Annotated in this window: 204 protein-coding genes and 13 pseudogenes (1 of these 217 only partly in view); 86 read left to right on the top strand and 131 right to left on the bottom strand. The window is 64.1% G+C overall.

The window, feature by feature from the left end:
• Positions 1-462: the 3' portion of a 2-oxoacid:acceptor oxidoreductase subunit alpha gene (locus tag J4G43_RS41410; RefSeq protein ID WP_071910167.1), read on the top strand. Its footprint begins 1386 nt before the window's first position; the window shows 462 of its 1848 coding nt (coding positions 1387-1848); its start codon lies off the left edge, out of view; it ends in the stop codon at positions 460-462.
• Positions 459-1514 carry a 2-oxoacid:ferredoxin oxidoreductase subunit beta gene (locus J4G43_RS41415; protein WP_208088404.1) on the top strand — a complete coding sequence of 352 codons (1056 nt, stop codon included), beginning with the start codon at positions 459-461 and terminating at the stop codon, positions 1512-1514. Before J4G43_RS41410 ends, J4G43_RS41415 begins: the two co-directional genes overlap by 4 nt.
• Here J4G43_RS41415 and J4G43_RS41420 read toward each other — a convergent pair whose 3' ends face one another.
• Together J4G43_RS41420 and J4G43_RS41425 are read right to left on the bottom strand one after the other, a co-directional pair.
• Entirely contained in the window at positions 1515-1961 is a 447-nt protein-coding gene (locus J4G43_RS41420) for a DUF4399 domain-containing protein (RefSeq protein ID WP_208088405.1), read from the bottom strand.
• A gap of 17 nt (positions 1962-1978) precedes the next feature.
• Positions 1979-3595, bottom strand: a complete 1617-nt coding sequence (locus tag J4G43_RS41425) for an SUMF1/EgtB/PvdO family nonheme iron enzyme (protein WP_208088406.1) — start codon at positions 3593-3595, stop codon at positions 1979-1981.
• 69 nt (positions 3596-3664) lie between these two features.
• Here J4G43_RS41425 and J4G43_RS41430 point away from each other — a divergent pair, with 69 nt between their 5' ends.
• Positions 3665-3865 carry a hypothetical protein gene (locus tag J4G43_RS41430; protein WP_208088407.1) on the top strand — a complete coding sequence of 67 codons (201 nt, stop codon included), beginning with the start codon at positions 3665-3667 and terminating at the stop codon, positions 3863-3865.
• On the opposite strand, the gene J4G43_RS41435 is transcribed toward J4G43_RS41430, so the two are convergent.
• The gene (locus tag J4G43_RS41435) at positions 3858-4442 is read right to left on the bottom strand and encodes an STM3941 family protein (protein WP_208088408.1); all 585 of its coding nucleotides are present in this window, start codon (positions 4440-4442) and stop codon (positions 3858-3860) included. The two genes, J4G43_RS41430 and J4G43_RS41435, sit on opposite strands and share 8 nt — an antisense overlap.
• 226 nt (positions 4443-4668) lie before the next feature.
• Here J4G43_RS41435 and J4G43_RS41440 point away from each other — a divergent pair, with 226 nt between their 5' ends.
• The 5 genes from J4G43_RS41440 to J4G43_RS41460 all read left to right on the top strand — a co-directional run bounded on the left by J4G43_RS41440 (position 4669) and on the right by J4G43_RS41460 (position 6648).
• The gene (locus J4G43_RS41440; protein WP_208089551.1) at positions 4669-5103 is read left to right on the top strand and encodes a DsrE family protein; all 435 of its coding nucleotides are present in this window, start codon (positions 4669-4671) and stop codon (positions 5101-5103) included.
• Positions 5104-5190: 87 nt separating this feature from the next.
• Entirely contained in the window at positions 5191-5514 is a 324-nt protein-coding gene (locus J4G43_RS41445) for an ArsR/SmtB family transcription factor (protein WP_028147048.1), read from the top strand.
• The gene (locus J4G43_RS41450; protein WP_166343984.1) at positions 5511-5942 is read left to right on the top strand and encodes an SRPBCC family protein; all 432 of its coding nucleotides are present in this window, start codon (positions 5511-5513) and stop codon (positions 5940-5942) included. Before J4G43_RS41445 ends, J4G43_RS41450 begins: the two co-directional genes overlap by 4 nt.
• 44 nt (positions 5943-5986) lie before the next feature.
• A complete protein-coding gene (locus J4G43_RS41455) occupies positions 5987-6205 on the top strand; it encodes a hypothetical protein (RefSeq protein WP_085405218.1) in 219 nt (72 codons plus the stop codon).
• Positions 6206-6207: 2 nt separating this feature from the next.
• Positions 6208-6648, top strand: coding sequence for a DUF1801 domain-containing protein (locus J4G43_RS41460; protein ID WP_208088409.1), 441 nt, complete (start codon positions 6208-6210; stop codon positions 6646-6648).
• 230 nt (positions 6649-6878) lie between these two features.
• Here J4G43_RS41460 and J4G43_RS41465 read toward each other — a convergent pair whose 3' ends face one another.
• The 4 genes from J4G43_RS41465 to J4G43_RS41480 all read right to left on the bottom strand — a co-directional run bounded on the left by J4G43_RS41465 (position 6879) and on the right by J4G43_RS41480 (position 12601).
• Complete coding sequence (locus J4G43_RS41465) at positions 6879-8414, bottom strand: SpoVR family protein (RefSeq protein ID WP_028147051.1); 1536 nt, start codon at positions 8412-8414, stop codon at positions 6879-6881.
• The gene (locus J4G43_RS41470; protein WP_408581390.1) at positions 8411-9694 is read right to left on the bottom strand and encodes a YeaH/YhbH family protein; all 1284 of its coding nucleotides are present in this window, start codon (positions 9692-9694) and stop codon (positions 8411-8413) included. Before J4G43_RS41470 ends, J4G43_RS41465 begins: the two co-directional genes overlap by 4 nt.
• A 22-nt stretch (positions 9695-9716) precedes the next feature.
• Positions 9717-11660 (bottom strand): PrkA family serine protein kinase, encoded by a 1944-nt coding sequence (locus J4G43_RS41475; protein WP_063981411.1) that lies wholly within the window; start codon positions 11658-11660, stop codon positions 9717-9719.
• Between the two features lie 299 nt (positions 11661-11959).
• Positions 11960-12601: an STM3941 family protein gene (locus J4G43_RS41480; RefSeq protein WP_208088410.1), complete on the bottom strand. Its 642-nt coding sequence runs from the start codon at positions 12599-12601 to the stop codon at positions 11960-11962.
• Positions 12602-12925: 324 nt separating this feature from the next.
• On the opposite strand from J4G43_RS41480, the gene J4G43_RS41485 reads away from it, so the two are divergent.
• The 6 genes from J4G43_RS41485 to J4G43_RS41510 are packed head-to-tail and all read left to right on the top strand — an operon-like array spanning position 12926 to position 20442.
• On the top strand, positions 12926-15775 hold the full coding sequence (locus J4G43_RS41485) for a bifunctional transaldolase/phosoglucose isomerase (RefSeq protein WP_208088411.1): 2850 nt from the start codon (positions 12926-12928) through the stop codon (positions 15773-15775).
• Positions 15776-15787: 12 nt separating this feature from the next.
• Positions 15788-16786, top strand: a complete 999-nt coding sequence (gene gnd, locus J4G43_RS41490) for a phosphogluconate dehydrogenase (NAD(+)-dependent, decarboxylating) (RefSeq protein ID WP_208088412.1) — start codon at positions 15788-15790, stop codon at positions 16784-16786.
• A 40-nt stretch (positions 16787-16826) separates the two neighbouring features.
• Entirely contained in the window at positions 16827-18338 is a 1512-nt protein-coding gene (gene zwf, locus J4G43_RS41495; RefSeq protein WP_208088413.1) for a glucose-6-phosphate dehydrogenase, read from the top strand.
• A complete protein-coding gene (gene pgl, locus J4G43_RS41500; RefSeq protein ID WP_208088414.1) occupies positions 18338-19087 on the top strand; it encodes a 6-phosphogluconolactonase in 750 nt (249 codons plus the stop codon). The genes zwf and pgl overlap by 1 nt, the downstream gene beginning before the upstream one ends.
• A complete protein-coding gene (locus tag J4G43_RS41505) occupies positions 19074-19604 on the top strand; it encodes a gluconokinase (protein WP_208088415.1) in 531 nt (176 codons plus the stop codon). Before pgl ends, J4G43_RS41505 begins: the two co-directional genes overlap by 14 nt.
• A 25-nt stretch (positions 19605-19629) precedes the next feature.
• Positions 19630-20442 carry an HAD family hydrolase gene (locus J4G43_RS41510; protein WP_208088416.1) on the top strand — a complete coding sequence of 271 codons (813 nt, stop codon included), beginning with the start codon at positions 19630-19632 and terminating at the stop codon, positions 20440-20442.
• Positions 20443-20498: 56 nt separating this feature from the next.
• Here the strand turns inward: J4G43_RS41510 and J4G43_RS41515 are convergent, their stop codons facing one another.
• Positions 20499-22313 (bottom strand): glycoside hydrolase family 15 protein, encoded by a 1815-nt coding sequence (locus tag J4G43_RS41515; RefSeq protein ID WP_208088417.1) that lies wholly within the window; start codon positions 22311-22313, stop codon positions 20499-20501.
• Between the two features lie 30 nt (positions 22314-22343).
• Positions 22344-24305 carry a 4-alpha-glucanotransferase gene (malQ, locus tag J4G43_RS41520; RefSeq protein WP_208088418.1) on the bottom strand — a complete coding sequence of 654 codons (1962 nt, stop codon included), beginning with the start codon at positions 24303-24305 and terminating at the stop codon, positions 22344-22346.
• Between the two features lie 204 nt (positions 24306-24509).
• Between malQ and J4G43_RS41525 the strand changes: the two genes are divergently transcribed.
• From J4G43_RS41525 to treY, 6 genes are read left to right on the top strand one after another with little or no spacing between them, the layout of a single operon-like run.
• Positions 24510-26456 (top strand): maltotransferase domain-containing protein, encoded by a 1947-nt coding sequence (locus J4G43_RS41525; protein WP_208088419.1) that lies wholly within the window; start codon positions 24510-24512, stop codon positions 26454-26456.
• Positions 26457-26466: 10 nt separating this feature from the next.
• Positions 26467-29757 (top strand): maltose alpha-D-glucosyltransferase, encoded by a 3291-nt coding sequence (gene treS, locus J4G43_RS41530; RefSeq protein ID WP_208088420.1) that lies wholly within the window; start codon positions 26467-26469, stop codon positions 29755-29757.
• Positions 29750-31897: a 1,4-alpha-glucan branching protein GlgB gene (gene glgB, locus J4G43_RS41535; RefSeq protein WP_208088421.1), complete on the top strand. Its 2148-nt coding sequence runs from the start codon at positions 29750-29752 to the stop codon at positions 31895-31897. The genes treS and glgB overlap by 8 nt, the downstream gene beginning before the upstream one ends.
• A 3-nt stretch (positions 31898-31900) precedes the next feature.
• Positions 31901-33979: a glycogen debranching protein GlgX gene (gene glgX / locus J4G43_RS41540; protein ID WP_208088422.1), complete on the top strand. Its 2079-nt coding sequence runs from the start codon at positions 31901-31903 to the stop codon at positions 33977-33979.
• Positions 33976-35730, top strand: coding sequence for a malto-oligosyltrehalose trehalohydrolase (gene treZ / locus J4G43_RS41545; protein ID WP_208088423.1), 1755 nt, complete (start codon positions 33976-33978; stop codon positions 35728-35730). The genes glgX and treZ overlap by 4 nt, the downstream gene beginning before the upstream one ends.
• Position 35731: 1 nt before the next feature.
• Positions 35732-38518, top strand: coding sequence for a malto-oligosyltrehalose synthase (gene treY, locus J4G43_RS41550; RefSeq protein WP_208088424.1), 2787 nt, complete (start codon positions 35732-35734; stop codon positions 38516-38518).
• 3 nt (positions 38519-38521) lie between these two features.
• Here treY and J4G43_RS41555 read toward each other — a convergent pair whose 3' ends face one another.
• Complete coding sequence (locus J4G43_RS41555) at positions 38522-38839, bottom strand: polyhydroxyalkanoic acid system family protein (RefSeq protein ID WP_085405235.1); 318 nt, start codon at positions 38837-38839, stop codon at positions 38522-38524.
• A gap of 182 nt (positions 38840-39021) precedes the next feature.
• Between J4G43_RS41555 and J4G43_RS41560 the strand changes: the two genes are divergently transcribed.
• Positions 39022-39186, top strand: a complete 165-nt coding sequence (locus J4G43_RS41560) for a DUF3309 family protein (RefSeq protein WP_007595743.1) — start codon at positions 39022-39024, stop codon at positions 39184-39186.
• A 106-nt stretch (positions 39187-39292) separates the two neighbouring features.
• Here J4G43_RS41560 and ligD read toward each other — a convergent pair whose 3' ends face one another.
• The gene (gene ligD, locus J4G43_RS41565) at positions 39293-41959 is read right to left on the bottom strand and encodes a DNA ligase D (RefSeq protein WP_208088425.1); all 2667 of its coding nucleotides are present in this window, start codon (positions 41957-41959) and stop codon (positions 39293-39295) included.
• Between the two features lie 117 nt (positions 41960-42076).
• Here ligD and ku point away from each other — a divergent pair, with 117 nt between their 5' ends.
• On the top strand, positions 42077-42961 hold the full coding sequence (gene ku, locus J4G43_RS41570) for a non-homologous end joining protein Ku (RefSeq protein ID WP_208088426.1): 885 nt from the start codon (positions 42077-42079) through the stop codon (positions 42959-42961).
• 140 nt (positions 42962-43101) lie between these two features.
• Here ku and J4G43_RS41575 read toward each other — a convergent pair whose 3' ends face one another.
• From J4G43_RS41575 to J4G43_RS41605, 7 genes are all read right to left on the bottom strand, one after another.
• On the bottom strand, positions 43102-43791 hold the full coding sequence (locus tag J4G43_RS41575) for a response regulator (protein ID WP_028147071.1): 690 nt from the start codon (positions 43789-43791) through the stop codon (positions 43102-43104).
• Positions 43788-46511: a sensor histidine kinase gene (locus tag J4G43_RS41580; RefSeq protein ID WP_208088427.1), complete on the bottom strand. Its 2724-nt coding sequence runs from the start codon at positions 46509-46511 to the stop codon at positions 43788-43790. Before J4G43_RS41580 ends, J4G43_RS41575 begins: the two co-directional genes overlap by 4 nt.
• A gap of 40 nt (positions 46512-46551) precedes the next feature.
• On the bottom strand, positions 46552-47157 hold the full coding sequence (locus J4G43_RS41585; protein ID WP_208088428.1) for a K(+)-transporting ATPase subunit C: 606 nt from the start codon (positions 47155-47157) through the stop codon (positions 46552-46554).
• A 57-nt stretch (positions 47158-47214) separates the two neighbouring features.
• On the bottom strand, positions 47215-49329 hold the full coding sequence (gene kdpB, locus J4G43_RS41590; protein WP_208088429.1) for a potassium-transporting ATPase subunit KdpB: 2115 nt from the start codon (positions 49327-49329) through the stop codon (positions 47215-47217).
• 18 nt (positions 49330-49347) lie between these two features.
• Positions 49348-51051 (bottom strand): potassium-transporting ATPase subunit KdpA, encoded by a 1704-nt coding sequence (gene kdpA, locus J4G43_RS41595; RefSeq protein WP_208088430.1) that lies wholly within the window; start codon positions 51049-51051, stop codon positions 49348-49350.
• Between the two features lie 112 nt (positions 51052-51163).
• Complete coding sequence (locus J4G43_RS41600; protein ID WP_041953522.1) at positions 51164-51253, bottom strand: K(+)-transporting ATPase subunit F; 90 nt, start codon at positions 51251-51253, stop codon at positions 51164-51166.
• A gap of 11 nt (positions 51254-51264) precedes the next feature.
• Complete coding sequence (locus J4G43_RS41605; RefSeq protein WP_208088431.1) at positions 51265-51489, bottom strand: hypothetical protein; 225 nt, start codon at positions 51487-51489, stop codon at positions 51265-51267.
• A gap of 380 nt (positions 51490-51869) precedes the next feature.
• On the opposite strand from J4G43_RS41605, the gene J4G43_RS41610 reads away from it, so the two are divergent.
• The 10 genes from J4G43_RS41610 to J4G43_RS41650 all read left to right on the top strand — a co-directional run bounded on the left by J4G43_RS41610 (position 51870) and on the right by J4G43_RS41650 (position 57716).
• Positions 51870-52337 (top strand): hypothetical protein, encoded by a 468-nt coding sequence (locus J4G43_RS41610; protein ID WP_208088432.1) that lies wholly within the window; start codon positions 51870-51872, stop codon positions 52335-52337.
• A 20-nt stretch (positions 52338-52357) separates the two neighbouring features.
• Positions 52358-52636: a hypothetical protein gene (locus tag J4G43_RS41615; RefSeq protein WP_081369150.1), complete on the top strand. Its 279-nt coding sequence runs from the start codon at positions 52358-52360 to the stop codon at positions 52634-52636.
• 133 nt (positions 52637-52769) lie between these two features.
• Positions 52770-53024, top strand: coding sequence for a hypothetical protein (locus tag J4G43_RS41620; protein ID WP_063981387.1), 255 nt, complete (start codon positions 52770-52772; stop codon positions 53022-53024).
• A gap of 17 nt (positions 53025-53041) precedes the next feature.
• Positions 53042-53959, top strand: coding sequence for a 4-hydroxy-tetrahydrodipicolinate synthase (gene dapA, locus J4G43_RS41625; RefSeq protein WP_208088433.1), 918 nt, complete (start codon positions 53042-53044; stop codon positions 53957-53959).
• Between the two features lie 27 nt (positions 53960-53986).
• The gene (locus J4G43_RS41630) at positions 53987-54376 is read left to right on the top strand and encodes a hypothetical protein (protein WP_208088434.1); all 390 of its coding nucleotides are present in this window, start codon (positions 53987-53989) and stop codon (positions 54374-54376) included.
• A gap of 114 nt (positions 54377-54490) precedes the next feature.
• Entirely contained in the window at positions 54491-54682 is a 192-nt protein-coding gene (locus tag J4G43_RS41635; RefSeq protein WP_208088435.1) for a hypothetical protein, read from the top strand.
• Between the two features lie 17 nt (positions 54683-54699).
• The gene (locus J4G43_RS41640) at positions 54700-55098 is read left to right on the top strand and encodes a hypothetical protein (RefSeq protein ID WP_208088436.1); all 399 of its coding nucleotides are present in this window, start codon (positions 54700-54702) and stop codon (positions 55096-55098) included.
• Positions 55099-55188: 90 nt separating this feature from the next.
• The gene (locus tag J4G43_RS55435; RefSeq protein WP_256376468.1) at positions 55189-55317 is read left to right on the top strand and encodes a hypothetical protein; all 129 of its coding nucleotides are present in this window, start codon (positions 55189-55191) and stop codon (positions 55315-55317) included.
• 158 nt (positions 55318-55475) lie between these two features.
• Positions 55476-56111: a uracil phosphoribosyltransferase gene (gene upp, locus J4G43_RS41645; protein WP_014492764.1), complete on the top strand. Its 636-nt coding sequence runs from the start codon at positions 55476-55478 to the stop codon at positions 56109-56111.
• A gap of 33 nt (positions 56112-56144) precedes the next feature.
• Positions 56145-57716 carry an AMP-binding protein gene (locus tag J4G43_RS41650; protein WP_208088437.1) on the top strand — a complete coding sequence of 524 codons (1572 nt, stop codon included), beginning with the start codon at positions 56145-56147 and terminating at the stop codon, positions 57714-57716.
• A gap of 23 nt (positions 57717-57739) precedes the next feature.
• On the opposite strand, the pseudogene J4G43_RS41655 reads toward J4G43_RS41650, so the two are convergent.
• From J4G43_RS41655 to J4G43_RS41675, 5 genes and pseudogenes are all read right to left on the bottom strand, one after another.
• Positions 57740-58971 (bottom strand): annotated as a pseudogene (locus J4G43_RS41655) (acetyl-CoA hydrolase/transferase family protein).
• Between the two features lie 31 nt (positions 58972-59002).
• On the bottom strand, positions 59003-60169 hold the full coding sequence (locus tag J4G43_RS41660) for an acyl-CoA dehydrogenase family protein (RefSeq protein ID WP_071910096.1): 1167 nt from the start codon (positions 60167-60169) through the stop codon (positions 59003-59005).
• Positions 60170-60205: 36 nt separating this feature from the next.
• On the bottom strand, positions 60206-61495 hold the full coding sequence (locus tag J4G43_RS41665; RefSeq protein ID WP_208088438.1) for a TRAP transporter large permease: 1290 nt from the start codon (positions 61493-61495) through the stop codon (positions 60206-60208).
• A 12-nt stretch (positions 61496-61507) separates the two neighbouring features.
• Entirely contained in the window at positions 61508-62062 is a 555-nt protein-coding gene (locus J4G43_RS41670) for a TRAP transporter small permease (protein WP_208088439.1), read from the bottom strand.
• Positions 62063-62102: 40 nt separating this feature from the next.
• A complete protein-coding gene (locus J4G43_RS41675) occupies positions 62103-63131 on the bottom strand; it encodes a TRAP transporter substrate-binding protein (protein WP_166344043.1) in 1029 nt (342 codons plus the stop codon).
• Positions 63132-63354: 223 nt separating this feature from the next.
• On the opposite strand from J4G43_RS41675, the gene J4G43_RS41680 reads away from it, so the two are divergent.
• The 4 genes from J4G43_RS41680 to J4G43_RS41695 are packed head-to-tail and all read left to right on the top strand — an operon-like array spanning position 63355 to position 66667.
• Complete coding sequence (locus J4G43_RS41680) at positions 63355-64557, top strand: CaiB/BaiF CoA transferase family protein (protein ID WP_208088440.1); 1203 nt, start codon at positions 63355-63357, stop codon at positions 64555-64557.
• A 45-nt stretch (positions 64558-64602) separates the two neighbouring features.
• The gene (locus J4G43_RS41685) at positions 64603-65055 is read left to right on the top strand and encodes a MaoC family dehydratase (RefSeq protein WP_028160689.1); all 453 of its coding nucleotides are present in this window, start codon (positions 64603-64605) and stop codon (positions 65053-65055) included.
• Positions 65055-65927, top strand: coding sequence for an HpcH/HpaI aldolase/citrate lyase family protein (locus J4G43_RS41690; RefSeq protein WP_208088441.1), 873 nt, complete (start codon positions 65055-65057; stop codon positions 65925-65927). Before J4G43_RS41685 ends, J4G43_RS41690 begins: the two co-directional genes overlap by 1 nt.
• Positions 65924-66667 (top strand): IclR family transcriptional regulator, encoded by a 744-nt coding sequence (locus J4G43_RS41695; protein ID WP_208088442.1) that lies wholly within the window; start codon positions 65924-65926, stop codon positions 66665-66667. The genes J4G43_RS41690 and J4G43_RS41695 overlap by 4 nt, the downstream gene beginning before the upstream one ends.
• A 10-nt stretch (positions 66668-66677) precedes the next feature.
• Here the strand turns inward: J4G43_RS41695 and J4G43_RS41700 are convergent, their stop codons facing one another.
• The 10 genes and pseudogenes from J4G43_RS41700 to J4G43_RS41745 all read right to left on the bottom strand — a co-directional run bounded on the left by J4G43_RS41700 (position 66678) and on the right by J4G43_RS41745 (position 76848).
• Positions 66678-67094, bottom strand: coding sequence for a hypothetical protein (locus tag J4G43_RS41700; protein WP_084794986.1), 417 nt, complete (start codon positions 67092-67094; stop codon positions 66678-66680).
• Positions 67095-67246: 152 nt separating this feature from the next.
• Positions 67247-68038 carry a transporter substrate-binding domain-containing protein gene (locus J4G43_RS41705; RefSeq protein WP_208088443.1) on the bottom strand — a complete coding sequence of 264 codons (792 nt, stop codon included), beginning with the start codon at positions 68036-68038 and terminating at the stop codon, positions 67247-67249.
• A gap of 82 nt (positions 68039-68120) precedes the next feature.
• A complete protein-coding gene (locus J4G43_RS41710) occupies positions 68121-68912 on the bottom strand; it encodes a fumarylacetoacetate hydrolase family protein (RefSeq protein ID WP_208088444.1) in 792 nt (263 codons plus the stop codon).
• 88 nt (positions 68913-69000) lie between these two features.
• Complete coding sequence (locus tag J4G43_RS41715; RefSeq protein ID WP_208088445.1) at positions 69001-69819, bottom strand: alpha/beta fold hydrolase; 819 nt, start codon at positions 69817-69819, stop codon at positions 69001-69003.
• Entirely contained in the window at positions 69819-70607 is a 789-nt protein-coding gene (locus J4G43_RS41720) for an SDR family oxidoreductase (RefSeq protein WP_208088446.1), read from the bottom strand. The genes J4G43_RS41715 and J4G43_RS41720 overlap by 1 nt, the downstream gene beginning before the upstream one ends.
• Before the next feature lie 17 nt (positions 70608-70624).
• Positions 70625-71596, bottom strand: a complete 972-nt coding sequence (locus tag J4G43_RS41725) for a Bug family tripartite tricarboxylate transporter substrate binding protein (RefSeq protein ID WP_208088447.1) — start codon at positions 71594-71596, stop codon at positions 70625-70627.
• 40 nt (positions 71597-71636) lie between these two features.
• Positions 71637-73053: pseudogene (locus J4G43_RS41730) on the bottom strand (MmgE/PrpD family protein).
• Between the two features lie 17 nt (positions 73054-73070).
• Positions 73071-74525, bottom strand: coding sequence for an MmgE/PrpD family protein (locus tag J4G43_RS41735; protein WP_208088448.1), 1455 nt, complete (start codon positions 74523-74525; stop codon positions 73071-73073).
• Entirely contained in the window at positions 74515-75549 is a 1035-nt protein-coding gene (locus tag J4G43_RS41740; RefSeq protein WP_208088449.1) for a PdxA family dehydrogenase, read from the bottom strand. The genes J4G43_RS41735 and J4G43_RS41740 overlap by 11 nt, the downstream gene beginning before the upstream one ends.
• An 18-nt stretch (positions 75550-75567) precedes the next feature.
• A complete protein-coding gene (locus J4G43_RS41745; RefSeq protein WP_225005416.1) occupies positions 75568-76848 on the bottom strand; it encodes a cation:dicarboxylate symporter family transporter in 1281 nt (426 codons plus the stop codon).
• Positions 76849-77032: 184 nt separating this feature from the next.
• Between J4G43_RS41745 and J4G43_RS41750 the strand changes: the two genes are divergently transcribed.
• Both J4G43_RS41750 and J4G43_RS41755 read left to right on the top strand, forming a co-directional pair.
• Entirely contained in the window at positions 77033-78001 is a 969-nt protein-coding gene (locus tag J4G43_RS41750) for a LysR family transcriptional regulator (protein WP_166102573.1), read from the top strand.
• Positions 77998-79536: a glycosyl hydrolase family 79 N-terminal domain-containing protein gene (locus tag J4G43_RS41755; protein WP_208088451.1), complete on the top strand. Its 1539-nt coding sequence runs from the start codon at positions 77998-78000 to the stop codon at positions 79534-79536. Before J4G43_RS41750 ends, J4G43_RS41755 begins: the two co-directional genes overlap by 4 nt.
• Before the next feature lie 6 nt (positions 79537-79542).
• Here the strand turns inward: J4G43_RS41755 and J4G43_RS41760 are convergent, their stop codons facing one another.
• A complete protein-coding gene (locus J4G43_RS41760; protein WP_208088452.1) occupies positions 79543-80844 on the bottom strand; it encodes an MFS transporter in 1302 nt (433 codons plus the stop codon).
• Between the two features lie 372 nt (positions 80845-81216).
• Here J4G43_RS41760 and J4G43_RS41765 point away from each other — a divergent pair, with 372 nt between their 5' ends.
• The 3 genes from J4G43_RS41765 to J4G43_RS41775 are packed head-to-tail and all read left to right on the top strand — an operon-like array spanning position 81217 to position 84986.
• On the top strand, positions 81217-82431 hold the full coding sequence (locus J4G43_RS41765) for an ABC transporter substrate-binding protein (RefSeq protein WP_208088453.1): 1215 nt from the start codon (positions 81217-81219) through the stop codon (positions 82429-82431).
• A 7-nt stretch (positions 82432-82438) separates the two neighbouring features.
• On the top strand, positions 82439-84172 hold the full coding sequence (locus J4G43_RS41770; RefSeq protein WP_208088454.1) for an FAD-dependent oxidoreductase: 1734 nt from the start codon (positions 82439-82441) through the stop codon (positions 84170-84172).
• Positions 84173-84191: 19 nt separating this feature from the next.
• A complete protein-coding gene (locus tag J4G43_RS41775) occupies positions 84192-84986 on the top strand; it encodes an IclR family transcriptional regulator (RefSeq protein WP_208088455.1) in 795 nt (264 codons plus the stop codon).
• Positions 84987-84992: 6 nt separating this feature from the next.
• Here the strand turns inward: J4G43_RS41775 and J4G43_RS41780 are convergent, their stop codons facing one another.
• Together J4G43_RS41780 and J4G43_RS41785 are read right to left on the bottom strand one after the other, a co-directional pair.
• A complete protein-coding gene (locus tag J4G43_RS41780) occupies positions 84993-87143 on the bottom strand; it encodes an ADP-ribosylglycohydrolase family protein (protein ID WP_208088456.1) in 2151 nt (716 codons plus the stop codon).
• A gap of 36 nt (positions 87144-87179) precedes the next feature.
• Positions 87180-88235 (bottom strand): LacI family DNA-binding transcriptional regulator, encoded by a 1056-nt coding sequence (locus J4G43_RS41785; RefSeq protein WP_166344085.1) that lies wholly within the window; start codon positions 88233-88235, stop codon positions 87180-87182.
• A 77-nt stretch (positions 88236-88312) separates the two neighbouring features.
• Between J4G43_RS41785 and J4G43_RS41790 the strand changes: the two genes are divergently transcribed.
• From J4G43_RS41790 to J4G43_RS41800, 3 genes are read left to right on the top strand one after another with little or no spacing between them, the layout of a single operon-like run.
• On the top strand, positions 88313-89653 hold the full coding sequence (locus tag J4G43_RS41790; RefSeq protein WP_208088457.1) for an ABC transporter substrate-binding protein: 1341 nt from the start codon (positions 88313-88315) through the stop codon (positions 89651-89653).
• A 6-nt stretch (positions 89654-89659) separates the two neighbouring features.
• Positions 89660-90508 (top strand): carbohydrate ABC transporter permease, encoded by an 849-nt coding sequence (locus tag J4G43_RS41795; protein WP_208088458.1) that lies wholly within the window; start codon positions 89660-89662, stop codon positions 90506-90508.
• A complete protein-coding gene (locus J4G43_RS41800; protein WP_081369148.1) occupies positions 90505-91332 on the top strand; it encodes a carbohydrate ABC transporter permease in 828 nt (275 codons plus the stop codon). Before J4G43_RS41795 ends, J4G43_RS41800 begins: the two co-directional genes overlap by 4 nt.
• A 4-nt stretch (positions 91333-91336) precedes the next feature.
• On the opposite strand, the gene J4G43_RS41805 is transcribed toward J4G43_RS41800, so the two are convergent.
• From J4G43_RS41805 to J4G43_RS41850, 10 genes are all read right to left on the bottom strand, one after another.
• On the bottom strand, positions 91337-92116 hold the full coding sequence (locus tag J4G43_RS41805; RefSeq protein WP_208088459.1) for an SDR family NAD(P)-dependent oxidoreductase: 780 nt from the start codon (positions 92114-92116) through the stop codon (positions 91337-91339).
• Between the two features lie 57 nt (positions 92117-92173).
• On the bottom strand, positions 92174-92764 hold the full coding sequence (locus J4G43_RS41810) for a thiamine pyrophosphate-dependent enzyme (protein ID WP_208088460.1): 591 nt from the start codon (positions 92762-92764) through the stop codon (positions 92174-92176).
• Complete coding sequence (locus J4G43_RS41815; protein ID WP_208088461.1) at positions 92764-93306, bottom strand: thiamine pyrophosphate-binding protein; 543 nt, start codon at positions 93304-93306, stop codon at positions 92764-92766. Before J4G43_RS41815 ends, J4G43_RS41810 begins: the two co-directional genes overlap by 1 nt.
• Before the next feature lie 327 nt (positions 93307-93633).
• Positions 93634-94326 carry a GntR family transcriptional regulator gene (locus tag J4G43_RS41820; protein WP_225005418.1) on the bottom strand — a complete coding sequence of 231 codons (693 nt, stop codon included), beginning with the start codon at positions 94324-94326 and terminating at the stop codon, positions 93634-93636.
• Between the two features lie 120 nt (positions 94327-94446).
• On the bottom strand, positions 94447-95190 hold the full coding sequence (locus J4G43_RS41825; protein ID WP_014492734.1) for an aspartate/glutamate racemase family protein: 744 nt from the start codon (positions 95188-95190) through the stop codon (positions 94447-94449).
• Positions 95191-95199: 9 nt separating this feature from the next.
• Complete coding sequence (locus tag J4G43_RS41830) at positions 95200-96465, bottom strand: NAD(P)/FAD-dependent oxidoreductase (protein ID WP_208088462.1); 1266 nt, start codon at positions 96463-96465, stop codon at positions 95200-95202.
• A 3-nt stretch (positions 96466-96468) separates the two neighbouring features.
• Positions 96469-98130 carry a thiamine pyrophosphate-binding protein gene (locus tag J4G43_RS41835; RefSeq protein ID WP_208088463.1) on the bottom strand — a complete coding sequence of 554 codons (1662 nt, stop codon included), beginning with the start codon at positions 98128-98130 and terminating at the stop codon, positions 96469-96471.
• On the bottom strand, positions 98127-99353 hold the full coding sequence (locus J4G43_RS41840) for a pyridoxal phosphate-dependent aminotransferase (RefSeq protein ID WP_208088464.1): 1227 nt from the start codon (positions 99351-99353) through the stop codon (positions 98127-98129). The genes J4G43_RS41835 and J4G43_RS41840 overlap by 4 nt, the downstream gene beginning before the upstream one ends.
• Before the next feature lie 9 nt (positions 99354-99362).
• Entirely contained in the window at positions 99363-99716 is a 354-nt protein-coding gene (locus J4G43_RS41845) for a RidA family protein (RefSeq protein ID WP_028160714.1), read from the bottom strand.
• Positions 99717-99731: 15 nt separating this feature from the next.
• Positions 99732-100649: an NAD(P)-dependent oxidoreductase gene (locus J4G43_RS41850; RefSeq protein ID WP_208088465.1), complete on the bottom strand. Its 918-nt coding sequence runs from the start codon at positions 100647-100649 to the stop codon at positions 99732-99734.
• A gap of 237 nt (positions 100650-100886) precedes the next feature.
• Between J4G43_RS41850 and J4G43_RS41855 the strand changes: the two genes are divergently transcribed.
• Genes J4G43_RS41855 through J4G43_RS41875 form a run of 5 tightly spaced genes read left to right on the top strand, consistent with a single transcriptional unit; the run spans position 100887 to position 103916 of the window.
• Positions 100887-101723 carry a transporter substrate-binding domain-containing protein gene (locus tag J4G43_RS41855; RefSeq protein WP_208088466.1) on the top strand — a complete coding sequence of 279 codons (837 nt, stop codon included), beginning with the start codon at positions 100887-100889 and terminating at the stop codon, positions 101721-101723.
• Between the two features lie 10 nt (positions 101724-101733).
• Positions 101734-102396: an amino acid ABC transporter permease gene (locus J4G43_RS41860; RefSeq protein WP_208088467.1), complete on the top strand. Its 663-nt coding sequence runs from the start codon at positions 101734-101736 to the stop codon at positions 102394-102396.
• On the top strand, positions 102393-103151 hold the full coding sequence (locus J4G43_RS41865) for an amino acid ABC transporter ATP-binding protein (RefSeq protein WP_071910031.1): 759 nt from the start codon (positions 102393-102395) through the stop codon (positions 103149-103151). The genes J4G43_RS41860 and J4G43_RS41865 overlap by 4 nt, the downstream gene beginning before the upstream one ends.
• A 37-nt stretch (positions 103152-103188) precedes the next feature.
• The gene (locus tag J4G43_RS41870; protein ID WP_225005420.1) at positions 103189-103734 is read left to right on the top strand and encodes an aspartate/glutamate racemase family protein; all 546 of its coding nucleotides are present in this window, start codon (positions 103189-103191) and stop codon (positions 103732-103734) included.
• Positions 103719-103916: an aspartate/glutamate racemase family protein gene (locus J4G43_RS41875; RefSeq protein ID WP_225005422.1), complete on the top strand. Its 198-nt coding sequence runs from the start codon at positions 103719-103721 to the stop codon at positions 103914-103916. The genes J4G43_RS41870 and J4G43_RS41875 overlap by 16 nt, the downstream gene beginning before the upstream one ends.
• 42 nt (positions 103917-103958) lie before the next feature.
• Here J4G43_RS41875 and J4G43_RS41880 read toward each other — a convergent pair whose 3' ends face one another.
• Entirely contained in the window at positions 103959-104729 is a 771-nt protein-coding gene (locus J4G43_RS41880; protein WP_208088468.1) for a metallophosphoesterase family protein, read from the bottom strand.
• Positions 104730-104991: 262 nt separating this feature from the next.
• On the opposite strand from J4G43_RS41880, the gene J4G43_RS41885 reads away from it, so the two are divergent.
• Both J4G43_RS41885 and J4G43_RS41890 read left to right on the top strand, forming a co-directional pair.
• The gene (locus J4G43_RS41885; protein ID WP_208088469.1) at positions 104992-106689 is read left to right on the top strand and encodes a GMC family oxidoreductase; all 1698 of its coding nucleotides are present in this window, start codon (positions 104992-104994) and stop codon (positions 106687-106689) included.
• 21 nt (positions 106690-106710) lie between these two features.
• On the top strand, positions 106711-107184 hold the full coding sequence (locus J4G43_RS41890) for a GNAT family N-acetyltransferase (protein ID WP_321576295.1): 474 nt from the start codon (positions 106711-106713) through the stop codon (positions 107182-107184).
• Here J4G43_RS41890 and J4G43_RS41895 read toward each other — a convergent pair.
• Positions 107177-107785: a TetR/AcrR family transcriptional regulator gene (locus tag J4G43_RS41895; protein ID WP_208089553.1), complete on the bottom strand. Its 609-nt coding sequence runs from the start codon at positions 107783-107785 to the stop codon at positions 107177-107179. The genes J4G43_RS41890 and J4G43_RS41895 overlap by 8 nt on opposite strands.
• A 79-nt stretch (positions 107786-107864) precedes the next feature.
• On the opposite strand from J4G43_RS41895, the gene J4G43_RS41900 reads away from it, so the two are divergent.
• Positions 107865-108770, top strand: a complete 906-nt coding sequence (locus J4G43_RS41900) for an NmrA family NAD(P)-binding protein (protein ID WP_208088470.1) — start codon at positions 107865-107867, stop codon at positions 108768-108770.
• Positions 108771-108788: 18 nt separating this feature from the next.
• Here J4G43_RS41900 and J4G43_RS41905 read toward each other — a convergent pair whose 3' ends face one another.
• A complete protein-coding gene (locus J4G43_RS41905; protein ID WP_208088471.1) occupies positions 108789-110282 on the bottom strand; it encodes a carboxylesterase family protein in 1494 nt (497 codons plus the stop codon).
• Complete coding sequence (locus J4G43_RS41910; protein ID WP_208088472.1) at positions 110276-111640, bottom strand: MFS transporter; 1365 nt, start codon at positions 111638-111640, stop codon at positions 110276-110278. The genes J4G43_RS41905 and J4G43_RS41910 overlap by 7 nt, the downstream gene beginning before the upstream one ends.
• A gap of 208 nt (positions 111641-111848) precedes the next feature.
• Here J4G43_RS41910 and J4G43_RS41915 point away from each other — a divergent pair, with 208 nt between their 5' ends.
• Positions 111849-112499 carry a TetR/AcrR family transcriptional regulator gene (locus J4G43_RS41915; RefSeq protein WP_208088473.1) on the top strand — a complete coding sequence of 217 codons (651 nt, stop codon included), beginning with the start codon at positions 111849-111851 and terminating at the stop codon, positions 112497-112499.
• Between the two features lie 199 nt (positions 112500-112698).
• On the opposite strand, the gene J4G43_RS41920 is transcribed toward J4G43_RS41915, so the two are convergent.
• From J4G43_RS41920 to J4G43_RS41945, 6 genes and pseudogenes are all read right to left on the bottom strand, one after another.
• A complete protein-coding gene (locus J4G43_RS41920; protein WP_208088474.1) occupies positions 112699-113484 on the bottom strand; it encodes an ABC transporter permease in 786 nt (261 codons plus the stop codon).
• Positions 113481-114293, bottom strand: a complete 813-nt coding sequence (locus tag J4G43_RS41925; protein ID WP_049807861.1) for an ABC transporter permease — start codon at positions 114291-114293, stop codon at positions 113481-113483. Before J4G43_RS41925 ends, J4G43_RS41920 begins: the two co-directional genes overlap by 4 nt.
• A 68-nt stretch (positions 114294-114361) precedes the next feature.
• Positions 114362-115410: pseudogene (locus J4G43_RS41930) on the bottom strand (ABC transporter substrate-binding protein).
• A gap of 27 nt (positions 115411-115437) precedes the next feature.
• On the bottom strand, positions 115438-116745 hold the full coding sequence (locus J4G43_RS41935) for an NAD(P)/FAD-dependent oxidoreductase (protein WP_456298922.1): 1308 nt from the start codon (positions 116743-116745) through the stop codon (positions 115438-115440).
• 15 nt (positions 116746-116760) lie between these two features.
• Complete coding sequence (locus J4G43_RS41940) at positions 116761-117477, bottom strand: HAD family hydrolase (RefSeq protein WP_208088476.1); 717 nt, start codon at positions 117475-117477, stop codon at positions 116761-116763.
• 36 nt (positions 117478-117513) lie between these two features.
• Positions 117514-118592: pseudogene (locus J4G43_RS41945) on the bottom strand (ABC transporter ATP-binding protein).
• Positions 118593-118804: 212 nt separating this feature from the next.
• Here J4G43_RS41945 and J4G43_RS41950 point away from each other — a divergent pair.
• A complete protein-coding gene (locus tag J4G43_RS41950) occupies positions 118805-119743 on the top strand; it encodes a LysR family transcriptional regulator (RefSeq protein WP_028147133.1) in 939 nt (312 codons plus the stop codon).
• A gap of 20 nt (positions 119744-119763) precedes the next feature.
• Here J4G43_RS41950 and J4G43_RS41955 read toward each other — a convergent pair whose 3' ends face one another.
• The 7 genes from J4G43_RS41955 to J4G43_RS41985 all read right to left on the bottom strand — a co-directional run bounded on the left by J4G43_RS41955 (position 119764) and on the right by J4G43_RS41985 (position 127420).
• Positions 119764-120915: an alpha-hydroxy acid oxidase gene (locus tag J4G43_RS41955; protein WP_208088477.1), complete on the bottom strand. Its 1152-nt coding sequence runs from the start codon at positions 120913-120915 to the stop codon at positions 119764-119766.
• A 113-nt stretch (positions 120916-121028) separates the two neighbouring features.
• On the bottom strand, positions 121029-122219 hold the full coding sequence (gene uxuA / locus J4G43_RS41960) for a mannonate dehydratase (protein ID WP_208088478.1): 1191 nt from the start codon (positions 122217-122219) through the stop codon (positions 121029-121031).
• A gap of 73 nt (positions 122220-122292) precedes the next feature.
• Positions 122293-123342, bottom strand: a complete 1050-nt coding sequence (locus J4G43_RS41965) for an L-idonate 5-dehydrogenase (protein WP_208088479.1) — start codon at positions 123340-123342, stop codon at positions 122293-122295.
• Positions 123339-124745: a TRAP transporter large permease gene (locus tag J4G43_RS41970; RefSeq protein WP_208088480.1), complete on the bottom strand. Its 1407-nt coding sequence runs from the start codon at positions 124743-124745 to the stop codon at positions 123339-123341. The genes J4G43_RS41965 and J4G43_RS41970 overlap by 4 nt, the downstream gene beginning before the upstream one ends.
• A 4-nt stretch (positions 124746-124749) precedes the next feature.
• Positions 124750-125328 (bottom strand): TRAP transporter small permease, encoded by a 579-nt coding sequence (locus J4G43_RS41975; protein WP_208088481.1) that lies wholly within the window; start codon positions 125326-125328, stop codon positions 124750-124752.
• 233 nt (positions 125329-125561) lie between these two features.
• On the bottom strand, positions 125562-126521 hold the full coding sequence (locus J4G43_RS41980) for a sialic acid TRAP transporter substrate-binding protein SiaP (protein WP_071917185.1): 960 nt from the start codon (positions 126519-126521) through the stop codon (positions 125562-125564).
• Positions 126522-126610: 89 nt separating this feature from the next.
• The gene (locus tag J4G43_RS41985) at positions 126611-127420 is read right to left on the bottom strand and encodes a FadR/GntR family transcriptional regulator (protein ID WP_208088482.1); all 810 of its coding nucleotides are present in this window, start codon (positions 127418-127420) and stop codon (positions 126611-126613) included.
• 147 nt (positions 127421-127567) lie between these two features.
• Between J4G43_RS41985 and J4G43_RS41990 the strand changes: the two genes are divergently transcribed.
• Together J4G43_RS41990 and J4G43_RS41995 are read left to right on the top strand one after the other, a co-directional pair.
• Positions 127568-129052, top strand: a complete 1485-nt coding sequence (locus tag J4G43_RS41990) for a mannitol dehydrogenase family protein (protein ID WP_208088483.1) — start codon at positions 127568-127570, stop codon at positions 129050-129052.
• A 98-nt stretch (positions 129053-129150) separates the two neighbouring features.
• Entirely contained in the window at positions 129151-129558 is a 408-nt protein-coding gene (locus tag J4G43_RS41995) for a nuclear transport factor 2 family protein (RefSeq protein ID WP_208089555.1), read from the top strand.
• 24 nt (positions 129559-129582) lie between these two features.
• Here J4G43_RS41995 and J4G43_RS42000 read toward each other — a convergent pair whose 3' ends face one another.
• Positions 129583-130338 (bottom strand): HAD family hydrolase, encoded by a 756-nt coding sequence (locus J4G43_RS42000; RefSeq protein ID WP_208089554.1) that lies wholly within the window; start codon positions 130336-130338, stop codon positions 129583-129585.
• 142 nt (positions 130339-130480) lie between these two features.
• Here J4G43_RS42000 and J4G43_RS42005 point away from each other — a divergent pair, with 142 nt between their 5' ends.
• Positions 130481-131329, top strand: a complete 849-nt coding sequence (locus J4G43_RS42005) for an NAD-dependent epimerase/dehydratase family protein (protein ID WP_208088484.1) — start codon at positions 130481-130483, stop codon at positions 131327-131329.
• A gap of 241 nt (positions 131330-131570) precedes the next feature.
• Here J4G43_RS42005 and J4G43_RS42010 read toward each other — a convergent pair.
• Together J4G43_RS42010 and J4G43_RS42015 are read right to left on the bottom strand one after the other, a co-directional pair.
• A pseudogene (locus J4G43_RS42010) lies at positions 131571-132457 on the bottom strand (dienelactone hydrolase family protein).
• A gap of 101 nt (positions 132458-132558) precedes the next feature.
• The gene (locus J4G43_RS42015; protein ID WP_249814885.1) at positions 132559-133785 is read right to left on the bottom strand and encodes an MFS transporter; all 1227 of its coding nucleotides are present in this window, start codon (positions 133783-133785) and stop codon (positions 132559-132561) included.
• A 546-nt stretch (positions 133786-134331) separates the two neighbouring features.
• Between J4G43_RS42015 and J4G43_RS42020 the strand changes: the two genes are divergently transcribed.
• Entirely contained in the window at positions 134332-134913 is a 582-nt protein-coding gene (locus J4G43_RS42020; protein WP_208088486.1) for a MarR family winged helix-turn-helix transcriptional regulator, read from the top strand.
• Positions 134914-134927: 14 nt separating this feature from the next.
• Here the strand turns inward: J4G43_RS42020 and J4G43_RS42025 are convergent, their stop codons facing one another.
• Positions 134928-135860: a hypothetical protein gene (locus tag J4G43_RS42025; protein ID WP_208088487.1), complete on the bottom strand. Its 933-nt coding sequence runs from the start codon at positions 135858-135860 to the stop codon at positions 134928-134930.
• 817 nt (positions 135861-136677) lie between these two features.
• Here J4G43_RS42025 and J4G43_RS42030 point away from each other — a divergent pair.
• Entirely contained in the window at positions 136678-137448 is a 771-nt protein-coding gene (locus J4G43_RS42030) for a response regulator transcription factor (RefSeq protein WP_208089557.1), read from the top strand.
• 122 nt (positions 137449-137570) lie between these two features.
• Here J4G43_RS42030 and J4G43_RS42035 read toward each other — a convergent pair whose 3' ends face one another.
• The 38 genes and pseudogenes from J4G43_RS42035 to motA all read right to left on the bottom strand — a co-directional run bounded on the left by J4G43_RS42035 (position 137571) and on the right by motA (position 169467).
• Entirely contained in the window at positions 137571-138029 is a 459-nt protein-coding gene (locus tag J4G43_RS42035; RefSeq protein WP_014492689.1) for a hypothetical protein, read from the bottom strand.
• The gene (locus J4G43_RS42040) at positions 138026-138538 is read right to left on the bottom strand and encodes a hypothetical protein (protein ID WP_063981320.1); all 513 of its coding nucleotides are present in this window, start codon (positions 138536-138538) and stop codon (positions 138026-138028) included. Before J4G43_RS42040 ends, J4G43_RS42035 begins: the two co-directional genes overlap by 4 nt.
• Positions 138539-138577: 39 nt before the next feature.
• Positions 138578-139063: a rod-binding protein gene (locus tag J4G43_RS42045; protein ID WP_063981319.1), complete on the bottom strand. Its 486-nt coding sequence runs from the start codon at positions 139061-139063 to the stop codon at positions 138578-138580.
• Positions 139060-139479, bottom strand: coding sequence for a hypothetical protein (locus J4G43_RS42050; RefSeq protein WP_208088488.1), 420 nt, complete (start codon positions 139477-139479; stop codon positions 139060-139062). The genes J4G43_RS42045 and J4G43_RS42050 overlap by 4 nt, the downstream gene beginning before the upstream one ends.
• A gap of 5 nt (positions 139480-139484) precedes the next feature.
• A complete protein-coding gene (gene fliR, locus J4G43_RS42055) occupies positions 139485-140237 on the bottom strand; it encodes a flagellar biosynthesis protein FliR (protein ID WP_063981318.1) in 753 nt (250 codons plus the stop codon).
• A complete protein-coding gene (flhA, locus tag J4G43_RS42060; RefSeq protein ID WP_208088489.1) occupies positions 140234-142315 on the bottom strand; it encodes a flagellar biosynthesis protein FlhA in 2082 nt (693 codons plus the stop codon). The genes fliR and flhA overlap by 4 nt, the downstream gene beginning before the upstream one ends.
• Positions 142316-142391: 76 nt before the next feature.
• Positions 142392-142658, bottom strand: coding sequence for a flagellar biosynthesis protein FliQ (gene fliQ / locus J4G43_RS42065; RefSeq protein ID WP_014492683.1), 267 nt, complete (start codon positions 142656-142658; stop codon positions 142392-142394).
• Positions 142655-143074 (bottom strand): flagellar hook assembly protein FlgD, encoded by a 420-nt coding sequence (gene flgD / locus J4G43_RS42070; RefSeq protein WP_071909979.1) that lies wholly within the window; start codon positions 143072-143074, stop codon positions 142655-142657. The genes fliQ and flgD overlap by 4 nt, the downstream gene beginning before the upstream one ends.
• A gap of 15 nt (positions 143075-143089) precedes the next feature.
• Positions 143090-143509 (bottom strand): flagellar biosynthesis repressor FlbT, encoded by a 420-nt coding sequence (gene flbT / locus J4G43_RS42075; RefSeq protein WP_063981315.1) that lies wholly within the window; start codon positions 143507-143509, stop codon positions 143090-143092.
• A complete protein-coding gene (flaF, locus tag J4G43_RS42080) occupies positions 143509-143853 on the bottom strand; it encodes a flagellar biosynthesis regulator FlaF (protein WP_208069782.1) in 345 nt (114 codons plus the stop codon). The genes flbT and flaF overlap by 1 nt, the downstream gene beginning before the upstream one ends.
• A 54-nt stretch (positions 143854-143907) precedes the next feature.
• Positions 143908-144953: pseudogene (locus J4G43_RS55755) on the bottom strand (flagellar hook-associated family protein).
• 3 nt (positions 144954-144956) lie between these two features.
• A complete protein-coding gene (gene flgK / locus J4G43_RS42095; protein WP_071909975.1) occupies positions 144957-146432 on the bottom strand; it encodes a flagellar hook-associated protein FlgK in 1476 nt (491 codons plus the stop codon).
• Between the two features lie 34 nt (positions 146433-146466).
• A pseudogene (locus J4G43_RS42100) lies at positions 146467-147697 on the bottom strand (flagellar hook protein FlgE).
• Between the two features lie 97 nt (positions 147698-147794).
• Positions 147795-148376: a transglycosylase SLT domain-containing protein gene (locus J4G43_RS42105; RefSeq protein ID WP_208088490.1), complete on the bottom strand. Its 582-nt coding sequence runs from the start codon at positions 148374-148376 to the stop codon at positions 147795-147797.
• The gene (gene fliK, locus J4G43_RS42110; RefSeq protein WP_208088491.1) at positions 148327-149652 is read right to left on the bottom strand and encodes a flagellar hook-length control protein FliK; all 1326 of its coding nucleotides are present in this window, start codon (positions 149650-149652) and stop codon (positions 148327-148329) included. The genes J4G43_RS42105 and fliK overlap by 50 nt, the downstream gene beginning before the upstream one ends.
• Positions 149649-150833, bottom strand: a complete 1185-nt coding sequence (locus J4G43_RS42115; RefSeq protein ID WP_208088492.1) for a chemotaxis protein — start codon at positions 150831-150833, stop codon at positions 149649-149651. The genes fliK and J4G43_RS42115 overlap by 4 nt, the downstream gene beginning before the upstream one ends.
• Complete coding sequence (locus tag J4G43_RS42120) at positions 150830-152170, bottom strand: MotB family protein (protein ID WP_208088493.1); 1341 nt, start codon at positions 152168-152170, stop codon at positions 150830-150832. The genes J4G43_RS42115 and J4G43_RS42120 overlap by 4 nt, the downstream gene beginning before the upstream one ends.
• A gap of 6 nt (positions 152171-152176) precedes the next feature.
• A complete protein-coding gene (locus J4G43_RS42125; RefSeq protein WP_208088494.1) occupies positions 152177-152872 on the bottom strand; it encodes a hypothetical protein in 696 nt (231 codons plus the stop codon).
• The gene (gene fliF / locus J4G43_RS42130) at positions 152869-154497 is read right to left on the bottom strand and encodes a flagellar basal-body MS-ring/collar protein FliF (protein ID WP_166344159.1); all 1629 of its coding nucleotides are present in this window, start codon (positions 154495-154497) and stop codon (positions 152869-152871) included. The genes J4G43_RS42125 and fliF overlap by 4 nt, the downstream gene beginning before the upstream one ends.
• Before the next feature lie 308 nt (positions 154498-154805).
• Complete coding sequence (locus J4G43_RS42135) at positions 154806-155714, bottom strand: flagellin N-terminal helical domain-containing protein (protein WP_063981304.1); 909 nt, start codon at positions 155712-155714, stop codon at positions 154806-154808.
• A gap of 273 nt (positions 155715-155987) precedes the next feature.
• Positions 155988-156899: a flagellin N-terminal helical domain-containing protein gene (locus tag J4G43_RS42140; protein ID WP_208088495.1), complete on the bottom strand. Its 912-nt coding sequence runs from the start codon at positions 156897-156899 to the stop codon at positions 155988-155990.
• 268 nt (positions 156900-157167) lie between these two features.
• On the bottom strand, positions 157168-158073 hold the full coding sequence (locus J4G43_RS42145) for a flagellin N-terminal helical domain-containing protein (protein ID WP_135216098.1): 906 nt from the start codon (positions 158071-158073) through the stop codon (positions 157168-157170).
• Positions 158074-158334: 261 nt separating this feature from the next.
• On the bottom strand, positions 158335-159075 hold the full coding sequence (gene fliP / locus J4G43_RS42150) for a flagellar type III secretion system pore protein FliP (protein WP_071909955.1): 741 nt from the start codon (positions 159073-159075) through the stop codon (positions 158335-158337).
• Positions 159072-159515 carry a flagellar basal body-associated FliL family protein gene (locus tag J4G43_RS42155; protein ID WP_014492666.1) on the bottom strand — a complete coding sequence of 148 codons (444 nt, stop codon included), beginning with the start codon at positions 159513-159515 and terminating at the stop codon, positions 159072-159074. The genes fliP and J4G43_RS42155 overlap by 4 nt, the downstream gene beginning before the upstream one ends.
• A 42-nt stretch (positions 159516-159557) precedes the next feature.
• Positions 159558-160253, bottom strand: a complete 696-nt coding sequence (gene flgH / locus J4G43_RS42160; RefSeq protein WP_028153467.1) for a flagellar basal body L-ring protein FlgH — start codon at positions 160251-160253, stop codon at positions 159558-159560.
• Complete coding sequence (locus J4G43_RS42165; protein WP_071909953.1) at positions 160254-161024, bottom strand: MotE family protein; 771 nt, start codon at positions 161022-161024, stop codon at positions 160254-160256. It lies immediately after the preceding gene.
• Between the two features lie 67 nt (positions 161025-161091).
• Positions 161092-162222, bottom strand: coding sequence for a flagellar basal body P-ring protein FlgI (gene flgI / locus J4G43_RS42170; RefSeq protein ID WP_135216095.1), 1131 nt, complete (start codon positions 162220-162222; stop codon positions 161092-161094).
• Positions 162219-162674 (bottom strand): flagellar basal body P-ring formation chaperone FlgA, encoded by a 456-nt coding sequence (flgA, locus tag J4G43_RS42175; RefSeq protein ID WP_249814886.1) that lies wholly within the window; start codon positions 162672-162674, stop codon positions 162219-162221. Before flgA ends, flgI begins: the two co-directional genes overlap by 4 nt.
• 35 nt (positions 162675-162709) lie before the next feature.
• Positions 162710-163498, bottom strand: coding sequence for a flagellar basal-body rod protein FlgG (gene flgG, locus J4G43_RS42180; RefSeq protein ID WP_063981298.1), 789 nt, complete (start codon positions 163496-163498; stop codon positions 162710-162712).
• 17 nt (positions 163499-163515) lie between these two features.
• Positions 163516-163845, bottom strand: coding sequence for a flagellar hook-basal body complex protein FliE (locus J4G43_RS42185; RefSeq protein WP_014492660.1), 330 nt, complete (start codon positions 163843-163845; stop codon positions 163516-163518).
• A 2-nt stretch (positions 163846-163847) separates the two neighbouring features.
• The gene (gene flgC / locus J4G43_RS42190) at positions 163848-164264 is read right to left on the bottom strand and encodes a flagellar basal body rod protein FlgC (protein WP_014492659.1); all 417 of its coding nucleotides are present in this window, start codon (positions 164262-164264) and stop codon (positions 163848-163850) included.
• An 11-nt stretch (positions 164265-164275) separates the two neighbouring features.
• Positions 164276-164656, bottom strand: a complete 381-nt coding sequence (gene flgB, locus J4G43_RS42195) for a flagellar basal body rod protein FlgB (RefSeq protein WP_014492658.1) — start codon at positions 164654-164656, stop codon at positions 164276-164278.
• 85 nt (positions 164657-164741) lie between these two features.
• Positions 164742-165827: a flagellar biosynthesis protein FlhB gene (gene flhB, locus J4G43_RS42200; protein ID WP_039153365.1), complete on the bottom strand. Its 1086-nt coding sequence runs from the start codon at positions 165825-165827 to the stop codon at positions 164742-164744.
• 13 nt (positions 165828-165840) lie between these two features.
• A pseudogene (locus tag J4G43_RS42205) lies at positions 165841-166884 on the bottom strand (flagellar motor switch protein FliG).
• 2 nt (positions 166885-166886) lie between these two features.
• Entirely contained in the window at positions 166887-167261 is a 375-nt protein-coding gene (gene fliN, locus J4G43_RS42210; protein WP_208088497.1) for a flagellar motor switch protein FliN, read from the bottom strand.
• A 76-nt stretch (positions 167262-167337) separates the two neighbouring features.
• Positions 167338-167652, bottom strand: coding sequence for a hypothetical protein (locus tag J4G43_RS42215; RefSeq protein WP_063981296.1), 315 nt, complete (start codon positions 167650-167652; stop codon positions 167338-167340).
• Entirely contained in the window at positions 167633-168574 is a 942-nt protein-coding gene (locus tag J4G43_RS42220) for a flagellar motor switch protein FliM (protein ID WP_028153460.1), read from the bottom strand. Before J4G43_RS42220 ends, J4G43_RS42215 begins: the two co-directional genes overlap by 20 nt.
• Positions 168571-169467: a flagellar motor stator protein MotA gene (gene motA, locus J4G43_RS42225; protein ID WP_063981295.1), complete on the bottom strand. Its 897-nt coding sequence runs from the start codon at positions 169465-169467 to the stop codon at positions 168571-168573. The genes J4G43_RS42220 and motA overlap by 4 nt, the downstream gene beginning before the upstream one ends.
• Before the next feature lie 142 nt (positions 169468-169609).
• On the opposite strand from motA, the gene J4G43_RS42230 reads away from it, so the two are divergent.
• The 7 genes from J4G43_RS42230 (at position 169610) to J4G43_RS42260 (ending at position 179104) form a co-directional block, all read left to right on the top strand.
• On the top strand, positions 169610-170410 hold the full coding sequence (locus J4G43_RS42230) for a DUF1217 domain-containing protein (RefSeq protein ID WP_071909951.1): 801 nt from the start codon (positions 169610-169612) through the stop codon (positions 170408-170410).
• A 3-nt stretch (positions 170411-170413) separates the two neighbouring features.
• A complete protein-coding gene (gene flgF / locus J4G43_RS42235) occupies positions 170414-171142 on the top strand; it encodes a flagellar basal-body rod protein FlgF (protein WP_208088498.1) in 729 nt (242 codons plus the stop codon).
• A gap of 36 nt (positions 171143-171178) precedes the next feature.
• Positions 171179-172504: a flagellar protein export ATPase FliI gene (gene fliI, locus J4G43_RS42240; RefSeq protein ID WP_063981292.1), complete on the top strand. Its 1326-nt coding sequence runs from the start codon at positions 171179-171181 to the stop codon at positions 172502-172504.
• A gap of 851 nt (positions 172505-173355) precedes the next feature.
• Positions 173356-174009 (top strand): MarR family winged helix-turn-helix transcriptional regulator, encoded by a 654-nt coding sequence (locus J4G43_RS42245; RefSeq protein ID WP_208088499.1) that lies wholly within the window; start codon positions 173356-173358, stop codon positions 174007-174009.
• Between the two features lie 1355 nt (positions 174010-175364).
• Positions 175365-176429: a ketopantoate reductase family protein gene (locus J4G43_RS42250; protein ID WP_208088500.1), complete on the top strand. Its 1065-nt coding sequence runs from the start codon at positions 175365-175367 to the stop codon at positions 176427-176429.
• A 242-nt stretch (positions 176430-176671) separates the two neighbouring features.
• Positions 176672-177490, top strand: coding sequence for a YkgJ family cysteine cluster protein (locus J4G43_RS42255; RefSeq protein ID WP_208088501.1), 819 nt, complete (start codon positions 176672-176674; stop codon positions 177488-177490).
• A 102-nt stretch (positions 177491-177592) separates the two neighbouring features.
• Complete coding sequence (locus J4G43_RS42260) at positions 177593-179104, top strand: helicase HerA domain-containing protein (protein ID WP_208088502.1); 1512 nt, start codon at positions 177593-177595, stop codon at positions 179102-179104.
• A 6-nt stretch (positions 179105-179110) separates the two neighbouring features.
• On the opposite strand, the pseudogene J4G43_RS42265 reads toward J4G43_RS42260, so the two are convergent.
• Positions 179111-180700: pseudogene (locus J4G43_RS42265) on the bottom strand (TonB-dependent receptor); the annotation flags it as partial.
• 90 nt (positions 180701-180790) lie between these two features.
• Here J4G43_RS42265 and J4G43_RS42270 point away from each other — a divergent pair.
• Positions 180791-181920, top strand: a protein-coding gene (locus tag J4G43_RS42270; protein WP_129557670.1) for an IS3-like element ISRj2 family transposase whose coding sequence is annotated in 2 segments (ribosomal slippage) — positions 180791-181043 and positions 181043-181920 — 1131 coding nt in all. Because the reading frame shifts where the segments join, the coding sequence is not laid out codon by codon here.
• 35 nt (positions 181921-181955) lie between these two features.
• Here J4G43_RS42270 and J4G43_RS42275 read toward each other — a convergent pair.
• From J4G43_RS42275 to J4G43_RS42320, 10 genes and pseudogenes are all read right to left on the bottom strand, one after another.
• Positions 181956-182618: a TonB-dependent receptor plug domain-containing protein gene (locus tag J4G43_RS42275; RefSeq protein ID WP_408581392.1), complete on the bottom strand. Its 663-nt coding sequence runs from the start codon at positions 182616-182618 to the stop codon at positions 181956-181958.
• 43 nt (positions 182619-182661) lie between these two features.
• Positions 182662-183735 (bottom strand): HoxN/HupN/NixA family nickel/cobalt transporter, encoded by a 1074-nt coding sequence (locus J4G43_RS42280; protein WP_208088503.1) that lies wholly within the window; start codon positions 183733-183735, stop codon positions 182662-182664.
• 253 nt (positions 183736-183988) lie between these two features.
• Complete coding sequence (locus J4G43_RS42285) at positions 183989-184729, bottom strand: ABC transporter ATP-binding protein (protein WP_208088504.1); 741 nt, start codon at positions 184727-184729, stop codon at positions 183989-183991.
• A complete protein-coding gene (locus tag J4G43_RS42290) occupies positions 184726-185553 on the bottom strand; it encodes an ABC transporter ATP-binding protein (RefSeq protein WP_208088505.1) in 828 nt (275 codons plus the stop codon). Before J4G43_RS42290 ends, J4G43_RS42285 begins: the two co-directional genes overlap by 4 nt.
• Before the next feature lie 18 nt (positions 185554-185571).
• Positions 185572-187395 (bottom strand): ABC transporter permease, encoded by a 1824-nt coding sequence (locus J4G43_RS42295; protein WP_208088506.1) that lies wholly within the window; start codon positions 187393-187395, stop codon positions 185572-185574.
• Between the two features lie 56 nt (positions 187396-187451).
• On the bottom strand, positions 187452-188609 hold the full coding sequence (locus tag J4G43_RS42300) for an ABC transporter substrate-binding protein (protein WP_208088507.1): 1158 nt from the start codon (positions 188607-188609) through the stop codon (positions 187452-187454).
• A gap of 59 nt (positions 188610-188668) precedes the next feature.
• Positions 188669-189253, bottom strand: coding sequence for an alkylhydroperoxidase domain protein (locus J4G43_RS42305; RefSeq protein WP_014492615.1), 585 nt, complete (start codon positions 189251-189253; stop codon positions 188669-188671).
• Between the two features lie 12 nt (positions 189254-189265).
• Positions 189266-189889 (bottom strand): CMD domain protein, encoded by a 624-nt coding sequence (locus J4G43_RS42310; protein WP_208088508.1) that lies wholly within the window; start codon positions 189887-189889, stop codon positions 189266-189268.
• A gap of 37 nt (positions 189890-189926) precedes the next feature.
• Positions 189927-190960 (bottom strand): annotated as a pseudogene (locus J4G43_RS42315) (putative FMN-dependent luciferase-like monooxygenase).
• Positions 190961-191083: 123 nt separating this feature from the next.
• Complete coding sequence (locus J4G43_RS42320; RefSeq protein ID WP_038944047.1) at positions 191084-191866, bottom strand: MetQ/NlpA family ABC transporter substrate-binding protein; 783 nt, start codon at positions 191864-191866, stop codon at positions 191084-191086.
• Between the two features lie 237 nt (positions 191867-192103).
• Here J4G43_RS42320 and J4G43_RS42325 point away from each other — a divergent pair, with 237 nt between their 5' ends.
• Complete coding sequence (locus J4G43_RS42325) at positions 192104-192250, top strand: hypothetical protein (RefSeq protein WP_208088509.1); 147 nt, start codon at positions 192104-192106, stop codon at positions 192248-192250.
• Between the two features lie 7 nt (positions 192251-192257).
• Here J4G43_RS42325 and J4G43_RS42330 read toward each other — a convergent pair whose 3' ends face one another.
• A complete protein-coding gene (locus J4G43_RS42330; RefSeq protein WP_208088510.1) occupies positions 192258-193703 on the bottom strand; it encodes an MATE family efflux transporter in 1446 nt (481 codons plus the stop codon).
• A gap of 142 nt (positions 193704-193845) precedes the next feature.
• Here J4G43_RS42330 and J4G43_RS42335 point away from each other — a divergent pair, with 142 nt between their 5' ends.
• Entirely contained in the window at positions 193846-194424 is a 579-nt protein-coding gene (locus J4G43_RS42335; RefSeq protein ID WP_208088511.1) for a TetR family transcriptional regulator, read from the top strand.
• A 21-nt stretch (positions 194425-194445) separates the two neighbouring features.
• On the opposite strand, the gene J4G43_RS42340 is transcribed toward J4G43_RS42335, so the two are convergent.
• Complete coding sequence (locus tag J4G43_RS42340; protein WP_208088512.1) at positions 194446-195003, bottom strand: hypothetical protein; 558 nt, start codon at positions 195001-195003, stop codon at positions 194446-194448.
• Positions 195004-195265: 262 nt separating this feature from the next.
• On the opposite strand from J4G43_RS42340, the gene J4G43_RS42345 reads away from it, so the two are divergent.
• Positions 195266-197053: a peptide ABC transporter substrate-binding protein gene (locus tag J4G43_RS42345; protein WP_208088513.1), complete on the top strand. Its 1788-nt coding sequence runs from the start codon at positions 195266-195268 to the stop codon at positions 197051-197053.
• On the opposite strand, the gene J4G43_RS42350 is transcribed toward J4G43_RS42345, so the two are convergent.
• Positions 197016-197993 (bottom strand): AraC family transcriptional regulator, encoded by a 978-nt coding sequence (locus tag J4G43_RS42350; RefSeq protein WP_208088514.1) that lies wholly within the window; start codon positions 197991-197993, stop codon positions 197016-197018. The genes J4G43_RS42345 and J4G43_RS42350 overlap by 38 nt on opposite strands.
• 219 nt (positions 197994-198212) lie before the next feature.
• On the opposite strand from J4G43_RS42350, the gene soxC reads away from it, so the two are divergent.
• From soxC to J4G43_RS56195, 5 genes are all read left to right on the top strand, one after another.
• The gene (gene soxC, locus J4G43_RS42355; RefSeq protein WP_208088515.1) at positions 198213-199484 is read left to right on the top strand and encodes a sulfite dehydrogenase; all 1272 of its coding nucleotides are present in this window, start codon (positions 198213-198215) and stop codon (positions 199482-199484) included.
• Entirely contained in the window at positions 199471-200019 is a 549-nt protein-coding gene (locus J4G43_RS42360) for a c-type cytochrome (RefSeq protein ID WP_208088516.1), read from the top strand. The genes soxC and J4G43_RS42360 overlap by 14 nt, the downstream gene beginning before the upstream one ends.
• A 10-nt stretch (positions 200020-200029) precedes the next feature.
• Positions 200030-200497, top strand: a complete 468-nt coding sequence (locus J4G43_RS42365) for a DUF302 domain-containing protein (RefSeq protein ID WP_208088517.1) — start codon at positions 200030-200032, stop codon at positions 200495-200497.
• A gap of 32 nt (positions 200498-200529) precedes the next feature.
• Entirely contained in the window at positions 200530-200847 is a 318-nt protein-coding gene (locus tag J4G43_RS42370) for a hypothetical protein (RefSeq protein ID WP_208088518.1), read from the top strand.
• 2129 nt (positions 200848-202976) lie between these two features.
• Positions 202977-204902 (top strand): sigma-54-dependent Fis family transcriptional regulator, encoded by a 1926-nt coding sequence (locus tag J4G43_RS56195; protein ID WP_208088519.1) that lies wholly within the window; start codon positions 202977-202979, stop codon positions 204900-204902.
• A 94-nt stretch (positions 204903-204996) separates the two neighbouring features.
• Here J4G43_RS56195 and groEL read toward each other — a convergent pair whose 3' ends face one another.
• From groEL to J4G43_RS42430, 10 genes and pseudogenes are all read right to left on the bottom strand, one after another.
• Positions 204997-206625, bottom strand: a complete 1629-nt coding sequence (gene groEL / locus J4G43_RS42385; protein ID WP_166344202.1) for a molecular chaperone GroEL — start codon at positions 206623-206625, stop codon at positions 204997-204999.
• Between the two features lie 78 nt (positions 206626-206703).
• Positions 206704-207498 (bottom strand): metal-sulfur cluster assembly factor, encoded by a 795-nt coding sequence (locus J4G43_RS42390; protein ID WP_208089558.1) that lies wholly within the window; start codon positions 207496-207498, stop codon positions 206704-206706.
• Positions 207498-208531: pseudogene (locus J4G43_RS42395) on the bottom strand (amidohydrolase family protein). The gene J4G43_RS42390 and the pseudogene J4G43_RS42395 overlap by 1 nt, the downstream one beginning before the upstream one ends.
• 109 nt (positions 208532-208640) lie before the next feature.
• Positions 208641-208997 (bottom strand): MmoB/DmpM family protein, encoded by a 357-nt coding sequence (locus J4G43_RS42400; RefSeq protein WP_208088520.1) that lies wholly within the window; start codon positions 208995-208997, stop codon positions 208641-208643.
• 46 nt (positions 208998-209043) lie between these two features.
• On the bottom strand, positions 209044-210147 hold the full coding sequence (locus J4G43_RS42405) for an aromatic/alkene monooxygenase hydroxylase subunit beta (protein WP_208088521.1): 1104 nt from the start codon (positions 210145-210147) through the stop codon (positions 209044-209046).
• 49 nt (positions 210148-210196) lie between these two features.
• Positions 210197-211237 (bottom strand): 2Fe-2S iron-sulfur cluster-binding protein, encoded by a 1041-nt coding sequence (locus J4G43_RS42410; RefSeq protein WP_225005427.1) that lies wholly within the window; start codon positions 211235-211237, stop codon positions 210197-210199.
• A 105-nt stretch (positions 211238-211342) separates the two neighbouring features.
• A complete protein-coding gene (locus J4G43_RS42415; protein WP_028156528.1) occupies positions 211343-213013 on the bottom strand; it encodes an aromatic/alkene/methane monooxygenase hydroxylase/oxygenase subunit alpha in 1671 nt (556 codons plus the stop codon).
• 150 nt (positions 213014-213163) lie between these two features.
• Positions 213164-213409, bottom strand: a complete 246-nt coding sequence (locus tag J4G43_RS42420) for a hypothetical protein (RefSeq protein ID WP_063629851.1) — start codon at positions 213407-213409, stop codon at positions 213164-213166.
• A 20-nt stretch (positions 213410-213429) separates the two neighbouring features.
• On the bottom strand, positions 213430-213801 hold the full coding sequence (locus J4G43_RS42425) for a hypothetical protein (RefSeq protein ID WP_225005428.1): 372 nt from the start codon (positions 213799-213801) through the stop codon (positions 213430-213432).
• 57 nt (positions 213802-213858) lie between these two features.
• On the bottom strand, positions 213859-214902 hold the full coding sequence (locus J4G43_RS42430) for an NAD(P)-dependent alcohol dehydrogenase (RefSeq protein WP_208088523.1): 1044 nt from the start codon (positions 214900-214902) through the stop codon (positions 213859-213861).
• A gap of 336 nt (positions 214903-215238) precedes the next feature.
• Between J4G43_RS42430 and J4G43_RS42435 the strand changes: the two genes are divergently transcribed.
• The 9 genes and pseudogenes from J4G43_RS42435 to J4G43_RS42475 all read left to right on the top strand — a co-directional run bounded on the left by J4G43_RS42435 (position 215239) and on the right by J4G43_RS42475 (position 225389).
• The gene (locus J4G43_RS42435) at positions 215239-217116 is read left to right on the top strand and encodes a sigma-54-dependent Fis family transcriptional regulator (protein ID WP_208089560.1); all 1878 of its coding nucleotides are present in this window, start codon (positions 215239-215241) and stop codon (positions 217114-217116) included.
• 98 nt (positions 217117-217214) lie between these two features.
• Positions 217215-217637 carry an SseB family protein gene (locus J4G43_RS42440; protein WP_208088524.1) on the top strand — a complete coding sequence of 141 codons (423 nt, stop codon included), beginning with the start codon at positions 217215-217217 and terminating at the stop codon, positions 217635-217637.
• A 137-nt stretch (positions 217638-217774) separates the two neighbouring features.
• A pseudogene (locus tag J4G43_RS42445) lies at positions 217775-218375 on the top strand (transposase); the annotation flags it as partial.
• A gap of 286 nt (positions 218376-218661) precedes the next feature.
• Complete coding sequence (locus J4G43_RS42450) at positions 218662-219663, top strand: autoinducer 2 ABC transporter substrate-binding protein (protein ID WP_028150067.1); 1002 nt, start codon at positions 218662-218664, stop codon at positions 219661-219663.
• A 108-nt stretch (positions 219664-219771) separates the two neighbouring features.
• Complete coding sequence (locus tag J4G43_RS42455; protein ID WP_208088525.1) at positions 219772-221256, top strand: sugar ABC transporter ATP-binding protein; 1485 nt, start codon at positions 219772-219774, stop codon at positions 221254-221256.
• Positions 221249-222253: an ABC transporter permease gene (locus J4G43_RS42460; RefSeq protein WP_208088526.1), complete on the top strand. Its 1005-nt coding sequence runs from the start codon at positions 221249-221251 to the stop codon at positions 222251-222253. The genes J4G43_RS42455 and J4G43_RS42460 overlap by 8 nt, the downstream gene beginning before the upstream one ends.
• On the top strand, positions 222250-223257 hold the full coding sequence (locus tag J4G43_RS42465; protein ID WP_208088527.1) for an ABC transporter permease: 1008 nt from the start codon (positions 222250-222252) through the stop codon (positions 223255-223257). Before J4G43_RS42460 ends, J4G43_RS42465 begins: the two co-directional genes overlap by 4 nt.
• Positions 223258-223263: 6 nt before the next feature.
• Entirely contained in the window at positions 223264-224679 is a 1416-nt protein-coding gene (locus tag J4G43_RS42470; RefSeq protein ID WP_208088528.1) for an acetate and sugar kinases/Hsc70/actin family protein, read from the top strand.
• Positions 224676-225389, top strand: coding sequence for a class II aldolase/adducin family protein (locus J4G43_RS42475; RefSeq protein ID WP_208088529.1), 714 nt, complete (start codon positions 224676-224678; stop codon positions 225387-225389). Before J4G43_RS42470 ends, J4G43_RS42475 begins: the two co-directional genes overlap by 4 nt.
• A 90-nt stretch (positions 225390-225479) precedes the next feature.
• On the opposite strand, the gene J4G43_RS42480 is transcribed toward J4G43_RS42475, so the two are convergent.
• Both J4G43_RS42480 and J4G43_RS42485 read right to left on the bottom strand, forming a co-directional pair.
• The gene (locus tag J4G43_RS42480; RefSeq protein ID WP_208088530.1) at positions 225480-225656 is read right to left on the bottom strand and encodes a hypothetical protein; all 177 of its coding nucleotides are present in this window, start codon (positions 225654-225656) and stop codon (positions 225480-225482) included.
• Positions 225657-226084: 428 nt separating this feature from the next.
• Positions 226085-226923, bottom strand: a pseudogene (locus tag J4G43_RS42485) (DUF1194 domain-containing protein).
• A 113-nt stretch (positions 226924-227036) separates the two neighbouring features.
• Here J4G43_RS42485 and J4G43_RS55760 point away from each other — a divergent pair.
• Together J4G43_RS55760 and J4G43_RS42495 are read left to right on the top strand one after the other, a co-directional pair.
• Positions 227037-227783: a hypothetical protein gene (locus J4G43_RS55760; protein WP_208088531.1), complete on the top strand. Its 747-nt coding sequence runs from the start codon at positions 227037-227039 to the stop codon at positions 227781-227783.
• 193 nt (positions 227784-227976) lie between these two features.
• A complete protein-coding gene (locus tag J4G43_RS42495) occupies positions 227977-229608 on the top strand; it encodes a winged helix-turn-helix domain-containing tetratricopeptide repeat protein (RefSeq protein WP_208088532.1) in 1632 nt (543 codons plus the stop codon).
• Positions 229609-230686: the final 1078 nt, after the last annotated feature.

Below are 230686 nucleotides of genomic sequence, written 5' to 3' on the forward strand. Positions count from 1 at the left end.
TACTCCGAGGAAGGCTCGGTCTATGCCGACAACATGCAGCGCCTGGTGCGCAAGTTCGAGACCGCGCAGGACCTGGTCCCGCGCCCGCTCCAGGCCAACGCGGAACGGCCGACCAAATATGGCGTGATCTATTTCGGCTCGACCTCGCCCGCGATGGACGAGGCGATCGGCCTGCTGGAGGCACGCGGACATCAGCTCGACCGCCTGCGCATCCGCGCCTTCCCGTTCCACTCGAGCGTGGCGAGCTTCCTCGCCGAGCACGACTTCGTCTACGTGGTCGAACAGAACCGCGACGCCCAGCTCCGCCAGCTCATCGTCAACGAGAACGGCATCGACCCGGTGCGCCTGGTGCCGATCGTCCATTATGACGGCACTCCGATCACCGCCCGCTACATCGCAAAAGCCATTGGCGACCACCAGGATCACCTCAAGGTGACCCCGCTCCGCAAGGCCGTGTCATGACCTATATTGCCAAGCCGAAGTTCCATCATCCGGGCCTCAAGAAGAACGAGCTCGGCTACACGCACCGCGACTACGAGGGCAAGATCTCGACCCTGTGCGCCGGCTGCGGCCACGACTCGATCACGGCCTCGATCATCGAAGCCTGCTACGAGCTCTCGATCGAACCGCATCGGGTCGCGAAGATTTCGGGCATCGGGTGCTCGTCGAAGACGCCGGACTATTTCCTCGGCAACTCGCACGGCTTCAACTCCGTGCACGGCCGCATGCCGTCGGTCTTGACCGGCGCCAACCTCGCCAACCGCGATTTGATCTATCTCGGCGTCTCCGGCGACGGCGATTCCGCCTCGATCGGCTTCGGCCAGTTCGCGCATTCGATCCGGCGCGGCGTCAACATGACCTATATCGTCGAGAACAACGGCGTCTACGGCCTGACCAAGGGCCAGTTCTCGGCGACCGCCGACCGCGGCTCGAAGTCCAAGAAAGGCGTGACCAACACCGACAACGCGATCGACCTCGTCGCGATCGCGCTGCAGCTAGGGGCCACCTTCGTCGCCCGCTCGTTCTCCGGCGACAAGAGCCAGCTGGTGCCGCTGATCGCCGCCGCGATCGGCCACAAGGGCGCATCCTTCATCGACGTCATCAGCCCCTGTATCGCCTTCAACAATCACGCCGGCTCGACCAAAAGCTTCGACTATGTGCGCGAGCACAATGACGCCGTGAACCGGCTCGACGTGCTGGTCGGCCGCGATCCCATCGCCGTCGATTACGCGCCGGGAACGGTGCAGGTGGTCGAGCAGCACGACGGCAGCAAGATCGCGCTGCGCAAGATCGACGCGGATTACGACCCGCACGACCGCCTCGGCGCCCAGACATTCCTCCAGAAGCACGCCGCCAAGGGCCAGATCGTCACCGGTCTGCTCTACGTCGATCCCGATGCGGAAGACCTGCACACGCATCTCAACACGGTCGAGACGCCGCTCAATACGATGGAGGCGGACACGCTGTGCCCGGGCTCGGCGGCGCTGGACAAGTTCAACGCCAGCCTGCGGTGATCATCTCCCCCGCTCGACCGGCTGCCTGACACGTATGGTGATCTTCTCCGATACGACAGGCGGCTCGAACGGATAGTGCTTCGCGTCGCCCAGCACCAATTGCAGCGTGTGCGTCCCGGGGGGAAGTTCGAGCATGGTTTCGGTCTGCCCCGCCCCAAAGTGCAGATGCGACTTGTCCTGCGGGATTGGCTCCTTGGGATCGATGGGATCCTTGACGTCGACCAGCAAATGATGATGGCCGGCGTTCTGGTACTCGTCGCCGGCGTGCGTCACGCCCATGTTGCGCAAGCCGAACCGGACCCAGAACCCGCCGCGAACCTTCTGCCCGTCACGCGGGGTGATGAAATAAAGCTTGGCATCCTTGGGAGCGGTCTTGCCCTGCGGATAGGCGACGCCTGGGAGCAATGCGAGCGCCGCCGCCAGGGCAGCGCAACGAATGATCTGCATCGAAATGACTCCACCACTTAAGGACTTAGAGCAACGCGGAATCCATGCGTCGGATAACGAACATTGGTATCGTAGCCATCGCGGTTGGACGGCCTCACATATCTCGAATCGTTCTTCCATGAACCCGAGCGCAGGACATGCGACGAGCAGTCCCCGCCGGTCCATGCCGAGCCGTCACCGGGTGCGCCCTGATAGGTCCTGCGCCAGCAGTCCTCGACCCACTGATCGACACCGCCACCCATGTCGTGGACGCCGAACGGATTCGGCTTGAAGCTGCCGACCTTCGCCGGCTGCTCGGCCGCGAGGTCACCGCAATCCTTGCATCCCGCCATGCCCGGCTGGAGCTTGTCGCCCCACCAATATTTCGTCTGCGTCCCGCCGCGCGCGGCGTATTCCCATTCGGCCTCGCTCGGAAGCCGATACGACTTCTTCGTGGTCCGCGCGAGCCAGGCCGCATATTGCTGCGCGTCGGTCCAGCTCACATTGGTGATCGGCGCATCGTCCTTGCCGATGGCGGTGAAGCCGCACGCCTTTGCAGCCGCGCATTCGTTCCATTCCTGCACGGTCACCGGATATTTGCCGATTGAGAACGGCTTGACCGTGACCTGGTGGACGGGACGTTCGGTCGGGTCGTCATTGCTTCCCATCGCGAAGCTGCCGCCGCGAATGGCGATCATCTCGGGTTCGCGGAGCGGCGTGGCCGATGGGCTTGGTGCTGGACTTGACGTCGAAGCACTTGACGTCGAAGCACTTGGCGCGGAAGCACTTGGCGCCGGAGCACTTGACGCTGAAGCACTTGGCGCCGGAGCGGGTGATGGAGATGATGCCGCCAATGAAGGAGACGGCTGCGGCGTTTGTGTCGCTGCTTCTCGCGGTGGAGGTTGCGGGCTCGGTGATGCGACCGGAGCAACAGTCGGCGCGGCGGCCTGCTCCTTCACCCTGCCTGACGGCTGGGCCAGCAGATACCACAGCACGCCGGAAGCGATCACGAGGAGCGTGACGCCGAGAAGGAAGATCAGGGTATTCTCGCGCCGACCTCGGGTCCTCCCGACCGCATCTGCGTCCGGCAGCACGCGATAGACACGCACCGGATCGGTGATGTTCTTGACCTTGCGGTCGCCGAGCGACTCATAGCCGCATACCACCTTGTGCTTGATCTGTTCGTAGATCGCGCCCGAGATATAGACCTGACCGGGCTCGGCGATACCCTCGATGCGCGTGGCGATGTTGACGCCGTCGCCGTAGACGTCGTCCGGCTCCACGATGACGTCACCGAGATTGACGCCGATCCGATATTCGATCCGGGAGTCCTTCGGAAGCGAAGCGTTGCGCCCGACGAGATTCTGCTGAATGACGATGCTGCAGCGAACGGCCTCGACCGGACTGTCGAAGATCGCGATGAAGCCGTCTCCCGTCGTCTTCACCAACGTTCCATGGTGTTCGACGATGCTGGGCTCGATGAGATCCCGCTCGATCCGCTTGACGCGAACATGCGTGCCTTCCTCGTCGGCCTGCATCAAGCGGCTGTAGGAAGCGATGTCACCGACGATGATTGCGGCGAGACGACGCGGCATCGAGCCGTGTGGAGGCGGCTCGTCATGATTTCCGGATCTGAAGTTACGAATCTCGCCCATTGCGGGGAACTCCACAAACGCGGGTGAGCTTACGACATCGAATTTCAGCTGTCTGTGAAGACTATCACATTGATGATCCGCGACAATCTCGCAGAAATCAGCGGCGCCGAGTTCCCGGGCGGAATCGCGGCAAGGATTGAACCTTCGCGGACCGACGGCGGACTAAGGCTCGCGCGACCACACGGCAACGCAGCCTATGCCTGCTTCGACCGCCGCTGCGATGCGCGGCATCTTACCCAATGCCGGCGATTCCTCGCCCGCTTCAGCTGACAGCCTCGGGCTCCGGTTCAGGCTCCGGCACGGAGTGGTCCGAAGGGGCCGGTCGTCCGGCACCCCAATATTGCTTGCAGGTCTCGAGCAATGTCTTGACGTCCATGGTCAGGCCGCCCGCATTGACGATCACGCTGTCAGCGCCAAGCGTCTTGTTCATCAGCGACAAGGCACGCCTCAGGAAGCCCCCGGAGAATCGCCCGGCGACAAGAGGATCGAGCTTGAGCACCACGAACTTCTGCAGGCGCTGCTCCCAGATCTGTATCTTCCGCACGGAGCTCCAGGCGATGGTCTCGTCGGCGAGCCTGAGGTCGCGAATGCCGACACGGCTGATGAAGACGACCGGCGACCTGGCGGAGATCAACCTCCAGAGCATCCTGAAGGTGGCAAGGCCGAAAAACACCGCGCCGACGTAGCAGGCGGCGACCTCGAACGTGGTGATGTTCTTGCCTTGCTGCCACATGAATGCGAGCGCAGCGCAGAGCAGCGTCAGCAGCAGACCGGCGCCGAAAAACACCAGCAGCCGTCCCCGGGAATAGCCGATCGTAATGTTGGGCAAGTTCTGACCTACGGACATGTTCGACCGCCACCAGCCTTTTGCAGCAACCCTGGGTTTACGAACGCCCCTTCTCCCGAGTTATTAGGACTGGAACCTTGCGCGAGGCTGCCCACGGGAATGCAAGGCATCGGCACTTGAACGCGCGGCGTTCGGCTTGCGACTAACCGCCAGTCGGCTCTCACCCCCCTCCGATGCGGCCGTCAATGGTTCACGCGCCCGGTGCGATCATGAAAACCGCCGGAGCATCTTGTGGAGCGCCGTCTCGGCCCTAGGCGCGGCGCTTGGCGGCTCCAGCGCGAAGGCCGCGACGGAAGCCGGCGCGGGCAACAAGCTCAAGGTCGTCTATCACCTCAGCGACGCCGAGAAGGTCAATTTCGTGCTCGGCAACATCCAGAACCACATTGACGGCGTCGGCGGCCCCCAACACGTCACAATCGCATTGGTGATTCACGGGCCGGCGCTGAAGGCGTTTCACCGGGCGCAGACCAATCCCGACGTCGGCAAACGCGTCGGCGACTTCTCCAGGGACGGTGTCGAACTTGCGGCGTGCGCCAACACGATGAAGGCGCAGAACGTCACCCTGACGGGTTTGCTGCCGGGCTTCGTCAGCGCGGAGAAAGGCGGCGTGGTCCGCTTGGCCGAGCTCCAGTCGCAGGGTTATCTCTACCTGCGGCCTTAGGCGTCGAAGTCTTCCATTCTCGGGCTTGACTTATCCATAACTCTACGGTTATGAGTTAATCCATAACTTATGGGTTATGGATTTCACATGTCCGCCGCGCACGATCTTCTGTTCAGGACGCTCGCCGATCCGACTCGGAGGGCGATCTTCGAGCGGCTGTGCCGCGAGGGCGAGCAGACGGTCGGGGCACTGACTGCGACATCAGGCGTTTCCCAGCCAGCGGTCTCAAAACATCTCGGCGCGCTGAAGCAGGCCGGGCTGGTGCGCGACCGCCATGCAGGACGCCAGACCCATTACAGCGCGCAGCCCGGCGCGCTCAATCCGCTGATCGACTGGACCGGCCAGATGGCCGGCTTCTGGCAGAACCGGCTCGATGCTCTCGACGATCTCCTGAAGAGGATGGACCAATGACCGAAGCTGCCGCCGAGATGCGCTCCGTGGTGATCGAGCGCGAATTTGCCTTTCCGGCCGAGCGGATCTGGCGCGCGCTGACGCAGCCGCATCTGATCGAGGAATGGCTGATGAAGAACGACTTCAAGCCGGTCGTCGGTCATCGCTTCAATCTTCGCGGCGAATGGGGCGGCGTGCTGGACTGCGAGGTCCTCACCATCGAGCCGCAGCGGGCGCTCGCCTATACCTGGAATTTCTCGCATGAGGACGCGGCGTTCGATCTGAAAAGTGTGGTGACCTTCACGCTGACACCGACGAACGCGGGCACGCATCTGCGCGTCGAGCAGGCGGGCTTCAGCCCGACGCAGAAGCAGGCCTATGGCGGCGCTCATGCCGGCTGGAAGCAGTTTTTCGCCAGGCTGGACGAGGTGCTGGCGCGAGCTGACTAGGTCCGTCGCCGGTCTTCATTCGATCATCTCAAGAGGAGGTTTCATTGACCGGGAATATGTGGGTTCGGCAGATCCATCGCTGGCTGTCGCTTGCTTTCACGCTCGCCGTCATCGCGAACATCGTTGCCCTGACGCTGCAAATCCAGGCCACGTGGATCGGGCTGCTGGCATTCGTCCCGCTGATTCCGTTGCTCGCGACCGGGCTCTACATGTTCGCGCTGCCCTATGTCAGCCGCCGCAGCGGCGCGCGGCAAGAGGCGTGATCATGAAGAAGGCTGTAACCGCGAAGACAAGCAGCGCGACCAAGACGGACGGCGCTTCGCCCTCCAGGATGATCGACGGCAGAATCGAGGAGCTCGGCGACTGGCGCGGCGAGATGCTGGGGCGCATCCGCGGCCTGATCAAGCAGGCCGATCCTGACGTCGTCGAGGAATGGAAATGGCGCGGCGTTCCCGTGTGGGAGCACGACGGCATCATCTGCACCGGCGAGACCTACAAGGCCGTCGTGAAGCTGACTTTCGCCAAGGGCGCGGCGCTGGACGACCCGGCCGGCCTGTTCAATTCCAGCCTCGAGGGAAACGTGCGCCGCGCGATCGACATTCGCGAAGGCGAAAAGATCAACGAGAAGGCGTTGAAGGCGCTCATTCGCGCAGCCGTGGAGCTGAATGCGTCCAAGAAGAAGCCGGCGAAGAAGCGATCGACTTAGACTACGTCAAGTCGATGCAAATTCTTGGTGACGGCCAGAGCAAGCGCCTCGTCCTTCGAGACGACCGCTCCGCGGTCTCCTCAGGATGAGGCTAAGCAGAAGCGCTGTCTGTCGACATAGCTCCCGCACACTCCGTCCTCATCCTGAGGGCCCGCCAGAGGCGGGCGTCTCGAAGGATTGGCCGCGGGCGAGCTACCGCCACGTCGATGTTCTAGCAGCTACCAGCCGTCTCAGGCCGCCGCCGGGATCGGACGCGGGCTTACGACATATTCGCGCAGGACCTTGTCGTTGGCGTCGACCTCGATCAGTGAGACGTCGTAAGTCCAGAGATCGGCGAGGTGCTGGAGCACGCGCTTGGCGTCGGTCTCGTTGAGCTGCGAGCCCTTGATGACGTGGTGATGCAGGATCAGCCGGCGGTCGCCGGAGAGATCGACGTCGACCACTTCGATATTGGCGTCGATGAAGCCGACATCATGCTGCCGCGCCAGCTCACGCCGCACCCGGCGGAAGCCGCGATCGTCGTGGATGGCATCGACCCGGATGCCGGCGCGCTCCTCGGGATCGTCGTGCAGGTGGAACATGCGGAAGTGCCGCATCAGCTTCGGGCTCAGGAACTGCGCGATGAAGCTTTCATCGCGGTAGTTGGCCCAGACGTCGCGCAGCACACCCATCACGTCGTTCTTGCCGGCAATGTCGGGGAACCACTCGCGGTCCTCGTCTTCCGGCCGGGTGACGATGCGCTCGATGTCCTGCATCACGGCAAAGCCGAGCGCATAGGGATTGAAGCCGGAGAAGCGCGGATCGTCGAATTCGGGCTGGAACACCACGTTGGTGTGCGACTGCAGGAATTCGAGGAAGTTGCCGTCGGAGATGCGGCCTTGCTGATGCAGCTTGGTCATGATGCGATAGTGGACGTAGGTCGCCGTCCCCTCGTTCATCACCTTGGTCTGGCTCTGCGGATAGAAATATTGCGCGATGTGTCGGACGATGCGCAAAAGCTCGCGCTGCCAGGGCGCCAGCCGCGGCGCGCTCTTCTCCAGGAAGTAGAGCAGGTTTTCCTGCGGCAGGCCGAGCAGCTTGCGGCGGCGTTCGATGCTGAGCGCGGAGCGGGTCTTCGAGGCCCCCTTCGGCACGGTGCGCCAGAGGTCGTTGAAGACTTCCTCCTCGTGCTGACGGCGGCGCCCTGCCCGCTTCTCCTCGGCACGCAGATCCAGCTTCTTCTTGCCGGGATAGCGGTCGATGCCGTGCGACATCAGCGCATGCGCGGCATCCAGGGTGCGCTCGACCTCGACGCGGCCGTAGCGCTCCTCGCAGGTCATGACGTAGTTCTTGGCAAAGTCGAGATAGTCCAGAATGCCGTCGGCGTCGGTCCACTGCTTGAACAGATAGTTGTTCTTGAAGAAGTGGTTATGGCCGAAGGCGGCGTGGGCGATCACCAGCGTCTGCATCGTCGCCGTGTTCTCCTCCATCAGATAGGAGATGCAGGGCGAGGAGTTGATCACGATCTCATAGGCAAGCCCCATCAGGCCCTTGCGGTACGAGGCCTCGTGGAACGCGAAGTGCTTGCCGAACGACCAGTGCTTGTAGAACAGCGGCATGCCGACGGACGAGTAGGCATCCAGCATCTGCTCGGCGGTGATGACCTCAATCTGGTTCGGATAGACGTCGAGCCCGAGATCCTTCGTCGCCACCTCCTCACAGGCATCGGTGATGCGCTGCAAGGTGTGGAAATCCCAATCGGCGCCTTCGAACAAGCGTTCCGTCATGGAGCGGCTTTCTCCTGGGAAGTTTCCCGGCGCTGGAACAGATCGTGGAACACCGGGAAGATCTCGCTGCGCTCGCTGACCTTGCGCATTGAGAGCGGTGCGCCGCTGTTGCGCAGGCGGTCGTAGAGGGTCCAGAGCGAGGAGTCGGAGAGATCGAAGGCGCTGCCGCCGGACTCCCCGACCTCGAGATAGGCAAAGAACTGGCAGACCGGCAGGATCTTGTCGGTCAGCAGCATGCCCGTGAGCTCGCCGTCGGAATAGGAATTGTCGCCGTCGGAGGCCTGCGCGGCGTAGATGTTCCAGTCCGCCGGATTGAAACGCTCGCGCACGATCTCGTGCATGGCGTGGAGCGCGCTGGAGACCAGCGTGCCGCCCGAGGCCGGACCGTAGAAGAAGGTCTGCTCGTCCACCTCCTCGGCGCGGTCGGTGTGGCGGATGAAGACGATCTCGACATGCTTGTAGCGTCGCTTCAGGAACACGTAGAGCAGCATGTAGAAGCGCTTGGCGAGATCCTTCATGTGCTCGGACATCGAGCCGGAGACGTCCATCAGGCAGAACATCACCGCCTGCGCCACCGGCCGCGGCACCTTCTCGTAGCGGCGGTAGCGGATATCGAGCGGATCGACGAAGGGAATGCGCTTAGTCCTCGCCTTCAGCCTTTCGAGCTCGGCGAGCAGCACCACACGCTCGTCCTCGTCGGTGCATGCCGCGATCGCGGCTTCCAGCTCCTCGATCTCCTCCTTGCGGGGACGCTTGAGCGCGATGCGGCGCGCCAGCGCGAGCTTCACCGTCCGGCTGACCGAGATGTTGGCGGGCGAGCCGGACGTGGTGTAGCCGGCGCGCTGGATGCCCTCGCTCTCGGTCTGCGCGATCTTGCGCTTGGCAAGATCCGGCAGCTCGAGGTCGTCGAGGAACAGATCCACGAACTCGTCGCGGGAGAGGACGAAGCGGAACGCGTCCTCGCTGTCGCCTTCGCCGGGACCGGAATCCTTGGCGCTGCCCTGGCCGGATCGCTGGAGGTAATCGCCCTCGATGAACTTCTTGTTCCCGGGCAACACCATGTCGCGCGTTCCGCCTTCACGGCGGAAACGCGGCTCGTGCATGCCGTCGAGCGGTATCGTGACCTCACCACCCTCCAGGACGTCCTTGATGTCGCGTTCCTGCGAGGTCTTCTTGACGGCGCCCTGCACCAGGGATTTGGCCCGACGCAAGAACCGCTGCCGGTTCTCAAGACTCTTGCCGCCTGGATTCAGGCGCCTGTCAATAATGTGAATGGGCACTTTTCCATCCGCTCCATCCGCCTCAACCGGCCTGTTTCACACGCATGTACCATTCGACGAGCCGGCGAACCTGACGCTCGGTGTAGCCGCGCTCCACCATGCGTGCGACGAACTCGCCGTGCTTCTTCTCCGTCTCGCCGTCCTTCTTCGACCCGAAGGAGATGACCGGAAGCAGGTCCTCGACCTGCGAGAATATCCGCTTTTCGATCACGTCGCGAATCTTCTCGTAGGAAATCCAGGTCGGATTCTTGCCTCCGTTCTGGGCCCGCGACCGTAACGAGAATTTGACCACCTCGTTGCGGAAGTCCTTCGGGTTGGCGATGCCCGCCGGCTTCTCGATTTTGGTCAGTTCCTGGTTCAAAAGCTCGCGATCGAGCAGCTGGCCGGTGTCGGCATCCTTGAAGTCCTGATCCTCGATCCAGGCATCGGCGTAGTCGACGTAGCGGTCGAACAGATTCTGGCCGTAATCCGAGTAGGATTCGAGATAGGCCTTCTGGATCTCGTTGCCGATGAACTCGGCGTAGCGCGGCGCCAGGTCCGCCTTGATGAATTCGAGATAGCGCTTCTCGACTTCCTCCGGGAGCTGCTCGCGGCGGATCGACTGCTCCAGCGCGTACATCAGATGCACGGCGTCGGCAGCGACTTCCTGCGGATCGTGGTTGAAGGTCGCAGCCAGGATCTTGAAGGCGAAGCGGGTGGAGACGCCGTCCATGCCCTCGTCGACGCCGGCGGCATCACGATATTCCTGGACGCTCCGTGCCTTCGGATCGGATTCCTTCAGGCTCTCGCCGTCATAGACCCGCATCTTGCCGAACAGCGTGGAGTTCTCGTGCTTGCGCAGGCGCGACATCACCGAGAACCGCGCCAGCGTCTCCAGGGTCGAGGGTGCGCACGGCGCGGCCGCCAGCTCCGAGCCCTGGATCAGCTTTTCGTAGATCTTCTGCTCTTCGGTGGCCCGGAGGCAGTACGGCACCTTGATCACGCAGATGCGGTCGATGAAGGCCTCGTTGTTCTTGTTGGCCTTGAAGCTCGACCACTCGGCTTCGTTCGAGTGCGCGAGGATCACGCCGGTGAACGGGATCGCGCCGATATTCTCGGTGCCGATGTAGTTGCCCTCCTGCGTTGCGGTGAGCAGCGGGTGCAGCATCTTGATCGGCGCCTTGAACATCTCGACGAATTCAAGGATGCCCTGGTTGGCGCGGTTGAGGCCGCCCGAATAGCTGTAGGCGTCGGGATCGTTCTGCGCGTAGGTCTCGAGCTTGCGGATATCGACCTTGCCGACCAGCGAGGAGATGTCCTGGTTGTTCTCGTCACCAGGCTCGGTCTTGGAGACCGCGATCTGGCGCAGCCGCGACGGCTGGATTTTTGCGACTCTGAACTGAGAAATGTCACCGCCGAAGGCTTCCAGCCGCTTGTAGCACCACGGGCTCATCAGGCCGGTGAGGCGACGGCGCGGAATGCCGTACTTCTCTTCCAGCATCGGTCCGAGATGATCGGGATCGAACAGGCTGAGCGGGCTTTCAAACACCGGGCTCAATTCATCGCCGGCTTTGAGCACGTAGATCGGCTGCACTTCCATCAGCGACTTGAGCCGCTCGGCGAGCGAGGATTTGCCGCCGCCGACCGGGCCGAGCAGATAGAGGATCTGCTTGCGCTCTTCGAGCCCCTGCGCCGCGTGACGGAAGAAACCGACGATGCGCTCGATGGTTTCTTCCATGCCGTAGAAGCCGGCGAAGGCCGGATAGGTCCGGATGGTGCGGTTCAAAAAAATACGGCCAAGGCGTGGGTCCTTGGCCGTGTCAATCGTCTGAGGCTCACCGATCGCTGCTAGCAGTCGTTCGGCCGCGTTCGCGTATTTCATGGGATCGCTTCGACACGATTCCAGATATTCCGCCATCGACATGTCGTGTTGGCTTCTCGCCTCGAACGACTTAGCGAAAGCGTTGAATAGAGAATCGTTATACATGATCCCTCTCCGCGTGAGTTCCGCCACAAGCTGAAACGAAAGCAGTTACCGGACCGTTCCTCAGGCCATTTCGAATCAGCGTGAGCACATGACGATCATTGGACACCCTGGTGCCAACACGACGCAACGCACAACGTAGGCACTCGTTGAGTTACGAACAGGCACATGCCTGTAATTTGTGCGAATCTGTATCTATCTTCGCTCATTTCCAGAAAATGTCACTTGGTCGCAACATCCGGGCATTACCGGGGATGAGCCCATCCGGCACTGCAACATGGAGCGATCTGCGAGCGGCAATCTTATGACGCTTGTACGGCGAAGCCTTGCGTGCCGCGTTCATCTTCCTGCTGCAATGCGGTGCGCGCAGCGCTCGCAGCATGACAATCGCGGCAAGCGCGCAGCAGTGTATCAAAATCGGTCGCCAAACCCTCGGAGCGGATGACAATCCGTTCATTCTGCCGTTCGTTCTCCGCACGGTGCGCCAAGGTGCTCATGGTGCAGAGCTGCCGCTGCAAGGCCGGCGTCAGCGTCAGCACGATCGCCTTGTGGCCGCGGCCTTCCTCAGTCGAAACCTCCGCAATCGAGTCCCACAGCAGAAATTCGTTGCCGATGCGGAGGTCGCGGATGCCATAGGGGGTGACGATCACCACCGGTCCCCGCTCGGCGGGCAGCAGCCAGATCAGCCGGCCGGTCACCAGGCCGAATAGCACGACGCCGGCATAGCCGACCGTCGTATCGTAGTCGCCCAGACCGTCCCACCAGTCGAAGGCAAGGGTCGCACTGAACAGGGTCATCGCGAAGCCCGCCGCGACCAGCAGCCGCAGCTGGGTCGTACACGGGCTGATTTCGAGATCGTGGGTCGCATCGATGCATGCGGCCGGCGCGACCGATTGCGGGCTGTCGGCAACAGCGAGCGTCAGGCGGTCATGATGTGCGTGCATGCTCTTTTCCCCAGCATGGCCATTCGCGGCCGAGCGACGATCTATCAGGCGGACCGTAATCCGCTGATGACACTCCACGCAGACTGGGCTGACGAGACGAAGCGGCTACGTTGGTAACGAGCCCTTGGCCACTGCTCCGGCCGACGACTTTTTACGCAACACGGCTACGTCCGCCTGGATCGCCATGATCGCGACGGAGTTACACTGGAGGGTAGACGCCTATCCCCTTGATTGGTTCCCTCCCGGGAGCATGTAGGTTAGAGGATAGCGCGTCAGGACCGGTGCGGAAACCCCTCGCCGCAGGCTTGGAGATAAATAAACATCATGAATCCCGTCAAAGAACTGGAAAAGCACGGACAAGCCGTCTGGCTGGACTTCCTGGCCCGTGGCTTCATCGCCAAGGGCGACCTGAAGCGGCTGATCGACACCGACGGCGTCAAGGGCGTCACCTCCAACCCGTCGATCTTCGAGAAGGCGATCGGCAGTTCGGACGAGTATGACGCCCCGATCGGCAAGGCGCTGAAGCGCGGCGACCGGACCGTGGCCGACCTGTTCGAGGCCGTCGCGATCGAGGACATCCAGAACGCCGCGGACGTGCTCCGCCCGGTCTATGACCGCCTGAGGGCCGGCGACGGCTATGTCAGCCTGGAAGTCTCGCCCTATCTGGCGATGGACACCGCCGGCACGGTCGCCGAGGCGCGGCGGCTCTGGAAGGATGTCGACCGCAAGAACCTGATGGTCAAGGTGCCGGCGACGCCGGAGGGCCTGCCGGCGATCGAGACGCTGATCGGCGACGGCATCAGCATCAACATCACGCTGTTGTTCGCCAGGGACGTCTACCTCCAGGTCGCCGAGGCCTATCTCGCCGGTCTGGAAAAATACGTCGCCGGCGGCGGCGACCCGTCGCACGTGGCGAGCGTCGCGAGCTTCTTCGTCAGCCGCATCGACTCGGTCGTCGACAAGCAGCTCGACGAGAAGATCGCCCGCGCCAACGATCCATCCGAGAAGGAGCGGCTCGCCGCGCTGAAGGGCAAGGTCGCGATCGCCAACGCCAAGGTCGCCTACCAGGATTACAAGCGCCTGTTTTCCGGCGCGCGCTGGGACAAGCTGGCTGCCAAGGGCGCCAAGCCGCAGCGGATGCTGTGGGCCTCCACCGGCACCAAGAACAAGGACTACAGCGACGTCCTCTATGTCGAGGAGCTGATCGGTCCCGACACCATCAATACCGTGCCGCCGGCGACGCTCGATGCGTTCCGCGACCACGGCAAGCCGCGCGACAGCCTTGAAGAGAACGTCGACGACGCCCGCCGCGTGCTGGAAGAACTGGAGCGCTCCGGCGTCTCGCTCGAGGCGATCACCGAGGAGCTCGTCAAGGACGGCGTCAAGCAGTTCGCCGATGCCGCCGACAAGCTCTATGGCGCCGTCGCCCACAAGCGGGCGACCGTGCTCGGGCCCGCGATCGACCACCAGCTTCTCTCGCTCGGCGACGGCCTCGGCAAGGCGGTGGCCAAGAGCACCGAGGAATGGCGCGCGTCGGCAAAGATCCGCAGGTTGTGGCAGCGCGACAAATCGGTCTGGACCGGCACCGATGAGGACAAATGGCTCGGCTGGCTCGACAGCGCGGCGAAGGCCGACGTCGCCGACTACGAGGACTATGCGAGCCGCGTGAAGGGCCAAAAGTTCTCCGATGCCGTCGTGCTCGGCATGGGTGGATCGAGCCTTGGCCCCGAGGTGCTGGCCGAGACTTTTGCGCGGAAGTCCGGCTTCCCGAAATTGCACGTGCTGGATTCCACCGACCCGGCACAGGTCCGGGCAATGGAGGCCAGGATCGACATCGCCAACACCGTGTTCATCGTGTCCAGCAAATCCGGCGGGACCACCGAGCCGAACGCGATGAAGGATTATTTCCACGAACGCGTCGCACAGGCGGTCGGGCCGAAAGTGAAGACCGGCCACCGCTTCATCGCGGTGACCGATCCCGGCTCGTCGCTGGAGAAGGCAGCGAAGAGCCTCGACTACGCCCGCATCTTCCATGGCGAACCCTCGATCGGCGGCCGCTATTCGGTGCTCTCGCCGTTCGGCCTGGTGCCGGCGGCAACCGCGGGCATCGACGTCAAGACGCTGATCAAACACGCGCTCTCCATGGCCCGCTCCTGCGGACCCGACGTGCCGCCAGGTGAGAACCCGGGCGTCCAGCTCGGCCTTGCCATGGGCCTCGCCGGCCTCGAAGGGCGCGACAAGGTGACGATCCTGTCGTCGAAGAAGATCGCCGATTTCGGCGCCTGGGCCGAACAGCTGATCGCGGAATCGACCGGCAAGGAAGGCAAGGGCCTGATCCCGATCGCCGGCGAACCACTCGGCGAGCCCGCGCTCTACGGCAACGACCGCTTCTTCATCGACATTCGCACCGAAGGCGAAGCGGACCCAGCGCATGACTCCAAGCTCGCCGCGGTCGAAGCCGCCGGCCATCCCGTCGTGCGCATCGTGATGAAATCGATCGACCATCTCGGTCAGGAGTTCTTCCGCTTCGAGATGGCGACGGCGGTCGCTGGCAGCATCCTCGGCATCAACCCGTTCGACCAGCCGGACGTGGAAGCGGCCAAGATCAAGACCCGCGAGCTCACCGCGTCGTTCGAGAAGACCGGTGCATTGCCGGCCGAACAGCCGGTGGTCAGCACGGATGAGGCCGATCTCTACACCGACGAGGCCAACGCCACGGCGCTGCGCGCCGCCGGCGCCAACGGCGACCTCACCTCGTGGCTGAAAGCGCATCTCTCCCGCTCGGGCCATGGCGACTATGTCGCCCTGCTCGGCTACATCGCGCGCGACAAGGCGACGATCGACGCACTCCAGGCGATGCGTCTCGAAGTGCGCGAGAAGCGTCACGTCGCGACCTGCGCCGAGTTCGGACCGCGCTTCCTGCATTCGACCGGGCAGGCCTACAAGGGCGGGCCCGACAGCGGCGTGTTTCTCCAGATCACGGCCGACGATGCCAAGGACTTGTCGGTGCCGGGCCAGAAGGCGAGCTTCGGCGTGATCAAGGCCGCGCAGGCGCGCGGCGACTTCGACGTGCTTACCGAGCGCGGCCGGCGTGCGCTCCGGGTCCACCTCAAGGGCGGGCTCAAGAAAGGTCTCGCGGCGCTCAACGCGGCGCTTAACGATGCGCTGAACTAAGGGAATCTCTCGATGCAACTCGGCATGATCGGCCTCGGCCGGATGGGCGGCAACATCGTTCGCCGCCTGATGCGCCACGGTCATACGACCGTGGTCTACGACAAGGACGCCAAGGCCGTCGCGGGTCTCGCCGCAGACGGCGCACAGGGCTCGGCGACGCTGGAAGAGTTCGTCGCCAAACTGGAGCGGCCGCGCACAGCCTGGGTGATGCTGCCGGCCGGCCACATCACCGAGACGACGATCAACACCATCGCGGCAGTGATGCAGGCCGGCGACGTCATCATCGACGGCGGCAACACGTTCTGGCAGGACGACGTCCGCCGCGGCAAGGCGCTGAAGGAGCGCGGCATCCATTATGTCGATGTCGGCACTTCAGGCGGTGTCTGGGGTCTCGACCGCGGCTATTGCATGATGATCGGCGGCGAGAAGCAGGTGGTCGACCGGCTCGATCCGATCTTCGCCGCGCTCGCGCCCGGCGCCGGCGACATTCCGCGCACGGAGGGACGTGAGGGGCGCGATCCCCGCATCGAGCAGGGCTACATCCATGCAGGTCCCGTGGGCGCCGGCCATTTCGTCAAGATGATCCACAACGGCATCGAATACGGCCTGATGCAGGCCTATGCCGAAGGTTTCGACATCCTCAGGAATGCCAACATCGAGGCCTTGCCGGCGGATCATCGCTACGATTTCGACCTTGCCGACATCGCCGAGGTGTGGCGGCGCGGCAGCGTGATTCCGTCCTGGCTGCTCGACCTCACCTCGACGGCGCTCGCCGACAGCCCTGCGCTTGCGGAATATTCCGGCTTCGTCGAGGATTCCGGCGAAGGCCGCTGGACCGTGAATGCGGCGATCGACGAGGCGGTGCCGGCCGAAGTTTTGACCGCGGCCCTCTACACACGTTTCCGTTCCCGCAAGGAACACACCTTCGCCGAAAAAATTCTCTCCGCAATGCGCGCGGGTTTCGGCGGCCACAAGGAGCCGAAGCAGCCGGGCGCTTCGAAACCCAAATAAGAGCCGAAGTAACAAGTAACAGAGCGAAGGCCGATCATTCGTGACAAAAGACCCGCAGGCCAAGCGCAAGCCCGAAAATTGCGCCTTCGTCATCTTTGGCGCGACCGGTGACCTCACCCATCGGCTGGTGATGCCGTCGCTCTACAATCTGGCCGCCGAGCACCTGTTGCCGGAGAAGTTCTGCGTCGTCGGCGTGGCCCGCAACCGCCAGTCGGATGACGAGTTGCGCGACAGCCTGTTGAAGGGCCTGCGCCAGTTCGCGACCCGTCCCGTGGACGACGACATCGCCCGGAAGCTGCTGGAATGCGTGACCTTCGTCGAGGCCGATCCGAAGGATCCCCCCTCCTTCGACCGCTTGCGCGCGCATCTGGATTCGCTGGAATGCGCGCAGGACACCGGCGGCAACCGACTGTTCTATCTCGCGACCCCGCCCGCCGCCTTCGCACCGACCGCGCGGGAGCTCGGCCGCACCGGCATGATGAAGGAGAACGGCGCCTGGCGTCGGCTCGTAATCGAAAAGCCGTTCGGCACCGATCTCGCGTCAGCCAAGGCGCTGAATGCCGAGCTCCTGAAGATCATGGACGAGCACCAGATCTACCGGATCGATCACTATCTCGGCAAGGAGACGGTGCAGAACATCCTGGTGCTGCGCTTTGCCAACGGCATGTTCGAGCCGATCTGGAATCGCAACCATATCGATCACATCCAGATCACCGTGGAGGAGAAGCTCGGCGTCGGCCATCGCGGCGGCTTCTACGATGCCACCGGCGCACTGCGCGACATGGTGCCGAACCATCTGTTCCAGCTGATGTCGCTGGTCGCGATGGAGCCGCCGGCGCGGTTCGATGCGCATTCCGTGCGCTCCGAAAAGGCCGACGTGCTGACGTCGATCCAGGAGCCGACCCGGGAAGAGGCGCTGAAGAATTCGGTGCGCGCGCAATATCTCGCCGGCCGCATCGGCGACGACGAGATCACGGACTATCGCAAGACCGAGGACGTCAAGCCCGACAGCACCACCGAGACCTTCGTCGCGCTGAAGCTGATGATCGACAATTGGCGCTGGGCCGGCGTGCCGTTCTATCTGCGCACCGGCAAGGCGCTCGGCCACAAGCGCACGGAAGTGGCGATCAAGTTCAAGCAGGCGCCGCTGTCGATGTTCTCAGGCACGGATGTCGACCGCCTGTCGCAGAACTTCCTCACCATCGGCATCGCGCCGACCGAAACCATCGAGCTGCAGTTCAACGCCAAGATCCCGGGGCCGAGCATCACCATCGACGGCGTCGAGATGAAGTTCAAGTACGGCGACTATTTCCGCGCCGATCCCTCGACCGGCTACGAGACTCTGATCTACGACTGCATGATCGGCGACAACATCCTGTTCCAGCGCGCCGACGGCATCGAGGCCGGATGGCAGGCGGTGCAGCCGTTCCTGGACGCCTGGAAAAGTGAAGGCACCAACGGCATCGAGACCTACTCCGCCGGCAGCGACGGCCCCGCCTGCGCCGATGAGCTGCTCCGGCGCGACGGGCGAAGCTGGCGGAAGTTTACGTGATGGCAGCGGCCGACCAGCCGAAGCTGATCGTCGCGGCCGACGCCGAGGCGCTGGCGCAGGCCGCAGCCGAACGGGTGATGGCGCGGATATCAGCCAATCCCGGGCGGATCGCGATCTGCCTCACCGGCGGCTCCAGCCCGAAGAAGCTCTATCAATTGCTCGGCAGCGAGGCGTATCGCGGCGAGATCCCGTGGGACCGCGTGCACTGGTTCATCGGTGACGAGCGTTTCGTGCCTTCGAGCGATCCCCTCAACAACATGGCAGTCGCGCGCGCGACCTTTCTCGACCGCAATGCGCCGTCCGGGCATATTCACCCGATCCCGACCACGGCTGAGAGCCCCGAAGCGGGTGCCGAGGCCTATGCGCGCGAGCTTCAGTCCTTCTACAGCGCCAAAAGCCTCGATCCTGCACGGCCGCTGTTCGACATGGTCCTGATGGGCGCGGGCCCGGACGGCCACACCGCCTCGCTCTTCCCCGGCTACCCCGCGATCGAGGAGACCGCACGCTGGGTGGTCGGCGTCCCCAAGGCCAATGTCGCGCCGTTCGTGCCGCGGGTCTCGCTGACCCTGCCCGCCTTGGCCTCCTGCCGCGAAATGCTGTTCGAGATTGCCGGGCACGACAAGCAGCCGATCTTGACGCGCCTGCTCAATGGCGAGACTCTGCCGGCTGTACGCGCGCGCTCGAATGGTGAGACCGTCTGGCTGGTCGACCAGGCCGCGCTTCCGGAGGGAATTCGTGGCGGGCGTTGAAGCACCTTGTGCGTTGATCGTGATGGGCGTGTCGGGTTCAGGCAAGAGTACGGTTGCGGAGGCGCTCGGGCAGCGGCTCGGCTGGCGTTTCGAGGACGGCGACAGCTTTCACCCCGCCAGCAATGTCGAGAAGATGCGGGCGGGCCATCCCCTCACCGACGAGGACCGCTGGCCCTGGCTCAACGCCATTGCCGACGAGATCGCCCGGGTTTGCGACAAGGGCGAGCACGTGATCATCGCCTGCTCGGCGCTGAAGCACACCTATCGCGACGTGCTGCTGCGCGGACGCGACGACGTCCGCTTCGTCTTCCTGAGGGGCACCAGGGAGCTGATCGCCGCCCGCCTCGCGCAACGCAAGGGCCATTTCATGCCGCCCGGACTGCTGACGAGCCAATTCACGACGCTGGAGCCGCCCGAGGCTGGCGAGCACGTTGTCACCGTCTCGATCGACGAATCCGTCGAGGCGATCGTGGACGGCGTGGTCCGGCAATTGAAGCTGAGCGGGGCGAAACGCTGAGGCCGACAAACCCTGAGGTCCTGCCATGACGAAAATCTCACTGGTCGTCTCCGACGTCGACGGCACGCTGCTGACCAAGGACAAGACGCTGACGGAGCGCGCGCGGTCCGCGGTCCAGCGGCTGCACAAGGCCGGCATCGGCTTCACCATCACCTCCAGCCGCCCCGCGATCGGCATGCGGTTCCTGGTCGAGCCGCTGGCGCTCTGGCTGCCGATCGGCCCGTTCAACGGCTCCTCGATCGTCGATCCCGAGATGCATGCGGTCGAGCAGCACCTGATCCCGGCGAGCGCCGCCGAACGGTCCTTGCAGATCCTCCGGGAGTTCGGCGCCGACATCTGGCTCTTCACCACCGACAAATGGCTGATCGACCAACCGAGCGGCAAATACGTCGCGCACGAGCAGCACACGATCCGCTCCGACCCCACCATCGTGACGGATTTCTCGCCGTACCTTGCGAGCGCCTGCAAGATCGTCGGCGCCAGCGCCGATGCGGCCGGCCTCGAGCGCTGCGAGAAGGCGATGCAGGAGGCGCTGGGCAGCGCGGCCACCGCGGTGCGCTCGCAGACCTATTATCTCGACATCACGCCGCCCGGCTTCGACAAGGGCACCTTCGTGCAAGCCATGGCCAAGCGCCTTGGTATTTCCACCGACGCGGTCGCCACCATCGGCGACATGCAGAACGACCTCGCGATGTTCCGCGTCAGCGGCACCTCGATCGCCATGGGCAATGCCACCGACAGCGTCAAGGACCAGGCCACCCACGTCACCGCGACCAACGAACAGGACGGTTTTGCGGAGGCGATGGAGGTGATCTTGAAGCGGAACGGGGTGGGCTGATATCTGATGAGATGAGACTCGACTGGCGCCGCGACGGAGGTACGTTCCCTCCCCCCTTACTTCGACCGCTGCACCGCCGGCTTCTCGCTCTCCTGCCTCGCGGCCGAGAGATTGTGCGCGGTGTTGATCAGCGCGATGTGGGTCAAGGCCTGCGGGAAATTGCCGGTCTGGCGCCGGGCGCCTGAATCATATTCTTCAGCCAGGAGGCCGACATCGTTCGCGATGCCGACCACGCGGTCGAGCAAGGCTTGCGCCTTGTCGAGATCGCCCGCCAGCACATGCGCGTCGGCCAGCCACAGGCTGCACGCCAGGAACGCGCCCTCGATCGGCTGCGTCTCCTCGGACACTTCGCGCGGATCGTGGCGCAGCACAAAACCGTCGCGCATCATGTGTTTCTCGACGGCGGCGATGGTGCCCCGAATGCGCGGGTCCGATGGCGGCAGGAAGCCGACGGCCGGCAGCAGCAGCACGCTGGCATCGAGCAGCTTTGAACCATAGAAGTCGACGAAGGCATTCTCCTCTGCGTCAAATCCCTTGTTGCAGACATCGCGATGAATGGCTTCGCGCAGGGCACGCCAATGCAGGAGCGGCGCCTTGAAGCCAAAGGTCTCGGCGCTCTTGATGCCGCGGTCGAAGGCGACCCAGGTCATGACCTTGGAGAACACGTAGTGCTTCGGCTGTCCACGCAGCTCCCAGATGCCGTTGTCGGGATGGTCCCAGACCTCGGCGAGATGGTTGAGCACGGCGCATTCCAGCGCCCAGGTCGTCTCGTCGTCGAGCTTGAGCTTGAGCTTGAGCTTGGCCATGCGCGACTGATGGAAGGCGTCGATCAGTTCGCCGTAGACGTCGAGCTGGAGCTGCGCATGCGCGGCGTTGCCGATGCGCACCGGCTGGGCGCCCTCATAACCGTCGAGCCAGCCCGCTTCCCATTCCAGCAGACGCCGCTGGCCCCAGATGCCGTACATGATCTGCATGTTCGCCGGCGAGCCTGCCGCCGCGCGCAGCAGCCAATTGTGCCAGGCCAATGCTTCCTCGGTGTAACCCGAGTTCATCAGCGCCAGCAGCGTGAAGGTCGCATCGCGCAGCCAGCAGAAGCGGTAATCCCAATTCCTCGCGCCGCCGAGCTTTTCCGGCAACGAGGTGGTGGGCGCCGCAACGATGCCGCCGGTGGGGGCGAAGGTCAGCGCCTTCAGCGTGATCAGCGAGCGTACGATCAGATCGTGATATTCGCCGTCGCGGGTGCAGCGGCTGCACCATTCGTCCCAGAATTTCGCGGTCTCCTGGAAGGCGATCTCCGGATCGATCGGCACGGGCGGATCGAGATGCGAGGGGCCGTAGGTCAGCACGAACGGCACGGTCTCACCCGCCTTCACGTCGAAGTCGGAGACCGTGGTGAGATCCTCGCCGCGGGTCTCCACCGGGGTGCGCAGCACCGTCATGTCCTGGCCGGCGATCGCCAGCAGCGAATGGTCGATGCGTCGCACCCAGGGAATGTCGACGCCGAAGCCGAAGCGGATGACAAGCTCCATCCGCATCTTCACCGTGCCGCTGAGGCCGCGGACCAGCCGCACGATGTCGGAGGCCTTGCCGCGCGGCGGCATGAAGTCGATCAGCGCAACGGTGCCGCTCCTGGTCTCGAAGCGCGTTTCGAGGATGAGGGTGTTGCCGAGATAGCGGCGCGAGATGGAGGTGATGTCCTCGCCCGGCGCGATCAGCCACCGGCCGTTCTTGTGCGTGCCGAGGATCGCGGCAAAGCAGGCATCGGAATCGAAGGCCGGCCAGCACAGCCAGTCGATCGAGCCGTCGCGCCCGACCAGCGCTGCGGTCTCGCAATCGCCGATCAGCGCATAGTCCTCGATCCTCTGAGCCAATGTGTCACGAGCCCCGGAAAATCCGCCGTTTCAACTCCCGCCGGTCAACGAGCGTTCCCGCGTCGCCGCCTTCAAGGCCGTAACATCGACCTTGGCGGCGATCTTGTCGAGCGCCACCGGCAGGCGCTGGCGCCAGTTCGGATGCTCATCGATCGTACCGGGAATGTTGGGCTGGTCAATCACGCCGAGCAGATCCTCCAGCGACACCGCCAGCAGACGCGACGGCGTCCGCGACAGGAAGGCAAGCACCGAATAGAGATCGTTGGCGTTGATGCCGTTCTGGCGCAGGATCTCGTCGAGCCTGCCGAGCGCATCCCAGCGCGCCTGGTCGTTCTCGCCGGGGTCGAGCCCGAGCGAGCGCTTCATCTTGAGATCGCTGAAGGAGCGCCAGCCGGCGTAGGTGCACAGATCATGCGTGTTCAGCGTGACCAGCGCGTTGGGCCGGTAATGGTCGGCATTGCGGAAGCGGCCGGCATCGTCGCGCTCGAACATCATGACGAGGTAGGACCAGATGCCGAAATCCTGCATGGTCTCGCGGAAACCTTCCGGCACGGTGCCGAGGTCCTCGCCGATCACGATGCATTTGTGCGCCGCGCTCTCGCGCACCACGGCGCCGAGCAACGCCTCGAACGGCATCTGCACATAGGCGCCGTTGTCCGGCTTGAAGCCGCGCGGCACCAGATACAGCCGCTTCAAGCCCAGCACGTGATCGAGCCGGATCGCGCCGGCATGGCGCATCGAGGCGGCCAACATGTCGGCGAATGGCACGAAGGATTGCGCCTCCAGACCACCGGCATTGAAGCCGGCAAGGCCCCAATCCTGTCCGACGGTGTTGAGCACGTCGGGCGGCGCGCCGACGGCGAGATGGCGCGAAATCGCCATCTGCTCGTTCCAGGCGTCGAAGCCGTTGGACTGCACGCCGACGGCGACGTCGAGATAGAGCCCGACGCGCATGCCCAGCAGGCCGGCCAATTCCTTGGCGGCATGCAATTGGCTATCGGCCGTCCATTGCACGAATTCGACGAACTCGACCTCGCGCTTGTCGGGACCGTTGCGGAGCTCGGCGCATTTGGCTTCATCCGGCTGCTGCCACTCTTGCGGCCACTCCCACCAAGGCCCGGAGAAGCGATGCCGCAGCACCTCGAAGCAGGCAAAGCGGGACAACAGCGGCGCGCGGTCCGCGCGGAAGGCGTCGAATTCCTTGCGGCGCGCCTCGCTCGCGCTTGTCACGAAACTGTTGTAGGCGGCGCGCAGGCCGAGCCATTTCAGCGCCGCCATGTCCGCATAGGGCACGCGATCGCCTTCGCGCAGCCGCGCGGCGGTCGCAGCCGCGTCGGGGACGAGGTCGGCGGAAAATTCCGGGATCGCCTCGACGTCGATATAGAGCGGGTTGAGAAACAGCCGGCTGTTCGGCGAATAGGGGCTGCAATCGGCGGGGTGGTTGTCGAACAGGACATGCAGCGGATTGAGCCCGACGCCATCGGCGCCGAGCTGCCTGGCGAGCCGAACGAGATCGGCGAGGTCGGTGAAATCGCCAATGCCCCAATTGCGGTCCGAGCGGACGCTGTAGAGCTGCACGGCAAGCAGCCAGCCACGGGCGAAATCGCCGCCGAAGGCGCGTTCGGGCGCCACGATCATCGGCACCTCTTCCGCAACACCCTTGGCATCGGTCAGCGTCAACCGGTGATAACCGAGCGGCAGGCCGGCGGGCCAGGCGATCACGGGCTCGTGGGTCTCGCCTTGCGCGATCACATTGCCGTTTGCGCGCAATGTCCATTGCAGCGGCGGCGCGCCGATTGTCCTCAATTCGGTGCGCGGATGTCCCAGGGCGCGCACCACCACGGGCCCGCCGACGAAGCGGTAAACCCGCTTCTCCGGCAGGGCCTCGAGGATGGATTTGAGGGCCACGGGATCGGTGACCCGCAGCTTTCCGAGGGCATCGACGAATTCGGACTGAACGCCCTTGATCCGGGCTTGAGCTAAAAGATCCATTCGGCACGCAGCTTGCAGGCCGTCATCCGGCCGGGGGCAGGGAATTTAACGAGGTCGTGGAAGAGGTTAGTCAGGGCTAACTCGCAGACCGTGCCAGCCGTTCCCAAGGGAACCAATGACACACAAGCGGCTTTCTATATTGGTATCAAGCGTAGGTTCCCGACAAGGGAAACGGGCTCCTGCTTTCTTGTCAATGGCATCACCGTGAACAAGACAATTCAAACTGTCGAGAGTGCCGCAGCCGGCGGCGCTTTCCTCATCGAAGATATCTATCCCTCGATCGACGGCGGCCGTTTCGCCGTGAAGCGTATTGCGGGCGAACGGGTCGACGTCTGGGCGGACATCTATCGCGACGGCGACGCGGTGATCGGTGCCGCACTGATCTGGCGAGGAGAGCAGGACCGGGAATGGCGGAGCGAGCCGATGATCCATCACGGCAATGACCGCTGGTCCGGCGCGTTCACCCCCGTCGAGCCCGGCCAATATGTCTATGCGATCGAAGCGTGGACCGACGAGTTCGCCACCTGGTCGCACGGGGTTGAGCGCAAGCGGCGCGCCGGTGCGGACGTCAGCCTCGACGCGATCGAGGGCGCCGGCCTCCTGACCAAGGCACATGGCGCCCGGCAGGACGCCGCGGCGGTCATCGTGAAGCAATGCGAGGACTATCTTCAGACCGGCGATGTCGGCTCGCTGCTTGCAGCCGATCTCGGCGCGGCCATGGCCGAGAGCCAGTCACGGCCCGACCTGACCCGCTCGCAGAACTTCCCGCTGATCGTCGACCGCGACAAAGCGCGCTTCGGCGCCTGGTATCAGATGATGCCGCGCAGCCAGAGCCAGAGTCCCGGCCGGCATGGCACGCTGCGTGACTGCATCGCGCGCGTGCCCGACATCGCCGCGATGGGCTTTGACGTGCTCTACTTCACGCCCATCCACCCCATTGGCCGCACCCGCCGCAAGGGCCGCAACAATGCGCCGGTGGCGACCGAAGGCGATCCCGGCTCGCCCTATGCGATCGGCACGGCCGAGGGCGGGCACGATGCACTGCATCCCGAGCTCGGCACGATCGAGGATTTCCGCGCGCTGGTCGCGACCTGTCTCGAATACGGCCTCGAGCTCGCGCTCGACTTCGCCGTGCAATGCTCGCCGGACCATCCCTGGCTGACGCAGCATCCGGAATGGTTCAAATGGCGGCCGGACCGCTCGGTGCGGACGGCGGATGATCCCTATTCGGACATCGTCATCCCCGATTTCGCCTCCGTCGACCGGGCCGGGCTGTGGAACGCGTTTCGCGATGCCATGCTGTTCTGGATCGACCACGGCGTCACCATCTTCGCCATCGACAATCACGACACCGCGCCGCTTCCGTTCTGGGAGTGGCTGATCAGCGACATCCGCCGCCGCCATCCCGAGGTGATCCTGTTCTCCAAGACCTTTGCGCGGCCGAAGCTGATGAAGGGCCTCGCCAAGCTTGGCTTTGCACAGTCCTTCAGCTATTTCCCCTGGCGCACGGCGAAGTGGGAGCTGGAGCAATATCTGGGCGAGCTGACCCGCTATCCCGAGCGCGATTTCTACCGGGCGAACCTGTTCGTGAGCACGCCCGACCTGCTGCCCTATCATCTCCAGGGCGGTGAGCCCTGGGCGTTCAAGTCGCGGGTCGCGCTGGCCGCGACGCTGTCCGGCAGTTACGGCATCTACAGCGGGTTCGAGCTGCTGGAGCATGACGCGATTCCCGGCCGCGAAGAATATCTTGATTCCGAGAAATACCAGATCAAGCCGCGCGACTGGGACCGGCCCGGCAACATCAAGACCTACATCGCCGCGCTCAATCGCATCCGCAACGATAACGCCGCGCTTCAGCAAACGGAGAATCTGCGCTTCCTCGGCGTCGAGGACGGCGAGACGATCGCCTTTGCCAAGGAGGCGGCCGATCCAGCCAACACCGTCGTCGCGGTCATCGCCCTCTCGGGCCATGTCCGCGAAGTCTGGTTGCCGCTGGGCGACCTCACCATCGACGCCGGCGACGCACGCCGCCACGTCACCGCACTCGAAAATCTCATCACAGGCGAACTGTCCCGCATCGAATGGGGCGGGATCAGATTATATATCGATCCCGACCGCGACCCGGCGCCGCTGTTCCGCTGCCTGGCGTAAGGATCACGCCATGAATGTTTTGTCTTCCGTCGACACCCAAAAAGCCGAGGTAGCCGAGATCGTGGATGAACTCTGGTACAAGGACGCCATCATCTACCAGCTCCACGTCAAGGCGTTTGCCGACAGTAACCATGACGGCATCGGCGATTTCGCCGGACTGACCGAGAAGCTGCCCTATCTCCAAGAGCTCGGCGTCACCGCGCTATGGCTATTGCCGTTCTATCCATCGCCCGGGCGCGACGACGGCTACGACATCGCCGACTACGGCTCGGTCAATCCCGATTTCGGGACGATGAAGGACTTCAAGCGCTTCATCCAGGAAGCGCAGAAGCGCGGCCTGCGCGTCATCACCGAGCTCGTCGTCAATCACACCTCCGACCAGCACAAATGGTTCAAGCGCGCGCGCCGCAGCCATCCGGGCTCGAGCGCCCGCAACTGGTATGTCTGGAGCGACACCGACCAGAAATACCAGGGCACGCGGATCATCTTCACCGACACCGAGAAGTCGAACTGGACCTGGGACCACGAGGCCGGGGCGTTCTACTGGCACCGCTTCTTCTCGCACCAGCCGGACCTCAATTTCGACAATCCGCGCGTGGTCAGCGCGCTCATCCAGGTGATGAAACGCTGGCTGGATGCCGGCGTCGACGGATTCCGCCTCGACGCCATTCCCTATCTCTGCGAACGCGACGGCACCAACAACGAGAACCTTCCGGAGACGCATGCGATCATCAAGCGCCTGCGCCAGGAACTGGACTCCTACTCCAAGGGCAAGCTGCTACTGGCCGAGGCCAATCAATGGCCGGAGGACGTGCAGGAATATTTCGGCCGCGGCGACGAGTGCCACATGGCCTACCACTTCCCGCTGATGCCGCGCATCTACATGGCGATCGCGCAGGAAGACCGCTTTCCGATCACCGACATCTTGCGCCAGACGCCGGACATTCCCGCAAGCTGCCAATGGGCGCTGTTCCTGCGCAACCATGACGAGCTGACGCTGGAGATGGTCACCGACGTCGAGCGCGACTATCTCTGGACCACCTACGCCAACGATCCCCGCGCCCGCATCAATGTCGGCATCCGCCGGCGCCTCGCGCCGCTGATGGACAATGACCGCCGCAAGATCGAGCTGATGAACTCGCTGCTGCTGTCATTCCCGGGCACGCCGATCATCTATTACGGCGACGAGATCGGCATGGGCGACAACATCTATCTCGGCGACCGCAACGGTGTGCGCACGCCGATGCAGTGGAGCCCGGACCGCAATGGCGGCTTTTCCCGCTGCGATCCCGCCCGTCTCTACGCGCCGCTGATCATGGACCCCGTCTACGGCTACGAGTCGGTGAACGTGGAGGCGCAGTCGCGCAGCCTGTCCTCGCTGCTCAGCGCCACCAAGCGCCTGATCTCGGTGCGCAAATCGACCCTCGCCTTCGGCCGCGGCACCATGACCTTCATTCGCCCGGCCAACCGCGCCGTGCTGGCCTATGTCCGGCAGTACAACGACGAGGTGATCCTGTGCGTCGCCAACCTCTCGCGCGCAGCCCAGGCGACCGAGCTCGATCTGTCGCCGTGGAAGGACCGCATTCCGCAGGAGATGCTCGGACGCACGCGTTTTCCGCCAATCGGCGAGGTGCCCTACATGATCACGCTGGGGCCCTACGGCTTCTACTGGTTCCAGCTCACCGAGCGCAACAAGTCCGAGCCGGTGACGCCGCGCGCGGTGCCTGAGTTCGAGACGCTGGTGGTGCCGGTCAATTCGACCTGGGTGTCGCTGGCGCGCGAGCGCGGCGTGTTCGAGCATGAGGTGCTGCCAGGCTTCCTGTCGCGCACGCGCTGGTATCCCGAGCAAGATCCCAAGCAGATCAAGCCGACGCTGACCTCGGCGGTGCCGTTCTGCGACATCGGCGACAACAGGCCCTGGATCGCGGTCTTCGAAACCCCGCAACAGGATGCCACGGCGCGCTACGTGCTGCCGATGCAGATCGAATGGGTGCGCTTCGACCGCGAACGCTTCAACCCGAAGGCGCTCGCCGCCGTGCGTCAGGGCGCGCGCGAAGGTACCTTGCTCGACGTTGCGACCGAGCAGATCTTCATCGGCCTGTTCCTGCGCAATCTGTCGCAGAATCTGGTGGTGGAAGAGAACAATCTGCGCCTGGAGTTCAAGGCGACCAGCCGGTTCGCCGATTACATCATCAAGGAGCCCGAGCGCATCCGCGCCATCGAGCAGTCGAACAGCACGGCGCTGGTCGACAACCAGTACGTCGCCAAGATCTATCGCCAGCTCGAAGGCGGCATCAATCCCGAGATCGAGATCGGCTCCTACCTCACCGACGTCGCGCACTTTGCCAATACGCCGGCGCTGCTCGGCAGCGTCGAGCTGGTCGAAGGTAACAGAAGCAGTGCGGTCGGCGTGCTGCACGCCTATGTCGAAAACCAGGGCGACGGCTGGGCCGTCACCACGGGTTATCTCGACCGCTATATCGACGAGCAGCGGTTGGCGCCGATGAGCGAAGCGCCCCGAGAGACCCAGGAGCAGGCGCCTTACCTGCACTTCATGGCGCAGATCGGCCGGCGGCTCGCCGAGCTGCATGTGGCTCTCGCCGCCGCAAGGCCCGATGATCTCGCGCCGGAGCCGATCGGCCCCGCACAGGTCGAGCGCTGGGCATCCGGGCTCACGGCACGGGCCGAGCGGATCTTCGAACGGCTGGCCGACAGCCGCGACGGCCTGCGCGAAGCCGACCGGCCTCTGATCGACCAGCTCGTCGCGGTGCGCGCGACCCTGCCCGACCACCTCAATGCGCTCTTGCCATCCGACATCGGCGGGTTGAACATCCGTCATCATGGCGACTTCCGCCTCGGGCAAATTCTGATCGTGAAGGACGATATCTTCATCATCGACTTCGACGGCGATCCGCGTCTGCCGCTGGCCGACAAGCGGCGCAAGGCACCGGCCGCACGCGACGTCGCCGGCCTGATCCGCTCGATTGAGTTTTCGGTTAACACAGCGCTTAGCCGCGCGCTGACGGGCGCATCCGACGAGCAGGACCGGCTCGCGGCCGCACTCGGCGAATGGCGCGAACGCTCCGCCGCGACATTCCTTAACGCTTACCGCGAAGCCATGACCGATCGTCGGCTGTGGCCGGAAGATCGGCAATCCGCGGACGGCCTGTTAAGGTTTTTCCTGCTTGATCAAGCCTTCGACGAAGTAGAGTACGAGCTGTCCCACCGGCCTGAGGAGCTCCGTGCGCCGCTGACCGGACTGCTTCGCATTCTGTCCAATGAGAGCGAAGCCCATGCCTAAACTGCCAGCCGAGGCCTACGCGATCATCGAGGGCCGCCACCCCGACCCTTTCCATTATCTCGGGTTGCATCCCGAGGGTGGCAAGAGCGTGGTGCGCGCGTTCCTCCCCGAGGCCACCAATGTCGAGGCGGTGGGCGAACATGGCGAGGTGGCGAAGCTCGATCGCGTCCACGCTTCCGGCCTGTTCATCGGCGCCTTGCCGAACGGCTCGAAGCGCTATCAGCTCCGCGCCAGGTTCGGCGACAACATCGTCGAGTTCGAGGACGCTTATCGCTTCCCGCCGATCCTGACCGATTTCGATCTCTATCTGCTCGGCGAAGGCACCCATCAGCGCCTCTACGACAAGCTCGGCGCGCATCCGATGCGGCTCGAAGGCATCGACGGCATCGGCTTCGTCGTGCTGGCGCCGAATGCGCGGCGCGTGTCCGTGGTCGGCGATTTCAATTTCTGGGACGCGCGGCGCCATCCGATGCGGGTCCGCGGTGCAGGTTATTGGGAATTGTTCATCCCGCACGCCAAGGGCGGCGACCACTACAAGTTCGATATCATCGGGCCGCACGGCCACCAGTTGCCGCTGAAGTCCGATCCCATGGCCTTTGCGAGCGAGGTGCGGCCGAAGACGGCTTCCATCGTGTTCGACGAGGCACATCTCGCGCGCCCGCGCCCGGCGCCGGATGGCATCAACGCGCTCTCGGCGCCGATGTCGATCTACGAGGTCCATCTCGGCTCCTGGCGGCGCAAGAACGGCGGCGAATGGCTCACCTATCGCGAACTGGCCGAGCAGCTGCCGGCCTATGCTCGCGATATGGGCTTTACCCATCTCGAATTCCTGCCCGTCAGCGAGCATCCGTTCGACGGCTCCTGGGGCTATCAGCCGACCGGCCTCTATGCGCCGACCAGCCGCTTTGGCGGGCCTGAGGATTTTGCCGCGCTGGTCGATGCCTGCCATCGCGAGGGCGTCGGCGTGCTGCTCGACTGGGTGCCCGGCCATTTCCCCGACGATCCGCACGGCCTCGGCAGCTTTGACGGCACCTCGCTCTACGAGCATGCCAATCCGCTCCAGGGCCGCCACCTCGACTGGGGCACGCTGATCTACAATTACGGCCGCACCGAAGTGACGAACTTCCTGGTGTCGAACGCGCTGTTCTGGCTCGAGCGTTACGCGATCGACGGCCTGCGCGTCGATGCGGTCGCCTCCATGCTCTATCTCGACTACAGCCGCCCGCCGGGCGCCTGGATTCCGAACCAGTATGGCGGCCGCGAGAACATCGAGGCGATCGCGTTCCTGCGCCGCTTCAACACCGAATTGTTCGCGCGCTTCCCGCAGGCGACCACGGCGGCCGAGGAATCCACCGCGTGGCCGCAGGTCTCGCGCCCGGTCGAATTCGGCGGGCTCGGCTTCGGCTACAAGTGGAACATGGGCTGGATGCACGACACGCTGAACTACATCAGCAAGGATCCGATCCACCGCAAGCATCATCACGGCGATATCCTGTTCGGCCTGCACTACGCTTTCTCGGAGAACTTCATCCTGCCGCTGTCGCATGACGAGGTCGTGCACGGCAAACGCTCGATCCTCGGCCGCATGCCCGGCGACGAATGGCAGCGCTTTGCGAATTTGCGCGCCTATTACAGCTTCATGTTCGGCCATCCCGGCAAGAAGCTGCTGTTCATGGGCGCGGAGATCGCGCAAAGCCGCGAATGGAATCACGACCAGTCGCTCGACTGGCACCTCCTCGAATACAAGTACCATTCCGGCATCCAGGCGCTGATCCGCGACCTCAACCGGCTCTATCGCGCGGTGCCGGCGCTGCACCAGATGGATTGCGATCAGGCCGGCTTCGAATGGCTGATCACGGATGACGCCAACCGCAACGTGTTCGCCTGGCTGCGCAAGGGATTCGACGAGCACGCACGGTGTCTCGTGATCATCAACTTCTCACCCAACGTCTATCGCAACTATCGCGTCCCCGTGCCCTTTGCCGGCAAGTGGAAAGAAGTGTTCAATTCGGACTCCGCCCATTACGGCGGCACCAATGTCGGGAACATCGGCGAGGTTCATGCCGCTGGCGGCAAGGCGCCCGAGCTTCGCCTTACCGTTCCGCCGCTCGCTGCGATCTTCCTCGTTCCGGAAAGCTGACCGATGCGCCTGACTGCTGGATCGCCCGCACGCCTCGGCGCAAGCTGGGACGGACGCGGCACCAATTTCGCGCTGTTCTCCGCCAATGCGCAGAAGGTCGAGCTGTGCCTGTTCGACACGCAAGGAAGGCGCGAGCTCGAGCGTGTCGAGCTGCCCGAGCGGACCGAGGACGTCTGGCACGGCTATCTCAACGACATCTCGCCGGGCCAGCTCTACGGCTATCGCGTGCACGGCCCCTACGAGCCCGAGCACGGCCACCGCTTCAACGCCAACAAGCTGCTGCTCGACCCCTACGCCAAACGGCTCGCCGGACGGCTGGTCTGGAGCGATGCCCATTTCGCCTATCGCACCGGTTCGCCGCGCGAGGACCTCTCCTTCGACCGGCGCGACAACGCGCGCGGCATGCCCAAGGCGGTCGTCGTCGACGAGACCTTCAACTGGGGCCGTCGCGAGATCCGGCCCAACATCCCTTGGGAAGACACCATCATCTACGAGGCCCACGTCAAGGGTCTGACGCAGAAGCGCGACGACGTGCCGCCGAATTTGCGCGGCACCTATGGCGGCCTGTCGTCGCCGGCGATGATCGAGCATTTGAAAACGCTCGGCGTCACCACCGTCGAGCTGCTTCCGATCCACAGCTTCATCGACGACCGCATTCTGGTCGAGAAGAAGCTCGTCAACTACTGGGGCTACAACACGCTGTCCTTCTTCGCGCCCGAACCGCGCTACGCCCAGGACAATGCGCTCGATTCCTTCCGCACCACGGTCGCGCGCCTGCACGATGCCGGCATCGAGGTGATGCTCGACGTCGTCTACAACCACACGGCCGAAGGCAATCACCTCGGTCCGACCCTGTGCTACCGCGGCATCGACAATGCCTCCTATTACTGGCTGAACCGCGAGAACCCGCGCTATTACGACGACTTCACCGGCTGCGGCTCGTCGGTGAACCTCACCCATCCGCGCGTGCTCCAGATGGTGATGGATTCGCTGCGCTACTGGGTCGAGGTCTGCCATGTCGACGGCTTCCGCTTCGACCTCGCGACCACGCTCGCGCGCGGACCGAACGGCTATGATCGCGGCAGTTCGTTCCTGACGGCGATCCGGCAGGACCCGGTGCTGGCGGCGGTGAAGCTCGTCGCCGAACCCTGGGATCTCGGGCTCGGCGGCTACCAGGTCGGCGCATTCCCTTCCCAATGGTCGGAGTGGAACGATCGGTATCGCAGCGCCATGCGCCGCTACTGGAGCGGCGAAGGCAGCCTGATCGGCGACATATCGAGCCGCATGACGGCCTCATCCGACCTGTTCAACCATGACGGACGGCGGCCGCGCGCCGGCATCAACCACATCACGGTGCATGACGGCTTCACGCTCGCCGACCTCTTCAGCTACAACGAGAAGCACAACGAGGCCAATGGCGAGGACAATCGCGACGGCTCCAGCGACAACCACAGCAACAATTGCGGTGTCGAGGGTCCGACCGACGATCCCGAGATTCTCGGGCTGCGGCGGCAGCTTCGCAAGAACGTGCTGGCCTGCCTGATGCTGGCGCAGGGCGTTCCGCTGATCCTGGCCGGCGACGAGGTCGGCAATTCGCAGTCCGGCAACAACAACGCCTATTGCCAGGACAACGAGGTCGGCTGGGTCGGCTGGGACAATCTCGGCAAGGATGGCGACGACATGGTCGATTTCGTCGCCGGGCTCGCGGAGATCCGCCGCGGGTTCTCGCAGCTTCGCAGCCATCGCTGGCTCGACGGCCGGCCCAAGGACGGCGTCTCCTACGGCGCGCTGTGGCTGACGCCCGCCGGCGACGAGATGACGGAGAACGACTGGAAATTCCCGGAAGGGCGGTTCCTCTCCTATGTGATGGGGCCGATGGAACCGGGGAGTGCCGCGATCTTTATCGTACTGAACGCCGCCCCCGAAGAGATCGCATTCAAATTGCCCAAAATGGCCGAGTACAAAAGCTGGCAGCAGATCCTGAACACCACTGATGCCAGGCCGAACAGTGTTGATCTGCAGCCCGGAAGCGACAGCAAGGCGCCGCCGCGCTCCGTGCTCGCCTTCGCGGGGGCGCTATGAGACCATCCTTCGGGGCGAGGCCGACCAAGGACGGCGTGTCGTTCCGGCTGTGGGCACCCGGTGCTCGCCGAGTCGATCTCCTGCTCGACAGAAGGCACGCGATGCAGCGCCGGCAGGATGGCTGGTATGTCGCCGAGATTGCCGGCCTGCCCGTCGGCAGTCCCTACCAGTTCAGGATCGACGACGAGATCGACGTACCCGATCCCGCATCCGCGTTCCAGCCGGACGACGTTTTTGGGCCGAGCGAAGTCGTCGATCATGATGCCTTTGCGTGGCGCGCGCGCGATTGGCGCGGACGTCCCTGGGAAGAGACGGTGCTGATCGAGGCCCATGTCGGCACCTTCACGGCTGAGGGCACCTACCGCGCCATGATCGACAAGCTCGATCATCTCGTTGCGACCGGAATCACCGCGCTGGAATTGATGCCGCTGGCCGATTTCGCCGGCCGCCGCGGCTGGGGCTATGACGGCGTGCTCTGGTACGCGCCCGACAGCGCCTATGGCCGGCCCGAGGACCTGAAGACACTGATCGACGAGGCGCATCTGCGCGGGCTGATGGTGTTTCTCGACGTCGTCTACAATCATTTCGGCCCCGAGGGGAATTATCTCGGCCGCTATGCGCCGGCCTTCTTCACCGATGCGCATACGCCATGGGGCAGCGCGATCGATTATCGCGTGCCACAGGTCCGGGCCTTCGCGGTCGAGAACGCGCTGTCCTGGCTCACCGACTACCGCTTCGACGGCCTGAGACTGGATGCCGCCAACCACATCATGGCGATCCCGGGCGAGCAGTCGATGTTGCAGGATCTCAGCGTCGCCGCCGGCGAGCTTGCCAAGGCCACGGGGCGGCACATCCATCTCGTGCTGGAGAACGGCGACAACCGCGCCAGCCTGCTCGATGCTGGGCAGGATCCGCCCAGCGGCAAATATCGCGGACAGTGGAACGACGATTATCACCACGTCTGGCACGTGATGCTGACCGGCGAGCTCGCGGGCTATTACGCCGACTACCAGACGCCGCGCATGGATATTGCGCGCGCGCTCGCCTCAGGCTTCGTCTACCAGGGCGAGATCTCGGAGTTCTGGGGCAAGAAGCCGCGCGGCGAGGCGAGCGGCGAGCTGCCGCCGGCGACCTTCGTCAACTTCCTGCAAAACCACGACCAGATCGGCAATCGCCCATTGGGTGACCGGCTCGAGAGCCTGGCATCGCCACGGCAGATCGAAGCCGCACTCGCGGTGACCCTGCTCGCACCGATGGTGCCGATGCTGTTTCAGGGCGAGGAATGGGGCTCCACTGTGCCCTTCCCGTTCTTCTGCGATTTCCGGGGTGGCCTTGCCGATGCCGTGCGCAAGGGTCGCAAGCAGGAATATGCCTGGGCCTACGAGAAATACGGCGACGAGGTCCCCGATCCACTCGATCCCAAGACGCTGCAATCGGCCGTGCTGGATTGGACCGGCCACACGCCGGAGCAGGATGCGCGGCTCGCGCTGGTGCAGGAGCTGCTCGCGCTGCGTCACAAGGAGATCGCACCGCGGCTGAAGGGTGCGAGGTTCGGCGATGCCGAGACGGCCGATAGCGGCCTGCTCACCGCGCATTGGCGCATGGGCGACGGCGCGAGGTTGCGCCTGACCGCCAATCTCTCGGACAAGGACATCGCACGTCCCAGCGACGCGACGGACACGCCGATCTGGGGCTCCGTCAGCGGCGATCGGCTCCCACCCTGGTCGGTGATCTGGCATCTCGGAGGTTAGCATGCCTCCTGCCATTCCCCTTGCGACCTATCGGCTTCAGCTCACCGCGGATTTCGACTTCGACAAGGCCGCCGCGGTCGTGCCTTACCTCAAGGCACTCGGGATCACGCATCTCTACGCCTCGCCGGTGATGAAGGCGCGCAAGGGCTCGACCCACGGCTACGACACCGTCGACCACAGCCAGTTCAATCCCGAGCTCGGCGGCGAGGCCGCCTTTACCCGGCTAAGTGACGCCCTCACGCAGCACGACCTCGGCCTCATCATCGACTTCGTGCCGAACCATGTCGGCGTGCACTTTGCCGACAATCCCTGGTGGCTCGACGTGCTGGAATGGGGCCAGGCCTCGCCGCATGCGGTTTCCTTCGACATCGACTGGGATCAACTGGCCTATCGTGCCCGCGGCGGCGTGCTGCTGCCGATCCTCGGCTCGCCCTATGGCGAGGCGCTGGAGCGCGGCGACATCGAGCTGCGCTACGATCCCGATGAAGGCAGTTTTTCCGCCTGGTATTTCGAGCATCGCCTGCCGATCGCGCCGGAACGCTATGGCGAAATGCTGCGCGTGATCGTGAAGGAAGCCGACGCCGCCGAGACCGAGGCCGGCAAGCGCCTGCTCGCGCTCGCGGCCCGCTACACGGGGCTGCGTCGCCCCAACCGCAGGGAAGCGCCCGGCTTCAAGGCGGAGCTTAAGGAGATCGCAGGCAGCGTCGACATCATCGAACGCGGTCTCGCCACCTATCGTTCCGCCAAGGATCGTCCGGCGCAGACGCTAGCGCTGCATCATCTGCTGGAGCGCCAACACTACAAGCTCGGCCACTGGCGGCTCGCCTCCAGCGACATCAACTATCGCCGCTTCTTCGACGTCAACGGGCTCGCGGGGCTGCGCGTCGAGGACGCGAGCACGTTCGCCGCCACGCACCGGCTGGTGAAGCAGCTCATTGCCGACGGCAAGCTGCAAGGCATCCGCCTCGATCACATCGACGGCCTGCGCGATCCCGCACAATATTGCCAGCGGCTGCGCCGGCTCGTGCGCGACGCGCAAGGCAACACCAAACCGTTCTATACCGTGATCGAAAAGATCCTGTGCGAGCACGAGCGCCTGCCGCGTTTTGCCGGCGTTCAGGGCACCACGGGCTATGAGTGGATGAATGTCATCACTCAGGTTCTGGTCGACGCGAAAGGGCTGGAGGCGCTGAACGAGACCTGGCGGCAGATCAGCAACCGCCCGCCGCGGCTGGCTCCTTACGTCAAGGATGCCAAGCGGCGCGTGCTGGAGACGCTGCTGACCAGCGAATTCACCGTGCTGACCCGCCTGCTCGCGCGGATCGCCAACGGGCATTACTCGACCCGCGACTTCTCCGCCGACAGCCTGCGACAGGCACTCGAATTGTACGTGCTGCACTTCCCGGTCTATCGCACCTATTTGACGCATAGCGGCCCGACGGCGCTCGACCGCAAGCTGATCGACGACACCATCGAGCGGGCCCGCGCGGAATGGTTCGCCGCGGACGAAGGCATTTTCGATTTCCTGCGCGATGCGCTGACCATGGACCTGCTCAAGCCCGGCCGTCCTCCGCACAGCGCCCCGCGGGTGCGCCGCTTCGCGCTGAAGGTGCAGCAGTTCACGGGACCGATGATGGCGAAGTCGCTGGAGGACACCGCGTTCTATCAATTCCACCGGCTGCTCGCCCTGAACGAGGTCGGTGGCGATCCCGCGAGCAACGGCCTCACGGTGCCCGCCTTCCACGAGGCCATGCGCGCGCGTGCCAACGAATGGCCGCAAGGGATGACGGCGACCGCGACCCACGACACCAAGCGCGGCGAGGACGCGCGCGCGCGGATCGCGGCGCTCAGCGAGATTCCCGGCGAATGGACCAGCGCGGTGGCACGCTGGAAGGTGCTGAACGCGCCGCACCTCGCGCTCGACGGCAATCTGCGCGCGCCGTCGGCGACGTTCGAATACATGCTCTACCAGACCCTGCTCGGCGCCTGGTCGCTTGGGGAGACAGCCGATGCCGGCTTCGTCGAGCGCATCCAGGCCTATGCGCTCAAGGCCGCGCGCGAGGGCAAGGAGGAGACCAGCTGGCTCAACCCGCACGAGGCCTATGAGAACGGCGTCGCGAGCTTCATCGCGAAGATCCTCGATCCAGCGCAATCCAGCGAGTTCCTGGAGGCGCTGCAAACCCTGGCACGCCGCGTCGCGCTGCTCGGCTCCTTGAACTCGCTGAGCCAGCTCACACTCAAGGCGACTCTGCCCGGCGTGCCCGACTTCTACCAAGGCACCGAATACTGGGACCTGTCGCTGGTCGATCCCGACAACCGCCGCCCGGTGGACTTTGCCTCGCGGCAGACGGCGCTGATGTCACTGGAAGCGCCGGACTGGCGCGGGCTGTTCAAGACCTGGCCGAACGGCCAGCTCAAGCTAGCCTGGACGCGGCACCTGCTCAAACTGCGCAACGAAGTCGCCGATGTGTTCGCGCAGGGCGAGTATCAGCCGCTGCAGGTCCACGGCGCGCACGCAGACCACGTCATTGCCTTTGTCCGTCGACACGGCCGCACGGCTGCGATCGTCGTGGTCGGGCGCCAGTTTGCGCCGTTCACGCAAGAGGGCCGGCAATGGCCCGCGTTCGAGGGTGTTGACGCGACGATCGACATCACCGGCTACACCGGGCCGGGCTTTTCCGGCAATCAATTGCCGCTGGCGCAAGCCTTCCGGGATTTTCCTGCTGCGGTCATCGAAGCACGAGCCGCCAGCACGGCGAGACCCAGGCAACAGCGCGCTCGTAGCTGACGGCTACTTGCCCCCGTCCTTGGTCAGCAGCAGCTGCCCGCGCTTGCGGATGGTCGCCTGCGCCATCTCGGCGAAGCGCTGCAACAGCCACGGCAACACAACCTCCACCTTGACGTGGTCGTCGGCGACATCGACCTGACCGCTCGCGATTTGCCCGAGCGCGCGGATGCGAAAATTCATGCTGTCGCCGTTCCAGCGCTCCTCCTCGACCTGCATCACGGGAATGCTGGCGGCGGCGCGGCCGAGCCCGGTCTTGAGCCGGCGCACGGCTTCCTCGCGGCCGAGACGATGCGGAATGGAGACGACAAGCGGTGCTGACATGGCCCTGCCCTGTGGTGACTGATCCTCACATAGTCATGCCGCCTGGATTGGCAAAGGTTCCATGCAAGTTGGCCCCGTTCGCCGTGTTTCATCGTGGGAACTATAGAACCTGCGGCAAGTTGCCCTCGCACCACGGGACAGGTGCAAACGACCCTTTCAACAAAGGGCTGGAGGAGACTAGCATGTCTATCGGTACGATCATTCTGATCATTTTGGTCATCGCGCTGCTCGGCGGCTTCAGCGGCATCGGCGGCGGCCCGTTCTACGGCACCGGCTATTATGGCGGCGGCGGCCTCGGGCTCGTCATCGTCATCCTGCTGATTCTGCTGTTGCTCGGACGGATCTAGCGCAAGGAGCTGTAGCGGCCTCGTAGGGTGGGCAAAGGCGCAACGCGCCGTGCCCACCTCTTCGCCGCAATAAGAAAGATGGTGGGCACGCTTCGCTTTGCCCACCCTACTTCTTCTTCTCCGCGAGCTTCTTCATCGCGGTCTTTATTGACGAAGCCGCCTCGTCATAGCCATCCCAGGCTTTCGAGCGCGCCAGCAGACCCGGCACCGTCCGCACCGTGTATCGCTTCGGATCGAGATCACCCTTCACCTGCGCCCATGTCACGGGCATCGACACGGTCGCGCCATCGCGCGCACGGGGTGACAGCGGAGCTACCGCCGTCGACAGGCGGTCATTGCGCAAATAATCCAGGAAGATCTTTCCGTTGCGCAGCTTCTTCGACATGTTGAGCAGATAGCGCTCGGGATCATCGTCGGCCATCCACTGGCAAACGCCTTGCGCGAACGCCTTGGCCTCCTTCCAGCTCACCTTGTCGCGCGCGCCGTGGAGCAGCGGCACCACCACGTGCAGGCCCTTGCCGCCGGTGGTCTTGCAAAAGCTCTCCATGCCGACGTCGGTGAGGCGCCGCCGCATCTCCTTGGCGGCGTCCACGACATCGGCAAATTCGACGTCCGGCGCGGGATCGAGATCGAACACCAGCCGGCCCGGCATATCGTAGGCGTCCGGCGCGCAATTCCAGGGATGCAGCTCGACGCCGCCGATTTGCGCGACCGCGGCGAGCCCCTCGACGCGATCGATCTGCAGGTACGGCTTGCGATCGCCCGAGACTTTCGCGAGCTCCAGCAGGTTCGAGGTGCCCTGCATGGCATGGCGCTGGAAGAACTTTTCGCCGCCGATACCGTCAGGCGCGCGCAGGATCGAACAGGGCCGGCCCTTGATGTGCTCGATCATCCAGGCGCCGACGGCCTCGAAATAGAGCGCGAGATCGAGCTTCGTCACGCCCGCGCCGTCGCCGCCATCCGGCCACAGCTCCTTGTCCGGCTTTGAGATGACGACACCCATCACCTCGGCCGTGCCGGCATCCTTGCGCTTGCCTGCCTTCGGCACGGCACGCTTCCTGGCCGAGGGCTTTGCGAGTTCGGTATCAGCGGGTGTTTCCGCCTCGACCTCCTCGGCCGGCTTGTCCTGCCGCAGACCCTTGAAGGCGGCCTGCCGGATATTGCCGTCGGCGGTGAAGCCGGCGAACTCGATCTCGGCGACGAGCTCCGGCTTCAGCCAGTGCACGTCGCGCGTCTTTTTCGGCGCGTTCTTGCCGCCGAAGGGGCTTTGCCTGGCCTCCATGGCCTTCAAGGACGGCATGATGCGCTTGACCGTGTCCGCGCCGAAGCCGGTGCCAACCATGCCGACGAAGGCAAGATGATCGCCGCGGTGCACGCCGGCCATCAGCGAGCGGAATTTGCCGTTGGTGGTCTTCCAGCCGCCGATCACGACCTCATGGCCGGCGCGGCATTTGGCCTTGGTCCAGCTTTCCGTTCGCCCCGACCGGTAAGGCGCATCGAGCTTCTTCGACACCACGCCTTCGAGCTCGAGCTTGCAGGCCGATTGCAGCACGGCATCGCCGCTGCTCTCGAAATGCTCGACATAGCGGATTTGGCTCGATTTCCTCTTGCCTGTGTCCAGGACTTGCCTGAGGCGGTCCTTGCGCTCGCCGAGTGGCAGGCGCCGGCAATCGAGCCCTTCGGCGAACAGGAGGTCGAAGGCGAAGAAGACCAGGTCCTCGGTCTTGCCGTCCGATAGCGCGGGCTGGAGCGAGGAGAAATTCGGCGCGCCGTTGTGATCCAGCGCGACGATCTCGCCGTCAATCATGGCGTCGGGAAGCTCGCCCGCCTCCTTCGCGATGGCTGCGAACTTGTCGGTCCAGTCGAGGCCCTTGCGCGTCTTCAGCGTCGCCTCGCCGTCCTCGACGCGGAGCTGGACGCGATAGCCGTCGAACTTGATCTCGTGGCACCAGCCATCGGCCGCCGGCGGCCGCTCGACCGGGGTGCAGAGCTGGGGCGCGACGAAGTCCGGCATCTCCGAGACTCTTTTCGCGCTTGTCGCGGTCGTCGCTTTCTTCTTTGCGCCCGTCCCGCGCTTCAACGCCGCGCCGGGCGCCGGCCTGACGGTGCGCCCTTTCGGCTCCTCGGCACGATTGGACTGCCAGACCGCATCGGCCTTGGCCTTGGCACCCTTCGCCAGCATGAACGGTTTTGGCGCGCGACCCTTGCCATCGGCGATCTCTGCCATCGCGCGGCCGGAGGCCACCGACTTGTCCTCGCCGAGAATGTCGTCGCTCTCGCTGGCATATTCGTCGCGATGCTTGATCAGGAGCCAGTTGGTGCGCTTGCCGCCGGTGCGGTCATGCCTCATCCGCACCAGCACCCAGCTTCCATGCAGCTTGTCGCCGTGGAGCGTGAACTTGAGATCACCCTTCTGGAAGCCGCGCTCGGGATCCTCGGACTCCCAGGTGCCGCGGTCCCAGAGCATGACCGTGCCGCCGCCATACTGCCCGTCCGGAATCGTGCCTTCGAAATCGCCATAGTCGAGCGGATGGTCCTCGACCTCGACCGCCAGCCGCTTGTCATGCGGATCGAGCGAGGGTCCCTTGGTGACCGCCCACGACTTGAACACGCCGTCGAACTCGAGCCGCAGATCATAGTGCAGTCGCGTCGCATCGTGCTTCTGCATCACGAAGCGCCGCTGCGTCGAGGGCGCCACCGCGGTCTTGCCCGACGGCTCCGGTGTCTTCTCGAAATCGCGTTTCTGTCGGTAGGTGGAGAGTTTTCGCAGCACGACCGGTCCCGCATTCTCTTTCGGCGTTGAAGCCTATCACGGCGGAAGTCTCCCCCGGAACCAAAACCCGATGGGGCTGTTGGGGTTCCAAAATGCCTTGAAACGCTGGAGAACGGAATGGCCCCGCGCGCCTATTGGAAGGGAACGTTAAAGCTCTCGCTGGTCAGTTGCCCGGTCGCGCTTTATCCGGCGACCACCGCGGCCGAGAAGACGCGGTTTCACATGATCAACCGCGAGACCGGAAACCGGCTCAAGCAGCAGATGGTGGACTCCGAGACCGGTGACGTGGTCGAGAGCGGCCAGAAGGGACGCGGCTACGAGCTGCGCAAGGGCAAATATGTCGAGATCGAGCCGGAGGAGCTCGAGGCGGTCCAGATCGAAAGCAACCACACCATCGACATCGAGAGTTTCGTGCCGAGCGACGAGATCGACCAGCGCTATCTCAATCATCCCTATTATATCGCGCCCGACGGCAAGGCTGCGGTCGATGCCTTCGCCGTGATCCGCGACGCCATGAAGGACCAGGACCGCGTGGCGCTCGCCAAGATCGTGCTCACCAACCGCGAGCACATCATCGCGATCGAACCGCTCGGCAAGGGCCTGCTCGGCACCACGTTGCGATTCCCCTATGAGCTGCGCGACGAGGACCAGTTCTTCGACGGCATCAAGAGCCCCAAGATCACCAAGGACATGGTCGAGCTCGCCGGCCACATCCTGCGTACCAAGGCCGCACATTTCGACCCGAGCAAGTTCAAGGATGAGTACGAGACCGCGCTGAAGGCACTGGTGAAGCGCAAGGCCAGCGGCAAGACAATCGAGCTGCCGGAGCGCGAGGAGCGGCCGAGCAACGTCGTCAGCCTGATGGACGCGCTGAAGCAGAGCCTGAAGGGACGCGGCGGGAAGAAGACGGCGGCGAAGTCCCATGCGCGTCGTGCCGCCGGGCGCCCGCGAGCCGCGAAGAAGACGCAGCGCTCGACGGCGCGGCAGAGGAAGGCGGGGTGATTTCGCCGCGCGACCCACTCTCTGCCCTCATGGTGAGGAGGCGCGAAGCGCCGTCTCGAACCATGCAGGCCTCGCTGCTGCAGCCGGGCCTTCATCCTTCGAGACGCGCGTTCCGCGCTCCTCAGGATGAGGATCGAAAGCTAATCCCCCGCCTTCAGCCGGTACCCGATCCCCGTCTCCGTCAGCACATATTGCGGGCGTTCGGGGTCGGCTTCGATCTTCTGGCGGAGCTGGCGGACATAGACGCGCAGATATTGCGCGTCGGTGAGCTCGTCCCAGAGCTCCTTGAGCAGGAACCGATGGGTCAGCACCTTACCGGCGTGCTGCACCAGCACGCGCAGAAGATCGTACTCCTTCGGTGACAGCTTTATCTCGCGCTCGCCGACCTTGACGATGCGACGCACGAGATCGACGGAGAGATCGCCGGTGCGGAACACCGGACGCTCGCCCTTGACCTGGAGCTGGTGCCGCAGCGCCGCACGCAGGCGCGCCAACAGCTCGTCCATGCCGAACGGCTTTGTCAGGTAATCGTCGGCGCCGAGATCGAGCGCCTGCACCTTGCCGGCCTCGTCGCCGCGGCTCGACAGCACCACGATCGGCACGCCCTCGTTGCGGCCGCGGATGGTGCGCAGCAATTCGTGGCCCTGGATGTCGGGCAGGCCGAGATCGAGAATGATCAGCGCGGGTTCTTCCGCGAGCTTCTCGAGCGCGGTCTTTCCGTTCGACGCTTCCAGGATCTCGTAGCCTTGCGTCGAGAGCCCCATCCGCAGCAATTTTCGGATTGGCGGCTCGTCGTCGATAACCAGAACCTTGATCGGGGCGGCACTCATGCGGCTGTATCCAATGCGTGGGTCCGTGCTGGAACGGGCAGCCGGATGGTGAGGATCGCACCGCTGCGGTCGCCGCGGTTGGCGGCCGAGATCGTGCCCTGCATCGCCTCGACGAAGCCGCGGGAGATGGCGAGCCCCAGCCCGGTGCCGGGACGGACATGGTCGCCCTTCTGCACCCGATAGAATTTGTCGAACACGCTCTCGAGCTCGTCAGGCGGAATGCCGCCGCCCTGGTCGGCGATCTCTAGCACAACATGATTCCCCTCGCGCCGGCTGCGGATCGAAATCGTTGTCTCGGGCAACGAATATTTCGCGGCATTGTCGAGCAGATTGAACAGCACTTGCTCGAACAGCACGGCATCCAGCTGAAGCATCGGCAGATCGGCGGCCAGCACCAGTTCCACCTTGTGCGCCGTCAATATCTTGCTCGCACGCCGCAGCGCGCTGCCGACGATCTCGCCGAGATCGTGCAGTGCCGCGTTGGGCACGATGGCGCCGGATTCGAGCTTTGTCATGTCGAGCAGATTGGCGATGAAGCGGTTGAGGCGCTCGGACTCGTCGATCACGGTGGCGAGCAGATCGCGCTTCTCGGTGTCGGAGAGTGCACCGGCAAGATCGCGCATGGTCGAGGCCGCACCGAGCACGGAGGCCAGCGGCGTCTTGAGATCGTGCGAGATCGAGGTCAGCAGCGCAGAGCGCAACCGCTCGGATTCGACGGTGCGCTTGACGCGATCCACGTCCTCGACCAGCAGCACGCGCTCGATTGCCAGTGCGCCCTGGTCGACGAGTGCATCGAGCAGCCGGCGCTGGTCCGGGGTCAGCAGCGGACCGGTGCGATCATTGTCGATACCGATGACGCCGATCGGACCACGCCCGGTGCGCATCGGCAGGAACAGGCGCTTGGCGCCGGGCAGCGTGTCCGAGCCGCGGCCGGCGGGACGATCATTGCTCCAGGCCCAATTGGCGGCGGCGAGATCGGCCTGGTCGATCTGGTCCTCGGGCGGATAGCCGGACTTCACCGTGAGCAGCCCTTCCTCCGGCAGCAGCAGGACCACGCGAACCTTCAGCATCAGCGCAGTTTGATAGGCAGTTGCCCAGAGCACATCGTCGAGCGTACCTGTCCCCGTGAGCTTGCGGCTGAACGCATAGAGCTGCTCGGTCGTGCGGATGCGGCCGAGCGCGGTGTCCGCCTGCGTGCGCACCCGCCCGGCGACGTTCGACACCACGAACGCGATCAACATGAAAAAGAAGAATGCCGCGACATTGGTCGGATCGGTAATCGTGAAGGTGTAGACCGGCGGCAGGAAGAAGAAGTTGTACGCCAGCGACGCCGCGACACTCGCAAGGAGCGACGGCCACAACCCGTAGCGAACAGCCACGGCGACAACCGCGGTCAGGAACATCAGGTCGACGTTTTCGATGCCGAAATACGGCTTGATGGCCACCGCTGCGGCAAGGCCGAGCGCGGTGATCCCGAGCGCCTTCAAATAGGGACGTGCATCAAACGCCTCTGCCCGTGCCGCCGTCTGGACCGCCGTCTTCGGCGCCGGCTCGGCCGCGAGCTCATCGCCGGGAATGACGTGAACGCTGATATTGCCGGAACTGCGCACGAGATCATGCACGACGGAGCCGCGCGTCAGTTCGAACCACCGCGAGCGCGTCGATTTCCCGATCACGATCTGGGTGACGTTGTTGCCTTGCGCGAAGTTGATGACGTCGTCGGCGATGCGGCGGCCGACAGCGGGAATGGTCAGCGCTTCACCGCCGAGCGATTCGGCAAGCCGCAGCGTATCGGCGAGACGGTCGCGCTCCTCGTCCGAAAGCTGGAGCGACCGCCGGGTCTCGATCGAGATCGCGGTGAATTGCGCATGCAGCCGGTCGGCCAGCCGCTTGGTGTAGCGGACGAGTCCGGCCGCACGCGGATCCTCGCTGATGCAGACGAGAATGCGCTCGCCCGCGGCCCATGGGCCGGCGATGGCATTCGCCTGCATGTGATTGAGAAGCTGCTCGTCGACCCGCTCGGCCGTACGCCGCAGCGCCAGCTCGCGCAGCGCGGTCAGATTGCCCGGCGAGAAATAGTGCTCCAGCGCCCGCTCGGCCTGCTTGGGCACATAGACCTTGCCCTCCCGCAGCCGCTGGATCAAATCGTCGGGCGTGAGGTCGATCAGCTCGATCGCATCGGCGCGGTCGAAGACCGAGTCCGGCACGGTCTCGCGCACCCGCACATGGGTGATCTGGGCGACGACGTCGTTCAGGCTCTCGACATGCTGGATGTTGACGGCGGTGTAGACGTCGATGCCGTGGGACAGCAGCTCCTCGACGTCGAGATAGCGCTTGGGATGGCGGCTGCCGGCGGCATTGGTATGAGCGAGCTCGTCAACCAGCGCGATCCGAGGGCGGCGCTCGATCACGGCATCGAGGTCCATCTCCTCGACGCTCTGGCCGCGGTAATCGAACCTCTTGCGCGGCACCACCTCGAGCCCGCGCACCAGCGCCTCGGTCTCGGCGCGGCCATGGGTCTCGACAAAGCCGACCACCACGTCGATGCCTGCCTTGCGCCTGGCATGGGCGCTTTGCAGCATCTCGTAGGTCTTGCCGACGCCGGGGGCGGCGCCGACGAAGATCTTCAGCTTGCCGCTCGCGCTCTCCTCCCGGCGCGCGGCTTCAAGCAGCGCCTCAGGGGACGGACGTTGTTCGGGATCGCGGCGCTCTCGGACCATCAGGCCAATATAATCATCCGCCCGCCCCCAGCCTAGACCGCTACTTCGCGGTGGCGCGATCGAGCGCGAGGTTCAGTGCCAGAACGTTAACCCGCGGTTCGCCAATCAGGCCGAGCAAACGGCCCTGGGTGTTGGAGGCCACGAGCTGCTTGACCTGAGCGTCCGGCAGATTCCGCGCCTTCGCCACCCGCGGCACCTGAAATTCAGCCGCTTCCGGCGAGATGTCCGGGTCGAGGCCGCTGGCCGAGGTGGTGACCAGGTCGGCCGGCACGGCGGCGTTCGGATTTTCAGCCTTCAACTTATCCACATCCTCCTTGAGCCGGTCGGCCAGCGCCTTGCTGGTCGGGCCAAGGTTGGAGCCGCCCGAGTTGGCCGCGTTGTAGGGCGCCGACACCGTCTTGGTCGAATCATTCGGGTCCGGCGCCAAAGTCGCCGAGAGGCGGCCGTGGAAATATTTGTCCTCCTTGAACTCCTGCCCGATCAGGGCGGAGCCGATCACCTTGCCGTCCCGCTCGATCAGGCTGCCCTGCGCCTGTGAGGGGAAGATCGCACCGGCAATAGCGGTCATTGCGAGCGGATAGGCCAGGCCGGTGATGGCGGTGAGCACCAGCAGCAGGACGATGGCGGGGCGAATTTCTCTGAGCATGTTAGGTCTCCAAATCTTTCGTCATTGCGCGGGGCGCGGTGCGCCCCGCGACGACGATCAAGCCAGATGCAAGGCGGTGACGACGAGGTCGATCGCCTTGATGCCGATGAAGGGAATCACGATGCCGCCGAGGCCGTAGATCAGGAGGTTGCGCCTCAGCAATGCGCCGGCACCAACCGCGCGATAGGCCACGCCCTTCAGCGCCAGCGGGATCAGCGCGATGATGACCAGCGCGTTGAAGATGATCGCCGACAGGATGGCGCTCTGCGGGCTCGACAGGTTCATGACGTTGAGCACGTTGAGCTGCGGGTAGAACGCCAGGAACATCGCCGGGATGATCGCAAAATACTTTGCGACGTCGTTGGCGATCGAGAACGTCGTCAGCGCACCGCGCGTCATCAGCAGCTGCTTGCCGATCTCGACCACCTCGATCAGCTTGGTCGGGTTGGAATCGAGGTCGACCATGTTGCCGGCCTCGCGGGCGGCCTGGGTGCCGGTGTTCATGGCGACGCCGACGTCGGCTTGGGCAAGCGCCGGCGCGTCGTTGGTGCCGTCGCCGCACATGGCGACCAGCTTGCCCTTGGCCTGCTCGTCGCGGATCAGCTTCAGCTTGTCCTCGGGCGTTGCCTGCGCGAGGAAGTCATCGACGCCGGCTTCGGCGGCAATCGCAGCAGCCGTCATCGGGTTGTCGCCGGTGATCATGATGGTGCGGATGCCCATGCGGCGCAGTTGTGCGAAGCGCTCGCGGATGCCGCCCTTGACGATGTCCTTGAGCTGGATGACGCCGAGCAGCTTGCCGTCCTTGGCGACCGCAAGCGGCGTTCCGCCCGCTTTCGAGATCTCGTCGGCAATGGTCTGGACTTCACGGCCGACGTCGGAAAGGACCGCAGGCTGGATGGCGCGCGCGGTGTTGCCCGAGGCAACGGCCAGCGGCGCACCGCCGCCGACATAGTTGAGCATGGCATCGACCGCGCCCTTGCGCACCGACGAGCCGCCGGCATCGACACCGCTCATGCGGGTTTGTGCCGTGAACGGAATGAAGGTGGCGCCAAGCTCGGCCATGTCCCGGCTGCGAATGGAATACTTCTCCTTCGCCAGCACGACGATGGAGCGGCCTTCCGGGGTCTCGTCAGCGAGCGAAGCGAGCTGCGCCGCATCGGCGAGTTCCTGCTCGGTGACGCCGCGCACCGGACGGAACGCGGTCGCCTGGCGGTTGCCGAGCGTGATCGTACCGGTCTTGTCGAGCAGCAGCGTGTCGACGTCACCGGCAGCCTCGACCGCGCGGCCGGACATCGCCAGCACGTTGAAGCGGACCAGGCGGTCCATGCCAGCGATACCGATCGCCGACAGTAGCGCGCCGATCGTGGTCGGGATCAGCGTCACGAACAGTGCGACCAGCACGACCACCGAGATCGAGCCGCCGGCATAAGCCGCATAGCTCGGAATGGTGACGGTGGCGAACACGAAGATGATGGTGAGGCCGGCGAGCAGGATGTTGAGCGCGATCTCGTTCGGCGTCTTCTGCCGCTCGGCGCCCTCGACCAGCTTGATCATGCGGTCGATGAAGGTCGAGCCTTGCGCGGCCGTGATGCGGACGCGGATCCAGTCGGACTGCACCTGCGTGCCGCCGGTCACCGCCGACCGGTCGCCGCCGGATTCGCGGATCACGGGCGCGGATTCGCCGGTGATGGCGGCTTCGTTGACGGAGGCCACGCCCTCGATCACCTCGCCGTCGGAGGGGATGACGTCACCGGCCTCGACCAGCACGATATCGCCGACCTTCAGGCTGGTGCCCGGCACCAGCGTGAAGGCCTGGCCGGCGCCGCTCAGGAGCTTGGCCTGGCTCTCGGTGCGGGTCTTGCGCAACGATTCGGCCTGTGCCTTGCCGCGGCCTTCGGCCACCGCTTCGGCGAAATTGGCGAACAGCACCGTGAACCAGAGCCAGAGGATGATCTGGAAGGTGAAGCCGAGATTCTCGCCGCCGGTGACGAGGTCGCGCAGAAAGATCACCGTGGTGAGCGCGGCCACGATCTCGACCACGAACATCACGGGGTTCTTGATCATCAGCCGCGGGTCGAGCTTGGTGAAGGACGCGCTGATCGCGGGCAGAACGATCTTGGGATCGAGCATTGCCGACATCGGGGCACGTTTTTGCAGTTTCATCGTATCCATGGAGGTCACTCCAAACAATCAGAAGACGTTGCCGGCGTTCATCGCGAGTTGCTCGACGATCGGGCCGAGCGCGAGTGCCGGGAAGAAGGTCAGGCCGCCGATGATCAGGATCACGCCCACGACGAGGCCGACAAACAGCCCGCCCGTGGTCGGGAACGTGCCCGCCGACGGCGGGATCGACTTCTTGGCGGCCAGCGAGCCCGCAATCGCCATCGCCGGAACGATCATGAAGAACCGGCCGACGAACATCGCGGATGCGAGGGTGAGGTTGTAGAACAGCGTGTTGCCGGTGAGGCCCGCGAAGGCCGAGCCGTTGTTGCCGGTCGCCGAGGTGAAGGCGTAGAGCACCTCGGTGAAGCCATGCGGGCCGGCATTCGCCATGGAGGCGACCGCCGCCGGATAGACCACGCCGACCGCGGTCCAGCCGAGATACATCAGCGGCAGCACCAGGATCGCGAGCATCGCCATCTTGACTTCGCGCGCCTCGATCTTCTTGCCGACATATTCCGGTGTGCGGCCGACCATCAGGCCGGCGACGAAGATCGCGAGCACGACGAACAGCAGCATGCCATAGAGGCCGGCGCCGACGCCGCCGATGATGACTTCGCCGAGCTGCATGTTGATCAGCGGGATCATGCCGCCGAGCGCGGTGAAGCTGTCATGCATGGCGTTGACCGCGCCGCAGGAGGCAGCCGTGGTCACCACGGCGAACAGCGAGGATGCGACGATGCCGAAGCGGACTTCCTTGCCCTCCATGTTGCCGCCGGTGAGGCCGAGCGCATGCATCATCGAGGTGCCGTTGGCTTCCGCCCAGTAGGTGATGGAGACACCGGCGATGAACAGCACGCCCATCACCGCGAAGATCGCCCAGCCCTGGCGCTGGTTGCCGACCATGCGGCCGAACACATTGGTCATGGCCGCGCCGATCAGGAAGATCGAGAGCATCTGCACAAGATTCGACAGCGCGGTCGGGTTCTCGAAGGGATGGGCGGCGTTGGCGTTGAAGAAGCCGCCGCCATTGGTGCCGAGCATCTTGATCGCGACCTGCGAGGCGACCGGGCCGACCGCGATGGTCTGCTTGGCGCCTTCGAGCGTCGTGGCCTCGACGTAATCGCCGAGCGTCTGCGGGATGCCCTGCCAGACCAGGAACAGCGTGTAGACGACGCAGATCGGCAGCAGTACGTAAAGTGTCGTGCGGGTGACGTCGACCCAGAAATTGCCGACCGTGCGCATCGAGGCGCGCGAGAATCCGCGGATCATGGCCACCGCAAGCGCGATGCCGGTCGCCGCCGACAGGAAATTCTGGTGCGTCAGGCCGAGCATCTGCACGAGATAGGATACCGTGCTCTCGCCGCCGTAATTCTGCCAGTTGGTATTGGTGATGAAGGAAATCGCGGTGTTGAAGGAGAGATCCTGGGCGACCGCGCCCTGCCCGGCCGGGTTGAAGGGCAGCACCGCCTGAAGCCGCATCACGCCGTAGATGATGAGGAAGCCGCCGACATGAAACAGCAGCATCGAGACCGTGTAGGTCAGCCAATGCTGCTCGCGCCTCTCTTCGACGCCGGAAAACCAGTAGATGCCGGCCTCGATCGGCCGCAGCACCGGCGACAGGAACGTCCGCTCGCCGTTGAACACAGCCGTCATGTACCCGCCGAGCGGTTTTGTCAGCGCGACGATAATCGCGCAAAAGAGAATGATCTGGAGCCAACCGATCATAGTCATGGCATCAACCCTTTAGGACGTTTGTCCTGCGCAGGAGCGGCAGGATCAGGGCAAGCAGGCACGCGACGAGCGCGGCGTCCGCGAGCAGCAATTCGAGAAGCAGCAGCACGGGTCAGAACCGCTCGGGCCGCAGCAGCGCGTAAGTGAGGTAGAACAGGAGGCCGAGCGAGACGACGGCGGCGAGCGAATAATCGAAGGTCATGGTCCGCTCCCTCACAGCCGTTCGCAGGCGTAGGTGTAGCCGATCGCGAGCGCGAAGAAGCCAAAGCCCAGCGCCAGCATCAGAATGTCCATCATGGAAATGCTCCTCGTTGCGGCTTTATGTCGGACGCAACCGTTTCTCAGGCGTCCGGCGAGCGCGTGGAACGAAGGAAATGCAAAGCATTTCCACGGCACCAGCCGGGACTTTTGACCGTGTTGAAGTGCCACCACCGGCATAGGTTTTCGAGATGAGGCCTATGGCGAAGTTATATGAATTCCATAAATGCCGGCGCGTGGTGGCTGTCCGCCATGTGGCACCGACACTGTATTCCGGGCGGTCGTTCCGAGCAGGCAGCGCAGCGACACAAGCCACCGTTGCTTTCACTACCGTTGTTAAGGCAGGCCATAGCCAGGGTCTTTTCAAAAAGCCCTGCTTCTATAAGCCTCGACCTTCGGCGGCGACGGCGGCCGGGGATCTGTCGCTCTTATCCGGAAGATTCCGTGCACTTATGAAATCCTTATATCTCCCGTCCCGTCCCCATCTCGTTTTCAAATGCGCTTCCAGCCATCTTGGAGAGGCCGGCCGACTGACCGACGCCAATTCCAGGAGGCCTGACATGACCGCCGTTCTCCGACGCCTTGCCCCACCTTCCCTCAACCAGCAGCTTCGCGCGGCACCGGTAATGACGCGTCCGCTGATGCTCGACATCATCGATCAGGCCTGCCGGCGCTTCCCGTCGCGAGGGCGGAGCGAGCGCAGTGCGCGTATCATGCGCCTGGTCGATGCCGAGGCCTGGACCGACGCCGCGCTGGCGCTGATCGAGTTCGAGCTGCCGCTGTGGCAGGTCCGCCGCGTCGCCTATGACGAGGGCGAGTGGCATTGCGCGCTGTCGCGCGAGCGCGAATTGCCGGACTGGCTCGACGCCGCTGTCGAAGCCCGGCATGCCGATCTCGCACTGGCATTGCTGTCGGCCTTCATCGAGGTACAGGCATTGGCCGTGGAGGCATCGCGGCCGAGCGTTCCCACCGTGCGCCCCGCCCCGGACCCGCTCTATCAGCCGGTCGCTTGCGAGAATTTCAGCTAGGCCAAGCGGAGGTTCGCGCCTTGCCGCAATCTTCAGACATGTCGCGGGGCCTCAGCCCGACGCGGTTGATCGCGCGCTTTGCCGTCCGCATCGCACTGCTCGTCGCCTTTGCAGCCTTCGGCAGCGTCGGCTTTGCACGCAGCCTCTCCGCCCTGCTCTGGATGTCGATCATCCTGTGCGCCCTCGCCGGCCTCGTCAGGCGCGAGCCGCTGTTCGGTGCCGTCCTCAATCATTGGGACGAGGGCGTTGCCTTCGGCGCCCTGTTCGCGCTGGTTCAGGTCGTCAACGAGCTGGCCTGAACATCGGGCTTTATGACCTTCCTATGAGATCGTCGCGCAGCCTCACTCGAAATCATATTCGCTTGAAAAGATATTGATCTGGTGGTCGCGGGACACGCACCCGCCGCCCGCGTCAATCGGAAGGAATACGAAAGTGAAACTCGTCGAACCTCCCTCGTGCAGCTCTCCCTCGACCATCGTCTTCATCGGCCGCAACCACAGGGGACAGTGGGTCGCCCAGCAGCAGAACGGCCTCTACGGTGGCCTGTTCGTCAACCGCGCCCAGGCCATCAAATATGCGCTGTTCGAAAACGGACAGCATCCCGAGACCATCATCGAGCTGCCACGCGAGATCGAGCTCGACATGGGCAGCAGGCCCGATGCCGCCGCTCCCAAGCGCGCCGCCTGAGTTCCTCGGCAAAAACCATGTTCATCCCACCCTCCGCCTGGTTCACCGGGTTCATACCGGACCTGCCGACGCCGTTCGATTCGGCCGACGCGATCGACCTGAAGGCGTTCGCCGCGCTCTGCGAGCGTCAGATCGCAGCCGGCGTACCCGCGCTGGTGGTGTGTGAGACCGCCGGCGAGGCACCGACGCTCTCGCCGGCCGAGCAGGCGCTGATCATTCGCACCGCGGTCGATGTCGCGCGTGGCCGCGTGCGGATCATTGCCGGCGCCGTGTCGAATTCAACGAGCCACGCCATCGAACTCGCGCGGCGCGCGGAGGCTGGCGGCGCCGATGCCGTGATGTCGGTCGTGCCCGCCTACAACAAGCCGATGCAGGAAGGAATGCTCGCGCACTTCCGCGCCATTGCCGGCGCGATCGGCCTGCCCGTGATCCTGCACGACGCCCCCTCCCGCACGCTGCGCCCGCTCGCCGACGAGACGCTTCTGCGTCTCGTCGAATCGCGCCAGTTCGTCGGCCTGCGCGATGCGAGCGGCGACATCACCCGCCCGATGCGCCTGTCCCGCCACCTGCCTGCCGGCTTCCGCTGTCTATCCGGCGACGACAGCACCGCCTTCGGCTTCATCGCGGACGGCGGCGATGGCGCGATCTCGGAGGTTGCCAACGTCGCGCCGGATCTCTGCCGCACGATTTTTTCACATGTCAGGCAGGGCCGGCTGCAATCCGCCCGCTACCTGCACAGGCGCCTGATCCCCTTGATCGCCTGCCTCGGGAAGGAGAGCCCGGCCGCACTTAAAGGTGCACTCGGCGTGCTTGGCCTGATGTCGCCCGCCACAAGGCTTCCGATCGTTCCGCTGGACGCAGCCGCGCAGAGGGAAGTGGTACGCGCATTCGCCGCGATCGCCGACGAGGAGCTGATCGACCGCGTCGGCGCCTGAGGCGTCGCACGGCATCCGGGTATCCCCATGCGGCAATCAATCGAAAGGCCTCACAGGCTGCTCCGCGCCTGGCAGCTCGCGCTGCTGCGATTTGCCGTGACGCTCGATGAGTCCGACAGGCTTAATGTCGCCGCGCTCGCGGCGGAGCTCGATCATCTGGGCGGCGGCGCCAGGGACTCCCTCCACTTCTTTCGGCGGACCAGCTCGCAACTCTGTGCGGCCATCAGCGGGCAGCGGCAGAGTGTGGAAGCGACGCTGGAATGCTTCTGCAAGCAGATCGAGGACCCGCGGCTGCGGAACGCCTTTGCCGCAGCGATCGGGATGACGCATTCGGATCCTGCGCCGTCTCAGGCGCGGCCGAAGCGGAACCCCGGTCTCTTCAGAGGGCTGCCGGCGCGACGGTCGGCATCCGTATAGCATTCCTATACTGGTGCCTCGGCGCTCATCTCGCAATCCTACGCAACGATGGACATCATAGGAGGCAGATCGCGGCGGCTTCGGCCACCGCCATGCTGACGAAGGAATGCAGACATGTCGATGCTGACACATGGCGTTGAGCGCTCCCTTGGCTGGGCCGAACGCCCCGCACGGATCTCGCCGGAGCGCAAGGCGCAGCTCAAGCGCCTCGCGCTCAGCGCGCTGACCCTGCTCTCGATGGGCAGCGTGCTCGCAGCGCTGATCGCGCTGAAGACCGCGATCTATGTCTGGCACCTCCACGCCTGACGGCATGGGAGACCATCATGACCTTGCAGATGTGTGAGGAAGCCGCGATGACCGCGATCGCCCTTCAAGCCGCGCGTCGCCAGCCCGAGCGACCGACAATGGCCGCGTCCGCGGCGTGCCTTGGACCGATCGACCCGGATGTCATAAGCACCGCCATCCCCGCCTTCTTCATCGGGCGCAACCGCGCCGGCCTCTGGGTCGCGCGCGAGGCGCATGGACGCATCGGCGGTCTCTTCCTGTTCAAGAGCTCCGCGGTCGACTTCGCCAACCGGCAGAGTGGATCCGCAAGATGCGCGCTGGTGTTTCCCGCCGAGACCTTCGAGCTCGATATCGAGAACCGCGGCAATCCGCTGATTGCGCTCGCGGAGGGCGCGAGGCGGCTCCTGGCCCGCGCGGCGACAAGGCTGCGGACATGATCGAGCTCAAGATCGCCATCCTGGTCGCGGTGATGGGGGCATTGCTGCTCGGCATGCGCATCGGCGTCGCGCCTGCCACGGACAAGTAGCATGCAGCTCCTCAAGGGAAATCTGGAGCAGGCGGTCACGACGACGATCCTGACCATGACGCTGAGCCTGATCTGGGGCGCGATCCTGACAATCGTGATCACGCTCGTGGCACGCGGGCTGGGAGTTTAGAACCCGGCACATCGATGGACCGTGAATTGACCATGGCTGCCTACGAGGCCAGCAGCCGGGTGCGCGGCGCCGTCGCGATACCCGCCTGAGGCCGCGTATCCCCGCGAAAAGATCTGGCTGATCTGGCGCAATTTCACGGAACCGTGTAGATCGGTTTCATGAGCACAAGCAGCGTCAATGTCGTCGCCCACCCCCTGGTCCAGCACAAGCTCTCCCTCATGCGGGAGAAGGACCGCTCGACCAAGAGTTTTCGCGAGATCCTGAACGAGATCGGGATGCTGCTCGGCTACGAGGTGACGCGCGATCTGCCTTTGGAGCTGGTGGAGATCGAGACGCCGATCTCGCCGATGCGGGCACCGAAGATCGCCGGCAAGAAGCTCACGCTGGCGCCGATCCTGCGCGCCGGCGTCGGCTTCCTCGACGGCATGCTGGCGCTGATGCCGTCGGCGCGCATCGCCCATATCGGGCTCTACCGCGATCCCGAGACATTGCAGGCCGTGGAATATTACTTCAAGGCGCCGCAGGACCTGTCCGACCGCACCGTGATCCTGATGGACCCGATGCTGGCGACCGGCAACTCGGCCTGCGCCGGTGCCTCCCTGCTCAAGGCGCGCGGCGCCCGCGACATCCGCTTCGTCTGCCTTCTGGCCGCGCCCGAAGGCATCGCGCAGTTCCAGAGCGAGCATCCCGACGTGCCGGTCTGGACCGCCGCGATCGACGAGCGGCTCAACGACCACGGCTACATCGTGCCGGGCCTGGGCGATGCCGGCGACCGGATGTTCGGCACCAAGTAGACAGGTCTGCGCGATCGGGTTAGTCCGGTTGCCATGAGCGTCAGCCAATTCTCGCTTCAATCGCTGATCGGCACCGAAGGCGCCGAGCCCGCCTTCGTGTTTGACGGCAGGCCGGTCTCGCGCGCGGAATTCTCCGGGAAGGTCGAGCAGACCGCCGCATGGCTTGCCGCGCAAGGCATCGGCCGGGGCGACGTGGTCGCGGTCTGGCTGGTCAACCGGGTCGAATGGATCGCACTGCTGTTCGCCGCCGCCCGCTGCGGTGCGATCGTCGCCGCGGTCAATACCCGCTACCGCAGCGCGGAAGTCGGCCATCTGCTCAAGGTATCCGGCGCCAGGCTGATGGTGGTCGAGGCCGCGTTCCGCTCGATCGATTTTGCCGCCATCCTCGCCGAGGTCAGCAGGGACGAAGTGCCTGCGCTGCAAAGGCTCGCGGTGGTCGGCGGGGATGCGATCCCCGCTCACTGGCCCTGTGCGCACTTCGATGCGTTCGAGACGTCCTACCCGCCAGCGCCGCCGGCGCAGGACGAGGTCGATCTGCCGGTGCTGCTCTACACGACATCGGGCACGACCAAGGGACCGAAGCTCGTCGCGCATTCGCAGCGGACGCTCGCCACGCACGCCGCTTCCGTCGCCAAGGCGCTGAAACTCTCGCCACAGCGCCATTCGCTGCTGGCCATGCTGCCGTTCTGCGGCACCTTCGGCATGACCAGCCTGCTCGGCTTCATCGCAGCCGGCGCGACCATCCATGTGCTCGATGCTTTCGAGGCGGCATCAGCGTCGAAGGTCCTTGGCGAACACAAGATCACGCACGCCTTCGGCTCCGACGAGATGTTCCGCCGCATCCTCGCGCTCGCCGACACACCTCGGCCATTCCCGCATCTCGAAGTCTGCGGCTTCGCCGCGTTCCAGCCCGGCTGGCGCGAGCTCGCGGCGGAGACCGAGGCGCGCGGCATGCCGCTGTTCGGCCTCTACGGCTCGAGCGAGGTGCAGGCGCTGTTCTCGATCGCCCGCCCCGGTGATGCCTTCGCCAATCGAATCGAAGGCGGCGGCTGGCCGATGTCTCCCGACGCGAAGGTGCGCGTGCGCGACACCGAGACCGGGGAGCTGGCGGCGCAAGGCGTCTCCGGCGAGATCGAGATCAGCGCGCCCTCGTGCTTCCTCGGCTATTTCAACAACCCGGATGCGACGCGCGATGCGATCACCGCGGATGGCTTCTTCCGCACCGGCGACATCGGTCGGATGCGCGGCGACGGCGCCTTCGTCTACGAGACCCGCGCGGGCGATGCGATGCGGCTCGGCGGCTTCCTGGTTGCGCCGGGCGAGATCGAGGACGAGCTCAAAGCCTGCACGGGGGTTGCCGACGCCCAGGCTGTCGCGATCGATCTTAGGGGTCAGGCGCGCTGCGTCGCCTTTGTGATCCCGGCCAAGGAGCCGCCGCAGCAGGAGATGCTGGTGGCGCGCCTGCGCGAGCGGCTCGCCGGCTACAAGGTGCCGGCCCGAATCTATATCGTCGACGCTTTCCCCGTCACCGACAGCGCCAACGGTGTGAAAATCCAGCGCGCCCGGCTTCGCGCCATGGCAATGGAACGGATCGCCGCCGAATAGGCCGGCCTGTTTCAGATAGCTCGCTAGTGCGCGGCGCGAAGTTGTGCCGACAGCGCATCGCGGTGCCCGGGCGCCGCGATCGCGATCATGCGGCGCGCGCGCTCGGCAAGTCCGCAACCGCGCAGCTCCGCAACGCCCCATTCGGTCACGATGGCATCGACGTCGGCGCGCGGCGTCGTCACGGTCTCCACATTGACGACAATGCGGCTGGTCCCGTCGGACGCCGTCGCCGGCAGCGCGATGATCGCCCTGCCCCCGGGCGATGCATTGGCACCGCGCACGAAATCGAGCTGCCCGCCGATGGCGCCGATCGCGACGCCGTTCAGCGTCTCGGAATTGACGCTGCCGTCGAGCCCGACCTGGAGCGCCGAGTTGATCGCGACCAGCTGGCTGATCCGCGCCAGCACGTTCTGGCCGTGCGTGTACAACGTCGGTCGCACCGAAACAGCCTTGTTGTCGTGCACGAAGCGATAGAGCCGCTTCGTGCCGATCACCTGGTTCGTCACCGTGATCCCGGCATCGATTCCCTTCTCCGCATTCGTCACCGCGCCGCGCTCGATCAGGTCGACGACGGCGTCATTGATCAGGCCGGAATGGATGCCGAGATTGCGCGCATGCGACAGCGAAGACAGGATCGCATCCGGAATCCGGCCGACGCCGAACTGAAGCGTGCTGCCGTCGGCGATCAGGCTCGCCGCATGTGACGCGATTTTCCGTGAGACGTCATCAAGTGGCGCCGGCGGCAGTTCGACGGGCGGACGGCGAGCGGCGACCCGCAGATGGATCGGCGCGTCCGCAGGCCATTCCGCGCCAAACGTCCAAGGCGCATCCGGATTGATCTCGGCGACGACGATGCGCGCGCCCCGTCGGCATCGATGACATAATCGTTGGAGAGGCTTGCGCTCAATCGACCATCGCCGGACTCGGCGAGTTGCACCAGCACCACATCCGCACGGTGGCGCCGTGAGGCGAAATCGGCGCAGAAGGCGCTGTAGTTGCTCGGGATCACGTCGAGCCGTCCCGCTTTCGCGAGCCGCCGCGCATTGCCGATCACACCATAGCTCTGGAACGAGATGTTGGGCGCGCACGCCGCGGAAAAGGTGTCGGAGAATATTGGACCGACCATCATGCGGAACGCCGGCAGATGCCCGGCTTGCGCGACCAGCGCTTCGGTCAGGGTGACCGGCTCAGCCGTTGCCTGCCCGCACACGACACGGTCGCTCTCCCGGATCAGGCCGGAGAAGTCGAGGTCCATTGGCCTCCCCGCTAAGCGATCCGCGCGAAGACTAGTAGGACTTCGCCAGTCCGAGCACCTTCTCCGCAATGAAGCTGAGCGCGAGCTGCGGGCTGACCGGCGCGATGCGCGGGATCAGGACCTCGCGCAGATAACGCTCGACGTGGAATTCCTTGGCATAGCCGAAGCCGCCATGGGTCATCACTGCCTGCTCGCAGGCATGGTAGCCGGCTTCGCCTGCGAAATATTTCGCGGCGTTCGCGCCAGCGCCGCAAGGCAAGCCCTTGTCGTATTGCCAGGCTGCCTGCATCACCATCAGCCAGGCCGCCTCGAGCTCGACCCAGTTCACCGCGAGCGGATGCTGGATGCCCTGGTTCTTGCCGATCGGACGGTTGAACACCACGCGCGTCTTGGCGTATTCGGTCGCGCGCGACAGCGCGAGCTTGCCGAGGCCGACCGCTTCCGCCGCGATCAGGATACGCTCGGGGTTCATGCCTTCGAGGATGTACTGAAAACCCTTGCCCTCTTCGCCGATGCGGTCCTCCATCGGGATCTCGAAATCCTCGAAGAACAGCTCGTTGGAATCGACGATCTTGCGGCCCATCTTCTCGATTTCGTGGACCTTGATCTTCTTGCGGTCGAAGTCCGTGTAGAACAGGCTGAGGCCGTGGGTCGGCGAGCGCACGTCCTCCAGCGGCGTGGTGCGCGCCAGCAGCAGGATCTTGTGCGCGACCTGCGCGGTGGAGATCCACACCTTCTGGCCGTTGACGATGTAGCGGTCGTTCTTGGCGACGGCACGCGTCTTGAGCTGGGTGGTGTTGAGGCCGGTGTTGGGCTCGGTGACGGCGAAGCACGCCTTCTCGCGGCCCTCGACCATCGGCGGCAGCATGCGCTTGCGCTGCTCTTCGGTGCCGAACACCACGACGGGGTTGAGCCCGAAGACGTTGATGTGCACCGCGGAGGCGCCGGACATGCCGGCGCCGGATTCCGCGATGGCGCGCATCATGATCGCGGCTTCGGTGATGCCGAGCCCGGAGCCGCCATATTCCTCCGGCACGCAGATGCCGAGCCAACCGGCATCGGCCATCGCCTTGTGGAAGTCATGGGGAAAGCCGCCGTCGTGGTCCTTCTTCAGCCAATAAGCGTCGGGAAAGTCCTCGCAAACTTTTGCGACGGCGGCGCGAATGGCTTCCTGCTGATCGGTGAGCGCGAAATCCATGTTCTTGATCTCCTTATTGGGAGCCGAGCTCCAATCCTAGCGCCCCATCTGCGAGGGCAGCCAGAGAATGATCGAGGGAAACGCCACCAGGATCGCGATTGCGATCAGGTGCGCGATGAAGTGCGGGAAGGTGCCGTGGAACACTTCCGCCACCGGCCGCTTGGCATAGCGAGCAACGATGAAGCAGTTGAGCCCGACCGGCGGCGTGATCATGCCGACTTCTGCGGTGACGATCTTGATGACGCCGAACCAGATCGGATCAAAGCCCAGCGTCTTGATCAGCGGCAGCACGATCAGCACGGTCAGCACCAGGATCGCGATCTGGTCCATGAACGAGCCGAGCACGATGTAGCCGCACAGGATCAGCGTGATGATCACCCAGCGCGAGGCCGGCAAGGACCCGATCCAGGCGACGAGGTCCTGCGTCACATGGGTGAGCGTGAAGAAATAGCCGAAGATCGAGGCACCGACCAGGATCATGATGATCATGCAGGTGCCGTGGCAGGCGCGCAGCAGCGTCGCATAGAGCGATGACGGCGTGATCTTGCCCTTGACGATCGCGAGCAGGAAGGCGCCGAACGCGCCGAAGGCGGAGGCCTCCGTCGGCGTCGCGACGCCGAGATAGATCGTGCCTGTCACGATCGAGAACAGCACCACCATCGGCGAGACCTGCCACAGCAGCGAGAATTTCTCCCGCCATGGCACTGATTTCGCGGCCGGCGCGCGCGAAGGGTCCTGCCAGACCAGGAAATAGATCGTGGCCATGATGGTGAACGTCACCAGGATCGCCGGGATGATGCCGCTGATCAGCAGCTTGCCGATGTTCACTTCGGCCAGCAGGCCGAAGATAACGAGCGCAACGCTGGTCGGCAGCAGCATCGACAGCGTGCCTGAGATCGCAACGACGCCGGCCGCCATCTTCGGCTCGTAGCCCTGGCGGATCATCGCCGGCAGGCTGGTCGAGGACAGCGTCGCGGCGGAAGCCGTCGAGGTGCCGCAGATCGCGCCAAAACCGGCGCCGGCGAGCGCGGTGGCCATGCCGAGGCCGCCGGGGATGCGGCCGACCCAGGCCGAGGCGGTCTTGAACAGATCGTCTGCGACACCCGACAGCAGCACGAGATCCGCCATCAGCAGGAACATCGGAATGGTGATCAGCTCGTAGGCCGAGACGGTCGAGAGCGGCGCTGTCTGCAGGATGCCGAGCAGCGTGCCCCATCCGCCGACCATGATGAGGCCGACCGATCCGGAGAAAGCCATGGCAAAACCGACGGGCGTGCCGAGGGCAAGCAGGCCGAACAGCAGGGCGAGAACGATGAAAGGTGTCATGGATATCGCCCGTTACTCGAAGCCGCGTGCTTCGCCGACACCGGTCACCGGCGGCAGCGGATAGAGGTCGCGGCCGCTGACGAGGCTCAGCACATTGCCGACCAGCTGCAGCGCCAGCCGCAGCACCAGCACGCCGCAGCCGAACGGCACCAGCGCCGCCGAAATCCAGGTCGGCCAGGGGATCGCGCCGGAGAGCACGTCGTGCTGCTCGTAATTCTCCAGCGCGCGCTCGAACCCGACCTTGCAGATCAGGACGAACACGAACAGGCCGGCGAGCGCCGTGACGATCTCGGACAACCGTCGCCCGGTCAGCGAGAAGCGCGACAAGAGGATGTCGACGCCGACATGGACATGCTCGCGCAACGCATCCGACAGCGTGAAGAAGAACACGCCGGCGAGGAGATAGAGCCCGATCAGATCATAGGTGAAGGAGAAAGGGCTGTTCAGCGCGTAACGCATGAACACGTCGGCCACCACCAGCAGCATGATCACGAACATGAACACCACCGCGATCACCGTCAGCGCGCGCTCCAGCGCGCCGAGCACATCTCCTGCCCGTTTGATCACCTCTAGCGTCTCCCTGTTGGATATCGGACTACCTGGCGCTTTACTTGGCGCCGCCGGCGGCGAGCAGATCGTCGAACTCCTTCAGCGCGGCAGACGCCTGCTTGCCGCGGCTGTCGAGCCCGCTCGCCCACTCCTTGCCGACGCCCTTGAGCTTGTCCTTGATCTCGGTGCGCGTCGCCTCCGGCAGCGGATCGAAGCTGATGCCTTCGTCCTGCATTTGCTTCTTGGTAACTTCGCCTTCTTTTTCGACGCCGGCGCAGGCTTGCGGCGTAATCGCCTCCGAAGCCTCGTTCATCGCCTTCTTCACGTCGTCGGGCAGCTTGTCCCAGACCGACTGGTTGATGGAATAGGCGACGATGAAGCTGCCGAAGCTGACGCCTTCGGTGGCGTGCTTGACCAGCTTGTCGAGGCCGTAGGAGACGACGCTGTCCAGCGGGAACAGCAGCCCGTCCATCGTGCCGCGCGACAGCGACTCATAGGCATCGGGCGCAGCCATGCGCACCGGCACGGCGCTGAGCGCACGCAGCGTGAGGTCCTGCGCGCCGCCCGTGGTGCGCAGCTTCAGGCCCTGCATGTCCTTGGTGGTTTCCACCTTCGACTTGACGGTCCACACCTGGTAGGGCGGCAGCACGACGGCGAGCAGCAGCTTGATCTTGTTCGGCGCGTATTCCTGCTTGGCGAGAATGCCTTCACGGGCGATCTTCCAATAGGCGAGCGTGCCTTGGCAGCTGGTTGCGAACGCACCCGGCAATTGCGCGACTTCCGAGAGCGGCATCTTGTCGGAGACATAGGACGGTCCGATGTAGCCGATGTCGACCACGCCGGACTGCGTCAGCCGCAGCATGTCGGCGGCCTTGCCGATCTGCTGGTTCGGATAATAGGTGAAGGTCACCGCGCCATTGGTGCGCCTGGTGACGTCGTCCATCCAGGGCTTGAGCATCAGGCGGACGAGATAGTGACCGGCGGGGAAGCTATCGGCGACCTTCAGCTCCAGGGCCTGCGCCTGCAGCGTCGAGACCGGCAGCGAGAGAGCGAGCACTGCTGCGGCCCTGACCAGATTCTTCTTCATGTCGTTCTCCTTGACGCGTCCCCACGCCGAACGCGGCAGCGAATTGCTGCGGCGCCGTCCGGCCCTCGCCCTATTTCTTGCTTGAAAATGTACATATAGGTGAATTTATCTGTCAAGTATATGAACTATGCATGGAGCTATGCGCCAAAGACCGGAGCCGTCGAATTGTCGGCCGTTTTATGAACTCTAACTCCACGTATATGAATTTACCCAACGAGGTGTCATGGGACCGCTCGCCGGCTTCACCATTCTCGACCTGACCTCGGTGCTGATGGGCCCCTACGGCACCCAGGTGCTGGCGGACATGGGCGCCGAAATCATCAAGGTCGAAAGCCCCGAGGGCGACATCGTTCGCCAGATCGGTCCCGGCCGCACGCCCGGCATGGGCGGGATGTTCCTCAATGCCAATCGCGGCAAGCGCAGCATCGTGCTCGACCTGAAGAAGACGGAAGGCCGCGACACCTTGCTGCGGCTGGCGAAGCACGCCAACGCGCTCGTCTACAACGTGCGCCCACAGGCAATGGCGCGGCTCGGCCTCGACTACGAGACACTTCGCGAGATCAACCCCGCGCTCGTCTATGTCGGCGCGTTCGGCTACGGCCAGTCCGGGCCCTATGCCGCAAAGCCCGCCTACGACGATCTGATCCAATGCGCCGCCACGATTCCGACGCTGCTTGCGGCGGCCGGCGACGGCACGCCGCGCTACGTCCCCGTCACCATCGCCGACCGCATCGTCGGCCTGATGCTGGTCAATGCGACCATGGGCGGGCTGATGCACCAGAGCCGCACCGGCGTCGGCCAACGCATCGACGTTCCGATGTTCGAATCGATGACGGAGTTCGTGCTGGTCGATCATCTGGGCGGGCTCACCTACGATCCGCCGCTCGACCATGGCGGCTACGCCCGCCTGCTGTCGCGCTATCGCCGCCCCTACAAGACCAGCGACGGCTATCTCTGCGTCCTCATCTACAACGACAAGCACTGGCGCAGCTTTTTTGAGGCGATCGGACAGCCGCATTTCCTAGATCGGCCGCGCTTCGCCAACCATGCGTCGCGGACGAAGCACATCGACGAGATCTACGAGGAGATCGGTCACATCTTCCTCACGCGCACCACCGCAGAATGGCGCGATCTGCTCGAGCGCGCCGACATTCCGGTGATGCCGATGCATACGCTGGAGACGATCCTCGACGATCCGCATCTCAATGCGATCGACTTCTTCAGGACGGTGGATCATCCCGTCGAAGGCCGCATCCGCCAGATGCGCGTGCCCTCCACCTGGAGCGTGACCCAGCCGGAAGCCGCCGGCCCCGCACCGACCCTCGGCCAGCACGGCCGCGACATTTTGCGCGAGGCTGGATTCTCGACCGAAGAGATCGAAGCGCTCGCAGAGCAAGAAGCAGTTCACCTGGCCGCGCCGCCCTAAGGGCAGCGCTGGCCAGAATCGCAGCGATACAGGGAGGAAACCGCGATGGCCGGACTTTATTTCGAGGACTTTTCCGTCGGCCAGGAGTTCAGGCATCCGCTGACCCGGACCGTCACGGAGATGGACAACACCATGTTCAGCCTGCTGACGCTCAACCCGCAGCCGCTGCATATCGACGCGCATTTCGCTGAAAAGACCGAGTTCGGCCAGCGCATTTTCAACAGCCTTTACACCCTCGGCATCATGATCGGCATGACGGTCTATGATACGACCATGGGGACCACTGTTGCCAATCTCGGCATGACCGACGTCACGTTCCCAAAACCGGTCTTCCATGGCGACACCTTGCGGGCGACGACGAAGGTGCTTTCGTTGAGGGAATCCAAATCGCGCCCGAGAGCGGGTATCGTCGAGTTCGAGCACCACGCCTTGAACCAGAACGACGAGATCGTCGGCAAATGCCGCCGCATGGCGATGATGCACAAGAGGCCGGTCTGATGCGTTCGATGCTGTTCGTGCCGGGGGATTCCCCGCGCAAATTCGAGAAGGCGAGCGAAGGCAAGGCCGACGCGCTGATCATCGATCTCGAAGATTCCGTCGTCACGGAGAAGAAGCCGGAAGCGCGCGGGCTGACGCTTGCGATGCTGAAGGGCCGCCCCGGCCCGCATCAGCTCTATGTCCGCGTCAACGCGCTCGACACCGGCCTGACGCTCACCGATCTCGCCGCGGTGATGCCCGGCAAGCCCGACGGCATCGTGCTGCCGAAATCGCAAGGCGGCGATGACGTGCGCCAGGTTGCAACCTGGCTCGAAGCCTTGGAAGCCGCGGCCGGCATCACGGTCGGCGCGACGCGCATCGTCTGCGTCGCGACCGAAACCGCCAGCTCGATCTTCGGCCTCGGCAGCTACAAGGGCTGCTCCCCTCGCCTCGCAGGCCTGATGTGGGGCGCGGAAGATCTCTCGGCCTCGCTCGGCGCCACCGAGAAGGCTGCGGGCGGCGTGTTCCACAGCCCCTATCGCCTCGCGCGCGATCTCTGCCTGATGGCGGCGGCCGCGGCCGAGGTCGCGCCGATCGACACCGTCTATACCGACATCGACAACCTCGCCGGCCTCGAGCAGGAAACGCGGGCGGCGCGGCGCGACGGCTTTTCGGCGAAGGCGCTGATCCATCCGAAACATGTCGACGTCGTCAACGCGGCATTCGAGCCGACCGAGGCTGAGCGCACCTGGGCGGAAAAAGTGATCGCGGCATTCGCGAGCAATCCGAACTCCGGCACGCTGCGGCTCGACGGCCAGATGATCGACAAGCCGCACCTTCGCGCCGCGAAGAAGATCATCGGCCAGACCCAGATTGGAACGCCGCCACCATGATCGTTCGCCAAGCCGCCAACGTCCTGGAGATCATGGAATTCTTCGCGCAAACGAGGAAGCCGGCGACGCTTGCCGAGATCGCCGATCATTTCGGCTGGCCGCGCTCGTCGACCTTCAACCTGCTCGCGACGCTGTCCGAGAAGGGCTACCTCTATGAGCCGCGGCCGCGCGCCGGATTCTATCCGACGCCGCGCTGGCTGGCGATGGCACGGATGATCTCCGAGGTCGAGCCGCTGCCGCCGTGGACGCATCAGCTGATCACCGATCTCTCCGCCGAGACGGGTGAGACCGCATCGATCGTGGCGCCGGCCGGCGTGATGGCGGTGTTCATCGACGTCGTCGAATCCCAGGCCGCGATCCGCTATTTCGCGACCATCGGCCACCGCGTGCCGATCCACGCCACCGCCAGCGGCCGCGCGCTGCTGCTGCAATATTCGCAGGAAGAGCGCGACTCCGTCTATCGCAAGATCGAATTCAAGCAATACGGGCCCTCGACGCCGATCAGCATCGAGGCGGTCGAGATCGAGCTGCGCAATTCGATCGCGCGCGGCTACTGCCAGAGCTTCGCCGATTACAGCCGCGACCTCGCGGGCGCCGCGATCCCCCTGCCAATCGGCGACCGCCGCCTCTCGGTCGTCGTCGCAGGGCCGGAATTTCGCATTGGTCCGAAGGTGCCGGAGGTGGCCGCGCTGATCGCAAGGACGGTCGACCGGCTGCGGCCGAAGACGACCGCCGCCTGAAGCCGGAGCCTCATTCGAGTCCCTGAACGGGCGGGGTCGAAGTCTCCGCCGGCGGAGCCGGGGCAGCTTGAACTGGCTGCACCGGGGGCGTGGCTTGAGCCGGCGGATTGCTGGCAGCTCTGATCTGGCCGTTAGCATTCATCGCCTCACGCGCGCGCGGCGGAGCGCCGGTCGCGGCTGCGCGGTACGCCTCGCGGCGTGGCGGCTGCTGGTGTCTTGCCGACCGCGAACCTCTCACGCCCCATGACCTCGCGATTGAAGGACCGGCGGTATACCCAATCACTGCACCCGCGACCGCACCGACCGGACCTAGCACGACGGCCCCGGACACGGCGCCTATCGCCGCAGCACCAGCGCGCTCCTGCGCAACGGCGCTCGCAGGCACGCCAGCCAGCAGCACGACCGCAGTGATCAAAACTTTCTTCATCGGAGCGCCTCCCTCTCGGGAGATCACTCTTACTCAAATATGGCCGCACGAGGTTTGTTCGTTGCCCAACACGGGGCAATCGCCGATGGAACTCCGGCAATTCAAAGACCCCCGCCGCCAGTCGCGGTTCCAGCGGACGCAGTTCGGCGCAACTACGGCGCGATCTTGTCGCTGGTAAATCCATTACCATCGAGCGCACGACGCACGGTCCCGTCTACCTTGGCTTCATCCAGGAAGCGCGCCGCCCAGGCCTTCGCCACGGCCTTGCCCTTGGGAACGACCACGACCACGCCGGTCGATTGAATAACTTCGTCCAGCACCTTGGTTCCGGGCAGCTTTCGCGAAAGGTCTTCCAGAGCTCCCATGCCCATCGCCAGAGCATCGAGCTGCCCCTTGCCGATCAATTCGGCCGCCTCTTCCGGCTTCACGAACTTTGTCAGCTTCGCCTGCATCAGCGATTTCTCGACCGTACGTGACGTCGATGTCCCTTCGATGCAGCCGACCCGCATGCCGGCGCGATCGACATCCGCAACGATCCGGATGTCCGAACCGGCCCGCACGAGATAGCCGCTCATATAGGCGACGTAAGCAGGCCCCTGGTCCACGAACGCCTCGCGCTTGACGTCCGCCGGCATGAAGGAGAGATCCCAGACGTCCTTGCTGCCGGCCGCGGCGATCTCGTCGGAGCTCTGATATTCGACGAGCTGGAGCGGAACGTGCAGCTTGTCGGCGGCGACCTTGGCGAGCTCGACGGTGACGCCGCGCGGCCTTCCGGTGGAAGGATCGCGCGTGGTCCAGAAGGCCGACGCGGCCGGGCCGACGGCCACCGCCACGCGGAGCGCTCCCGTCGGCGCGATGTCGACGGGGCCTTCGGCTTTCGAGCTGGGAATGGAGGTCATGATGAAGACCAAGCCCAACGCAGCAATCAGACCACGCCGCAACATTTTGCGCCTCCAAGATTGGACAATCCGTCGACAAGCTGACGGTGCGCTCCCTCGCCCCGTTCTTATGGGGAGAGGCAAAGAACTACACAATCTTGATCGACATATCAGGCAGGCCCTCGAGCTTGCACAAGAGCACGTCGCCCTTCACCACCGGGCCGACATTCTCCGGCGTGCCGGAATAGATGATGTCGCCGGCCTTCAGCTCGAACGCTTCGGAGAGCTTTGCTATCTGCTCGGCGACGCTCCAGATCATCTTGCTGAGATCCGAGTTCTGTTTCACCGTGCCGTTGATCGCGAGCGAAATGGCGCCCTTCTCGAAATGGCCGGTCTTGCTGGCCGGATGGATCGGCCCGATCACCGCGGCGTGGTCAAAGCTCTTGCCGATCTCCCAGGGCTTCTTCTCCGCGGCCATGCCGTTCTGGAGATCACGCCGGGTCATGTCGAGGCCGAGCGCGTAGCCATAGACGTGATCGAGCGCCTTGTCGGCCGGGATGTTGATGCCTCCCGATTTCAGCGCGGCGACCAGCTCGACCTCGTGATGATAGTTCTTGGTCAGCGACGGATAGGGGTGGTCGGCAACCTCGCCGATCGCGACGTTCTGGATCGCGTCCGTCGGCTTCTGGAAGAAGAAGGGTGGCTCGCGGTTCGGATCCGACCCGCGCTCGATCGCGTGCGCGGCATAGTTGCGGCCGATGCAGTAGATGCGGCGGACCTGGAACACCTGGGTCTCGCCGACGATCGGAATCGTGACCATCGGCACCGGGAAGATCGGCTTCGGTCCGGCCTGCGCGGCGGCCGGCGCCGCCTCAGTAAGGCCTGCCGCTGTCATCGCGGCCGCGGCAGTGAGCACGCTTCGTCGCGTGGTTTTTGTCATGGCTTCACTCCCTGATATTTTCCGTTTCTTGTCGAACGGTAGTCTTAGAGCCAAATGCAGGGCGGGCCAATGGCCCGCCCTGTACGTCTTAAGTCGCGACGCGATCGAAGAACGCGCGAACTTTTTGCGCGCAGACGTCCGGGTCAGTCGCGGCGACGTGATAGGAATCGCCCGGCAGCACTTCCAGCTTCGAGCCCGGAATCGTCTCCTGCCATGCCTTCACGGAGGCGACGTCGCCAAGACCGGAGCCGGTCGTGGTGATCACCAGCGTCGGACGCTTGATGGACGGAAGCTCGCCGGTGACGTCGACGGTCGGCACCATCTGAAGGAACGCTTCCAACGTCGAGGCCTTGGTCTTCGTCATCAGCTTGATCCACCAGTCCAGCGCCGCCGGCGGCAGCGACGAGCCGAGCCGGCCGGCCGTGGTCTCGCGCACCCAGGGCTCGACGCCCTGCTCGCGGATCTGCTTGCGCCAGGTCGGCGCCCGCTCGTTGAACGAGGTCAGCGAAGCCGGCGCGCCGACCGCGGCGACCGCGATCACCCGATCCGGGTGTTTTGCGGTCAGGTGCATCGCCAGGGTGCCGCCGATTTTGCCGCCAACCAGGAAAACGCGATCGAGCTTCAGCGCGTCCAGCATCCGGATGATGTCGTCGCCGAGGCCGGCGAAGCGATAGACATAATCGCCCTGCATCGGCGTCGAATCGCCATAGCCGCGCAGGTCAGGGCGCACCACGAGGTGATGCGTGGCGAAATAGGGCACCCAGCGCCGAAACGCCTCGCCGCTTTCGGCGAGCCCGTGCAGCATCACGACCGGCGGCTTGGTGTCCCACGGCAGCAGATAATCGTCGATGCGAACCGCAAGCTCGCAATCCTCGCTGACACCGATCTTCCGCAGTTCGCTACCCATCAGATACACCTCGTTCCGCCGCCATCGACATTGATGCAGGTACCAGTAATGAAGGATGCGCGGTCTGAACAGAGGAACGCGACGAGGCCGGACACTTCATGCGGCTGCCCGACGCGGCCGAGCGGAACCGACGCGATCGCGGCGGCATTGGTCGCGCTTTGATTCTGACCCGAGATCGCTGCGCCTTGCGAGATGAGGCTATCCCAGCGGTCGGTCTGCACTGGGCCGGGATTGACGCCGGTGACCAGCACATTGTCCGGCGCGCATTCCTCGGCGAGCGCCAGCGTGAAGTTGAGCAGCGCCGCGTTGACCGCGCCGCCCGCCATATAGGCCGCGCGCGGCTGATGGCCGCTGCGGCCGATGATGTTGATGACGCGGCCCCAGCGGCGGTCGCGCATTTCCGGCAGGACGTTGCGCGCGCAGCGCATGTAGCCCAGCAGCTTCAGCTCGATCGACTTCGCCCAGGTCGCATCCGGTGTCTCCGCGATCCGGCCCATCGGCGAGGCGCCGGCATTGTTGACGAGGATGTCGATCCGGCCAAAAGCCTCGCGCGCGGTGGCCATCGCGCGGGCGATGTCGTCGGGCTTGGTCATGTCGCCGGCACAGGCGATCACGCGCCGGCCCGTATCCCGCGACATTTCCTGTGCCGACGCCGAAAGCCGCTCGGCATCGCGGGCGACGATGACGACATGCGCCTGCTCGCGCGCGAGTTCGGCGGCAATGGCACGGCCGATGCCGATACTGCCGCCGGTCACGACGGCAACCTTGCCGCCCAGGTTCAGATCCATGACGCTACCCCAACTCGCTAATCGACCGTGACGCCTGAGGCCTTGACCAGCTTGCCCCATTTTGCGGTTTCGTCCGTCATGAATTGACCGAATGCGTCGCCGAAAACGGCGCCGGGCTCGGCCCCGAGTACAGCGAGCCGCTTCTTGACATCCGGCATCTTCAGAATGGTCTCGAGCTCGCCGCTCAGCTTGGCGAGCGCGGGCGCAGGCGTCTTGGCCGGCGCCACCAGTCCGAACCAGGACGAAGCCTCGAAGCCGGGAATGGTGTCAGCCACCGTCGGCACGTCGGGCAGTGCTTCCGCGCGCTTGGTGCCGGCTACCGCGATCGCATTGATGGCCTTGCCTTGCACCTGCGGCAACACTGCCGGCATGTTGTCGAACATGAAGGGGATCTGGCCGGCAAGCAGATCGTTCATTGCCGGCGCCGCGCCGCGATAGGGCACGTGGACGATGTCCACGCCGGCCATGCTCTTGAGCAGCTCGCCGGCGAGATGATTCGTCGAGCCGATGCCGGACGAGCCGAAATTGAGCGAGCCGGGCTTCGCCTTGGCCAGCGCGATCAGCTCGCCCACGTTCTTCGCCTGCACCGACGGATTGACCACCAGCACGATCGGGACCGAGGCGATCAGCGCGATCGGAGCAAACGCCTTGGCCGGATCGAACGGCAGCTTCTTGTAGAGCGAACCGTTGATCGTCAGCGGAGGCGGCGCGGTCAGCAGCAGGGTGTAGCCATCGGGCTCAGCGCTCGCGACCGTCTCAGCCCCGATATTGCCGCCGGCGCCGCCGCGGTTCTCAACGAGGAAGGTCTGGCCGTTCCGCTCAGTCAGCTTCTGCGCGACGATGCGGGCGATGATGTCGTTGGACCCGCCGGCCGGGAACGGCACGATGATCTTGACGGGTCGGGAGGGATAATCCTGCGCTACCGCGAAGCCGGAGAACAGAACGGCCGCACAGGCGGCCAGAAAGGTGCGTCGCATAACCCCGCGCATGGGCACTTCCTTGATGTTTGTCTTGTTGTTGATTGATTCATCACGCCGTCAGCAATGGCCTCAACTTGCCGACGTCGTCAAGCCGTTCGAGATTGCCGATCTGGTAGATCAGCTTCTCGGCCCTGTCGCTGCCCAATACGGGTGCAATCAGATCCCGTGTCTTGGCCGCCACTGTCTCCGTACTCAGCGGATTCTCCTTGGTGCCCGGCGGATATTTCGTGAAGTGCTCGACCTTCTTGCCATCGGTCAATGTCACCTCGACGACAGCACCACGCGGCGCTGCCGGGTCCATCAGTGCCTTGTCGCCGGCCAGCGTCACCTTGGCGCGTTGCTCCAGGATTTGTGGATCATGCATCAACGCGACGTCGTGACTGTCGTTGAACGACACGGCGCCCTTGACCAGCGCGACAGCCACGAGATGCTGGCAGTTGACGTCTGGCACCCATCGCATCGGTCGGCAGCTTGACCAGGATGCTACGCACGTTATCTGGCGCGAGGCTGTGCCGCTTGCGCAACGTCAGCATCGCATCCAGCGGCGACTGGATGGGATAGCCGACCGAGAAGGTCTTGATTGCCGTCTCCGTGACATAGAAGCGCTTGCCGAGATCCTTCACCATCTCCTCCGGCTTCGGATCGGTCGACAGCGCGATGAAGAGATTGTGGGTGCCATCGAGCACGTCGTCGACGCCGGTGAGGCCTGCTTTCACCATGTCGACCGCCATGACGCCGTTGCGGGCCCCCATGCCGGCGAAGTCGAACGCCTTCTCGATGTGATCGTGATCCTTCACCCAGCTCCACAGGCCGGACACCTGCTGCGACGAGTAGGAGATCGCGTAGCGCATTCCCTTTTCATCGAGCCGCGCCAGCGATGCGGCGGCCCCGAGCGCGCCAAACGTCGAGGACGTCCCTTCGGCACTTCGATGCGAACCGCGGACGAGGTCGGGACCCAGAGCGAACAGCAGCCGGCAGGTCAGGTCGTAGCCGAGCGCGACGGCGCGAATGACGTCCTGTCCACTGCGATGCTCGCGCTCACCAATAGCGAGGGCGGCGGGCACAACCGAGCATCCCGGATGCGCCTTGGTGACGGGCTCGAAATCGTCGGTCTCGTCGGCATGTCCACACATGGCGTTGGCCAACGCCGCGTTGACCGCCGTGGTGCGGAAATCGGAACCGATCACGGATGCCTGCTCATCACCGCCGAGCGTGCGAACATATTTCAATGCCATCTCGCCCGGCCGCATGCGCGAGCCCGACACCATCGCACCGAGCGTGTCGAGAATGCGATGCTTGCATTCGAGCATGACTTGTGCGGGCAGTTCCTGATCGCGCGCGACGACCATGTAGTGGGCAAGGCGCTCCGTCACGCCTGGACCTTCGGCGAGAGCCGCACGGCCGCCGGTGGCGACCAAGGCGGCAACCGAACCGGCGGACTGCAGGAAACGGCGGCGTGACGGCATGCTGTTCTCCTCCGCGGTCAGGTTGCGACCGACATCCTTGCGATCTCCGCCGCGTTCGGCAGGTTCTCGACATTCCAGCAGGCGTCCATCACGCGCCGGATCGTCGCAGCAGGGATGATACCCTCTGCAAGGTCCGAGAATTTGGTTTCGAGCTGCTTGTCCGTCATCGGCACCTCGACGCTGCCGATCGCATGCTCGATGTAGCGGTTGAGCTTGCGGCCGTCCTTGAGCACGATGGTGAGATCGACCTGCTCCGGCTTGATGCCTGATGTTATGACCGGGTTCACCTTGCCGCGCAGCGCGACGACCGTCGGATCGGTCACGGCCCGGTCACTGAACTGCTTCTCGCCGCCAGCGCCCTCGACGATCGCCACCGCGACCGCGTGATAGATGCTGAACTTGCCTTCGAGGCCCGCCTTCGGCGTCTTCTTGCCGGTGAGTTCCAGCACCAGCGGATGGACCTTGAGGTCGACGCGCTCGATCTGGTCCGCAGTCACCTTGCTCCCGTTGCGGAGCTGGATCGCGGCGTCGATCGCCGGGTGCATGACGATGCCGCAGGCGAATGGCTTGTAGGTATTGAGCGCGGCCTCATAGCGTTTGCCGAGGTCGCCCAGGATCTCGTTGTAGTCCTGCTTGGTGCTGATGGTGTTGGCCCAGCCGCGCTTGGCCTCGATCATGGCGTCGGACGAGGTGAAATTCTTCGAGGCCAGGATCGCCGCGAAAATGCCGCTTGATGCGGCACGGCCTGGATTGAAGCTCTTGTTCATCGAGCCGAAGGATTCGCGCAGGCCCACCGGCTGCGAGGCGGCAAGGCCGAGCGCCCATGTCATCTGCTGCTCGTTCAGCTTCAACAGCTTGCCGACGGCCGCAGCCGAGCCGAACACACCGGCGGTGCCGGTGATGTGCCAGCCGACATCGTAATGGTTCGGATAGACCGAGTTGCCGATCCGGCACTCGGTCTCGACGCCGAGCACCAGCGCGTTCAGGAATTCCTTGCCCGATACCGGCTGCATTTCCGACAGCGCGAGAATGGCCGAGGCAACGGGACCGGCAGGATGGATGATCGTCTTCAGGTGGGTGTCGTCATAGTCGAAGATATGGCTCGACACGCCGTTGATGAAGGCCGCGTTCATGATGTCGAACCGCTCGCGCCGCCCGAACAGCGAGGCCTGCTGCGGCCCGGAGAACGGACCGAGCGCGGAGACCGCGACATCGACCGTCTCGTGATGCGATCCGCCGATGGCGACGCCGACCCAGTTCAGCAGCGAGCGCACACCTTCTTTCCGGACATTGGCCGGCAGGTCTTCGTATTTCGCGGTCACGAGATAATGCGCCAGCGCACGCGTCACCTCCTTGGGTGGCGCTGCTGCGGGAGCTGCGGTGGGTGCCTGCGCGAATGCCGCGTTGGCGCCGACAGTGGCAAGCGGCAGTGCGGCCGCCGCCTGGAGCAGGGTCCTGCGATCAGTGTGCATAGGCAGCCTCCTTGACCTTGATCGATACCAGTTGTGCCGCGAGCCGCACCGCGCTTTCGAGCGCACCGGTCTTGGCGACGCCCGTGCCGACGATATCGAACGCGGTGCCGTGCGACGGCGTGGTGAAGACGGTCTCAAGGCCCGCGGTGACGGTGACGCCGCGGTTGAAGCCGCGCAGCTTGGTCGCAATCTGGCCCTGGTCGTGATACATCGCGACTACGCTGTCGAATTCGCCGGCGAAGGCGCGGATATAGACGGTGTCGGCGGGATAAGGCCCGGTGCAGGCGATGCCGGTCTTCGCGGCGGCCTCGACCGTCGGGCGGATCATCTCGATCTCGTCGCGGCCGAACAGGCCATTCTCGCCGGCATGCGGATTGAGGGCGGCGACCGCGATGCGCGGCTTGGCGACGCCAGCCTTGCGCATCATGCGGTCGACCAGTTCGATCGAGTCGGTGATGCTCGCCGGATTGATGCCGTCGAGCGCCTCGCGCAGCGACTGATGCCCGGTCACGCGCGACATCCACTGGCCGTCGAGCACGTTCATCTCGGAGAAATAGGTCTTGTGGCCGAGCAGGCTCGCGAACATCTTGTGTTCGTCGGGAAACTTCCAGCCGCCGTCGAACATCGCGCGCTTGTTCAGCGGCGCGAAGGTGATGGCGTCGACCTCGCCGGCTTTGGAGAAATCGATCGCGCGCGACAGCGTCTCGCCGGTCAGCCGGCCGGCCTCGGCGTTGGCCTTGCCGATCGGGAATTTCGCGGGATCGGTGTTGCCGAGATCGACGAGCTGCACCGTGCCGTGGCCCCACGTAGCAGCCCTGGGCGAGGCGATCCGCTCGACCTTCAGCTTCACTCCGGCATGCGCCATGCCCATCTCGAGCACGCGAGCATCGCCGACCACGACGAGGCGGGCGGCATCGGCGAGCCGGTCGTCGGAGAGGATGCGCGCGATCTGTTCGGGGCCGATGCCGGTACAGTCGCCAGGGGTCAGCGCAATGACGGGCAGTTCGTTGGTGTTGGTAGCCATATTGAAAGCCTTGGATCCTTACTTCACTGCTTGGATTTGAGCGGCGGACTGGGCCCAGTCCTCCCGGTTGAATTCCCCGTCCCATTTCGCGACCACGATCGCGGCGACGGCATTGCCGATGGTGTTGGTGATGGAGCGCGCCAGCGACATGAAGCGGTCGATGCCGAGCAGCAGCGCCAGTCCCTCCGCCGGCAATCCCGCGGCGATCACTGTCGCGGCGAGCGCGGCGAAAGCGCCGCCGGTGACGCCCGCGGCGCCTTTGCTGGTGAACAGCATCACCACGAACAGGCTCAATTGCTGGCCGGCCGACAATTCGATGCCGTAGACCTGGGCGACGAACATCGTGGAGAGCGGCAGCGTCAGCGCGACGCCATCGAGATTGAAGGAATAGCCGGAGGGAATGACGAGGCCAGCGACTGCCCGCCCCACACCCGCCTTCGGCAGCTTCTCCATCATGCCGGGGATGGCAGTTTCCGACGAGGAGGTGCCGAGCACGACCAGCAGTTCGTTCCGCAGCAGTCGCAACAGGTCCATCAGGCGGATGCCGGCGAAACGGCAGATCGTGTTGAGAATGACGAAGATGAAGAACGCCATCATCGCCCAGGCGGTGCCGACCAATAGCGCCAGCGCATAGAGCGTGGCGGCGCCGAACTTCGCCACGGTGAAAGCCATGGCACCAAAGGCGCCGATCGGCGCCAGCGCCACCACGACGTGCACGACGCTGAAGACGAGTTCGGTGATCCGCTCAAGGCCCGTCCGCAGCGGCGCTGCCTTTTCGCCGAGCAGCAGCAAGCCGATACCGCACAGAAGCGCGAGCACGAGAACCTGGAGCACGTCGCCGGCCGCGAACGCGCCGACAAAACTCTCCGGGATCATGTGCTGGATGTAGGCTGACAGCGACCCGACATGGGCCTGCGAATAGCGCGCGACGGTCTCCGCCTGCTGCGCCGTGGCATGCGCCACGCCCGCGCCGGGCCGCACCCAGCGCACCACCACAAAACTGATCAACAGACAAATGGTCGTCACCGCCTCAAAATAGGCGAAGGCCTTGAGCCCGATGCGGCCGACCGCCTTCATGTCGCCGACCTGCGCGATGCCGGTGACCACCACCAGGAAGATCAGCGGCGCGATCGTCATCTTGATGAGCGAGATGAAGGCATCGCCGAGCGGCTTGAAGTCGACGGCGACGGTCGGAAGCAGGAAGCCGAACAGCGCACCGAGCGCGGCGCCGGCGACGACCAGAACATACGGCTCGCGCCAGAGCGGCTTGCGGCGGCGTTCGGAAACCGGGCGCGACATCGGCTCAGTCGATATGGGCTCAGACAGCGGCGTTGCGGCGATCTGCAATTTGCTTCCTCCAACGGCATCGTCGCGCCATGCGAAGGTGGCGCTTTGTTCTTGTCTTGCGATGCCGTTTACATTGGACCAGCGGCGTGTCAGGCGCTAATGCCGTATCGGTATGATTTGAGGACAAAACCGCATCATGGACCTGGTCTGGCTGGAGGATTTCCTTGCCATCGCCGAGGAAGGCGGGTTCTCGCGCGCCGCCCAGCGACGGCATGTGACCCAGCCGGCGCTGAGCCGCCGCATCAGGTCGCTCGAGGAGTGGCTGGGCACGCCGCTGTTCGAACGTTCGACCCACACGATCACGCTGACGCCGGCCGGCGAGAGTTTCCGCCCCGTCGCGGAGGACGTGCTGCGCCGGGTTCTGGTCGGGCGCGAGGAAGCGCTCGAAATGGCGCGGCTGAAGGCCGAGACCATCACCTTCGCGGCCACGCATTCACTGTCGCAGACCTTCTTTCCGGAATGGATCCGCAACTCCGACAGCGCGCGGGCCGACTCGGCCGTTCAGCTCGTCGCTTCGAATTTCGCCGGCTGCGAGAAGCTGCTTCTGGACGCGCAAGCGCATTTCATGCTGGCGCACTACCATCCGACGCTGGTGAGCCGGCTCGACATGGACCGCTTCCAGCGCGTCGATCTCGCGACCGACGTGCTGATCCCGATCAGCGCGCCGGCCGCAAAACCGGGCCGCGGTGGACGCAGCAGCAAAAAGGCACAGCCTCGTTACGCCCTGCCCGGCGCATCGGGCGCGCCGCTGCCCTATCTCGCCTATCACCCCGGCTCGGGCGTGGGGCGGCTCGTCACCTCGTTCCTGGCCGCGAAGGATTCGACGGCGTGGCTGGCGCCCGGCTTCGCCGCGCCGGTCATGCTGCTGGTCGACATGGCGCGCGAAGGGCGCGGCGTGACGTGGGCTCCGATGAGCCTCGTCCGCGCCGATCTCGACAGCGGCCGCCTGCTGCGCGCCGGCGGCGCGGATTGGGACATTCCGATCAGCGTCTCGCTGTTCCGCACGCGGGCCCGCATGACCCGGGCGGCCGAGAATTTCTGGAATTCGGTCCGCAAGGGCCGGCCGGGAGGGAAATCCATCGCCGCTGCGCCGCGGACCAGATGACCGTGTCGCGGATCAAGTCGGCCTTCGGGCTGCTTCGGCCGCAGATGCTGCTGATGAGCCTGCTCGCTGCCACAACGTTAGACGCGGCGCGCGCCGGCGGCGTCTCCATCGCACCCGCCGAGCTGAAAGCGATCGGGACGATCGATGCGCGCTTTCAATCCTACAATATCGAGATGGTGGAGGTGACCGGCGGCCGGTTCTGGAAGCCTTATCCGCGAACGATGCGCGCGCTCGATGAGCGGGATCGTTACGGCGAGAGGCCGCCGATCGATCTTGCCAATGCGCGGCTGCACAAGCTCGCCGCCGCTTTGGCGCCGGCCTATCTGCGCGTGAGCGGCACCTGGGCCAATGCGACGTTCTTTGCCGACACGAACCATGCGCCGGCCAAGCCCCCGCCGGGATTCAATGACGTGCTCAGCCGCAACCGATGGCGCGACGTCATCGACTTTGCGCGCGCAGTCGACGCGGAGATCGTCACCTCCTTCGCGATCAGTCCGGGCAGCCGCGATGCGGATGGCGTGTGGAAGACCGATCAGGCGCAGCGCCTGATCGACACGACGCGTTCGCTGGGTGGCCACATCGCGGCGGTGGAATTCATGAACGAGCCGACGCTTGCGGCGACGAACGGCGCGCCGCCGGGATATGATGCGGCCGCTTATGGCCGGGACTTCAGGGTCTTTCGCGAATGGATGCAACGCGCGGCGCCCGAGACGCTGATCGTCGGTCCGGGTTCAACCGGCGACGCGCCGTCGCCATCCGGGTCAGGCATCACCACGCACGATCTGCTCGCCACATCCGCCCCCGGCATCGATCGCTTCTCCTATCATCACTACAACACGCTCTCGCCGCGCTGCGGCGGCCGCGACGATCCGGCGCAGGCGCTCTCCTCGGACTGGCTGGCACGCACCGACGCGACGTTCGCGACCTACCGCGCCCTGCGCGACACATTCGAGCCGGGCAAGCCGATCTGGCTGACGGAGACGGCAAACGCCGCCTGCGGCGGCAATCCATCGGACAAGACCTTTCTCGACACCTTCCGCTATCTCGACCAGCACGGACGCCTCGCAAGGGCCGGCGTCCAGGTGGTGATGCACAACACGCTGGCCGCCAGCGACTACGGCCTGCTCGACGAGGGAACGTTCCGTCCGCGGCCGAGCTACTGGGCTGCGCTGCTCTGGCATCGGCTGATGGGAACGATCGTGCTCGACGCGAACCCGGTCGCCGCGCCAGATCTCCATCTCTACGCGCATTGCCATCCGGGCATGCGGGGCGCCGTATCCGTGCTCGCAATCAACGCGTCGCGGCACGCATCATCGACCCTGACGCTGTCACACCCCGACGAGCGTTACACGATACATGCGACGCGGCTGCAAGACGCGACAGTTCAGCTGAACGGCAAGACGCTCGCGCTGAGTGCCGACGACGAACTGCCCCGACTTGAGCCGCGCGCAACACCTGCGGGAGCGATCCGGCTGGTGCCGGCGACCGTCACCTTCCTGGCGTTTCCGGACGCAGCAAACCCCGCCTGCCGGTGACCGCGCTTACGACTTCAGCGCGTCGCGCGCCGTCTCCGGCGCCATCAGCGTCGCGATGATCGTGATGACCGACAGCGCGATGATGTAGACCGACACCGCCCAGTACGAGCCGGCCCACGCGAGCAGTGCGGTCGCAATCAGCGGCGAGAAGCCGCCGCTGAGCGCGGCCGCGACGTTGGCGCCGAGCGATGCGCCGCTGTAGCGGACCTGGGTGCGGAACAGCTCCGGCATGAACGCCGCCTTCGGCCCGAACAGCAGGGCGTGCGTCAGCGTCATCGTGACGACGAGCGCGAACGTGATCAGCGCCGGCTCCCTGGTGTCGAGGAACCAGAACAGCGGAAACGCCAGCGCCACCGAGAACACCCCGCCGGCGAGATACAGCGCCCTGCGGCCGAAGATATCGGAGAGCCAGCCGGCGAGCGGCAGCGTCGCGAACTCGACGAGCGCGGCATAGACCACCGCGTTCAGGATCACCTGGCGAGGCAGGCCGAGTTTTGTCGTCGCATAGACCACGGTGAAGACGGTGAGGAGATAGGCGAGCCCGACCTCCGACACCGTGATGCCGATCGCGAGCAGAAAACTGCGCCAGTCGCGGCGCAGCACCTCCAGCACCGGCTGCGCCAGCACTTCCTTGCGCTCGACGACTTCCTTGAAATGCGGCGTTTCCGCGAGCTTGAGCCGCACGATGAAGCCGACGCCGACGAGCAGGATGCTGATCAGGAACGGCACGCGCCAGCCCCAACTCAAAAAGTCGGCCTCGGGCAGTTGCGTCATCAGGGCGAAGATACCGGTCGAGGCGGCGACGCCGACGGGAAAGCCGATCTGCACCAGGCTGCCGTAGAAGCCGCGGCGATCACCGGCATGCTCGATCACCATCACGACCGCGCCGCTCCATTCGCCCCCGAGCCCGATGCCCTGGACGAAGCGCAGGATGATGAGCAGGATCGGCGCCCAGACGCCGATCTGGCTGTAAGTCGGCAGGCAGCCGATCAGGAAGGTGCCGAGCCCCATCGCGATCATGGTCGCGACCAGCATGGTCTTGCGGCCGAGCCGGTCGCCGTAGTGCCCGATGATGGCGCCGCCGATCGGACGCGCCACGAAGCCGACCGCATAGGTCGAGAACGCCACCAGCGTTCCGACAAAGGGATCGAAGCTCGGAAAGAACAGCTTGTTGAAGACAAGTGCAGCTGCCGTGCCGTAGATCAGGAAATCGTACCACTCGATCGCGGTGCCGAGCGCGCTCGCCCACACCACATGCGCCGTCGTCGATCTCTCCGCCGCCGCGGAGACCCCCGTTGCTGCCGTCATGCCCTGCCCCAAAAGATTCCTGACGGCATCATGGCCAATCGCGATGGCGGTTGCAACCTGCGGAGGTGTGATCTCTGTGCGAGATTACGATGCGAGATTTTTGCGCGTCGCTGCTCCCGCACTCCGTCATTGCGAGGAGCTCTTGCGACGAAGCAATCCAGGCTGCCTCCGCGGAGAAAGTCTGGATTGCTTCGCTGCGCTCGCAATGACGGGTGTGGCGGCAGTTGCGCGCACGCCTCCGGCAATGTCTCCCGGGCGACCATGGAACTCATTGACCCCTCTTATTCGCCATTGACAAACTCATTCGCCAATATCTAATTTACCCCCAGAATAACCAGCCGCGCCAAGCGGCCAATAAGAGAGGGATCGACGATGAGAGGGCTTTTGGCCTGCACCTTGCTCGCGGCCATGACTTCGGCTGCCATGACCACGGCGGCGCGCGCGCAAGTCTCCGACGACGCGGTGCGGATCGGCGTGCTGACGGATCTGTCGAGCTGGGGCCGTGACAACAGCGGGCCGGGGTCGGTCGAGGCGGCCAAGATGGCGGTCGAGGAGTTCGGGCCGACCGTGCTCGGCAAGCCGATCGAGATCATCAGCGCCGACCACCAGATGAAGACCGATGTCGGCGTGCAGATCGTGCGCGGCTGGTTCGACAACGGCAAGGTCGACGCCGTCGTCGACATCCCCAACTCCGGCATCGCGATCGCCGTGCACAACATGGTGCGCGAACGCAACAAGATCGCGCTGCTCTCCGGCCCCGGCGCGAGCTCGCTCACCGACGAGCTGTGCAGCCCGAACACCGTGCACTTCACCTACGATACCTACGCGCTGTCCAAGGTGACGGCCTCCGCCGTGATCAAGGAAGGCGGCAAGTCCTGGTACTTCATCACCGCGGACTACGCTTTCGGCCAGCAGCTCGAGAAGGACGCCACGCGGTTCATCAACGAGATGGGCGGCAAGGTGCTGGGCGGCGTGAAGCATCCGACCAACACAGCCGACTTCTCCTCCTTTGCGCTCCAGGCGCAGAGTTCGAAGGCCGACGTGGTGGCGTTCGCCAATGCCGGCCAGGACACCGACAACGCCATCAAGCAGTCCGGCGAGTTCGGCCTGGTGCAGGGCGGCCAGAAGCTGGTCGGTCTCCTGATGTTCGACACCGACGTGCATGCGGTCGGCCTGAAGGCCGCGCAGGGCACCTACATGACAACGGCGTCCTACTGGAACATGGACGAGGCGACCCGCGCCTGGTCGAAGAAATTCTACGAGCGCACCAAGGTGATGCCGACCATGATCCAGACCGGCGTCTACGGTTCGGTGCTGCATTATCTGAAGGGCATCAAGGCCGCCGGCACCGACGATCCCGCCAGGGTCATGGCCAAGATGCGCGAGCTGCCGATCGAGGATACCTTCGTGCACGGCGGCAAATTGCGCGAGGACGGCCGCGTCATCCGCGACATGTATCTCGCCAAGGTGAAATCGCCCGAGCAGTCCAAGGAGCCGTGGGACTATCTGGAGATCGTCAAGACCGTGAAGGGCGAGGACGCCTTCCGCCCGGTCTCCGAATCCAAATGTCCGCTGCTGAAGAAATGAGGCCCGCATGACCGGCAACGCGCGCAACGCAATTGAGACTTACGAGTGCGATGTGCTCGTGGCCGGATCGGGGGCCTCCGGCATGTCGGCCGCGATCACCGCGGGTCATCGCGGCCTCGACGTGCTGATCGTCGAGAAGGAGCCGCGCTTCGGCGGCACCACCGCCCGCTCCGGCGGCTGGCTCTGGATCCCCGGCACCTCGCTGGCGAAGGCCTACGGAATCGAGGAGGCGCCGGAGCAGGCCCGCACCTACTTGCGGCACGAAGCCGGCAACAACTTCGATGCCGCGCGGGTCGATGCATTCCTGAGTGCGGGTCCGGAAGCGGTCGATTTCTTCACCACCAGGACCGCGCTGCGCTTCGACATGCCGCTGGTGTTTCCCGACTATCACGCCGAAGCGCCGGGCGGCGCGCAGGGCGGCCGCTCCATGGTGACGCGCCCGTTCGACGGCCGCGAGCTCGGCGACCAGATCAAGACGCTGGGCATGCCGCTTCCCGAGCTCACCGTGTTCGGCATGATGCTAGGCTCCGGCAAGGAGATCATCCATTTCATGCGCGTGACGAAGTCGCTGACCTCGGCGGTATACGTCGCCAAGCGCCTGTCACGGCACCTGATGGACGTGCTGCGGTATGGCCGCGGCATGACCTTGACCAACGGCAACGCGCTCGCCGGGCGCCTCGCGAAATCCGCACAGGACCTGAAGATTCCGATGTGGCTGTCCTCGCCGGTGCGCGAGCTGACGGTCGAGAACGGCGCGGTCACCGGCGCCATCGTCACCCGCGAAGGACGCGAGGTGCGCGTCCGCGCGCGGCAGGGCGTCGTGCTCGCCTGCGGCGGCTTCCCGCATGACGTCGAGCGCCGCAAGAAGATGTTTCCACACGCACCGACCGGCCATGAGCATTATTCGCCGGGACCGACCGGCAACACCGGCGACGGCCTGCGGCTCGCGGAGAGCGCCGGCGGCCACGTCGAGGATCGTCTGCCGAACGCGGCGGCCTGGGTGCCGGTGTCGGTGACCAAACGCAAGGATGGTTCGAGCGGCGTGATGCCGCATTTCATCGACCGCGCCAAACCCGGCGTGATCGCGGTGATGCGCGACGGCAAGCGCTTTGCCAATGAGGGCAATTCCTATCACGACTTCGTCCAGGCCATGATCAAGGCCGCAAAGCCCGGCGAGGAGATCGCCGCATATCTCGTCTGCGATCACCCGACGCTGCGCAAATACGGCCTCGGCTGCGTGCCGCCGTTCCCGATGCCGCTCGGTCATCACCTCGATACCGGCTATCTCATGCGCGGCGACACGCTGGAGGCGCTGGCAGCGAAGGCCGGCATCGACGCCAAGGCGTTCACCGAGACCGTCGAGCAGTTCAATGCAACCGCGCCGATGGGGCACGACGCCGCCTTCGGCAAAGGTTCAAAAGCCTATAACCGCTACCAGGGCGACGCCATGCACGGTCCAAATCCCTGCATCGCGCCGATCGAGAACGGCCCGTTCTACGCCATCAAGATGGTGATTGGCGATCTCGGCACCTATGCCGGCATCGTCACCGACGAGAACGCGCGGGCGCTGGACGCCGAAGGCCGGGTGATTCCCGGGCTCTATGCCGCCGGCAACGACATGGCGAGCATCATGGGCGGCAATTATCCCGGCGCCGGCATCACGCTTGGGCCGGCGCTGACCTTCGGCTACATTGCCGGCCGTCATCTCGCCGACAGCGCCGCCAAGCGCAACGCGGCGTAAGCCACGCGCAAGGAGACGCATGAAGAGAGAAAGCCGCGGCATCCAGTCGATCGAGGTCGGCGGAGAATTGCTTCGCGCGCTCGCGAGATGCGGCGAGCCGATGATGCTGCGCGATCTCGCCCGCGAGGCCGGCATGACGCCGGCCAAGGCGCATCCCTATCTCGCCAGCTTCTCCCGCATCGGGCTGATCGAGCAGGACGAGACGACCGGCCACTACGAGATCGGCGCGCTGGCGCTAGAGCTCGGCCTGATCAGCCTGCGCCGGCTCTCCGGCGTGCGGATCGCGCGTCCGAAGATCGCAGGCCTCGCGAGCCAAATCGGCCATGCCGTCTCGCTCGCGGTCTGGGGCACGCACGGCCCGACCGTGGTGCAGCTCGAAGAGCCGGGCCAGCCCGTGCACATCGTGATGCGCGCCGGTTCGGTCATGGCGCTGCTCGAAACCGCGACCGGCCGCGCCTTTGCGGCGTTCCTGCCGGAGAAGACGATCAACGCCGCGCTCGAGAGTGGCCTCGACCGTCATGGCGTCGGCTACAACCCGAAGCGCGCGGTGAAGGGCGCGAAGGTCGCCGAGATGCTCACGGAGGTCCGCAAGCACGGCCTCGCCCGCGCGCTCGGCGATCCCCTGCCCGGCGTCAATGCGTTCTCGGCGCCGGTGTTCGATCATTCCGGCCATGTCGCGCTGGTGATCACCGCGATGGGGCCGGAAGGCACTTTTGATGCACGATGGGACAGCCCCATCGCCCATGCCCTGCGCGACTGCGCCGGCGGCATCTCGAAGCGGCTCGGCTACGGGATGACGATCGCGGCGGAGTGAGGCCTGTTAGGCCGGCGAAACGCGCACCTCCTCCGCGGAGATCGATCCGCTGTCGACGACGAGCGCGACGGCGCCGCTGGTCAATGGGAGATCGCCCGTGTCCTGAACGCTGAAGAGTTTTTTACCATCGACATGGGCTTCGATGTCGGTTCCGGCCACGCGCAGCTCAATCCGATATCTCCGGTCGAGCTGCCAGTCGAAGCGTTCGCTGGCGAGCACGAGTTCGTCATGCACGCGCTTGACCAAACGGACGCGGCCGCCCTCGGCACGGTCGAACATCAGCGCGTAATAGCGCTCGCGTCCCTGCACCCGCGCCGCGAGGCCCCAGGCGTTCGCCAGCAGCGGCATGATCTCGGACGTTACGCGATAATCCTTCCAGTCGCGCGTACCCTGCGCGATGAAGCCGAGCCCGTCGCCATTGGTAACGCGCAGGCCCTCCCAGCGGGTCTGGAACTGGCTGACATTGTTGACCCAGGCGTGCTTCCACATCGTGCTCAGATTGTTGTCCGGCCGCTTCAGCACGGTGTCAGGCGCGCCACCCCAGGTCAGATAGTCGAGATAGAGCGTGCCATCGACGCCGAGCGGATCGCGCGTTTCGATCTCCACCCCGATCTCGAAGATCGGATAGGCATGGGTCTCCGGCACCTCCCAGCTCAGCACGGCGTGACAGCCGCCGGTCAGTTCCTGCGCATCGCCGTAGATCTGGATCAGCTCGTCGTGCTCGTCATAGACGCTGGAAAACAGTCGCACCGCCACGGTGCCGCTATCCGCTTCCGATTCAATCCGGCACTCCACCTGTTGCCCCGAATACAGCGTCGGACAGGCCACAAGCTGGTAGGTCGGCATCGTAAACACCTCCTTGTCGAAGAAGGTGGGGCTCGCAACGCGTGCCACGCGTCCGGGCGCCAGACGGCGGAAGTCGATCGCCAGACTCCGCTCCCCAGTGCGGCTGTGGCCGGCGACATTGCTGAGCTCGACCTCGTGGAGCCGTGCGGGCGAGCCGCCCTTCACGTGGAAGCCCTGCAGGCTGCCCGGAAAGTTGAAGTTGAAGCGCGCGCCGTCCTTGGCGACCGCCAGCGCCGGCGCACCGGCGAGCGCAAGCCCGGCCGCGACCAGCGACTGCGTCTCGATCACGGCGTCGGAGATCGCAGCGCCACCTTCGGCCGTCGAGATGTACATGCGGTCGGCGATGGGGGTGCGGAAGTCCGGCCCGGCGTCGAGGCCGGCAAGTCCGGTGCGGATGCCGAACAGGCAGCCGACATTGCCGGCATTGCAGTCGGTATCCCAGCCGGCCGTGTTGGCGATGCGCATCGCCTCCTGAAAGCTGTTCCCGCCGTAGAGCGTCGCCAGAATGATCAGCGCGTGGTTGGGCACGACATGGCAATTGCCGAGGAATTTGTCGTAGCCGTAACGTTCGGCGATCAGCGCACGGGTCCGTTCCCAGTCGTTGCCGTTGTCGCCGGCGTGCCATTCCCGGACGTCGTTGACGACGCGCCGGATCAGCGCGTCCTTCGGCACGAAGCCGAGCCCGACATCGATCAGCTTCTGCACGTCGTGCTCGACGAAGGCCAGCGCCTCCATCGCCGCGAGCAGTTTTGCGGCATGCACGGATTCACCATCATGGCTCACGCGCCCGGCCTGCTCGGCCAGATAAGCGGCCTGCTCCGGATTACCCGGGCTCACCATCGCCCAGCCGTCGATGAAGATTTGCGCACCGATCTGCTCGGCTACGGTCGTGCCGTTCAGCGCGATCGAGCCGCTCTGCGGCGCCGGGATACCGGACTTCAGCCGCAGATAGGCGGTGTGCTCGGTGGAATTGCCGATGCCACCCCACCACAGGATGGCGCGCTCCTCGACGATGTAGTTCAGCCAGGCTTGCCCGATCTGCTTCGAGGTGAGACGCTTCGGATAGCCATTGTCGGCAAGCGCGCGGGGAAACGCAAAAGTGCCAGAGACGTCGTCGTCGGTAACGACGAGATGATGGGATCGCAACGCGACGTCACGACGCTCGTTGACATAGTAGTTGATCGGCCCGAGCTCCTTCATGATGCGCTCATAGGTCCAGCCCTCGAAGGGCCGGCCGAGGTAGACACCGATGAGCTTGCCAAGCACGCCGGCATAGACCCGCTCCGCGTAGTCATGAGGAATAGCTGTCACGAGTTCACTCCCATATCCAATTACTTGGCTCGCGGGTCAGACCGACGAGCGCTTCATGATCTCGAATTTCAATTCATGGCTCCGGCCCGGCGCCGCGAGCCCGCCCGGTTGCAACCGCTTGACCAGCGTCTCCGCCGCAAGCGCGCCGAGATCGAACTCCGGTTGCCGCACCGTGGTGAGCCCGAGCAGCTTTGCGACCGGGATATCGTCGAAGCCAGCGATTGCAATGTCGCTGGGGATCGAGAGCCCGGCTGCACGCGCCGCCTCCATCGCACCGAGCGCCAGCACGTCGCTCGCGCCGAACACGGCGGTCGGGCGATCGCCGTTTCTTTCGAGCAGCCGCTTCATCGCACGCGCGCCGGATTCCTCGGAATAGGCGCTGTCGGTAATGAAATCAGGCGCAAGTCCCGCTTCCCGCATCACCGCGCCGTAACCCTGCGCGCGCCGCTGGCTCGGGCCGAACTCGGCCTGGATCATGGCGATGCGCCGGTGCCCGCGCGCAATCAGAAGCCGCGTCATTTCCGCGGCCGCTTCGGCATTGTCGATATAGACGCTGTCGATCGCGAGCGGTCCGTCCGGCTTGTGCTGGCTCTCCAGCCGCACCAGCGGGATGCCCTTACGCGCGAGCACGGCGAGCTGGGGCGCCCGCAGATGAAAGAACGTTGCGACGACGCCATCGGCCCGTCCCTGGAGCAGCCAGTCGATGGCGCGGGCCTCGCCTTCCGGCCGCCCGTCGGTGTCGAAGATCAGGACGTCATAGCCAGCCGGCGCCGCGACCGTCTGCAATCCCCGGACGAGGCCTGGATAGAACGGATTGGTGATATCTGGAATGACACAGGCAAATGTCATGGTCCGCGCGCTGCGCAGCATCCGCGCCGGATGGTTCGGCTGGTAACCCAGCTCCTGTGCGACCTGAAGAATGCGCGTGCGCGTCGCAGGCGGAACGGACGGCGTCTCCGTCTTGTTCAGGACAAGCGACACCGCGGCCTGCGAAACACCGGCCGCGAGCGCGATATCCTTCTGCGTGGGGCGGGCTGGCGCCTGCTTGTCGCGCCCCTTCCCCCGCTTCGTCCTCGTTGTTGACGTCGCCATTTGGCTTAGTTATACGTATTACTAAGGGAAAATCAACAATCACCGCCAATGACCTGAGGAAACCGAGGTTCATCGCCATGACCATGACCCGACGCCAGCTTGTTGCCGCCATCCCCGCTGCCGCACTTGCCGCGAGCTTGCCACGCGACGTTCGCGCCGAGGACGGGCGCAAGGTCGTGACGTTCTGGTTCGGCCAGGCGAATTCGGACGGCCAGGCCGCGCTGCGCAACGATCTGGTCGAGGCGTTCAACGCCTCGCAGGACAAATATCTGCTCCAGCTCGAGGTGAAGGGCGCCGCCGTCAACAACCTCCTGAAGGTCGCACTCGTTGCCGGCAACGGCCCGGACATCGTGCAGACCGCAGGCCCCGCCTATCTCACCGCGATCGCGAATGCCGGCCAGGTGCTGCCGCTCGACGATTTCGCCGAGAAGTACAAGTGGAAGGATCGCTTCCTGGCGCCGCTGCTCAACACCAGCGTCTACGGCGGCAAGCTCTACGCGCTGCCGCGCGACTACGAGTCGATGCACCTGTTCTATAACAAGGAGCTGTTCAAGCAGAACGGCTGGAAGCAGCCGACCAACCGGCAGGAGATGGAGGCGATCGCAGACGCAGCGCTCGCCAAAGGCGTCATCCCCTTCGGCGCCGGCAATGCCGACTGGAAGGGCGTGAACGAGTGGCTGATGACGGTGTTCTTCAACAACGTCGCTGGCCCCGACAACGTGCGCAAGGCACTTGCCGGCGAACTGCCCTGGACCGCGCCGCCGTTCGTCGAGGCGGTCGAACTGTCAAAGGCGTGGTACAACAAGGGCTATTTCGGCAAGAACTATTTCTCGCTGACCATCGAGCAGAGCTTCCTCCAGGTCGTCAACGCCAAGGCGGCGATGGCGTTCAGCGGCACCTGGTCGTTCGGCACCAAATCCTACGGCATGTCGAAGCCCGATACCGTGATCGACGTCATGCCGACGCCGACCCTCGGCTCGGCCTTCACGGGATCACTGGTCCATCTCGCCTGCGGCGCGACGCTGTCGATCGCCAAGAACTCGCAGAATGCGGAAGGCGCAGCCGCCGTGTTCGAGTTCATGCTGACGCGCAAGTTCTACGAGACCATGAACCGCGACTGGCCCGGCAAATGGGCACTCCCGGTCAAGGACCTGCCGCCGGACATGCTCCAGGGCATCGGCTATCCCCTATTCGAGAAGACGATCGCGAATCTGCACGAAGCGTTCAGCAAGGGGCAGTACGGCTTCACCACCTGGACGTTCTGGCCCGGCGCCACCAACTCCTATCTGATCGAAGGCATCGAGCAGGTCTGGCTCAACAAGATCACGCCGGACGCTTACCTCACGCGGATGCAGACGCTCTTCAGCCAGGAAGCAAAAGAAGGCAAGGTGCCGCCGCTGCCGCCGCGGACGGCCTGACGCACGATGTGGCTCTTCGCGCTTCCAGCGCTCCTGATTAACGTCTGCATCATCCTGGTTCCCGCCGTGCTAACATTCACGGCGGCATTCTTCATGTGGGACGGTGTCGGAAAGCCGGCGTGGGCGGGACTGGCCAACTTTCAGAACATGTTCGCCGATCCCGTGTTCTGGTCGGCGCTGACAAATAACTTCATCTGGACGGCGATCTTCCTCATCGTGCCGGTCTGCCTCGCGCTCGTGATGGCAGCGGCGCTGCTGATGGCGCCGAAGGCGCGCATCGTGGTCCAGTCCATCATCTTCCTGCCGCGTATCATCGCTGTCGCAGTCACAGGCCGCATCTTTCAGGGCATGATCTTCAGCCCCGCGACCGGCGTCGTCGCCTGGTTGAACGAGCACGGCTTTTCGATCTCCGATCCCCTCGCCGACCCCGACCGCTCGCTCTATGCTGTCGCCGCGGTCGACATCTGGCACTGGTGGGGCTTTCTCGCGGTCGTGTTCCTGTCGGCGATGCGGCAGATCAGCATCGACCAGATCGAAGCCGCGCGGCTCGACGGAGCCGGCTTCTTTGCTTTGTTCCGCTACGTTCTGATCCCGGGCATCCGCCCGACCCTGACCTTGATGCTGATTCTGACCGTGATCTGGTCGTTCCAGGTCTTCGAATTCATCTTCATTGTCACCCGCGGCGGCCCCGCCTATGGCAGCGAGGTGCTGGCGACATTTGCCTACCGCCACGCCTTCTTCGAAGGCGACGTCGGCCAGGCTGCAGCCGCCGCCTGCGTCATGAGCCTGTTCGGCCTGTGTGCCACCGCCGTCTATCTCTGGCTCCAGATCACCGACGACGCGCAATCGACATGATCGGGGATCGCTGGAGCAGGACATTCAGCCTCGGGCTGATCGGTATCGCATCGTTCAGCTCGCTGCTGCCGATCGTGCTCGCCGTGATGAACGCACTGAAGACGACGGTCGAGATCGGCAGCAATCCGCTCGCGCTGCCGACCCAGTTGCACTGGGAGAATTTTTCCTCCGCCTGGCGCAACGCCCAACTCGGCCCGAGCCTGCTGCACAGTGCCGAAGTCGCGATCCTGACCATTCTGATGGTGTGCGTCACCGCGACGCCCTGCGCCTATGTGCTGGCGCGGCAGAAGGGAAAATTCTGGCGCTTCATCACCTTCTACTTCATGGCCACGATCACCGTGCCCGTGCAGCTCTATCTCTACCCGCTCTACTTCATCTTCGCGAAGCTCGGGCTGGTCAATTCGATCCCCGCGGTGGCTCTGATCTACACGGCGATGTTCTCGCCGTTTGCGATTTTCCTCTTGCGCACCTACGCGCTCGCGATTCCCGTCGCGCTCGAGGAAGCAGCCCAAGTTGACGGCGCAAAGCCGTGGCAGACCTTCTGGTACGTGATCCTGCCGATGATGCGGCCCGGGCTGCTCACGGTCGCCATCATCGTCGGGCTGAACGCCTGGAACGAGTTCGTCATCGCCGTGACGTTCCTGCAGAACGACAGCAACGTTACCGCGATCGTGCGCTTCTACAATCTGACCGGCCAGTATTCGACCGACTGGGGCGAGATGCTGGCCGCAGCCGTCACCATCGTGCTGCCGATCGTTGCGATCTTCGTGCTGCTGCAGCGTCAGTTCATCGACGGCATGACGTCGGGCGCGGTGAAGTCTTGAAGCCCTACTTCTCCTTCACCGGCACCGTGTAGTTCAGGATCAACCGCCCACCATCCGGATAGATCGTCTGCCCGGTGATGTAAGACGCGTCATCACTCGCAAGGAACGCCACGACAGAGGCGACCTCGCTCGGCTCGCCGCCACGGCCAGCCGGCGTGCGTGACATCACCGTCTTGCGGGCATCCTCCGAGGTGTAGATGGACGACGCCACCATGTCGGTCAAAATCGTGCCCGGCCCGACTGCCACGACGCGGATGTTGTGCGAGGCGAGCGCGACCGCGGCGACCGAGGTCAGCTGCTTCATACCGCCCTTGGAGATGGCGTAGGTCGCAAGCGTCGGGATCGCCAGCAGCGCGTTCACCGAGGACATGTTGATGATGACCCCGCCGCCGCCCTGCGCGATCATCTGCTTCGCTGCAGCCTGCACGCCGAAGAACGCGCCCTTCAGGTTGATGCCGATGATTTCGTCGAATTCCTCTTCGGAAATCTCCAGGATGTCGCGGTTGCGGGCGACGCCGGCATTGTTGACCATGATGTCGAGCCGGCCGAATTCCCTGACCGCGGTCGCCACCACGCGATCGACGTCCGCACGCCGTGCGACGTGACATGGCGCGGCATACAATTCCTTGGGCTTGCCCAACTCGTTGACGGTCTTCTCGAGCTCATCCGTATCGACGTCCGAGATGACGACCTTGACGCCGTCGTCGAGGAACCGCTTTGCGCACGCCTTGCCAATGCCGCGCGCCGCGCCGGTGATGACGGCGACCTTGCCGGATAGTTTCATGGGTCTTACTCCAGAATAGCTGCTTGGGCAGCGAGCTATCCCGGAGAGGACCCCGGTTCAAGCCGCCGCAAAGCCGAGATGAGCACGGAACCGGTTCTTGATAAAGACGGCATCGCGCGAGGGCAGCGAGCGCGGCGGATTTTCCGCCAGAACCTTGATGACAAAAAGCCGCGGGCCGTCGGCCGGTCCGGCGATCTGCGCGGCGAGGCGCTGCACCTCCTCGAGCGTCCGCACGCTTCCGGTCGCGGCGAAGCCGCAGGCGGCGGCAATTGCCGTGAGATCGACGCCGCGGCCGGTGTGGCTCGCCTGCATGCCGGTCTCGCCAAAATGCTGATTGTCGATCACGACGATGTCGAGATTGCGCGGACGCGCGACGCCGATGGTGGCGATGCCGCCGAGACCCATCAACTGCTCGCCATCGCCCGTCAAAGCCAGGACGCGCTTGCCCGGCTGCGCTTGCGCGAGCCCAAGCGCGATCAACGCGGCGCCACCCATCGCGCCCCAGAGATAAAAATTGCCGTCGTGATCCCCCACGGAATGCAGGTCGTAGGTGGGCGAGCCGAGACCGGAGACGACCAGCGTGTCCTTGCGGTCCTTCAGGAGCGCGGCGACGGCGGCGCGACGATCGAGTTGAGCTTGCATCGGCATCACCACTTCTTCTTGCCGATCAGGCGTTGCCCGATCAGAACCGCGATCTGCTGGTCGGACTCGTAGGCAAGCGATGCCGCCGATTCCACGGTCTCGACCAGATCCTCCGCCGTCTCCGCGCGCATCACCTTCAGGCCGATCGCTTCCAGCGACGGCTGCGTCGCCCGGCTCATCGGCACCTGCCAGGGATTGAACTCGGCCCATTCACCGCGCATCGTCACCAGCATCAGCAGCGGAAAGCGCCCGATCGCCGACAGCGACAGCATGTTGATGCAATTGCCGACGCCGCTCGACTGCATCAGCAGCACGCTGCGCTGATCGCCGAGCCAGGCGCCGGCGGCGATGGCGATGCCCTCCTCTTCCGTGGTCAGTACGTTGGTGGTGACGTCGCGGTCGGCCGAGAACATGCGGATGAGCTGGCTGTGGCCGGCATCCGGCACGTAGGACATCTGCCTGACGTCGGCGGCTTTGAGGATACGATAGAGCTCGGACGGCCAGTCGTCGCTGCTGCGCGTTTCAGGATTCGGTTGAGGGCTGTGCACCGCGAGGTCTCCGTGAAATTCGAGCGGACCCTAGCGATTATTCCGCGCGACGGCTCTGACCGTCTGGCACGATCAGGTATTGAAGGATTGTATAGCTGCCTTTTCTGCTGCCGCCTGTGGGACAGCGCACGATGCGCATGACTGTGCCCTCTCCCCTTGCGGGAGAGGGCATCACCGCAGGAAGACGCGGGCACACTTGGGTGAGGGGTTGCTTCCGCGCATTCATGCGCTTCTGTATGCGCCGAGAGATACCCCTCATCCGGCGCTTCGCGCCACCTTCTCCCGCAAGGGGAGAAGGGAAGAGACACTGTCGCCTGGACTAGCGACTCAATTCGCCGCAGACCTCGCCGCGGCGGGCATGTAGATCTGCGCGTAGCCTTCCTTGATCGCAGACGTAATGCGGTCGAGGCGGCGGTCGATGTGCTTCTCCAGCACCGAGACGCAGGCCTCTTCGTCGCGCGCTTTCAGTCCTTCGACGACAGCGCGGTGCTCGGCCTGGGTGTTGGAACGGTTGATGCGGTCCATGTCGATCCAGCGCACGAAGCGGATGCGGGCGTTGACGTTGCGCAGCACGCGCAGCATCTCGGCATTGTTCGACATCCCCATCAGCCGCTCGTGAAAGGTCTCGTCGAGTTCGACCAGCTCCACCGACGAACGCTCGCCGGGATCGGGACCGGTGGCTTCGAGGAATTTCAGGAGCGCGTCGATGTCCTCGTCCCTGGCGCGCTTGATGGCGAGGCGGATCGAGGCGACCTCGATCGACTTGCGCAGCTCGTAGAGATCGAAGATCTCGTGCGCGTCGAGCTCGCGGCAGAAGAAGCCCTTGCCCGGCGTGAAGCGCAGGAAGCCTTCGGTGTTGAGACGGTTGAGCGCTTCGCGCAGCGGCGTGCGGCTAACGCCGAGGCGCTTTGCCAGCTCGCCCTCGTTGAGCCGTTCGCCCGGCTTGAACTCATAGCTCACGGCCATCGCCTTGAGCTGTTCATAGACGCGATCGACGATGCTATCGGAAGCCAGTTCCACGTTGTTCTTCATAAGCTGCATTCATGCCCGAACACAGCCCAATATACCGGGGCTGTATGGACGATTGCAATCCAAACAGCTGCCTAGCACATCTTGTGCAGAGCTTTGCGACAGCCGGACTCAGGCAAATGCGCGCGGACGCAGTCCAGCATGAAACCAGGTGATCATGGAATAGATGTCGTAGACCGGCAGTCCAACTTCGGCCTGCAAAGCTGCCGCATAAGGCGGCATGTTGGTGCATTCGAGCACGATGGCGCCAACATCCGGATTCTTCGCGACCAGCTCCTTGCCCGCCTCGACCACGTCACGCTCGGCCTGGGCCACATCCATGTCGTCCTTCTCGGCCTTGATCAGGACGCGAAAAAATTCCTTGCCGTGCTCGGTGCCGACCAGTGGCGTATCGAGCGGCACGCCGGCGCCTTCGAGATGGGCCGGCGTCAAGGTCGAACCTGATACCGTGACGAGGCCGACGCGCTTGCCCGGCGGCAAGGTCGCCTGCACCCACGGCACCTGCATCAGCGACGAGGTCGCTACGGGAACGCCGACGGCGGCCGCGATCTCCTTCTGAAACAGCGAGAGGAAGCCGCAATTGGTGGTGATGGCTTCCGCGCCCAACCGGACCAGGTCCTTGGCCGCATCGATGAAGTCAGGCAGCAGGCCGGCGGCGCCCTTTAGCACCACCTTCTCCGGCGACGCGCCGCTCACCACGCGATAGAGCACGGGGAACGGCCAGGTCGTGCCGTTGCCCATGTCGCCGGGAATGCGGGGAAAGCGCGCTTCCAGCATCAAAATGCCGAGCGGCGCGCCATAGATGGCCTTGCCGCCGCGGGCGATGCGAGAGGACGAGTTGGCTGGATAGGTCATGTTGCGTTCTCAGAGGAAGCGAGTGGGCGCGAACGGCGCGAGCGGAATCTCCGGCTGCTTGCCGCTCAGGAGCTGCGCGACCAGACGGCCGGTGCGGGCCGATCCGACCAGGCCGACATGGCCATGGCCGAAGGCGTAGACGATATCGCGCGAGGCACGCGCATGGCCGATGCAGGGCAGCCCATCGGGCATGCTCGGCCGATGGCCGAACCAGGTCTTGATGCGCGAGGGCGGAATGTCCTTCGGCAGTTTCGGGAACATGCTGAAGAGGTTGTTGCGCAAGATCTCGGCGCGCTTCCAGTTCGGCGCGGCGTCGAGGCCGGCGATCTCGACAGTGCCGGCGGCGCGCAGGCCCTTGTCGGTCCAGTTCACCACCATGCTGACGTCGGACGCCATCATCGAGCTGCGCGGACCCGATTCCGGGTTCTCGATCATGACGTGATAGCCGCGCTCGGTTTCGAGCGGCAAGGGATCGCCGACGGATGCGGTGAGCTGTTTTGACCGCGCGCCGGCGGCAACCACCGCGGCATCGCAAGCAATCTCACCGGTCTCGGTGAGAACGGCAACGAGCTTGTTGCCTGAAAGCTTCAGACCGGTCGCCCTGGCATGAACGAGCTTGGCACCGCTCGCGAGCGCATGCTGGGCCAGCGCCGCAACGTAAGCGCCGGGATCGCGGCAGCGGCCGGCTTCCTCCACCACCACGCCAAACGTGTAGCGCGGATGCAGATCCGGCTCGCGCTGACGCATCTCGTCGACGTTCAGCTCCAGCCATTCGACGCCGACCTTCTTGCGCAGGCGCCAGCCGAGATTGCTGTCGAAATTGCCGCGCGACGGGAATACGTGCATCACGCCGTTGCGCTCGACCAACTCGGGCACGCCCGCTTCTTCCGCGAGCTTCTTGTGCAGCAGCGGCGCGTCCTTCAGCAGATCGCGCAGCGCAAACGCCGTCTTCTCGACCCGTGCCTCGGTCCAGCCCGAGAGCAAATACTTGATCAGCCAGGGCAGCGCCTTCGGCAAGTAAGACCAGCGGATCGCGAGCGGGCCGAGCGGGTCCATCAGATAACCCGGCACCTTCTTCCAGAGGCCCGGTTCGGCCGGCGGAATCACCGAATGGGAGGAGAGCCAGCCGCCATTGCCGTAGCTCGCCGCCTGTTCGCCACCGGGCTCGCCTGCGTCGATCAGCGTGACGCGATGCCCCTCGCGCAGCGCCTCGATGGCGCTGATCACGCCGACCGCGCCGGCTCCGATGATAGCGACGTGGCGGCCTTCCGACATCGGCTACGCCTTCACCGCCGGCGCGAAATCCTTGCCGACCGAGATCGCGCGCGGATCGATGATGCAGTGGAGGATCGACGGCTTGCCCGAAGCGAGCGCGCGCTCGAACGCCGGCGCAAACTCTTCGGTGCGCTCGACGCGCTCGCCATGGCCACCGAATGCCTTCGCATACATCGCAAAGTCAGGGTTCTTGAGCTGAGTTCCGACCACGCGGCCGGGATAATCACGCTCCTGGTGCATACGGATGGTGCCGTATTGCGAGTTGTCGACGACGATGACCACCAGCGGCGCGTCGTACTGCACGGCGGTCGCGAATTCCTGGCCATTCATCAGGAAGCAGCCATCACCCGCAAAGGCGACGACGACGCGATCCGGATATTGCCGCTTTGCAAGCACCGCGGCCGGCACGCCATATCCCATCGAGCCCGAAGTCGGCGCGAGCTGGGCGGCAAAGCTGTGGAAACGGTGATGGCGATGGATCCAGCCGGCATAGTTGCCGGCACCGTTGCAGACGATCGCGTCCTTCGGCAGGCGGTCGCGCAGCCAGGTCATGACCTGGCCGTACTGGAATGTGCCCGGCAGCTCACGCGCCTTGTCGGTCCAGGCAAGATAATCGGCATGCGCCTTGGCGGCCTCACCCTTCCAGGCAACGGCGCCAGCGGGCTTCAGCGTCTCGACGGCGGCGGCGAACGCGGCGGGCGTCGCCTGGATCGCGAGCTCAGGCTGGTAGATGCGGCCGAGCTCTTCGGAGCCCGGATGCACGTGGATCAGCTTTTGCTTCGGCGTCGGGATATCGAACAGTGTGTAGGACGAGGACGGCATCTCCGACATGCGGCCGCCGATGAGGAGAATCACGTCGGCGCCATCGATACGCGCCTTCAGGCCAGGGCTCGGCCCGATGCCGAGATCGCCGGCATAATGCGAATGATCGGCGTCGATCAGCGAGGCCCGGCGGAACGAGGTCGCGACCGGCAGGTCGAACCGCTCGGCGAAGCGCGCGATGCTCTTGGTCGCCTCATCGGTCCAGCGCGAGCCGCCGAGGATGACGAGCGGCGCCTTGGCACTCGCCAGCATCGCACTGACCTGCTCGATGTCAGCGGGCGCGGGCCAACTCACCGCCGGCTCGATGCGCATGGCATCGGCAACGGCGGCTGTTTCGGTCAGCATGTTCTCTGGCAGCGCGATCACCACGGGACCCGGACGGCCCTGCATGGCGACGCGGAAGGCACGCGCGACCAGCTCCGGAATGCGATCGGGGCGATCGATCTCGACCGCCCATTTCGCCATGGTGCCGAACACCGCCTTGTAGTCGAGCTCCTGGAACGCCTCGCGCTCGCGCATGCCGGTGTCGACCTGTCCGACGAACAGGATCATTGGCGTCGAATCCTGCATCGCGATGTGGACGCCGTGGCTGGCATTGGTGGCGCCGGGGCCGCGGGTGACGAAGCAGATTCCGGGACGGCCGGTGAGCTTGCCATAGGCTTCCGCCATCATCGCAGCACCACCCTCGGCGCGGCAGATCACGACGTCGATCGGGCTGTCATGCAGCGCATCGAGCGCCGCGAGGTAGCTCTCGCCCGGCACGCAGGTGACGCGCTCGACGCCTTGGGCGACGAGCTGATCGATCAGGATCTGGCCCCCGGTGCGGGTGTTGCGAATGGTCATGACAGCTCCCTGCAGGCTTTGGCGATGCGCATCACGGCCTCGCGCAAGTTTTGTTCCGAGGTGGCGTAGGACAGGCGGAAATAAGGTGCAAGGCCGAAACAGCTGCCCGGCACCACGGCCACGTCATGCCTCTCCAGCAGAAAACGGCAGAACGCGGCATCGCTGTCGATGATGACGCCGTCAGGGGTGCGGCGACCGATCAGGCCGGCGCAGCTCGCATAGGTATAGAACGCGCCTTCCGGCCGGCGGCAGGTGACGCCGTCGATGGCGTTGAGCGCATCGACCACGATGTCGCGGCGGCGCTGGAACGCAGCGCGCCGCTCGACCAGCACGTCCTGCGGGCCGGTCAGCGCGGCGATCGCAGCGGCCTGGCTCACCGAGGAGGGATTGGTCGTGCTCTGGCTCTGCACCACCGCCATCGCCGCGATCAATTCGCGCGGACCGCCGCCATAGCCGACGCGCCAGCCGGTCATGGCGTAGGCCTTGGAAACACCATTCACGGTCAGCGTGCGTGATTTCAGGCTCGGCTCGAGCGCCGCTGCGGTCACGAACGGCATGCCGTCATAGATCAGGTGCTCGTAGATATCGTCCGCCATCAGCCAGACATGCGGATGGCGCTTGAGCACATCCAGGATCGGGCGAAACTGCGCGGCCGAATAGGCGGCTCCGGTCGGATTGGACGGCGAGTTCAGCAGCAGCCAGCGCGTCTTCGGCGTGATCGCGCGTTCGAGATCGGCGGCGTCGAGACGAAAGCCGTTCTCCTCGCGGCAGAGCACGTCCACCGGCGTGCCGTCGGCGATCCGCACCATGTCGGCATAGCTGGTCCAGTACGGCGCGGCGAGAATCACCTCGTCGCCGGGACTGAGCGTCGCCATGAAGGCGTTGTGGATCACCTGCTTGGCGCCGGCGCCTGCGGTGATCTCGTCGGCGGCATAGACGAGATCGTTCTCGCGGCGAAATTTCTCGGCGATCGCCGCCTTCAATTCCACCGTGCCGTCGAGGATCGTATATTTGGTCTGGCCGGCGCGGATGGCGCGCTCGGCCGCGTCCTTGGCATGATCAGGCGTATCGAAGTCAGGCTCGCCGGCGCCCAGCACGATCACCGGCCGCCCCTCGCGCTTGAGCCGCTGCGCGACTGCGCCGATCTTCAAGATCTCGGAGACACCGATCGCGCTGATGCGCTGGGCGGGACGGAAGGTCGATGCGGGCGCCTGGACAGTCACGGCCGAGCCTCAACTGCGCGCGGCGATCGCGATCACCTCGATACGGAAGGCGGGATCGGCGAGCTCGACCTTGCCGCAGGCGCGGGTCGGCGTGTTGCCCGGCACGACCCAGGCATCATAGACCGCGTTCATGGCGTCGAAATCGTCCATGGTCTTGAGCCAGACCTGAACGCTGAGCAGGCGCGATTTGTCGGTGCCGGCGCGCGCCAGCATGTCGTCGACCTTCGCCAGCGCCTCCTTGGTTTGCTGGGTGATATCGGCGGTCTTGGTGTCCGCCACCTGACCTGCGAGGAAAACGAGATCGCCGAACACGGAAGCGCGGCTGCGGCGGGCGTTCTGGTCGATGCGGGTGATATCCGACATGGGATGTCCTTAACTTTACTTGCCGGTGGCGATGATGCGGCGGCAGTGGTCGAGCGCAGCACCAATGAGGTTGTCGCTCGCCTCGGGCGTGCGGAACGCCGAATGCGCCGATAGCGTCACGTTCGGCAGTTTTGTCAGGGCATGACCGGCGGGCAGCGGCTCGACGGTGAAGACGTCGAGACCGGCGTGACCGATGTGGCCGGAGCGCAGCGCATCCAGCATTGCGTCTTCATCGACCACAGCGCCGCGCGCCGTGTTGATCAGAATGCTGCCGGGGCGCATCTGCGCGATGCGCTCGCGCGACAGGAAACCCTTGGTCTCGTCGTTGAGCAAGAGATGCAGCGAGACGACGTGGCTCTCGGCGAGCAGCTTCTCCAGCGAGACGAACTCGACGCCGGGATGGCTCTTCGGCGTCCTGTTCCAGGCAATCACCTTCATGCCGCAGCCCGCCGCCATGCGCGCGGCTTCCGCCGCGATGCCGCCGAAACCGATCAGGCCGAGCGTCTTGCCGGTGAGCTGAACCGCGTCACGGCGCAGCCAGTTGCCCTCGCGCATGCCGCGATCCATCTCGCCAAAGCTCTTCGCGGAAGCCCACATCAGCGCGATCGCGCATTCGGCAACCGCGGTGTCGCCATAACCCTTGATGGTGTGGACGGAGATGCCGCGCTCGGCGAGCTCTTCCGGATTCATGTAGCTGCGCGCGCCGGTGCCGAGGAAGACGATGTGCTTCAGCTTCGCGCATTTCTCGGCAATCGTTGATGGCACCGCCGTGTGGTCGACGATCATGATCTCGGCATCGCCGAGCAGACCGGGCAGATCGTCGGGCTTGATCGAGGGATTGCGGTTGATGCCGACCGGCAGGCTCGCAGAGCGCAGCAGCTTGTCGGTCACCGCTGCCAGGGTCTCGTTCGCATCGACGAATAGGGCGCGCACAGGCCTCTCCTTCAGCTCACTTCCATATTGCGTTCAGTCTTGTATTCAGACTTAAATGCAATTTACAACCCCTCCGCATCAGGAATTTTGCGCAATCCTGCCAAGATATTGGGCTCATTTCTGCCTTGCCGCCCAAATGGTCAGCAACTCGAAATACCGTATTGCATTTTATCCTGAATACAGAAATAGTCCAGCGGCCGGACACGATCCGACCCAGATTCCAGGGAGACAGAGACCATGAATCGCAGGGATGCTCTCACCACCGTCGCGCTGGCAGGCGCAGCGATCGCCGCCGCGAGCGGCCCGGCCAAGGCCGATGCGCCGGCCTCCACGCTCGACCGCATCAAGAAGAATGGCGTGCTGCGCGTCGCCGTCATCGTCGGCCAGGAGCCTTACTTCCATAAGGACCTCGCCACCAACGAATGGTCGGGCGCCTGCATCGACATGGCCAAGGACATCGCCGGCAAGTTGGGGGCCAAGCTCGAGACGCTGGAATCGACCTGGGGCAACCAGATCCTCGACCTGCAGGCCGACAAGGTCGACCTCGCCTTCGCCGTGAACCCGACGCCGGAGCGCGCGCTCGTCATCGACTTCTCGACGCCGATCCTGGTGCACTCCTTCACCGTCATCACCAAGAAGGGCTTTGCCAAGCCGCAGACCTGGGCCGAGCTCAACAAGCCCGAGGTCAAGATCGCCGTCGACATCGGCTCGACCCATGAGACGATCGCGCGCAGCTACTGTCCGAAGGCGACCATCCTCGGCTTCAAGAACCGCGACGAGGCGATCCTGGCGGTTGCGACCGGCCGCGCCGACTGCAACGTCTCGCTGGCCGTGCTCTCGGTCTCGACCCTGAAGAAGAATCCGAACCTCGGCGATCTCGCCATTCCGCGGCCGCTGCTGACGCTGCCGACCAACATGGGTATCCGCGCCGAGAGCGACCGCCGCTACAAGGATTTCCTCAGCGCCTGGGCCGACTACAACCGCGCGATGGGCCAGACCCGCGAATGGATGCTCAAGGGTTTTGAGGCGGTCGGCCTCACCGCCGACGATCTCCCGCCCGAAGTGCAGTTCTGACGGTCGATCGATGTACGTCTGGGACTTCGCGGCGCTCAAGCCGTATTGGGGCCTGATCTGCCAAGGGCTCCTGGTCACCGTGTATTACACGGTGACCACGGTGGTCGCGGGTCTCGCCATCGGACTGTTCGTCGGCATCCTGCGCACGACGGCACCGCGCTGGGTCACGGTGCCGTTGCGTCTCTATATCGAGGTGTTCCGCTGCACGCCGCTGCTGGTGCAGCTGATCTGGGTCTACTACGCCCTGCCCGTGCTGATCGGCGTCGACATGTCGCCGGCGATGGCCTGCTTCATCGCGCTGTCGCTCTATGCCGGCTCGTTCTATGCGGAAATCTTCCGCGGCGGCATCGAGGCCGTCGACACCGGCCAGTGGGAGGCTGGCCGTGCCATCGGCATGCGCCGCGGCAGGATCTTTCGCCGCATCGTGCTGCCGCAGGCAACCCAGGTGATGATCCCCTCCTTCATCAACCAGACCATCATGCAGCTCAAGAACACCTCGCTGGTGTCGGTGGTCGCGGTCGGCGACCTGCTTTACCAGGGCACGGTCATCACCGCGTCGAGCTACAAGCCGCTCGAGGTCTACACCACGATCGCCATACTTTATTTCGTCGTGCTGTTCCCGCTGACGCTGGTCGCCGACCGGGTCGAGCTGAAAATGGGAGCGCATCGATGAGTGCTCTGATCGCTGACAACATCCACAAGGCGTTCGGCGACCATGAGGTGCTCAAGGGCGTCTCGCTCTCGGTCGCCCGCGGCGAGGTCGTCACCCTGATCGGCGCCTCCGGCTCGGGCAAATCCACCTTCCTGCGCTGCCTGAACCTCCTGGAAATGCCGCAGCAGGGTGAGCTTGCCATCGGCACGCATAAATTCGCCTTCGGCAAGGGCATGCGCGCCGCCGGCGATGCGCAACTCGCGCTGCTTCGGCGCAGCGTCGGCATGGTGTTCCAGCACTTCAATCTGTTCCCGCACATGTCGGTGCTCGCCAACGTCACAGAGGGGCCGGTGCAGGTGAAGGGCATGGCGCGAAACGAAGCCGATGCGCTTGGCCGCGATCTGCTCGCGAAGGTCGGCCTCGCCGACAAGGCCGACGCCTTTCCGAGCCGCCTGTCCGGCGGCCAGAAGCAGCGCGTCGCGATCGCGCGTGCGCTCGCGATGAAGCCAGACGTGATGCTGTTCGACGAGCCGACCTCGGCGCTCGATCCCGAGCTTGTCGGCGAAGTCCTCTCCGTCATCCGCAGCCTTGCGAGCGAAGGCATGACCATGGTGCTGGTGACGCATGAGATGGCCTTCGCCGCCGACGTCTCCACCCGCGTCGGCTTCATGAACGACGGCATCATGGCCGAGATCGGCACGCCCGAAGAGACCATCCGCCAGCCCCGCAGCGAACGGCTGAAGGCGTTCCTGGCCCGGTTTCACGAGACGCATTAGACTGCTGTCACGACCATCCTGGATCGGTGGGTAGATCATGAAACTCCGCGGCGGCTTCACGAATTACGGCGAGACGATCGGCATCCTGATGCTCGATACCCGCTTCCCGCGCCCGCGCGGCGACATCGGCAATGCGCTCTCCTATGATTTCCCGGTGCGCTACAAAATCGTGCGCGGCGCACACGCCACAAGAATCATGGGTGACCATCCCGATCCCGCCCTGCTCGAGCCGTTCATCGCGGCGGCCCGCGAGCTGGAAGCCGACGGCGTCAAGGCGATCACCACGAGCTGCGGCTTCCTCGCGCCATTCCAGAAACAGCTCGCGGCTGCCGTGAACATCCCGGTCTTCACCTCGAGCCTGATCCAGGCGCCGTTGATCCATGCCATGCTGCCGCCGGGCAAGGTCATCGGCATCTTCACCGAACGCGGCCACCACATGAACGAGGGGCATTTCCGCGGTGTCGGCTGGTCGCCGGACGAGATCCCCGTCCAGATCCAGGGCATGAAGCCCGATGCGCAGTTTCCCGCAACCTACATTCTCGGCCGCGAGGAACTGGACACCGACGTGTGCGCGCCGAGATGATCGAGATGACGGAAGCCTTCATGGCGTCCTGCAAAAACCCGGGTGCGATCCTGTTCGAGTGCACCAACATGTGCCCGTTCTCGAAGGACGTTGCCGAAGTCTCAAACCTGCCCGTGTTCGACATCAACACGTTGATCAACTTCTTCTATCGCGCGGCCCATCCCGTGCCGTTCCTGCGCTGAACGAGCCCCGCTGCCCCTCGTTGCCGGCCGGAACGAGACGCGTCAGGGCGTGACGGACGCGTCGGCCTCCCTCCCCTCGCGCTGAACCCAACCCGTCGCAATCGCGCTTGCCCAGCTGAGCATGCCTTTGCTGCGCGCCAGTGCGGCCATGGCCGAGGTGTCGTAGGGCACGTAGCGGATCGTCGCGGACCAGTCTGCGCCGGCATGCTCCAGAATCGCGTAGCACGCATGCGGCGTACCGACCTCGACCACGTAAGGAACGGGCGCCTTCCCGTCATAACCGGGCAAGCCGACGCTGCCGGGATTCACGACCAGACGTCCATCCCTCAAACGCACCACGCGCGGAATGTGGGTGTGGGCGCACAGGATGATCTCGGCGTCGATCCCCTCAGCTTCAGCCTCGATCGCGTCGATGCCGCTCGGACGCGGGCAGCCGTCGTCGGCGATGTGGTCGAGCCAGAAAGCTGCGTCATCCCTTGGCGATCCATGGCACAGGAACACCCGTCCCTTGTACATGAGCGTGGACGGCATGCTTGCCATCCAGTCGAAGTGCTTGCGCGCGAGCTGACGGAAATCGCTGCGAGCGGAGCCGCCGGCCTGCCAGAGCTCGACGAGGATTCGATCCTGGTCGCCCCGTATCGACGGAAAGCCCCTCGCCATCAACAGGTCCGCGGTCCTGGCTGCCTCGAGCGGGCCACTGACGTGGTCGCCGAGGTTCACGACCTCAGCGATGCCGAGCATGGCAATGTCCGCAAGGACGGCTTCAAGTGCCGGACGATTCCCATGCACGTCCGCGATGGCAGCAAATCTCATTTGGCCCCTCCCATTCGGAATGGCCGATCGTTCTCGCTATGCGGGGGATGCAGGACTGGCTAGTCAATTTAGCTACGTCTCTTTAGCTGCATTTGTAGAAGCGCCCGCAAGCTGAGGATCAAATCGGCGCTGGCAGAAGAATTACACGATCGTGGTTGCCAGGCAAGCAATGCGAGTTACGAACTGTCGCGGCAATGCCGACGTGACCTCGGGAAAATAACGCGCTACGTTTCCCGAACAAGACCAAGAGGAAACGCCAATCGTGTACGACTTCATTATCGTCGGCGGCGGCTCGGCGGGGTCCGTGCTGGCCCACCGGCTCTCCGCAAAGAGCGCCAACAAGGTCCTGCTGTGCGAGGCCGGACAGGACACACCGCCCGGCAACGAGCCCGCCGAGATCAGGGACAGCTATCCGGGCACGGCCTATTTCGATCCCCGCTTCCACTGGACCGAACTCAAGGTCACGACCCAGATCGTCAGCCACAACAATCCGAACGAAGCGCGCCCTCCCCTGCGCAAATACGAGCAGGCGCGCGTGCTGGGCGGCGGCTCGTCGATCAACGGCCAGATGGCCAACCGCGGCGCACCGACCGACTACGATGAATGGGACGCGCGGGGCGCCGACGGCTGGAGCTGGAACGACGTGTTGCTTTTCTTCAAGAAGGTCGAGCGCGACCTCGATTTCGACGGGCCGTACCACGGCAAGGACGGTCGAATTCCGGTACGCAGAATTCCGCGTGAACACTGGACGCGGCATTCGCAGGCGTTCGCCGACGCCTTCCAGCAGGCCGGCCATCAGTTCGTGCCGGACCAGAACGGCGAGTTCGTCGACGGCTATTTTCCGGTGACGCATTCCAATCAGGCCGAGCAACGCGTCTCCGCCGCGATGGGTTATCTCGATCGCGACACGCGCAAGCGCGCCAATCTCACCATCTCCACCAACACGCAGGTCAGGGAGCTGCTGTTCGAAGGCACGCAATGCGTCGGCGTGAAGGCGATGGTCGACGGACGGGAACAGGAATTCCGCGGCCGCGAGATCATCCTCTCCAGCGGCGCGATCCATTCGCCGGCGCATCTCCTGCGCGCCGGCATCGGCCCGGTCGGTCATCTCAAGGATATGGGCATTCCCGTCCTGATGGGGCTGGCAGGCGTCGGTCAGCGCCTGATGGATCATCCTTCTATTTCGCTGTCGTCCTTTGTCCGCCGGGGCGCGCGCATGAACGAGCACACCAGGCGCCACATGCAGCTTGGCCTGCGTTATTCATCCGGGCTGTCGGGCGTACCGAAGGGCGACATGTTCGTCGTCCTGCTCAGCAAATCGGCCTGGCACGCGGTCGGCGAGCAGATCGGCTCGCTGCTGACCTTCGTCAACAAGACCTATTCCGAGACCGGACAGGTCAAGCTCGCCTCGCGCGATCCCGCTGCCGAGCCGATCGTCGAGTTCAATCTGCTGTCCGACCGCCGCGATCTCGATCGCCTGATGAGCGGCTTCCGCAAGATGGCGGCCGTGCAGATGAGCGACGTGGTCAAGGCGGTGACGGACAAGCCGTTTCCGGCCGCCTATACGGACAAGGTGCGCAAGATCGGCGTGGTCAATACCAAGAACAGGATCCTGACCAAGATCGCCGCGACCTTGATGGACGGGCCGGCGGCGCTGCGCCACTACCTGATCGACAATTTCGTCGTCGAAGGTTTCACCTTCGACCAGGTGATGAACGACGACGATGCGCTGGAAGCCTTCGTCCGCAAGGCGACCATCGGGGTGTGGCACGCCTCGTGCTCATGCCGCATGGGCCGGGCCGACGATCCGATGGCGGTGGTCGATAATCAAGGCCGCGTCAAAGGCGTTCAGGGCCTGCGCGTCGTCGACGCCTCGATCTTCCCCGTGGTGCCGTGCGCCAACACCAATTTTCCGGTGCTGATGTCGGCGGAGAAGATCGCTGCGTCGATAATGCAGTGAGGGCTAGCGACTGCCGGGCGGGTGGAGGGATCAATAGATTGCAGCATCCGCCCGGCGCGCGAAGAGGATAGCGGCGAAATCAGCGCCGTCATTCTGCGCGCACCGCGCGAGACAAATGCCAGGGATTACACAGACAAAATCATCGAGCGGGTCGAGCATAGCTTCAGCCCGACCGCCGTTCTGGAGCTGATCCGCAAACGCACGGTCCTTGTTGCCGCCCTTGGCGGCCGCGTCGTTGGAACGGCGAGCCTTGACGGAAGCGTCGTCCGCACGGTCTTCGTGGCTCCCGACGTTCAGGCGCAGGGGATCGGCAAGTTCCTGATGGCCGAGATCGAACGCATCGCGCGCGAGCGAAACATCGCTTTTTTGACCGTCCCATCTTCAGTCACCGCCGAATCCTTCTACGCCCGGCTCGGGTTCAAGGCCGTGCGCGACAGCTACTATGGCGATGAGCGCACGATCATCATGGAGCGATCGCCCGCTGCCCCTATGTAGGCTTGGATTGGCTCGCGGGCGGGAGGAACGGCCATGCCAACATTGCAAGTTCTACGACACCGCGAAGCTCGCCGACAGTCGCGCCGGCTTGCGGCAAATTCATTATCGCCTGCAACACACCAAGGTAGTGCCACGCCAATCCCTCGATGTCCGCTGTCGCCGCCAATTCTCCACTTGCGACCGCCTCGCGTAAAATGCCGCCGAGGATCGCGCGCTGCCGCGTAAGTCCCTGCCGCGCGACCGACTGGCCTGCCGGAGGCAGGTCCACCATCTCAGCGCACGATCGGGCCAGCATGCATCCAGCGGGCCGCGCCGTCTTGCCCGCTCTGGGCAAGAATTCGTGCAACAGCGCTTCAAGCTGTTGGCGCTTCGTCTCGCCTCGAACGGCGCTCATGCGCCGCTCGACGCGCTCGATGTAAGCCGAAAGGACCTCTTCGAATAGCCCGTCCTTGTCTTGAAATCGCTTGTACATACTCGACCGCGACAAGCCCATCGCTGTCGTCAGTTGATCGATCGACGAAGCCGAATAGCCGTGACGCCAGAACACATCCATCGCGGAATTGATCACGGCATCGTCATCGAATTGGGGTTTTCCACTCATGCCATTCCCACTCGACATCATGGAACGATCGTTCCAAGTATCTTGAACTGATCGTTCCAAGATACGGAAGGTTATTCGGATGTTCAACCCCTCCCAGCGTGGCGCCGGCCGCAAGCGCATTGCAGTTGCTGGAGCCACAGGTCGCGTGGGCTCCGCCTTGATTTCGAAACTGTCCACGGAACCGGTTGAGATTGTGGCATTGACCCGCACGTCGGATGCTGAACGTCTGCCGTCCGGAGTTTCGCTAGCGACCGTGGACTTCGATGCGCGATCGACTTTGGACAACGCGCTACGCGGAGCTGACCGTCTGTTCCTCGCCCACGGCACGTCCCCCCGGCAAGTCGCCAATGAAATTGCGCTGATCGACGCAGCCGTGGCCGCCGGCGTAGGCCACATCGTCAAATTGTCCGTGTTGGGACCACCGTCTCGGCTGCATCCGTTCGACTGGCATGCGCAAATTGAGGCGCATCTTGCGGCCTGCGACGTAGGCTTCACGGTTTTGCGGCCATCGAGTTTCGTCGATATCCTGGCGCGGGCTGGCGCTCCAGTCGCCAATGACACATGGGGCGGGGCAGCCGGCGATGGATTGGTCAACTTGATCGACACACGCGATGTGGCGGACTCGGCCTTCGCTGTGCTTCTCGACGTCGCGCACGTAACTTCTCAGCGCGCCTATCATCTGACCGGGCCAAACGCGGTCAGCATGCCTGAGATAGCAAATGAAATGTCCAGATTGCTTGGACGTGTCGTCACATATCAGCACCGAAGCCCTGCGGAGCAGCGTGAGAAGCTGATGGCGTCTGGACTCAACGAATTTGTCGCCGACCTGCTGCTCGGTCTGGATCGCCTTTTCTACGAATCGGTCCTCGCAGAAACCACGTCAACTGTTCGCGAGTTGACCGGCCACGCTCCGCGCCCGGTAACCGATTGGCTAAGCGACAACATCTCGGTGTTTCAAGCTGAGGCGATGCATCATAGGGTCTGATCTCATGGTGCTGCGTTGTTACATCGCAGTCACAGCTTGCGCCCCGCCGGACTGCGCCGATAGCTCCGCCCATACGCGGAAGCGCGCGCCGTCGTTGAGCGGCACGATGTGAAACGGCTGGCCGAAGATCGCGAGCGGCTCATGGCCCGGCTCGAACTGCGGCCAGGCTTGCGCGACGTCCGGCATGCCGGTCGTGACGAAGCGCAAGACGCTCGCCTGAAACCGCGCCGCGACATCGATGTCGGCCGGGGTCATCGGCCCGCCCTTGCGCCTGAGGATCGGCCGATCGATGAAATCAGGCAGATGCGCCCACAGGCAGGCATTGTCCGCGCCATGGGTTGGTCCCTGCGACAGGAACGGCTCCAGCGCCGGGCGATGATCGAACCGGCTCAACCACACCGCGCCGCCTGCCGCAGCATGACGCCGCGCGAGATCGGCCATGGGGCGATGCCAGAACGCATCCGACAGCAGCGCCTCGTACGGATCCTCGTCGAGGCGCGCAGTAGCGCGATAATAGGACAGCAGGCGACACCAGCCCGAATCGCCGAACGCAGCGCGCACCTGTCGCTCGGTGGTGCGGATCATCGCCGCCGGCGGCGCGCTCTTCAGGAACATCACCATCTCGTCGCGGCAGGAGCCGAGCCAGAACGGAATGTCGCGCAAGGTTCCGTCGGCGAAGACTTCGCCCGGCTCGCGCGGGATGACCGTGCCGTCGAGCACCGGGCCGAACACGGTGCCTGCATCGGTCTCGTCCGCGAGCCTGCGTCCGATGCGCTCTACCGTCGCGAACAGCTTTGGCAGCGGCACGGACGCAATCGCGCTGGGATCGCGCGCAAGCTCGAGCTCCTCGAGCACGTGGCGCGCGACATCATCGGCGTGACCTGCACTCGTGATGTTGCGTCCGGGCGCGCTCAGCGCGAGGGCACGGATAAACTTGCCTCTTGCCTGCGGCAGGGTTGCGAGCGCAATCACCATGGAGGCGCCGGCAGATTGTCCCGACAGCGTAATCGCATCCGGATCGCCGCCGAAGTTCGCGATGTTGGCCCGGACCCAATCGAGCGCCGCGAGCGTATCCTGGAGCGCGAGGTTGTTGGCTTCGGTGAGGCCGTAGCGATGCAGTTGCAGGAAGCCGAGCGGCCCGAGCCGGTAGTTGATGGTGACAATGACGGCCGGACCGTGGGCGGCGAGGAAGGAGCCGTCATAATCGGCGCCGCCGCCGGTGACGAAGGCGCCGCCATGGATGAAGAACTTGACCGGCAGCGGGTGATCCGCCGCCGGCGCCCAGATGTTCAGGCTGAGGCAGGCCTCCTCGTCAGCATGATCGAGATGGCCGGGCTGCGGCGCGTAAGCGCCGTAGTCCGTGCATTGGCGCGGTTCCGTCCACGCGAGCGGCGGTATCGCCTTGGCAAAGCGCCGCGCGGTCGCGAACGGCACGCCCTTGAAGGCGCGTAAGCCGTTCTGCTCGGCGCCGATGATCGGCCCCCTCGTGGTCGAAACTGCGTTGGTCAACATGCGACTGTCACCCTGTCCTGACTCAAGCGCTTGCCGAGATCGGCGATGTCGACATTGTGGGTTTCGCGCGCGGTGGCCGCTGATGCCGCCGAGATCACACAGCAGCAGGCAACGAAGATTGCCACGGGAATCCAGCCGTTCGGCCCCTCGCCGATCACACTCGCACTCACCAGCGGCGTGAAGCCGGCGGCGAGGAAGCCGAGCTGCGTGCCGATCGCCGTGCCGGAGTAACGCACGCGCGCGTCGAACATCTCCGCATAGAACGACGGCCAGATCGCGTTCGGCGCGGCGTAGATGGTGCCCGAGAGGATCATCGCCGCGGCGAAGATCGCCAGAGTATTCCCCGACGTCACCAGCATGAAGTACGGGAACACCAGTGCGGCGCAGCCGAGCGCGCCACCGATGAACACCGGCTTGCGGCCGATCCTGTCGGCCAGCAGGGCCCACAGCGGCTGGGTGATCAGCGCCGTGACATTGCCGAGAACGCCTGCCCACAGCATGGTCGGGCGCGCGACGCCGAACTTGCTCGTGGCATAGCCGAGCGCGAACACGGCGGTCATCGTGCTCACGGTGGCGATCAGCGCGCAGGCGATCACGCGCAGCACGTCCGGCCAGTAGTCACGCAGCAGCGTGACGACGGGGAAGCGCGCCACCTCCGCCTTGTCCTTGATGTCCTCGAACACGGGCGTCTCCGGCATGGTCCGCCGCACCAGGTAGGCGACGACCAGCACGAGCGCGGAGAGCAGGAACGGAATGCGCCAGCCCCAGCTCAACAATTGATCCTCCGGCAGGCTCGACACCGGGATGAACACCAGTGTCGCAAGGATCGCGCCGGCCTGGGTGCCGCTCAGGGTCCAGCTGGTGAAGAAGGCGCGGTTCGAATTGGCGGAATGCTCCAGGGTCAGCGAGTTGGCTCCGCTCTGCTCGCCGGCAGCCGACAGGCCCTGCAACAGGCGGAGCAGCGTCAGGATGACAGGCGCGGCATTGCCGATCGTCTTGGCATCCGGCAACAGGCCGATCGCCAGCGTCGAGCCGCCCATCAGCACCAGCGTGAACAAGAGCACCGTCTTGCGGCCGATACGGTCGCCGAAATGGCCGAGGATGACGGCGCCCACGGGCCGAGCGATATAGCCGATGCCGAAGGAGAGCAACGCAAGCAGCGTCGCGGTCGAGGGATCGACATTGGCGAAGAACACTTTCGGAAAGATCAGCGCCGCAGCGGTGCCGTAGATGAAGAAGTCGTAGTATTCGAGCATGCTGCCGACGAAGCTGACCAGCGCGGCGCGCTTCGGCAGCTTGTTCGGCGTGGCTTCCGCGCTGGATGATGCGCGCAGCGGTGCGGTTGACGTCAACGTCATTGAAAGCTCCTCCCCATGTGGCCGGTGCGGTTCGCGTCAGGCAGATCGCCTCGCGCGCGTTTTCTGGTTCTGGTTGCCGCAACTTTGGTCTGGAGCGATGATGTACGAACTAGTACGTTTATGCAATACGCATTGGATCAGTGCCCAGACGGGTGAAATTTGCCTTCACCTTCAAGGTGATCCGTGGAAACTGGCGGGAGAAACAGTGATGCTCGAGCGTATGCCGCCCCCATCGAAGCGCACCAACGACCCCGAGCGCACCAAGCGCGACATCCTCGAAGTGGCGATGGCCGAATTCGCCTCGGAGGGCTATTCCGGCGCCCGCGTCGATGCGATCGCGGCGCGCACGCGCACATCCAAGCGGATGATCTATTACTATTTCGGCGGCAAGGAGCAGCTCTATCTCGCGGTGCTGGAGGAGGCCTATCGCAGCATCCGCGCGCTGGAGGACCAGCTCGACATCGAAAGCTGCGACGCGCGCGAGGGACTGCGGCGGCTGATCGAGGCCACCTTCGACCATGACGAGCGCAATCCGAACTTCATCCGCCTCGTCAGCATCGAGAACATCCACCACGGCAAGCACCTGAAGCAGAATCTGCAACTGCGCCAGCTCAACGCCAGCGTGATCGCGACACTCGACGGCATCCTCGAACGCGGCCGCGGCGAAGGCGTCTTCCGCGACGACGTCGACGCCATCGACCTGCACCTCGCCATCTCCTCCTACTGCTTCTTCCGCGTCGCCAACCGCCACACCTTCGGCGCCCTGTTCGACCGCGACCTCAGCGAGCCCAGGGTGCTGTCAAAGAGCCGGACGCAGATCGTGGAGATGATTTTGGCGTGGCTCGGGGCGAAGGGTTAGCCACACACTTGCTGTCATTCCCCCGCGACCCGGCTACGCCAAGGCTTCGCCGGGGCTGCGGTCCAGGGGCGCCGAAGCTTTAGCGTAGGCGGCAGGCGGGGAATCCAGTACGCCGCGGCCTATCGAGGAACCACTACCGGCTCTGGAATACTCGATCACCCGCTTTCGCGGGTGATGACGGCGGAGACCGGAGCCCCCCTCACCCGCCCCTCTTCCCCCGCGCGCTCGCCAGCAGCACCAGCATGAACGACGCCACCGTCATCAGCGTCGAGATCGCGGCGATGGTCGGGTCGATCTCGTCACGCAGCGCGGTGAACATGCGCTTGGTCAGCGGCTGATACTGGCCGCCGGAGATGAACAGCGCGACGATGGTCTCGTCCATCGCCGAGATGAAGGCGAAGATGCCGCCCGCGACCACGCTGGACTTGATCTGCGGTAGCGTCACCGCGAAGAAGCTGCGCAGGCGGTTCATGCCGAGGCTGCGCGCCACCATCTCCTGCGCCGGATCGAAGCTCTGCAAGCCCGCAAGCACCGAGATGACGACATAAGGTAGGCCCAGCATCACGTTCGCCAGCACGAGGCCGGGCATGGTCGCGACCAGGCCGACCTTTGCATAGACGAAGAAGATGCCGACCGCCGTGATGATGATCGGTACCACCAGCGGCAGCAGCAGCGCCATGTGGATGATGCGCATGATGCGCAGCTTCGACTGGCTGATCGCGTAGGCCGCCGCAACCCCACATGGCGTTGCGATCAGGACCGTGAAGAACGCGACCCTCAGCGTCACCCGCGTCGCCTGCATCCAGGCCGGATTGGCGAAATATTGCTGGTACCAGCGCAGCGAGAACGACGGCGGCGGGAACGTCAGGAAGCGCGCACTGGAGAACGAGATCGGCGCGATGATCAGGACGGGCAGGATCAGATAGACCAGCACCAGCGCGCTGATCACGTAGAGGACAATCCGTGCGGGCGAAGTGCGCGTCATTTCTGCCCCAACACGCGATCGAGCGAGATGAAGCGGCTGACGGCGAAGAAGATCAGGAGCACGCTGAGGAGCAGCACCACGGCGACCGCGCTCGCGGCGCCGAACTGGTTGTAGAGCTCGACATTGCGGCTCACCAGCATCGACACCATCACGGTGCGGCCGCCGCCGAGCAATTCCGGCGTGATGTAGAAGCCGAGGCAGAGCACGAACACCATGGTGCAACCGGCAAGCACGCCCGGCAACGACAGCGGCAGGAACACGCGAAAGAAGGTGAGCGACGGGCTCGCCCCCAGGCTCGCGCCGGCCTGCATCAAATCACCGGGGATCTTCTGCATGGTGGCATAGAGCGGCAGCACCATGAACGGCAGCAGGATGTGCACGGTCGCAACCACCGTGCCGAACGTGTTGTGCACCAGCGCGAGCGGCTCGGAGATGACATCGAGATAGCGCAGGAACTGGTTGATCACGCCGGTGCGCTGGAGCAGCGCCAGCCAGGCATAGGCGCGGACCAGCACGGACGTCCAGAACGGCAGCACCACCAGCGACAGGATCAGGATGCTCCACCCTTTCGGCACGGCGTTGGCGAGATAGGCGACGGGATAGCCGAGCAGCAGCGCGATCACGGTGACCGCGAGGCTGATCTCGAAGGTCAGCGCAAAGCTGCGCCAGTAGATGTCCTCGGTGAAGACCCGGCGATAGTTCTCCAGCGTAAAACCGTCATGGTAGATCGACTGCCAGGCGAGCCAGCCGACCGGCAGCACGATCAGGAGAAGAATCACGAGCAGCGCCGGCGACACCAATGCCAGCATCAGCGCATGCTCGCGGCGCTGATGCTTTTGGGAGGAATCTGGCACGGATGTCGTCAACGCTGCCTCGCTCACTTCTGCATGAAGGACGCCCAGCGCTTCTCGGCGGCCTCGCCCGCGGGCGAGGACCACCAGGCGTAGGACATCAGCGCCTGCTTGGCCGCGTTCGCCGGCTCGCTCGGCAGCTGCGCGGCGCGCTCGGGCTTGATCACGCCGGTCTCGAACGCCTTCGGATTGCCCGGGCCGTAGTCGATGTTGAGCGGCAGATTGGCCTGGTGCACGGGATCGACGGCCTCGTTGAGGAATTTCACCGCAGTGTTGAGATTCGGCGCGCCCTTGAGGATGCAGAGCGAGGTGCTCTGAAGGACGCCCTGGTTGTAGGTGAAGGAGACCTTTGCACCTTCCTTGGCCACCGCGCTGACGCGGCCGTTCCAGGCCATCTCCATGTCGACCTCGCCGTCATTGAGCAGCTGCGCCGACTGCGCGCCTGAGGTCCACCACACCGTGATGTGCGGCTTGATCTCTTCCAGCTTCTTGAAGGCGCGATCGACGTCGAGCGGGTAGAGCTTGTCGGGCGCGACGCCGTCAGCCATCAGCGCGGCCTCGAGCGTCGCGATCGGGTGATTGCGCAGCGCACGGCGGCCGGGGAATTTCTTGACGTCCCAGAAATCCACCCAGCTGTTCGGCGCGTCCTTCGGGAACGTCTTCTGGCTGTAGGCCAGCACGCTGGAATAGAACTCGTACGACACCGAATAGGGACTGCGATAGGCCTCCGGCATCGCGCCGCGTTCGGAATTTTTGAGAAGTCGAGCTTCTCGATCAGCCCCTGCTCGCCGCCGCGCAGGCAATAGCCGGTCGGTGTGTCGACGACATCCCAGATCGGCTTGCCGCTGCCGACCTGGGTCTTGATCGCCGGCCAGGCGTCGGGGATTGAGTCCTGGTTGATGGTGATGCCGAGCTTCTTGGCGGAGGGATCGAGGATCGCCACCGTCTGCGCCGCCTGATAGGCGCCGCCTTGCGAGACGAAGGTGATCTGCTCGGCGGCGCTCGCCGCGGTGCCGCTAAACGCGATGGCGCCCAACAGGGCGTAGCCAAATCCAGAATGCCGTTTCGTCATCATCCTCGCCTCCTCCATCACCAAATAATCTCACTGACCGATCGCATCGAGAAACTGGTACCAGCCGGCAACCATGCGCACGGCGGGCTCGCGCAGCGGATAGAACGGGATCGCCTTCATGCGCCTGATATCGAGCAGCCCGACCTCGGGCGTCTCGCCGCGCACGAAGGCGGCGAGATAGCGGCCCATCAGGCTCGACATCGCAACGCCGGCCCCATTGTAGCCCATCGAGACCAGCGTGCGGTCGTCGAGCCGGCCGATATGCGGCACCGAGTCCATCGTCATCGCGACGAGGCCCGACCATTTGTAGGCGAGCGGGACATCGGCAAGATCCGGGAAGATGCCGACCATCGCCTTGCGCAAGGCGTCGAAGGCAGCTTGCGAGTCCTGCTTGCCGAAGGCGCCGCGGCCGCCAAAGATGACGCGGTTGTCGACCATGCGGAACCAGCGCATCATGCGCTTGGTCTCGGTGTAGGTGCGCCCCGTCGGCATCAGCTTGCCCGCGAGATTGCGCGGCAGCTGCTCGGTCGCGACCAGGGCGCTGCGGAACGGGATCAGCGTGCGCTGCATGTGCGCGGTCGCGCTGGTGAGATCGGAGTAGCTGTTGGTGGCGATGATCGCCTGTTTCGCGCGCACCGCGCCTTGCGGCGTCTCGGCGACGATGCCGCCATTCTCGCGCCGGAGTTTGACCACCGGCGACTCCTGGAAGATCGCAACGCCACGGCGCGCGACGCCATCGGCGAGCCCGCGCAGATAGTTCAGCGGATGGATGCCGCCCGAGCCGGGATTGAGCACGCCGCCGACAAAGATGTCGGAGCCGGTTTCGTCACGCACCCCGCGTTTGTCGAGGATGCGGACTTCGGCGGAGCCCATCTCGCGCGTCATCCAGTTGGCTTCGTCGATCGCGGCCTTCAGCGTCGTCTCGTTGTGGGCGGCCTTGACCTGGCCCGTGCGTGTCAGCGCCGCGCTGGCGATGCCGAATTCGGACACCAGCTCCTCGACCATGTCAGTCGATTCATGCGCGATCTCGTACATGCGCTGCGCCATGGCGCGGCCATGCGCCGCGTCGATCTCGCGGAACGACAGCCGAAACTTCGCGGTGATCACCCCGCCATTGCGCCCGCTCGCGCCCCAGCCGGGACGATTTGCCTCCAGCACGACCGGCGACAAACCGCTCTTGGCGATGTGGTGCGCGGCGGACAGGCCCGTGTAGCCTGCACCGATGATCACCACATCCGCCTGTTGCTCGCCCGACAGCACGGGAAACGCGCGCGCCGGCTCCGCCGTGGCTTCCCACAGCGAGTTGGCCGATGGCAATGCGCTCCAGTCCCGTGTCATGCCGCCGCTCATGCCTTACGCCGCCGGCCCGATCGCCGCGTCCGCCAGCGCCTTCAGCGTCGGGAAGTGGAAGTCCGGCTTGGTCAGCGTCTCCACCGCCGGCGTGCCGCCGAAACCGGCGATGCCCTGGCGACGCTCGATCCAGCACACCTTATAGCCAAGCTTTCGCGCGATCCCGATGTCGTGGTACTGGCTCTGCGCGACGTGCAGGATGTCGGACTGCTTGTAGCCGAAGGCGGACTGACGTCCCTTGTTGTAGGCGAAGAACTCCGGGTTCGGCTTGGCAACGCCGGTATCGTCGGCGCAGACGGTGTCGTCGAAGGGATTGCCGAGCGCGTGCGCATAGCAGGAGAGCGCGACGCGGTCGGCATTGGTCATCGCCACCAGCCGAAACTTTGTGCGCAGGCGCTTCAGCGCCTCGACCGAATCCGCGAACGGCCCCCAGCGCAGCACCGAGAGCTGGAATACATCGCAGGACGCATCGTCGGAGGGAAGCCCGAGCTCCTTGGCGAGATGGCGATAGACGTGGAACATCGCCTCGCTCGAGCGCTCATAATGCTTGTCGCGGCCGCGCTTGTAGGGCTCGAAGATCTGCTCGTCGCTGAGCTCGGCCGGCGACTTGCCGGAGATCCTGCGTACCGCGGAGAGTACGCCGGTCTCGAAATCGATCAAGGTGCCGACGACGTCGAAGGTGAGAACCTTGAAATTGCTGAACGAGGCTGCTGACGACATCTTTGGTTTCTTCTCTCGGTTGAACAGGGCTTGAGTTCAGTCCCCCGCCCTGGGGACAACGATGGTGTCCTCGGGGTGAAGGGTCACGGTGAGGCTGCCGCCGAGCGGCGGGATGCGGCTGTCTGGTGATAGCTCGGCTGGCGCAGGCTGAGCGCGATGCCATCGGTGAGCGCCAGGAAGATGCGGAGACTCTCGCCCTGGTAGACGATGTCGGTGACCGTCCCGGTCAGCCGGTTGCAGGCGGCATCCTGCGCGCCGTCGTCGATCAGGAGTTTTTCGCTGTGCACGGCGAGCATCAAGGCATCGCCAGAGGGAATGGCGCGGGCGCTGCGCAATAGCGCGTTGCCGAGTGCGACGCTGGAGGCATCGACGCGGCGAACAGGCAGCATCGTCGCTTCCCCGATGAAGCTGGCGACGAAGGAATCCGCGGGATGATCGTGCAGCCGCTCGGGCGCGTCGATCTGGATCAGCCGGCCGTCCTTCATCACGGCGACGCGGTCGCTCATGGTCAGCGCCTCGCGCTGGTCGTGGGTAACGTAGATGATGGTGGCGCCGATGCGCCGGTGCAGCGCGCGCAGCTCGATCTGCATGGATTCGCGGAGCTGCTTGTCGAGCGCAGAGAGCGGCTCGTCCATCAGGATCAGGCGCGGCTCGAAGATCATCGCACGCGCAAGCGCCACGCGCTGGCGCTGGCCGCCGGAGAGCTGCGCGATGCCGCGCTCTTCATAGCCGGCGAGACCGACCATCGCGAGCGCTGCGCGCACCTTGTCGGGCCAGCTCGCTTTCGGCAGGCGCCGTGCGCGCAGGGGAAAGGCGACGTTCTCGCCGACGCTCATATGCGGGAACAGCGCGTAGTTCTGGAACACCACGCCGATGTCGCGCCTGTGCGGCGGCATCCAGGTGACGTCACGACCGCCGAACAGGATGGTTCCGCTCGATGGCAGGATGAAGCCGCCGAGAATTCCAAGCAGCGTGGTCTTGCCGGAGCCGGAGGGGCCGAGCAGCGAGACGAATTCGCCGGCGCCGACATTGAGCGAGACGTCGTCGAGAGCGCGAACGGGGCCATACGCCTTGCTCGCGGACCTGATCTCGACGCTTTCCGCTCGTTTGTCCAACGATCGACCTCGCCTCGTTCCCCGCCATGGCGTGCCTCACTGCGCGCCATAAGCCTGCTTTATAGACAGGAATTTTGAGCACTCACGGCCGAAGCGTGCACCGCACCAAATCTTCGTTCGTAAGCCCTGCCTTTAGGCTGTGATGCCAATGACACCAGACTTGGCAAAACTCGGCAATTGCCAAATTCTCACCGCGTCCATAACATGGCGTTATGCCCGAGCTGCGCCGGATGCTGCCCTCCAGTAACGCCCTGTTCGTCTTCGACGCAGCGGCGCGCAATGGCAGTTTCACGGCGGCAGCAGCCGAGCTCAACGTCACGCAGCCGGCGGTGAGTCGGATGCTCGGACAGTTCGAGGAGCATCTCGGCGTCCGCCTGTTCGACCGCACTGCGGGGCGCGCCGTGCTCACCGAGGAAGGCGAGCTGCTTTATCGCCGCGTGCTCGAAGGCTTTCGCAGCATCGAGACCGGGCTTGTCGAGATCGAGCGGCGCCGCAAGGGCACCGAGACGGTGACGCTGTCGGTCTCCTCCGCCTTCACCACGCATTGGCTGATGCCGCGCATCGACAAGCTCCAGAAGCAGTTTCCCGAGGTTGATCTGCGCTTCCAGCTCATCTCCGGCGCGCTGCGCGGACCAGTGGAGAATGTCGACCTCGGCATGCGCTTTCGTGACCGCGACGAGCCGTCATCCGGCGGCACGCTGGTGATGAAGGAAGTCATGCTGCCGATGTGCAGCCCTGGCTATCTCGGCGAGACCGATCCCGCTGAAGGCAACACCATCATTCGCCTCGCCGAGACGCCGGGCGACTGGGCGGCGGATTACGCCTCGCTTCTCACCGGCCGCCGCGGCGCGGCCAAGGCGCTGAGCTTCACCGACTATGCCGTCGTGATGCAGGCTGCCCTGCTCGGCCAGGGCATCGCACTCGGCTGGCTGACGGTAGCCTCGCACTGGCTCCTGACCGGCGCGCTTGTGCCGGCCTCCGAAACGCTCACCACCACGCGGCGCATCTGCGAATTCCTGCCGCCGCGCAACCGGCCGATGCGCCCCATCGCCGCCGAGATCCGCGACTGGATCATCGCGCAGATGAAAAGCGAGATCGCCGCGATCGACCGGCTTTATCCGAAGCTCGGCGCGATGGCCGCCTGCTATTGATGCCGAACGGTCACGGCGCGCTACCCGGGCCGAAAGCGCAGATTGGCGCGCGATAGCTGGCTGATCGACGTGCATCCCATCAGCTTCATATCGCGCACGAGCTCGGCCCGCAGCAGGCCGAGGGCCCGTTCGACACCGGGCCGGCCGGCGGCGGCGAGCGGATAGAGATAGTATCGTCCAAGCCCGACCGCCTTGGCCCCGAGCGACAGCGCTTTCAGGATATGGGTTCCACGCTGGATGCCACCGTCCATCATCACGTCGATGCGGTCGCCCACGGCATCGACGATTTCGGCGAGCTGATCGAAAGCCGAGCGGGAGCCGTCGAGCTGGCGGCCGCCATGATTGGAAAGGACGATCCCGGCACAGCCGATATCGACCGCGCGGCGCGCGTCTTCCACCGACATGATCCCCTTCAGGCAGAACGGGCCGTTCCAGGTCCGCACCATCTCCGCGACATCGTCCCAGTTCATCGCAGGATCCAGCATTTCCGTGAAGTAGCGGCCGATCGACATGGCGCCGCCACTCATGTCGACATGCTCCTCCAGCTGCGGGAGCCTGAATTTCTCGTGGCTGACATACTGGATACCCCACATCGGCTTGATCGCGAACTGCAGCATCCCCGCAGGCGTCAGGCGGAAGGGAATGCTGAAGCCGGTGCGCAGATCGCGCTCGCGATTTCCCCCGGTGATGCTGTCGACCGTCAGCATCATCACCTCGACGCCCGCGTCCCTGGCGCGCTGCATCATGGCGCGGTTGAGACCGCGATCCCGGTGGAAATAGAATTGATAGACCTGCGGCGTGTCGTGGGCCTTGCGCAATTCCTCGAGCGACACCGTGCCCAGCGAGGAGACGCCGAACATGGTGCCGTAGCTCGCCGCAGCAGCGGCGACGGCACGCTCGCCTTCATGATGGAACAGGCGCTGCAAGGCGGTCGGCGAGCAGTAGAACGGCAGCGCGAGCTTCTGGCCCATGATGGTGACCGACAGATCGACGTCCTGCACGCCGCGCAGCACGTTGGGCAGAAAGTCGCAATGCTCGAAGCTCGCGCTGTTGCGGCGATGGGTGGTCTCATCGTCGGCCGCGCCATCGATATAGTCGAAGATCGGACCGGGCAGTCGGCGGCGCGCCAGCCGCCGGAAATCGTGGAAATTATGACACTGTGTCAGGCGCATTTCTCACTCCGCTCACGGCATGTTCTGCGCGTCGATCATCTTGCCATCGCGCCGCCGATGCTGTCAGCGGCCGCCTTCGCGGCGATCTCTCGCCTGATGGCGCCGCCGGTCTCCTATCGATGCTCGATCGCCCTGATCGCGCCGCGGAGCTCGGCAAGGCCGCGCAGGCGGCCGATCGCGGTGTAGCCGGGATTGGTGCGCTTGGTGGCGGCGAGATCGTCGAGCATACGATGGCCGTGGTCGGGACGGAACACGATTCTCTTGTCAGGTGAGCGCTGTGCGTTCTCCTTCAACAGCGCCTTCAGCACCGCGACCATGTCGACGTCACCGTCGAGATGATCGGACTCGTAGAAGGACAGGCCATCGGCCTCGCGCTTGGTCGCGCGCAGATGCGCAAACGCAATGCGCGGGCCGAAGCGCTCGGCCATCGCGGGCAGATCGTTCCCGGCGCGCACGCCGAGCGAGCCGGTGCACAGGCAGATGCCGTTGGCCTTGGACGGCACGGCATCGAACAGCGCCTGATAGTCGTCGGCGGTCGAGGCAATGCGCGGCAGGCCGAACAGCGGACGCGGCGGATCGTCGGGATGCAGCGTCAGGGACACCCCGAGTTGCTCGGCGACCGGCGTGACGCGGCCCAGGAACTCGGCGAGATGCTGCCGCAGGATCTTTGGCGTGATGTCGCGGTAGGTCTCCAGCCGGTCGCGGAATTGCGGGATCGTCATCGGCTCGGTGGTCGAGCCCGGCAGCGCACTGGCGATGACCATGACGAGGTAGTCGATATCGGCCTGGCTCATCTTCTCGAACAGCTTTTTGGCGCGCGCCTGCTGCTCGGGCGAATACTCCTGAACGGCGGCGGGGCGCTTCAGGATATGCAGCTCGAACGCGGCAAAGCGGTCCTGGTCGAAGCGCATGGCGCGGGCGCCGTTCGGCAGCTCCCACTCCAGATCGGTGCGGCACCAGTCCACCACCGGCATGAAATTGTAGCAGATGATCTTGATGCCGGCCGCGGCCACCGCTTCGAGACTCGCGATCCACGCGTCGATCGAGGCCGTCGCCTTAGCCCCGAGCCGCTTGACGTCGTCGGGGATCGGAATCGACTCCACCACCGACCAGGTCAGTTGCGAGCGGCCGGGCTGGCCGCGCTCGATGAAGTTCTTGCGCTCCTCGACCGCCTTGCGTGTCCAGGCTTCGCCGATCGGCACCTGATGCAGCGCCGAGACGATATCCGTCGCCCCGGCCTGCCTGACATCGTCCAAAGACACCGGATCATCCGGACCGTACCAGCGCCAGCCTTCGAGCATCATCGAAATTCTCCTAAAGCGTTTTCGAGCGAAGTGGATACCGGTTCGCGTGAAGAAAACGCGTCAAAACAAAGAATCAGTTCGCGGTCAGCACGACCTTGACGCTTTGCGAGCGGTCCAGTGCCAGCCGCAGCGCGTCCGGCGCGGTCGACAGCGGCCGCTCGGCGGTGACCAGCGACAGCACGTCGACGCTGCCGGCGCCGATCAGTTCCACCGCGGTCATGAACTCGAAGCCGAAGCGGAACGAGCCGCGCAGGTCGATCTCCTTGGCCATCACTGCATTCGACGGCGTCGGAATCTGGCCGCCCGGCAGATTGCCGATCTGCACCACAATGCCGCCGCGCCTGACAATGCCGATCGCGCTGGCAAGGCCTGCGGCGGTGCCCGAAACCTCGAACGCGACGTCATAGGGACGCGATGCGGCCTGTGCCTTCAGTCCTTCCTCGCCGCTCGAGACGTTCTCGACGTGAGAGGCGCCGAGCCGGGTCGCGAAGGCGAGCGGCGCCGGCGCGATGTCCGCCACCGTGATGTCGGCCATGCCGGCGCGGTGTGCGGCGAGCATGGTCAAAAGCCCGATCGGGCCGGCACCGAAGATGATGCCGCGCTTGCCCTCGATGTTGCCGGCGCGCGCCACCGCATGCAGGCAGACCGCGAGCGGCTCGGCCAGCGCTGCGGCCTGATAGGACACATGGTCGGGGATCTTCACGCATTGCGCGGGGATCGCGTCGAAATAGTTGGCGAAACCGCCCTGCATGTGCGGCGTCTTCGAGGCCGAGCCCATGAAGTAGATGTTCTCGCAGAGGTTCGGCCGACCTTCGCGGCAGGCGACGCAATGGCCGCACCAGCGCGACGGATTGACGGCGACACGGTCGCCGAGCTTCAGGTTCGCTGCGGAGCCTGCGATCTCCACGACCTCGCCGGAGATCTCGTGGCCGAGCACGAGTGGCGACTTCACGACGAAATCGCCGGTCCGGGCATGACGGAAATAGTGCATGTCGGAGCCGCAGATGCCGCCGGCGCCGAAGCGAATGCGCACCATGCCGTCAGCGAGCTTGTCGAGCGGATGCTCGATCATGCGCAGATCTTCGGGGCCGAACAGGGTTGCGGCGAGAGCGGTGGAGGTCATTTGGAGAGTCCCATGTATTTAGGCAGCCAGAGGGTCAGTTCGGGAATGTAGGTGATCGCGATCAGCGCGACCATCAGCGGCACCAGCCAGGGCAGGATCGCGACCGTCGTGCGCTCGACCGAGAGCTTTGCCACGCGGGCGAGCACGAACAGCACCATGCCGAGCGGCGGATGCAACAGGCCGATCATCAGGTTCAGCGTCATGATCAGGCCGAAATGGATCGGATCGATGCCGAGCTTGAGCACGATCGGCAGCAGGATCGGCACCAGGATGGTGATCGCCGCCGTGGTGTCGATGAAGCAGCCGACGAACAGGATCAGGACGTTGGCGAGCGCCAGGAACACCCATTTGTTGTGGGTGATGCTGAGCATCCAGTCCGAGAGCATTTGGGCTGCCTGCGACACCGTCAGCAGCCAGGCGAAGATCGAGGCGGCCGTGACGATGAACAGCACCGAGGCCGTGGTCTCGATGGTGTCGAAGGTCGCCTTCGCCACCGTCTTCAAGGTCATGGTACGGTAGCGGACGAGACCGAGGAACAGCGACCAGATCACGGCGGCGACCGCGGCCTCCGTCGGCGTGAACCAGCCGAGCGTCATGCCGCCGATCAGGATGACCGGCGCCATCAGCGCCATTACCGCCGAGAAGTCGAAGTACCAGTCGATCGCGAGCAGCGTGCCGAGGCCGATGACAACGGCCATGTTGGTCGACATGCCGGCCAGCACCATCAGCCAGATCGCGAGCGGGAAAGCCAGCACGATGGCGATCTCGATGCCGGCCGAGCCGAGTTGCGGCCAGGAGAACGGCGTATCGCTGCCCCATTTGTTCTTGTGCGCGAAGTAGGTGACGGTGGCCATCATCAGCAGCGTCATGACGATGCCGGGAATGACGCCGCCCAGGAACAGCGCACCGATCGAGACGTTCGCCATCATGCCGTAGATCACGAAGGGCAGCGACGGCGGGATGATCGGCCCGAGCGTGGCTGAGGCCGCGGTGACGCCGACCGAGAACTCGGTGGAATAGCCGTGGTCCTTCATCGCCTTGATCTCGATGGTGCCGAGACCGGCGGCGTCCGCGATCGCCGTGCCGGACATGCCGGAGAAGATCACCGAGCCGATGATGTTGACGTGGCCGAGGCCGCCGCGCATCCAGCCGACCAGCGCGACCGCGAATTTGTAGATGCGGCCGGTCACGCCGGCGATGTTCATGAGATTGCCGGCCAGGATGAAGAACGGCACCGCGAGCAGCGGAAAGCTCTCGACGCCGGCGATCATGCGCTGTGCCAGCGTGACGTCAGGCGTCACGCCGCTGACCAGGACGTAGAGCAGCGACGACGCGGCCATGGCGATCGCCACGGGAACGCCGAGCAGCATCAGGACGAGGAAGCCTCCAAGCAACAGCAACATAACTTTACCCCTCAAAACCGTCGTAGGCGCCGGGACGTTCGAGGATCGAATAGCCCTGTCGCAGATGTTGGATGGCCACCTGCACCGAGCGCACGAACATCAGCACGAAGCCCGCCAGCACGGCGTAATAGACGTAGTCCTTGGGCAGATTGATCGTGGTCATCGACTCGTCGCCGATGATCTGGATGTAGACCCAGACCAGCTTGATGGCGTAGCCGAAGAAGGCGATCCGGATCAGGTCGATCGCGGTCGACAGCGCGCGCGCCACGACATGCGGCAGATAGCGGTAGATCAGATCGACCTGGATGTGTCGTGAAAGCCGTACGCACATCGAGGAGCCGATGAAGACCACGCCGATCAGGCAGTAGGTCGCGATCTCCTCGGTCCATGCATAGCTGTCGTTGAGGACGTAGCGGGTGAAGAACTGGAGGAAGACGGCAAGCGCCATCACCCAGAAGATCACCAGCGCCACCCAGTCCTCGAAAGCGTAGACGCCGAGATCGACCTTCGGCACCGCCTCTTCCTCGAAGGTGTGGGCGATCTCGTCCCCGGTGATCTGCCGGTGTATTTCGGCGGTGGACATGGGCGTACTCCTCAACCTCTTAATCGTCATTCCGGGGTGACTCGAAGAGCCGAACCCGGAACGACGACTTAGTTCTACGAACTCCGCTCCTCATCCTGAGGAGCTTGCGAAGCAAGCGTCTCGAAGGATGGCCTCGGGCGACGCCTGAGCGACATCCGGGCCTTCATGGTTCGCCCGGCGATGCGAAGCATCGTCCGGAGCGCGCTTCGCACTTCTCACCATGAGGGTCTCAGTTATTTCACCGCCTGAATGCGTTCCCAGTCGGCCTTGCGATAACCGAAGGTCTCGAACGCAACGTTCTTCAGCACGATGTCGCGGAACTCGTTCTTGTCGACCTCGGTCACGGTCAGTCCCTTCTCCTTGAAGAAGGAAACCAGCTTGGCCTCGTTCTGCTTGATCTCAGCGGTCGCTTTCGCAGCCGCCTCCTGGGCGACGTCGGTGAAGATCTTCTTGTCCTCGTCGCTCAGCTTCTTCCAGAGCGCGCCCGCAACAACCGTGTTGAGGTGGTCGACGATGTGGCCGGTCAGCACGATGTGCTTCTGCACTTCGTAGAACTTCTTGGCCTCGATCGTGGTCAGCGGGTTCTCCTGCGCCTCGACGGTGCCGTTCTGGAGCGCGAGATAGACTTCGGCGAACGCGATCGGCGCGGTGTTGGCGCCGCAAGCGCGCGGCATGGCGAGATAGGCCGGAACGTCGGGCACGCGCATCTTGAGACCCTTGAGGTCGGCGCAGGTCTTGATCGGCTTGTTCGACGAGGTCTGGCGCACGCCGTAATAGGTCACCGCGACGATGTGGTGGCCGCTCTTGTCCTCATAGCCCTTGGCGAGCTCCTTGAAGATGTCGCTCTTGGTGTAGGCAAGGAGATGGTCGGCGTCGCGGAAGGTGTAGGGATAGTAGGTCACGCCGATCGGCGGGAAGCTCTTGGCCGCGAAGCTCGAGCCGGAGATGATGATGTCGACCGAGCCGAGCGAGAGGCCCTGGTTGATGTCGGCTTCCTTGCCGAGCTGCGACGCCGGATAAACGTCGACGGTATAGCGCCCGTTGGTGCGCTTGCCGATTTCCTGCGCGGCCCAGACCGAGGCGGTGTGGAACGGCTCCGAGGTCTCGTAGACATGGGCCCATTTGAGCTTGGTCTGCGCCATGCCGGGATTGGTCGCCGCGAACATCGCCGCGACCGAAGTCGCCAGCACCATCGTCATCTTCTTCAACACTGACTTATCCTCCACTGACTAAAATCTGCTTCTTGTTTGCCCGTCCTGAAACCGGGACGAGCCGCCCAATCTCATCGTCGCCGCACGCTGCCGCTTTTGGCCTGCGTCTTCGCGCGTTTTGGTTTTGCCGGTTTCGCCGGCGTGCGCGCGACCCGGCCCCGCTCCGCGGGCGATCCCGCGGCGGTCTCGGCGCCAAAGTTCTGCGCAAAGCGCTCCTGCGAGCGCGCCAGATGCTTGCGCATGGCCTCGCGCGCGGCGTCCGGATCACGCGCCGCAATCGCGTCACGGACGGCGCAATGCTCGTCGAGCGCGGTGCGCCAGGTGCCTGGGCTCTCGAAGTAATGCGCAAGCTGCGCGAAATAGGGATTGAGGCGCTGGTCGAACAGCTCGCCGACCACGCGCACCAGCACGGCATTGCCGAGACTGCCGGCGATCGCGACGTGGAAGGCACGGTCGTGCACCATCGAGGCCTCGCCGGGATGCTCGACATTCTCCATGGCGACAAGCGACGCATTGATGCGGGCGATATCGTCCTTGGTCGCCACGCGCGCGGCCTGCTCGGCGATCGCGCTTTCCAGGAATTCGCGGGCGCGCAAGAGCTCGAACGGGCCTTCGATGCCGGCGGCCGGAAGCGCAGGCGCGGCGTCCGCTGGCTCGGTCACATAGATGCCGGAGCCGACGCGAATGCGGACGCGGCCCTCGACCTCGAGCGCGATCAGGGCTTCGCGCACCGTCGGCCGCGAGATCCTGAGCTGCTCGGCGAGTTCGCGCTCGGTCGGCAAGCGGCTGCCGACCGCGTACTCGCCGCTGTCGATCAGGCTTCGCAATTGATCGGCGACCTGGCGATAAAGCCGTCTCGCCTCCACAGCTTCCAGCGGCACGCTGGTCCTCCCGGAAAGGGTCTCGCCGGGAAGCATCGCGTCCCGGCGGCCCGCCAATTTTGGAAAATTGGTCTTACCAATTGACCGAAGCATTGACCGAGGACAGGCGCCATGTCAAGCAGCGGCCAAACACAGGGAGAGACGACCATGCGCCATAGTTCAACGCGTCTTGGCCGCGCCAATCTCGACCGGCTGCCGCCCGCCATCCGCCGGCCGGCCTATGACCGCTCGCGCGTTACGCCCGGCATCGTGCATCTGGGCCTGGGCGCATTTCATCGCGCGCACCAAGCCGTCGTCATCGACGACTGCCTTGCCGCAGGCAGCTCCTCCTGGGGTATCGTCGGCGCGAGCCTGCGCAGCCCGGATACGCGCGACGCCCTCGCCCCGCAGGATCATCTCTACACTGTCGCCGTACGTGCCGCCGAAGGCACCGAACACCGCGTCATCGGCGCGCTGCTCGACAGCGTCGTCGCGCGCGAGAAGCCGGCAGCACTGGTCGATCGGATGGCCGATCCCGCCATTCGCATCGTCTCGCTGACGGTCACCGAAAAGGGCTATTGCCACACGCCGCAGACCGGCGATCTCGACGAGCGGCATCCGGATGTCGTGCACGATCTCAACAATTTTGACGCGCCGCGCTCGGCGCCCGGCTTCATCGTGGCCGCACTGGCGCGCCGGCGTGCACAGGGGCTGGCGCCCTTCACCGTGCTGTGCTGCGACAATCTCGCCGCCAACGGCCACACCGTGCAGCGGATCGTGACGCAGTTCGCCGCGCTCCGCTCGAAGGACCTCGGCAAATGGATCGCCGATAGTACTGCCTTCCCGTCGACCATGGTCGACCGCATCGTGCCGGAGACGACGGACGCCGACCGGGATGCGATCTCGAACGCGCTCGGCATGCGCGACGCCTGGCCTGTGATGACCGAGCCGTTCACGCAATGGGTGGTCGAGGACCGCTTCACGGCGGGGCGGCCCGATTTCGCCGCCGCCGGTGTCGAGCTCGTCACCGACGTCAAGCCGTTCGAGCTGATGAAGCTGCGGCTGCTCAACGCCAGCCATTCGGCGCTGGCCTATCTCGGGTATCTCGCGGGCTACGAGACCATCGCCGACACCATGCTGGATCCGCATTTCGCCCGTCTCGCCGCGCAAGTGATGGAAGAGGCCGCGGTGACGCTGACGATGCCGGCTGGCACCGATCTCGCCGCCTATCGCGCCTCGCTGCTCAAGCGCTTCGCCAATCCGGCGCTGCATCACCGCACCTGGCAGATCGCGATGGACGGCTCGCAAAAGCTTCCGCAGCGCCTGCTCGGCGCGATGCAGGATCGCCTGCGCAACAACCTGCCGATCGCGACGCATGCGCTCGCGGTGGCCGGCTGGATGCGTTACGTCACCGCACGCGACGAGCAGGGCCGCGCCATCGACGTTCGCGATCCGCTCGCCGCCGAGTTCGCCGCGCTGGCGCGCGAGGCGGGTCCCGTCGCCGACCGGCTCGCGCCCGCATTGCTCGGGGTCGAGAAAGTGTTCGGACCACTGGGCACTGAGCCGCGCCTGCGCGAGGCCGTGACCACGGCGCTCGGCCGTCTTTATAAGGACGGCGCGCGGCGGGCCGTGGAGACACTTGTCTCGGCGTGACCACAAAGCAGGCAATGCTGCACTGCGGTCCAAATCGAACGCAAAGTCGGACGGAAGTCGCGCTTGATTTTTGCCTGCCATTGCCCCACCCGAGAGGCATGGCAAAGGACAATAAGGTCATCGCCGCGAACGCGGCCTTCTACGCCGCCTTTTCAACGGGCGACTTCGACGGAATGGAGCGGATGTGGGCGGATGACGACGCCATTTCCTGCATCCATCCCGGCTGGCCGGCCATCATCGGCCGGGCCACGGTGATCGGCAGCTGGCGCGACATCCTGCAGAATCCGGAGCGGCCGCAGATCGTCTGCGCCGAACCGCAGGCGATCGTCGACGGCGACAGCGCGCGCGTGCTCTGCATCGAGATCGTCGACGGCACCGCTTTGGCCGCTGCCAACCATTTTCGGCGTGTCGGCGACGGCTGGCGGCTGGTGCACCACCAGTCGAGCCCAATCGCGCAGATTGTCGAGCAGGCTGAAGACGATAGAACGAGCCACCGCGTCCACTGACCGCGGCGGGCCGGCCGACGCCTTCTACTGTGCATGGGGTTGTTTTTCAGTTTTTTGTTTTGAGCCCCCGAGTTCCGACAAATCGTCCAGCACGACCTGCGCCGCACTGAAATCATCGTCCCGAAAGAACATGCTTCTGGTGATGAGCACCGGAATGTTCGCCCGCGAGGCCGCGATCAGACCGTTGCGGGAATCCTCGATCGCGACGCAGTCGGCTGCGCCCAGCTTCAGCCGCGCCAGGGTTTCCAGATAGACATCCGGCGCCGGCTTCTTGTGGCGGACATCGTCGCCGGCGACGACCGCATCAAAATCCGCCGCCCAGCGCGTTCCCAGCGCCTGCGACAGCAGCGCATCGATATTGCCGTGCGAGGTGGTGGTCGCGATCGCAAGCCGCTGGCCGCGGGCCTTCGCGGCAGTGAGAAGATCCGCCACGCCGGGCCTCAAGGGGCAGCAGCCAGTTTCGATCAGCTCGGCGTAATGCGCGGTCTTGATGCGGTGAAGGGCTGCGATATCGGCATCCGGCAATGGCGGCGCGACCTGCAGCCTCGCGTGAAAGGCGCGCATGCGCTCCTTGCCGCCCGTGACACGCAGCAGCTCCTCGTAGACGGCCCGGTCCCACTGCCAGTCGAGACCGTGGCGAACGAAGGCGTGGTTGAAGGCCTGCCGATGCAGCTCCTCGGTTTCGGCCAGCGTACCGTCGACATCGAAGATCAGCGCGGCGGCGCGCCCGATCAACTCCGCGGCACCGCATGGCACTGCGGCCGGCGCTTCTGCCTGCATGACCGACGCCTCCCTCCTGACAAGCGAGCATCGCCTGCCCTGGTGGCCGAGTAAAATTGCAATATCTTTTGCCGGACCCAAAAATCCCTTATGAGCGAACGGCGCGCAGCTCGCGCGAGCGGAACTCCAGCACGGCAGACGCATGCGGCTCTTCATCCTCGGCCTCGGCTACAGTGCCCGGCATTTCGTCGGCCAATTCGGCGGCGCCTTCTCGCATATCGCCGGCACCGTGCGCGATCCCGGCAAGCGAAACGACCTTGCCGGCATCGAGATGCACGCCTTTTCCGGCAGCAGTCCGGCCCGCGAGGTGGTCGAGCGAGTCCGCGACGCCGATGTCCTTCTCATATCGATCCCGCCCGGCAGCGCGGGCGACCCCGCAGTTACGGCCTTTGGCGACGCGCTCGCGGGCCGGCGGCGGCAGATCGTCTATCTCTCCACCATCGGCGTCTATGGCGATCACGCAGGCCGCTGGGTGGACGAGAGCACGCCGCCGCAGGCCACCCTCGACCGCACGCGAACGCGCGTTGCGGCGGAGCAAGCCTGGACCGCCGCGGCGCGCGGCGACGTCGCGATCCTGCGGCTTGCGGGCATCTACGGGCCCGGCCGCAACGCGCTGATGACGCTGCGGGCGGGGACGGCCCGGCGCATCGTCAAGCCGGGACAGGTCTTCAACCGCATCCACGCCGACGACATCGCGAGCGCGATCATGGCCGCGGTGAAGCACGGTGACGGCGGCACCTGGAACGTCTGCGACGACGAGCCGGCGCCGCCGCAGGATGTGATCGCTTATGCGGCGAAGCTGATGGACCTTGCGCCGCCGCCCGAAGAGCCGTTCGAGACTGCCGAGATGTCGGCGATGGCCCGCAGCTTCTATGCCAGCAGTGCCCGTGTCTCCAACGCGAAACTGAAGCACGAGCTCGGTGTCACGCTTGCCCATCCGACCTATCGGCATGGCCTGGATGCGTTGTGGCGCACCGGGCAAGGGCGATAGGTTCCGGTTATCTCCAACGCGTCCCAGACATGCCCCGCCCGCGGTTGACTTCGCTCTGGCGCAGCCGTGATCAAAGCGCTCGGCTAGCCACCTCAGAACGAGCTGTGTGGCAGGCATGAAGGACGCAACCTTCCACCCGAGCGACGCACAGCGCCCTCGCCTCGCCCACGCGTTTGCCAACGATCCGCTGACCGGCAAGCCGCAAGCCGTCAAGCTGCTTCAAGCTGCATCGAATCTGGCGTCAGCTCAACACGCCGTACTTCTTGAACCAGGCCTGAGCCTGCTTCCAGGCATCTTCCGCCGCATCCTTGCGATAGCTGCCGCGATAGTCGGCATGGAAGCCGTGCGGCGCCTGCGGATAGATCTTGAATTCGGCGATCTTCTTGTCCTGCTCGAGCGTCGCCTTGAACTGCTCGACCTGGGCCACGGGAATGCCGGTATCGGCGCCGCCATAGAGGCCGAGCACCGGCGCCTTCATCTCGGGGGCGAGCTGAAGCGGGCTCTTCGGCCACACCGGATTGGCGGGATCGACCGGCGCACCGTAGAACGCGACACCAGCCTTGAGGGTGCCACTATGGGCGGCGTATTCCCAGACATTGCGGCCCCCCCGGCAGAAGCCGATGATGCCGAGCTTCGTGGTGTCGTCGCCTTGCGATCCCGCCCACGCCACCGTCGCATCGAGATCGGACAGCAGCTCGGCGTCCGGCTTGGCATTGACGACCGGCAGCAGATCCTTGATGTCGGTGACCTTGGTGAGATCGACACCCTTGCGGAAGTAATAGTCGGGCGCGACCGCGAATGCGCCGAGCTTGGCGAGGCGCCGTGTCACGTCCTTGATGTATTCGTGCAGGCCGAAAATCTCCATCGCCACGATGATCACCGGCGCCTTGGTGTTGCCGGCCGGGCGAGCGAAATAGGCAGGCATCTCTTCGGACCCGACCTTGATCCTGGCGTCGCCAGCCTGGAGGCCGCCGGTATCTGTCGTGATGATTTCGGCACGGACCGGACCGGCCGCAAGCGTGTAGCCGGCAGCGACGGCCGCGGTGGCGCTCATGAATCCGCGGCGCGAGACCGGGCGACTTTCGTCAGCCCGACGACGTCGGATGTCATGGTGGTTTCGAAGCTCATCGGTCGATCCTTCCTGATGCTTGGCCCTGATTCCTCAGGCGGCGCATTCGCCGATAATTGCCGGCGAAACGCAAATCACCAGCCTGCGAGCATGTCCGCGTTCAGGCCAGGCCCTGACGTTTTTTCACCGGCGCCGTTTCGGGCATCAGGCTCATTGCGACAAGTCCGACGATCGCCGCAAGCAGGAGGTACCAGGCCGGTGCCAGCGGATTGCCGGTGACGTGGAGGAGCCAGGTGACCACGAGCTGCGCCGTACCTCCGAAGCTCGCGATCGCCACCGCGTAGACGGTCGCGAACACGCCTCCGCGGATGTTCTGGGGCAGCGCTTCGGTGAAGGTCGCATAGAACGCGGTGAACGGCAGCGAGCCGATGATCGACAGCACGCCGAAGCCGATCAGGAGCGACAGCGCGCCCGGTGCATGGACGATCCACAGGAAGGTCGGATAGGTGAGCAGGAGGGTTGCGAGCTGCGGCCAGATCATGATCGGCTTGCGGCCGAGACGATCGGCGAGCCATCCGCCGACCAGTGCGCCGACGAACTGAATGCCGTTGCTGACGAGCGACACGGCGAAAGCCAGTGTCGACGACACGTGCAGGGTATTCTGCGCATAGGTCGTCATATATTGCGTGACATAGGTCGAGATCGTGCCGCTGGCCAGGATCATCAAGGCCAGCGCGATGACGCCGAGGTGACGCCGGGCCTGCGAGAGGTGACCCGTGCGCTCTTTCGCTGCGACACCGGCATCGGCATGCGGAATCGTCTCGGGCAGTGTCCGCCGCATCCAGAACCCAAACGGCAGGCAGACGGCCCCGATCAGGAACGCCACCCGCCAGCCGTAGGAGTCCAGCATCTCCGGCGCCATGGTCGTGCTCAGGATGACGCCGACCAGCGCGCCGGCGGTCGCCGCAATCTCCTGGCTCGCCGGCTGCCATGCCACGACCAGCGCCCGATGCTCGGGCGGGGCAATCTCGAGAAGATAGGCGGTGGTCGGTCCGACCTCGCCGCCGAGGGCGAAGCCCTGCACCATGCGCGCCGCAATCACGATGATGGGCGCGGCGACGCCGATCATGCGATAGGACGGCGTGAGCGCGATGGTCAGGATAGCAGCTCCCATCAACGCAAAGCTCAGCAGCATGGCGGGCCGCCGGCCGATCCGGTCGGAATAGATGCCGAGCACGATCCCGCCGATCGGCCGCGTCACGAAGCCGGCCCCGAACGTCGCCAGCGACAGCATCAGGCTGCCGTACTCGCTTCCGGTCGGGAAGAAGGTATGGCCGATCTGGATGGCGAAGAAGCTGTAGGTAATGAAATCGTAGAATTCGAGCATGTTGCCGATGGTGGCTGCGAATGCTGCTCGTTTGACGTTGAACGGCGCCGCTTGCTCAATTCCCAACGACACTTTGACTCCCTGGATTCGCTCGTTTGCCGGACTTAACCGTCTGGCTGCATTGCGTCGCAACATCCATTAACCGAAAGAGAGGGTTCTCTTCCGGCCAGCCACATCGCCAGGCGTTGCCGGTGATGCGCCCTTTTGCGTATTCGAAACTCCAGGCCGCAACAAATGGGCTTCGCAGTGGCGACAATGACACATCATGTTGCTCAGGCGTCGCACATCACCGTCAATTCACGCGCAAGCTCTCGTGATTTGATTGAAATTTTCAGAAGAGTTGAGCCGTGCGATTTACTCGAACTTTCTGTGTGACGCTCTAGTTCCACGGCCGGAAGTTCCATCTGCACAACGGATGCAACTTCCCGAGCGCGGTCCCTCCATCCGGCAACGGACGAAGAATCGCCCGAGAACTTTCATTCTCGTCCACCCAGATTGCGCTACCAAAGGCTCAATTGAATAAAGCTTGTCCGACCTGGAACTGAAATGATTTTAGCTCGCGAAGCGATTGAATTGCTGGGACAGATGGCCCGCATCCTGTGGTTCGAAGGCACCAAGCATGGCTTGCGCGACCGCGAATGGATGGCCCTGCGCTTTCTGTCCCGCGCCAACCGTTTCTCGCGAACGCCCTCGGCGCTCGCGAGCTACGTCGGCACCACCCGCGGCACCGCCTCTTTCATCATCGGCGAGCTCGAGCGGCTCGGATATCTGGAGCGAAAGCGCTCCGCGACGGACAAGCGATCGGTGACGCTGAGCGTGACGCAGCAGGGCAAGAAGTTCCTGGTGCGCGACCCCATCAGCGTTCTCCTCGAGCCGATCGCCGTCCTCGACGACGAGGCCAAGATCCGCTTTCGCGACACGCTCCGGCACGTGCTCGATCAGGCGGACGCGGCCGAGCAGCGGCACCATACCGACGTCTGCAAGCGATGCATCTTCCTGCGCGAGGATCGCACCGCCACGGACGGCAAGCCCGGCGCCGCCGAGTTCAGCTGCCGCCTGTTTCGCGCGCCGATCGCGGAGCCGGAGATCGATCTGCTATGCACCAGCTTCGAGCATCATCGCCAATAGGAGGCGGCCCTCGATCACGGCGTCGCCTTGCGTGACGAGTAGATGACGCCACCGCTGGACTCCACGACCAGACGGCCGTTCTCATTCTTGATCTCTTCGATGCGGCCAAGCCCGGGTACCTGCTGTCCAAGCACGGCCTCGATGACGCCGTTCGGACCTTGCAGGATCGCAATTCCCTCATAGGCCTGGCGGACCGACCAGCCCTTGACCACCTTGCGCGGCGCCGACGGAGGAACCGAACCCGTGATCTCGGGCGCGGCAACCGAGGCCATCATCGGCATCGTCTGCGAGGGCGGCTGCGAGGCAACGGCCGCCGGTGCCGGCGCCTGGGCCTGAGCCTGGGCGAGCTTGTCCAGCTTCACCGTCGAGGACGAGCTCACCCGCTCGATACGGTCCAGATTCTCGGCGAACCTGCCGAAGCGATCGTTGGTCGCCTTGCTCGACTGATCGACCGCGGTGCGCAGGCCGTCGAGATTTTCGGACACGCCCGACACCTGCTTGCGCAGCAGCGCGACAGTCTCGCGCAGATTCCTGATCTCCGTATTGGCGGCAACGTTGCTTTGGGCGGGCTGCGTGGTGAGATAGGCGATCACGCCGGTGCAGGCACAGACCACCAGGATCGCAGCGACCGCCAATGTTGCGAGCGGCGCGACCCATGTCGGACGCGGCGGCGGCGGCTTGGCCACGATCACGGCCGGCTTCATCACGGTCGGCGCAGGCTTCGGTATCGCCATCTTGTCGAGGCGCGCCTTGGCGCGAATGCGCTTCAGGCCCTCGAGCGCCTCTTTCGCCAGAGTCTCGTCGTTCGCCGCAGCCGACACACGCTTCGCGCTTGCAGCGGGCTTGGCCGTCTGTGCCGTGTTTGTATCGCGCGCATCCGGAGCCGGCTTCGCCGCCGCGGAAACATCAGCGGTCGCGTTGGGACGAGCTTGTCCATCGGACAACATGTGAAAATGCTCCGTTCGGTTCGATCTATCGAACGGTGAAGTTATTTGCCGAAGCTTGCCTGAAACGTGCGCAGCGAAAACTTTTCATCGCGCCCGATGCGACGTCGCATGAGTCAAAAGCGTCATGGACGTGGCGAGAGTGCGACTCGAAAGACACACACTCGCCAAGATTTCGCCAAGCTGGAGTCGTCGCGCCATACATGAGTCGAATTGTCGCATGGGGAAACACCAGCAGGAGAGTCAATCCCGGGTTGAAAACCCCACTATGCGCATGACCCGCAGCACCGCGCAAAACAGCTGTGATTACGCGGGGATGCGGAACTTTAGAAACGCTACGGTGCAAAACTAGTTCGATTACCAAATCAACTGATGCGATCGAACATACAAAGAAACAACCAGAAACGAATCAACAGCATCAAACACGCATAGCAACCGCTTTGCTGCGCGCGCTTGATCGGAAATCGGCAATTGTTACGGTCCTACTCAAGTGATTCTCGCCAGTTGGCGAGGAGATCGACACGGTTCAGGTGCGTTCGGACGCAATCGGCAAGTTGGCGCAACTGTTCTAGGTCTGTCTCAATCCGCTCCGCGAGGTGATCCGTAAGACACCCGCCGAGCCTCACGCAGTAAGCGTTCAGTATCGAGTCGAAGTAGCAGGCCTGCACACGCAGGCACTGAATGCGTAGGGCTGCCCGCGAATATCGAAACCATAATAACGGTTCGCGGGATGGAAATATCGTCAAACAGCATGGTTGCCGAGCCGGGCATCACAACAACCATCCGGCCGCAACAAGTGCGAAACAGGGGCGAAAGACTAATGTATATTATCGTTGATGATCGCGAGAGCGTCACGAACAGCTACGTTGGAGGGCTCGTTCGCGAAGGTGTATCGTCGATCGGCTTCTCCTCCGGAGAATTCTGGGACTGGCTACAATCTGCGAGCGAACCGGATCTGGCGGCGGTCGACGCCTTTCTCCTCGGGGACTGCGATGCCCGCGGAAGCCTGCCGCGGGCGATGCGCAAGCGCTCCTCGGCGCCCATCATCGCCATGAGCGGCCAGAAGATGCTCAAGAACACGCTTGAGCTGTTCGAATCGGGCGTCGACGACGTCGTCCATGTACCGATTCACCTGCGCGAGATCCTCGCCCGAACGGCCGCAATCGCGCGCCGCCGGGTGGGCGAGCTACCGAGGCCCTGCGAGACCAGGATCCAGGTCTTCTTCAACGGACGTGACCCCGAGATCGCGGGCCACGCTCTCACCCTGCCCCGCCGCGAGCTGCGCATTCTCGAATATATGGTCAGCAACCACGGCAAGTGGATCACCAAGACGCAGATCTTCAACGCGGTCGACGGCATCTTCGAGTCGACCTTCGACGAGAGCGTGATCGAGAGCCACGTCAGCAAGCTGCGCAAGAAACTCCGCGACCGCCTCGGCTTCGACGCGATCGTGGCCCGGCGCTACGTCGGATACCGCCTCAACATCCCTGCCGGCGAGACCATCGACGTGCCGATGCAGGAACTCGACGAGGTCGGCATCCTCCTGAACAGGGCACATGCCGCCCCGGCGGCGTACCCGGCCGGAAACTAACGCGGCAGGGCACCGCCACGAAAACGACAACGGCCTCTGCGGAGTACCCTTCGCAGAGGCCGTTGCACTTTCAGCGGCAGGGATGGCGGAACAACGGCCTCGCGATGCTGGCGCCGCGACAGTTACGGCTTCTGCTGGAATTCTTCCTTCGAAACATAGTTGAAGTCCTCGACCAGGACGTCCTGGACGACGTCGGCCTGCATCCGCTCGTTGACGCGCTGCTTGATGGCCGTCGTGAGGATGGAAAGGTCGTAACGGGCGAGCTTCCTGAAATCGAGGCGGTCGTCGGCATAGATCCTGCGGAAGGCCTCGTCGACGACGAACGGCTCCGGCGGGACGTTGAGCTGGTGCATGATCCGCGCCTCAACGGTGTAGACGAAGCGCGCCACGATGTAGCCCTGCACGCTGCCGCCCTCGACCATTGGCACGCTCAGCGCCCGCGTCTTCTGGTATTGAAGGCCGTCGAGATATTCGTCCTTCGCCGGCAGCAGGCTGCCATTTTCCTTCCAATAGGCCACGGCATAGCTCGTGCCCGCGGTGAGGATGCATACCCAGAGCCCGGCCAGCACGAGTCTGATCATTTTCCGTCCTGTGCTGTGCGGCCGGTATAGGTGCCGTCCGACTCGGCTTCCTTGATCGCCTTGACGATGATGGCCGCGACCTCGCGCACTGCATCGTAATGCATTTCGAGGATGGAACGGTTTCGCTCGAGCTTCTCGCGCAACCGCTGGATCTCCTCGGTGATCTCGACCTCGTTGCCGAGATGCATCCGTGCCCGCATCAAGCGGACGAATTCGAGCATGCTCCGGCTCTTCCGGGCACTGAAGTCGTCGAAATCGATCTTCTTGCCCGTCGAGAGCGCGACCGTCTCCTCCTCGACGATGTTCTCGAGCCGGCGGATCGCAGACAGCAGGCCACGCACCTCGTCCGATCTCGCCGCGTCGGTGCCGTCGTTCACCACGTCACCGCCGAGATTCGGCAGCAGCGCAGGCAAGAACGCATCGCCTTCTGCCGCTTCCAGCGTCATCGCCTCGGCGTCCACGACCGGCTGCTCCACCACCAGGACCGCCGCACCTTCTTGTGCTTGCATAGGAAATTCACCCCTCAACTTCTGTCACCCATTCCCGGATCATGATCCGGTCTTTTCCGTAACGCCGGGCCCCGCCGGTTGCGCAGCGGCGAGTTGCTTGGCAATGCCAATGCCCTTGCCCTTTGCCAGCTGAGCACCAAGCTGCTCCGCCAGCATCGACTTCCAGACGCCGCCGGCCGTGCCCTTGCCGAAGACTTCCTCCGACTCCTTCGGCAGCATCGTCTCGACGAAGGTCTGGAGAATGAACGCCTCGAACTTCCGGTACACCTCGCCGGATGCGGGCGCCTTGATCACCCGCACCGGCGGCCCGTTCACCGCACCCGGCTGCTGCGCTTCGGCAGCCTGCGCCGCCGATTGATCGGCATTCGCCGCCTTGGCCTTGCCGACCTCCGCGTCCATGGTGGCGGCGAAATCGGCGTCCGACGATTTCAGTGCATCGAGCTTCGCGGTCGCCGCCCGCTGCGTCACGGGGTCGGCGGCATCGAGGACATCGAGAACGAGGTCGGGCGTCGCTGTCACGATCATGTCTTGTTCCGGCTGGCTGGCCGTGGCGTCCAGTCACGCACGGCGGGGCTTATTCCCGTCATCTCTTCGAGCGAGCGCGCCTCCGCGTCGCGAAGCTTGTCTGCGAGCGCGGCCTTCGCGACCTGCTCGAGCTGCTTGACACGGCGAGTGTCCGCGCGGACCTGGTCGAGCTGCTGTGACGCCTGCGCCTGGACCGCGCGCGCACCGGCGCTCGTCCTGTTCAGGCGCCGCGCGATTGAGTCGCTCGACGAGCCCGCCGGCGGCTTGCCCTCGTTGAGGGTTCCTACCAGCCATTCCTGCTCGTCCTGCAAGCTGCGCTCCTGCTGCCGCAGATGCGCAAGCTGCCATTCGGACAGCCGGAGCTGAAGCTTCACGAGCGAGACCATCCGGCCGAGCTTGTCCGCGCGCGACGTCATGACCATCACTCCGCCAGCCACGACGAGACGCCGAGCATGAATTGCGTCAGGAGCTCGTCGCTGGTGAGGTAGAGCAGCAGGAAGCCGCCGAACAGCACGAAGGGCACCGAGATGAAATAGACCGGGATCGCCGGCGTCAGCTTGTTGATCAGGCCGACCGCGAGATTGACGATGACCGAATAGACGATGAAAGGGCTGGTGATCCGCAGCGTCAGCACGAACGCCTCGGACAGGCGGCTGACGAGCTGCTCGAGCGCCATGCTGCCGCCGATCCTGTTGCCGGGCTGCCAGACGTCGTAGGAGTTCATCAGCCCGCGCAGGACCTGCCAGTGCTGGTCGGTCATGAAGAACAGCGTGGTGACGGCTGCCATGATCAGCGGCACCAGGGCCGGCGCCGGATCGGTGTCGCCGACCGGCGTTCCCGGGATGTTGCTCAGCCCGATCGCGCCCGCCATCACGGTCGCCATGGTCTGCAGCGCGAGGAAGAACACGCGCCCGCCGAGCCCGATGACGCTGCCGACCACGAGCTCGGAGCAGATCAGGAGCGCAAGCGTCAGCGGCGCGGCGTTGTCGGTGAGAGGTTTCAGGACCGAGATCAGGATCGGCGTCAGCGCAAACGTCGTGACGAGCGCGACGAACAGGCGAACCTGGGCCGGAACGTTGACGCTGGAATAGCCGGGCACGAGCATCAGGCAGGCGCCGATGCGGCAGAACACGATGAACGTGACCAGCACGCTGTCGGCGAGGCCGCTGATCACGATATGGCTCCCAGCGCCCTGATCTCGGCGCTGCGCGCGACCTCGACATGCGACAGGACCGGCAAGGTCGGGAACACCCGCTCCAGGATCATCCGGACATAGGGGCGGGCTTCCGGGGTGACCGCCAGAACCACGCTGGTGCCGTTCTCGGTGAATTTTCGGATCGCGGCGCTGGCTTCGGTGGCGAACTGCTCGATCAGGCGAGGATCGGCGTCGAATTCGAAGACTTCGCCCTTGGCGTCGCGCTTCAGGCTCTGGTGGAACGCCAGGTCCCAGCGGTTGCCGAGGCGGACGACGTTCAGCACACCGTTGTCGGAAAGGTCGCCGCAGATCTGCTGGGCAAGTCGCGTCCGCACATGCTCCGCGACCTGCTCGGAGCGCCGCACATGGGGTGCGATCTCGGCAATGGCCTCCAGGATCAAATGGAGGTTGCGGATCGACACGCGCTCGGCCAGCAGGATCTTCAGGATCGCCAGCAGGCCTGAATAGGAGATCTGCGACGGGCAGAGATCCTCGACCAGGCGCTTGTATTCGGGATCGAGACGGTCGAGCAGCCCGCGCATGTCCTTGTAGGACAGCAGCTGCGCGAGATTTGCCCTGAGCACTTCGCTTAAGTGCGTGAGCAGCACCGACAGGTTATCGACCGGCTTGCAGCCCTGACGCTTGACCTCGTCGGTGAACGCCTCGGTCACCCACAGCGCCTTCATGCCGAAAGCGGGTTCGATCACCTCCTCGCCGGGCACGTCGGGCTTGCCGTCCTTGTCGACGAGCACCAGCACCTCGCCGAGCCGCAGCTCGCCATGGGCGATACGCGTGTCGTGGATCCGGATCTGGTATCCCTTGGGATCGATCGACAGATTGTCGCTGAGCTTGATCTCCGGAATGACGAAGCCGTATTGCTTGGCAAACTTCTTGCGGAGCTTGCTGACCCGGTGCCCAAGCTCGGTACGCGCGCCCAGCAAATGGACCGACAGATGGCCGCCGAGCGACACCTCGATCTCTGCGGTCTTGAGCGATTCCTTGACGGATTCCTTGGCATCGGCCTGGGCGCGCTCGTCGGCCTTGCGCGCATGCTCTTTCTTCTCCCGCGCCGCCTGCCGCCGCGGCAGCGAGTAGCCGACAAAGGCCATGGCACCGCCGAGCAGCACGAAGGGTGCCATCGGCAGCCCAGGCATCAAGGCGAGCACGAACATCATCAACGACGCCGCCGACACCGCGCGCGGATAGCCACCGAGCTGCCTCAGCACGGCCTGCTCCGCCGAACCCCTGGTGCCGCCCTTGGAGACCAGGAGGCCCGCCGACAGCGACACGATCAATGCCGGCATCTGCGTTACCAGACCGTCGCCGACGGAGAGTTTGGTGTAGACGTCGGCGGCGCGCGACAGCGTCCGCCCGTGATGCGTCACGCCGATGATGATGCCGCCGAAGATGTTGATCGCCGTGATGATCAGGCCGGCGATTGCGTCGCCGCGGACGAATTTCGAAGCACCGTCCATTGCGCCGAAGAACGCGCTTTCCTCTTCGAGCTCGCGGCGCCGGCGCTGGGCCTCCTTGTCATCGATGAGGCCCGCGGAGAGGTCGGCGTCGATCGCCATCTGCTTGCCCGGGATGGCGTCCAGGGTGAAGCGGGCACCGACTTCGGCGATACGCGTTGCACCCTTGGTGATCACGACGAAATTCACCGTCACCAGGATCGCGAAGATGATCAGACCGATGACGAAGTCGCCGCCCATGACGAACTTCGAGAAGCCGGCAACGACGTGACCCGCGGCTTGTTCGCCCTCCCCGCCACGCGACAGGATCAGACGAGTGGTCGCAACGTTGAGCGCCAGCCGCAGGATCGTCGCGATCAGCAGCACGGTCGGGAAGGCGGAGAAATCGAGCGGCCGCTGGATCCACAGCGCGACCATCAGGATCAGCGCGGACAGCGCGATCGAGAAGGCGAGGCCGAGGTCGATCAGGATCGGCGGTATTGGCAGGAACAGGATCGTGAGCATGGCCACGATACCGCCCGCGAAAAAGGCGTCGGCCCCCAATCGTCGCGGGGTCGGCAGGCTAGCAGCTAATGTATCGGCCATGGGTCACCGGCAGAGGGTCCGCCCCGCAATCTGCCGTGCAAAGCTTACGCGAGGGTGGTGGCCGGGCTCTCGCGGATCAGAAGCCGTGCTCGATCCGCGAATAGACCATCTCGGTGAAGGTGGAGAGATGGGCGCCGATGAAGGAGCCGGAAACAGCAACGACCAGGAGGATGACGATGATCTTCGGCACGAAGGTCAGCGTCACCTCCTGGACCTGGGTCAGCGCCTGGATCAGCGCAATGGCGGTGCCGACGAGCATCGCGGCGCCGACGGCGGGGCCGGAGGCGACGATGATGGTCCAGATCGCCGCCTGGACGATGTCGAGGGCGTCCCGCTCGTTCATGACTGGCTGATCGTAAGGCCGGGCCCGACCGCGACCTTCGTGCCGTTCTCGAGGGTTGCGATGGAGCCGTCGTTGTTGATGGAGATCGAAACGACCTTGCCGCTGAAGGTCGCGCCGGTCGCGTCGGTGAAGCTGACGGTCTTTCCGATCAGCCCGTTGGCCTGCGACAGCGACTGCGACGACAGCAGCGCATCCAGCTTCGAATTGGTCTGCATGGCCTGCTCGACCGTCGAGAGCTGGGCGAACTGGCTCATGTACTGCGAGGTATCCATCGGATTGGTGGGATCCTGGTTCTTCATCTCGGCGACGAGGAGCTGAAGAAAGGTATTGTAGTCGACGGTGTTGCTCGCCGTGTTCTTCGTGGAACTGGTCGCATTGGACTTGCTGGTGCTGTCGGTCGCGCTGTTGACGTTCATGTAGCCTCTCCGCTGTCAGGCAGCCTCGAATGGGATCTCGGTGGCGACGCCGGCCAGGCCGGCCAGGATTGCGTCCTCTACCGGGAACAGTCCCCGGATCCGCTTGAGCGCCTCGAAATAGCGGGTCGTGCGGACCAGCTCGTGGATCGTGGCGAGCCCGTCGAGCATCTCACGGCTCTCGCAAACCGCGAGCAGGGCCGCGTGATGCTCCCCGTAGAGCGCGACTGCGGCGCCGATATCCGTCGGGTTCATCAGCATGAGCTGGACGATGAAATAGAGCTGCCGCATCGCCGTCGTGGCGTCGGAAGCCTGCATGACCTGCCCTTCGAGCAGGAACATCACGTCGTTGACGAGCTCGACGGAGACCTTGCGGTCCACGCGCAGCACCGCGCCGTTGACGTAGATCCGCTCGCCCGCCCGCAAGGATATTTTCATCAGAGCGCGTCTCGGATCAGGCGGTTTATTTCGATGAGCTGCATCACGTCGTTCGACTTCTCCTCGCGAAGCCGATCCGCTTCCTTGACGACCCACAGACCGATCGAGATGATGTCGGCGCGCAGCTTTTCCGGGAGTGCGTTTTCCGGATGGGCGAGATCCTCGATGAAGATCGTCCACAGCCGCCGCACGTAGAGCAGGCTCTCGACCAGATCTTCGAAGCTGAAGCGCCCGCCCTGGACCCGCTCGAGCCGGTCGATGCCGAGGCTGAGCGCCTGCCGCTCGCGGCCCCGCGCCTCAGAGGCGCTATCATCGACGACCGCTTCATAGGCTTCAAACGTCATCAGAACCACTCTGCGCAGGAGACCGAACAACAAGACAAAGTTACAGACCCCGGCTCAGAGATAGTTGATCAGGCTGATCTGCTGGAGCTGCGACGTCAGCGACAGCGCCGTCTTGATCTGGGTCTGCAGGGTGTTGACCCGGACCGAGGCCTCCGTCGGGTCGACGGCCTCCATCTTGACGATCTGATTGTTCAGAATGTCCTGCTGCGTCTTGAGCTTTTCGGTGGCGCCGGTGACCCGCTGCTGGACCGTGCCGACGCCGCCGCCGAGCGTAGCGAGGTCAGTGATGGCGTTACCGACGAGGCCGATGGCCTTGTCCACGACGACCTGGAACGTGTCCTGGCTCAGGTTCGCGTTCCCAAGATCCGCCATCATGGTGTAGGCCTCGGCGAGCCTACGGAAGCCGATCTGGTTGGCGCTAACGGACGTATCGGCGATCTCGGTCGTGGAGATACGGCTTTGCATGGTCTGGTCGGTGGCCGTTGACCAATTGGTGTTCCAGGCCGGGCTCGCGAACTCGGCATCGAAGGTGGTGTTGAGGAAGGTCTGCATTTGGGCCGGGGTAATGGTGCTCACGCTGGCCGAGGATTGCGAGAAGCCGAAGGTCGCAAGAAATCGGCATCGACCTGGTTCTTGCTGGCCGAACCCGCGGTGTAAGCCGTGATCGGCGTGTTCTGCGTGTTGACCCCCGAGAAGAGATACGAGCCATTATAGGAGACGTTCAGCGCGCCGATCAGATCCTGGAGGTTGGCGGACGCAGGCGGCAGGATGATCCGCCCGCCGCCGTCGGTGCTGCGGGCCGCGATCAGGTCCTTGAGGAAAGAGGTTGCGGTTGCGCCCAGCTGGGTGATCCGGTTCTGCGTCGTGTCCAGGCGCCCCGAGACGAGCCCGTTGGTATCGACGAGCTGATCGGCGAAGCTCAGGTCCGCCCGCAGGGTGACGTCGCTTCCCGTCGTGGCACCAAGCTCGAGGCCGACATCGGCGAAGCGGCCGGTGGTGGCTTCCTTCGAGGCCTTGGTCAGCGCGGCCTGATTGTTCGTGATCGAGGACCTCAACGACGAAGACAGCATCAGGGTCGAGATGTAGTTGGCGCTCATCATGACTTAATTCCCCACGGCGGCCAGCAGGCTCTGCAACATTTGGTCGACGGTCGAGATGATCTTCGACGACGCCGAATAGGTACGTTCGACCTGAAGCATCAAGGACATCTCGTCGTCCATGTTGACGCCGCTGACGTTCGACAGCGCTGCGGAGCTGCGGTCGAGCAGCGTGTTCTGATAGGTGGCGTTGTCGTCCGCGGCCTTGCGCTGGTTTTCGATCCAGCTCGTCGACGACGCGGCGAAGTCGATCAAGCTGCCGCTCGGCTTGCCTTGCGTGGTTGCATCGAACGGCTGCGACGCATCCATGTTGCCGATCAGCTGCTGCAGCCTGGTCGAGTAGCCGGCATTGCCGGTGGTGTTGTATCTGTAGGCGACGTTGCCGCTGATCGCGCCATCACGCAGCAGGTTGGGATTGCCGCCCTGGGCCGGGTCGACCGACGCGGCAACGCTGATCGAGCCGGCCAGGCCGACCGAGACGGTCGCGCTTGCGGGCATCGCGGGTGAGCCGGGATAGGTGAAGAGGCCGGGCCGGTCGGGCAGCGCGGCGCCGGACTGGTCGACCTCCTTGAAGGATTCGACAAGGCCGCGTGCGACCTCGTCGAGCTGGCTCTGATACGTGACCGTGGCGTTGTCGCGCAATTGGGCGAGGCCAGCGAGCTTGCCGGTCTTGATCGGCATCACGGAATTGGCGCCGGTGACCGGGACACCGTCGATATAGACAGCATTTCCGGTGGTCCCGGGCGTATAGATGTTGGTCGCCGCGAAGCTGACCGAGCGCGCCGTCTTATCGAACAGCACGACACCGCTGTCGGTGTAGAGCGCCGCGTCGCCGTTGGCGCGCAGCGTCATCGAGACGCCGACCTCCTGCGACATCTTCGAGACGATGTTGTCGCGCTGGTCGAGATAATCGGTGACGTCGTCGCCGGCGATCGTCCCCTTCACGATCGCGGTGTTGACCTTATCGAACTGGGTCAGGAGCTGATTGATATTCCCGACCGAAGTCGCCATGTCGGCGTCCGCTCCCTGGCGCACCGTCTGCACGGTCTTGGTGGCCTGGTTGAGCGCGGTCGCCATGTCCTTGGCGGACGTGACCGCCGCCTGCGCCAGCGTGGTGTTGTCCGGAGCGTTGGCATATTGCTGGAGCGCCTGCTTCAGCTTGTTGAGCTGGGCGGCCGGCGACTGCCCAAGTTCGGGATCGTCCACAGTCGAGGCCGATATCTTCTGAAGACCGTCCAGGATCGCATTCTGCTTGGCGGACCCAGACGTCGCGATCAGGACGTTATTATAGAGACCCGAGCTGGCGGCGCGCTGGATCGCCGCCACATAGACGCCGGCCCCGGGGAGATTGTCCAGCACGGCGATCTTGCGCGAATAGCCGGCGGCGCTGGCACCGGCTATGTTGCGCGAGATCGTCGACGACTGGATACCCGACGCCATGAGCGACGCACGAGCGGAGTCGAGAGCGGCGGTAAGGGACATGATTTGCTCTTGCCCGGAATGAGCGCTTGAGGATTCAGCGCTTCAGGTTGACGACGACGTCGAGAAGGTCGGCGCCGGTCTGGAACGATTTCGAATTCGCAGTGAAGCCGCGCTGCGCCTCGATCATCCCGGTGAGTTCATCCGCGAGGTCGACGTTGGAGTCTTCCAGCGCACCCGACTGGACAGTGCCGAGACCGCCGGTACCGGCATTCCCGGCCTGCGCGTTGCCGGAATTCATGTTGGTCGAATAGACGTTGCCGGGCTCCGGCGTCAGGTTGTCGGGGCTCGCGACGTCGGCGAGCATGATGGTGTAGAGCGTCAGCTGCTGACCGTTCTTGAGGATCGCCGTCACGAAGCCCGAATCGTCGACATCGACTTTGTCGATGGCCGATGGAACTGCCATTGACAGTCGCCTTGAAGCTGAAGTCGGTTCCGACCTGCGTCATGTTCGACAGGTCCAGGCTCATCGCCGCACCGCCGGGAACGGTGAGGGCGAGCGTCGTCGGGCTCGCCGCGGCCAGCGTGCCTTTGCCGGCTGCGGTCGTATCGAAGGTGAAAGTGGTGGCGGCACCGACCGACGCACCTGTCGCGGAGTTGTAAGCCTGAAGCTGCCAGGTGTCAGAGCCGGCGGCCGTCGCCGTGTGGGACATGTAGACGTCGAGCGTAACGGCCTGGCCGATATTGTTGTAGGCCACGATCGAGCTCTTCGACGAATATGACGCCGGCCCGGGCGGACCGGCGATCACAGCCGCTTTCGGATCCAGATTGCCGGTCGTGAGCGTTCCCGCCGTCGACGGCACGGGCACTTGCGAAACCTGGGCAATGTTGACGATCTGCATGCCGGACAGGCTGTTCTGCGAGAAATTGGTCACCTTACCGGGCTGGCCCAGGAGGTAGTAGCCGGCCGCGTTGACTAGATTGCCCTGGGCGTCCGGCACGAACGAGCCGGCGCGCGTCAGATATTGCTGCGTGTTGGCGGCGTTCGACACCACGAAGAAGCCGTTGCCCTGCACGGCGAGGTCCGTGGTCGACGTGGTGAACTGCGTGTGTCCCGCATCGCTGATGGCGTAGCGAACCGTCGTCTCGACGGCGCCGGAGTCGTAATTGCCGGAGCCGCTCTTCAGGATCAGTGACGAGAATTCCGTCGAAGCCCGCTTGTAACCGGTCGTGTTGACGTTCGCGATGTTGTCCGAAACCGTCGACAGCTTGTTGGACTGCGCGCTCATTCCGGAAACGCCGGTGCGCATAACACCATACAGGCTCATGAAGTAGGCTCCTTTGTCAGGTTGTATCTACAATGCGGGTTCTTGCTTGCGCGGGGCTGATGATTGGGACCCGTGCACAACTTTCAGGTTGTGGCGGTCATGTCGTCTTCGGCTGACAGAACGAGCGCGCCTTGTCGGTCCACGCGCCGAAGCCGCTGGAGACGAGATGCGCGACGATGTGACAGACGTAGCGCTTCTGCGCGGGCTGATTGTTGGGGCCTGCGTTGTAGCGCGCGACCGCCATGGTCCAGCTGCCCTCGCGCTGCTTCAGCTCTTTCAGGAAGCGTGCGGCGTATTCGACGTTCTTCGCGGGATCGAACATCGCGCGCACCGACGTGAACTTGTCGCCGTGATAATAATGGTTGATCTGCATGCAGCCGAGGTCGATCAGCTTGATGCCCTTGCCGCGCATCGTCTCGAAATTCGCGATCGCGTCGTTCATGTCCTTGGCGAACACGGTCTGGCCGTCGGCGCCGAGCGCGTAAGGGTGGAGCGAACCGCGCCGCCCGGTCTCGGTGAGGCCGACCGCATAGAGAATGCCGAGCGGGATCCCATGCTGCTGGGACGCGCGCGCCATCTCGCGCTCGCACGGGCGCGCGTTGTCGGTCGCCGCTGCCGCGGCGCCCGCGTTACAGATAAACAGGACCGCGACGAATCTGCGGGCCCACGTCCTGGTCATGACGCGTCTCCTGGTTGGACTGGCGCTCCTGCCGGGCCTGCTTGGCACTGCCGTCCGATTGCCCGGACGACGTGCCGGCGCCGCCGAACGTGCCTTGCGACTGCGACGATGGCTGTTGCTGGCCGGAGAGCTGCGGCTGCGGCTGGCCCGAGCCGCTCTGGAATCCGTCCAGCGAGCCGTGCTGCACGGGCGCGACGTCGGCGACATAGCCCGCCGACTGCATGAGATCGCGGATCGACTCCCGCTGCTGATCCAGCATCAGGCTGGTGTCCTTGCGCGCGGCCGCGAGGTGAACGGAAACCTCCGAGCCGACGAGGCGAAGGCGTACCGTGACGTTGCCGAGCGCCGGCGGTTCGAGATTGATCGTCAGGATCTTGAGCGGCTCAGGCGCATTGGTCTGCGACGTCGCGAGATCGGGGGCGGTGGACGCCGTCGGAGCCGGCGACTCCTTCAGCTCGGCGACGACTGCGTTGGCGACCTGCTGCGGAGCGCTGAACTGCGCCGGCGGCAGATGGGTCTCCTGCTGGACCACGGTGACCTTGGTCGCTTCGGGCAATGCGTCCCGCGCCGAGGCTTTGACGGCGCGTTCGACATTGGCCGTGACGGCCTCGAAGCCTTGCGTCGCGGGCATTGCCTTCGAGGACGCATCGCTGCCTTGCTGCGCGGCTGCCGCCGCCTGCGAAGGCGCGGCCTGCGAGCGCGTGCCCGTTGAAGCGGCAGCGGGCGGCGCGGGCTCGGCAGACGTGACCTTCGCGGTGCCCTGGACCTCACGCTTCGTCGAGGCAGAGCGCTCGTCGCGCGCAGGCGCGTCCTTCTTGTCGCCCGCCGGCGATTGCAGCTGCGGCTTCACGGCCGGCACGGCGGCGAACTGCTGTTCGACGACCGCCGGAATGCTCGATCGGGCCGAAACATCGGTCTTCGCGCCGTGGTCGACCGGAGTTTGCGTCTCCGGCGATTTTTCAGTCTTCTCGTCGGACGATTTGCGAATGGGTTCGGGTTCATCATCCGCCTCGGTGCGTTCCCGCACCGTCTTGTCCTTGTCGGCCGGGCGCGCGAGGTGCGTGCGCAACGATCCGGCCTTCGCGCTCGTGTTGCCGCCCTCGTCGTTGAGCGCCCGCTTCGCGAGATTCGAGACGGTATGCAGCAGATCGTTGAACGACGAATCTGCCGGCGATTTCGCTCCGGCAGATTTTCCCGAGCGCGATGCGCCGCGCATGTTGAGGCTTTCGGCGAGACCCGAAAAGACCTGTCCGGAGGTTCCACTGAGCTTCGTCATGGGCGATCCCTGGTGAGGCGTTCGAGTTCGCCGAGCTGCTTCCGCGCGCGCGCAAGCGTCTCGGACGACGCGGCGAGATCGAGACGCGCCGGCGTGACCGGAGGCTTATCGGCGGCGGCGGCGGATCGACCCGCGAACGGCTTGCGGACGTCGAGTGCGAGCTGCAACGTCGCATTCAGCAACGGAACGTCGCGCTCGGGCAACTTCGAGCGGTCGAGTGCCTTCAACTCGGCGACACCGCCGTTATACTCGTCAGTGAGCGCCCGCGAGACGCCGCGGAAGAAATGCGCGCGCTCGCGATCCTCCGACGCGTCGGCGCTGAGCGTCAGCGCACGCTCGCCTGCAAGCCGCGTCACCGCCAGCCGTCCATGCACCATCGCGGTGCGCGCGATCACGAGATAAAGCTTGAGGCGGCTCGCGCGGTCGATCTGCTCCAGCAGAGTGACGATCCGCGCAAAGCGGCGCTCGTCGAGAGCAATGCTCGATTGCGTCAGGCCGGAGGCGAAGCGCTGCCAGAAGTCGCCGGCATAGACCGAGTTGCGGTAGTGGCGGATATAGGCGAGCGTCAGGAACTCGAACTTGTCGAAATCCTCGGCCTGCCCGACCAGAAGGATCTCGCGGCGCAGCGCCGCCTCCTCCACCAGCGTGCCCGGCAACAGCAGCCGCGCGTCGTCCAGGCGCTCGATCGCGAGCGATGCCTCGGCGCGCGCGAACAGCGCGCCCTGGACCAGCGCGACCTGTCCGCCCAGGCCCGTTGGCAGCGTGCGCGGCTTGACGTCCTTGAGCAGCTCGCGCGCTTCGTCCTGGCGGCCTTCGACATAGGCCAGCGCACCATTGAACAGCCGCTCGTCGACGTTCAGCTTGTCGCGCGGCAGCTTTCGGACGACCTGCGGCCCGCCGCCGCTGAGCAAATAGATGATGACGGCCTGGCCGTTCTGCGCATTGCTCCACACGCCCGGATCGGCGGCGAGGAACTTTTCACCGACCTGCCGGGTAAGCGCGATGTGGCTGCCATGCGCAGCGGTGTCGCCACGGGCAATGCCATCCTGCACCGCCTGCAAGGTGCGCACGAGCTCATAGGGCTCGCCCGAGGTCGATGCCGGGGACGGTGCCGGATCGGCAAACGCGCATACCGTCGTGAACGGCAGCAGCAGCGCGGCGCGCAGGAGCGGCCTGATCAAGGGCGCTTCTCCCGGATCAGGATCTCGATCCGGCGGTTCTGAGCGGCAGCAGGATCATTCGTCAGTTTCGGCCGCCGATCGGCGTAGCCTTCGACATGCTCGATCCGCTGCGCATCGACACCGGACCGGACCAGCATGTAGTAAGCCATCTGCGCGCGCGCGGTCGACAGTCGCCAATTGTCGTAATTCTCAGACTTGTACGGCCGATTGTCGGTGTGGCCGCGCACGATGATCATGCCCTGGCGCTTCGTCAGCAGTGGCCCGATCTTGTCGATCACGCGGATCAGCTCAGGCCGCGGCTCGGCCGAGCCGACCGCGAACATCCCGAAGCTCGCATCGTCGGTCAGGCTGATCAGAAGGCCCTCCTCGACCTGACGCACCTCGGCAACCGGGCCCGCACCGGCCTTGATGTCCGACAGCGCATCCGCGATCGCAGACTGAAGCTGCTTGACGGTCGGCTGCTGGGTCTGTGCCCCATCGCGCGATTCGGAATTCTTTGCTTGATCGCCGGGGCGTGGCTGCGCGGCGGCATTGGCTTGAGCGCCAGCCTGGGCGCCCGGTTGCGGCGCATTCGCCTGAACACTGCCATCGCGTTGAGCCTGCGAAGGCGCAGGCCCGGGCGGCAGCAGCGGCGACAGGCTTGCAGACGACGCGTCCGCGTTTGGAGCCACGCTACCGCCGGCATCGTCCTGCTTGGCACGTTGCGCCTGCGGCTCGCCCTGACCTGTCCCGGACGCATTGTCGCGCGCGGACGCGTTCGGCTTTGGCTCGCTGTCGACGAAGTGATCCGCATCCTTGGACGTCTGCGGCGCCAACTTCCAATAGCCGGGATCGAAGGGATCGCGGTAAGCATCGCCGCCCTTGAGGCCGTCCTCTTCGGCGGAGGTCAGCGCGCCGGCGCGGCGCTGGCCCGAGGACTGGTTCGCGCTGTTGGCGATCTCGGCAAGCGTCGCATAGGGATCGCGAAACAGAACCTTCTCTTCGAAGGAGGCAGGCTTCTCCGCCGTCGGGGAGTCTCCGCGACGTTCTTCGTTCGGCCCGGCCGGCTGACGCTTGCCGTCCTGGCCTTCGAATTGCGTCGGCTCCTTCTTGCTGAGATCCTTGAGGCCCTTCGGAGCGGGTGCGTTCTCCGCGAGCTTGATCGGGTTGAAATAGCTCGCGACCACCTGCTTCTGGTCCTGGTTGAGCGCATTGAGCAGCCACATGACCAGAAAGAACGCCATCATCGCGGTCATGAAGTCCGCATACGCGATCTTCCAGACGCCACCGTGATGCGCCTCCTCGGCGAAGGCGCTGCGCCTGCGGATGATGACCAGCTCGTGCTTGACTTCTTCCATGGCGGACTACCGGCGCGCCTCGTTCAGACGTTCGCTCCACGCCGCAATCTGCGTCTCGATCACGGTCTGGTCGGCGACAACACGGACCTCGAAAGTGTCGGCGGCTTCGTATTCAATCCCGGTTCGCCGGGCCGTCTGGAGCTGCGAGCGCACCAGATCGAGCAATTCGCCCGGGCCGGTGATCTTGAACACCGGCACCGGCGAATTGCCGGTCAGCGCCGCGATCTGCTCGACCAGCGATCCGATCGCCTTGTCACGGACGGCGTCGGCGAGGAAAGGCAGCAATATCCGCGCAACCGAGCTTGCGATGTTGGTTTCGATCTCGCGGCAGGCCGTCTCGAAGCCGCCTACGATCGTGACCGCCTGCTGGTCGGACCATTTGGCCCGCTCCTCGCCGAGCCGGATCGCGCTGCGGACGCGCTCCTCGGCAACCCTGGCATCGCCTTCCGCGACACCGGCGGCATGGCCGCGACGATAGGCATCCTCGAGAAGATTGACCGGCGGGGCTTCCGCCTCGGGCGCCGGAAGCGGCGACTGAAGCTGCGGCTGCGATTGGGCCTGACGCGGGGGCTGGGGCTCGCGCCGCACCTCCATCGGCCTTGTCAGCACATCCTGGATCTTGGGGGGCGGAGGCGACGGTGGAGACTTGGCCCGCCCATTCGCGTCGAACTGCGTCAGGAGTTTTCCGATAGCCGCGTTCATGCTGCCTCCTCGCGTCGCATCCAGTCTTTAAGGATTGCTGCCGCCTGCATCTGATCGAGCCGGACGATCTGCTCCAGCCGCTTCTGCGGCGTCCGCTGCATCTTGCCTTCGAGATCCTCGACGAGGTTGAGCTCGGGGTCCTGACTGTCGGCCAATGCAAGGGCCGTTGCAGCTTCGAGCTCGGCGGCCTCGGCCGCCTCGGTCTGCTCCTGCGCTGCGCGATGCGTCAGAATGCCGTTGACCGCGGGGCGAAGGCCGAACCAGACCAGCATCGAGGCAACGGCCAGGATGGTGACCGCATTGATGACGCTGCCGAGCTGCTTGTTGATCATCTCGACGAAGCTGATCGGCGGCACCGGCGCCAGTTCGCGCGAGCCTTCGATGAAGTCGACGGCCGTCACCTGGATCTGGTCGCCGCGCTGCTTGTCCAGTCCGCCTGCCGTCGCCGCGAGCTGGCTGATCTCGGCGAGCTTGCTGTCGACGATCGCCTGATTGCTCTTGTCGCCGAGATCGGCGACGAGCCGCGCGCGGTTGACCAGCACGGCGATGAAGAGTTTCTTGACCAGGTAACCGTCGCTCACCGTCGTCGTTGTCTTGGACGACACCTCGAAATTGGTGACGTCCTCGCGGCGGGTCTTGTCCTCGCTGGAATTCTTCGTGCCGCCGGCATTCACCTGCTGGTCCGGCAGGTTCTGCTGCACCGTGGTCGGCGTCGAACGGTCCGCATTCTGCGACGATTCCTTCTCGCGCACGTTCCGGACCGAACGCTCGGCACGGCTCTCCGGATCGTAGACCGTCTCGTTGGTCTGCCGCTTGTCGGTGGAGAGCTGCGGCGCGACGCTCACCTCGAAATTGTCCAGGCCGAGATATGGCGTCAACGCCTTGCGGATGTTCTCCTGCACCATCCCGCCGACCGTCTTCTGGAGGCTCGCCATCTTGGTCGGGGCCGCGCTGGCTTCGTCCTCTTCGGCGAGCAGCATCGAACCATCGGCATCCAGCACCGTCACCTTGTCGCGGCTCATGCCGGGAATGGCCGCCGCGACGAGGTGGCGGATCGACTGCGCCGTGCGCGCCTCGATCGCGCCGTCGGTGCGCAGCACGACCGACGCCGACGGCGGCTGCTGCGTCGCCCGGAACGAGCCGCGCACCGGCATCACGATATGCACCCGCGCCGCCTTGACGCCCTTCATCAACTGCACGGTGCGCGCGATCTCGCCTTCCAGCGCCCGCAGCTTGGTGACTTCCTGCATGAACGAGGTCAGGCCGAGCGAGCCGATCTTGTCGAACAGCTCGTAGCCGGAATTGGCGCTGGTCGGCAGCCCCTTCTCGGCAAGCAGCATCCGCGCCTGCATGGTCTGGCTCGGACGCACCGAGATGGCGTCGCCGGCCGTATTGACGTCGAATGTGATATTCTGCTCGCGCAGCGCGGCGCCGATGCGCGTCACGTCTTCGCGATTGAGGCCAGTATAGAGCGTTTCGAACTCAGGCCGGCTCAGATAATAGGCGCCGCCGACGACGGTGACGAGAACGGCAAAGCCGATCAGTCCCAAGGCCATCAGGCGTCGCGGCCCAAGCTCCAGCAGATTGTTGAGCAGTTGCTGTACCTGCGCACGACTGAGCAGCATGTGACCTCGTACCAATGCGAACGTATGGGACACTCCGCTGCCAACCTTGTCTGAAGGTTGCGCGAGGAGGCGAATGTGTCGGTTCGCGGGCGAGGCGTTGCAATTTTACAAGAATCCTAGACGACGCAATGAGTTCAGGAGCAACAAGCGGGCGCGCGAGCGCATGGCAGCGCGATCGGCTGCGGCGTGTTGCATGACGTCTGGCGTCGGGAGATCTTCTATTACGGGCACATCTTGTGCCGCCACACCCGCCGGTCATGGCAGGGACCGTGCTCCCGGGGGAGCACGGTTGTTTCCAAAGCCGAAGCTTACTTGAACAGCGACAGGATGCTCTGGCTGTTCTGGTTGGCTATCGAGAGCGCCTGAACGCCGAGCTGCTGCTGGGTCTGTAGGGCCTGCAGGCGGGTCGATTCCGCATTCATGTCGGCGTCGACGAGCTGACCGACACCGCGATCCACCGAGTCCATCAGGGTCTTGACGAACTCCGTGTTGGTCGAGATGCGGTTCTTGACGGCGCCGAGGTCGGCGGCGGCCGAGGACACCGAGTTGATCGCAGTGGTGAGCTGCGTGATGTAGCCATCGAGCGTGGTCTGGTCAGCCGTCGAGTCGGTCAGCGCGGAGATGTTGATCGTGTTGACCGACGCCGGGCCGCTCACCTTGTCCAGGATACCGGTCTGGGTCGCGGTATAGAGTGAGTAGTTGGCGATCGTCAGGGTGATGGACCCGATCGTCGGCGTGCCGCCGACGCGCGAGAACGACGACACCAGGTTGAAGGTCGCCGGGGTGGCGGCGGTCGTGCTCAGCCAGTTCACGCCGTTGAAGGTTGCCGCATCGGCGGTACCCTTCATCTGCTGCTGGATCTGGGTGATGTCGGCCTGGATCTTGGTGCGGTCGATACCAGCGGTCTTAGCTTCGACCAGCAGCGCCTGCAGCTTGGTCAGGCCACCGGTCTTGTCGCCGACAACCGCGGTCAGAGCGGTGTATTCGGTGTCGACGGTCGCAGCCGACAGACCGAGCGAGTCGGACACGGCGGAGAGCGCGGCGTTGTCGGCGCGCATCGACGTCGCGATCGACCAGTAGGCGGCGTTGTCGGAAGCAGTGGCCACGCGCTGGCCGGTCGAGATCCGGTTCTGCGTGGTCGCGAGCTGCGAGCTGACGCTCCGGAGGGTCTGGAGCGCGGTCATTGCAGCGGAGTTGGTAAGCAGGCTCGAGGCCATTCTTGACGTCCCTTTGAAACGGATTGAATTGATTTTGGGGACATACCGGGCTTGCACCGGTACGGCGGGGCGGCATCATGCCTTTGGGCGGCCGAAGAGCGGGCCCAACCTGTCGTAGCGGCGACGATAGCGCGCGAAGTTTGTGCGAGGCTTGTGGCGACGTGGCTGGACCGCAACACGGTGAGCCAGGAGGTCACGACGCGTGACGAGCGTACGCCAAATGAAAAGGCCGCGCTTCGCGAGAAGCGCGGCCTTCCCGGATGGTTTTGAGGCTTAGCCGCGGAACAGCGACAGGATGCTCTGGCTGTTCTGGTTGGCGATCGAGAGCGCCTGAACGCCGAGCTGCTGCTGGGTCTGCAGGGCCTGAAGGCGGGTCGATTCCGCATTCATGTCGGCGTCGACGAGCTGACCAACACCGCGGTCCACCGAGTCCATCAGGGTCTTGACGAATTCCGTGTTGGTCGAGATGCGGTTCTTGACGGCGCCGAGGTCGGCGGCGGCCGAGGCCACCGAGTTGATCCCGGCCGTGACCCGCGCGATGTAGCCATCGAGCGTGGTCATGTCAGCCGTCGAGTCGGTCAGCGCCGCGATGCTGATCGTGTCGATCGATGCAGCGCCGCTCACCTTGTCCAGGATGCCGCCCTGGGTCGCGGTATAGAGCGAGTAGTTGGCGATCGTCAGGGTGATGGACCCGATCGTCGGCGTGCCGCCGACGCGCGAGAACGACGACACCAGGTTGAAGGTCGCCGGCGTGGTCGCGGTCGTGCTCAGCCAGTTCACGCCGTTAAAGGTCGCCGCATTGGCGGTACCCTTCATCTGCTGCTGGATCTGGGTGATGTCGGCCTGGATCTTGGTGCGGTCGATACCAGCAGTCTTGGCTTCGACCAGCAGCGCCTGGAGCTTGGTCAGGCCGCCGGTCTTGTCGCCGACAACCGCGGTCAGAGCGGTGTATTCGGTGTCGACGGTCGCAGCCGACAGACCGAGCGAGTCGGAGACGGCAGAGAGCGCGGCGTTGTCGGCGCGCATCGACGTCGCGATCGACCAGTAGGCGGCGTTGTCGGAAGCAGTGGCCACGCGCTGGCCGGTCGAGATCCGGTTCTGCGTGGTCGCGAGCTGCGAGCTGACATTGCGGACGGTCTGCAGCGCAGTCATTGCAGACGAGTTGGTGAGCAGACTTGAACCCATTTTTGATGTCCCTTTGAAGATTGAACTGTTTTTGGGGACATACCGGGCTTGCACCGGTACGACAGGGCGGCGTCATGCCTTTGGGCGGCGAAAAAGCAGGCCCAACCTGTCGTAGCGGCGACGATAGCGCGCGAAGCTTGTGCGAGGCTTGTGGCTCTCTGCCCGGACTGCAACAGGGCAGCCGAATTTGCGGCGTGCGCGCGGCAACACACCAAACGAAAGGGCCGCGCTTCGCGAGAAGCGCGGCCCTCCCCAGATGGTCTAAGGCTTAGCGGAACAGCGACAGGATGCTCTGGCTGCTGTTGTTGGCGATCGAGAGCGCCTGCACGCCGAGCTGCTGCTGGACCTGGAGGGCCGCCAGGCGGGTGGACTCCTGGTTCATGTCGGCGTCGACGAGCTGGCCGATACCGCGATCAACCGAGTCCATCAGCGACTTCACGAAGTCCGTGTTGGTCGAGATACGGGTCTTGACGGCGCCGAGGTCGGCGGCGGCCGAAGCCACCGAGTTGATCGCAGCGGTGACCTGCGTGATATAGCCGTCGAGCGTGGTCTGGTCAGCCGCGGAGTCGGTCAGCGCGGAGATGCTGAGCGTGTCGATCGACGCCGCGCCGCTCACCTTGTCCAGGAAGCCGCCCTGGGTCGCGGTGTAGAGCGAGTAGTTGGCGGTGGTCAGGGTGATCGAGCCCGTGGTCGGCGTGCTGCCCACGCGGGAGAACGACGACACCAGGTTCACGGTCGCCGGGGTAGTGGCGGTCGTGCTCAGCCAGTTCACGCCGTTGAAGGTCGCCGCATTGGCTGTCGCCTTCATCTGCTGCTGGATCTGGGTGACGTCCGCCTGGATCTTGGTGCGGTCGATACCAGCGGTCTTGGCTTCGACCAGCAGCGCCTGCAGCTTGGTCAGGCCGGAGTCCTTGTTGCCGATAACCGTGGTCAGAGCGGTATATTCGGTGTCGACCGTCGCAGCCGACAGACCGAGCGAGTCGGAGACGGCGGAGAGCGCGGCGTTGTCGGCGCGCATCGACGTTGCGATCGACCAGTAGGCGGCGTTGTCGGAAGCGGTGGCCACGCGCTGGCCGGTCGAGATCCGGTTCTGCGTGGTGGAGAGTTGCGAGCTGACAGACCGCAGGGTCTGGAGCGCGGTCATGGCGGTCGAGTTCGTAAGCAGGCTTGACATTGCGAATGTCCCTTTGATGTACGCGTTACATTTTCACGAGGGGACATACCGGGCTTTCACCGGTACGGAGGGGCGGCATCATGCCTTTGGACTGATGTGGGTGGGGTCCAACCCGCCGTGCCGCATTCCTAGCACGTCGAATCTTGCGCCGAGATTAAGATCGGCTTGAATTTCGCTGTAATATCATATAGTTAACATTACCCTCTGCTAACCATAGACCAGCACTTTTCGCTAACCATAACCGGCCGGCGATCGCGGTCGCTACGAGAACGACCGCACCAGTCCGGAGGCCAGCAGGTTCCAGCCGTCGATCAACACGAAGAACAGCATCTTGAACGGCAGCGCGATGATCGTCGGCGGCATCATCATCATGCCCATCGACATGGTCAGCGTCGCCACGATCATGTCGATGACGAGGAACGGCAGGATGATGAGGAATCCGATCTCGAACGAACGCCTGAGCTCGGAGATCATGAAGGCCGGAATGATGACGCGCATGTCGATGCGCTTGTCGTCGAACTTCTTGCGGAAGCTCTCCGCGGCGAGTGCTTCGAAGGTCTGGAGATCCTTGTCGCGGACATGGGCCAGCATGAACTCGCGGAACGGATCGGTGATCTTCAGATAGGCTTCTTCCTCCGAGATCTCGTTCTTCATCAGCGGCTGGACGCCGGTTTCCCAGGCGCGGTCGAAGGTCGGCGCCATCACGTAGAAGGTCATGAACAGCGCGAGGCTGATCAGCACCAGATTGGCCGGCGTGGTCTGAAGGCCGAGACCGGAGCGCAGGAACGACAGCGCCACCGCAAATCGCGTGAAGCTCGTCACCATGATCAGCAGTCCCGGCGCCACCGACATCACCGTGATCACCGCCATCAGCTGGATGATGCGGCCGCTGGTGGAGCCGTTGCCCGGCGGCAGCAGCGAGTTGAGGTCCGGAATCTGGGCCAGCGCCACCTCGGGCAGCACGACCAGAACCAACGCGAGCAGCAGGACTCTCACTCTCACTGAATCACCAAGGTCTCAATGATCAATTCGCGGATCTTGCCCGACGAGCGGATATTGGCCCGCTCCGTCAGGTCGTCGCGCAGATGTTGAAGCCCGCGCGATCCCTCGAACTGGCCAACCGAAGCCGACCGCAGATAGGTCACGATGTCCTCGCTGATATGGGCGGCCAGGATGCCGGCATCCTCGTCGCTCATGCTATCGGTCACCATGGAGGCTTCGACACGGGCCCAGTTGTTGGCCGGCGCGGCGAGATTGGTCACGATCGGGGACAGCTTTCTCAGCCGAGCGCTGCCGGCGTAGCTCGTGGCAAGGGGCGGCGGCGTGGCGGTCTTCTTTGCGTCGGCGACGCGCTCCGCGGCCGCGAACAGATGCAGGCCTGCAACCGCGCCCGCACCGATCGCGATCAGGGTCAGCACCACAATGGCCGCTATCAGGCGCATCACGTCCCCTGCCCTCGCGGCGCGGCGCGGTCGGCGCGATTCTCAGAATGGTGCCACGGCGTCATAGATCCGATGTCCCCATCCAGGCTGCTGCACGTCAGACAGATTTCCGCGACCGCCATAGGCCACGCGTGCCTCGGCGATCTTCTCGTAGGAGATCGTGTTGGTGCGCGAGATATCGCGCGGACGCACGATGCCGCCGACGTTGAGCACGCGCATCTCGGTATTGACCTTGAACTCCTGCGAGCCGCTGATCATCATATTGCCGTTGGGCAACACGTCGGTGACGATGGCGGCAATCGACAGCTTGATGTCTTCGGTACGATCGATCTGACCGTTGCCCTTGATCTGGGTGTTGGTGTTCAGATTGGCGCTGGTCGAGCCCTTGTCCTGCCATCCGGCGACATCCATCAGCCAATCCAGCCCGAACTTGATTTGCGAATCGCGCGAACGATCGGTCTTGTTGTCGAGCTTGGCCTTGTCCTGCATCGAGATGATGACGGTCACGACGTCGCCGGTGCGCCGGGCACGGGGATCGCGATAGAGATCCGTGCCGTCGTCCCAGGTCGAGCGATAGCTGACGGGCGTACGCATGCGGGGCGTCACCGGAATCGGATCGGCCTGTGTCCTCAGGCCGGTGCCGACAGGCGACAGTCGCGGACCGGTCAGCACTTCCGCGGGATCGCCGATGCACCCGGTCAGCATCAGGAGCGGCAGGATGAGGATCAGATTCTTCATCTATTTGGTCTTTCCGTCATCCACGCGACGCATTCCGCCGAGCAGATCGGCAAGGTGCGCCGCGCGTGCCGTCTCCATCTCGTTGAAGATCGCGCTCGAGCTCCTCGGACTGAGTTTTGCAAGCACGGCGGCGGCGGTCTCGTCCGCCATCCCGGCGATCTGGGTCGCCGCGGCATCCGGCTTCATGCGCGAATAGATCTCGACGACGCTGGCTTCGGCCTTCTTCAGGAAGTCGTCACGCAGCGCCATCCACTTCTCGTATTCGGCGCGCTTGGCCTCGACCTCGGCGATCCGCTCCCGGAGCTGGGTCTCGGCCTTCTCCAGCTCCCTGAGCTGCCAGGCCAGCCGCGCATCGACGGCGGGGTCGGCGACATTGCTGCAGAACAGGGCGACCTCATTGTCCGCAGGTACCGCAGCCTGTGCCGGTGCGGGCTTCGGCGGCGCCGTGACGCTGCCCGGCTTGGCCGGGCGCACGGGCGCGACTGCGGGCGCCGGCGCAGGCTTCTCGGGAGCCGGCACGGCCCCCGTGATTGCGGGTCCGGAATCTTCGGCGGCCCACGCCGTCGCCCGGAACGACGCATTGTCGCCCGGTATCGACGAGGCCGCCGGATACGGCTTCTGCGGCCCGGGCGCGCGGGCACGCGCGAACGATAACAGGTTGAGCGGCTTCGACGGCTTGGCCTCATCCAGCGCCAGAACGGGCGAAGCGCATCCGAACGCGCAGGCCGCGACCAGGAGGAGGAGTTTGGCTTTGTGATCCAGCTTCAGCATCGGGCCGCGTGCGATTCTCGGTCGAGACCTGAGCATTGAGCGACCAAGCTTGCACGACGCTTGTGCATCATTGCACGATGACGTCGGCCTGGAGTGCGCCGGCCGTTTTGATCGCCTGGAGGATCGCGATGATGCCCGACGGCTTCAGGCCGATCTGGTTCAGCCCGCGCACCAGGCGCTGGAGGTCGACGCCGCTCAGGATCGCCACCTGCGATCCGGCCTCGTTGGCCTCGACCACGGTCTGGGGAACGACCACCGTCTGCCCTCGCGAGAACGGCGCCGGCTGCGACACCACGGGAAGCTCGGTGACACGAACCGTCAGGTTGCCATGCGTCACGGCGACGGTCGATATGCGCACGTCGCGCCCGATCACCACCGTGCCGGTCCGCTCGTTGATCACCACTCGCGCCGGCGTGTCCGGCTCGACCGTCAACTCGCCGATTTCGGCGAGGAAGCGGACGGGGCCGATATGGCGCGGCTTCGACAGCACGATGGTGCGGTAGTCGCGCTCGAAGGCGATCTGCGCGCGGTAGCGGCCACCGGCGTAACCGTTGATGGCGTCGAGAATGCGTGTCGCGGTGACGAAATCAGGGTTCTTGAGCTCCAGCACCAGGAACTCCATCTCGTGGAGGCTTCCCTGCACCTCGCGCTCGACCAGCGCACCGTTCGGGATGCGGCCCGCCGTCGGCGTGCCCTGGCTGACGTTCTGTGCCTGCCCTCCCACACTGTAACCGGCGACCGTGACCGCGCCTTGTGCCACCGCATAGACCGCGCCGTCCGCCGCCCGCAGCGACGTCATCACCAGCGTGCCGCCGAGCAGCGAGGTCGCGTCGCCGAGCGACGATACGGTCACGTCCATGCGCTCACCCGCTCCGATCGAGGGCGCCAGATCCGCGGTCACCATAACGGCTGCGACGTTGCGTGTGCGCAGCGTCGTCGGACGCGGGGGATTGTTGGTGCTCGTGGTCTCGTTCCTGACGTTGATGCCCATGTTCTCGAGCATCGATTGCAGGGACTGCTCGGTGAACGGAGCGTTGCGGAGCGTGTCGCCGGTGCCGTTCAGGCCGATGACGAGGCCGTAACCGACGATCTGGTTTTCGCGCAATCCCTTGATGTCCGCGATGTCCTTGATGCGGACGGCCGCCTGGGCGCTGGCGGCGGAAACGAGCAGGACGAGCGCAAGCAGGAATCTGGTCATGATCCATCCACGACCTTGACGGTGCCGTCCGGCTGGACGACGCCTCTGATGATCACGCCGGTGTCGGTGTTTCGTACCGGGATGAGCGCGCCGGTCGCACCCGACTGCATCGCCGCGCCGTAAGTGACGATCGACAGGCCGCTGTCTTCCACCACGACCTTGACCATGGCGCCGCGGGCAATCGTCCAGGGATCCTCCACCGAATTGGTCGGAATCGGCTGGCCTGGCAGCAGCGCGCGCCGCGCCATGCGTCCGACCAGGATCTGGCGTCCTTCGATGAACATGGCAACGCCGAGCACATTCGGCGCGAAGGCGCGTTCCGTGATCATGTCGTCCCGGATCAGCTCGCCGGCGCGGATCGACACGGCCGGCACGGGAAGCCGCTTCTCCTCGGCCGCGGCGACGCGCGCCGAGACGAGAACCAGCAGCACGGCGGCCAACCCGCGCACCATCAAGCCCACCCTGTTCGACATCGAGAACACCGGAACTAGCGCATGCCCTTCGAGACAGTCTGGGCCATTTCATCCGAGGCCTGGATGACCTTGGCGTTCATTTCGTAGGCGCGCTGCGCCGAGATCAACTCGGTGATTTCCTTCACCGGGTCGACGTTCGAGGCTTCGAGATATTGCTGATTGATCTTGCCGTATCCGGAATCGCCCGGCAGCCCGACGACCGGCGTGCCGGACGCCGTGGTCTCGCGATAGAGGTTGCTGCCGAGCGGCTCGAGGCCCGCTTCGTTGGCGAAATTGGCGAGGTTGAGCTGGCCGATCTGCCGCGGGTTCACTTCCGTATCCAGCTTGGCAAACACCTGTCCGGTCTGGTTGACGACGACCTGAACCGTTCCCTGCGGTATCGTGATTGCGGGATCCAGCAGATAGCCGTCGGTGGTGACGAGCTGGCCGTTGGCGTTGGGGCTGAACGAGCCGGCGCGCGTGTATTGCACCTCGTTGTTCGGGCCGAGCACCTGAAACCAGCCGCGGCCGTTGATCGCAAGGTCGTAGGGATTGCCGGTCTGCGTGAGCGCGCCCTGGATGTGTAGCTTGCGGATGGCCGTCGACTTGACGCCGAGGCCGAGATTGGAGCCTTCCGGGATCGGCGAGGAGCCATTGACGTTCGCGACGCCCTGCATGCGGTCCATCTGGTAGAACAGATCGGTGAATTCCGCGCGCGCACGCTTGTACGACGTCGAGTTGATATTGGCGATGTTGTTCGCGATGACTTCGATGTTGGTCTGCTGGGCGTTCATGCCCGTGGCCGCAATGGCGAGCGATTTCACAGTTTCATTCCCTCAGATCAAATCGACATCCGGACGACTTCTTGGTAGGCCTGCACGACCTTGTCGCGAACCGCGACCGCGGTCTGCAAGGCCTGCTCGGCCGACATCAGCGCCTCCACGACCTTCCGGGTCGATTCCTTGCCCTGCATCGCCGAGATCGACGCCGCTTCGCCCGCCTTCAGCGTCCCGATCGCGTCCGTCGTCACCTGCTTCATCACCGATTCGAATCCGACATCGTCGGTGGACTGAATGGCGGTCGGTGCCGCCGGCGCGATGGCCTGCGTCTCGGTCGCGCGGCTCGCCGCTTGCCCTGCGGAAATCGCGGTGGATGAAATCGCCTCAAGCATTATCAGCTCCTCAGCAGGTCGATGGTCATGCCCAGCATCGACCGCACCTGTTTCACGACCTGGAGATTGGCTTCATAGGACCGGTTGACTTCCCGCATGTCGGCCATCTCGATCATCATGTTGACGTTCGGCAGCTTGACGTAACCGGCCTTGTCGGCGGCGGGATGTCCCGGCTCGTACTCTACGCGGTACGGCGTGGTGTCGACCCCGATCTCCTTGACCTTCGCAAGCTGCGCGCCCGAGGCACGGTCCATCGCGGCATCGAAGGTGATGGTCTTGCGCTGATACGGATCGGCGCCGGCCGTGCGCCCCGTCGAGGTCGCGTTGGCTAGGTTTTCCGAAACGATGCGCATGCGCGTCGACTGCGCTTCGAGCCCGGAGCTCGCGACCGTCAATGACGCTTGCAGTGAGTCCAGCATGTCAATTCACCTCAGCTCTTCGCGCTCGACAGCAGCATGCGGTGAAACGACCGCACGACCGCCGAGTTCATCGAGTAGTCGCGACTGACGTCGCTGCCCTTGATCATTTCCTGCTCGAGGCTGACGGAGTTGCCGGAGTGAACCACTTCCCAGCTGTCCTTCTTCGCGGTCTTCCGCGTATCGGTCTCGGCCGCGGACAATTGCATGTGCGAGGGCGACGTCGTCGCGAGCCTGACCGGCGTGGCGTCGAGCACCTTGTTGAAGGGCTCGACGTCGCGCGCCTTGAAGCCCGGCGTATTGGCGTTGGCGACGTTGGTCGCGATGGTCGACTGGCGGAGCTCGAGGTACCGCGCCTGCGACGATGCGAGTTCGAAGAGATAAAGCGGTCCCACGACGGCCCCATGCTGATTTCTTAAGATTAAGTTTAGGGCCGCAAGCTTTCGTCAGGCTGATGCAGCCGACGCTATGCTCGGAAATCTACTGAACCTTCTCGGTCCGCGGCGCCTGCTTGGACTGCAGGAAGTAGATGATCTCGGCGACCGGCCGGAAGAATTCCGCCGGAATCACCTGGTCGACCTGAACCGCCTCATAGAGCGCGCGCGCCAGCGCCTTGTTCTCGATCACCGGAATCCGGTTCTGCTCGGCGACTTCGCGGATCTTCAGCGCGATCACGTCCATGCCCTTGGCGACGACCATGGGCGCTGCGTTTTCCTCGCGCTTGTAGCGCAGCGCGATCGCGAAGTGCGTCGGGTTGGCGATCACCAGCGTCGCGCGCGAGGCGGATGCGATCATGCGTTGGCGCGAACGGTCGCGCGCCAGCGAGCGCAGGCGCGCCTTGATCAGGGGATCGCCTTCCGCCTGCTTGTGCTCGTCCTTGATCTCCTGCTTGGTCATGCGCAGCTCGCGCCGCCAGTGGAAGCGCGCCCAGGCGAGATCGATCGCGACCAGGACGATGGTGGCGATGCAGATCGCCGAGACGATCCGCATCGCGATGTTGAGAATCATCTCCGGTAGCGCGACCGGATCCGTATACATCGCCTCGAACGCCCGGGCTTCGGACGAGCGCAGCACGAACACGACGACGACCGTCACCGAGACGAGCTTGAACAGCGACTTGGCGAATTCGACGAGGCCCTGCGTTCCGAACAGCCGGCTCCAGCCGCTGATCGGGGAGATTCGCGACAGCTGCGGCTTGATGCGCTCCAGCACCAGGCGCGGCGCATTCTGCAGCAACGATGCGGCGAGGCCGAACACCGCCAGGGTGACGACCAGCGGCACCAGGAATCGCAACGCCTCGAGGCCCACCACCGTGAGCAGGTTGCGCGCGTCCGCGCCGTTGCTGAGAGGGAAGCCTTCGGGATCGTCGAGCAGGCTCTTCAGCGTCGGCGTCAATTGCTGTACGCCCTGGCCGATCAGGAACGCCTGGATCACCATCAGCGCGGCCATCGAGGCGAAGATAGAAGCCTCCCGAGAGACCGGGATTTTGCCCTGTTCGAGCGAATCGCGGACTTTCTTCTCGGTCGGCTCTTCTGTCTTGCTCTCCTGATCGGATGTTTCTGCCATGCCCGTTCAGCGGTCAGCGGAAGACCAGCTCGTCCTCCTGCTCGGGGTTGAGCTCGATTTCGCCCTTTTCCGCCAGGTCGAGTGCAAGGTCGGTGATGACGCGGCGCGCCTCCAGCACGTCGCGCTGGTTCGACGGCTCGCCGATGGCGAGTTCGTGCTCGACGACGCGGCGGACGCGCGAGGCAACCGAGGACAGGATGAGTTCGCGGAAATGCTTGTCCGTGCCCTTCAGCGCGATAACAGATGCGATCGGTCGGCACCTGGTCGAAGATCATGGTGCGCGCCTTCGGGGTCAAATTGACCACGTCGTCGAAGGTGAACAGCAGTTCCTTCAGAACTTCGGCCGACTTCGGACGCTTCTCCGACAAGCTCTTCAGCATGTCCTCGATATGGCCGCGCTCCATCTTGTTGATGATGTCCGCGACGCGCGCGTAGGTGTCGGCGCCGAGGTTGCGGGCGAAATTGAGCGTCAGGTCCTCGTGCAGGGTCTTCTCGAGGACTTTCATGGCGTCGTCGACGATCGGCTTGAGGCTGAGGACGCGCCGCATCAGCTCGTTGCGCAGGCTCGCGACGGCAGCTGGCTCATCACCTTGGCGGCGCAGGACGGCTTGACCTTGGACAGGATCAGCGCCGCGGTTTGCGGATGCTCCTTGGAGAGGTACGTCGCCAGCGAGTTTTCCGACACCGACGAGACGCGGTCCCACACCGACCGGCTCGAATTGCCGAGCAGGTCCGACATGATTGCCGAGACCTGGTCGGCAGGCAGCACGTCGCCGAGCACGGCTTCAAGACCGCCGATGGTGCCGAGAATGTTGGCGCCCATCGAGAATTGCTGGGCGAACTCCTCGACGATCGACTCGAGCTCCTGCGCGGTGATCGGCCGCAGCTCGGCCGCGGCCTTGGTGACGATGCGGATATCCTGCGGCTCGAACTGCGAGAGCACGCTCGCGGCCGCCTGCCGGCCCATGGCCAGCAGGAGTGCCGCGACCTTTTCCGTTCCGCCCAGCGTGGCAACGCCTCGCTGCTTGATAGGAGCGACGCCGACCTGTGCCGCCATGATCAGGTATCACCCTGCCCCAGCGGTCCGACGATCTCCGTGAGCGAGACGCCGAAGCGGGAATTGTCCTCTTCGACGACAACCACTTCGCCGCGGGCAACGACGCGGCCATTGACCACGACGTCGACCGGCTCGCCGACACGGTGATCGAGCGGAACCACCGCGCCGCGGCCGAGCTTCATCAGGTTCGCGACCGGAATGGTCGCAGATCCCAGCACCACCTGCATCGTGACGGGAATGCGCAGGATGGCATCGACATTGGCGAATTTGCCGGTTTCGTCCGCCGTGCGCGCGGCGATCTCCGCCAGCCGCTCCAGCGGAGACGCATCGGTCTCTCCCGATGCCGATGCAGACTCATATTCGAAAGATTGCGCCATTTGGTATCGCCTCTTGGTATTTCCGCTCCCGGAGCGCCGCGACGGTCCGATCGCACGTGTCCTTCAAGTCCCGAATTCAATGCTTGTTCGCCTCGGCGCCGCTCACGGTTGAGGCCGGTTGGAGCCCGCTCCGCGCGTCGAGCGCCGCAATCGCCTCGTGGGCCTGATCTATCTTCGTGCTCAGCACGTTGGCGAGCCGGCCGAGATTTGCGGTGGAATCATGCGCGGCGGTGATGACGGTGTCGAAGGCGCCCGCCGTCTCGTGGACGATGGTCGAGAACTCGCCCTGGTAACTGCGCAGCCGCGCCAATTCGCGGTGCATCCGGGTCACCCTCATGCTGGTGAACGCCAGCGCGATCAGCAGCACGGCATCAACGAGATAGGATATCATCGACGAACTCCCGCTTCTGATCGACGGGATCGGCCACCTGCATGGCGTAATAGCCATCGAGCTGGCCGATCTGACACCAGAACAGCACCTGGTTGTTGCTCTCGAGCCGGGCCAGCGTGCGCGGCGTGGCCTCGAGCTCCAGAACCTGCCCCACCTTGAATTGCACGACGTCCTCGAGGGAAATCATCTTCTCGTCGAGCACCGCGCTCAGCGTCACTTCGGTACGGTGAACCTCGCTCTCCATCTGCTCGCGCCAGCGCGGATCGGCCGCGCGGCCATCGCTGACGACGACGTGGGCGAGCTTCTGCCTGAGCGGATTGAGCGCGGAGTGCGGAATGATCAGGAACATCTGGCCGCCGCGATAGAGCGCCTGCACCATCATGTTCGCGCAGATCGACATATTGCTGGCGCGGCCAATCGCGAGCGACGCCATCGCCGTCTCGACTCGCTCGACACGGAAGGTGACATTGGAGGTGCCGGCGAAGGCGCCCTGCAGCGCCTTGGCGAACCGCTCAAACAGTGCCTGGACCAGCCGGATCTCGATGTTCGAGAAGGTGCGTTCGACGTCGAGCGGCGGTTCGGCGCCGTCAGAGCCGAACATCGCCTCGACCATGGTGAAGACGAAGTCGCGATCCAGCATAATGATGACGCGCGAGTCCCACTGCTCGGCATAGAGCACGGCGGCAACCGCGTTGCCCTCGTAATCCTTGATGATGTCGCCGAGCGGGTCGTTGGTGATGCCGTTGACGGAGAAGTAGCACGGCGTTCCGGCCATCGGCTGCAGGCTGTCGGTGCACGATGCCGCCATGCGATCGAAGATCACATTGAGCATCGGCATGCGTTCGATCGATATGCCAGCGGCGTCCAGCAGGTAGTTCGGCAGCTGCTTCCGCTGATCGACGTCGAGGTCTTCCGTCATCATGCGCGGGCAGCCTTCGGTTCAGCCTCGGTCGCGACGGCCTTCGGACCCGCGATCGTCTCGTTCTCGACCACGTCGATCGACGGCCGTTCGCCGCTCGCGATCATCTTGCGACCGTGCTCGACGGCGATCTGCGGCATGGCGCCGTTCATGAACGCCAGCAGCGTCTGCTTGACGATGATGTAGGGCCGGCAGCGCTTCTCTCGCGTCATCTTGATCTTGATCGCGAAGGGCGAGAGGACGCCGTAGGACAGGAAGATGCCGGCGAAGGTGCCGACGAGCGCCGCGCCGATGAAGCCGCCAAGGAGCTTCGGCGACTGGTCGAGCGCGCCCATGGCCTTGATGACGCCGAGCACGGCGGCGACGATGCCGAGCGCCGGCAGCGCCTCGGACACCACCACCATCGAATTGTAGGGCGCCAGCTTGGCCTTCACGATGGTGTGGATCTCTTCGTCCATCAGCGCTTCGATCTCGTGCGTGCGCGCATTGCCCATGATGATGAGGCGGACATAGTCGCAGATGAACTGCAGCAACGGCGGGTCCCCGAGGACGCTCGGGAACGCCTTGAAGATCTCCGAGGACGCGGGATCGTCGATATGCGCCTCGACCTCGTTGCGGCCCTTGCCCCGCAGCTCCCGCATCAGGGCATGGAGCGCTCCGAGCAGATCGAGGTAATAGCGCTCACTCGGCACCGCGCCGGTGATGGCCTGCATGCAGGCCACGCCGGTATCAACGACCGTTTTCCACGGATTGGCGACGATGAAGGTGCCGATCGCGGTGCCCAGGATGATCACGAATTCCCACGGCTGCATGAGCACGGCCAGATGCCCGCCCATGGCGGCAAATCCGCCGAGCAGTGCCGCGACCGTGATGAAAATCCCCACGAAACTGAGCAACGCGCCACTCCATCGCCGATCCCATTGGGAATATCTAGTCGGCGACGCTTGCGCGAGGCTGGCTTCGTGGTCGCCAGCCCCGCGCAAGCAATTGGCGGCAGCTTGAGACGAAGTCGCAACGGCGGCCAGAGGGGCGCGTGCCATGCTATCCACGATCGCGGACTACACCAGACTGACCAAGGACATGGGCAAATCGCTGACGCAGGTCGCGGCCCAGCCGGACGTCAGCCGCGACACCGATTATTTTCTCAGCCATATCGGCAATGTGAAGACGATCGACGACTTCCTGAAGGACTATCGCCTCTACTCCTACGCGATGAAGGCCTTTGGTCTCAGCGACATGACCTATGCCAAGGCGTTCATGCGCAAGGTGCTGACCGAGGGCGTCTCCGACTCCAAGAGCTTCGCCAACAAGCTGACCGACACCCGCTACCGGCAGTTCGCCGCCGCCTTCAATTTCGCCGCCCTCGGCGACAAAGCGACCCAGACCGCCGCCGCCACGACCGGTACGGCGACCCAATACGTCACGCAGACGATGGAGGAGAAGGCCGGCGACCAGAACGAGGGTCTGCGGCTGGCGCTCTATTTCACCCGCAAGGCCTCCACCATCAGCACCTCCTACCAGATCCTCGCCGACAAGGCGATGACGCAGGTGGTCCAGACCGCGCTCGGGCTGCCGTCGACCATCAGCGCGGCAGACATCGACGCCCAGGCCAAGTTGATCACGAGCAAGATCGACCTCACCGATTTCCAGGACCCGGCCAAGGTCACCAAGTTCGTGCAGCGCTTCGCCGCGATGTGGGATGCGACCCAGGCCCAGAACGACATCAACAATGGCAACTCGACCAACTCCGCTCTGGTCCTGATCGGCGGCGCGTCGTCGATGGCCGGCCTGGATACCGACATGCTCACGAAGCTTCAGTCCATCCGGTTCGGAAAGTAAGTCATGCAATCGGCCCTCTATGTGGGATTGTCGGCGCAGGTCGCCCTCGAAAAGCGCCTCCAGACGATCGCCAACAACGTCGCCAACGTCAACACGGCGGCATTCCGCACCGACGTCGTGAAGTTCGAGACCGTGCTGTCGAAGGCCGGCGCGAACCCGGTGGCCTTCTCCTCGCCCGGCGACAACATCATCTCGCGCGAGATGGGCAGCATCACCGAGAGCGGCAACCCGCTCGACGTCGCCGTGGTCGGACAGGGCTGGATCGCCTTCGCCGGCCCGAACGGCACGGTCTATACGCGCGACGGCCGCCTCCAGCTCGCCCCCAACGGCGACCTTCAGACCGTGTCCGGCTTCCCCGTGATCGATGCCGGCGGCGCGCAGATCACGCTCGACCCGAACGGCGGACCGATCGCGATCGCCCGCAGCGGCGCGATCACCCAGGACAACAACGAGATCGGCTCCATCGGCCTGTTCAACATTCCCGCCGATGCCAATCTCGAGCGCTACGGCAATTCCGGCGTCACGCCGGACCGGCCCGCGACCGCCATCGCCGATTTCTCCCGCGACGGCTTCAAGCAGGGCTATGTCGAGGGCTCCGGCGCCAATCCGATGATGAAATTGACGAAGCTGATCGCGGCTTCGCGCGCCTTCGACGGCACCAATTCGATGATCGAGGGCACCGAGAGCTCGCTCCAGAACGCAATCCGGACGCTTGGCGAGCCGGGCAAATAGACTGCGCTGCATGCGCATTGAGGGTGGACGGTTTCCTTGAACGCTCTTCGGCAACTCGAGTGGGCGCTGCTGGAGCTTCAGCAGAGCACTCCCCTGGCCAGCGTCAGCGGCGCGATCTCCGAGATCGCTCCGACGCATTTCCGCGTCTCCGGCCTGTCGCGCTTCGTCAGGCTTGGTGAACTGATCGGCGTCAACTCCGGCGGCAAGCCCCAGATCGGCGAGGTGGTGCGGATCGACAGCGAGGGCATCATCGCCAAGCCGTTCGACCGGCAGTTCGCCGGCGGCCTCGGCTCGGTTGCTTACCGGATGCCGCCACTGTCCTTCGCGCCCGATCCGAGCTGGAAGGGCCGCGTCATCAACGCGCTCGGCGCGCCGCTCGACGGACAAGGTCCCCTCACCCCGGGATCGCGCACCGTCTCGGCGGAAGCCGAGGCGCCGGCGGCCATGAAGCGGGCGCGCGTCCACAAGCCGCTCCACACCGGCGTGCGCGTCATCGACCTGTTCGCCCCGATCTGCGCCGGCCAGCGCGTCGGCATCTTTGCCGGCTCCGGTGTCGGCAAATCGACGCTGCTGGCGATGCTGGCCCGCAGCCAGGGCTTTGACACCGTCGTGCTGGCGCTCGTCGGCGAACGCGGCCGCGAGGTGCGCGAATTCATCGAGGACGTGCTCGGCGCCAACCGCAGCCGCGCCATCACCATCGTATCGACGGGAGATGAAAGCCCGATGATGCGGCGGCTGGCGCCGAAGACCGCCATGGCGGTCGCCGAATATTTCCGCGACCGGGGCGAATCGGTCCTGCTGGTGGTCGATTCGATCACCCGTTTCGCCCATGCCGCCCGCGAGGTCGCCCTCGCCGCCGGAGAGCCTGCGGTCGCACGCGGTTACGCACCGACGGTCTTCACCGACCTGCCCCGCCTGCTGGAGCGCGCCGGCCCCGGCGAGGAGGGATCCGGGACGATTACAGGCATTTTCTCCGTGCTGGTCGACGGTGACGATCACAACGAGCCGATCGCCGACACCATCCGCAGCACCCTCGACGGCCACATCGTGCTCTCCAGGCACATCGCCGACCAGGCGCGCTATCCCGCCGTCGACGTTCTGGCCTCGGTCTCCCGCCTCGCCCACAACGTCTGGGACCCCGAGGAGCGCGAATTGGTGAGCAAGCTGCGCACCATGATCGCCAAATACGAGGACACGCGCGACCTTCGCCTGATGGGCGGATATCAGACGGGGCGTGATTCGGGTCTCGACCAGGCCGTCGACATGGTCCCGAAGATCTACAGCGCCATGCGGCAGGACGCCTCGGCAGGGCCGAGCGCCGATCCATTCCGCGAGCTGCGAGACATGCTCAAGGGCGACTAGCCGGGCGCGGCCGGCGCGCCCGTCGTCGTCGACCTGCTCATTATCGCGACAGTCGATCACGCATACCGCTGCGCCTCCGGCGCATGCGCACCCGTCGCCGACTGCCGCTTTCCGTCGCGCGCCAGCATCGGCCGTTCGGTGGAGATCGCGCCGCCGAGGCGAAAGCGATCGGCGGCCCCGTCTCGCTGTCATTATCACAACAACCGCTGCGTGCAATCCCTACGAGTTCCATTGCCGATTCTGTGACGGATCGCACAAGTTGTGGATGACGCGCCGCTGCGCGTCACCGTCATGCACAAGCTTCCATCAATTTGCATCAACGGCGAACAGCAGCAGGCGTGCAATCAAACCGTCGCACATTTGCGTGCAAGTAGCTTGCTACACTGCGTATTGCGATCACCATGATGTGTCCTGACGAACGAGATTGTCTTGAACGTTACAATCGCTTCGAGCGACAGCCAGTCTTCAGGAGCGTCTCTACTTGATTTTGTTGAGAAGCTCATTCATCGTTTCGATGGAATACAAGAAACGTCTGCGTGTGACTTGAACTTCAGGGGCTACGGTTGAACAATACCGATCCATCGTCCGGCTGTGACGGCAACTCGGGCTTTCGTTCGACGACGCCACGATTGGCACACCATCATCGACACAGCTTCTCGCGCCGTATCTCGCAGGGTCCATCTGTCGAGATCGGCGGCAGAACGGTCCGTGCTTTCGCGCGAGAGGCGGGCTCTGCGCCTTCGTATGTGTCGATTGTGGTTGGTACGGCTTCTCGCGAAGGACTGGTGCGCAACGACGGAAGGCGGCTCCGGGGCGCCGCAGACGTGATATCCGGGGCAAGGTAGGAATTTATGCCGTTGGCACGCGAGGCCGTCGAGCTGCTGGTTCAGGCGGCCAGAGCCTGGTATTTCGAAGGCAATCAGCACGGGTTGCGCGACCGGGAATGGATGGCGCTGCGCTTTCTTCACCGCGCCAACAGGTTCTCGCGCACGCCGTCCGCGCTGGCCGGCTTCATCGGCGCGACCCGCGCCACCGCATCGCAGATCGTGAAGACGCTGGAAGCCAAGTCCTTCCTGGTGCGAAAGCCGTCGCACGAGGACAAGCGGTCCGTCGTGCTGCACGTCACCGCGCAAGGCGAGAAATGCCTGAGCCAGCACGACCCGATCAATCACGTGGTGAACGCGGTCACGTCTCTCGGCACCGACGAATGCGTCAGGCTGCGCGACTCGCTGCGCGAGATCCTCAATCATCTCGACGCGGCCCATCAGCGGCTCGATGCCAGCATCTGCCGCGACTGCATGTTTCTCGCCGAACGCAGTCCCGGCGCGGGCAAGGGACGCGCGAGCGCCGAATTCATGTGCCGGCTGTACCGCGCCCCGGTTTCTCTCGAGGAGACCGAGCTCCTCTGCACCAGCTTCGAGCGCACCCGCGACCGCCCGAAGATCGAGGGGCATCTCGACCGCGCGCATGGCGAGCCAGGGATGAGGCGGGAGTTCGCGGCGTGACGGAACGCGCAAGTTTCGCGCGGATGCGACGACCGGAGCTTGCGTAAAGTTTCTCAGCGGCATCGTTCTTTGAAACACGCTCGTTTCCTCCGGTCTCCCGGACGCGCTGACCAAGCACGGGAGCATAGTGGCGCACGCTCTCTCCACGTCGTTGCGAGCGCAGCAAAGCAATGACGGAGTATGAGACATCGGCGTCGTCCTCCAAGTACCCCTGTCATTCCCCGCGACCCGGCTACGCCAAGGCTTCGCCGGGGCTGAGGTCCAGGGCCGCCGAAGCTTTAGCGTAGGCGGCAAGCGGGGAATCCAGTACGCCGCGGCCTCTCGGCTCAATCACAGCCGTCTCTGGAATACTGGATCGCCCGGTCAAGCCGGGCGACGACAGCGAGTGCTGCAGACGCGCCTTCGCATCCTCGCGCCATGTTTCGCCCGAGTTTTGCCCGAGTTTTGCCTGGTCACTCCACCCTCGAAGCCAAGAGGGCGCAGGGAAGGCCGGGTGCTGACCTCGTACCCACGGTCCGCTGCGCGAAAGGTAACGCAAGGAAACCGCACAGCAGCATACAGGTGGTGCCAATCACTCGGCCTTCCCTGCGCGATGGTTGGACGGCTTATGCCGCGCTCTCCCGGGAGCCGAGTTCCTTCTGGCCTCCCTCACGCTTGCAAAAGTCACCAGCACCGCGCCGGTTGACGCGACTGCCGCATTCGCAAAGCACTTGACCGTAGCAACGACGGCCAGGACCACACGGTTTTGCCGTACGCACGGCCCGCCATTTCGCCGCAGTTTTTCCAGCTCTGTCGACGGAGCCGGAAACTTACAGACGAGACGAACCTGACAGCGCCGCTCATCCGGCACGAAGCTTTGGGCTCACGGAGAGCAATCCGCCCTGCCCGCACTTCTCGCGCCCAACGCTGCCGCGTCCACCGCAACCCGGCTCGCGACAGTGACGACACAAGATCGCCCCTCTTGGTGAGCCGGGATGGGCAGCACATACGCCAATTCCGAATTTCGGTAAAGTGGAATATTTTCGCCCGCGCGGCTTGACGCCCTCTCGGGTGTTTTGCCCGTCGGGCGACGAGAGCCCCGTCGCCCGGATGGAGCCAACGGGTCGACGCGAAGCGCCGCCCGGTGACAGGCTCCGCGCAATCCGGGAAAAGCGCGGGCGCCGGACGAGCGGTCCCGGATCGGGCCGCGCTCCATCCGGGCGACCGATTACCCGCGCCCGCCCGGCAGTCCACCTTCCGCCTTGTATGCATTATCCCAGTTGCCATCCCCGCGGACTTCGCTTTACATGCCGGCAACTCGCCCGCGGATGACGGCCGGGGCTCAAAAATCACACACATTTTCAAAGGGACGGAATATGGCGCGTAACATCCTGATTCTCGGGGCTTCCTACGGTTCCCTGCTGGGCACGAAGCTGCTGATGGCGGGCCATAACGTGTCCCTGGTCTGCCGCGCCAAGACCGCCGAGCTGATCAATCGTGACGGTACCGAGGTGCGCATCAAGCTGCGCGACGAGGCGGTGCACCGGGCGATCTTCTCGCGCAACCTGCCCGGCAAGCTCGACGCGGTGACGCCGGGCAATGTCGACCTCTCGCGCTACGACATGGTCGGCCTGGCAATGCAGGAGCCGCAATACACCAACCACACGGTCCGCGTTCTCATGGTCAAGATCGCCGCGGCGAAGCTGCCGTGCCTGTCGATCATGAACATGCCGCCGCTGCCCTACCTGAAGCGGATCCCGTCGCTCGCCGACATGGATCTCGAGGAGGCCTACACCAATGCGCAGGTGTGGGAGCGCTTCGAGCCCGGCCTGGTGACGCTGTGCTCGCCCGACCCGCAGGCCTTCCGTCCGCCGGAAGAAGCCGCCAACGTGCTTCATGTCGGCCTGCCCACGAATTTCAAGGCATCGGCCTTCGCCGACGAGAAGCACAACAAGGTGCTGCGCGAGCTCGAAGCCGACATCGACGCGGTGACGCTCGACGGTCACGACGTGCCGGTGAAGCTGAAAGTGTTCTCTTCGCTGTTCGTGCCGCTGGCGAAATGGTCGATGCTGCTGACCGGCAACTATCGCTGCATCACGCCGCACGAGCCGCAGTCGATCCGCGACGCCGTGCACGGCGATCTCGCGCGCTCGCAGACGATCTACGACCATGTCGACGCGATCGCCCGCCGTCTCGGCGCCGATCCGCAGGACCAGGTGCCGTTCGCGAAATACGCCAAGGCCGCCGAGAGGCTGCTCAAGCCGTCATCGGCCGCGCGCGCGGTCGCGAGCGGCGCGCCCTTCATCGAGCGCGTCGACCTGCTGGTGAAGCTGATCTCGCATCAGCTCGGCACCCCCAATGCCGAGATCGACCGCACTGTCGAGACCGTGGACCTGAAGCTAAACGAGAAGATCGTGCAGGGCGGATCTGGCGCGCAGTAGCAGCGTGCCGGCGCTGCCGTCATAGGTCGCGCCGGCCTGCACTGATCGAATTGTCGATGCAGATCGGATCGCCCCTCAGCATGGGCTTACAATTTGGCCCAATACGGGCGATCCTGCTCAGCAGTCCGTTTGCGTAAATCCCGCATACATGCGACTGCTAGCCGTCACGCGGGCGCCGATTTCCGCAGGTTCCGGGGCAGCGCGATGGCCGGATCGAAGGGCTGAAGAACAAGTAGAAGACGATGGATCAGACGGCGTTGCAGGTCGCTCGCGCGGTGGAGGCCGGCGCGACGACGATGAAGGGGATCGTTGACGCGACCGGATTGTCCCGCCTCAAGGTCGAGCGCGCGCTGAGCACGCTGGAGAAGCAAAAGCTCCTGGTCCGCGACGCCCAGGGTTTTCGCGCGACCGGCCTGCCGAAAACGGCGCCGCTCACCCGGCAATGCGGCTCGTGCAACGCCTGCTGCGATATCCTCGAGGTCGCCGCCGTCGACAAGCCGGTGAACCAACTGTGCAGACACTGGCAGACGGGAACCGGGTGCACCATCTACGACCGCCGTCCGCAGATGTGCCGGTCATTCGTCTGCGCCTGGCTGCAGGGCCATCTCGACGACGAGTGGTTTCCAGCCAAGTCGGGCATCATCGTGCATTTCAGCCAGGACGCCGTGAACGTGACGGTCGACGACCACTGTCCCGATCGCTGGCGCGAGGAGCCGTATTTCGGCAAGCTCGCCGAATGGTCGCTGAACGGGATCAAGCGGATCGGCAATCGCGGCTATGCAACCCTCGTCGTCTCCGGCGAGAACCGGTACATGCTGCTCGGGCGCACCATTGTTCCCGATCCCACGCTGTTCGGCACCGCGTTCCTTCCGCTCACCGCCGACACCTTCCGGTTCTGGCGGGCGACGTCGCCGGAACATTTGCAGCGGCTGCATGCACGCGTGGCCGAGATCGAGCGTATCAGGCAGGAATTCGGCTCCTGCGCGATTCCCGAGAACGAGGACGACGATCCGCAGGCGCCCTATCGGCCCGCACTTCTACGGTTGTCCGGTCACGCCTGAACTGCGTCGTGGGCAAGACGCCCTGATTCGCGCCGTAGCGCTCGACGCATCCCGCTTCGATTGGTAAGCCCCACTCCGCGAATGGAAGGGCCTGAGTCGGACATGACGGTTGCGATCGAGATGGGGCAGACCACGGCAGGCGCCGCGGCCGCCATGGACCTCGAGGAACTGCTGGCGACCCGCCTCCTGGTGCAGGGCAATTCGGGCTCCGGCAAGTCGCATCTGCTGCGGCGGCTGCTCGAACAGAGCGCGCCCTGGGTGCAGCAGGCCATCATCGACCCCGAAGGTGATTTCGTCACGCTGGCCGAGCAATTCGGCCATCTGGTGATCGAGGCGGAGGATCACACCGAGCGCGGCCTTCAGGTTGCCGGCGAGCGCGCGCGGCTGCATCGCGTCTCCACCGTGCTCAATCTCGAAGGGCTGGACGCCGAGAACCAGATGCGGCGTGCCGCGGCCTTCCTCGGCGGCCTGTTCGACGTCGACCGCGACCACTGGTACCCGATGCTGGTGGTGGTCGACGAGGCGCAGCTGTTCGCGCCGGCGGTCGCCGGCGAGGTCTCGGACGAGGCGCGCAAGCTCTCTCTCGGCGCGATGACCAATCTGATGTGCCGCGGCCGCAAACGTGGCCTCGCCGGCATCATCGCGACCCAGCGCCTGGCAAAACTCGCCAAGAACGTCGCGGCGGAAGCCTCCAATTTCCTGATGGGCCGGACCTTCCTCGACATCGACATGGCGCGCGCCGCCGACCTGCTCGGCATGGAGCGTCGGCAGGCCGAATCCTTTCGCGATCTCGAGCGCGGACAGTTCATGGCACTCGGCCCGGCGTTGTCGCGACGCCCCCTGCGTTTGCATATCGGCCCGACCGACACCCACGCGCGCAATTCCACGCCGCGGCTGATGCCGATGCCGGAAGCCGCGCTCGAGGATATGCGCGCCGTGATCCTGGCCGCGCCGCCGCCCGATGCCAGCCGCCCGCAACGCCGGCCCGCGCCCGATCTGCTCGAGCAGCTCCGCGCCGCGAAGGCGGCCGCGCCGGAGATCCGGCCTGAAGTGGCCGCGGTGCCGATCAGCGCCGAGGAGCTCGCCGAGCGGCGCGAGCGGGTCGATCGTACGCTTCGCGCCGTGCTCGCCGAGCCCGATGCCGGCTTCCGCGCCGTCGGCGTGCTCTATCAGGAGTTCGTGGTTCGCTGCCGCATCGAGGGCCTCGGCTCCGCGGTGCCTGATCTAAATGAATTCCGCCGCATGCTGACACGCGCGCGCGCCGGGCTCGGCGCCGAGCATGCGGAGGACAACGTCTGGCAGGACGTGTCGCTGCGCGCCTCGATCCTGCCCGACGACATGCAGGGCGTGTTCATGATGATCGCTCGCGCGGCGAAGGAAGGCTGGCCCTGCCCCGGCGACGCCGCGATCGCGCGTGCCTACGGCTCGCATTCGCTGCGCCGCGCCCAGCGCCTGCTCGGCTATATGGAGGAGCAGGGCCTGATCGTCTGCCAGCTCGACGGCGCCGGTCGCCGGATCGTGACGCTGGTGGAGCTGGCCTGGGCTACCGCGCCGGGTGATCCCAACGGCGACGATCTGCCGGCCGAGCCGGTTCCGAGCGCGGCCTCGGCTTGAGATCGCCTAGAACGTCCCGGCGACAGTCAGGCGAAAGGTCAGCGGCTCGACCGGGTGCAGCACGTAATCCATCACGCCATTCTGGCAGACCGCCGTCGGCGCGACGCCGCCGGTGCAGAGATTGTACAGCGTGTCGGTCTTGAGCAGCGAGCCATAGGCATAAGTGATCTGGTTCGCCTGCGTGTTGAAGAGATTGAGCACGTCGAGCTGGATGCGCCAGCCATTGTCGATGCGATAGCCGAGGCGGCCGTTGAAGATGCTGGTCGCGGACGAGCGGAACGCATTGTCTTCCGTCAGCGGGCTCGACGCCAGATAGCGCCAGCGCAAAGTCCCGAACCAGCCGGTCTTCTCGCCGAGCGTGATGCCGGCCGATGCCACCATCGCCGGCGCGTTCGGAATGTAGTTGCCGGGCGCATTGCCGATCTGCGCCTCGGGATAACCCGCGAGCGAGGCGTAGACCTCCGCCTGCTCGCTTTCAGTGCCACGAAAGCGCGCATGCGTCATGGCGAGATCGGCATCGATGTCGATCCACGAGCGCGGGCGGTAGTGATTGGTCCACTCGAAGCCGTAGCGGCGGCTGGCGCGGGTCGCCGAGGTATCGCCGGCATCGCCGGAGAACAGGATCTCGGAATCCTGGTCGAGGATGAAGAGGCTAAGCGAGGTGTCGAGGCCGGGAACGATCTTGCTGCGGACGCCAACCTCCGCGCCCTTTGTACGTACCAGCAGCGGCGACGGCGTAAGTCGCGTGGCGGGGTCGCTCGGATCTTCCGTCGTGGTCGCGCCGCGCGCGTCGTTCGAGTGCATGCCGGTGCCGGCACCGAGGAAGAATTCGGTCTGGTTGAACGGGCCGAGCACCATGCGGAATTTCGGGGTGCCGAGCGCGGCGTCAGAGCGGCCGGAATTGTTGGCATTGAACAGCGAGGTGACGTCGGCCGCATAATAGTCGCCGCGCAGGCCGACAGTGGTCCTCAGCCAATCGGTCCAGCGCACGGTGTTCTCGGCGAAGACGCCGACGCTGCCCTCGCCGACCTTGTCGCTCCGAATGCTGGAGAGGAAGCCGCGCTGGAACGTGTTGCTCAGCGCCAGATCGATCGAATCATAGCGCGATTGCAGGCCGATCGTGGTCTGCATCGGCAGGCCTGCGAACGACCCGTTGAGCGTGCGCGAGATGTTGGCGCCCGCCATCAGGCGGTCGTCGTGTTGGTGGAACTGGTCGCCGAGCACGGGATCGCTGAGGAAATAGGTGAAGTTGTTGAAGAGGTCGAGCTGGCTCTTCACGACATAGGCGTTGGCCTGCCACGACCCTACATCGTCGCTCTGCGCGATGCGGCCCGAGAGCGCAAAGCGGTTGGTGTTGCCGCCGTCGCTCGGATCTTCCGAGCCGAAGCGGTCGATAAAACCGGCGGTGATCGCACGCTGCGGCACCTGGTCGGTCGAATTCCATTTGTTCGCGTAGGCCATGCCGGTGATGGTCAGGCCATCCGTCGCGGTGCCCCGGCTGTAGCGCACGAGACCGTTCAGCTTGCGCACGTTGTCCGGATTGTCCCAGGGGCCATTGTAGGTGCCGAGCTCGCCGGCGACGAGCAGCGAACCGTCACAGAGCTGGCCCCGCAAATTCGGACAGTAGCTTGAGTGGATTTTCTGCCTGACAGCGGCGAGGATTCTTGCTGCGAATCAGGAGCGAAGATGACGAAGAAGAGCCGCCGGACGCATTCTCCGGCATTCAAGGCGAAGGTTGCTTTGGCTGCGGTCAAAGGCGACAAGACACTGGCGGAGCTGGCGCAACTGTTTGATGTTCATCCGAACCAGATCACGATCTGGAAAAACCAGCTCCTGGAAGGCGCCGCCGGCGTGTTTGGGCATGACAAGACATCGGCCGAGACGCCGGTCGATTTGAAGGCGTTACATGCCAAGATCGGCGAGCTGGCGTTGGAAAACGATTTTTTGTCCGGCGCGCTCACCAAGGCGGGCCTGCTGAGCGCAAAGCGATGATCGACCGCGATCATGATCTTTCTATCGTGCGCCAGGCGAAGGTCCTGAAGCTGGCTCGCAGCACGGTCTACTATGAACCTCGGCCAGTTTCGGCCGAGGACCTTGCCTTGATGCGTCGGCTCGATGAGCTGCATCTCGATTATCCCTTCGCGGGAGCGCGTATGCTGCGATCGTTGCTGCGGCGGGAGGGCGTATACGCCGGTCGCCGCCACATCGCGACGCTGATGAAGCGCATGGGGATCGAGGCGGTCTATCGTCGCCCGAACACGAGCAAGCCGGCTCCGGGTCACAAGATCTACCCGTACCTGTTGCGCGGATTGAAGATCGAGCGGCCCGACCATGCGTGGGCAATGGACATCACCTACATTCCGATGCGGCGTGGCTTCGTCTATCTCGCGGCGGTCGTCGATGTGTTCAGCCGACGGGTCCTGGCCCATCGCGTCTCGATCACAATGGAGGCGGCCTTCTGCGTCGAAGCGGTCCAGGAGGCGTTGGCGAAGCACGGCAGGCCCGAGATTTTCAACACGGATCAGGGCAGCCAGTTCACCAGCCTCGAGTTCACCGATGTGCTGCTGGACGCGAAGATCGCCATCAGCATGGACGGCAAGGGCGCCTGGCGCGACAACGTGTTTGTCGAGCGGCTCTGGCGCACGGTCAAATACGAAGAAGTATATCTCCGCGCCTACGACAGCGTGTCCGAGGCGCGAGCGTCAATTGCCAAGTATCTGGCCTTCTACAATCAGGGACGCCCTCACTCGAGCCTTGACGGGCGCACGCCCGACGAGGCTTACTTCGGCACGCAAGCTATGGTGATGGCCGCATGACCGTCGCCGACGGTTTTGTCGTCGCTCTGGTCGGGCTACGCCCTCCCGACGCAACGACAAAACCGTAAAGCCCCGCGTTCAGCATAACCCGGCAGGAATCCACTTAAATCCAGCGGGGCGCTGTCCAAACAACCGGGGCCAGCTCTGACAGAGGCGAAATCGCTCTCGTCGGCGAAGTACGGCCCCTTGCGCACATCCATCGCGCTGATGGTTTCCGGGATCAGCCAGTTGAGATCGGCATAGCCCTGGCCATGCGCGTGGGTGCGCATGTTGACGGGGACGTCATCGACATAGATGGCGAGATCGGTGCCGTGGTCGAAATTGTAGCCGCGCAGAAAATACTGGTTGGCTTTGCCTTCACCGGAATGCTGGGTCACGATCAACCCCGGCACGACTTCGAGCGCCTCACCCGGCCGCATGAAAGGGCGCGCGTTGATCTCATCGCCGGAAACGGTGATCTCGCTCGCCATGCCTGGCGGGCCCTTTGCGCCGGAGGCGACGCTGCGGGCGTCCGAGGCCGGAGCCTGCGTCGGCTGAGGCACGTGACCGCGATTGGCCGGGACCGGCTTGCTGGCTCGCCGCGATGCGGGCAGTCTCTTGTGAGGCTTCGTCTCGCCGCCGGAGACCTCGATCGGCGGCAGTTCACGCGCGGCGCCGCTGCTCTGCGCGAAGGCGCTGCTCTCATCCGCGAGAAGCATGATGGCCGAAAATGCCGTCAACGCTCCGCGACGACGGCCAGACTCAGGCCGCCTCGGTCGCATCGGCGCCCCGAAGTACATTCGCGCGGGACGCGGCGCCCGCAAACATGCGGCGATAAAGCACGACCGAAACGAGCCAGGCGATCGCAAACAGCGCGATCACGGCGAAGCCGACATTGGCGAGCGACTCGTTGAGGCCGTCGACCAGCGTCCACACCCCGCCGGTTAGACCAAGCCGGTCGGCGATCAGGCCGAGCGCCTCGATGCCGCCGATCAACAGCGCCACCGCGACGGAGGCGCCGGTGATGGTGAGGTTGTACCAGAGCTTTCGCAGGGGATCGACGAAGGCCCAGCGATAGGCGCTGACCATCAGCGCCGAATCGGCGGTGTCGACCAGCGCCATGCCCGACGCGAACAGCGCGGGAAAGACCATGACGTCGACGAGCGAAGCGCCGCGCGCGGCTTCGGTCGCGGAGATGCTGAGCAGGCCGATCTCGGTCGCGGTGTCGAAGCCGAGCCCGAACAGGAAGCCGAGCGGGAGCATGTGCCAGGGCTTTGTCACCAGGCGGAACATCGGGCCGAGCAGGCGCGCCAGGAATCCGCGGCTCGCCAGCAGCGCGTCGAGCTGCGCGGCGTCGTGGATGCCCTGCGCGCGCGCGATGCGAAACGTCCGCCACAGGCCGAGGAAGATGGCGAGATTGATGGCCGCGATCACGAGCAGGAACAGCGCCGACACCGATGTGCCGATGACGCCGCCGATATCCCTGAGCAGGCTGTCGCCGCCGAGGCTCACCACGCCGAGTGCCAGCAGCAGGGTCGCGACCACGACCACGGTGGAATGGCCGAGGGCGAAATAGAGGCCGACGCTGCGCGGCGTACCACCCGCCTGCATCAGCTTGCGCACGACATTGTCGATGGCGGCGATGTGGTCGGCATCGACGGCATGGCGGAGGCCAAACACCCAGGCCAGCAGCGCGGTCGCCATCACCGTCGGCCGGTCGCCGAACGCCGCGAAGGCCCAGGCCCATGCGGCGACGTTGGCGGCAATGAGCCCGCCGAACAGCAGCACCGTGGCGGGCTCGACCGCCCGTAAGGACCATCTCATCACGAAAATCATTCCGTCCGCACGCCGCTTCGCGGCAACGGTATGATCTTTTCATAGAATGATCACACTAACCAATGCAATTCCAGGGAGCCGCTTTGCAGGAATGCTTGTAACCATCCTTCGAGACGCCCGCTGCGCGGGCTCCTCAGGATGAGGCCTGGATTCGCGGCCACGTTGCGAGCAGACCCACATGGGGAGGAGCCCGCGCAGCGGGCGTCCGGACGATGCTCGGCATCGCCGGGCGAACCATCAGGCCGAGGTCAAGCTACGCGGCCTCGGAGCCACCAAGATAGGCATCGCGGATGCGGGGGTCGTCCTTCAGCGCCCGCGCCGGGCCTGAGAGCACGATCTTGCCGGTCTGGAGCACATAGGCCTCGTGCGCGATCTCGAGCGCGAGGCTGGCGTTCTGCTCGACCATGAAGACCGACACGCCTTCCTGGTTGATGGTGCGGATCAACTCCAGCACGCGGTCGACATAGAGCGGCGACAGGCCCATGGTCGGCTCGTCCATCACGATCATCCGGGGACGGCTCATCAGCGCGCGCGCCATCGCGACCATCTGCTGCTCGCCGCCGGAGAGCGAACCGGCATGCTGCGACAGCCGCTGGCCGAGCTTCGGAAACAGCGTGAGCATCTTGTCGAGATCCTGCGCGATCGCCTCGCGGTCGTTGCGCACGAAGGTGCCCATCAGGATGTTTTCGCGAACGCTCATGTCCGCGAACAACCGCCGCGCCTCCGGCACGGAGGCGATACCACGACGGACGATCTGCGGCGTGGTGAGCCCGAGCAGCGAGGCGCCGTCGAAGGTCACGTCACCCGAGCGCGGTTTCACCAGGCCCAAAATGATCTTCATCGTGGTCGACTTGCCGCTGGCATTGCCGCCGAGCAGGCAGACGATATGGCCGCGGCCGACCGTGATCGACAGGTCGAAATGCACCTGCGCCTGGCCGTAGAAGGTGTTGACGTTCGAGAGCGCCAGCAGCGGTTCGGATGCGCCAGTCGTCATACCACGCTCTCCCGCTCCGGCGTCTCCGACAGGCCATGGCCGAGATAGGCCTCGATCACTTTGGGATCGCCACGCACCACTTCGCCCGGCCCTTCCGCTATCTTCTTGCCCTCGTCCATGACGATGACGCGGTCGGAGAGGCGCATCACCATCTCCAGCTTGTGCTCAATCAGGAGGATGGTCAGCCCCTCGGCCTTCAGCTCGGCGACGAGGCCCTGCATCTCCGCGGTCTCGGTCGGGTTCATGCCGGCGGTCGGCTCGTCGAGCAGCAACAGGCGCGGCTTCAGCGCAAGCGCGCGCGCGATCTCGACGCGGCGGCGGTTTGCATAGGACAGGCTATAGGCCGGCTGGTCGATCCGCGGCAGCAACCGCTCGCCGAAGCGTGCGAGAATGGCCTTCATCTCCTCGCGCAGCCGTTCCTCTTCGTCTCTCACGCTGGCCGGACGCAACAGCGCCAGTCCCAATTCCAGCAGCGGGCCGATCACTGGCACCGCGGGCTTCACCGCGCGCAGCCGCGTGTGCGCGCCGATCAGGACGTTGTCCATGACGCTGAGATTGCCGAAGACGCGGCCGAGCTGGAACGTGCGCGCGATGCCTCCCGCAGCGAGCCGCTCCGGCGAGAGACCGGTGATGTCCTGACCTTCGAAGTGGACCGTGCCGGCGTCTGGCCGATCGAGCCCGGTCACGAGATTGAACAGCGTCGTCTTGCCGGCACCGTTCGGGCCAATGATGCTGATGAGCTCGCCCCTGGCGAGGTCGAGATCGATGGCGTCCACGGCCGTGAGGCCGCCGAAACGGCGCGTCAATCCGCGCAGGGACAGCATGGGCCGCGTGCTCCGCCATCATATCGTCCCCAACAGGCCCTGCGGCCTGAACCGCACGAGCAGCAGCAGCACGATGCCGTAGATCAGGATGCGATACTCCGCCGCGATCCGGAACACCTCCGGCAAGCCGACCAGCGCGACCGCTCCGACGATAGCGCCGACGACGTTGCCGAGACCGCCCAGGATCACGACCGTCAGCGCCAGGATGGATTGCTGCGTGTTGAAGGTCTCGTGGTTGATGTAGGAATAGAGATGCGCGGCGATGCCGCCGCTGACGCCGGCGGCGAACCCGCCGAAGATGAAGGCCAGCGACTTGTAGCGGTTGAGGCTGAGGCCATAAGCGCGCGCGGCGGTGTCGTCGTCTCTGATAGCACGAAAACTGCGGCCGAGATGCGAGCCGAGCAGCCGCCCCTGCAGCAGCGCCAGCACGACCATCACGACAAAGCTGAACCAGTAGATCGAGGTTGGGCTGACCAGATCGTAGCCGAACAGCGACAGCGGCGGAATGCCGGAGATGCCGATCGGACCACGCGTAACACTCTCCCAGTTCAAAATCACCAGCGACACGATCTCGCCGATGGCCAGCGTCGCGATCGACACGTAATGCCCGCGCAGACGGAACGACGGCGAGATCAATGCGGTGCCGAGCGCGGCACTCATCAGGCCGCCGGCGATGATGGCGAGGCCGACGGGGACGGAGAAATTCAGCGACAGCAGCGCCGAGGTGTAGGCGCCGATCGCGAGCAGCGCGGCATGTCCGAGCGAGACCTGTCCCACCGTGCCCGCAACCAGCGTCAGGCTGAGCGCGAGCATGCCGAGCAGCCAGGCGTTGATCAGGGTCTGGAGCACGTAGAAGGACACCGGGAAGAATGGCAAGGTCGCGAACACGCCGGCGGCGACCAGCAGCGCCCAACGCGGAATCCGCACCGGGCGGCTCGGCGCAATGAAAGTGCCAGTGAGCGGCTCGGGTGGCGCCTGTCGCGCGCTGGCGAACAGGCCGTTCGGGCGAAGCACGAGCACGATGACCAGCAGCAGGAACGCGAACAGATTGCGGTAGCTGGTGCCGAACACGGCGACGCCGTAGCTCTCGACCAGCCCGAGCAACAAGCTGCCGATCACGGCGCCCGGCACGTTGCCGGCACCCCCGACCACTTCCGCAACGACGCCCTTGAGCGTTGCCTGCAGGCTCATCGCGGTGTCGATCTGGTTGTAGTACATGCCGACCAGCAGGCCAGAGACGCCACCGAGCGCCGCCGCAATGCCAAACACGGCCTGATTAACCCGGTTGACGTCGACGCCCATCTGCATCGCGGCATCGCGGTCCTGCGCGGTCGCGCGCACCGCCCAGCCGAGCTTGCTGTAGCGCAGGAACACGAACAGCAGCAGCGCGCTGGTGAGGCCGACGCCGGCGATCAGCAGATCAAGCGGTCCGATCGTGCCGCCACCGACCTGGAAACGCACGTCGGGCAGCTGGCTTGGCAGCGCGCGCGGATTGGGCGAGAAGGTCAGCATCACCAGCTGATCGAGCACGAAGCTGATGCCGATGGTCGCGAGCAGCGGCGCGATGCGTACCGAATTCTGGAGCGGACGCAGGCCGAACCGTTCGATGATCAGTCCGACGATCGCGGCCGCCACCGCGACCACGATGATGGTGAGCGGCAGCGGCGTATGCAGCTGCACCACCGCGACCCAGCCGATATAGGCGCCGACGAGATAGATCGAGCCCTGGGCAAAGTTGATCAGCCGGCTGACGCCGAAGATCAGCGCAAGCCCGACCGCAACGAGCGCGTAGACATTGCCGACGATCAGCCCGTTGATCGTGTAGTCGAGCCAGGAAGACACGCAGTTGCCCCCGCGTAGAGAGGAAAGCGGCCGGAGCGCCCGCTCCAGCCATCAGGTCAGGTCGGCTTGCCGTCCCAGAGCGCGAACTGGCCCTTGCGCACGACCAGCTCGGCGTTCATGGCGCCCTTGACGCGGCGGGTCGCGACGTCGAACGTCGCGGCGCCGAAGATGACGCTCGGGACGTCCTTGACCTTGGTGAAGGCGTCGCGGACCGCCTTGCGGTCGGTGCCGCCGATCTTCACCACGGCAGCCGCCATGTTCATCGCATCATAGGCGTAGGCGTTGAAGGCGTCGGGCTCCAGACCGTGGTACTTCTTCTTGAAGCCGGCGATGAATTTCTGCACCTCGGGCCGCGGGTCTTCCGGGAAGTAGCGCGTGCCGACATGGACCTCCTCGACAGCCTCGCCGCCGAGCTCCAGGAACTTCGGCGAGTAGACCGAGCTTGCCGCGCAGATCACCTGCTTGAGCCCCACCTGTCGCGCCTGACGCGCGATCAGCGCGCCGTCGGAATAGTAGGAGATCAGGATCAAGCCGTCCGGGTTGGCGTCGCGGACGCGCACCAGAGTGGAGCGGAAGTCGCGCTCCTCGGCAATATAGCCCTCGGTGACCGCGATCTCCGCGCCGTATTCCTTGGCAGCATTGACGAAATAGTCGCGGCTGGTGCGGCCCCAATCGGTGTTGAGGTGCAGCACTGCAAGCTTCTTCAGGCCAAGGCGCTTCACGGCATAGGACGCCAACAGCGGCTGCTCGTCGGCCTGGCTGACCGAAGTGCTCCACATGAAGTCGCCGCCCTTGGTGAAGTCAGGGTGCGAATTGGTGAAGCCGAACTGCACGAGGCCCGCGCGCTGATAGATCGGCGAAGCCGCCATCGAGGCCGGGCTGGAGAAGTCGCCGAGCTCAAGGACGATGCGGGGATCGGAGACGAATTTCTGCGCGATCGCCACCGACTGGCGCGGATCGCTCTGGCTGTCCTCGAAATTGTAGGTGAGCTTGCGGCCGTTGATGCCGCCGGCCGCCTGGATCTCGTCCAGCGCGAGGTCGAAGCCCTGCTTCCACTGCGTGCCATATTGCGCGTTCGGCCCGGTCAGGGGGCCGCTGACGCCGAGCAGGATCGGCTCGGAGGATTGCGCAAAGGCGCCGCGCGAACCGGCTGCTCCCGCCATCATGGCGGCGAGCGAGCCCTTGACCAGGGTACGACGATCGATGTTGCTCATGCACGGCTCCATCCAGATAGTGTTGAAACGAACAGCAATTCTTGTGCCGGTGAGATTGCCTATTTCGAGGGCTCACCGAGCGACAGCATCAGCCGGTTCGCCCAGTTGAAGAACGAGGCGCCGTTGATGACGTCGACGATCTCGGCATCGTCGAGGCCGGCGCGGCGCAGCTCCGCGATATTCTCAGGCCCGAAAGCAATCGGCGTCGCGGCCAGCGCGACCGAGGCCTTGACCACCGCATTCCAGCGCTCGCCGAGGTCGGCCTTGACGCCTTCGTCGAGCAGCCGCTGCACGTCGTCACGACGCTTGGAATAGGTGCTGGCGAAACGCGCATGCACCGAAGCGCAATAGATGCAGCCGTTGTAGCGCGAGGTCGCGGCCGCCGCGAGCTCGCGCTCGGCGCGCGGCAGGCCATCGGCGACGTTGTAGAAGATGTCCTTGTCGGTCTTGGTGCGGGCTTCCAGCACCTCGGGATCACGCACGAGAAGGCGGAAGTATTCGGACTTGGCACGGGAGCGATCGACCAGGCCCGCGAAATGCCGCTCGGTCAATTCGGCCTCGGGCAGCGGGTCGATCCACGACACCCAGCCGAGTTCGTCCTGGGTGAAGACGACGGGCGGATTGACGTTGTTTGCAGCGCTCATGATGCAGTCTCCTTACGCGCCGGCCGCAGCGCTTGCGGTGCCCAGCGAGGCGCCGAGCACGCGCAGGCCCGTGACGACGCGCACCTGGAACGACAGGAACGCGACGAGCTGAGAGAAAGTGACGATGCCGGTGTCGGACCAGCCGGCGGCCAGCAGCGCCTTCATATCGGCGGACGCGGCATCGCGCGGGCGGAACACCAGCAGATGCGCATGCTCCAGCGCCGCCGCGAGCCTGGCGCCAAGAACGGACTTGCCCTCCGCACTCACGCGATAGATCAGGCCAGCGTTGTTCTCGACTGACAGCGGTCCGGCCGGATACGCACCGTACGGGCCTGACGTCTCTCCGCGCCCGATTTCGACCTCGATCGCCTCGGCCAGGCGCGCACCATCGGCGGTCGCCGCGAGCTTGCCCCGGTAGAAGGCGGCCACATTGGGCTCGCGGTGAAGGCCGATCACGAAGAGCGCGACTGCGGCACGCTCCACAAGCGAAAAATCGCCGGCGTCGATCGGCTCGAACAGCGAGAGATAGCTCTTCTGCGCGTTCTCGCGCGCCTGCAGGCGGCGTGCGCGAATGCCATCCAGAGCCGTGCCCGGTTCGATCCCGGCGAGCGTGTCGATGATATCTTTCGTAGCCATCATTCAGCCTCGTGCAACGCGATCATGTTCGCTCCGATCAGCCCGCCAGAGCCACGTCAGCCGCCGTCCGGGCCCAGCCCAGTGCCGGCGCGACCTTCTCCGCGACAAGCTCGATCGAGCGCAGGATATGAGGATGCGGCGCGTCCACCGAATGCGCCTGGAAGACGAGGTGGTCACCCGCTCCAGCGTGGCATCGGCGCGGAGCGAGGCGATGACGTCGTCGGCCGCACCGACATGGGTGTCGAATGCGATGATCATCTCCTCCAGCGTCTCGCCAGGCCTGGCGTGACCGCCCTTGAGGAACTGCGGCAGCGCGCGCCGCAGCCCGATATCGGCGAGGCGCATCGCTTCAGTCCGGTCGTCGGCGACGAAGACGCTGCGCGAGGCCATGATCCGGGGCTCGCATCCCGGCGGCAGCGCTTCGAGATAGGCATCGATGACCGGATTCTGGATCTCGGCGAGCGTGGCCTTCGGCGCCTCCTTGGTCCGGGGCTGGGTGCGCGACAGCAGCAGGCCATCGCCGGCCTTGCCCGCGCGCGCACCACCGGCGACCGAGAACGTCGCCTGCCAGATCCGCTTGTCCAATTGGGGCCGCTGCGGATACAGCGTATCGCCGCCGGTGAGCGGCTTGCCGACCAGAGCGGTGCGGACCACGTCCAGATTGCGGGCAAAGATCTCGTTGCGCTGGGCACTGTCGAGGCCGAAGGCGGCAAAGGCCGACGGATTGCCGCCAGTGCCGACGCCGAGCTCGAAGCGGCCGTTGCAGAGCAGATCGAGCACCGCAGCGTCTTCCGCCACCCGCACCGCGTTCTCCAGCGGCAGCGTGACGATGCCGGTGCCGAGACGGATGCGCGAGGTTTGCGCCGCGACGTAGCCGAGGAAAGTGAAGGGCGACGGCAGGCCGCCCTCGCGTTCGTGAAAATGATGCTGCGCGATCCACGCGGAATCGAGGCCCGCTTTCTCTGCGCGCACGATCTGCTCGGCGGCAAAGCGGTAGCGCTCCGCTGGCGGGGCTTCATCGAGGAGCCGCGTGAAGAACCCCAGTCGTTTCAGGTTTGCAAAGCGTTTCATACGACCCCTGTCGGGCGAGGATGGGCCCCGATGATGTCGGTTGCCGCAGCTCCAGACAAGCGGGCATTGCGCAAGGCTGCCCGCCGGATCGCCCCCGCGCTGGACCTTGGCTAGGCAGATTGCCTACCAGCTCGGCAGCACCGCGCCCTTGAACTTGGTCAGGACGAACTCCTTCACCTCGGGCGTGTGGTAGCTGTCGACGAGGATCTTGACCCAGGGCTTGTCCTTGTCGGCGGCACGTACCGCGATCAGGTTGACGTAGGGTCCCTTCGGGTCCTCGCGCAGGATCGGATCCTTGACGGGATCGAGGCCCGCCTGGGTTGCATAATTGGTGTTGATCGCGGCGGCATCGACATCGTCGAGCGCGCGCGGAGCCTGCGCCGCATCGACCTCGATGAATTTCAGCTTCTTGGGATTCTCGGTGACGTCGAGCACCGTCGGCTTGAAGCCCGTGCCGTCCTTCAGCTTGATCACGCCCTTGTCGCGCAGCAGCAGCAGCACGCGGCCGCCATTGGTCGGATCGTTCGGGATCGAGACCTTGCCGCCCTCGGGGATATCGGCGAAGGCCTTGTGCTTCTTCGAATAGACGCCGATCGGGAAGTTCACGGTCAGCCCAACGGATTCGATCTTGTAGCCGCGGTCGGCCTTCTGGTTGTCGAGATAAGGCTGGTTCTGGAACGAATTGGCCTGGATCTCACCGGCATCGAGGGCGGCATTCGGCACGACGTAGTCGGAGAACTCGATCAGCTGGATGTCGAGGCCCTGCTTGGCGGCGATCGGCTTCACCGCCTCGAAGATCTGTGCATGCGGGCCCGGCGTCACACCGATCTTGATGGTCTCGGCCGTGGCCGCGGCCGACCAGGCGGCAAGCGCGGTTGCGAGGATCAGGGGGAGGCGAAACGACATCTTGGTCTCCAAAACTCAGCGAAAATGATTGGAACCGTATTCGCTTCTCCGCGAGGCGAAATCAATGAAATGGAAATCCATATTTCCGGCCTGTTGCGAGAAACACCTTCTCCATTCGGCGCAAAATAGGAAAGGAATTCGCAGATCATACGGCGCGTTGTGCAAGCGTGATGGGCATCACGGCAAAGTGTCACCCCGGATGCGAGATCAGCAGCAAGGCCAGCAAGGAATTCAGCCGTGACCGCCCTCGCCGCCCCCAAGCTCGACAGCCGGAACGGCCTCGCCGTTCTATTCCGGCGTTGCGCTGACGATGAAGCTGATCAACGCGTCGTCGCTCAAGTTGCTGAGCAACTTGCTGCTATCGGCGCTACCGGCATCCAGTGATGCCTGTTTACTCGAAGCGCCACGTCCACGGTGACAGCATGATCAGGACGCAGATCGCGGCATAGGCGGCGAGCGAGGCCGTGACCATGGTGGCGAGACCCGCCATGCCCGCGCCAAAGCTCGCCACCGCGATCCAGCCGCCGCCAGCCGCGATCAGGATGCGCGCGAAGGACGAAGCGAGCGGCCCCATCGCTCGGCCGGTGCCTTGCACCGCGAACGAACTGACAAAACCGAAGCCGAGCGCGGCATAAGCGGGCGCGACGATGCGTAAATAGGTCATGCCCTCGCTGACAACGTCCGCGTCATGGCTGAAGAGGTGCAGCCAGGCCGTCGGGAAGATCGCAACCAGCAAGCCGATCGCGCCGGTCATGATCATGCCGACCACACCGCTGATCCAGCCGATCTTTCGTGCCCGCGCGGTCTGGCCCGCGCCCATGTTGACGCCGACCATGGTCAGCGTCGCCGTGCTGATCCCGAACAGCAGCGGGATCATGATGTAGTCCAGCCGCGAGGCAATGCCGTAGCCGGCGAGAGCGGACGTGCCGAACAGCCCGACCGCACCGGTGACGAGAATGACGGTGAGGTTGGTCAGCACCGCGTTGAACGCCGTCGGGATGCCGACCTTCAGCATGTCGCCGAAGATTTTTGCGCGCAACGGCACGATGTGCAGCTTCAAGCCAGTCGCGCCCGTCGACATGTAGCGCAGCAGGAACAGCATCGCCGCGCCATAATAGAGGCCGAAGGCTATGCCGGCGCCGCCGATGCCGAGCCGCGGGATCGGCCCGAACCCGAAGATCAGCGCCGGCGAGACCGGAATGGTCACGATGGCGCCGACCAGCGTCACCAGGGCCGGCACTTTGACGTTGCCGGCGCCGCGCAGCGCGGCAGCCTGGAGGTTGACGATCCACACCGGGATGGCGCCGGCGAACAGATAGTTGGAATAGGTGGTGGCAGCGGCGAGCGCACCGTCGGTGCCGCCGAGGGCGCGATAGAGATGCGGACCACCGAGGACGACGCCGAGCGTGAACACGCCGCCGGCAATGATCGCGAGCACCACCGCATGAAACAGCGCCGCCTCGGCGTCAGCGCGGCGGCCGGCACCGACCGCGCGCGCCACCGAGGACGCAACGCCGGAGCCGAACCCGCCGTTCGACATCATGGTCATCAGCATGAAGATCGGGAACACCAGCGCGGCGCCGGCGAGCGCATCGGTGCCGAGATAGCCGACATAATAGGCCTCCGCGATGTTGACCGCGGTCTGTGCCACCAGGACGGTGACGGTCGGTAGCGCGAGCTTGAGCAGCGTGGGCAAGATCGGCGCGGTCAGGAGCGCGGCGCGTCTTTGCTCAGCCGCGCTTGGTGCGGGCGGAGCCGCCTGGCGAAGCGGCGCCGCGGTGTGGGCCACGAATGGCGCGGCGGACAAGGCCGGCGCGGCGGCATCTTCGACGGACATGGTTCGATCCTGTGGTTCCCTCGGACCGCCCGGTCGGCCGCCCATTGCATTATGATTATAATGTATTAGTATGATCGTAATGCAATAGGACAGACCTCACGATTTTGTGGCATAGGGGGCGGCGGGTTCGCAGGAGGCGGAATTGGCACGCTATGACAAGGGACACAGGGACACGACGCGGCGGCACATTCTCGATGTCGCATCCTCGCAGTTCCGCGAGAGCGGCATCGCCGCGGTGGGCCTCGCCGGCATCATGGCGGAAGCGGGCCTGACCAACGGCGCCTTCTACACGCACTTCGCCTCCAAGGAGGATCTGGTGCGCGCGGTACTGCTCGACGCGCTGGAGCGGCGCGAGCAGCGACACAAGGACAATCTCGAAAACGGCGTCGCGCTCGAGACCGTGATCCGCGACTATCTCTCGCCCAAGCATCGCGATCGGGCGGCGACCGGTTGCCCGACCGCGGCCCTCGTCTCCGAGATCGCGCGGCATCCGAAGGCAACGCGCGAGGCCTTCACCGGCAAGATGTCCGAGATCTTCGCGCTGATGGCAGCGCAAATGCCCGAGGGCACGCCGGCGGAACGGCGCCGCCGCGCCATCGCGGCCTACGCCACCATGGTCGGCGCGCTGCAATTGTCGCGCGCGGTGAGCGACAGGCAATTGTCGGAGGAGATTCTCGAAAACGCGGTGGATGCTGCGCTGGCGCTTGCGAAGGGGCGCTAGCCCCGGGGCGTCCTCCGTTGCTCAGCTCCTCGCGTCGAGCTGGCTGCTGCGACCGGACGAACTTGCTTGCGAGGCATAGGCGGAAGCTGCGGCCGATGCCGGTGAATAGTGCGACAGCGATTCGGCGAGTTCTTCGGCAGCCTCGGTGAGCTCCTTCAGGACGGCGTCGCTGTCCGTGGCGTGGCCGCCGGAGGAATGCAGCACCTCGAACGAGATTCCGTTTGGGAGATCGACATGAACCTTGTCGATCCCGACGGCGTCGGGCGTGTCACCGTTCTGCGCCTGGTCGGCGCCGGACGCCGGATCACCTGATATCTGCTGGCTCGCGAGCTTCTGCACGAAATCCTCGATGGACTTGAGCGCGCTGCTGTCGAAGCCGCCGCCACCGAAATGGACGATGCCGATCGACATACCGTTCGGCAGGCTCACCTTGACCTCGTCGTAGGGCGTGCCGCTCTCCAGCAGAGACGAGAACATCGAGGCGCCGTCTGGTGAACCCGCTGATTTCGACTGGCTGGTGGATGAAGGCGACCCCGCCGCGCTTCCACCACCGATGCTGCTCATGCTGCTGACGCTCATACACGTACTCCACTGTCATTGCGAACGCACGCTTTGCGTGCAATGCGCATGCCAGATGAGAGCCTCATTGCCATCAAGGGCTTATCGCAAAATCCGGCCGGCATAGCCTTCACGCCGGCAACTATGTCCCGGCAGAAGCTGCCCACCTCCACTTCGCCATTTCGTCGCAGGGCCTTGCGGCCTCGCCGGCATTGCCGCCTCGTGCGCGATGCAACATGATGGGGTGGCGGCGACGATTTTTCTTCGAGGTGGAGGTCATTCGATGAACGAAGACGAGATTCGCAAGTCCATCGCGGAGGTGAAGCAAGGCACGCTGTCGCGACGCTCGTTCATCCGGACCATGGCTGCGGCCGGGATCGCGGCGCCGGTCGCGAGCCAGATCCTGCTCTGGAACGACGTCGCGATGGCGGATGCCACGCTGCAATACAAGCCGACCAAGGCCGGCGGCGGCGGCCCGCTCAAGATCCTGCTGTGGCAGGCCCCCACCCTGCTCAATCCGCATTTCGCGATCGGCACCAAGGATCAGGTCGCCTCGCGCATCTTCTTCGAGCCGCTGGCCGGCTGGGACAAGGACGGCAACCTCATCCCCTGCCTCGCCGCCGAGATTCCGACCAAGGCGAACGGCAGCCTCGCGGCCGACGGCATGAGCGTCATCTGGAAGCTGAAACAGGGCGTGAAGTGGCATGACGGCAAGCCCTTCACCGCCGACGACGTCGTCTTCACCTGGGCCTACGCAGCGGACCTCGCGACCGCCGCCTACAGCACGGGATCCTACAAGGACATCACCGTCGAGAAGATCGACGACCACACCGTCAAGGTGCTGTTCAAGGCCCCGACCCCGTTCTGGGCCGACCCCTTCGTCGGCTCGGTCGGCCAGATCCTGCCGAAGCACCATTTCGGCGATTATGCCGGCGCGAAATCGCGCGAGGCGCCGGGCAATCTGAAGCCGGTCGGCACCGGCCCGTACAAGTTCGTCGAGTTCAAACCGGGCGACCTGATCCGGGCCGAGCGCAACCCCGACTATCACGTCAAGAACCAGCCGCATTTCGACACACTCGAGGTCAAGGGCGGCGGCGACGCGGTCTCCGCGGCGCGCACCGTGCTCCAGACCGGCGAATACGACTATGCCTGGAACCTGCTGGTGGAGGAGGAGGTCCTCAAGCGCATGGAGGCCAGCGGCAAAGGCAGGGTCGACATCACGCCGTCGGGCAACGTCGAGTTCATCATCCTCAACACGACGGATCCGTGGACCGAGGTCGACGGCGAGCGTTCCAGCGTCAAGACCAAGCACCCGACGCTGTCCGATCCGGTCGTCCGCCAGGCGTTCAACCTCCTGATCGATCGCGAGGCGATCCAGAAATTCATCTACGGCCGCGGCGGCATCGCCACGGCAAGCTTCGTCAACCAGCCCCAGCAGTTCAAGTCGGGCAAGCTGACCTACGCCTTCGACGTCGACAAGGCGAACAAGATCCTCGACGAGGCCGGCTGGAAGCGGGGCGCGGACGGCATCCGCGAGAAGGACGGCAAGAAGCTCAAATACGTGTTCCAGACCTCGATCAACGGCCCGCGCCAGAAGACGCAGGCCATCATCAAGCAGGCCTGCCAGAAGGCCGGTATCGACATCGAGCTGAAGTCGGTCACCGCATCGGTGTTCTTCTCGTCTGATGTCGGCAATCCCGACACCTACTCGAAACTCTATTGCGATATGGAGATGTACAACACGACGCAGCCGCAGCCCGATCCGGAGCGGTTCTTGAACCAGTGCGTCTCCTGGGAGATCGCCAACAAGGAGAACAAGTGGCTCGGCCGAAACATCTCGCGCTGGTCCGATCCCGACGCCGACAAGGCCTACAAGACCGCGCAGCAGGAGCTCGATCCGGTCAAGCGCGCCGCGCTCCTGATCAAGGTCAACGAGATCTTCTGCGAGGCCAATATTCTCGTGCCGCTGCTCTCCCGCAACATCGTCGGCGCCGGCGTCAATAACCTCATGGCTGACATCTCGGGCTGGGACGTCACGACCTGGAATCTGGGGAGCTGGTATCGGGTCTGACGACCGGCGCGCGAGGACCCGGCTCCCTCAAGGCGCCGGGTCGCATGCCGTATCTGCGCATGATGGCTTTGCTCAGCGCGCCTTCGGACGCATAGCCGACCTCGCCGGCGATCTTGGCGATCGGATCGGAGGTGCCGGCCAGCCGCTTGCGCGCGACCGTCAATCGCAAATCGGACAGGAACGTCATGGGTGCGACCCCCGCGCGCTTTTGAAAAGCGCGCACCAGCGTCGCGCGCGAGGCGATCGCCACCGCCGCCATGTCGTCGAGCGTCCAGTCCCGGGCGAGATCGTTGAGGATCGCCGACACCACCCGGGCCGTCATGCGGTCGCGCAACAGCGACACCGTCCCATTCCCGGAGGCATCGTCCGAAAGATGGTCGCGGAGCATCATCACGAACAACGCTCTCGCGAGGTCGGCCGCAACCACCTCCGATCCAACCCGTCCAGCGGCGAGCTCTTCGCGGATGTCGATCAGCAGGCGCCGAAACCGTTCCAGCAGCGGCTCCTCCGCCGTGCGCAGGATGATCTCGTCGGGAAGCGCGGCGATCAGCGGGTTCTCATCCGACGTCTCGAACAGGAAACGGCCGCACAGCAGTTCGGTATCGACCTCGGCCTCGACCGTTGCGCGCTGGCGGACGCCATTGCGGACCTCGGTCGTAACACGCCCGACAGCGCCGCCCGTCCGGCTGCGAACCGCGTGACTGTCGCCGTGCGGCAGCAGAAGGATGTCGCCGGCTTCCAGCCTCTGCGGGCCCAGGCCCGGCCGCTCGACCACGCAAGCGCCGCGCGTGACCATGTGGAATTGCGCCCATCCCTTGCCGTTCGGCGCGTGTAGGGACTCCCAGCTGCCGCCAAATTTGCAGGAATCCTCGAATATTGGACGGATCCTGAACAGCGGCACCATCGCCTTCAACAATTCCGCCGCGTCCGCCTCCGACATCCCTCTCCCCTTGATCCGCCCGGACATGTCTCCGAGCCGCCCGGCCATTCCATGGAACAGCCAAGCGCATCTACCGTACGAGCGGGCCGTCCCGCGCATGAGTGGACCAGTACTCATGCCTTTTAACACATCCTAACGAGCAATCCTCACGGTGTTCGGTAATGTCACGCATGAAGGCGGCAGGGATTTCCAAAAACACGGTCATCACGGGGAGATCATATGACGTCCAAGACGCCAGTTGAGTTGTTGCCACGGCCTGCGAATGTGTCGCGCCGCGGCTTCGTGGGAGGCCTGTCGGCGGGCATTTTCGGCGCGGTGGCGTCCGAGGCCGCCGGCGCCGAGACGCTGGCCGACGTCCCCGATCGCGGGCCGGGCGCCGATCTCAGCGCGCACAGCGAACGCTCCCGGTTTGCAAAACTCGATCGCATCCCCGAGGCGACGCCGGGCAAGCGCAACGTCGACCCCGGCGACGCCATCAATTCCAAGACGCCGCACCAGAAGCTCGTCGGTAACATCACGCCGACCGACCTGCATTACGAGCGCAGCCATTCCGGCGTGCCTGATATCGATCCCGCGCAGCACCGGCTGCTCATCCACGGCATGGTCTCGAAGCCGCTGGTGCTCAACGTCGAGGATCTGAAGCAGATGCCGTCGGTGACGCGCGTCGTGTTCATCGAATGCACCGGCAACGGCTGGGAGAATTGGAAAAAGGCCGATCCCGACGTGACGGTGCAGAACACGCATGGCCTCGTCAGCACCAATGAATGGACCGGCGTTCCGCTCAAATTCCTGATCGACCTCGTCGCCAAGGACAAGGGCTCGAAGTGGATGCTGGCGGAGGGCGGCGACGGCGCGGGCGTCGATCGCAGCATTCCCCTCACCGACGAGATCGTGAACGAGGCTTTCGTCGCCTACGGCCAGAACGGCGAGCCGCTGCGGCCCGCGCACGGCTTTCCGATGCGGCTGGTGATGCCGGGCTTCGAAGGCAACCTCAACATCAAATGGCTGCGCCGCCTCAAGTTCGGCAGCGAGCCCTGGATGACGCGCTGGGAGACGGCGCGCTACACCCAGCTGCTGGCCAACGGCAAGGCGCGGCAGTTCCAGCTGCGAATGGAAACCAACTCCGTCATCACCCAGCCCTCCGGCATGATGCAGATCCAGCCGGGCTATAACCGCATCTCGGGTCTTGCCTGGAGCGGCCACGGCAAGATCGCCGGGGTCGAGATCTCGACCGATGGCGCCAGGACCTGGAAGCCCGCGCAATTGAGCCAGCCGGTGCTGTCCAAGGCGCAAGTGCGCTTCCAGATGGATTGGGCGTGGGACGGCAAGCCGACAAAAATCGTGAGCCGCTCGACCGACGACCACGGCAATGTTCAGCCGGACCGGCAGTCCTTCATCGCCGCGATGGGGACCAACGCGCTGTTTCACTACAACGCCCAGCAGACCTGGAGCATCGACGAGGCCGGGAGGGTCCGCAATGTCCTCGCATGACAAGCTGCTTCTCGCCGGCATCCTCACCGCGGGCCTGCTCGCCGCCCCTGCGCTGGCGTTCGATTTCGGCCGTCCGGCAACGCCGCAGGAAATCAAGCTGTGGGACATCGACGTCGGCCCCGACGGAAAGGGCCTGCCCGACGGCAGCGGCACGGCGGTGCAGGGCAAGCAGATTTTTGCCGACAATTGCGCGGCCTGTCATGGCGACAACGGCCAGGGCGGCATCAAGGATCGTCTCGCCGGCGGACAGGGCACGCTCGCGTCCAATATGCCGGTCAAGACCGTCGGCAGCTTCTGGCCCTATGCGACGACCCTGTTCGACTACATCCATCGCGCGATGCCCTATCCGACGCCCGGCTCGCTCAGCACCGACGAGACCTATGCCGTCACCGCCTACATATTGAGCCTCAACGGCATCGTTCCCGCCGACGGCAAGGTCGACAAGGAGTCCTTGCCGAAAATCAAGATGCCCAATCGCGACGGCTTCATTCCGGAGCCGGAATTCGACCCGGCGCGATTATTCCGCAAGAAGTGAGCCTGACATCATGAGGCTCTTCACGCTGGTCGGGATCTTCGCGCTGGTCGCGACATGTTTCTGGGAGACGCAGGCAATGGCTACAGACGGACTCATCACCATCAAGAGCAGTTTTGGCCCGCAGGACACGATGACGCGGCTCGAGACCGAGGTGAAGGCCAAGGGCCTCACCGTGTTTGCCCATGTCGATCACGCCGCGGGCGCTGCCGCAATCGGCATGACTCTGCGGCCGACTGATCTGCTCATCTTCGGCAACGCCAAGGGCGGCACGCCGTTGATGCAGCAGGCGCAGACCATCGGCATCGACCTGCCGCTGAAGGCGCTGGTCTGGCAGGACGAGCAAGGCGCGACCTGGCTGTCGTACAACGATCCGGCCTATCTCGCCGGCCGTCACGGCGCCGGCGAGCCGGCCAAGACCGCCATCGGCGCGATGACCGCCGCACTGCATGCGATCGCGGCCAAGGCCACCGCACCGTAAGCGCGCCGCGACGGCCGCGCGAGGAGAGGTTCATGAACGTGACCAGCGGCCAACCGGCGCCACCCAAGGCGCAAGACAGCAAGCTCGCCCGATGGCTGGTCGTCGCGGTGCTGTGCGCCATGCTCGTCGCCGCGAGCGTTCTCGGCTATCTCGGCTGGACCAGCACGGATACCAGCGTGCCGGCGTCCGGCTATGTCGCGTTGGTGCTCGGCGTGGTGTTCTCGCTGGTCGTCGGCGTCGGCCTGATGGCGCTGGTGTTTTACAGTAGCCGCAAAGGCTATGACGAACCGGTGGTGCTGATCCGGGAGCCGGAGAGCGATCCGGAGGATGGGCGGACGGACCCGCGTTGACGCCGGCACCTGCTTTTTGATGATCGCCGCGAGCCGTTTCCACATCGTCATTGCGAGCGCAGCGAAGCAATCCAGAGTCTTTCCACGGAGGGATTCTGGGATTGCTTCGCTGCGCTCGCAATGACGGAGTACGGGGCGGACAGCGTCACTCTTCTCTCCTGCATTTTGAATAGCAGACACACCTTCGCATCCTCGCAGCGCATCTCGCCCGAGCTTTGCTTGATCTCTCCACCCTCGAAGCCAAGAGGGCGCAGGGAAGGCCGGGTGCTGACCTCGCACCCGCGGTCCGCTGCGCGAAGATGTAGCGCAAGGAAACCGCACAGCAGCATACAGGTGGTGCCAATCACTCGGCCTTCCCTGCGCGATGGTTGGACGGCTTATGCCGTGCTCTCCCGGGAGCCGAGTTCCCTTTGGCCTCCCTCGTCCTTGCGAAATTCACCAGCACCACGCCGGTTGACGCGACTGCCGCATCCGCAAGCACTTGACCGTAGCAACGACGGCCAGGACCACACGGTTTTGCCGTACGCACGGCCCGCCATTTCGCCGCAGTTTTCCCAGCCCTGTCGACGGAGCCGGAAACTTGCAGACGAGACGAACCTGACAGCGCCGCTCATCCGGCACGAAGTTTTGGGCTCACGGAGAGCAATCCGCCCTGCCCTTGACCTCTCGCGCCCGACGCTGCCGCGTCCACCGCAAGCCCGGCTCGCGACAGTGACGACACAAGATCGCCCCTCTTGGTGAGCCGGGATGGGCGACACATACGCTATTTCCGAATTTCTGCAAAGTGGAATATTTTTGTGAGGGAGGGTTGACGGGGTGGCGGGTGTTTTGCCCGATGGCAAACCTACAGACTGGTGACAAGCATGACGAACTCAATCACAAGCGAGCCATAGGGCAAGCGATCTTTGCGGGTGCTTATACGTTCGACCAGGAGGTCGAGCAGTAGTTGCGCGATCAAATGCGCGATCTAGACCGCGATGGCTCGATTATGAAAACGCTGAATCCCAAGGCCGTGGCTGGCATTCGCGAGGACTTCAAGCAAACCTATATCTTCTATTCTCAGCTCTCCTCATCCATCTGTTTCGGCGCTCAACCGCTATGTCGTGAGCAGCCACCCCGAGGGGCTGGGTTTTGATACTGCCCCGTTGGTCCGGCCTGAAGAAGTCGAAGAAACATATGAATATCTCTCGATGGCCGCCCTGGGTGTCTGTGTGTCGCCAACCAAATAATCGGCGGCACATCGGGCGGGGAGCGCCTCAATGCAGTTGTCGAGCGGCATACAGCGCTTTCCCATTTTTCGAGAACGGCGGTCGACAGCACCGAGCCGAACGGCGGAACATCCAAGGAAGGCCCCGCCTAAGAGAATATGGAGGAGAGAAGTTGCCGAAATATTGGCAGCGGGAGAGCGCTACCGCCTTCCTCCACACGACGCAAATCTGCGATATTTCCTCCGGTCGTCCACCTAAACTCAGAAGCGTGTCGAGCGGCAGGTTCAAATCGGGGACGTGCAACCACCGATACCGACATTCGGTCCAGGTTGCGATTTGACTGACGCCACCACTTTTGACTGACGTAACCCCTGGATCCTGAACGCCAGTCACTTTCGACGGCATTCTGTCCGCTGCCGTTGTCTCCCGGTTGGCCCCCTGGATCGCCTCGACGCTTGATCGGATGCGGCCCCGATGTTCATAGCTGCGGCCCGTGTGGATGGCCGAAGATACTAGCGCGCGCCGCCCAATTCCCTGATGCTGCGCCGCACTACAGCGCGCCTAGCCTGGATTTTCGAACAGATCGAGCCGCGGCCCGGCGGAACTTCGATCGCTACCTTTGCTAGAACCATTCAAAATGTATAGGCTGATTCGGTCAACGGGCTTGAGAGAAAGGCCTGGGACGTTCGGGACGTGGAACGCTGAAGGGGTTGCTTGATCGGAAGGCGCGGTCGTCTTCACGGCGGGTGCGACGGATATGGAATCCGATTCAGACGGCCGTCGCGGCGGCCTGGAAGGGTCTTACCGTCGGACTTTACGTGAGCGAACCGGCAGTTGCGGCAGGCACTCCCCCGCATTCAGGTGAATGATCGCAGGGCCCGTCATGAGCGGTCCAGCACCTTTCACGTCGGAGGAGCCGGGATGGACCAACGAGAAGTGCTGGCGGCGTGGGAGAAGTTCGTCGAGCGCGGAGCGTTGTCATCCGACTTGAGATCATCGGTCGCAGCGTCGTGGCAGCGATCCAGGAACCATCACGTCACCGTCGACCGTGCGCGAGCGCCGCTCGTCGCGGACGCCGAGTTGTTTCGTCATCGCTCCAAATACGCGTCGCTCCGTCATGCCGCCCGCTGCGCTCTCGAGAACTCAAAAACATTTCTGCGCGATGCAAACTCAATCATGATCCTCACCGATCCGAGTGGGCTGATCATCGATACGCAGGGCGACGACAGGGTCATCGACGCCGGCCGCGCAGTCCATCTCGAACACGGAGGACGCTGGAGCGAGGCCGACATCGGCACCAACGCGATTGGCGCCGCGATAGCGGAATCGAAACCTGTCCAAATTCACGGTACAGAGCATTTCTGCTCGGAGGTGCAGCGGTGGACTTGCGCTGCCGTCCCGGTTCATGACCCGACCGATGGCGAACTGCTTGGCGTGGTCGACATCTCGGGTCCTGCAAGCACCTTCAATCCGCAGAGCCTGGCTTTGGCCGTCGCGGTCGGCCATCACGTGGAAAGCGTTCTGGCCCAATCGGTCCGACAGGAACACGAGGAGTTGCTGTGCCGCTTTCTCGGCAGGAGATCGCAATGGGCGAACGATGAATGCATCGTGCTCGATCGTCGTGGCATGATCCTCCACGCCACCGAGCGTGCTCTGAACGCACTCCAGCATGATCGCCACGGCATTTACAACGACGCGCCAACCCGCTTTTTGAAGACGGTTCCCTTCGATGAGTGGCCGAGCAGGTTGAAAGAGCTGCTTCCCAACGCGAGCTTCAACTTCGTCGAGAACGAACGCTCCGGCATCGGCGCCATCGTGGTGCTGCATGCGCGACGACGCCAGTTGATCACGCATCGCGACGTCCATAAATCGAGATCCGAATCTGACGGTCGCGAGACCGCGAGCTCATCATCCGCCCGAAAGGATTCAAAGCCGGAACCACGGTCTCTTCAGAGCATGGCCGCCGGCTTCGTTGCGGACGACCCCGCGGTCCGAGCCATCGTCCGTCAAGTCGAGACCGCGGCAGCACGCAAGATGCCCATCCTCATCCGAGGCGAGACCGGAACCGGCAAGGAACAGCTTGCCCGCCACGCCCATATGGCGAGTGGGCGGACCGGCGCGTTCGTTCCAGTGAATTGCGCCGCCCTGCCGGAAAGTCTGATCGAGAGCGAGCTGTTTGGCTATGCCGCGGGAGCATTCACCGGGGCGCGGCGCGGCGGCGCGATTGGACTGGTCAAGGAGGCCGACGGCGGCACGCTGTTCCTTGACGAGATCGGCGACATGCCCGTCGCGCTGCAGGCGGTGCTTCTGCGCCTGCTCGACGACTGGACCGTGCGCCCCGTCGGCGGCGTCAGATCGAAGGTCGATGTCTTTCTCATCTCCGCCACCAACGCCAGGTTGGACAAGGCCATCGCCGAAGCCCGGTTCCGATCCGACCTGCTCTATCGTCTCAATACGCTCGAGGTCAACCTGCCACCGCTCCGGGATCGCAACGACTTTGATGCCATCGTTCGCCATCTGCTCAATGCGATCGACCCGAATTGCGAAATCACGCGGACGGACATTGCGCATCTCGCCGCACATCCCTGGCCTGGCAACGTCCGCGAGCTCCGCAACGTTCTGGCGCGATTCACCCTTGCCGCTGCGGACGGCTCTATCAACGAAGCCAGCGCGGACAGCATCGTTCAACACTCCGGAGCGGAGTCCGGATCGCTCCACGACATCCACCGCGCGCGAATCCTTGTGGTGTATGCCGAGACCGCCGGAAACGTCAGCGAAACCGCACGACGCCTCGGCGTCTCAAGAAACACCATCTATCGCGCACTGGGGCAGAAGAAGCCCGAGTGATGCCATAGTGCCTCGAAGCGCCGATGCTGCAAGTATCGCAGCATGCCCAGCTATGGACAGAGCGCCGGTCGCTTCGAACCGATGATTGTTCCGTTCAAAGCAGCTCAGCGCCACCACCTCGGGCCGGGCCGGCGGTCGGATCGTAGTCATCCGGCTTCTTGGCGATCAAGGTCTGAGTCGTCAGGATCAGTCCGGCCACCGATGCCGCATTGCGAACCGCGCTGTAGCAAACCTTGACCGGGTCGATGATGCCAGCTTCGACAAGATCGACCGCCGAACCATTGCGCACGTCGAGCCCGTGGCCATTCGTGGCCTTGGCAATTCTCGCAACTTCCGCCTCTCCATTCAGACCGGCATTGGCGGCAATGTAGAAAAGCGGCCGACTGAGCGCGCGTTGCAGCAGCTCGGCGCCTTGCCTGGCGCCTCCGTCCAGACGGTTGATCAATTCGTCGAGTCTCGCAGCGATCCTGAGCAAGGCCACTCCGCCGCCCGGCACAATGCCTTCTTCGATCGCGGCGCGGGTCGCGTTGATCGCATCCTCGATCAACTGGGTCCGGCGTTTTTGCTCGACCGGCGTCGCGCCGCCGGCAAGAATCATCGCTGTGCCGCCGGACAGTTTTGCGATGCGCTCCTGGAACTTGTCCCGCTCAATATTTTCGGGAGCGGCATCGTATTGGCGCAACACCTGCTCGCGTCGCGCCGCGATGGCCTTCTGATCGCCACCTCCCGCTGTGATCAGGGTCTTCGAGGCGGAAATGCGCACTTGGCGCGCGGACCCGAGGTCGTGCAGCTCCACCTTCTCGAGCCTTCCGCCCAGATCGGCCGAGATAACGCGCCCTCCGGTCGCGATCGCGATATCCTCGAGCATCGCCTTGCGCCAATGGCCGAACTCCGGCGGGTGAATCGCGGCGACCTTGAAATTGGATTTCTCCCGACGCGCCAGCAATTGCATGATGACAGATGGCGCCACTTCCTCGGCGATGATCAGCAAAGGTCGCCCGCTCTTTTCGATGAGCGAGATCACACCAGCCAGTTGCTCCCCGGTCTGGATCTTGAGATCGGTCATGACGATGAACGGACTGTCGAGAACCACCTGCATTTTCTCGACATCGGTGACCATATGATGTGAAAGATAGCCACGATCGAAGGCCATGCCTTCAACGATTTCCAGCGTCGTCTCGACCGTGTTGCCAAATTCCACCGCAACGATTCCATGATTGCCGGCGCGCTCGAAGGCTTCGCCGACCATATCGCCAAGCGCCGTGTCGTTGGCGGCAATGCTCGCAACAGCCCGCAGGCCAGCAGACCCCTGCAGCGGTCTCGCCGACCGTCGTAACGCCGTGATGGTCTCACTAACCGCCAGCTCCAGCCCTTGAACCAGCTCGACCGGATTGGCGCCGGCCGCTAGACATTTCAGGCCTTCCTGCACAAGAACATCGGCCAGCACGGTGGCCGTGGTGGTGCCGTCCCCCGCCACCTCATTGGTTCGCGCTGAAACCTCACGCAACACCTGCGCGCCCATATTCTCAAACGGGCATTCAAGTTCGATTTCGCTGGCAATGCTGACGCCATCTCGCGACACGATCGGCGTGCCGATCGGTCGGTCCATGATCGCGTTCATGCCCCTCGGACCCAGCGTTCCGCGTACCGCCTTGGCGAGCTTGGCGACGCCCCGGCCCAGCGCGGCCCGCGCAGCTTCATCGTGCAACATGATCTTCGGCATTCTATATCCCCGACTTTGCCTTGAGGTCGTCTGGTCTGGACTTGTTATCGATGCTGCGCACCCGCATCACGGCACCTGTTACGTGCCCGGCGACGCCGGCATCGTCCTCGATTTCGGTACGAACGGTGTATCGAGGTCGAACCGCGCGGCAAGCAGGCCGCGGCACAGTGCGCCGTTGAATTCAGCATTGATGCCCACGCGCCGTAGATTCGACAGGTATGCGGCAAAGCTGTCGGCTTTCAGCCACGCTCCGTTCGCATCGACAAAGGCGGGTTCACCACCGCTTGCCGGACCTACGACGGCACGTCGCTCGAGATAGCGCTGAATCAGCTTCTCACCTGCATCGTCGAGCGGCAGGCAACCGAGCTCCGTCAACGTCAGGCTCACGATCTCCGCCGGCGATTGCCCCAGCGCGATGAGGTGACTGAGTAGCGCAACCTGCCGGCGCTGGAACGCCTTGACGAGGAATGTCTGACGCAGATCATCGAGGCTGCCATCGGCCTCGGCGCCGAACGTTTCCTGGAACGAGCGCCCCTGCGCGAGGCCCGCATTGATCTTGTCGGCATACATGTGCTCGCCCAAGACCACGCTGACGCCCTTGACCCAGTCCAACGCGCTGATGGACCGGCGCATGTCGTCCGCCATCAGGAACGAAAAGTTGGCAGCGCACCAATAGGTCGGCAAGCGGAACTCGATGTGGACCCGATCCTTCGCGTCGACATCGGCCCTGGTCACGAAATTCAGGTCGATGACGGACTCGTCGAGTTCCGGGTCCATCACGTCTCGCAGGCAGGCCCATATCTGCGCCTGCCTGTCATCTGACGAACGGCTTCTCGGCCGCTCCCTCCCCTCAACGCCACGCTTCATGGCCATCACCTCGGCGCGTGAACGGCTTCGGGCAAGTGGGCATAACCGCCGCCCGCCTGGATCTTCTTCTTTTGCGCTTCGACATCGATGCCGTAGATGCGCGCGGCATTGAGACCGAGGATCTTGATTTTCGTTTCCATCGACAGCACCGAACCGGTCTCCTTGGTGACGTCGGCCGGAATTTCAAATGCCATGAACTTGTCGATCAGCCATTTCGGCGTCCAGATGCCATAATCGCTACCGTAAAGGATCTTGTCCGGTCCGACCCAGAATAGCAGTTCGGAAATGACGTGGGCGAAATACCCCGGCCGCGAATGGATGAAGGGCAACGCCACCGCGAGGCCGGCATAGACGTTGGTTTCCTGGGTCGCGATCCAGCAGAAGTCGTCAAGGCGCGGCAAGCCACAATGCTCGACGATGAAGTTCAAATCCTGGCGACGTCATCGATATCGGCGACATCGAACGCGTCCCGGTTCAGCGGGATGATCGTTGGCCCCTTGTGGACGTGGATGTTCTTGATCCCGAGCTTCTGCGCCGCCTCGAGATACTGGTAGGACGCCTTGTCGGTGAGCTTGTAGCCCTTCGACTCGCCGCGCCATTCGGCGGTGTAGAGCTTGACACCCTTCAGCTTGTGCTTCTCGGAGAGCGCATGAAGGTCTTCGATGCCCTTGGTACCGTCACGCGGATCGAAAGCGCCATTCAGGATGAAGCGGTCCGGATGGCTTTTCTTCATCGTCGAGTTTCGTTCGGTGGTATTGAAGCCGTTCTTGTAGAAGTCGGTGAGATAGGTCGGCTGCAGGATCGCCATGTCGTCGTAACCGGTGACGAACAGGTCGTCGAACATCGTCTTGGCGTCGTACTTCTCGAACTTCTCCTTCTCCCATTTCTCCGACGGCGGGCTCAGATTCGAGTGATAGGCGTAGAAGCACTCGATGAACTGCTTGCCGTGGATGTTCTTCTGGTTGGCCGGGCTGCCATCCCAGAAATGCGTATGCCCATCGATGACAAAAATCTCTTCACCCTTGGCCGTCCTGTACATGGCGTTACTCCCGCTCCGCTGGATATTGCGTACTGTTGTGAGGCGCGATTGATGTCGTCGAATGAGCCCGGCCGGCTCTGTGCCGGCCAGGCTGGTTCGCTGGCGATCATTAAACGATGTATTTCATCATCTCGTTCATGTCGCCGAACAGCATGACGGTGTTGTCATCCGTCATGACCATGCGGCCGTAATGCGTCGAGGTTGAAATCTCGAAGAGATGCGGGGTCATGACGCGGCCCAACTCCTCGGAAATCTCATCCATCTTGAATTCCATCTTGCCGTCGCCATCGATACGGATCATCGCCGGCATGTAGGTCACCTTGATGTGTTCATGACGGCTCATGACTTCGGCGATAGCGCGCGCCTCGACGCTATCGTTCATTGTCACTCCGCATTGATGCGACACCGTGCCCTCGAACGTGATGTCCTTCATCGATTTGAAGATGTTGTCATTCTCGTGCAGCATGTCGGTCTCCAGAAGGATTGAGTGTGAGGGCGTGAAGCGATGCCGATTACGACGCCAGTCCGGCCGGAACCGTCAGGCCAAGCTCGGCGGCGATACCCCTGATACGATTCTTCGCGTGCGCCATGGCATCGGCGAAAGCCGCGACCTTGACCCGAGGCTGCGACCAGATGGGCTGCAAATGATTGGCGGCATCGAGCGCGAGATCGGCATGATTGGCCAACCATTTGTTGAACAACGCAAGGTTCTGCGCCCCAAAGGTCGGATCCGTGCCGAGGATGTGGAACAGCTCGACGGTGTTGGCGAGATTGCGCTCATAGTCGGCCTCCGCAGCGGAGACGACAGCCGGAGTGATGAAGTCGTTCTGCGCAGACGCCGCCTGCATCAGGAAGCCTGAGCGGAAGAGTTCGCCGACCAACGGCTCGAACACCGCATTGGTCGCAAAATATTGCTCGAGATAGTCGTTTGAACCCATCACTGATTCAACCGACTTGCGCACGCCTTGCCAGATCGGATCTTCCAGCCAGTGCTTCTTGCCGGCGGCAATGTCGAAGCCTGGAAGGTCGAGGCCGATTTCGCTCAGATAAAGAGTGATGTCCTGCGCGAAGCGAAGCTTGTAGGACGAGTTGGTCAAGATCGCATTGTTGACCATCTGCGTGTAGCCGTAACGCTGCGCCTGCATCGTCGAGGTGCCGAGACCGAACTCGGCATGCTTGTAGGCTCCGAGATGGTTCTGCAATATCTTCACCCAGGCGGGATCGAAGCGGGTCGGCGCGCCCGATTTCCGGCCATTCTCGATGGTGTTCTGCACCATGCCGCAGATCGTCGACTGGCGCTGATAATGGGTACGCTCCCACTCCTGGTCGACAGCGCGGAATTTGTGCCAGTTCGAGCTTTTTGCCGCCGTCCAGTCCTTGGAATAGGTCGGCGTTCCGTCAGGGAACGAGATGATCCAATCCTGCAGCAGATAGCGCTCCGGATCGGGTTGAACATCGACCGTCATGTCTTCGTAATGGGTCGCCTTGCGCCCCTTCGGCTCAAAGTAATTGTACTTGCGGCTGTCGGAGCCCGGGAAAACCGCTGCCCCCGCGGCTCCGGATTTGACGATTGCCGCAGGCTTGGTCGCTGTTGCTCTGCTCGTTTGCGCGCTCATTGCTTACTCCCTTTCTGCCATTCTGTTCTGCGACGAACCTTGAACGCCGTCATCGCACCGCCGGCGTAAACTTGTCGAAATAGATGTGGTCCGGCTCAACGCCGTTCATTTGCAGCACGGGCAATACGGCGTCGATCATCGGCGTCGGCCCGCACGCGTAGGCGTCGATGGCACCGCTCAGCTTCTCCTCGCGCAGATGGCGCAGCACGACCTCGTGGATCAGTCCGGTCTCGCCGTCCCAGCCGTCACCCGTCTCCGCATGCGACAGTGCCGGCACGAATTTGAAATCGTTCAGCCGCGCCGCGATGGCCGCGAGCTCATCGAGGTAGAACAAGTCGGCGCGGGTACGCGCTCCGTAGAAAAACCGGACCGGTCTCTGCTCGCCGCTCCCGATGTGATCGGCCAGGATCGACCACAGCGGCGACATGCCCGAGCCGCCGCCGATCAGCAGCATCGGCCCCGGACGTTCTTCGCGCCGGAAGCAGGTGCCATACGGCCCCTTGGCGATCACGGCGTCGCCGACGGCCAATTTCCCATCGAGCTGGGACGAAAACGCCCCATTCGGATATTTCTTGATGATGAAGCGGAGATTCGTGCCTTCTCCGGGCGGGTTCGCCATCGAAAAGGCGCGGGTGATGGTGCCATCCTGAAGCGTCAGATCGACGTACTGGCCTGCCCAGAACTTCATCGGCCTCTCGATCTCGATCTCCAGCAATCTGATGTCTGACGTCAGCGTGCTAATCCCTGCCACGCGGCCGGAAAATGCCTTCACCGCGATCGAACGGCTGAGCAGGTCTTCGTCATAGTTGAGCAATTCAACAGCGATATCACTGTAGACATGCGTCCGGCACAACAGGACGTGGCCGGTCTCGCTCTCGTAATCCGGCAGAGCGAAGGTCGAGTATTTCAGAAGCTCGATGTCCCCCTCGATCAGCTTTGATTTGCAGCTGCCGCACTGACCTTCCTTGCAGCCATGCATCAGCGATATGCCCTGACGAAATGCGGCATCGAGGACGGTCTCGCCCTCTTCCACTTCCATCTCGATACCCACTGGTTCGAAACGAACCTTGTGAACCCGCACGTCCGTCATTATCCCGGCCCTGTCGTCGTGGCAGTTGTACAGAACGATCGGCAAACCGTTGCCGGTCCCGGCAAGAGGGGCCGCCGAAAGCGGCCCCTCCCCCTCATCATCTCTTTAGTGGCAGGGATTGATCTTGAAGCCCTTTCGGTATTCGGCCGTCGCCACCTCGCGCTCGATCGGCGAAAGCGCTCTGAAGCCACGCAACGGACTGCCAAGCGTGTGTCCGCGCACGTGATCGAGCGTCCACATGTCCTTGGAGTCGAAGCGCAGATGCGGTTGCGCGATCATGGTCTTGCCGTCGGGCCGGACAAAACCGAGATCCTTGATCGCGTCGGCGACGTCCCAGCCGTGATAGCAGTCCTCCCATTCACGGCGACCGCTGAAGCGGCCCATTGCCGGCGTCGCGCGGCCCTCGTATTCCGCGGCGAACGCCACCTTGTGGGTCCAACGGCAACCTTCGGAGCAGTAAGTGTAGATCTTGCCGTCGACCTCGTCGCAGACGAAGTCCTCGCGGATCAGGCAAGGGACCATGCAGCTCCAGCAGCGATGCGGGTATGAATAGCCCACCTCGCTGTTGAAGAGGATGTTGGTCTCGCCGGGCACGCTGAGCTTGGCGTGCCATTTCCAGAAGTCGCCGAATTCGGCGTACCAGCCCGGATATTTGTGCTCGAACCACTCGAAGTCCCGCTCGGTCTGGGCCTCGATACGCCAGAAGTTCACCGACCATCCGACCGTGAAGAACTGCGCGGTCTTGTGGACATAGTTCTTCTTGACGATCCGATCCCAGGCGGCGGCGACGTCATCGTGATGGATCTTGATGCCGTATTTCTCGAGCGGCAGCATGTAGGTCCGGTAATAGTCTTCGTAGATCCAGCGATGCCAGAGCTCGGCGTAGGACTCCTTGTTCTTGTCGCGGTTGGTCGTGCCGTACTCGATGAACGTCCCGATCGCGGCATCGACAATCGCGTGATTCTGCCAGAAGGCGTATTTCAGATCGCGCTCCAGCAACTGGTGGTTCGACGGATCGTTGATCATCGCCATCAGCATCGAGTGACCGTTGCCGATATGACGGGATTCGTCCGACTGGACCGACAGGAACACGGTCGGCAATGCATAGTCGCCGTTGCGCGCCGCTTCCGACGGCATCGCCACGAACAGGGTATTGGTGAAGGCGGTTTCCGCGACGACCGTCAGATAGACGTTGGCCGCGGTGATTGCGTCACCGGTCAGGAAGCCCTCGGCGAACTGGCGGCCGATCGTGGTCGCATAGCATTTGCCGAACGCGGCTTCCGTGATATCGAACCCGGCTGGATCGATGTAATTCTCCATGTACCACTTCTTGAGGTTCATCTGGATCGTCGAGTGCCGGAACTCGTCGACCATCTGCATGGTGAAGCCGGTGCGCAATTCCTCGCCGGGCGCCAACCGCCCGACCATCGCCATCGAACGCGCCGCCGAGATCTCCGGGAACGGGATGATCGCCAGGAACAGCTTCATCCACTCGACCCATCGCGGCTCGACATTGCGGAACATGTCGCCGCGCAACGCCGCATCCAGCGCGCCATAGACGCGGTTGTCTTTCTCTTCCTGCATCGGGAAATATGACCGCAGGACCTGCTTCATCGGGTCGCGCGGTGTCTTCGAGATCTTGTAGTCGGTTGGGAAAGTCATCGCCTCCTGCACGTAGCTTGGCGTCCAACCAAGGTCCGCGACGCGGTTGGCCGCTTCAGCGATGCTGATCCCCTTCTGCGCTGTGATCTTGTTCAGTGTCAGACTTGCAGACATTTCCAGCTCCTTTGAACGTTGCGTTATCTTCAGCATTCTCGCGTCGGTTCCAGGTCAATCCCCTGGATCGCCTTGTTGAAATTCTCAGCCGAAAAACACACTTTAAGTCCGTTAAATGGATTGGTTGATCTGTTGACTCGTCGCTTCACGTCAGCCCGGTTTCTCGGCGCTGACGGTCTCGTCACCTCCGTTGGCTCGTTTGATGAGAGGTTTGCCTTCGGCAACGAATTTCGCCGAGAGGACCAGCGCACCAGTAGCGAAATCCCTGCCGTGCGCGGCGATCATGGCCTCCGCGATCTCGGCCAGCTGAATGAAGAAGGCGTCTTTCGACCCGGCTTCCTCGCTCATGTCCGGTTGCGGAGACGGCATTTGTGCCTGTTGCTTTGATGCAATCATGGTTGCGTTGTTCCTGCTCATCATGCGTGCCCCGAACGTTGGTGGTCGCCGGACGAAGGACCGTTGTCGATCTCCAGCAGGGACGTGTCGAGCCATTCACGCTCGGCCACCAGGCGTCGATGCTCCTCCCGGAGCATCTCCAGGCGCGCGACCGCTCGCTCCAGTTCAGCATGCGCGTCGCGTCCGGCGTCGGCGCGCGCCGCGCTACGCACGGCGCACGCGAGTTCGATTTCGGCTCCGGCGCGCGCGTACTCATTCTTGATTTGCATCTCGTTGTTATCGACCATCTCGTCGATCAGCCTGTCCCGGGCAATCATCCGATCGCGGGCGCGCTGCAATTCGGCGGCTTCCTCGGCGGTGATCGGTGGCCGGCATCGGCTGTCCTTTGTCACTCGCACCACTCTCGTTCGATGATCTGGACCGAGGCTTTGCATGTCGCGGCACATGCCCTACGGGATCAGGACCGCGCGGCCATGAATGCGTCCATGATGCAGATCGTGAAGCGCGTCATTGGCCTGGCTCAGCCTGTATTCCTTGGTGTGGAGTTCGACGAGGCCGCGATCCGCGAGCGCCATCAGCTCCACCAGCTCGGCGTATGTGCCGACCAGATTGCCGACGATGGTCTTTTCCGATGTGATCATGTCGATGGTCGGGATATCGATCTTCCCACCATACCCGACGATGTAGTAGTAGCCGGCGTTCGCTGTCATCGACAGGCCCTTGGCGATAGCGTCACCCTCGCCAACAAAATCGATCACGGCCTCCGCGCCGCGCCCGTCGGTCAGCGCCAGCACCGCCTCGACTTCGTTGCCGTCTGCCTTCACGACATGATGTGCACCGCACTTCTTGGCGAGTTCGAGAGATTGTTCGGCGCGATCGACCACGATGATTTCTGCCGCGCAGAGCGCTGCGAGAACCTGGACGCCGATATGGCCCAGCCCACCGGCGCCGATCACCACGACATGTCCGCCGGGTAACAGATGACGGGATGCCTTCTTCGCGGCGCGATAAGCCGTCAGCCCGGCATCGGTGTAGGGAGCAACATCCTTCGGTGCGAGCGACTTCGGCAGCTTGATCAGGGAGCGCTGCCCCGTCAGCAGATACTGCGCATAGCCGCCATTGGCATTGATGCCGGGAAACGAGCTGTCCAGCGCATGCATGTCGTCGCCGCGCCGGCACGCGAGACAATGCCCGCTGGTCACCAGGGGATGACAAATTACGCTGTCGCCAACCTTGATCCCTTCGACACCCGGGCCGATCGCTTCGACCCAGCCGGCGTTCTCGTGGCCCATGATGTATGGAAGCTTGACGTCGACCTTGCTGCGCCAGATGCCCTCAACGATGTGCAGATCGGTGCGACAGACGCCGGCACCACCGATGCGCACGATCACGTCCATCGGGCGCGAGATCTTCGGGTCAGTTACGTCATCGAACTTGACGAACTCCTTCGCCGTCAGCTTCTCGTCGAACTCATGAAGCACCGCCGCTTTCATTAAACGCCTCCCCGGCAAAATTATTATTCTGTCGATCTGACGCGATCGCCATCTTGCTGAACAGTTGAGCAAGGGCTGTGCCAAGCGCACAACGGCCTGATCTTTCTATTGTTCTTGCGATCTCGGGAGTGCTCGCGCCGATCCGCCTCGGAGCAGACTTTGCGCGCGACTGTTCCGAGACGGAACAGTTCGACGGCAGCAACAGCGGGTGAGCAGAAATTTGGATTTTTGATTGTTTGATCTATGATCGTGAGAACCGCGCCACACGCGAGAACGACCCGAACCGGGCTACGACCAAGAGGAAATCGCCAAGCAGCGACTCCCGGAGGAGCTATGATGCTGACCGCCAGCCGACGCATGGACAATGCTTGGATGACGCTCGATCAGCGCGGCGCGCCGCCGGCAGAGCTGCTATCGGCCGATATCTACGACAGCTGGATGCGCTGCATTTCGCTTGGTCTCGATACATTGCGCCCTCCTTCGCCTGAGTTCGTGAGCACCGCCGTTTTGCGCCAGGAGCAGCAGCGCTGCTCACTGATTCGCGGCCTGGCGCTCGCGGAGATGCACACGCTGCATCAGCAGATTGCCGGCTCCAATTTCATGATCGCCTTTGCAAATGCCAACGGCCTGCTGCTCGACATCATCTCGGACTCGAGCTTCAGTGATGCCTCGAACGCAGCGAGCATTCGGCCCGGCACTATCTGGACTGAAGCCATTTGCGGCACCAACGGCCTCGGCACCGCCGCGTATCTCAAGCGGGCCATCGTCGTTCACGGGGGCGAGCACTTTTTCTCGCGCTACCACAATCTTACTTGCATCGCGGCGCCAATCTTCGCGCCCGATGGCGAACTGGCCGGAATACTGGATGCGTCATCGGATTGCATGTCGAGGCAGGCGCATACCCAGGCGCTCGTCGCGATGGCGGCAACCCAGATCGAGAATGGTCTGTTCCGCGAACATCACCGCGGAAACATCCTGATCGCTTTCCATAGCCGCGGCGAATATCTGCATACGTTGAGCGCGGGCCTGCTGGCCGTCGACAACGAGGGCAGGATCCTTGCAGCCAACAGGGCCGCAAGCGTCCTGCTGCATGGCCTGCCAGCCTTGCCGGGTCGTCGCTTCGCCGACGTCTTTCGTACGAAATTCAACGCCTTTGTCGATGAAGGCCGGCGCAAGGAACGCCAGCGCCTCGAGGACGAGGTCGGTAGCCAGTTCGTCGCAACAATCGAGAACGCGCGCCAGTTCTCGATGATGCAAGCCATCTCGCGGCCTCGGCCGTCGACGCCCAAGGACGTTCCCACCCAGTTCGTCTCCGCCGATCCGGCGATCGCTTCCATTGTCCAACGGGTGGGAGTCGCGGCGGTCCGCAAGATGCCGATCCTGATCCGTGGCGAAACCGGCACCGGCAAGGAGCAACTCGCCCGCCATGCTCATACCGCCAGTGGACGGGCCGGCGCTTTCGTCCCGGTGAATTGCGCAGCGCTCCCTGACAGCCTTATCGAGGCGGAGCTATTCGGCTATGCCGAGGGCGCTTTCACGGGAGCAAAAAAGGGCGGGGCTGCGGGACTGTTCAAGGAAGCGGACGGCGGAACGCTCTTCCTCGACGAGATCGGCGACATGCCGGTGACGTTGCAGGCCGTGCTGCTGCGCTTTCTGGACGATTGGACTGTCCGGCCGGTCGGTGGCACCAAACGTCAGCTCGACGTTCTCCTGGTGTCTGCCACCAATGCCAATCTCGACGACTCGATTGCGAAGGGCCGGTTCCGATCCGATTTGCTGTTTCGCCTCAACACGCTGGAGGTGACGTTACCGCCTTTGCGCGAGCGTTCCGATTTCGCCGAGATCGCGCGCTATTTGATCCACAAGATCGACCCCTTGATGGATTTGACCGCAGGGGCGATCGATCGTTTGGCCGAACTCGATTGGGATGGAAACATCCGCGAACTGCGCAACGTGCTTTCCCGATTGTCGCTGGCCGAGCCAGGAGATCTGATCGACGAGACATCGGTCGAGTCCGTACTTGCACATTCAGGCGGCGAGCGCTTGACCGGCAAGGCGGTGGGTGGTGGGCTCAAGGCCAATCTGCATGAGATTCAGCGCTCGCATGTGCTGACCGCGTATGCGGAAACGGGCAACAACATCAGCAAGACCGCGCGCCGCCTGGGCGTGTCGCGCAATACGATCTATCGTGCCCTGCGCGGCAACAAGGATTAGCACGATCGTGGCGAAGGCTCTGCGGCGGCAGCGCGATCCGGCTGTAACTGGAGGCGCTGAAGCCCAGCCCCTCGTCGGGTTCAATTGGGAGTGTCGCCATGTTTGAACCGGAAAACGGTCTCGAAGCCCTGATGCAGGCTGCCGCAAGGGACGCCAGCATCGTTCCAGCATTCTATCGCGCGTTGCTCGAGACGGAGATCTACATTCTGACGCCGGAAGCGCCGATGAAACCTGGACGCCGTCGCTCGCTCAAATTTCAGGAGGAGATCAACGTTGCAACGGTCTACTTCCAGAACATGAAATGGCACCCCACCTTCACCTCAAAGAAGCGCATCTACGACTATATAAAGCAGCCTGAGGTGTGCCTTGGCGCCGCCGCGCGCAATCTGTTCGAAATGTTGCCTGACTCTAATTTCTGGCTCAATCCGTTGTCCGAATGTCAGAAGCCACTGCCCGCCGCCGAGATCGCCCTCCTCATGAGTGGCGAGATCTTTCACATGCCGATTAAGTCCGCGCGATAGGCGCAGACTTCCTGCCAGATGCTGTCGGCCAAGCGGAATTATTTCGAAAAACGGCGCAGCGACATCAGTTCACTAGACCATCTGCCTGATTTCCTGAAGTGTGCCCGCAAGGCTCGTGCCGAGCCGGACGGATGGGAATTCGCCAGGCCGAGGTCGGAGCGGCGAGGACAATGATCGAATGAACAGAGGAGCGCTTTGGTCTCAAGCCGGAGCGGCTTGCCGGGGATACCGCTTACGGGGCTGCTCCGATGCTGAACTGGCTGGTCGAGGCGAAGGGCATCGCACCACATATCCCCGTGTTCGACAAGTCGAAGCGAGATGACGGTACCTTCTCGCGCAGCGACTTTCGATATGATCCGACCAGCGACGCCTACCACTGCCCCGGCCGGAAAGCGGCTCGGGACGAGCGGCACCGTGCACGGGGGCAAAACGCTTTTGTATCGTGCGAGCAAGCTCGACTGCGACGCATGCCCGCTTAAACCGCAGTGCTGTCCAAAAGAACCATCGCGCAAGATCCCGCGCAACATACATGAGCACGCCCGGGACGTCGCCCGGTCGTTCGCTGGCACCGAGGGATTCGAGACGTCGCGACGTCAGCGCAAGAAGATCGAGATGCGGTTTGCGCATTTGAAGCGCATCCTGAGGCTTGGTCGGCTTCGGCTTCGTGGCCCACGGGGCGCCCAGGACGAGTTTGTTCTTGCTGCAATCGCTCAAAATCTGAGGCGCCTCGCGCGTTAGGGTCGGCGGATCAAAGCCGGTCGGCCTTACCGAATGGCCGAAAGACATCCGTCGGTTACAGCCGACTTTTGCAACAAAATCGGCCATGCCCGGACATCGCCACAGGCGGGGCTAGCTGACATGTCGCTTGCTTGACACCTCTCGTAGCGTTGGTCTCTAATCCCCAGGCAAGTCCTGAGGCTGGAGGCGAAATTTTCGCCGCCAATCAAGAATAAGGCCAACTGCTCCGCCAGGCGAGTGCCGGGTAAAGGAGCAGAGGCTAAAAATAGCTTCCTGGGAGGGAACAATGGACAGACGCCAGACAATCAAAATGCTTGGTGGTGCGGCGGCGATCGCCGGTACCGGTTTTCCGGGGTTTGCTTTTGCGCAGGCTCAAAAGGAAATGGTCACGGTCGTGAAGATCGCCGGCATTCCGTGGTTCAACGCTCTTGAAAAGGGAATCCAGAAGGGCGCCAAGGACTTCAGCATCAATGCCACCATGGTTGGACCGGCGAACGTCGATCCGGCACAACAGGTAAAGCTGCTCGATGACCTGATCGCCAAAAAGGTCAACGTGATCGGCTTGGTGCCGCTGGACGTCAAAGTGTGCGAGCCGGTGCTCAAGCGCGCCCAGGCGGCCGGCATCAAAGTCATCACCCATGAGGGCCCCGAACAAGAAGGCCGTGACTGGAATGTCGAATTGATCGATTCCGTTCGCTTCGGTGAAGTGCAGATGGAGCGTCTCGCCAAGGACATGGGTGGCGAAGGCGATTACGTGGTTTATGTCGGGACGTTGACGACGCCGCTTCACAACAAATGGGCCGACGCCGCGATTGCCTATCAGCAGAAGAATTTCCCGAAAATGAAGCTCGTCGCCGACCGTTTCCCGGGCGCCGACGAGATCGATACCAGCCAGCGCACGACGCTTGACGTGATCAAGGCCTATCCGAACCTGCGCGGCATTCTCGGCTTCGGCTCGAATGGGCCGATCGGGGCCGGCAATGCGGTGCGTCAGCAACGCCTTGGCAAGAAGATCGCCGTGGTCGGCACGGTGCTGCCGAGCCAGGCGAAATCGCTCATCGCGGATGATACCATCCGCGAAGGTTTCCTGTGGAATCCCACCGATGCAGGTTACGCCATGGTTGCAGTTGCCAAGCTCGTGCTTGATGGCAAGCCAATCACGGATGGCGTCGATGTTCCCGGCCTCGGCAAGGCTGCGGTCGATGTGGCCGGCAAGCAGATCAAGGTCGACAAGATCATGCGGATCAACAAAGAAACCATCGACGGACTGATCGCCGGAGGACTCTAGAACTACACCACAGCCGCCTCGTCGCGCTGCATTCCCGGCTTTCCGGCCGGGAATGCGATCCGCGTCGAGGCGATCGCTTGACAAGCGGTCCCATTACAGGACGAAGCCTTGACGACTTTCCTGGAGATGTCCGGCATATCAAAGCGTTTCGGCGGCGTGCATGCGCTTCGCGACGTCGATCTGACGCTGGAGGTCGGAGAGGTGCATTGCCTTGTCGGCGAAAACGGATCCGGCAAGTCCACGCTGATCAAGATCATTTCCGGCGTCGAGGCGCCGGAACCAGGAGGCCGGATCGTCATTTCCGGCAAGGAGTACCCAAAACTAAGCCCGGTCTACTCCACCCATTGCGGCATTCAGGTCATCTATCAGGATCTATCGCTATTCTCCAACCTCACCGTCGTCGAGAACATCGCCATGGCGCACCATCTTGGCGGCGTCCACACGGTGAACTGGTCCTCTATGCGGGCCATCGCCATGGCCACAATGGCGAAGGTCGGCGTTGAGGTCGATCCAGAAACAAAAGTCTCCGAACTCAGCATTGCCGGACGGCAGCTGGTCGCGATCTGCCGGGCCTTGGCGGCGGATGCCAAACTTCTCATCATGGATGAGCCGACGGCGTCGCTGACCCGCCACGAGGTCAACACCTTGATCAAGCTCGTCAGCGACCTGAAAAGAAGCGGTATCTGCGTCGTATTCGTGAGCCATCGCCTCGACGAGGTGCTTGAAATTGCCGAACGCGTGACGGTGTTGCGGGACGGCGCCAAGGTAGGCACCTTTGCCGCAGCGACCATCGACGGCAGCAAACTCAGTCACCTGATGACCGGGAAGGCTTTCGAGTATCAGAGACAGGTGCCCGACCTTGCCGTGGGTGCGGTTGTTCTCGAAGTCCAGGGCCTTGGCCGCGATGGTGACTACGACAATGTGAGCTTGCAATTGCGCGCCGGAGAAGTCGTGGGCCTTACCGGATTGCTTGGATCGGGCCGAACCGAGCTCGCACTGTCGCTGTTCGGCATGAACCCACCCGATCGAGGCACCATGGCGCTTGACGGCCACCGCATCGCGCTGAACACGAATGCAGACGCGATCCGTCGAGGCATCGCCTACGTATCTGAAGACAGGCTTACACTTGGCCTCATCCTTGACCAGTCGATCACGTCGAACGTCACGCTGACTGTGCTGGAACGTCTCGTCGGCGCGTTCGGCCTGATTGGCGCACGCGCGCGGCAAAGCCATGTTGCGCGATGGGTCGCCGAACTCGGAATCAAGGTCTCTGATCCCAACAACCCGGTCAAGACGCTCTCCGGCGGCAATCAGCAGCGGATCGTGCTCGCCAAATGGATGGCGACCAACCCGCGGGTGCTTATCCTCGATAGCCCAACGGTCGGTGTCGACATCCGCGCTAAAGATGGGATTTATGAGATCATCCGGCGGCTGGCCCGCGAGGGCGTCGCAGTGCTGATGATATCAGACGAAATCCCCGAGGTACTTTATCACAGCCATCGCGTGCTGGTGATGCGCGAAGGGCGTTTGACCGCTGACGTGATGGCCGCAGACACCTCCGAAGATGCGCTTCGGCAGGCAGTCAATGCCTGAATCGCGGTTTGCTTCATTTGGCAGGTTTCGGCGCAGCCATGAGTTCTGGCTGTTGATCGTGATCCTCGTGCTCTGCGCCAGCCTGGGCGCGGCGAACGGCCAGTTCCTGACCATGCAGAATCTGTTCGACCTGCTGACTTCCTACTCATTCGTAGGCATCCTCGCCCTCGGGCTGCTCGTGGTGCTGATCGCCGGCGGAATCGACATCTCCTTCACGGCGACGGCATCGGTGGCGCAATATGTCACGCTTACGGTGGCGAACGCATACGGCGCGAACTGGATCTGCGTTTTTGCGATCGCGATCGGCATTGGCGGTGCGCTCGGCGCCCTCAACGCGATCTTCATCCAGAAGCTTCGGATACGATCAATCATCGTGTCCGTCGCAACGTTGAACATTTTCTATGGGCTGCTGATTTTCTTCACGGGCGGTAAATATATCTATTCGTTACCCGACTGGTTCGCGACCGGGATATTCTGGTTCGAGTTCGATTGGGGCAAGGATACGTCCTACGGCGTCAACCTGCAGATCCTCGCGCTCGGGTTCTCATTTCTCTTCACCTGGCTCCTGCTCAATCGTAGCAATATCGGTCGTCAAATCTACGCCATGGGGGGCAATACCGATGCCGCGCAGCGACTCGGCTTCCATGTCTTCGGCCTCAACATGCTGGTCTATTGCTACATGGGGGTCATGGCCGGTATCGCCTCACTGGTCCAGGCGCAGCTTGCACAGTCCGTCGCTCCGACGGTGCTGGTGGGCAAGGAGCTCGATGTGGTTGCGGCCGTCGTTCTCGGCGGCGCCAGCCTGATGGGCGGCGTCGGCACCGTTCTCGGCACGTTTCTGGGGTTGGCACTGCTCGCCATCCTGCAGAATGGAATCATTTTGCTGGGCGTTTCGTCCTACTGGTCGCCATTTTTTGTCGGGTTGGTCATTCTAATCTCGGTCTCGGCAACAGCCTGGTCGCAGCGAGAACGGCGGACCCGGAGCGCGCGGCCATGAGAAATGAGTCCACCCTCGCCCTTCGCGGACGCCTGATCCGTTTTGCCGGCAGCGGGACGATCGCAACCCTGATGCTGTTGTTGGTCGCGCTCTGGTTGGTGTTCGCCATTACCATCGGCGACCGGTTTTTCTCCGTCAACACGCTGCAATCGATGGCCTTCCAGATGCCGGAGCTCGGCATCCTTTCGCTTGCGATGATGCTGGCCTTGTTATCTGGCGGCCTCAACCTTTCCATCATCGCCACCGCTAATCTCTCCGGACTGACCATTGCCTTCCTGCTGACGCACTACATTCCGGGCACTCAAGGCATTGCCTGGGCCGGCGTACAGGTGCTGGCGATTGCGGCAGGGTTTGCCGTCGCGGCACTGGTCGGCCTTGTCAACGGATTTGTCATCGCCTATCTCGGCGTTTCGCCGATCCTCGCAACCCTCGGCACCATGACACTCTGCAAGGGACTCGCGATCGGCCTGACGCGCGGCAATGTCATCTCCGGATTTCCGGAGCCCATTGTTTTCATCGGCAATGGAACGGTTCTCGGGGTGCCTTTTGCCCTGATCGTGCTGGCGCTCTGTGCGTTGCCCGTCGCGCTCATGCTAAACGCAACGCCCTTCGGGGCAAGGGTTTACATGATCGGCTCGAACGAGAAGGCAACCCGCTACTCCGGCGTCGATACCCGTGCCGTCCTGCTCAAGCTATATGTCCTCTCGAGCCTGCTCGCCGGTGTCGCAGCGGTCGTCATGCTGGCACGTTTCAATTCAGCCAACGCGGCATATGGCGAGAGCTATCTGCTCGTCACCATTCTTGCAGCAGTGCTCGGTGGCGTCGATCCATTTGGCGGCTTTGGCAAAGTCGGCGGATTGCTGCTTGCGCTGATAATCCTTCAGGTGATCTCCTCGGCGTTCAACCTTCTCAATCTCAGCCAGTTACTCACTCTGGCGATCTGGGGTGGCATCCTGATTGCCGTTGCCGCGGTTCCTCATCTGGGCGGCAAAGCGCCCCGGTAGACAACGATGACAAGATCGGAAGCCTCTCCCCGGATCGCGGTTCTCGACATTGGCAAGACGAATCTGAAACTGCTGGTCGCGAGTGAGGACGGCTGGCCGCTCGAAACACTTTCGATCCCGAATGTGCCGAACACGGCAGGACCATACCTCGCCTATGATCTTGCCGGGCTGGAAGAGTGGTTCCTCGACACTTTGGCCGTGGTGACGCAACGCCACACCATCGGCGCGGTGATCGCGACCGCGCATGGGTGTGGCGCCGTTCTTGTCGAAGGTGACGAGCCAGTGCTGCCGATGATGGACTATGATGCGGTCTCGCCGCCTGAGATCGACCAGGCCTACGCCCGGATTGCGCCTGCCTATGATGAAGTGTTTTGCGGTATCAGCGGCGCGATGCGGCTCGGCAAGCAATTGCTCTGGCAGGAAAGCGCATATCCCGCCGAATTCGCCCGCGCGAAAACCTATCTTACGACTGCGCAGTACTTCGCCTTGCGGCTCGGCGGGTGTGCTGCAAGTGAAATTTCACAGCTCGCGGCTCAGAGCCATATCTGGGACCTTTTCCACCATCAGCCTTCCTCCCTGATGCGCAAGCGCGGCTGGGACCGTCTTCTGCCGGAGCGGGCATCCGCCGGTGCGGTGCTAGGGAGGGTTTCGGAGGCCGTAGCCAAGCGTACCGGCCTGGCGCGCTCGACCGAAATCCTCTGCGGCGTGCATGATTCCAACGCCAACCTGTTCCGCTACAAGGCCGCCGGCATGGCCGATACCTCGATCCTATCAACAGGCACCTGGATGATCGGCTTTCAGCGCGGCCTCGCGCTAGACAAGCTCGACGCCACACGCGGCATGGTGCTCAATATCGATGTCGACGGTGAGAACGTACCCTCCACGCTGATCGCGACAGGCCGCGAATACGACTTGATCAGCAGAGACCACGACGCTTCTGATGCAGCCGTCCTCACCGCATTGCCGAGTCTACTGGCCCTTGGAACCCTGGCACTCCCCTCCTTCGTTGGGGATGACGGACTGTTCCCCGGTGCAGCTCACCGCGGACGCATTATCGGACCGCGGCCCGAGACGCCAGCCGAATGGCAGGGGTTGGCAGTCCTCTACGCCGCATTCAGCGCAAACCGCTGTCTAGATGCGCTTGGCAGCTCGAAACACATCGTCATCGACGGTGGCTTCGCCGCCAACCTGCCCTTCGCGCGCGCTCTGGCCGCGTTGCGGCCATCGCAGAGCGTCTCCGTGAGCCAATCTCGGGATGGAACGGCGCTCGGCGCGGCGCTGCTGTGGCGGAGATTTTCGCGTACGATTCCGGTTTCGAGCGTGGTGCTTGAAGCTGTCACGCCGCTCGGCGAGGATGAGTGCAAACGCACCCTTTCCGCCGCCTATCAATCCTGGATTTCTTTTTCGGAGCACCCATCATGACAGACCGCAATCATGCCGATCTCCGCCAGGGCATCGTCGATACCTGCAAGGAGATGAACCGAAACGGTCTCAACCAAGGGACTTCCGGCAATCTTTCGCACCGGATTCCAAACGGCATGCTAATCACACCGACAAGCTTGCCCTACGAGCGCATGCGGCCAGAAGACATTGTCGCGATGGATTTTGCCGCGAATTACCAGGGCAACCATCGCCCTTCTTCAGAATGGCGTTTTCATCGCGATATTCTGCGAGCGCGGGACGACATAAACGTCGTGCTTCATACGCATTCCACCTTCAGCACCATTCTCGCCGTGCACGAGCGTGGCATTCCCTGCTTCCACTACATGGTCGCGGTAGCCGGTGGCAACGATATCCGTTGTTCGCCTTATGCCTGCTTCGGCACACAAGCGCTGTCGGATTATGCCGTCGATGCGCTCGAAGGACGAAATGCCTGCTTGCTCGGCCATCATGGCTTGATCGTAACGGCGCAGACATTTGAAAAGGCGCTTTGGCTTGCCGTGGAGGTGGAGACCCTGGCGAAGATGTATGTCCACGCGTTGGCGATCGGCGAACCTCCGCGCCTCAGCGAGACCGAAATGGCACAGGTCCACGAACAGATGAAACGCATGGGCTACGGCCAGGCGCCCGATCTTGACGACGTCGGTGATGTTCCACGCGCCACGCCCCAGTCGAAACTGGCGCCACATTGACTCAGAGTGTCGTTGAACGCGGCTAGTCTTCTCTTCGCTAAGGAAACTTGCAAGCAACTCTACCAGCCGCTGGTGATCAAGCGAAAATTATCAGACAGCGAGCCAATATCCCTTGTGAATATCGAACTTCACGGCGCCGTCGTCACGCATCTTCAACAAGAGCGACTGGCAATCGTCCTCATGCTTTATGTTCACGCGCTTCATGATCTCGAAAACCTTCAGAGGCTTTTCGCCAAGGGCAATCAGAATCTTGTCTCGATCAGTCATTGGGGCTCCTTGCATCGGCATCGGCGACCGTACGCGCTGTACAGATCGTCTGCAACGGCCGCGTTCGCTTGACGAGCTCTGTTCCGGGTCACCAGGCCCGAAGCTGCCGCGCCAATACAACAGCACGGAGCGAGCTTCGCTACCCCCAGCGCGACGACCACACCGGATACGTGCTCTTTTCGTTCGTGCACAGCCCGCGAGGGTGTCAGGCAAGCTCGCCTGCTGATGAGTGGGGGGCGACAGCATCCACGATCCTTGCCTTTCCGGCCGACGGAAGCGGTTTCCGCATTTGATGATGAGGTCGGACATCTCCGGTAAAGCGGAAGTCAGCCATAACGCCAATTATGTCGGCTGAGGGCCGTGAGCAGACGTACTACGCTCGTTCAACGCGGATCGAGCTGTGCGCCTTCCAAAAGGTACCGAAGCGCTCACCACCGGCTTCGCTTCGCCCATATTGCCTCACCAATGAGGCAGGATATTCGCGGCTCCCTTTCGGTCACCGAAACGATCCGGTCCCTGGGCACGCCGCCGGCAACCTCGAGCACGAGCTTTGTTCGGATCGCCTCCTTGAACCCGTCACGGCTTCTGATCGTCACCATAAACGAGCCTGACCCGCCAATCACACAATCCTCGTAATAGAGATCGAGGTCGTCGATGTCCATTTGCGACGGAAGCCTTCCTTCGAGCATGATCGGCAATCCGTTGATGGTAATGCCCCTTGCCAGCGCCGCATCACGTGCGATGGTAACTGGGCTTCCGTCGTTGTTCACGCCATCGCCGGAAACGTCGATCACACGCCGCAGTCCACGATACGGATCCGCATCGAACAGCGGCAATGCGAAATTTATCGCGCCAGAGATCGAGGTGCGTGAGCCCGTGCGAACCGGCGCTTTCGCGATTTCCGCCGCCACCACAGCTGCAGATTCGCGGCTGTCGATCAATCTCCACGGCACGATGATTTTCTGATCGCTCGGTCCAGACCATTCCACATAGACCAGGGCCAACCTTCGGTTCGGCCCGGCCTTGATCGCCTGGAGAAATTCGTTGGAAACGATGGCCTCCGCGTAACCCTCGCGCTGAAGCAAAAGCTCGCCAGGATCCATTGAATAGGAGACATCGACAGCAAGAACGAGTTCGACATCGACCGATGGATGCTCGCTGCCGGCAACCACTCGGTACCCCGAATTGAGGGCGGCCGTGTTGGCGACTTACCTCCGGCGATCACTCCAGCGATCAATGCCGCTGCGATGGAGACACGATGAAGCATGGTAGCCTCGCGCTGGTTCCTCTTCATGGTGGCAGAAACGCCGCTGCCTGATCGATCGGTCCAGTGCCGGGTGCGGATTGATGCGAGCGTGCGAAGACGAACCGAGATGTCACATGTATTTCGGAGGCGGCTCTGCCGTCCTGGCCGATGAGGATCAATCCGGCGCCGCCATTTGCTACATTCAGAACAATCGGCTCGCCACTCCACGTCTTGATTGGCTCCATTCCGATGATGAGAAATTCACCGATAGGCTGGTCAAGATATTGGATGCGCAATTGCGGGCCGACTTCGGCTGCCGCGAGTTCGAAGCCGAGCTGTCGAGCACGCGCGTAAACATCAGCCAAGGTCACAGTATCGGACGTGAATCCAAGCTGGGCTGGCGATACGAGGACAAGCTCCACGTCTGTCTTGCGAGAGCCAAGGATGAATGTCGGTCGAGCAAGTATTTCAGCGGCCTGCCCCCCGATACCGCAGCCCATGCCGTCCAGCTTATTGCGCAGTCCAAGCGGATCAGCGAAGGTACCAATGGTAATGGTCTTCCATGTCGCCACATCGCGGCCGGACTGAATGAGTTGCTGGGACACTTCGGCGGGGCGCGTCTTGAGCTTCAGCTGGTTTTGCAAGACATCGCGAGCCGTGCATTGAGCCCGCGCTGGATTGGTTGCGAACTGAACGATGCAGGCCGCGCACAGTATCGACACAATGAAGTGACGGCTGCCCCGGCGCGCGCGCGAATGACGGTCGGCTCCGCCGCAATGCGCCCTTCCCGCTGTGATGGCTATCGAAAATCTCTTCCGCATTTGCAATCTCGCGAGAAGAAAGGGACCACCGTCTGGTTGGACACACTCTGCGCCCCGTGAGCGCGGTGCAGCTTTCTCGGTATCGAGTTATTCGGTTACCGCGGGCTCAGGGCAGCGGCTCTCCGGTTGTCAACGTAGTGCAGGTCTGCGGGAAAACCGTACGAAAAGGCACGATAAAGGACGAAATCGGGCTCTGCCGCTGCCTTGAGACGCACTTTCCGTTCCGCTAAGATCAATGGCGGGAGGTGTGCGCATGACCTGCCTGCGGCTGAACGGATACACGCTCAATTTGGATCAGGCGCAGTTATTTGACCGGCACGGCCAGGCCGTTGAGCTGCGGCCTCAGGCTCTGGCAGTGTTGCTTGAATTGGGGCGCCGTCCCGGAGAGCTGGTTACAAAACTCGATCTCGGTGCGCGAGTGTGGCCGGGCGTTTCGGTCACCGACGACTCGCTCGTGCAATGCGTGGTCGAGATCCGGCGCGCGCTCGGTGACAGCCGGCAGCAAGTCGTGCGAACGATGCCACGACGTGGTTACCTTCTGATCGTTGACGCGGCCGACACGGCGCCGCGAGATGTGCGAAGATTCTATCGCCTGGCCGCCGCCCTTGCGATGGTGGCAGTCGCGATCGTGGCGGTCTGGCAACTTCTACTGCCCGGCGCCGGCTCCGGGCCCCCCAAGGTACACAACAGGATGGTGGCCGATGTTGCAGTTCTACCCCTGCGCGTACTTAACACCTCTCAGGAAGGCAGTCCGGACGGCAACGGATTAGCCTACATGATTGCCTCCGAACTTGCGCGCAACCCCGACCTGCACATCGTCTCAACCCTCGCCACAGCCGAACTTAGCGGCAAGAACCTGTCGCCGGCGCAGATCGCTGCGATGACCCGCGCTCGCTACCTTGTGGATGGCAGCGCGGAGAGACGCGGCGACCGGCTGCAGCTCCACGTGCAATTGATCGATTCCGGCAACAACCGCATCGTCTGGAGCGGCCGGTTCGAGCCCACTGCGCAGGACCTGCCCGACGTTACTGAAACGTTGATCTCTCGGATCAGCGCCTCGCTTGGTGCAACCGTGCGCGAGTCGGACCGGGCGGCGTTACGGAGCCGCGCGCCGGCCTCGCTTGATGTGCATGCGCGCGTGCTGCGCACGCTTGCGCTGACCATGGCACCAAGTTCCGAGAGCCTCCGCCAAGCGCGGCAGGAACTCGAACTGGCGGTCCGCCTTGATCCGAACTACGCGCCCGCGTGGACGGGACTCGGACTGGTGAAGAAGATGCTGATTTTTGGCCATCACGATCCTGGGCTCGGTCGTCAGGACTTGCCGCAGGCGATCGCTGACGTCAGGCGCGCGATTGCGCTGGACCCGCTGCGTGCCAGTTCGTGGCGAGTGCTGTCCTTAGTAACCGACGCAGGTCAGGACCCTGAGTCAGCGGTGAGCGCGGCCGAGCGGGCGATCGAGCTCGGCCCTGGCGATCCGGACAACTGGGTCGTCCTTGCCGGTGCATTGCATTATGCCGGTCGAACCCAGGCAGCGATTGAAGCCTTCGAGAAGGCGATCTCCTGGAACCCGGTACGCCCAGCACACTACGCGCTCTACGGGGCAAGGCTGCGCTATTCCGTGCAGGATTACGAGGATGCGCTGCGTTTCGCCCGCGAATGTATGGATCGAACACCTGCGATAGGTGTCTGCAAGGCGGTCTGGCTATCGTCGCTTATTCGTACCGGCCATGCCGCCGACGCGGAGGCGGCGTGGCCAGCTTTGGTCGCGGCCGCACCCTCTTTGCAGACGTGCCGGATGACGCCGCGGAATACGCCGATGGCTCTGGCGGTTGATGAGGACCTCGACAGACTTCGCAAGAGCAACACCTCGGCAATGGCCCAGTAAAGCTTCAGGCGAGTGAACCTGATGTGATCATTCCAAGTCGGCCTTTTTCGGCGCAGAAGCGGCTTCGAGGCCGTTCCGGATGGAGTGATCCGCGTCGCTTTGCCGTTTGAGGCCGGTGTCAAGGGCCGCCAACAGGCGACGTCCAGAAGCTACCAACCGAAGTGGCCTTTATTCAACTGTCTCTCTTCAATTTCGACATGACATCATCTCCGCCCGTGAGAACGTATCGAAGCGCGTACCCGATCAGCCAAGACGCCGCCGCTAGGCCCAGGCCAACCATTGCTAGATAGATGTTGATTCGATCCCAGGCGAAGCCAGCCGCAATAAGCGTCATCCATGCTTGCGCTACCGCCCAGAAAAACCTGTAGAGGACATCCCCAAGTGTAGTTGCCAAAATCACCTCCTGCAGGAGTATGAGTCCGAAGCAGTCTTCATTTTGTGGCAGCTTTCTTTCGGCGAGGTCGGCTTAGGCTCCGCCATTCGCGTACACTCTAGCTAAAGGTAAACTCGCTAAATTGTAGTATCAGACAAAGTTCAATTTCCTCGTTTGCGGTTCGGACACGGATCGACTTCCTGCTCGCCGAGAGGTCAGGAAAGTATTCGTTGCCGAAAACCGTGCCGCCGCTCGCCGGCACCGACCTGCCGCAGGTGCATGCCGCGCCTGCGCGCGCCCAGGTGCTCTTGGCGGCCGAGGGGATGCGACGCAGATCGCGCGCTGCTCGAACTGTGGCTGGACGATGCGGTAGCCTGATGAGGCATTCGCGAATTTGTGTGCGTGTCAGTCGCGGAGATCGCCATCAATATCTGGACTCTCCGGTTCCACGCGCCATAATGAGGCGATGGACGGGATATCCAAAACCTTAAATTGTGCGCGTTGCGGCAAGCCGCTGGTCCTGATAGCGCGACCGGATGGCAAGGGCCCACTCCGGCCGACATGCTTGCATTGCGAGGAAGCCGATCCGATCACGTCGCCCGAGGTCGCCAGGTGGTTTGCTGGGGAATTGCAGCCGCCGAAGGGATAGGCCGTGAGGATCGCTGCCATGGCCGTGACTGCCGCATAGTGCCGAGCTTGAGATGC

Origin of the sequence: Bradyrhizobium barranii subsp. barranii (assembly GCF_017565645.3) — a bacterium.
GTDB classification, from domain to species: Bacteria; Pseudomonadota; Alphaproteobacteria; order Rhizobiales; family Xanthobacteraceae; genus Bradyrhizobium; species Bradyrhizobium barranii.

Coding starts and splice junctions, on each gene's coding strand:
- flgH (WP_028153467.1), bottom strand. CDS start 160,253: ATGAAGAATCTGATCCTCATCCTGCCGCTCCTGATGCTGACCGGGTGC.
- J4G43_RS41425 (WP_208088406.1), bottom strand. CDS start 3,595: ATGGGCGAGATTCGTAACTTCAGATCCGGAAATCATGACGAGCCGCCT.
- J4G43_RS41675 (WP_166344043.1), bottom strand. CDS start 63,131: ATGAAGAAGAATCTGGTCAGGGCCGCAGCAGTGCTCGCTCTCTCGCTG.
- J4G43_RS42280 (WP_208088503.1), bottom strand. CDS start 183,735: ATGATTTTCGTGATGAGATGGTCCTTACGGGCGGTCGAGCCCGCCACG.
- J4G43_RS42155 (WP_014492666.1), bottom strand. CDS start 159,515: ATGCGCCTGATAGCGGCCATTGTGGTGCTGACCCTGATCGCGATCGGT.
- J4G43_RS41910 (WP_208088472.1), bottom strand. CDS start 111,640: ATGACGTTGACGTCAACCGCACCGCTGCGCGCATCATCCAGCGCGGAA.
- J4G43_RS41965 (WP_208088479.1), bottom strand. CDS start 123,342: ATGACCTCCACCGCTCTCGCCGCAACCCTGTTCGGCCCCGAAGATCTG.
- flbT (WP_063981315.1), bottom strand. CDS start 143,509: ATGAAAATATCCTTGCGGGCGGGCGAGCGGATCTACGTCAACGGCGCG.
- J4G43_RS41585 (WP_208088428.1), bottom strand. CDS start 47,157: ATGCTCAGAGAAATTCGCCCCGCCATCGTCCTGCTGCTGGTGCTCACC.
- J4G43_RS41800 (WP_081369148.1), top strand. CDS start 90,505: ATGATCGGGGATCGCTGGAGCAGGACATTCAGCCTCGGGCTGATCGGT.
- J4G43_RS42050 (WP_208088488.1), bottom strand. CDS start 139,479: ATGACGTCGCGCGCGGACAAGCTCGGCCGGATGGTCTCGCTCGTGAAG.
- J4G43_RS41710 (WP_208088444.1), bottom strand. CDS start 68,912: ATGACAAAAACCACGCGACGAAGCGTGCTCACTGCCGCGGCCGCGATG.
- J4G43_RS42450 (WP_028150067.1), top strand. CDS start 218,662: ATGGACAGACGCCAGACAATCAAAATGCTTGGTGGTGCGGCGGCGATC.
- J4G43_RS41865 (WP_071910031.1), top strand. CDS start 102,393: ATGAGTGCTCTGATCGCTGACAACATCCACAAGGCGTTCGGCGACCAT.
- J4G43_RS41915 (WP_208088473.1), top strand. CDS start 111,849: ATGCTCGAGCGTATGCCGCCCCCATCGAAGCGCACCAACGACCCCGAG.
- upp (WP_014492764.1), top strand. CDS start 55,476: ATGAGCACAAGCAGCGTCAATGTCGTCGCCCACCCCCTGGTCCAGCAC.
- J4G43_RS41830 (WP_208088462.1), bottom strand. CDS start 96,465: ATGTCGGAAGGCCGCCACGTCGCTATCATCGGAGCCGGCGCGGTCGGC.
- J4G43_RS42045 (WP_063981319.1), bottom strand. CDS start 139,063: ATGATCGTGACAGCGACGCCCGACCTCGTTCTCGATGTCCTCGATGCC.
- J4G43_RS41745 (WP_225005416.1), bottom strand. CDS start 76,848: ATGTCGCGCCCGGTTTCCGAACGCCGCCGCAAGCCGCTCTGGCGCGAG.
- J4G43_RS41685 (WP_028160689.1), top strand. CDS start 64,603: ATGGCCGGACTTTATTTCGAGGACTTTTCCGTCGGCCAGGAGTTCAGG.
- J4G43_RS42435 (WP_208089560.1), top strand. CDS start 215,239: ATGCTGACCGCCAGCCGACGCATGGACAATGCTTGGATGACGCTCGAT.
- J4G43_RS42480 (WP_208088530.1), bottom strand. CDS start 225,656: ATGACTGATCGAGACAAGATTCTGATTGCCCTTGGCGAAAAGCCTCTG.
- J4G43_RS41740 (WP_208088449.1), bottom strand. CDS start 75,549: ATGGCTACCAACACCAACGAACTGCCCGTCATTGCGCTGACCCCTGGC.
- J4G43_RS42105 (WP_208088490.1), bottom strand. CDS start 148,376: ATGACCAGGACGTGGGCCCGCAGATTCGTCGCGGTCCTGTTTATCTGT.
- J4G43_RS42250 (WP_208088500.1), top strand. CDS start 175,365: ATGGCGCGTAACATCCTGATTCTCGGGGCTTCCTACGGTTCCCTGCTG.
- flgI (WP_135216095.1), bottom strand. CDS start 162,222: ATGACCAGATTCCTGCTTGCGCTCGTCCTGCTCGTTTCCGCCGCCAGC.
- glgB (WP_208088421.1), top strand. CDS start 29,750: ATGCCTAAACTGCCAGCCGAGGCCTACGCGATCATCGAGGGCCGCCAC.
- flgD (WP_071909979.1), bottom strand. CDS start 143,074: ATGAACGTCAACAGCGCGACCGACAGCACCAGCAAGTCCAATGCGACC.
- J4G43_RS41580 (WP_208088427.1), bottom strand. CDS start 46,511: ATGGTCCGAGAGCGCCGCGATCCCGAACAACGTCCGTCCCCTGAGGCG.
- J4G43_RS41705 (WP_208088443.1), bottom strand. CDS start 68,038: ATGTTGCGGCGTGGTCTGATTGCTGCGTTGGGCTTGGTCTTCATCATG.
- J4G43_RS41940 (WP_208088476.1), bottom strand. CDS start 117,477: ATGTCGTCAGCAGCCTCGTTCAGCAATTTCAAGGTTCTCACCTTCGAC.
- J4G43_RS41765 (WP_208088453.1), top strand. CDS start 81,217: ATGAGAGGGCTTTTGGCCTGCACCTTGCTCGCGGCCATGACTTCGGCT.
- J4G43_RS41600 (WP_041953522.1), bottom strand. CDS start 51,253: ATGACCTTCGATTATTCGCTCGCCGCCGTCGTCTCGCTCGGCCTCCTG.
- J4G43_RS42305 (WP_014492615.1), bottom strand. CDS start 189,253: ATGAGCGCTGCAAACAACGTCAATCCGCCCGTCGTCTTCACCCAGGAC.
- J4G43_RS41665 (WP_208088438.1), bottom strand. CDS start 61,495: ATGACACCTTTCATCGTTCTCGCCCTGCTGTTCGGCCTGCTTGCCCTC.
- J4G43_RS42360 (WP_208088516.1), top strand. CDS start 199,471: ATGTCCTCGCATGACAAGCTGCTTCTCGCCGGCATCCTCACCGCGGGC.
- J4G43_RS42000 (WP_208089554.1), bottom strand. CDS start 130,338: ATGCAGGCAGAAGCGCCGGCCGCAGTGCCATGCGGTGCCGCGGAGTTG.
- J4G43_RS42420 (WP_063629851.1), bottom strand. CDS start 213,409: ATGATTGCATCAAAGCAACAGGCACAAATGCCGTCTCCGCAACCGGAC.
- J4G43_RS41925 (WP_049807861.1), bottom strand. CDS start 114,293: ATGCTGGCATTGGTGTCGCCGGCGCTGCTCGTGATTCTTCTCCTGATC.
- fliF (WP_166344159.1), bottom strand. CDS start 154,497: ATGCTGCTCAGTCGTGCGCAGGTACAGCAACTGCTCAACAATCTGCTG.
- J4G43_RS41825 (WP_014492734.1), bottom strand. CDS start 95,190: ATGACCTATCCAGCCAACTCGTCCTCTCGCATCGCCCGCGGCGGCAAG.
- J4G43_RS41935 (WP_456298922.1), bottom strand. CDS start 116,745: ATGACACGGGACTGGAGCGCATTGCCATCGGCCAACTCGCTGTGGGAA.
- J4G43_RS42410 (WP_225005427.1), bottom strand. CDS start 211,237: ATGACGGACGTGCGGGTTCACAAGGTTCGTTTCGAACCAGTGGGTATC.
- fliN (WP_208088497.1), bottom strand. CDS start 167,261: ATGGCGCAATCTTTCGAATATGAGTCTGCATCGGCATCGGGAGAGACC.
- J4G43_RS41950 (WP_028147133.1), top strand. CDS start 118,805: ATGCCCGAGCTGCGCCGGATGCTGCCCTCCAGTAACGCCCTGTTCGTC.
- J4G43_RS42120 (WP_208088493.1), bottom strand. CDS start 152,170: ATGGAAGAAGTCAAGCACGAGCTGGTCATCATCCGCAGGCGCAGCGCC.
- J4G43_RS42230 (WP_071909951.1), top strand. CDS start 169,610: ATGCTATCCACGATCGCGGACTACACCAGACTGACCAAGGACATGGGC.
- J4G43_RS41465 (WP_028147051.1), bottom strand. CDS start 8,414: ATGACGGAACGCTTGTTCGAAGGCGCCGATTGGGATTTCCACACCTTG.
- J4G43_RS41760 (WP_208088452.1), bottom strand. CDS start 80,844: ATGACGGCAGCAACGGGGGTCTCCGCGGCGGCGGAGAGATCGACGACG.
- J4G43_RS42165 (WP_071909953.1), bottom strand. CDS start 161,024: ATGCTGAAGCTGGATCACAAAGCCAAACTCCTCCTCCTGGTCGCGGCC.
- flgC (WP_014492659.1), bottom strand. CDS start 164,264: ATGCTGGACTCACTGCAAGCGTCATTGACGGTCGCGAGCTCCGGGCTC.
- J4G43_RS41450 (WP_166343984.1), top strand. CDS start 5,511: ATGACCGAAGCTGCCGCCGAGATGCGCTCCGTGGTGATCGAGCGCGAA.
- J4G43_RS42350 (WP_208088514.1), bottom strand. CDS start 197,993: ATGTCGGAGGCGGACGCGGCGGAATTGTTGAAGGCGATGGTGCCGCTG.
- J4G43_RS41715 (WP_208088445.1), bottom strand. CDS start 69,819: ATGGGTAGCGAACTGCGGAAGATCGGTGTCAGCGAGGATTGCGAGCTT.
- J4G43_RS55760 (WP_208088531.1), top strand. CDS start 227,037: ATGTATTTCGGAGGCGGCTCTGCCGTCCTGGCCGATGAGGATCAATCC.
- J4G43_RS41860 (WP_208088467.1), top strand. CDS start 101,734: ATGTACGTCTGGGACTTCGCGGCGCTCAAGCCGTATTGGGGCCTGATC.
- J4G43_RS41870 (WP_225005420.1), top strand. CDS start 103,189: ATGAAACTCCGCGGCGGCTTCACGAATTACGGCGAGACGATCGGCATC.
- fliK (WP_208088491.1), bottom strand. CDS start 149,652: ATGACGAAGCTCAGTGGAACCTCCGGACAGGTCTTTTCGGGTCTCGCC.
- J4G43_RS42030 (WP_208089557.1), top strand. CDS start 136,678: ATGTATATTATCGTTGATGATCGCGAGAGCGTCACGAACAGCTACGTT.
- J4G43_RS41770 (WP_208088454.1), top strand. CDS start 82,439: ATGACCGGCAACGCGCGCAACGCAATTGAGACTTACGAGTGCGATGTG.
- J4G43_RS41795 (WP_208088458.1), top strand. CDS start 89,660: ATGTGGCTCTTCGCGCTTCCAGCGCTCCTGATTAACGTCTGCATCATC.
- J4G43_RS42015 (WP_249814885.1), bottom strand. CDS start 133,785: ATGCTCGAATTCTACGATTTCATTACCTACAGCTTCTTCGCCATCCAG.
- uxuA (WP_208088478.1), bottom strand. CDS start 122,219: ATGATGCTCGAAGGCTGGCGCTGGTACGGTCCGGATGATCCGGTGTCT.
- J4G43_RS41880 (WP_208088468.1), bottom strand. CDS start 104,729: ATGAGATTTGCTGCCATCGCGGACGTGCATGGGAATCGTCCGGCACTT.
- J4G43_RS41445 (WP_028147048.1), top strand. CDS start 5,191: ATGTCCGCCGCGCACGATCTTCTGTTCAGGACGCTCGCCGATCCGACT.
- J4G43_RS41460 (WP_208088409.1), top strand. CDS start 6,208: ATGAAGAAGGCTGTAACCGCGAAGACAAGCAGCGCGACCAAGACGGAC.
- J4G43_RS42020 (WP_208088486.1), top strand. CDS start 134,332: ATGATTTTAGCTCGCGAAGCGATTGAATTGCTGGGACAGATGGCCCGC.
- J4G43_RS42245 (WP_208088499.1), top strand. CDS start 173,356: ATGCCGTTGGCACGCGAGGCCGTCGAGCTGCTGGTTCAGGCGGCCAGA.
- J4G43_RS41785 (WP_166344085.1), bottom strand. CDS start 88,235: ATGGCGACGTCAACAACGAGGACGAAGCGGGGGAAGGGGCGCGACAAG.
- J4G43_RS42255 (WP_208088501.1), top strand. CDS start 176,672: ATGGATCAGACGGCGTTGCAGGTCGCTCGCGCGGTGGAGGCCGGCGCG.
- J4G43_RS41975 (WP_208088481.1), bottom strand. CDS start 125,328: ATGTCCACCGCCGAAATACACCGGCAGATCACCGGGGACGAGATCGCC.
- J4G43_RS41855 (WP_208088466.1), top strand. CDS start 100,887: ATGAATCGCAGGGATGCTCTCACCACCGTCGCGCTGGCAGGCGCAGCG.
- J4G43_RS42430 (WP_208088523.1), bottom strand. CDS start 214,902: ATGAAAGCGGCGGTGCTTCATGAGTTCGACGAGAAGCTGACGGCGAAG.
- J4G43_RS41790 (WP_208088457.1), top strand. CDS start 88,313: ATGACCATGACCCGACGCCAGCTTGTTGCCGCCATCCCCGCTGCCGCA.
- J4G43_RS42330 (WP_208088510.1), bottom strand. CDS start 193,703: ATGTCCGTCGAAGATGCCGCCGCGCCGGCCTTGTCCGCCGCGCCATTC.
- J4G43_RS41810 (WP_208088460.1), bottom strand. CDS start 92,764: ATGCCGATGCAAGCTCAACTCGATCGTCGCGCCGCCGTCGCCGCGCTC.
- pgl (WP_208088414.1), top strand. CDS start 18,338: ATGGCAGCGGCCGACCAGCCGAAGCTGATCGTCGCGGCCGACGCCGAG.
- J4G43_RS42125 (WP_208088494.1), bottom strand. CDS start 152,872: ATGAACGCGGCTATCGGAAAACTCCTGACGCAGTTCGACGCGAATGGG.
- J4G43_RS56195 (WP_208088519.1), top strand. CDS start 202,977: ATGGACCAACGAGAAGTGCTGGCGGCGTGGGAGAAGTTCGTCGAGCGC.
- J4G43_RS41755 (WP_208088451.1), top strand. CDS start 77,998: ATGACCGTGTCGCGGATCAAGTCGGCCTTCGGGCTGCTTCGGCCGCAG.
- J4G43_RS41720 (WP_208088446.1), bottom strand. CDS start 70,607: ATGGATCTGAACCTGGGCGGCAAGGTTGCCGTCGTGACCGGCGGCAGT.
- J4G43_RS41635 (WP_208088435.1), top strand. CDS start 54,491: ATGTCGATGCTGACACATGGCGTTGAGCGCTCCCTTGGCTGGGCCGAA.
- J4G43_RS42215 (WP_063981296.1), bottom strand. CDS start 167,652: ATGATATCCTATCTCGTTGATGCCGTGCTGCTGATCGCGCTGGCGTTC.
- J4G43_RS41690 (WP_208088441.1), top strand. CDS start 65,055: ATGCGTTCGATGCTGTTCGTGCCGGGGGATTCCCCGCGCAAATTCGAG.
- J4G43_RS42140 (WP_208088495.1), bottom strand. CDS start 156,899: ATGGGTTCAAGTCTGCTCACCAACTCGTCTGCAATGACTGCGCTGCAG.
- J4G43_RS41435 (WP_208088408.1), bottom strand. CDS start 4,442: ATGTCCGTAGGTCAGAACTTGCCCAACATTACGATCGGCTATTCCCGG.
- J4G43_RS41725 (WP_208088447.1), bottom strand. CDS start 71,596: ATGCGCGGGGTTATGCGACGCACCTTTCTGGCCGCCTGTGCGGCCGTT.
- groEL (WP_166344202.1), bottom strand. CDS start 206,625: ATGCCGAAGATCATGTTGCACGATGAAGCTGCGCGGGCCGCGCTGGGC.
- J4G43_RS41605 (WP_208088431.1), bottom strand. CDS start 51,489: ATGCCGGTGGTGGCACTTCAACACGGTCAAAAGTCCCGGCTGGTGCCG.
- J4G43_RS42415 (WP_028156528.1), bottom strand. CDS start 213,013: ATGTCTGCAAGTCTGACACTGAACAAGATCACAGCGCAGAAGGGGATC.
- J4G43_RS41990 (WP_208088483.1), top strand. CDS start 127,568: ATGCGCCATAGTTCAACGCGTCTTGGCCGCGCCAATCTCGACCGGCTG.
- fliQ (WP_014492683.1), bottom strand. CDS start 142,658: ATGAACGAGCGGGACGCCCTCGACATCGTCCAGGCGGCGATCTGGACC.
- J4G43_RS41575 (WP_028147071.1), bottom strand. CDS start 43,791: ATGAGTGCCGCCCCGATCAAGGTTCTGGTTATCGACGACGAGCCGCCA.
- J4G43_RS42145 (WP_135216098.1), bottom strand. CDS start 158,073: ATGTCAAGCCTGCTTACGAACTCGACCGCCATGACCGCGCTCCAGACC.
- malQ (WP_208088418.1), bottom strand. CDS start 24,305: ATGGATCTTTTAGCTCAAGCCCGGATCAAGGGCGTTCAGTCCGAATTC.
- J4G43_RS42370 (WP_208088518.1), top strand. CDS start 200,530: ATGAACGTGACCAGCGGCCAACCGGCGCCACCCAAGGCGCAAGACAGC.
- treZ (WP_208088423.1), top strand. CDS start 33,976: ATGAGACCATCCTTCGGGGCGAGGCCGACCAAGGACGGCGTGTCGTTC.
- J4G43_RS41415 (WP_208088404.1), top strand. CDS start 459: ATGACCTATATTGCCAAGCCGAAGTTCCATCATCCGGGCCTCAAGAAG.
- J4G43_RS41900 (WP_208088470.1), top strand. CDS start 107,865: ATGTTCAACCCCTCCCAGCGTGGCGCCGGCCGCAAGCGCATTGCAGTT.
- kdpA (WP_208088430.1), bottom strand. CDS start 51,051: ATGACTATGATCGGTTGGCTCCAGATCATTCTCTTTTGCGCGATTATC.
- J4G43_RS41750 (WP_166102573.1), top strand. CDS start 77,033: ATGGACCTGGTCTGGCTGGAGGATTTCCTTGCCATCGCCGAGGAAGGC.
- J4G43_RS41895 (WP_208089553.1), bottom strand. CDS start 107,785: ATGAGTGGAAAACCCCAATTCGATGACGATGCCGTGATCAATTCCGCG.
- J4G43_RS42035 (WP_014492689.1), bottom strand. CDS start 138,029: ATGATCAGACTCGTGCTGGCCGGGCTCTGGGTATGCATCCTCACCGCG.
- flgA (WP_249814886.1), bottom strand. CDS start 162,674: ATGGTGCGCGGGTTGGCCGCCGTGCTGCTGGTTCTCGTCTCGGCGCGC.
- flaF (WP_208069782.1), bottom strand. CDS start 143,853: ATGACGTTTGAAGCCTATGAAGCGGTCGTCGATGATAGCGCCTCTGAG.
- J4G43_RS41555 (WP_085405235.1), bottom strand. CDS start 38,839: ATGTCAGCACCGCTTGTCGTCTCCATTCCGCATCGTCTCGGCCGCGAG.
- J4G43_RS42040 (WP_063981320.1), bottom strand. CDS start 138,538: ATGCAAGCACAAGAAGGTGCGGCGGTCCTGGTGGTGGAGCAGCCGGTC.
- kdpB (WP_208088429.1), bottom strand. CDS start 49,329: ATGGATACGATGAAACTGCAAAAACGTGCCCCGATGTCGGCAATGCTC.
- treS (WP_208088420.1), top strand. CDS start 26,467: ATGAATGTTTTGTCTTCCGTCGACACCCAAAAAGCCGAGGTAGCCGAG.
- J4G43_RS42005 (WP_208088484.1), top strand. CDS start 130,481: ATGCGGCTCTTCATCCTCGGCCTCGGCTACAGTGCCCGGCATTTCGTC.
- J4G43_RS42300 (WP_208088507.1), bottom strand. CDS start 188,609: ATGAGCAACATCGATCGTCGTACCCTGGTCAAGGGCTCGCTCGCCGCC.
- J4G43_RS41485 (WP_208088411.1), top strand. CDS start 12,926: ATGAATCCCGTCAAAGAACTGGAAAAGCACGGACAAGCCGTCTGGCTG.
- J4G43_RS42470 (WP_208088528.1), top strand. CDS start 223,264: ATGACAAGATCGGAAGCCTCTCCCCGGATCGCGGTTCTCGACATTGGC.
- J4G43_RS42285 (WP_208088504.1), bottom strand. CDS start 184,729: ATGACGACTGGCGCATCCGAACCGCTGCTGGCGCTCTCGAACGTCAAC.
- J4G43_RS42405 (WP_208088521.1), bottom strand. CDS start 210,147: ATGAGCGCGCAAACGAGCAGAGCAACAGCGACCAAGCCTGCGGCAATC.
- J4G43_RS41640 (WP_208088436.1), top strand. CDS start 54,700: ATGACCTTGCAGATGTGTGAGGAAGCCGCGATGACCGCGATCGCCCTT.
- J4G43_RS41980 (WP_071917185.1), bottom strand. CDS start 126,521: ATGGTGCTGGCGACTTCGGTCGCGGCGATGTTCGCGGCGACCAATCCC.
- J4G43_RS41805 (WP_208088459.1), bottom strand. CDS start 92,116: ATGAAACTATCCGGCAAGGTCGCCGTCATCACCGGCGCGGCGCGCGGC.
- J4G43_RS41680 (WP_208088440.1), top strand. CDS start 63,355: ATGGGACCGCTCGCCGGCTTCACCATTCTCGACCTGACCTCGGTGCTG.
- J4G43_RS42465 (WP_208088527.1), top strand. CDS start 222,250: ATGAGAAATGAGTCCACCCTCGCCCTTCGCGGACGCCTGATCCGTTTT.
- flgK (WP_071909975.1), bottom strand. CDS start 146,432: ATGTCCCTTACCGCCGCTCTCGACTCCGCTCGTGCGTCGCTCATGGCG.
- J4G43_RS41905 (WP_208088471.1), bottom strand. CDS start 110,282: ATGTTGACCAACGCAGTTTCGACCACGAGGGGGCCGATCATCGGCGCC.
- J4G43_RS42365 (WP_208088517.1), top strand. CDS start 200,030: ATGAGGCTCTTCACGCTGGTCGGGATCTTCGCGCTGGTCGCGACATGT.
- J4G43_RS42310 (WP_208088508.1), bottom strand. CDS start 189,889: ATGGCTACGAAAGATATCATCGACACGCTCGCCGGGATCGAACCGGGC.
- J4G43_RS42475 (WP_208088529.1), top strand. CDS start 224,676: ATGACAGACCGCAATCATGCCGATCTCCGCCAGGGCATCGTCGATACC.
- J4G43_RS42440 (WP_208088524.1), top strand. CDS start 217,215: ATGTTTGAACCGGAAAACGGTCTCGAAGCCCTGATGCAGGCTGCCGCA.
- J4G43_RS55435 (WP_256376468.1), top strand. CDS start 55,189: ATGCAGCTCCTCAAGGGAAATCTGGAGCAGGCGGTCACGACGACGATC.
- J4G43_RS41845 (WP_028160714.1), bottom strand. CDS start 99,716: ATGTCGGATATCACCCGCATCGACCAGAACGCCCGCCGCAGCCGCGCT.
- J4G43_RS41835 (WP_208088463.1), bottom strand. CDS start 98,130: ATGACCATTCGCAACACCCGCACCGGGGGCCAGATCCTGATCGATCAG.
- J4G43_RS41660 (WP_071910096.1), bottom strand. CDS start 60,169: ATGGATTTCGCGCTCACCGATCAGCAGGAAGCCATTCGCGCCGCCGTC.
- treY (WP_208088424.1), top strand. CDS start 35,732: ATGCCTCCTGCCATTCCCCTTGCGACCTATCGGCTTCAGCTCACCGCG.
- flhB (WP_039153365.1), bottom strand. CDS start 165,827: ATGGCAGAAACATCCGATCAGGAGAGCAAGACAGAAGAGCCGACCGAG.
- J4G43_RS42025 (WP_208088487.1), bottom strand. CDS start 135,860: ATGTTGTCCGATGGACAAGCTCGTCCCAACGCGACCGCTGATGTTTCC.
- flhA (WP_208088489.1), bottom strand. CDS start 142,315: ATGGCCGATACATTAGCTGCTAGCCTGCCGACCCCGCGACGATTGGGG.
- J4G43_RS41510 (WP_208088416.1), top strand. CDS start 19,630: ATGACGAAAATCTCACTGGTCGTCTCCGACGTCGACGGCACGCTGCTG.
- J4G43_RS42400 (WP_208088520.1), bottom strand. CDS start 208,997: ATGCTGCACGAGAATGACAACATCTTCAAATCGATGAAGGACATCACG.
- J4G43_RS41610 (WP_208088432.1), top strand. CDS start 51,870: ATGACCGCCGTTCTCCGACGCCTTGCCCCACCTTCCCTCAACCAGCAG.
- J4G43_RS41920 (WP_208088474.1), bottom strand. CDS start 113,484: ATGACGCGCACTTCGCCCGCACGGATTGTCCTCTACGTGATCAGCGCG.
- J4G43_RS42495 (WP_208088532.1), top strand. CDS start 227,977: ATGACCTGCCTGCGGCTGAACGGATACACGCTCAATTTGGATCAGGCG.
- J4G43_RS42135 (WP_063981304.1), bottom strand. CDS start 155,714: ATGGCCTCGAGCCTGCTTACCAACTCCGCTGCAATGACCGCGCTCCAG.
- J4G43_RS41735 (WP_208088448.1), bottom strand. CDS start 74,525: ATGCACACTGATCGCAGGACCCTGCTCCAGGCGGCGGCCGCACTGCCG.
- J4G43_RS42340 (WP_208088512.1), bottom strand. CDS start 195,003: ATGAGCGTCAGCAGCATGAGCAGCATCGGTGGTGGAAGCGCGGCGGGG.
- J4G43_RS41475 (WP_063981411.1), bottom strand. CDS start 11,660: ATGTATAACGATTCTCTATTCAACGCTTTCGCTAAGTCGTTCGAGGCG.
- flgF (WP_208088498.1), top strand. CDS start 170,414: ATGCAATCGGCCCTCTATGTGGGATTGTCGGCGCAGGTCGCCCTCGAA.
- J4G43_RS41775 (WP_208088455.1), top strand. CDS start 84,192: ATGAAGAGAGAAAGCCGCGGCATCCAGTCGATCGAGGTCGGCGGAGAA.
- J4G43_RS41650 (WP_208088437.1), top strand. CDS start 56,145: ATGAGCGTCAGCCAATTCTCGCTTCAATCGCTGATCGGCACCGAAGGC.
- ku (WP_208088426.1), top strand. CDS start 42,077: ATGGCCCCGCGCGCCTATTGGAAGGGAACGTTAAAGCTCTCGCTGGTC.
- dapA (WP_208088433.1), top strand. CDS start 53,042: ATGTTCATCCCACCCTCCGCCTGGTTCACCGGGTTCATACCGGACCTG.
- gnd (WP_208088412.1), top strand. CDS start 15,788: ATGCAACTCGGCATGATCGGCCTCGGCCGGATGGGCGGCAACATCGTT.
- J4G43_RS42460 (WP_208088526.1), top strand. CDS start 221,249: ATGCCTGAATCGCGGTTTGCTTCATTTGGCAGGTTTCGGCGCAGCCAT.
- J4G43_RS42390 (WP_208089558.1), bottom strand. CDS start 207,498: ATGGCCATGAAGCGTGGCGTTGAGGGGAGGGAGCGGCCGAGAAGCCGT.
- J4G43_RS42290 (WP_208088505.1), bottom strand. CDS start 185,553: ATGCTGTCCCTGCGCGGATTGACGCGCCGTTTCGGCGGCCTCACGGCC.
- J4G43_RS41970 (WP_208088480.1), bottom strand. CDS start 124,745: ATGTTGCTGTTGCTTGGAGGCTTCCTCGTCCTGATGCTGCTCGGCGTT.
- J4G43_RS42220 (WP_028153460.1), bottom strand. CDS start 168,574: ATGATGACGGAAGACCTCGACGTCGATCAGCGGAAGCAGCTGCCGAAC.
- J4G43_RS41420 (WP_208088405.1), bottom strand. CDS start 1,961: ATGCAGATCATTCGTTGCGCTGCCCTGGCGGCGGCGCTCGCATTGCTC.
- J4G43_RS41995 (WP_208089555.1), top strand. CDS start 129,151: ATGGCAAAGGACAATAAGGTCATCGCCGCGAACGCGGCCTTCTACGCC.
- J4G43_RS42185 (WP_014492660.1), bottom strand. CDS start 163,845: ATGCTTGAGGCGATTTCATCCACCGCGATTTCCGCAGGGCAAGCGGCG.
- J4G43_RS41955 (WP_208088477.1), bottom strand. CDS start 120,915: ATGCGCCTGACACAGTGTCATAATTTCCACGATTTCCGGCGGCTGGCG.
- glgX (WP_208088422.1), top strand. CDS start 31,901: ATGCGCCTGACTGCTGGATCGCCCGCACGCCTCGGCGCAAGCTGGGAC.
- J4G43_RS42320 (WP_038944047.1), bottom strand. CDS start 191,866: ATGTCGTTTCGCCTCCCCCTGATCCTCGCAACCGCGCTTGCCGCCTGG.
- soxC (WP_208088515.1), top strand. CDS start 198,213: ATGACGTCCAAGACGCCAGTTGAGTTGTTGCCACGGCCTGCGAATGTG.
- J4G43_RS42345 (WP_208088513.1), top strand. CDS start 195,266: ATGAACGAAGACGAGATTCGCAAGTCCATCGCGGAGGTGAAGCAAGGC.
- J4G43_RS41700 (WP_084794986.1), bottom strand. CDS start 67,094: ATGAAGAAAGTTTTGATCACTGCGGTCGTGCTGCTGGCTGGCGTGCCT.
- J4G43_RS41695 (WP_208088442.1), top strand. CDS start 65,924: ATGATCGTTCGCCAAGCCGCCAACGTCCTGGAGATCATGGAATTCTTC.
- J4G43_RS42275 (WP_408581392.1), bottom strand. CDS start 182,618: ATGCTTCTCGCGGATGAGAGCAGCGCCTTCGCGCAGAGCAGCGGCGCC.
- J4G43_RS41630 (WP_208088434.1), top strand. CDS start 53,987: ATGCGGCAATCAATCGAAAGGCCTCACAGGCTGCTCCGCGCCTGGCAG.
- J4G43_RS41480 (WP_208088410.1), bottom strand. CDS start 12,601: ATGCACGCACATCATGACCGCCTGACGCTCGCTGTTGCCGACAGCCCG.
- J4G43_RS42260 (WP_208088502.1), top strand. CDS start 177,593: ATGACGGTTGCGATCGAGATGGGGCAGACCACGGCAGGCGCCGCGGCC.
- J4G43_RS41560 (WP_007595743.1), top strand. CDS start 39,022: ATGTCTATCGGTACGATCATTCTGATCATTTTGGTCATCGCGCTGCTC.